This window comes from Neiella litorisoli, assembly GCF_014773395.1.
Taxonomy (GTDB): Bacteria; Pseudomonadota; Gammaproteobacteria; order Enterobacterales; family Neiellaceae; genus Neiella; species Neiella litorisoli.
Window position 1 is genome coordinate 173015 of sequence record NZ_JACXAF010000003.1, and the last position, 213738, is coordinate 386752.

General features: G+C 49.0%; 199 protein-coding genes, 3 tRNA genes, 1 other RNA gene and 1 other annotated feature (1 of these 204 running past the window's edge). Of the genes, 127 read left to right on the top strand and 76 right to left on the bottom strand.

Annotated features, from left to right (window positions below):
* The 5 genes in view from napA to IC617_RS02930 are tightly spaced (at most 20 nt apart) and all read left to right on the top strand, a layout consistent with a single transcriptional unit that may run on beyond the window.
* Nucleotides 1-1670, top strand: partial view of a nitrate reductase catalytic subunit NapA gene (gene napA, locus IC617_RS02910; RefSeq protein ID WP_191143482.1) — the 3' portion only. The gene continues 853 nt to the left of window position 1, outside the view; the window shows 1670 of its 2523 coding nt (coding positions 854-2523); its start codon lies beyond the left edge, outside the window; it ends in the stop codon at nucleotides 1668-1670.
* Nucleotides 1671-1690: 20 nt separating this feature from the next.
* Nucleotides 1691-2443: a ferredoxin-type protein NapG gene (napG, locus tag IC617_RS02915; protein ID WP_191143483.1), complete on the top strand. Its 753-nt coding sequence runs from the start codon at nucleotides 1691-1693 to the stop codon at nucleotides 2441-2443.
* Nucleotides 2444-2445: 2 nt separating this feature from the next.
* Entirely contained in the window at nucleotides 2446-3321 is an 876-nt protein-coding gene (gene napH, locus IC617_RS02920; RefSeq protein ID WP_191143484.1) for a quinol dehydrogenase ferredoxin subunit NapH, read from the top strand.
* On the top strand, nucleotides 3322-3807 hold the full coding sequence (locus IC617_RS02925) for a nitrate reductase cytochrome c-type subunit (protein ID WP_191143485.1): 486 nt from the start codon (nucleotides 3322-3324) through the stop codon (nucleotides 3805-3807). It abuts the gene before it with no gap.
* Nucleotides 3808-3821: 14 nt separating this feature from the next.
* Entirely contained in the window at nucleotides 3822-4412 is a 591-nt protein-coding gene (locus IC617_RS02930; RefSeq protein ID WP_191143486.1) for a NapC/NirT family cytochrome c, read from the top strand.
* 27 nt (nucleotides 4413-4439) lie between these two features.
* Here the strand turns inward: IC617_RS02930 and IC617_RS02935 are convergent, their stop codons facing one another.
* Nucleotides 4440-6299, bottom strand: coding sequence for a diguanylate cyclase domain-containing protein (locus IC617_RS02935; RefSeq protein WP_191143487.1), 1860 nt, complete (start codon nucleotides 6297-6299; stop codon nucleotides 4440-4442).
* Between the two features lie 129 nt (nucleotides 6300-6428).
* Between IC617_RS02935 and IC617_RS02940 the strand changes: the two genes are divergently transcribed.
* Complete coding sequence (locus IC617_RS02940) at nucleotides 6429-6662, top strand: DUF3820 family protein (protein WP_191143488.1); 234 nt, start codon at nucleotides 6429-6431, stop codon at nucleotides 6660-6662.
* A 24-nt stretch (nucleotides 6663-6686) separates the two neighbouring features.
* Here IC617_RS02940 and IC617_RS02945 read toward each other — a convergent pair whose 3' ends face one another.
* Nucleotides 6687-9605: a bifunctional diguanylate cyclase/phosphodiesterase gene (locus IC617_RS02945; RefSeq protein ID WP_191143489.1), complete on the bottom strand. Its 2919-nt coding sequence runs from the start codon at nucleotides 9603-9605 to the stop codon at nucleotides 6687-6689.
* A 184-nt stretch (nucleotides 9606-9789) separates the two neighbouring features.
* On the opposite strand from IC617_RS02945, the gene IC617_RS02950 reads away from it, so the two are divergent.
* From IC617_RS02950 to IC617_RS02965, 4 genes are read left to right on the top strand one after another with little or no spacing between them, the layout of a single operon-like run.
* Nucleotides 9790-10623 (top strand): S1-like domain-containing RNA-binding protein, encoded by an 834-nt coding sequence (locus IC617_RS02950; RefSeq protein WP_191143490.1) that lies wholly within the window; start codon nucleotides 9790-9792, stop codon nucleotides 10621-10623.
* Nucleotides 10624-10672: 49 nt separating this feature from the next.
* A complete protein-coding gene (locus tag IC617_RS02955) occupies nucleotides 10673-12448 on the top strand; it encodes a DUF885 domain-containing protein (RefSeq protein WP_191143671.1) in 1776 nt (591 codons plus the stop codon).
* Nucleotides 12445-13647, top strand: a complete 1203-nt coding sequence (locus tag IC617_RS02960; protein ID WP_191143491.1) for a BaiN/RdsA family NAD(P)/FAD-dependent oxidoreductase — start codon at nucleotides 12445-12447, stop codon at nucleotides 13645-13647. Before IC617_RS02955 ends, IC617_RS02960 begins: the two co-directional genes overlap by 4 nt.
* Before the next feature lie 34 nt (nucleotides 13648-13681).
* On the top strand, nucleotides 13682-15166 hold the full coding sequence (locus IC617_RS02965) for an EAL domain-containing protein (protein WP_191143492.1): 1485 nt from the start codon (nucleotides 13682-13684) through the stop codon (nucleotides 15164-15166).
* Here the strand turns inward: IC617_RS02965 and IC617_RS02970 are convergent.
* Nucleotides 15163-17106, bottom strand: coding sequence for a methyl-accepting chemotaxis protein (locus tag IC617_RS02970; protein WP_191143493.1), 1944 nt, complete (start codon nucleotides 17104-17106; stop codon nucleotides 15163-15165). The genes IC617_RS02965 and IC617_RS02970 overlap by 4 nt on opposite strands.
* Before the next feature lie 211 nt (nucleotides 17107-17317).
* On the opposite strand from IC617_RS02970, the gene IC617_RS02975 reads away from it, so the two are divergent.
* Nucleotides 17318-18676 carry a class II 3-deoxy-7-phosphoheptulonate synthase gene (locus IC617_RS02975; protein ID WP_224745743.1) on the top strand — a complete coding sequence of 453 codons (1359 nt, stop codon included), beginning with the start codon at nucleotides 17318-17320 and terminating at the stop codon, nucleotides 18674-18676.
* Nucleotides 18677-18729: 53 nt separating this feature from the next.
* Here IC617_RS02975 and IC617_RS02980 read toward each other — a convergent pair whose 3' ends face one another.
* Nucleotides 18730-19056 carry a hypothetical protein gene (locus IC617_RS02980; protein WP_191143494.1) on the bottom strand — a complete coding sequence of 109 codons (327 nt, stop codon included), beginning with the start codon at nucleotides 19054-19056 and terminating at the stop codon, nucleotides 18730-18732.
* Between the two features lie 114 nt (nucleotides 19057-19170).
* On the opposite strand from IC617_RS02980, the gene IC617_RS02985 reads away from it, so the two are divergent.
* From IC617_RS02985 to IC617_RS03005, 5 genes are all read left to right on the top strand, one after another.
* Complete coding sequence (locus IC617_RS02985; protein WP_191143495.1) at nucleotides 19171-21003, top strand: AsmA family protein; 1833 nt, start codon at nucleotides 19171-19173, stop codon at nucleotides 21001-21003.
* 77 nt (nucleotides 21004-21080) lie between these two features.
* Nucleotides 21081-21177: signal recognition particle sRNA small type (gene ffs, locus IC617_RS02990), an RNA gene on the top strand.
* Nucleotides 21178-21298: 121 nt separating this feature from the next.
* The gene (locus IC617_RS02995) at nucleotides 21299-21922 is read left to right on the top strand and encodes a TnsA endonuclease N-terminal domain-containing protein (protein ID WP_191143496.1); all 624 of its coding nucleotides are present in this window, start codon (nucleotides 21299-21301) and stop codon (nucleotides 21920-21922) included.
* A 6-nt stretch (nucleotides 21923-21928) separates the two neighbouring features.
* On the top strand, nucleotides 21929-23794 hold the full coding sequence (locus tag IC617_RS03000; RefSeq protein WP_191143497.1) for a TnsB C-terminal domain-containing protein: 1866 nt from the start codon (nucleotides 21929-21931) through the stop codon (nucleotides 23792-23794).
* Between the two features lie 2 nt (nucleotides 23795-23796).
* On the top strand, nucleotides 23797-24858 hold the full coding sequence (locus IC617_RS03005) for a TniB family NTP-binding protein (RefSeq protein WP_191143498.1): 1062 nt from the start codon (nucleotides 23797-23799) through the stop codon (nucleotides 24856-24858).
* Here the strand turns inward: IC617_RS03005 and IC617_RS03010 are convergent.
* Nucleotides 24855-25166: a helix-turn-helix domain-containing protein gene (locus tag IC617_RS03010; RefSeq protein ID WP_191143499.1), complete on the bottom strand. Its 312-nt coding sequence runs from the start codon at nucleotides 25164-25166 to the stop codon at nucleotides 24855-24857. The two genes, IC617_RS03005 and IC617_RS03010, sit on opposite strands and share 4 nt — an antisense overlap.
* A 101-nt stretch (nucleotides 25167-25267) precedes the next feature.
* Between IC617_RS03010 and IC617_RS03015 the strand changes: the two genes are divergently transcribed.
* The 6 genes from IC617_RS03015 (at nucleotide 25268) to cas6f (ending at nucleotide 32193) form a co-directional block, all read left to right on the top strand.
* The gene (locus IC617_RS03015) at nucleotides 25268-25801 is read left to right on the top strand and encodes a VspR family transcription factor (RefSeq protein WP_191143500.1); all 534 of its coding nucleotides are present in this window, start codon (nucleotides 25268-25270) and stop codon (nucleotides 25799-25801) included.
* Nucleotides 25795-27165 (top strand): DEAD/DEAH box helicase, encoded by a 1371-nt coding sequence (locus IC617_RS19025; RefSeq protein WP_191143501.1) that lies wholly within the window; start codon nucleotides 25795-25797, stop codon nucleotides 27163-27165. Before IC617_RS03015 ends, IC617_RS19025 begins: the two co-directional genes overlap by 7 nt.
* A 143-nt stretch (nucleotides 27166-27308) precedes the next feature.
* Complete coding sequence (locus IC617_RS03025) at nucleotides 27309-28517, top strand: TniQ family protein (RefSeq protein WP_191143502.1); 1209 nt, start codon at nucleotides 27309-27311, stop codon at nucleotides 28515-28517.
* Entirely contained in the window at nucleotides 28514-30550 is a 2037-nt protein-coding gene (locus tag IC617_RS03030; protein WP_191143503.1) for a type I-F CRISPR-associated protein Csy2, read from the top strand. The genes IC617_RS03025 and IC617_RS03030 overlap by 4 nt, the downstream gene beginning before the upstream one ends.
* Nucleotides 30551-30556: 6 nt before the next feature.
* Nucleotides 30557-31588: a type I-F CRISPR-associated protein Csy3 gene (gene csy3, locus IC617_RS03035; protein WP_191143504.1), complete on the top strand. Its 1032-nt coding sequence runs from the start codon at nucleotides 30557-30559 to the stop codon at nucleotides 31586-31588.
* Nucleotides 31585-32193, top strand: coding sequence for a type I-F CRISPR-associated endoribonuclease Cas6/Csy4 (gene cas6f / locus IC617_RS03040; RefSeq protein ID WP_191143505.1), 609 nt, complete (start codon nucleotides 31585-31587; stop codon nucleotides 32191-32193). Before csy3 ends, cas6f begins: the two co-directional genes overlap by 4 nt.
* A 464-nt stretch (nucleotides 32194-32657) precedes the next feature.
* Here cas6f and IC617_RS03045 read toward each other — a convergent pair whose 3' ends face one another.
* On the bottom strand, nucleotides 32658-33011 hold the full coding sequence (locus IC617_RS03045; protein ID WP_191143506.1) for a cupredoxin domain-containing protein: 354 nt from the start codon (nucleotides 33009-33011) through the stop codon (nucleotides 32658-32660).
* A gap of 4 nt (nucleotides 33012-33015) precedes the next feature.
* On the bottom strand, nucleotides 33016-35295 hold the full coding sequence (locus IC617_RS03050) for a heavy metal translocating P-type ATPase (RefSeq protein ID WP_191143507.1): 2280 nt from the start codon (nucleotides 35293-35295) through the stop codon (nucleotides 33016-33018).
* A gap of 279 nt (nucleotides 35296-35574) precedes the next feature.
* Here IC617_RS03050 and IC617_RS03055 point away from each other — a divergent pair, with 279 nt between their 5' ends.
* The 15 genes from IC617_RS03055 to IC617_RS03125 all read left to right on the top strand — a co-directional run bounded on the left by IC617_RS03055 (nucleotide 35575) and on the right by IC617_RS03125 (nucleotide 54661).
* On the top strand, nucleotides 35575-35961 hold the full coding sequence (locus tag IC617_RS03055) for a MerR family DNA-binding protein (protein ID WP_191143508.1): 387 nt from the start codon (nucleotides 35575-35577) through the stop codon (nucleotides 35959-35961).
* Nucleotides 35962-36065: 104 nt separating this feature from the next.
* On the top strand, nucleotides 36066-36497 hold the full coding sequence (locus IC617_RS03060; RefSeq protein WP_191143509.1) for a hypothetical protein: 432 nt from the start codon (nucleotides 36066-36068) through the stop codon (nucleotides 36495-36497).
* A 94-nt stretch (nucleotides 36498-36591) separates the two neighbouring features.
* Nucleotides 36592-37896: a TolC family protein gene (locus IC617_RS03065; RefSeq protein WP_191143510.1), complete on the top strand. Its 1305-nt coding sequence runs from the start codon at nucleotides 36592-36594 to the stop codon at nucleotides 37894-37896.
* Between the two features lie 14 nt (nucleotides 37897-37910).
* Nucleotides 37911-39713 carry an efflux RND transporter periplasmic adaptor subunit gene (locus IC617_RS03070; protein ID WP_191143511.1) on the top strand — a complete coding sequence of 601 codons (1803 nt, stop codon included), beginning with the start codon at nucleotides 37911-37913 and terminating at the stop codon, nucleotides 39711-39713.
* A complete protein-coding gene (locus IC617_RS03075; RefSeq protein WP_191143512.1) occupies nucleotides 39710-42847 on the top strand; it encodes an efflux RND transporter permease subunit in 3138 nt (1045 codons plus the stop codon). The genes IC617_RS03070 and IC617_RS03075 overlap by 4 nt, the downstream gene beginning before the upstream one ends.
* A gap of 1 nt (nucleotide 42848) precedes the next feature.
* A complete protein-coding gene (locus IC617_RS03080) occupies nucleotides 42849-43226 on the top strand; it encodes a hypothetical protein (RefSeq protein ID WP_191143513.1) in 378 nt (125 codons plus the stop codon).
* Between the two features lie 2 nt (nucleotides 43227-43228).
* The gene (locus IC617_RS03085; RefSeq protein ID WP_191143673.1) at nucleotides 43229-43657 is read left to right on the top strand and encodes a DUF411 domain-containing protein; all 429 of its coding nucleotides are present in this window, start codon (nucleotides 43229-43231) and stop codon (nucleotides 43655-43657) included.
* 662 nt (nucleotides 43658-44319) lie between these two features.
* The gene (locus IC617_RS03090) at nucleotides 44320-44754 is read left to right on the top strand and encodes a hypothetical protein (RefSeq protein WP_191143514.1); all 435 of its coding nucleotides are present in this window, start codon (nucleotides 44320-44322) and stop codon (nucleotides 44752-44754) included.
* A gap of 106 nt (nucleotides 44755-44860) precedes the next feature.
* Nucleotides 44861-45568, top strand: coding sequence for a PepSY domain-containing protein (locus IC617_RS03095; protein ID WP_191143515.1), 708 nt, complete (start codon nucleotides 44861-44863; stop codon nucleotides 45566-45568).
* Complete coding sequence (locus IC617_RS03100; protein ID WP_191143516.1) at nucleotides 45565-47394, top strand: 2Fe-2S iron-sulfur cluster-binding protein; 1830 nt, start codon at nucleotides 45565-45567, stop codon at nucleotides 47392-47394. Before IC617_RS03095 ends, IC617_RS03100 begins: the two co-directional genes overlap by 4 nt.
* Nucleotides 47395-47546: 152 nt before the next feature.
* On the top strand, nucleotides 47547-47870 hold the full coding sequence (locus IC617_RS03105) for an EF-hand domain-containing protein (protein ID WP_191143674.1): 324 nt from the start codon (nucleotides 47547-47549) through the stop codon (nucleotides 47868-47870).
* 75 nt (nucleotides 47871-47945) lie between these two features.
* Nucleotides 47946-48272, top strand: coding sequence for a DUF4405 domain-containing protein (locus tag IC617_RS03110; protein ID WP_191143517.1), 327 nt, complete (start codon nucleotides 47946-47948; stop codon nucleotides 48270-48272).
* Nucleotides 48273-48927: 655 nt separating this feature from the next.
* Nucleotides 48928-50169: a TolC family protein gene (locus IC617_RS03115; RefSeq protein WP_191143518.1), complete on the top strand. Its 1242-nt coding sequence runs from the start codon at nucleotides 48928-48930 to the stop codon at nucleotides 50167-50169.
* Nucleotides 50170-50185: 16 nt separating this feature from the next.
* Nucleotides 50186-51448 (top strand): efflux RND transporter periplasmic adaptor subunit, encoded by a 1263-nt coding sequence (locus tag IC617_RS03120; protein WP_191143519.1) that lies wholly within the window; start codon nucleotides 50186-50188, stop codon nucleotides 51446-51448.
* Between the two features lie 15 nt (nucleotides 51449-51463).
* Nucleotides 51464-54661 carry an efflux RND transporter permease subunit gene (locus IC617_RS03125; RefSeq protein WP_191143520.1) on the top strand — a complete coding sequence of 1066 codons (3198 nt, stop codon included), beginning with the start codon at nucleotides 51464-51466 and terminating at the stop codon, nucleotides 54659-54661.
* Nucleotides 54662-54751: 90 nt separating this feature from the next.
* Here IC617_RS03125 and cadR read toward each other — a convergent pair whose 3' ends face one another.
* On the bottom strand, nucleotides 54752-55153 hold the full coding sequence (gene cadR / locus IC617_RS03130) for a Cd(II)/Pb(II)-responsive transcriptional regulator (protein ID WP_087505609.1): 402 nt from the start codon (nucleotides 55151-55153) through the stop codon (nucleotides 54752-54754).
* A gap of 211 nt (nucleotides 55154-55364) precedes the next feature.
* Between cadR and IC617_RS03135 the strand changes: the two genes are divergently transcribed.
* The gene (locus IC617_RS03135) at nucleotides 55365-56144 is read left to right on the top strand and encodes a cation efflux transmembrane domain-containing protein (RefSeq protein WP_224745745.1); all 780 of its coding nucleotides are present in this window, start codon (nucleotides 55365-55367) and stop codon (nucleotides 56142-56144) included.
* A 95-nt stretch (nucleotides 56145-56239) separates the two neighbouring features.
* Nucleotides 56240-56725 carry a methyltransferase family protein gene (locus tag IC617_RS03140; protein ID WP_191143522.1) on the top strand — a complete coding sequence of 162 codons (486 nt, stop codon included), beginning with the start codon at nucleotides 56240-56242 and terminating at the stop codon, nucleotides 56723-56725.
* 331 nt (nucleotides 56726-57056) lie between these two features.
* On the opposite strand, the gene IC617_RS03145 is transcribed toward IC617_RS03140, so the two are convergent.
* The 4 genes from IC617_RS03145 to IC617_RS03160 form a co-directional block, all read right to left on the bottom strand.
* Nucleotides 57057-57326, bottom strand: a complete 270-nt coding sequence (locus IC617_RS03145) for a late competence development ComFB family protein (protein ID WP_191143523.1) — start codon at nucleotides 57324-57326, stop codon at nucleotides 57057-57059.
* A gap of 92 nt (nucleotides 57327-57418) precedes the next feature.
* Nucleotides 57419-58030, bottom strand: coding sequence for a DUF2057 family protein (locus tag IC617_RS03150; protein ID WP_191143524.1), 612 nt, complete (start codon nucleotides 58028-58030; stop codon nucleotides 57419-57421).
* 5 nt (nucleotides 58031-58035) lie between these two features.
* Nucleotides 58036-58473, bottom strand: a complete 438-nt coding sequence (gene priC, locus IC617_RS03155; RefSeq protein ID WP_191143525.1) for a primosomal replication protein PriC — start codon at nucleotides 58471-58473, stop codon at nucleotides 58036-58038.
* A 92-nt stretch (nucleotides 58474-58565) separates the two neighbouring features.
* Nucleotides 58566-59333 carry a TSUP family transporter gene (locus tag IC617_RS03160; protein ID WP_191143526.1) on the bottom strand — a complete coding sequence of 256 codons (768 nt, stop codon included), beginning with the start codon at nucleotides 59331-59333 and terminating at the stop codon, nucleotides 58566-58568.
* 417 nt (nucleotides 59334-59750) lie between these two features.
* On the opposite strand from IC617_RS03160, the gene IC617_RS03165 reads away from it, so the two are divergent.
* From IC617_RS03165 to IC617_RS03260, 20 genes are all read left to right on the top strand, one after another.
* The gene (locus IC617_RS03165; protein ID WP_191143527.1) at nucleotides 59751-62576 is read left to right on the top strand and encodes a TonB-dependent receptor plug domain-containing protein; all 2826 of its coding nucleotides are present in this window, start codon (nucleotides 59751-59753) and stop codon (nucleotides 62574-62576) included.
* A 703-nt stretch (nucleotides 62577-63279) separates the two neighbouring features.
* Nucleotides 63280-64047, top strand: coding sequence for a DUF3450 domain-containing protein (locus IC617_RS03170; protein ID WP_191143675.1), 768 nt, complete (start codon nucleotides 63280-63282; stop codon nucleotides 64045-64047).
* The gene (locus tag IC617_RS03175; RefSeq protein WP_191143528.1) at nucleotides 64044-65411 is read left to right on the top strand and encodes a MotA/TolQ/ExbB proton channel family protein; all 1368 of its coding nucleotides are present in this window, start codon (nucleotides 64044-64046) and stop codon (nucleotides 65409-65411) included. The genes IC617_RS03170 and IC617_RS03175 overlap by 4 nt, the downstream gene beginning before the upstream one ends.
* Entirely contained in the window at nucleotides 65411-65935 is a 525-nt protein-coding gene (locus IC617_RS03180) for a MotA/TolQ/ExbB proton channel family protein (protein ID WP_087507167.1), read from the top strand. The genes IC617_RS03175 and IC617_RS03180 overlap by 1 nt, the downstream gene beginning before the upstream one ends.
* A 13-nt stretch (nucleotides 65936-65948) precedes the next feature.
* Nucleotides 65949-66353 (top strand): ExbD/TolR family protein, encoded by a 405-nt coding sequence (locus IC617_RS03185; protein WP_087507168.1) that lies wholly within the window; start codon nucleotides 65949-65951, stop codon nucleotides 66351-66353.
* A 1-nt stretch (nucleotide 66354) separates the two neighbouring features.
* Nucleotides 66355-66948: an energy transducer TonB gene (locus IC617_RS03190; RefSeq protein WP_191143529.1), complete on the top strand. Its 594-nt coding sequence runs from the start codon at nucleotides 66355-66357 to the stop codon at nucleotides 66946-66948.
* Nucleotides 66949-66959: 11 nt separating this feature from the next.
* The gene (locus IC617_RS03195; protein ID WP_191143530.1) at nucleotides 66960-68261 is read left to right on the top strand and encodes a tetratricopeptide repeat protein; all 1302 of its coding nucleotides are present in this window, start codon (nucleotides 66960-66962) and stop codon (nucleotides 68259-68261) included.
* A 459-nt stretch (nucleotides 68262-68720) separates the two neighbouring features.
* Nucleotides 68721-70061 (top strand): tyrosine-type recombinase/integrase, encoded by a 1341-nt coding sequence (locus tag IC617_RS03200; RefSeq protein WP_191143531.1) that lies wholly within the window; start codon nucleotides 68721-68723, stop codon nucleotides 70059-70061.
* Nucleotides 70058-70627 (top strand): hypothetical protein, encoded by a 570-nt coding sequence (locus IC617_RS03205; RefSeq protein WP_191143532.1) that lies wholly within the window; start codon nucleotides 70058-70060, stop codon nucleotides 70625-70627. Before IC617_RS03200 ends, IC617_RS03205 begins: the two co-directional genes overlap by 4 nt.
* Nucleotides 70628-70723: 96 nt before the next feature.
* Complete coding sequence (locus IC617_RS03210; protein WP_191143533.1) at nucleotides 70724-70906, top strand: helix-turn-helix transcriptional regulator; 183 nt, start codon at nucleotides 70724-70726, stop codon at nucleotides 70904-70906.
* Nucleotides 70907-71111: 205 nt separating this feature from the next.
* The gene (locus IC617_RS03215) at nucleotides 71112-71588 is read left to right on the top strand and encodes a hypothetical protein (RefSeq protein ID WP_191143534.1); all 477 of its coding nucleotides are present in this window, start codon (nucleotides 71112-71114) and stop codon (nucleotides 71586-71588) included.
* Complete coding sequence (locus tag IC617_RS03220; RefSeq protein ID WP_191143535.1) at nucleotides 71575-73422, top strand: PriCT-2 domain-containing protein; 1848 nt, start codon at nucleotides 71575-71577, stop codon at nucleotides 73420-73422. Before IC617_RS03215 ends, IC617_RS03220 begins: the two co-directional genes overlap by 14 nt.
* Nucleotides 73423-73562: 140 nt before the next feature.
* The gene (locus IC617_RS03225; protein WP_191143536.1) at nucleotides 73563-73718 is read left to right on the top strand and encodes a hypothetical protein; all 156 of its coding nucleotides are present in this window, start codon (nucleotides 73563-73565) and stop codon (nucleotides 73716-73718) included.
* A gap of 169 nt (nucleotides 73719-73887) precedes the next feature.
* On the top strand, nucleotides 73888-74997 hold the full coding sequence (locus IC617_RS03230) for a phage major capsid protein (RefSeq protein WP_191143537.1): 1110 nt from the start codon (nucleotides 73888-73890) through the stop codon (nucleotides 74995-74997).
* Nucleotides 74998-75042: 45 nt separating this feature from the next.
* Nucleotides 75043-75480, top strand: a complete 438-nt coding sequence (locus IC617_RS03235; RefSeq protein ID WP_191143538.1) for an HK97 family phage prohead protease — start codon at nucleotides 75043-75045, stop codon at nucleotides 75478-75480.
* On the top strand, nucleotides 75467-76507 hold the full coding sequence (locus tag IC617_RS03240; RefSeq protein WP_191143539.1) for a phage portal protein: 1041 nt from the start codon (nucleotides 75467-75469) through the stop codon (nucleotides 76505-76507). The genes IC617_RS03235 and IC617_RS03240 overlap by 14 nt, the downstream gene beginning before the upstream one ends.
* A complete protein-coding gene (locus IC617_RS03245; protein WP_191143540.1) occupies nucleotides 76504-76866 on the top strand; it encodes a head-tail connector protein in 363 nt (120 codons plus the stop codon). The genes IC617_RS03240 and IC617_RS03245 overlap by 4 nt, the downstream gene beginning before the upstream one ends.
* Nucleotides 76867-76976: 110 nt before the next feature.
* The gene (locus tag IC617_RS03250; RefSeq protein WP_191143541.1) at nucleotides 76977-77273 is read left to right on the top strand and encodes an HNH endonuclease; all 297 of its coding nucleotides are present in this window, start codon (nucleotides 76977-76979) and stop codon (nucleotides 77271-77273) included.
* Complete coding sequence (locus IC617_RS03255) at nucleotides 77260-77604, top strand: phage terminase small subunit P27 family (protein WP_191143542.1); 345 nt, start codon at nucleotides 77260-77262, stop codon at nucleotides 77602-77604. The genes IC617_RS03250 and IC617_RS03255 overlap by 14 nt, the downstream gene beginning before the upstream one ends.
* On the top strand, nucleotides 77601-79232 hold the full coding sequence (locus IC617_RS03260; RefSeq protein WP_191143543.1) for a terminase large subunit: 1632 nt from the start codon (nucleotides 77601-77603) through the stop codon (nucleotides 79230-79232). Before IC617_RS03255 ends, IC617_RS03260 begins: the two co-directional genes overlap by 4 nt.
* An 851-nt stretch (nucleotides 79233-80083) precedes the next feature.
* On the opposite strand, the gene IC617_RS03265 is transcribed toward IC617_RS03260, so the two are convergent.
* From IC617_RS03265 to IC617_RS03275, 3 genes are all read right to left on the bottom strand, one after another.
* Nucleotides 80084-80160: transfer RNA gene (locus tag IC617_RS03265), tRNA-Pro, on the bottom strand.
* An 81-nt stretch (nucleotides 80161-80241) separates the two neighbouring features.
* A complete protein-coding gene (locus IC617_RS03270; RefSeq protein WP_191143544.1) occupies nucleotides 80242-82050 on the bottom strand; it encodes a DUF3413 domain-containing protein in 1809 nt (602 codons plus the stop codon).
* A gap of 52 nt (nucleotides 82051-82102) precedes the next feature.
* Nucleotides 82103-82315, bottom strand: coding sequence for a DUF1414 domain-containing protein (locus IC617_RS03275; RefSeq protein ID WP_191143545.1), 213 nt, complete (start codon nucleotides 82313-82315; stop codon nucleotides 82103-82105).
* A 75-nt stretch (nucleotides 82316-82390) separates the two neighbouring features.
* Here IC617_RS03275 and IC617_RS03280 point away from each other — a divergent pair, with 75 nt between their 5' ends.
* Nucleotides 82391-83386, top strand: a complete 996-nt coding sequence (locus tag IC617_RS03280; protein ID WP_191143546.1) for a nucleoid-associated protein — start codon at nucleotides 82391-82393, stop codon at nucleotides 83384-83386.
* Here the strand turns inward: IC617_RS03280 and IC617_RS03285 are convergent.
* Entirely contained in the window at nucleotides 83379-83702 is a 324-nt protein-coding gene (locus tag IC617_RS03285) for a hypothetical protein (protein ID WP_191143547.1), read from the bottom strand. The genes IC617_RS03280 and IC617_RS03285 overlap by 8 nt on opposite strands.
* Before the next feature lie 110 nt (nucleotides 83703-83812).
* Here IC617_RS03285 and malE point away from each other — a divergent pair, with 110 nt between their 5' ends.
* The 7 genes from malE to IC617_RS03320 all read left to right on the top strand — a co-directional run bounded on the left by malE (nucleotide 83813) and on the right by IC617_RS03320 (nucleotide 92650).
* Complete coding sequence (gene malE / locus IC617_RS03290; protein WP_191143548.1) at nucleotides 83813-84991, top strand: maltose/maltodextrin ABC transporter substrate-binding protein MalE; 1179 nt, start codon at nucleotides 83813-83815, stop codon at nucleotides 84989-84991.
* A gap of 81 nt (nucleotides 84992-85072) precedes the next feature.
* Complete coding sequence (gene malF, locus IC617_RS03295) at nucleotides 85073-86713, top strand: maltose ABC transporter permease MalF (protein WP_191143549.1); 1641 nt, start codon at nucleotides 85073-85075, stop codon at nucleotides 86711-86713.
* A gap of 12 nt (nucleotides 86714-86725) precedes the next feature.
* A complete protein-coding gene (malG, locus tag IC617_RS03300; RefSeq protein ID WP_191143550.1) occupies nucleotides 86726-87616 on the top strand; it encodes a maltose ABC transporter permease MalG in 891 nt (296 codons plus the stop codon).
* A gap of 47 nt (nucleotides 87617-87663) precedes the next feature.
* The gene (locus tag IC617_RS03305) at nucleotides 87664-88812 is read left to right on the top strand and encodes an ABC transporter ATP-binding protein (RefSeq protein WP_191143551.1); all 1149 of its coding nucleotides are present in this window, start codon (nucleotides 87664-87666) and stop codon (nucleotides 88810-88812) included.
* A gap of 242 nt (nucleotides 88813-89054) precedes the next feature.
* Nucleotides 89055-90803, top strand: a complete 1749-nt coding sequence (locus tag IC617_RS03310; RefSeq protein ID WP_191143552.1) for a GGDEF domain-containing protein — start codon at nucleotides 89055-89057, stop codon at nucleotides 90801-90803.
* A gap of 136 nt (nucleotides 90804-90939) precedes the next feature.
* A complete protein-coding gene (locus tag IC617_RS03315; protein WP_191143553.1) occupies nucleotides 90940-91818 on the top strand; it encodes a 6-pyruvoyl trahydropterin synthase family protein in 879 nt (292 codons plus the stop codon).
* Nucleotides 91811-92650, top strand: a complete 840-nt coding sequence (locus IC617_RS03320) for a M23 family metallopeptidase (protein WP_191143554.1) — start codon at nucleotides 91811-91813, stop codon at nucleotides 92648-92650. The genes IC617_RS03315 and IC617_RS03320 overlap by 8 nt, the downstream gene beginning before the upstream one ends.
* Nucleotides 92651-92718: 68 nt before the next feature.
* Here the strand turns inward: IC617_RS03320 and IC617_RS03325 are convergent, their stop codons facing one another.
* Nucleotides 92719-94521 (bottom strand): M61 family metallopeptidase, encoded by a 1803-nt coding sequence (locus IC617_RS03325; RefSeq protein ID WP_191143555.1) that lies wholly within the window; start codon nucleotides 94519-94521, stop codon nucleotides 92719-92721.
* A 78-nt stretch (nucleotides 94522-94599) separates the two neighbouring features.
* Here IC617_RS03325 and IC617_RS03330 point away from each other — a divergent pair, with 78 nt between their 5' ends.
* Nucleotides 94600-94950, top strand: a complete 351-nt coding sequence (locus IC617_RS03330) for an HIT domain-containing protein (protein ID WP_191143556.1) — start codon at nucleotides 94600-94602, stop codon at nucleotides 94948-94950.
* Nucleotides 94951-95113: 163 nt separating this feature from the next.
* On the top strand, nucleotides 95114-95575 hold the full coding sequence (locus IC617_RS03335; RefSeq protein WP_191143557.1) for an Mpo1 family 2-hydroxy fatty acid dioxygenase: 462 nt from the start codon (nucleotides 95114-95116) through the stop codon (nucleotides 95573-95575).
* Nucleotides 95576-95608: 33 nt separating this feature from the next.
* Here IC617_RS03335 and IC617_RS03340 read toward each other — a convergent pair whose 3' ends face one another.
* Nucleotides 95609-96220, bottom strand: coding sequence for a Maf family protein (locus IC617_RS03340; protein ID WP_191143558.1), 612 nt, complete (start codon nucleotides 96218-96220; stop codon nucleotides 95609-95611).
* 140 nt (nucleotides 96221-96360) lie between these two features.
* On the opposite strand from IC617_RS03340, the gene yceD reads away from it, so the two are divergent.
* From yceD to IC617_RS03430, 18 genes are all read left to right on the top strand, one after another.
* The gene (gene yceD, locus IC617_RS03345) at nucleotides 96361-96885 is read left to right on the top strand and encodes a 23S rRNA accumulation protein YceD (protein ID WP_224745747.1); all 525 of its coding nucleotides are present in this window, start codon (nucleotides 96361-96363) and stop codon (nucleotides 96883-96885) included.
* Between the two features lie 5 nt (nucleotides 96886-96890).
* Nucleotides 96891-97055: a 50S ribosomal protein L32 gene (gene rpmF, locus IC617_RS03350; protein ID WP_087507187.1), complete on the top strand. Its 165-nt coding sequence runs from the start codon at nucleotides 96891-96893 to the stop codon at nucleotides 97053-97055.
* 13 nt (nucleotides 97056-97068) lie between these two features.
* Nucleotides 97069-98091, top strand: a complete 1023-nt coding sequence (gene plsX / locus IC617_RS03355) for a phosphate acyltransferase PlsX (protein WP_191143560.1) — start codon at nucleotides 97069-97071, stop codon at nucleotides 98089-98091.
* A 10-nt stretch (nucleotides 98092-98101) separates the two neighbouring features.
* Nucleotides 98102-99058: a beta-ketoacyl-ACP synthase III gene (locus IC617_RS03360; RefSeq protein WP_191143561.1), complete on the top strand. Its 957-nt coding sequence runs from the start codon at nucleotides 98102-98104 to the stop codon at nucleotides 99056-99058.
* Between the two features lie 18 nt (nucleotides 99059-99076).
* Entirely contained in the window at nucleotides 99077-100006 is a 930-nt protein-coding gene (fabD, locus tag IC617_RS03365; RefSeq protein ID WP_191143562.1) for an ACP S-malonyltransferase, read from the top strand.
* A gap of 30 nt (nucleotides 100007-100036) precedes the next feature.
* Nucleotides 100037-100774 (top strand): 3-oxoacyl-ACP reductase FabG, encoded by a 738-nt coding sequence (gene fabG, locus IC617_RS03370; RefSeq protein ID WP_191143563.1) that lies wholly within the window; start codon nucleotides 100037-100039, stop codon nucleotides 100772-100774.
* 162 nt (nucleotides 100775-100936) lie between these two features.
* The gene (gene acpP / locus IC617_RS03375) at nucleotides 100937-101173 is read left to right on the top strand and encodes an acyl carrier protein (protein WP_087507193.1); all 237 of its coding nucleotides are present in this window, start codon (nucleotides 100937-100939) and stop codon (nucleotides 101171-101173) included.
* A 74-nt stretch (nucleotides 101174-101247) separates the two neighbouring features.
* Entirely contained in the window at nucleotides 101248-102486 is a 1239-nt protein-coding gene (gene fabF, locus IC617_RS03380) for a beta-ketoacyl-ACP synthase II (protein WP_191143564.1), read from the top strand.
* Between the two features lie 212 nt (nucleotides 102487-102698).
* Nucleotides 102699-103514 (top strand): aminodeoxychorismate lyase, encoded by an 816-nt coding sequence (pabC, locus tag IC617_RS03385; RefSeq protein WP_191143565.1) that lies wholly within the window; start codon nucleotides 102699-102701, stop codon nucleotides 103512-103514.
* A complete protein-coding gene (gene mltG, locus IC617_RS03390) occupies nucleotides 103504-104541 on the top strand; it encodes an endolytic transglycosylase MltG (protein ID WP_191143566.1) in 1038 nt (345 codons plus the stop codon). Before pabC ends, mltG begins: the two co-directional genes overlap by 11 nt.
* A gap of 3 nt (nucleotides 104542-104544) precedes the next feature.
* Nucleotides 104545-105174 carry a dTMP kinase gene (gene tmk / locus IC617_RS03395; protein ID WP_191143567.1) on the top strand — a complete coding sequence of 210 codons (630 nt, stop codon included), beginning with the start codon at nucleotides 104545-104547 and terminating at the stop codon, nucleotides 105172-105174.
* Nucleotides 105165-106184, top strand: a complete 1020-nt coding sequence (gene holB, locus IC617_RS03400; protein WP_191143568.1) for a DNA polymerase III subunit delta' — start codon at nucleotides 105165-105167, stop codon at nucleotides 106182-106184. The genes tmk and holB overlap by 10 nt, the downstream gene beginning before the upstream one ends.
* Nucleotides 106185-106241: 57 nt before the next feature.
* The gene (locus IC617_RS03405) at nucleotides 106242-106538 is read left to right on the top strand and encodes a hypothetical protein (protein ID WP_191143569.1); all 297 of its coding nucleotides are present in this window, start codon (nucleotides 106242-106244) and stop codon (nucleotides 106536-106538) included.
* A complete protein-coding gene (locus IC617_RS03410) occupies nucleotides 106531-107451 on the top strand; it encodes a DUF6279 family lipoprotein (protein ID WP_191143570.1) in 921 nt (306 codons plus the stop codon). The genes IC617_RS03405 and IC617_RS03410 overlap by 8 nt, the downstream gene beginning before the upstream one ends.
* Nucleotides 107402-108418, top strand: coding sequence for a beta-N-acetylhexosaminidase (gene nagZ / locus IC617_RS03415; protein WP_191143571.1), 1017 nt, complete (start codon nucleotides 107402-107404; stop codon nucleotides 108416-108418). The genes IC617_RS03410 and nagZ overlap by 50 nt, the downstream gene beginning before the upstream one ends.
* Before the next feature lie 13 nt (nucleotides 108419-108431).
* The gene (gene ycfP, locus IC617_RS03420; RefSeq protein ID WP_191143572.1) at nucleotides 108432-108974 is read left to right on the top strand and encodes an alpha/beta hydrolase YcfP; all 543 of its coding nucleotides are present in this window, start codon (nucleotides 108432-108434) and stop codon (nucleotides 108972-108974) included.
* A gap of 66 nt (nucleotides 108975-109040) precedes the next feature.
* Nucleotides 109041-110339, top strand: a complete 1299-nt coding sequence (locus tag IC617_RS03425; RefSeq protein WP_191143573.1) for an NAD(P)/FAD-dependent oxidoreductase — start codon at nucleotides 109041-109043, stop codon at nucleotides 110337-110339.
* Nucleotides 110340-110576: 237 nt separating this feature from the next.
* Nucleotides 110577-111434 carry an HDOD domain-containing protein gene (locus tag IC617_RS03430; protein ID WP_191143574.1) on the top strand — a complete coding sequence of 286 codons (858 nt, stop codon included), beginning with the start codon at nucleotides 110577-110579 and terminating at the stop codon, nucleotides 111432-111434.
* A gap of 90 nt (nucleotides 111435-111524) precedes the next feature.
* Here IC617_RS03430 and pyk read toward each other — a convergent pair whose 3' ends face one another.
* The gene (gene pyk, locus IC617_RS03435; protein ID WP_191143575.1) at nucleotides 111525-112958 is read right to left on the bottom strand and encodes a pyruvate kinase; all 1434 of its coding nucleotides are present in this window, start codon (nucleotides 112956-112958) and stop codon (nucleotides 111525-111527) included.
* Nucleotides 112959-113307: 349 nt separating this feature from the next.
* On the bottom strand, nucleotides 113308-113982 hold the full coding sequence (locus IC617_RS03440) for a lamin tail domain-containing protein (RefSeq protein ID WP_191143576.1): 675 nt from the start codon (nucleotides 113980-113982) through the stop codon (nucleotides 113308-113310).
* Nucleotides 113983-114137: 155 nt separating this feature from the next.
* Between IC617_RS03440 and IC617_RS03445 the strand changes: the two genes are divergently transcribed.
* Entirely contained in the window at nucleotides 114138-114479 is a 342-nt protein-coding gene (locus tag IC617_RS03445; RefSeq protein ID WP_191143577.1) for a hypothetical protein, read from the top strand.
* 53 nt (nucleotides 114480-114532) lie between these two features.
* Here IC617_RS03445 and hisIE read toward each other — a convergent pair whose 3' ends face one another.
* Entirely contained in the window at nucleotides 114533-115153 is a 621-nt protein-coding gene (gene hisIE / locus IC617_RS03450) for a bifunctional phosphoribosyl-AMP cyclohydrolase/phosphoribosyl-ATP diphosphatase HisIE (protein WP_191143578.1), read from the bottom strand.
* A gap of 22 nt (nucleotides 115154-115175) precedes the next feature.
* Complete coding sequence (hisF, locus tag IC617_RS03455) at nucleotides 115176-115949, bottom strand: imidazole glycerol phosphate synthase subunit HisF (protein WP_191143579.1); 774 nt, start codon at nucleotides 115947-115949, stop codon at nucleotides 115176-115178.
* Nucleotides 115950-116335: 386 nt separating this feature from the next.
* Here hisF and IC617_RS03460 point away from each other — a divergent pair, with 386 nt between their 5' ends.
* Entirely contained in the window at nucleotides 116336-116641 is a 306-nt protein-coding gene (locus tag IC617_RS03460) for a hypothetical protein (RefSeq protein WP_191143580.1), read from the top strand.
* Nucleotides 116642-116710: 69 nt separating this feature from the next.
* On the opposite strand, the gene IC617_RS03465 is transcribed toward IC617_RS03460, so the two are convergent.
* From IC617_RS03465 to hisG, 8 genes are all read right to left on the bottom strand, one after another.
* On the bottom strand, nucleotides 116711-117829 hold the full coding sequence (locus tag IC617_RS03465; protein WP_191143581.1) for a phosphoribosylaminoimidazolesuccinocarboxamide synthase: 1119 nt from the start codon (nucleotides 117827-117829) through the stop codon (nucleotides 116711-116713).
* A 101-nt stretch (nucleotides 117830-117930) separates the two neighbouring features.
* Nucleotides 117931-118272, bottom strand: coding sequence for a hypothetical protein (locus tag IC617_RS03470; RefSeq protein WP_191143582.1), 342 nt, complete (start codon nucleotides 118270-118272; stop codon nucleotides 117931-117933).
* A gap of 41 nt (nucleotides 118273-118313) precedes the next feature.
* A complete protein-coding gene (gene hisA, locus IC617_RS03475; RefSeq protein ID WP_191143583.1) occupies nucleotides 118314-119048 on the bottom strand; it encodes a 1-(5-phosphoribosyl)-5-[(5-phosphoribosylamino)methylideneamino]imidazole-4-carboxamide isomerase in 735 nt (244 codons plus the stop codon).
* Nucleotides 119045-119659: an imidazole glycerol phosphate synthase subunit HisH gene (hisH, locus tag IC617_RS03480; RefSeq protein WP_191143584.1), complete on the bottom strand. Its 615-nt coding sequence runs from the start codon at nucleotides 119657-119659 to the stop codon at nucleotides 119045-119047. Before hisH ends, hisA begins: the two co-directional genes overlap by 4 nt.
* Nucleotides 119659-120729 (bottom strand): bifunctional histidinol-phosphatase/imidazoleglycerol-phosphate dehydratase HisB, encoded by a 1071-nt coding sequence (gene hisB, locus IC617_RS03485; RefSeq protein WP_191143585.1) that lies wholly within the window; start codon nucleotides 120727-120729, stop codon nucleotides 119659-119661. Before hisB ends, hisH begins: the two co-directional genes overlap by 1 nt.
* Complete coding sequence (gene hisC, locus IC617_RS03490; RefSeq protein ID WP_191143586.1) at nucleotides 120726-121805, bottom strand: histidinol-phosphate transaminase; 1080 nt, start codon at nucleotides 121803-121805, stop codon at nucleotides 120726-120728. The genes hisB and hisC overlap by 4 nt, the downstream gene beginning before the upstream one ends.
* Complete coding sequence (gene hisD / locus IC617_RS03495; protein ID WP_191143587.1) at nucleotides 121802-123109, bottom strand: histidinol dehydrogenase; 1308 nt, start codon at nucleotides 123107-123109, stop codon at nucleotides 121802-121804. The genes hisC and hisD overlap by 4 nt, the downstream gene beginning before the upstream one ends.
* A 20-nt stretch (nucleotides 123110-123129) precedes the next feature.
* Nucleotides 123130-124029: an ATP phosphoribosyltransferase gene (gene hisG, locus IC617_RS03500; RefSeq protein ID WP_191143588.1), complete on the bottom strand. Its 900-nt coding sequence runs from the start codon at nucleotides 124027-124029 to the stop codon at nucleotides 123130-123132.
* Between the two features lie 29 nt (nucleotides 124030-124058).
* Nucleotides 124059-124189: a sequence feature (His leader region), on the bottom strand.
* Between the two features lie 222 nt (nucleotides 124190-124411).
* Here hisG and IC617_RS03505 point away from each other — a divergent pair.
* Entirely contained in the window at nucleotides 124412-124717 is a 306-nt protein-coding gene (locus tag IC617_RS03505; RefSeq protein ID WP_191143589.1) for a hypothetical protein, read from the top strand.
* Here the strand turns inward: IC617_RS03505 and IC617_RS03510 are convergent.
* From IC617_RS03510 to IC617_RS03530, 5 genes are all read right to left on the bottom strand, one after another.
* Nucleotides 124714-125394, bottom strand: coding sequence for an RIO1 family regulatory kinase/ATPase domain-containing protein (locus IC617_RS03510; RefSeq protein WP_191143590.1), 681 nt, complete (start codon nucleotides 125392-125394; stop codon nucleotides 124714-124716). The two genes, IC617_RS03505 and IC617_RS03510, sit on opposite strands and share 4 nt — an antisense overlap.
* A gap of 352 nt (nucleotides 125395-125746) precedes the next feature.
* The gene (locus IC617_RS03515; protein WP_191143591.1) at nucleotides 125747-126271 is read right to left on the bottom strand and encodes a TspO/MBR family protein; all 525 of its coding nucleotides are present in this window, start codon (nucleotides 126269-126271) and stop codon (nucleotides 125747-125749) included.
* A 16-nt stretch (nucleotides 126272-126287) separates the two neighbouring features.
* A complete protein-coding gene (locus IC617_RS03520; RefSeq protein ID WP_191143592.1) occupies nucleotides 126288-127304 on the bottom strand; it encodes an NAD(P)/FAD-dependent oxidoreductase in 1017 nt (338 codons plus the stop codon).
* A gap of 81 nt (nucleotides 127305-127385) precedes the next feature.
* A complete protein-coding gene (locus IC617_RS03525; RefSeq protein ID WP_191143593.1) occupies nucleotides 127386-129815 on the bottom strand; it encodes a carbohydrate binding family 9 domain-containing protein in 2430 nt (809 codons plus the stop codon).
* Nucleotides 129816-129927: 112 nt separating this feature from the next.
* The gene (locus IC617_RS03530) at nucleotides 129928-131610 is read right to left on the bottom strand and encodes a cyanophycinase (RefSeq protein WP_191143594.1); all 1683 of its coding nucleotides are present in this window, start codon (nucleotides 131608-131610) and stop codon (nucleotides 129928-129930) included.
* A gap of 623 nt (nucleotides 131611-132233) precedes the next feature.
* Here IC617_RS03530 and IC617_RS03535 point away from each other — a divergent pair.
* From IC617_RS03535 to IC617_RS03575, 9 genes are all read left to right on the top strand, one after another.
* The gene (locus IC617_RS03535; RefSeq protein WP_191143595.1) at nucleotides 132234-134876 is read left to right on the top strand and encodes a TonB-dependent receptor; all 2643 of its coding nucleotides are present in this window, start codon (nucleotides 132234-132236) and stop codon (nucleotides 134874-134876) included.
* 83 nt (nucleotides 134877-134959) lie between these two features.
* Complete coding sequence (gene yfcC, locus IC617_RS03540; protein WP_191143596.1) at nucleotides 134960-136441, top strand: putative basic amino acid antiporter YfcC; 1482 nt, start codon at nucleotides 134960-134962, stop codon at nucleotides 136439-136441.
* A gap of 7 nt (nucleotides 136442-136448) precedes the next feature.
* Entirely contained in the window at nucleotides 136449-137618 is a 1170-nt protein-coding gene (iadA, locus tag IC617_RS03545) for a beta-aspartyl-peptidase (protein ID WP_191143597.1), read from the top strand.
* 262 nt (nucleotides 137619-137880) lie between these two features.
* Nucleotides 137881-138969: an efflux RND transporter periplasmic adaptor subunit gene (locus IC617_RS03550; RefSeq protein WP_191143598.1), complete on the top strand. Its 1089-nt coding sequence runs from the start codon at nucleotides 137881-137883 to the stop codon at nucleotides 138967-138969.
* Nucleotides 138969-142070 carry an efflux RND transporter permease subunit gene (locus tag IC617_RS03555; RefSeq protein ID WP_191143599.1) on the top strand — a complete coding sequence of 1034 codons (3102 nt, stop codon included), beginning with the start codon at nucleotides 138969-138971 and terminating at the stop codon, nucleotides 142068-142070. The genes IC617_RS03550 and IC617_RS03555 overlap by 1 nt, the downstream gene beginning before the upstream one ends.
* 102 nt (nucleotides 142071-142172) lie before the next feature.
* Nucleotides 142173-142748 carry an RNA polymerase sigma factor gene (locus IC617_RS03560; protein ID WP_191143600.1) on the top strand — a complete coding sequence of 192 codons (576 nt, stop codon included), beginning with the start codon at nucleotides 142173-142175 and terminating at the stop codon, nucleotides 142746-142748.
* On the top strand, nucleotides 142732-143121 hold the full coding sequence (locus tag IC617_RS03565) for a hypothetical protein (RefSeq protein ID WP_191143601.1): 390 nt from the start codon (nucleotides 142732-142734) through the stop codon (nucleotides 143119-143121). Before IC617_RS03560 ends, IC617_RS03565 begins: the two co-directional genes overlap by 17 nt.
* A gap of 1 nt (nucleotide 143122) precedes the next feature.
* Nucleotides 143123-143362 (top strand): hypothetical protein, encoded by a 240-nt coding sequence (locus IC617_RS03570; RefSeq protein ID WP_191143602.1) that lies wholly within the window; start codon nucleotides 143123-143125, stop codon nucleotides 143360-143362.
* Entirely contained in the window at nucleotides 143359-143850 is a 492-nt protein-coding gene (locus IC617_RS03575; RefSeq protein WP_191143603.1) for a DUF3106 domain-containing protein, read from the top strand. Before IC617_RS03570 ends, IC617_RS03575 begins: the two co-directional genes overlap by 4 nt.
* A gap of 10 nt (nucleotides 143851-143860) precedes the next feature.
* On the opposite strand, the gene IC617_RS03580 is transcribed toward IC617_RS03575, so the two are convergent.
* The 5 genes from IC617_RS03580 to pulA form a co-directional block, all read right to left on the bottom strand.
* Nucleotides 143861-144805 (bottom strand): chemotaxis protein, encoded by a 945-nt coding sequence (locus IC617_RS03580; protein WP_191143604.1) that lies wholly within the window; start codon nucleotides 144803-144805, stop codon nucleotides 143861-143863.
* 112 nt (nucleotides 144806-144917) lie between these two features.
* Complete coding sequence (locus IC617_RS03585) at nucleotides 144918-145832, bottom strand: TonB-dependent receptor (RefSeq protein ID WP_191143605.1); 915 nt, start codon at nucleotides 145830-145832, stop codon at nucleotides 144918-144920.
* A 147-nt stretch (nucleotides 145833-145979) separates the two neighbouring features.
* Nucleotides 145980-146654 (bottom strand): EF-hand domain-containing protein, encoded by a 675-nt coding sequence (locus IC617_RS03590; protein ID WP_191143606.1) that lies wholly within the window; start codon nucleotides 146652-146654, stop codon nucleotides 145980-145982.
* 196 nt (nucleotides 146655-146850) lie between these two features.
* A complete protein-coding gene (locus IC617_RS03595; RefSeq protein ID WP_191143607.1) occupies nucleotides 146851-147303 on the bottom strand; it encodes a superoxide dismutase [Ni] in 453 nt (150 codons plus the stop codon).
* A 149-nt stretch (nucleotides 147304-147452) separates the two neighbouring features.
* Nucleotides 147453-151319, bottom strand: coding sequence for a pullulanase-type alpha-1,6-glucosidase (gene pulA / locus IC617_RS03600; RefSeq protein ID WP_191143608.1), 3867 nt, complete (start codon nucleotides 151317-151319; stop codon nucleotides 147453-147455).
* Nucleotides 151320-151792: 473 nt separating this feature from the next.
* Between pulA and IC617_RS03605 the strand changes: the two genes are divergently transcribed.
* Nucleotides 151793-154024, top strand: a complete 2232-nt coding sequence (locus IC617_RS03605) for a S46 family peptidase (protein ID WP_191143609.1) — start codon at nucleotides 151793-151795, stop codon at nucleotides 154022-154024.
* A 71-nt stretch (nucleotides 154025-154095) separates the two neighbouring features.
* Here the strand turns inward: IC617_RS03605 and IC617_RS03610 are convergent, their stop codons facing one another.
* Nucleotides 154096-154290, bottom strand: a complete 195-nt coding sequence (locus IC617_RS03610; protein ID WP_191143610.1) for a hypothetical protein — start codon at nucleotides 154288-154290, stop codon at nucleotides 154096-154098.
* A 131-nt stretch (nucleotides 154291-154421) separates the two neighbouring features.
* Between IC617_RS03610 and modF the strand changes: the two genes are divergently transcribed.
* Nucleotides 154422-155840, top strand: coding sequence for a molybdate ABC transporter ATP-binding protein ModF (gene modF / locus IC617_RS03615; protein ID WP_191143611.1), 1419 nt, complete (start codon nucleotides 154422-154424; stop codon nucleotides 155838-155840).
* Here the strand turns inward: modF and IC617_RS03620 are convergent, their stop codons facing one another.
* Nucleotides 155841-156143, bottom strand: coding sequence for a hypothetical protein (locus tag IC617_RS03620; RefSeq protein WP_191143612.1), 303 nt, complete (start codon nucleotides 156141-156143; stop codon nucleotides 155841-155843).
* A gap of 134 nt (nucleotides 156144-156277) precedes the next feature.
* Nucleotides 156278-156354 (bottom strand) — tRNA-Val (locus IC617_RS03625).
* Between the two features lie 307 nt (nucleotides 156355-156661).
* Here IC617_RS03625 and pheS point away from each other — a divergent pair.
* Genes pheS through IC617_RS03640 form a run of 3 tightly spaced genes read left to right on the top strand, consistent with a single transcriptional unit; the run spans nucleotide 156662 to nucleotide 160350 of the window.
* Nucleotides 156662-157642, top strand: coding sequence for a phenylalanine--tRNA ligase subunit alpha (pheS, locus tag IC617_RS03630; protein ID WP_191143613.1), 981 nt, complete (start codon nucleotides 156662-156664; stop codon nucleotides 157640-157642).
* 27 nt (nucleotides 157643-157669) lie between these two features.
* Nucleotides 157670-160051 (top strand): phenylalanine--tRNA ligase subunit beta, encoded by a 2382-nt coding sequence (gene pheT, locus IC617_RS03635; RefSeq protein WP_191143614.1) that lies wholly within the window; start codon nucleotides 157670-157672, stop codon nucleotides 160049-160051.
* Between the two features lie 2 nt (nucleotides 160052-160053).
* Nucleotides 160054-160350, top strand: a complete 297-nt coding sequence (locus tag IC617_RS03640; protein WP_087506540.1) for an integration host factor subunit alpha — start codon at nucleotides 160054-160056, stop codon at nucleotides 160348-160350.
* Between the two features lie 15 nt (nucleotides 160351-160365).
* Here IC617_RS03640 and IC617_RS03645 read toward each other — a convergent pair whose 3' ends face one another.
* The gene (locus IC617_RS03645) at nucleotides 160366-161241 is read right to left on the bottom strand and encodes a DUF1853 family protein (RefSeq protein ID WP_191143615.1); all 876 of its coding nucleotides are present in this window, start codon (nucleotides 161239-161241) and stop codon (nucleotides 160366-160368) included.
* A gap of 136 nt (nucleotides 161242-161377) precedes the next feature.
* Between IC617_RS03645 and IC617_RS03650 the strand changes: the two genes are divergently transcribed.
* The 3 genes from IC617_RS03650 (at nucleotide 161378) to phrB (ending at nucleotide 164114) form a co-directional block, all read left to right on the top strand.
* The gene (locus IC617_RS03650; protein WP_191143616.1) at nucleotides 161378-161581 is read left to right on the top strand and encodes a DUF2517 family protein; all 204 of its coding nucleotides are present in this window, start codon (nucleotides 161378-161380) and stop codon (nucleotides 161579-161581) included.
* A gap of 104 nt (nucleotides 161582-161685) precedes the next feature.
* On the top strand, nucleotides 161686-162660 hold the full coding sequence (locus tag IC617_RS03655; RefSeq protein WP_191143617.1) for a YbgA family protein: 975 nt from the start codon (nucleotides 161686-161688) through the stop codon (nucleotides 162658-162660).
* An 11-nt stretch (nucleotides 162661-162671) separates the two neighbouring features.
* Complete coding sequence (gene phrB, locus IC617_RS03660) at nucleotides 162672-164114, top strand: deoxyribodipyrimidine photo-lyase (RefSeq protein WP_369410354.1); 1443 nt, start codon at nucleotides 162672-162674, stop codon at nucleotides 164112-164114.
* 6 nt (nucleotides 164115-164120) lie between these two features.
* Here the strand turns inward: phrB and IC617_RS03665 are convergent, their stop codons facing one another.
* Nucleotides 164121-165467: a GH1 family beta-glucosidase gene (locus IC617_RS03665; RefSeq protein WP_191143618.1), complete on the bottom strand. Its 1347-nt coding sequence runs from the start codon at nucleotides 165465-165467 to the stop codon at nucleotides 164121-164123.
* Nucleotides 165468-165690: 223 nt separating this feature from the next.
* Here IC617_RS03665 and IC617_RS03670 point away from each other — a divergent pair, with 223 nt between their 5' ends.
* From IC617_RS03670 to IC617_RS03705, 8 genes are all read left to right on the top strand, one after another.
* Entirely contained in the window at nucleotides 165691-166116 is a 426-nt protein-coding gene (locus IC617_RS03670; RefSeq protein ID WP_191143619.1) for a nuclear transport factor 2 family protein, read from the top strand.
* Entirely contained in the window at nucleotides 166113-166913 is an 801-nt protein-coding gene (locus IC617_RS03675) for an SDR family NAD(P)-dependent oxidoreductase (RefSeq protein ID WP_191143620.1), read from the top strand. The genes IC617_RS03670 and IC617_RS03675 overlap by 4 nt, the downstream gene beginning before the upstream one ends.
* Entirely contained in the window at nucleotides 166910-168205 is a 1296-nt protein-coding gene (locus tag IC617_RS03680; RefSeq protein WP_191143621.1) for an NAD(P)/FAD-dependent oxidoreductase, read from the top strand. The genes IC617_RS03675 and IC617_RS03680 overlap by 4 nt, the downstream gene beginning before the upstream one ends.
* Nucleotides 168202-168948, top strand: coding sequence for a DUF1365 domain-containing protein (locus tag IC617_RS03685; protein WP_191143622.1), 747 nt, complete (start codon nucleotides 168202-168204; stop codon nucleotides 168946-168948). Before IC617_RS03680 ends, IC617_RS03685 begins: the two co-directional genes overlap by 4 nt.
* Nucleotides 168949-168951: 3 nt before the next feature.
* Nucleotides 168952-170208 carry an SAM-dependent methyltransferase gene (locus IC617_RS03690; RefSeq protein ID WP_191143623.1) on the top strand — a complete coding sequence of 419 codons (1257 nt, stop codon included), beginning with the start codon at nucleotides 168952-168954 and terminating at the stop codon, nucleotides 170206-170208.
* A 46-nt stretch (nucleotides 170209-170254) separates the two neighbouring features.
* Nucleotides 170255-170794 carry a DUF2878 domain-containing protein gene (locus IC617_RS03695; protein WP_191143624.1) on the top strand — a complete coding sequence of 180 codons (540 nt, stop codon included), beginning with the start codon at nucleotides 170255-170257 and terminating at the stop codon, nucleotides 170792-170794.
* A gap of 78 nt (nucleotides 170795-170872) precedes the next feature.
* Complete coding sequence (locus tag IC617_RS03700) at nucleotides 170873-171559, top strand: chalcone isomerase family protein (RefSeq protein ID WP_191143625.1); 687 nt, start codon at nucleotides 170873-170875, stop codon at nucleotides 171557-171559.
* Nucleotides 171559-172113 (top strand): DUF3833 domain-containing protein, encoded by a 555-nt coding sequence (locus IC617_RS03705; RefSeq protein WP_191143626.1) that lies wholly within the window; start codon nucleotides 171559-171561, stop codon nucleotides 172111-172113. Before IC617_RS03700 ends, IC617_RS03705 begins: the two co-directional genes overlap by 1 nt.
* A 148-nt stretch (nucleotides 172114-172261) precedes the next feature.
* On the opposite strand, the gene IC617_RS03710 is transcribed toward IC617_RS03705, so the two are convergent.
* The gene (locus tag IC617_RS03710; protein WP_191143627.1) at nucleotides 172262-174451 is read right to left on the bottom strand and encodes a malate synthase G; all 2190 of its coding nucleotides are present in this window, start codon (nucleotides 174449-174451) and stop codon (nucleotides 172262-172264) included.
* Between the two features lie 233 nt (nucleotides 174452-174684).
* Between IC617_RS03710 and IC617_RS03715 the strand changes: the two genes are divergently transcribed.
* Nucleotides 174685-176217, top strand: a complete 1533-nt coding sequence (locus tag IC617_RS03715; RefSeq protein WP_191143628.1) for a DUF3612 domain-containing protein — start codon at nucleotides 174685-174687, stop codon at nucleotides 176215-176217.
* Between the two features lie 141 nt (nucleotides 176218-176358).
* Nucleotides 176359-177087, top strand: a complete 729-nt coding sequence (locus IC617_RS03720; RefSeq protein WP_191143629.1) for a substrate-binding periplasmic protein — start codon at nucleotides 176359-176361, stop codon at nucleotides 177085-177087.
* Between the two features lie 22 nt (nucleotides 177088-177109).
* Here IC617_RS03720 and IC617_RS03725 read toward each other — a convergent pair whose 3' ends face one another.
* The 10 genes from IC617_RS03725 to cspD all read right to left on the bottom strand — a co-directional run bounded on the left by IC617_RS03725 (nucleotide 177110) and on the right by cspD (nucleotide 186342).
* A complete protein-coding gene (locus IC617_RS03725) occupies nucleotides 177110-177490 on the bottom strand; it encodes a PH domain-containing protein (protein ID WP_191143630.1) in 381 nt (126 codons plus the stop codon).
* Nucleotides 177491-177560: 70 nt separating this feature from the next.
* Nucleotides 177561-178247, bottom strand: a complete 687-nt coding sequence (locus tag IC617_RS03730) for a hypothetical protein (RefSeq protein ID WP_224745748.1) — start codon at nucleotides 178245-178247, stop codon at nucleotides 177561-177563.
* 98 nt (nucleotides 178248-178345) lie between these two features.
* Entirely contained in the window at nucleotides 178346-178810 is a 465-nt protein-coding gene (locus IC617_RS03735) for a GNAT family N-acetyltransferase (protein WP_191143631.1), read from the bottom strand.
* A gap of 185 nt (nucleotides 178811-178995) precedes the next feature.
* Entirely contained in the window at nucleotides 178996-180366 is a 1371-nt protein-coding gene (purB, locus tag IC617_RS03740) for an adenylosuccinate lyase (RefSeq protein ID WP_191143632.1), read from the bottom strand.
* 28 nt (nucleotides 180367-180394) lie between these two features.
* Nucleotides 180395-181021: a high frequency lysogenization protein HflD gene (gene hflD / locus IC617_RS03745; RefSeq protein ID WP_224745749.1), complete on the bottom strand. Its 627-nt coding sequence runs from the start codon at nucleotides 181019-181021 to the stop codon at nucleotides 180395-180397.
* Nucleotides 181018-182163 (bottom strand): tRNA 2-thiouridine(34) synthase MnmA, encoded by a 1146-nt coding sequence (gene mnmA, locus IC617_RS03750; RefSeq protein WP_224745750.1) that lies wholly within the window; start codon nucleotides 182161-182163, stop codon nucleotides 181018-181020. The genes hflD and mnmA overlap by 4 nt, the downstream gene beginning before the upstream one ends.
* Before the next feature lie 90 nt (nucleotides 182164-182253).
* Nucleotides 182254-182703 carry an NUDIX hydrolase gene (locus IC617_RS03755; protein ID WP_191143633.1) on the bottom strand — a complete coding sequence of 150 codons (450 nt, stop codon included), beginning with the start codon at nucleotides 182701-182703 and terminating at the stop codon, nucleotides 182254-182256.
* 44 nt (nucleotides 182704-182747) lie between these two features.
* Nucleotides 182748-183449 (bottom strand): 23S rRNA pseudouridine(2457) synthase RluE, encoded by a 702-nt coding sequence (gene rluE / locus IC617_RS03760; protein ID WP_191143634.1) that lies wholly within the window; start codon nucleotides 183447-183449, stop codon nucleotides 182748-182750.
* Nucleotides 183450-183550: 101 nt separating this feature from the next.
* A complete protein-coding gene (locus IC617_RS03765; RefSeq protein ID WP_191143635.1) occupies nucleotides 183551-185779 on the bottom strand; it encodes an NADP-dependent isocitrate dehydrogenase in 2229 nt (742 codons plus the stop codon).
* A 347-nt stretch (nucleotides 185780-186126) separates the two neighbouring features.
* Nucleotides 186127-186342 (bottom strand): cold shock domain-containing protein CspD, encoded by a 216-nt coding sequence (gene cspD / locus IC617_RS03770; RefSeq protein ID WP_087506580.1) that lies wholly within the window; start codon nucleotides 186340-186342, stop codon nucleotides 186127-186129.
* Between the two features lie 212 nt (nucleotides 186343-186554).
* Here cspD and clpS point away from each other — a divergent pair, with 212 nt between their 5' ends.
* Entirely contained in the window at nucleotides 186555-186878 is a 324-nt protein-coding gene (clpS, locus tag IC617_RS03775; RefSeq protein ID WP_087506579.1) for an ATP-dependent Clp protease adapter ClpS, read from the top strand.
* A 71-nt stretch (nucleotides 186879-186949) separates the two neighbouring features.
* Entirely contained in the window at nucleotides 186950-189235 is a 2286-nt protein-coding gene (gene clpA, locus IC617_RS03780) for an ATP-dependent Clp protease ATP-binding subunit ClpA (protein ID WP_191143636.1), read from the top strand.
* Nucleotides 189236-189308: 73 nt separating this feature from the next.
* Here clpA and infA read toward each other — a convergent pair whose 3' ends face one another.
* The 5 genes from infA to ald form a co-directional block, all read right to left on the bottom strand.
* Complete coding sequence (gene infA, locus IC617_RS03785; RefSeq protein ID WP_087506518.1) at nucleotides 189309-189527, bottom strand: translation initiation factor IF-1; 219 nt, start codon at nucleotides 189525-189527, stop codon at nucleotides 189309-189311.
* Nucleotides 189528-189611: 84 nt separating this feature from the next.
* On the bottom strand, nucleotides 189612-190343 hold the full coding sequence (locus tag IC617_RS03790) for an arginyltransferase (RefSeq protein WP_191143637.1): 732 nt from the start codon (nucleotides 190341-190343) through the stop codon (nucleotides 189612-189614).
* Between the two features lie 6 nt (nucleotides 190344-190349).
* Complete coding sequence (aat, locus tag IC617_RS03795; protein ID WP_191143638.1) at nucleotides 190350-191030, bottom strand: leucyl/phenylalanyl-tRNA--protein transferase; 681 nt, start codon at nucleotides 191028-191030, stop codon at nucleotides 190350-190352.
* 24 nt (nucleotides 191031-191054) lie between these two features.
* Complete coding sequence (gene trxB / locus IC617_RS03800) at nucleotides 191055-192014, bottom strand: thioredoxin-disulfide reductase (RefSeq protein ID WP_191143639.1); 960 nt, start codon at nucleotides 192012-192014, stop codon at nucleotides 191055-191057.
* Between the two features lie 160 nt (nucleotides 192015-192174).
* Nucleotides 192175-193290 carry an alanine dehydrogenase gene (ald, locus tag IC617_RS03805; RefSeq protein ID WP_191143640.1) on the bottom strand — a complete coding sequence of 372 codons (1116 nt, stop codon included), beginning with the start codon at nucleotides 193288-193290 and terminating at the stop codon, nucleotides 192175-192177.
* Between the two features lie 151 nt (nucleotides 193291-193441).
* On the opposite strand from ald, the gene lrp reads away from it, so the two are divergent.
* From lrp to IC617_RS03835, 6 genes are all read left to right on the top strand, one after another.
* On the top strand, nucleotides 193442-193912 hold the full coding sequence (lrp, locus tag IC617_RS03810; RefSeq protein ID WP_191143641.1) for a leucine-responsive transcriptional regulator Lrp: 471 nt from the start codon (nucleotides 193442-193444) through the stop codon (nucleotides 193910-193912).
* A 139-nt stretch (nucleotides 193913-194051) separates the two neighbouring features.
* Complete coding sequence (locus IC617_RS03815; RefSeq protein WP_191143680.1) at nucleotides 194052-196514, top strand: DNA translocase FtsK; 2463 nt, start codon at nucleotides 194052-194054, stop codon at nucleotides 196512-196514.
* Nucleotides 196511-197131, top strand: coding sequence for an outer membrane lipoprotein periplasmic chaperone LolA (lolA, locus tag IC617_RS03820; protein WP_191143642.1), 621 nt, complete (start codon nucleotides 196511-196513; stop codon nucleotides 197129-197131). Before IC617_RS03815 ends, lolA begins: the two co-directional genes overlap by 4 nt.
* Nucleotides 197132-197164: 33 nt before the next feature.
* Nucleotides 197165-198481 carry a replication-associated recombination protein A gene (locus IC617_RS03825; RefSeq protein ID WP_191143643.1) on the top strand — a complete coding sequence of 439 codons (1317 nt, stop codon included), beginning with the start codon at nucleotides 197165-197167 and terminating at the stop codon, nucleotides 198479-198481.
* 127 nt (nucleotides 198482-198608) lie between these two features.
* A complete protein-coding gene (gene serS / locus IC617_RS03830; RefSeq protein WP_191143644.1) occupies nucleotides 198609-199889 on the top strand; it encodes a serine--tRNA ligase in 1281 nt (426 codons plus the stop codon).
* Nucleotides 199890-200279: 390 nt separating this feature from the next.
* Entirely contained in the window at nucleotides 200280-201290 is a 1011-nt protein-coding gene (locus tag IC617_RS03835; protein ID WP_191143645.1) for a hypothetical protein, read from the top strand.
* A gap of 45 nt (nucleotides 201291-201335) precedes the next feature.
* Here IC617_RS03835 and IC617_RS03840 read toward each other — a convergent pair whose 3' ends face one another.
* The 6 genes from IC617_RS03840 to IC617_RS03865 all read right to left on the bottom strand — a co-directional run bounded on the left by IC617_RS03840 (nucleotide 201336) and on the right by IC617_RS03865 (nucleotide 204778).
* On the bottom strand, nucleotides 201336-201689 hold the full coding sequence (locus IC617_RS03840) for a TusE/DsrC/DsvC family sulfur relay protein (protein ID WP_191143646.1): 354 nt from the start codon (nucleotides 201687-201689) through the stop codon (nucleotides 201336-201338).
* A gap of 17 nt (nucleotides 201690-201706) precedes the next feature.
* The gene (locus IC617_RS03845) at nucleotides 201707-201979 is read right to left on the bottom strand and encodes a DsrH/TusB family sulfur metabolism protein (protein WP_191143647.1); all 273 of its coding nucleotides are present in this window, start codon (nucleotides 201977-201979) and stop codon (nucleotides 201707-201709) included.
* Nucleotides 201963-202313, bottom strand: a complete 351-nt coding sequence (locus IC617_RS03850; protein ID WP_191143648.1) for a DsrE family protein — start codon at nucleotides 202311-202313, stop codon at nucleotides 201963-201965. The genes IC617_RS03845 and IC617_RS03850 overlap by 17 nt, the downstream gene beginning before the upstream one ends.
* Before the next feature lie 9 nt (nucleotides 202314-202322).
* Entirely contained in the window at nucleotides 202323-202706 is a 384-nt protein-coding gene (tusD, locus tag IC617_RS03855) for a sulfurtransferase complex subunit TusD (protein ID WP_191143649.1), read from the bottom strand.
* A 65-nt stretch (nucleotides 202707-202771) separates the two neighbouring features.
* Nucleotides 202772-203971 (bottom strand): sodium/glutamate symporter, encoded by a 1200-nt coding sequence (gltS, locus tag IC617_RS03860; RefSeq protein ID WP_191143650.1) that lies wholly within the window; start codon nucleotides 203969-203971, stop codon nucleotides 202772-202774.
* Nucleotides 203972-204118: 147 nt separating this feature from the next.
* Nucleotides 204119-204778, bottom strand: coding sequence for a Bax inhibitor-1/YccA family protein (locus IC617_RS03865; protein ID WP_191143651.1), 660 nt, complete (start codon nucleotides 204776-204778; stop codon nucleotides 204119-204121).
* A 265-nt stretch (nucleotides 204779-205043) separates the two neighbouring features.
* Between IC617_RS03865 and IC617_RS03870 the strand changes: the two genes are divergently transcribed.
* Both IC617_RS03870 and IC617_RS03875 read left to right on the top strand, forming a co-directional pair.
* Nucleotides 205044-205135: transfer RNA gene (locus IC617_RS03870), tRNA-Ser, on the top strand.
* A gap of 95 nt (nucleotides 205136-205230) precedes the next feature.
* A complete protein-coding gene (locus tag IC617_RS03875) occupies nucleotides 205231-206955 on the top strand; it encodes a site-specific integrase (RefSeq protein ID WP_191143652.1) in 1725 nt (574 codons plus the stop codon).
* 4 nt (nucleotides 206956-206959) lie between these two features.
* On the opposite strand, the gene IC617_RS03880 is transcribed toward IC617_RS03875, so the two are convergent.
* The 9 genes from IC617_RS03880 to IC617_RS03920 all read right to left on the bottom strand — a co-directional run bounded on the left by IC617_RS03880 (nucleotide 206960) and on the right by IC617_RS03920 (nucleotide 212932).
* Nucleotides 206960-207205 carry a hypothetical protein gene (locus IC617_RS03880; RefSeq protein WP_191143653.1) on the bottom strand — a complete coding sequence of 82 codons (246 nt, stop codon included), beginning with the start codon at nucleotides 207203-207205 and terminating at the stop codon, nucleotides 206960-206962.
* Nucleotides 207206-207348: 143 nt separating this feature from the next.
* Nucleotides 207349-207507, bottom strand: coding sequence for a hypothetical protein (locus tag IC617_RS03885; RefSeq protein ID WP_191143654.1), 159 nt, complete (start codon nucleotides 207505-207507; stop codon nucleotides 207349-207351).
* A gap of 219 nt (nucleotides 207508-207726) precedes the next feature.
* On the bottom strand, nucleotides 207727-207921 hold the full coding sequence (locus IC617_RS03890; protein WP_191143655.1) for a terminase small subunit: 195 nt from the start codon (nucleotides 207919-207921) through the stop codon (nucleotides 207727-207729).
* Nucleotides 207918-208391 (bottom strand): DUF1441 family protein, encoded by a 474-nt coding sequence (locus IC617_RS03895; RefSeq protein ID WP_191143656.1) that lies wholly within the window; start codon nucleotides 208389-208391, stop codon nucleotides 207918-207920. Before IC617_RS03895 ends, IC617_RS03890 begins: the two co-directional genes overlap by 4 nt.
* Nucleotides 208392-209253: 862 nt before the next feature.
* Nucleotides 209254-209805: a hypothetical protein gene (locus IC617_RS03900; protein WP_191143657.1), complete on the bottom strand. Its 552-nt coding sequence runs from the start codon at nucleotides 209803-209805 to the stop codon at nucleotides 209254-209256.
* Nucleotides 209806-209940: 135 nt separating this feature from the next.
* Nucleotides 209941-210369, bottom strand: coding sequence for a hypothetical protein (locus IC617_RS03905; protein ID WP_191143658.1), 429 nt, complete (start codon nucleotides 210367-210369; stop codon nucleotides 209941-209943).
* A 527-nt stretch (nucleotides 210370-210896) separates the two neighbouring features.
* A complete protein-coding gene (locus tag IC617_RS03910; protein ID WP_191143659.1) occupies nucleotides 210897-211316 on the bottom strand; it encodes a hypothetical protein in 420 nt (139 codons plus the stop codon).
* A gap of 62 nt (nucleotides 211317-211378) precedes the next feature.
* Nucleotides 211379-212413 carry a phage major capsid family protein gene (locus tag IC617_RS03915; RefSeq protein ID WP_191143660.1) on the bottom strand — a complete coding sequence of 345 codons (1035 nt, stop codon included), beginning with the start codon at nucleotides 212411-212413 and terminating at the stop codon, nucleotides 211379-211381.
* 198 nt (nucleotides 212414-212611) lie between these two features.
* Nucleotides 212612-212932 (bottom strand): hypothetical protein, encoded by a 321-nt coding sequence (locus IC617_RS03920; RefSeq protein WP_191143661.1) that lies wholly within the window; start codon nucleotides 212930-212932, stop codon nucleotides 212612-212614.
* Nucleotides 212933-213738: the final 806 nt, after the last annotated feature.

Below are 213738 nucleotides of genomic sequence, written 5' to 3' on the forward strand. Positions count from 1 at the left end.
CCAACTACATTATTGAAAACGACAAGGTGAACAAAGACTTTGTCGCCAAGCACGTCAATTTCCGCAAGGGTGATACCGATATTGGCTATGGTCTGCGGCCAACGCATCCGCTCGAAAAGCAAGCGAAAAACGCCGGTTCCGGCGGTTCTCAACCCATCAGCATGGACGAATTTGCTAAGTTCGTCAGCACCTACACGCTTGATTACACTGCAGAGTTGACAGGCGTGCCGAAGGATAATCTGCAGCGGCTCGCTGAGATTTACGCCGATCCGAACAAGAAAGTTGTGTCTTATTGGACCATGGGCTTTAACCAGCATACTCGTGGCGTGTGGGCCAATAATTTGGTCTACAACATTCACTTGCTTACTGGCAAAATTTCCGAGCCAGGCAATGGCCCGTTCTCGTTAACCGGACAGCCATCAGCTTGTGGTACGGCGCGAGAAGTGGGTACCTTTGCCCACCGATTGCCAGCGGACATGGTTGTTGCCAATAAAAAGCACCGTGATTTTGCCGAAAACGTTTGGAAGGTGCCGGAAGGCACTATTCCAGGCAAGGTTGGTTATCACGCGGTATTGCAAGATCGGATGCTCAAAGATGGCAAACTCAATGCCTATTGGGTGATGTGTAATAACAACATGCAGGCGGGCCCGAATATCAATGAGGAGCGTTTGCCGGGGTATCGTGACCCGCGCAACTTTATCGTTGTTTCTGACCCTTATCCTACGGTAACCGCTCAGGCTGCTGACCTTATTTTGCCTACGGCGATGTGGGTAGAGAAAGAAGGGGCTTACGGTAATGCCGAGCGTCGCACCCAATTCTGGCACCAACAAGTACTGCCTCCGGGCGAAGCAAAGTCTGATCTTTGGCAGCTGATGGAGTTTTCCAAGCGGTTCAAAGTGGAGGAAGTATGGCCTGCCGATCTAGTTGCGAAAGCGCCTGAATTGAAGGGCAAAACCTTATTTGAAGTGCTGTATCAAAACGGCAACGTCGACAAATTTGACACCGCCGAATGTCAGGGAAAAATGAACCTCGAATCAGAAGAATTCGGTTTCTATTGTCAAAAAGGCTTGTTTGAAGAATATGCGGTATTTGGCCGTGGTCACCACCACGATCTCGCCGACTTTGATGCCTACCATGCTGCCCGTGGCCTGCGCTGGCCGGTGGTTGATGGCAAAGAAACTCTGTGGCGCTACAAAGAAGGCTACGATCCTTATGTCAAAGCCGGTGCCGAGTGGGAGTTCTATGGTAAGCCAGATGGCAAAGCGGTGATTTTTGCACTGCCTTATGAGCCCGCGGCGGAGTCGCCAGATGACGAATACCCACTATGGTTGAGCACAGGTCGAGTGCTTGAGCATTGGCATACCGGCACCATGACGCGTCGCGTGCCTGAGCTCTATCGGGCTTATCCTGATGCGCTGATTTTCTTACACCCAGCCGATGCCAAAGAACTTGGCGTCCGCCGTGGTGATGAAGTGGTGGTGGAATCTCGTCGTGGTGAAGTGAAAACTCGGGTCGAAACCCGAGGCCGTAACAAACCACCGAAAGGGCTAGTGTTCATGCCATTTTTCGATGCCAAGCAACTGGTTAATAAACTGACGCTTGATGCGACCGATCCGCTATCAAAGGAAACTGACTTTAAGAAGTGCGCGGTGCGGATCCGCAAGGCTTAGTTCAGCACGAGGCAGGGCGGATGGCCGATAAACGCAGCCACACTATTTCGCGGCGCCAGTTTCTGCACAACACAGCCAAAGGTGCCTGTATTGCCGGAGTGACTGTTGCGGCGATGGGGTTGGTTGCGAAACCTTCTGGGGCGGCAGCGCCACAGATGTTAAGACCGCCAGGAGCAATACCAGAAGCAGACTTTCTTGATGCTTGTGTTCGTTGTGGATTGTGTGTTGAAGCGTGTCCATATGACACCCTCAAGCTTGCCAGGTTATTTGATGCAGCGCCGATGGGAACGCCTTATTTTGAGGCGCGGACCATTCCTTGTGAAATGTGCGATGACATTCCTTGCCAGCAAGCTTGTCCGAGTGGCGCGATATCGCCTGATCTCGCCAGCATTGATGATGCTCGGATGGGCTTGGCCGTGCTGATTGATCAGGAGACTTGTCTCAACTGGCAAGGTTTGCGCTGTGATGTCTGTTATCGGGTTTGCCCATTAATTGATGAAGCCATCACGCTTGAGGCTCAGCGAAATATCAGAACGGGCCATCACGCCATGTTTATTCCCACGGTTCATTCTGATGTCTGCACCGGTTGCGGTAAGTGTGAACAGGCCTGCGTGTTAGAGGTTTCGGCGATCAAAGTGTTATCGCGCGAGGTTGCCAAAGGTGAGCTCGGCAGCCATTACCGTTGGGGCTGGAAGGAAAAGGAAAAAGCAGGGCATTCGTTACTTGAACAAGATGTACTGGATTTGCCCGACCGACGGCCAGAGGGCGGCTAACGATGAAGGCTCGCGTTGGCCAGGAAGTAATCGATAACTTTGGGTGGCTTCGGGCGCACCGCTTTTTGTTGTTACGCCGGTTCAGCCAGGCAAGCATTTTAGGACTATTTTTGCTGGGGCCTTGGTTTGATGTGTGGATCATTCGCGGCAATTTGAGCAGTAGCGAATTGCTCGACACCGTGCCACTCACTGAGCCGTGGATGTTGTTACAAAGTTTGGTGTCAGGGTACTGGCCGGAAGCGACCTTGTTACTTGGTGCGGCTCTGGTGATTGCATTTTACTGGGTGCTTGGTGGCAGAAGTTACTGTGCTTGGGTCTGCCCGATGAATGTGGTGACTGATAGCGCCCATTGGCTCCGTCGGCAATTAAAAGTACGAAGCCAGATTAACCCGCCCAGCTCAATTCGCTGGGGTGTGTTTGCCGGTGCTTTGATAGCTACAGCCTGGGTACAAGGGCTGGTATGGGAAATGATTAATCCGGTGTCGCTGCTACACCGAGGCCTTTTATTTGGAATGGGAGCCGGCTGGCTGTTAATTGCAGCAGTGTTCTTGTTCGATTTGTTTGTGGTTGAAAAAGGCTGGTGTGCCCATTTATGCCCGATGGGTGTCTGTTATGGCTTAGTCGGCAAGACCAGTCCGTTAAAGGTGATCGCCAGCAATCGAGAAGCCTGCAACCAGTGTATGGATTGTTACGTGGTTTGCCCCGAGCCACACATATTAAAGGGGCCATTGCGGGAGGCTAAACAAGGAAGCTCCCCACTAGTTTCACCTCAGGATTGCACACGCTGTTTACGTTGTATGGATGTTTGCAGTCAGAACGTATTTGATATTACCGCATCGCTTTCGGGTTCAGCTCGAACAAAAAGTGGAGAACAATAAATGAAAACTCTAATTTCATCCATGGTAGCGAGTTTGTTGTTGGTGACGAGCTGGGCAAGTGCCAATGCTGTCGACAATGAGGAGTTTGTCAGCAACGGCGGACTGTCGTCATTGCGCGGACAATCCGAACTCAATGACACCAAACAGGCTGAACAGTTGAAAAAGCAAGTGAAAGACGACAAGGTCATCGACCGCAACTATGTTCATCAGCCGCCGCTGATCCCTCATCAGATCCGCGATTATCAGGTCGATTTGAAGAGCAATAAATGTTTGTCTTGCCACGGCTGGAAGTTTGCCGGACAAATTGGGGCAACCAAGATTAGCCCAACACATTTTGAAACCGCCGATGGTTTGACCCTTTCTGACGTTGCTCCTCGCCGTTATTTCTGTCTTCAGTGCCACGTGCCGCAGGCTGATGCGCCACCGTTAATTGCCAATGACTTTAAGGCGGTTGATGCGCTGGATGCTGCCAATTCGTCTAGATAAGCGAGGTACTTTTGATGTCTGATAACAACAAGACTGGCTTAATCGCCCGCCTTTGGCAGCTGTTCTCAAAGCCAGCCAAAATCGCGACTGGTGCTGTTCTGGGGATGGGCTTTATTGGCGGTATTCTGTTTTGGGGGGGCTTTAACTGGGGAATGGAAGCCACCAATACCGAAGCTTTTTGTTCTGGTTGCCATGCGCCGATTGTCGAAGAGATCCAATCGACCATTCACTACAGTAACCGGTCGGGAGTGCGGGCGATTTGTTCTGATTGCCATGTGCCGCACCAGTGGACTGATAAAATTGTGCGTAAAGTTCAAGCGAGCAAAGAATTGGTGATGCACTTTATTGGCACCATTGATACGCCTGAAAAATTCGAGGCACGGCGCAAACATCTTGCCGAGCGAGAATGGCATAGATTAAAAGAGAACGACTCGTTGGAGTGCCGCAACTGTCATGACTTCCAGTTCATGGATTTTACCGAGCAAGGCAAGCGCGCGGTAACCATGCACTCGACTTCACTCGCTTCGGGCGATAAAACCTGTATCGATTGCCACAAAGGTATTGCGCACGCCTTACCTGACATGTCGGGTGTTGAAGGCTGGTAATTCGATTTAGGCTCTAATTACACCAACTTAAAAGGCAGAGGATTCGATTCGATCCCTGCCTTTTTGTTTGGCAAGTTTGAGCGCATCATTCGCTCTGGTTAGTAATACCGAGGATGGCGTGTTGCTGCCGGAGGCCGTTGCGATGCCACCACTGAGGCTAAGTTGATGATCAATGCCGATGTGTTGCAGTGCTAGTTCACTTAGAGTTGCTTTTAACTGATGACAAAGTTGCTCGGTTTCTTGCTTGCCACGGCCAGCGCAAATCAGCAAAAACTCATCACCATCGAAACGGCCAATATCAGCGCGCCCAGCCAATAGCTGTTGCGCCTGTTGAGCAACTTCCTGTAGCAATTGATCGCCAGCCGAATGGCCAAAATCCTCATTGATTTGGCTTAAGTGGTCAATGTCGAATAATGCAATTGAGGTTGGATTCAGAGAATCGCTGGCTTTTAAAGCTCGCGCCAACTGCACCGTGATACTGCGCCGGTTGGGTAGCTGGGTCAGCTGATCGCGCCCAATCATCTGTGTCATTCGCGATGCTCGTTGACGGACGACAATTGTCGCGGCCGTCATGACCAGAAACAAAGTGATCGAAGCCGCAATTGCCATTACCTGCCACTGTTGTGCTTGCTTCAGGTTAGCGATGGTCTGCTCCTGTAGCTGTGCTTTTAACTCCGCTTGCTGTTCTTTGTGTTGCTGTTTTTCGAGATTAAGTCGAGTACTCGACATGTCGCTGTATTGGGACTTGATGCGCTGAGTGTAGGTATTGCTTAATTCAGCGTACTCCTGAAACATTCTGGTGGCTCGTTGCCACTGTTGCGTCTCGGCTAACAGTTCGGCATAACGCAATGTTGATGTGACTCGGTATGAACTGCTATCAACCTTCGCGAATGCTTCATAGGCTGTTTTGGCGTAGCCAATGGCCTTGTCTGGCTGACCATTGCCGCTATATATGTGAGCAAAAGCCATACTTAGATAGGGATCTCGGCGGGCTCCAGATAGAAATGTATTGTGCTCGGGAATTGTTTCGATGAGCGTTAACGCTTCAGATAATCGCCCCAACTCACTCAGGTTAATTATTTGCGCAATTAAGCCGGCACTCTCGCCATAACTGATGCCACTCTGGTGATATAACTCGGTAGCTGTTTGAGCATCCTTTAATGCCTGCTCATGCTGTTCTAACTGCCTGTGATAATAGGATTTGACGATATGAAAATCGCCTTTAATCCAGTCGGCAGTGACATCCGTGAGCAATGCTTTGGCGTCGGCTAGCAGCACTTCCGCCTCGGAAAGATCGCGTAAATGAATCATCAGATCGGCCAATCCGGTTTTTACTTCGGCGAGTTGATTGGGCGTTTCGGCGAGGCTTTGGGCAATAATAAAATCTCGGTACGAATCGGGTGCAATGGTTGCGCTGGAGCGAACAAAAGCCAGTAATCGGATGCGGTTGGCAAATGCCAACGTTCGGTAGGCCGGTAAATTTTGCTCTGACCATTGTGCTATTAGGTTTGAATCCTCAAGCACTCGATCGATATCGTCATGGATGGTGTGAGCGTAACTACGACAATAGCGAGCAAACATCTCGAGCTCTTTTGAGCCCCAGCTTTTTGCCCGCTTAATTAATTCGGTGGAACGTCGAATCCAGTCTTTTGTTAATAAATTGGACTGAATACCACACTCACTGAGCTCAAATAAAAATTGTGCGCGCTTTCTGACCCCAGCAATCAGCGGGGCAATTTGTTGGCGACGAGATTTGGCCTCATTCTCAGCATATTCGCCAAGTATGATGTGCTTGAGTTCTTTTTCGATTGAATGAACCGAGCGCTCAGCATAGGTCATGGGTGACACCATGAGCACAACGAGCAATAAGCAAACAACAGACTTCATCCTGATAAACTCCACACATCAGGAACTGATGGATTGACCATAGGCATCATTCAAAACTTGACGAATACAAGCAAGGTTATCAGGTGGAACTGTGTTAATTTTTGCCTAAATCATGATTCGAGTCTAAAAATGGAAGAACTCGCAGTAAAACTGCATCAGTTAGTCATGCAGCGGATGCCCTTTGGCAAGTATCAGGGGCGGTGGTTGATTGATTTACCGGTGGCTTATTTGTCGTGGTTTGCCGACAAAGGCTTCCCAAAAGGCACGTTAGGGGAGCAGTTGCAATTGCTGTACCAGTTAAAAATGGACGGCAATGGCGATGTTCTGCGGCAACTTCACAGTCGCTTAAACAGGGGCGATTGAGTCGACGAGCCTGAGTTGAAACGGTCAAGTCGGGCGACTATCGATTCCTTCCTGTTGCTGGTTATGATGGCTGAGCCATACCCTAAATTGTTGTTCGGTCAGCGGTTTCGAAAAATAGTAGCCCTGATAAACATCACAGCCGAGCGCTTTTAACTTCTCGACTTGATTGGCGCTTTCCACCCCTTCGGCAACCACATCCAATGACATATGCTGGCCAATCGCAATCATCGACTCGGTTAATGGCGAAGATTGATATTGTTCTAACTCATCGATAAAAGCTTTATCAATCTTCAAAATGTCGATAGGTAGATCGCGCAGATAGGCCAGCGACGAATAGCCGGTACCAAAATCGTCCAACGCAACCCGAAAGCCATAAGCCCGCAGCTTATTCAACTTGGCTATGGTTTCTTTTAAATCGGTCAGTAAGCTGGATTCTGTCAATTCAATGCAAATGTGCTTGGCTTGTAGCCCTTTGACTTGCACCAGCTCAATCAGTCGGTCGGCAAAGCCAGACAAGGCAAACTGCCATGGCGACACGTTAATGGACAAATGGCCCACTCGCATGCCGAGCTGTTGCCAGATGATTAAATCAGACAAGCTTTTTTGGATTACCCAATCGCCCAACTGGTGAATGAGTCCGCTTTCTTCGGCAATTGGAATAAACTCCGCTGGAGAAACAAACCCCAATTCGTCATCGTGCCAACGCACCAGGGCTTCGGCGCCGTATAAGCGGTCATCAGAGCCAATTTGGGGTTGGTAGACCAATGACAATTGATTATTGGCAATCGCTTGCTTCAGCGCTTGCCGAATGGTGTTTTTGTGGTTGGTTTGTTGTTCGAGCGCTTGTTGGTAGTAGCTGTAGCAACCACGACCTGCATGTTTGGCTTGATAGAGCGCCATTTCTGCCCTTCGGATCACATCTAGCGCCGTCAGCTCTTTGGATAATGACACAATGCCGACGCTGCCGGCGAGATCGATCATATGTGAACCAAGCTGGAATGGCTGTCGCACAATGCTCAGCACCTGCTTGGCCAGTTCTGCCGCCGCAATCGTTTGCTCTTGTGCAATGAAAATAAATTCATCTCCGCCTTGGCGAGATATAAACACCGCGTCGCTGATCTGCTCTCTGAGTTTATCCGCCGCATGGCGCAGGACATCATCACCAACGTCATGGCCCAACTGGTCATTAATGGTTTTGAAATGATCGATATCCATCATCAGCAAATAGCCATCTGCAATCATTGGATCGAGTAGTTGCTGGGATAAATACTCGTGGGTCTGGGCGCGGTTGGGTAATCGGGTCAAATAATCTTCGTAAGCCACCGCCAACAGTTTTTGTTCAGCTTGGTTCCGTTGCACTTCAGCCGCTGCGCGGGCGGCAAAAATATGCATGATATGGTTGAGCTTATGGCTTTGGCTAAATGGTTTGGTGTCAAATACGTTAATGATGCCAATGGGCTGTTGTTTAGCATTGACCAATGCGGCGCCAATGTATCCCTCAATGGCCATGTCTTGAAGCATTTGGTCATCAGGAAACTGACGCTGAATGTCGGACGGGTAGCAACACACCTGATTTTGCTCAAGTGCTTGCTGGCAAGGAGAACCATCTAGCGGATAAACGATGTTATCGGCTTTGTGGCCATTGACCATCAGCGATAGGGTTTGAATGGCCTGATTGTTTGCTTGAAGTAAGCCAATGATGGCGTATTTGGCATTAAATAACTTGGCCAGATTCAGTGCCATGCCATCAAAAAATGACTGCTCTTGCTGGCTCGATACGCCCTGCGCAAGGTACTCATAGGCTTTTTGACTGAAATAACTTTCGGTTTGGTCGGTGCATTGCGCCACCAATAAATCCACTGAACCTTCAATATCGCGGCTGCAATATAACTCAAAGTTTAACCAGCCGTTGGCGGTCAGGTTGGCCGATAACTGTTGCGGCAATTGCGCGTTGGCAACGGTACTCAGCGGCAAGCGCCCAGCTTGCTGAATGCGCTTGACGCTCAGTTCTTGTTCGGGGTAAATCGGGCGTAGCACATCGAGCAAATTGAGTTCCATGTGCTCAAGCGACATGCCCCAAAAATCCTTACACGCGGTGTTGGTCGATAACACTTGACCTTCTGTGTCCATTAAGATCAGCGGTGCCGGAGATTGATAGACTACCTGTGCCAGCTGATAAGCGCGGACTTGCTGATTTTGGCGGCGGATTTTTTCTTTTTCTAGCGCTTCGCTTTTACTCGACAATTGCTGACTGGTTTTCTTGGCTTTGACCATCAACGACACACTAAACAACAGCAGCACCGGAATAATGGCAAAGCCCGCCACATAGATAAAATCCAGCTCGCCCTGATCAACACCATGACCAACGTAAGAGGTGATCAAATACAAAATAAAAATGCCGATCACGGTTGGCAATAAAGCCGCTGGGCGCTGGTGGCGGACTCGCCAGCAGTTGCTCAAACCCCAAGCGGTGATAAATAAGCTATTCGTCAACAACAACAGCCGCCACAAGCTGGGTTGACCGTTGAGAATGGAAAACTGTTCGCCAACGACGGTGAAGTGGCGGACATCATCGATAGCTGAAAAGCGAATGCCAAATGGTAGTTGATGGTTCAGCAGTAGCATGCCGATGCTGATGACACTGAATACCGCCAGTACTGCATAAGGTCGCGGCGGGGAAGTGTGTAAATTGATGTTCCACAACATCAAGGCAGTGGCGACAATCGCCCAACTGGTTTGCAAGCGCAGCAATTCGACCATCGCACTAACGTCGTTGGTCTGCATATATTTGAGGGTTACATATTGATAACCGATGGCGGTACAGGTGAGTGCGAATAGGGCAAATTGGCGCAGGCGCTGATTGTTCAATATCAACATGGATACCGACTGTACAGCGGCATATCCCATAAAACCGACTGACATGTAAAACAGCAGCTCAATCAATCGTTATTCTCCAATCCTGATGTCAACAAGGGGCGCTGTACTTGATTGATTGTGCACCCGTCATCCCTTGTTTTCGAGTGGTTTTTGTAAAAAGTCTGATAATTGTTAACCCGACAGTTGCGGGGCAATGCTATTATCGCGACCAGCAAACCTGTTTCACTGAATCAATAGCGGAGACCGATACGTGATCAAACTGGGGCAAATGAATCGATTAGAGCTGACCGAGCAATTAGCCGATGGCTGGCTGCTGATTGAGCCTGAATCTCAACAGCAAGCGACACTCGCCAGCGACAATGCTCCAGAGAATTTAACCCTTGGTGAGTCGCTATCCGTATTTGTCTTTGCCGATACCGAGGGCGATCTGGTGGCAACAACCGCTCGGCCGAAAGTCATGGCTGGTCAACTTGCATTGTTAAAAGCTAAGCACGGTAGTCCATACGGCATGTTTATGGATTGGGGCATGAGTAAAGATTTGCTGGTGCCAAACCGTGAACAATATGAGCAAATGGAAGCCGGTCAATCTTACTTGGTCTACGTCTACATCGACGATCAGCAGCGGCTTGCGGCCAGCAGTCGTTACAAACGATACATTGATCAGGAGCGCCACGCCTATCGTGATGGCGATAAGGTTCACTTAACCATCACCGAACCAACCCCCCTAGGCTATAACTGCGTGGTTGATTATCAACACTCGGCGCTGCTGTATGCCGATCAGGTTTTTCGCAATGTCAAAGTCGGCGACCAAATCAGCGGTTTTATTCGTCAGGTCCGCGACGATGGTCTGCTAGATGTGTCTACTCAAGAGCCCGGCTACGGTAAAGTTTCTGGCTTAGCGGAGCGGATTATCGAGCGATTGGAAAAGTCGGGCGGTGAATTAAAACTGTCTGATAAGTCGGCCCCAGAGCTGATCAAAAATGAATTTCATTGCAGCAAGAAGGCATTTAAGCAAGCCATTGGTCTGCTGCGCAAGCAACAACAGATTGATATTTTCCCAGCGTACATCAAGCGCCGCAGCTAAGCGCGAGCCAATCAAACAGGTTAATTTTGTGAGTGTTCTACGCCCCGCATTGAGCGCGCTGTTGGTTGGCGCCTTGTTGGTGATCAATCTATCGGCTTGCTCACCGGCCCCATCTCAGTCATCCTCAGCCGAGCAAGCATTGGATGATTTGATCGCCGAAAGCTGGCAATACCGGCTGCAAACATCGCCAATGAGCGCGGTATACATGGGCCAGCCTGAAGCCATCGGGCTGGACGATATGTCCGAGTTAACCCTAGTTGCTCGTCAGTTCAGTTTTAAGGAATTTCTTCAACAGGCGAACGCCATTGATGAGTCTGATCTGCCTTCAGAGCGGCAGGTCGATTTGGCGATTTTGCGCTATCAACTGGCCGATAACTATCATTATTACAAGTTCAAGCGTCACTTTGTGCCGATCATGGCCGAAAGTGGATTTCACAATGACGTAGTGAATCACCTTCAACACCGCCAGCTTCGCAACGAGCAACAAATTAGTGACTACCTTGACACGCTCGGTCAGATCCCGCGGTATTTCGAGCAACAAATCGGTTGGCTTGAGAAAGGGTTAGAGTCGGGCAATACTCAGCCGCAAGTTGTACTCAAGGGCTTTGAGCATTCTATCGCCGCTTATCAGGTCGATAATCCAGCCGATCATGCATTGTTCAAACCGCTGCAGCAGTTACCGTCATGGCTTAACGAACAACAGCGGCAACAGGCTCAGCAGCAAGCTTTGACGCTGATTGAACAGCAAGTGATGCCGGCGTTTGATCAGTTGTATCAGTTTTTTGTCGAGCGCTACATCCCCGGAGCAAGAACAACCATTGCCATCGCGGATACCGAAAACGGTGAGGCATTTTATGCCAATCGCGTGCGCCACTTTACCACCCGAGATTTGACCGTTGAGCAAGTTCACCAACTGGGGCTACAAGAAGTGGCGCGGATCCGCGAGCAAATGGAAGCGGTGATCGAGGAAGTGGCGTTTGATGGCGATTTTGCCGCCTTTTTACAATTTCTCCGAACGGACCCTCAGTTTTACGCAACAACGCCCAAGCAACTACTGCAACAAGCGGCCTACATCGCCAAGAAAGCGGACGCCCAACTACCTAGATTTTTTCATCACTTGCCGCGCACACCCTATGGCGTTGAGCCGGTGCCCGCCAGTATCGCGCCTAAGTACACCACCGGTCGCTACGTTTCGCCTCGCAGTGACACCGATTCGGGCACTTATTGGGTAAATACCCACAGCTTGGATAAGCGACCATTGTATGTGCTCGAAGCCTTAACCTTGCACGAAGCGGTGCCGGGCCATCATCTGCAGATTGCGCTGAATAACGAAATGACTCATTTATCGCCATTTCGTACCTACTCGTATATCTCTGCTTTCGGGGAAGGTTGGGGTCTTTATGCGGAATGGCTCGGTTTGGAAATGGGGTTCTATCAAACCCCTTACGATAACTTTGGTCGGCTGAGTTATGAAATGTGGCGAGCGTTGCGATTGGTGGTCGACACCGGCATCCACGCCAAAGGTTGGACTCGCCAGCAGGCGATTGATTTTATGGCGCAAAATAGCGCCTTGAGCTTGCATAATATTACCACCGAAGTGGACCGTTACATCTCGTGGCCAGGGCAAGCCTTGTCCTACAAAGTGGGCGAAATCACCATTCGTCAGCTGCGCCAACAAGCCGAACAACAACTTGGCGCAGAGTTCGACATCCGAGAATTTCATCACCAGATCTTGCGACATGGCTCGGTGCCACTGAGCGCGCTGGAGCAACAAATTGCCAGTTACATTGAACGTACCTTGGCTGCCAAGGAGTCTTCGCAATGACGTCTGGAAAACAGCCTGAACTGGTCGATGTTGCCATTATTGGCGCCGGTGCCGCGGGGTTAATGTGTGCCGCAGAAGCAGCGAAAAAGGGCTTGACGGTGGTATTGCTTGACCACGCCAAACAAGCGGGCAAAAAAATCCTCATCTCTGGCGGCGGGCGCTGTAACTTTACCAATTATTATGTCGAACCAAATGCTTATTTGAGTGCCAATCCGCACTTTTGCAAATCTGCATTAAGTCGTTATACCCAGTGGGATTTTATCGCTTTAGTGGATAAACATCAGATCCCCTACCATGAGAAAACCCTGGGCCAATTGTTTTGCGATGACAGCGCCAAAGACATCGTCAATATGTTGTTGTCTGAATGTCAGCAAGCGGGCGCAGAAATCCGCTTACGAACCGCGATCGAGCAGGTCGATTTTGCTAATGAACGCTATCAGCTGACGACATCAACTGGCGTACTCAGCGCCAGCAAGCTGGTGATCGCAACCGGCGGTTTATCGATGCCAAAGTTAGGTGCCACTAGTTTCGGATTTGATATTGCGCGGCAGTTTGGTTTGCAAGTGCTGCCGACACGCGCCGGCTTGGTGCCTTTTACTTTACAGCCTGCCGACAAAGCCTGTTTTGAATCCATTTCTGGGGTGAGTGCACCCACTGTGATTGAATCCCTCGCTGGCGTCAGTTTCAAAGAAAACTTGCTGTTTACCCATCGGGGGTTAAGTGGCCCAGCGGTGCTACAGATATCGTCATATTGGCAAGAAGGTGAAGCCATATTGATTAACTTGTTGCCTGACCACAATGATGAACAATGGCTGCTCAACGAACGTCATAAAAATGGTGAACGAACGATTAAAACTGTGCTCAGTGAGGTGCTCGCCAAACGCGTTGCTGAACAGTGGCTGGGGCATCAGCAAGTCGACAATAAACCGCTCAAGCAATTCGATGACAAGCAGTTGCTAGCATTGGCTCAGCGCTTAGCGCGCTGGCCTATCAAGCCGTCCGGCACCGAAGGCTATCGCACTGCGGAAGTTACCTTGGGCGGGGTGGATACCAATGAGTTGTCATCAAAAACCATGGAATCGAAAAAGCAACCGGGACTTTATTTTATTGGTGAAGTTGTCGATGTGACTGGCTGGCTTGGCGGCTACAATTTCCAGTGGGCTTGGAGCAGCGGCTGGGCTTGTGCTCAGGCTCTTTAAATTTTAAGGATGCCCTCGTTAAATCAGGAGTCTGATGATGACGCGCAGCAAAGTATCAGTTTGGATGATTTATATCGCGCCCGTTATCTTGGTGACATTGGCGGTGGCGATACTTGGTGTGCTCAATGTCAGGCATACCGTTCAAGCCTTAGCTGAGGGCTATGCTCAAGCTTACAACCGGATTGTGGCCAATGTTGCCATTGAAAACGAATCGGCACTGCTGCAGCCGGACAATTGCGATTACTTGCAACAAGCACTGCGCTATGAACGCGAAATTTACCAACTGCAGACCATTGCTGACGGTCAAATCCTTTGTTCATCCCTCGATCATGCCGATCGTCGTGCGATTATCGATATTGAAAAGCTAGATGAGCGACCTCAACGAGTTGAGTTAGCGCTGATGCCGATGTCGCAAGATATTTCGGTAGCGGTTGTTAATCGACGGGTCGTTGACGGCAAGGTTTATTATGCTGCTTCACTGGTAGATCTTGATTATATGCGCGCTAATTTAGGTTATCGGACCGAGCAGCGAGCGAAGTCGGCGGCCTTGTTTGTGGGCGATGATGTTGCGCCACCCAATGCCGTCAGAACGCACGGCTGGTTCGTTTATACCGCGCTAGCTGGTGTTGATGACAATGAAATACAGGTGATCGCCAGCGACGAGTTAATCGAAGAAAAAGCGTGGTTTTGCCTGTTTGCTGCCATCGTTTGCTCGCTGATCACTAGTCTTGCTATTGTCATTGCTCGCCGCTTTTTGTTCAGCCATCGTGGCATCCATGGTGAAGTGAAGAGCGCCATCAAACGCAAGGAATTCATCCTCCATTTTCAACTTCAGGTTGATGCTCGGACTGGCAAGGTGGTCGGTGTCGAAGCCTTGGTTCGGTGGCTGCACCCCGAACGAGGGCTGATTTATCCGGATGTATTTATTCCGGTATTAGAAGAGTTTGGCTTAATGACCGAGTTAACCGAGTTGGTGGTTGAGCAAGCGGCCGCTGAGTTTGCCGATTGGACGTTTACTGAACGATTTCACTTGGGCATTAATTTCCCTCCTGACTACTTCCTGTCGGATAAACATGGTCAAGGTCTGATCAGCCAAGCCAAGTTACTAAAGTCGCGCGGCATTCAGCTCGGCTTAGAGATCACCGAACGGCAATTGCTCGATCAGCGTGCCAAAGCTGCCATTACGGATTTAAGAGAATTTGGCTTAGAAGTCTTGATTGATGACTTTGGCACCGGCCAAACGTCACTGGCGATGCTAGAAAGTACGCCGATTGACTACCTAAAAATCGATAAGTGTTTTGTTGATACGATAGGCTCAGATAGCGTCAATACGCCGGTGCTGGATGCCATTATCGCCATGGCTCACGGTTTGAATCTGAATTTGATTGCCGAGGGCGTTGAACATCGCAGCCAAGCCGAATACTTACTTGCCCGCGATGTCACTCTTCATCAGGGCTACTTGTACAGCAAGCCAAAACCGCTCGAACAGTTGTCCCAATTGCGCCAAGGTCAAGCCTAGCGTATCGAACGTTCAAGCTTATCCAAATAGGCAACAATTTCTGTCGATAGTGGGTCAATCTGCTGATAAAGACTTTCTGCTAATGATTCATCATTGTCTTCTACGGCTTCTAAAATTGCCTTGATGGTGCGGTGTAGTTCGGCGTGCGGCGGTTCAATATGCTTGAAATCAGCCAGCGTGCCAAATTGCTTTTTACCATCGCCGTAGTACCACTTGCCCAGCGCACAATGGTGGTGGGAGCAAGCCTGCTCTTTAGTGATCGCGGACCGATCGCCATTGAGAAATGACCGGATCCGAGTTTTCCAAGCCAAGTGCGCTTGTTTAGCTGACTGAAAATCGAGCATTTGCGATTCCGACAGATCCAGCTCGTTGATTTGATCCTGCAGCAGAGAGGCATGTTGATTGATCACCATGGCACTATGTTGCAGCGTTTCGCCTTTGCGCTCTGTCGCTGCGCTATGATCGCTAATGGTTTCGACGCTGGTGGCCATTTCATTAGTTACCGAAGCCTGCTGACTGACCGCGGTGGCGATTTCGGTACTCATCTGATTAATTTGCTCGACCCCCTCGGTAATGTCTTTAAATTTTTCTCTGGAGTTAGCCACCTTGTCGAGCGCCAGGTGAGCGGCGCCGTTGTTATTCTCAATGGTGCTGGCCGATTGGCTGATTTCATCTGACAAATGCTCCAGCATACGTCTGATTTCCAAAGCTGCTTCTTGCGAGCGGCCAGCCAGTCCGCGCACTTCATCGGCGACCACCGCAAAACCGCGACCCTGCTCGCCGGCTCGGGCGGCCTCAATGGCTGCGTTGAGCGCCAGTAAGTTGGTTTGTTCAGCGATGCTGGTAATGGTGTCGGTGATCGAGCGGATTTGTTCACTTTCCTGGGCGAGCTTATTGATGTGCTCTGTGGTTTGGGTCATTTGGGCGGAGAAATCTTGCATCGTACTTAAGGCGTCGGCAAACACTTGGTCGCTCTCATAGACTTTCTCCGACAAGTAACTGGTGGTGTCTGCCGTTTTTTGCACATTATCGGTAACACCATCAACCGTTGCTGACATTTCACTCATGCCCGCTGCGATCTGGGTGGTGTGATTGTTTTGCTGCTTCATGCTGACCAGCACATCATGGCTGGCTGCCGACAGTTCATCGGCGACCGCCGTCATTTCTTTTAGCGAATCGGATACTTGCATAAAAGTAGCTTTGTATCTGGCTTGGACTAGTTTGCTCGATTGCTGCATGGTCACTACTTCTTGGGTGCCACCGACAGCAATTGGGCGGGTAAAGTCACCGGAGGCGATGTCTTTGTTGTGCTGGCTGACCTTGGCCAACGGCAGGAACAACTGCCGGTGATTGAACAACCACAGTCCAAGTTGGCCAATAAGCGCGAGCAGAAGCAGTATTTGTAGGGAGGGTTGAGCGCTAATCATCAAGCCGATAAGCAAAATGAGTGTAACCAGAACCGTCGTTAGCGTATTGATGGCTTTCATTGACAGGCGCTGTCGAAGAGGCGGGGCAGGTAGCTTAATTTGGCTATTGGTCCGCATTGATGCGTACAGTTTTTCAGCTTGTTCGATTTGCTTGCGGCTCGGCTCCGAGCGAACCGATTGGTAAGCGACTGTTTTGCCGTGTTTGATGATTGGAGTGACAAAGGCATCAACCCAGTAATGGTCGCCATTTTTACAACGATTTTTGACCATACCACGCCAAGCATTGCCAGCTTTAATGGTGCTCCACAAATCGGCAAACGCAGCTGGCGGCATATCAGGGTGGCGAACAATATTATGATCTTGACCCAATAACTCTTGCTGGCTAAAACCGCTTATGTCGATAAAAGCGCCATTCACATACTGAATTTTGCCTTGGAGATCGGTAATTGAGACTAGGTCTTCCTTGCTTTTGAAGGTTTGCTCGACTTGAGTGACAGGCTGGTTGTTACGCATAAATTCCTTGCTCACACTGCGGTTTATTTAGAGCTTAGATTCAAATACGACATCTACAAGGCCGATTGATATAGCAGCCTTAAAAGTTACGACGAATATCAATAATCGCTGATATTTCGCGGTCATTTTGACCGCAGACTGCAATACGGAGCTGACGTCTTCGTTGTAATTCGTATAATGCTCAATCCCTGATAAAAACTGGTGACCAATCATGACCCCATGGAGCCCTGACAGCTGGCGTTCAAAGCCAGCCATGCAACTGCCGAATTATCCCGATGCCGTTCAGCTAAAAGCGGTAGAGCAGCATTTAGCGAATCAGCCGCCGCTAGTGTTTGCTGGTGAAGCGCGAGCACTGAAACAAGACTTGGCCCGCGTAGCCCGCGGCGAAGCATTTTTGCTGCAAGGTGGCGACTGTGCGGAGAGTTTTGCCGAATTTCGCACCAGCCATATTCGCGATACGTTTAAAGTGATGTTGCAGATGGCCGTGGCTCTGACGTTTGCAGGCCAGTGTCCGGTGGTGAAAATTGGTCGTATTGCCGGTCAGTTTGCCAAGCCGCGCTCGGCTGATATGGAAACGATTGATGGTGTTAGTTTGCCCTCTTACCGCGGCGATATCATTAACGACATTGCTTTTACCGAAGCGAGCCGTATTCCTGATCCGCAGCGCATGGTTGAAGCCTACAATCAGGCAACATCGACCTTAAACTTGCTGCGTGCTTTTGCCCAAGGTGGTTTGGCAGATCTCCATCAGGTTCACAAGTGGAATCTAGACTTTGTTGCGAAAAGTCCACTTGGCGAGCGCTATCAAGTATTGGCGGATCGGATTGATGAAACCCTAGCCTTCATGAATGCTTGTGGTTTGACGTCGCAAAACACCCCGCAATTGCACGAAACGACCTTGTATACCTCCCATGAAGCCTTGTTGCTGCCATACGAGCAAGCACTAACGCGCTGCGATACTCTAACCGGTGATTGGTACGATTGTGCTTCGCACATGCTGTGGATTGGTGATCGGACTCGTCAGCCAGATGGTGCTCATGTTGAATTCTGCCGGGGTGTTCACAACCCGATCGGTTTGAAAGTTGGCCCAACCACGCAAATGGATGATTTGCGCACATTGGTTGATACCCTTAACCCGAACAATGAAGCCGGCCGCTTGAACCTGATCGTACGGATGGGGGCGGATAAGGTGGCTGATCATTTACCGCAAATCATTCGAACTGTTGAGAAAGAAGGTTACAAGGTAGTGTGGAGTTGCGATCCGATGCATGGCAACACCATTAAAGCGGATAACGGATACAAGACTCGTTCGGTCAATTCGATTCTGAAAGAAGTGACCCAGTTTTTCGAGATCCATGGCTCCGAAGGCACTTATGCCGGTGGTGTTCACTTTGAGATGACGGGTCGTGATGTCACTGAATGTGTTGGTGGTGCATTTGAGATCACTGAGCATGACCTCGCAGAGCGCTATCACACCCACTGTGATCCGCGCTTAAATGCCGATCAGGCCTTGGAATTAGCGTTCTTGATTGCCGAGCACATTAAGCAAGCCCGCGCGGCAACTGTGTAATTGCGGTTCGCTTTTTGGTGGAATAACCGGCCAACTGGCCGGTTTTTTTGTAGTTATCGTTTGGGTGCTGGTTGGCCAGTTTTCTGTTCGGTTTTATCCAGAATGGTGGAGTGTTGCTGCTGCAGGCGAACAATCAGTTGTTGCCACGTCGCACAGTAGCCTTGTTGTTGGCTTAGGCGTTCAATTTCAGCTGAACTGAAACCGACAGCCATTGTCGGAACACTTGAGTTGCTTTGTTGCCGGACATGATTCTGCATACCAACGAAGCGGTCTAATTGTTGCTGACATTGTTGTTCAGTTTGTTGCTGCTCATTGGCTTGAGCGAAGCATGCTGCGCTCAGCAGTACGGTGCCAATAAAGCCGTTATAAATCTTAATCATGCTCGTCTCAGACCAAATATTTCCACATTTATAATAAATTTGACAATGAGTTAGGGCTAAATGCAACTATCCTAGTAGGAATATGCTGAGTCGTTGACAAAAAAGGACAGATTCGTGAAAAAGCTTGTTTATATCGTCGGTGGTTTATTCGCAGCCTTGATACTTGCTGTGGTGATCTTCACTGCAGTGTTTGATCCCAATGATTATAAGGATGAAATCAGTAACGCGGTAAGGGATGCAACCGGAAGAGAGTTAGTGATAGCTGGCGACATTGGCTGGAACTTGTTCCCATCCTTTGGCTTGGGACTGGCTGATGTTTCTTTTTCTAACCCACAAGGATTTCCTGAGCCGACCATGGCATCACTGAAATCCCTTGATGTGTCAGTGGCGGTTCTGCCGTTGCTTGGTGGCAATCTAAAGGTAAGCCACATTGCCATTGATGACGTTAAGCTCAATTTCATCACGCTCGCTGACGGCACCGACAATTTAGCCGACTTAACTTCTGGCGCTGATTCAAGTCAGCAGGCGGCCCCCGAAGAAAAGCAGAGTGGTGGTAAAGGCCTCGGGTCAGTCGAGCTTGGCGCTATTTCGATTACCAACATTGCCATTAACGTCGATAATCGCCAGTTAGGCACTAAGCAACTGGCGGAGCTTAAACACTTTAAACTGAACCAGTTTGTGCCCGGAGCTCGCTCTGACGCTTCGCTGGCGGCATTGGTTCGTAGTGATGATACGGAAATTGAACTGGCAATTGAGTCGGCAATCACCATTGCTAAATCATTTGATCTCATTGAATTGCATGAACTGGCATTGGATGCCTTGATGTCCGGGCCAAGCATTCCAAACGGCAAGTTAAAGCAGCATGTCAGCGGTAAAGGTACCATTAACCTGGCTGGTCCAACCGTCGATTTAGATGATATTCAAATTGAAGTAGGTAGCTTAACCGGCTCTGGCTGGTTTAAGTTCCGCCAGCAGACAGTGCCGGATATTCAGGTCGCTTTGACTTTCGATACGCTTAATGTTGATGAATTCACCCCAGTGAGCAATGGCGAGTCGCCAGAGGAGGCAAAAAAAACGCCGAGCGACCCAGATGCTGAGCCCGATCTGAGTGCGCTTAAAAGCATCAATTTCGATGGCGATTTAACATTCAATAAAGTGCTGGTTGCAGGGCTGACTGTGACCAACGTTAAGCTGCACGCCAACCTCAAAGACGGTGTACTCGATGCAAACCCTATCCACCTCGATTTGTATGACGGTAGCGCCAATGCCAGAGCGGTGTTGAATGCGCAGCAGGCGGTTGGTAGCTATCGCACTGAGTTCAGTCTGAAATCGGTTCAGGCATTGCCATTGCTCACTGATCTGGCCGATCTTAAAATGGTGAGCGGAAATGCCAATTTCGACATGAATATTCGCGGCACCGGTTTGTCGACTAATAAACTGAAATCGGCCAGTGCAGGTAGCGGCAACTTCGTGTTTGCCGACGGCGCCTTGGAAGGCGTCAATATCGCCCAGTTGATTCGTTCTGCGAAAGCATTGATGAAAGGCGAAAAAGCGCCTGAAGAAGAAAAGAAAACCGACTTTTCTTCGTTAAGTGGTAGTTTCACCTTAGCCAAAGGCGTTGCGACCAACCCCGATTTGAAACTTGCGTCGCCGCTGCTTCGAGTTAATGGCCAAGGCTCGATGAATGTAGTTGAAAACACCCTAGATTACACCGCAACGACAGAAATTGTGGCAACCTCAAAAGGCCAAGGCGGTGCTGATGCCGATGATTTAACCGGCTTGAAAGTGCCGTTAAAAGTCAGCGGCCCGCTCGATAATTTAAGCTACGGCGTTGATTTTGGGGAAGCACTCAAAGGCGAGTACAAAGAGAAGATCGAAGAGAAAAAAGAAAAGGGCTTGAAGAAGTTATCGGACAAACTTGGTGGCTTTTTGGGCGGAAAAGACTAGAACGGGCGGAACTGTCAGTAATCCCTTGCAACTAAAGCGGCGATTAGTAATAATGCTCGCCGCTTTTATGGTGGCCCTTCGGGTCCTCTCGCATTGATAGCTTGTGAACCTGGTCAGGACCGGAAGGTAGCAGCCACAGCAAGTGACTCGAGTGCCGGGATGTGGCTGGTAGGGCTGCCACCCTTGATGTTTGCATCAAAAGATTGCATAAATTGCAAAGAAGTTTGCAAATTTGCACACTAAGTCTGCATAAACTACTTTTTGTTGTAGGTTTACAACAAAACGGTAGCCTGACATGTACGACCAAACCAAAAAATCCTCTCATGTCCACAACATCTGCAAGTTTATGAGCTTGAAGAATGATGCTGTTGTGCGCACCCAATCTCTCCTTGAGTTTGATTTTTGCTTCCACCTTGAATACAACTCAGATATCGCTCGCTACCACTCTCAGCCTTTCGGATTTCAATATCGTTTCAACAATCGTCTTTGTCGCTACACGCCAGATTTTCTTGTAGAAAGCAGAAACTCTGAAGCTGCTTTCTTTGAGGTGAAACACTCAAGCCAAATTCTCAAACCCGACTTTCGGGCCAGATTTGCCGAAAAACAGCGCATTTCGTTAGGCGAGCATGGAAAGCGTTTGATTCTCGTAACCGAAAAGCAAATCCGGCTAGACCCAGTGATCGGCAACCTTAAGTTGTTGCACCGCTACTCGGGCCTGCAAACAATCACCGAGGTACAAAAAGCAATATTAAAGTTCGTGCGAAAACATCAGCGCGTGACCTTGTTGGACGTTGCTTTATCACTAGGAACTTCTGAGAGTGAAACCCTCATTTCAGCATTGTCATGGATTTCTAACGGCACACTAAAAACCAACATTCGCAACACTGCGTTCGGCTTAGATAGCGTTGTGTGGAGTTAACTTGATATGGGTGATGGCGGTATGTTTGACTTCATCGATGAGATGGCTGCCAGCGAACAGCAATTTGATGCGCAACCAGAGTTAGCATCGAATGTTATCGCCCCACCGCCTAAACTTTCTGAACCAAGCTTTGATTCAATTCCCCCGAACCTGCAACAGGAAGCGATGCAACGACTGAAAATCATTCATTTTGTTGCAAATCGCCTAGATGGCGGCTGGACCGAAAAAAACATCAAACCATTACTAACGCTCGTTGAAAAACAGTTAGATATATCTCCACCAAGTTGGCGGACGCTTGTAAATTGGAAAAAGGCTTACTTTGAGTCTGGCAAATCAGTGGATGCATTAATTCCAAAGCACCGTTCCAAGGGAAACCGTCAAATGGTGCGCGATTCACAGTGGCTGGTTGATGAGGCAATTAGAACGAAGTATCTGAGCAGAGAAAGAGTCTCTATTGCTGCGACTTACCGTTATTACAAGAGTCGAGTCATAATTGAAAACCGCTCGATTGTTGAGGGGAAAATCAAACCTCTTAGCCAACGTGCGTTTTACCAGCGGGTGAATAGTCTTCCTCCGTATGATGTTGCTGTAGCAAGGTTTGGTAAGCGTTATGCGGATCGAGAGTTTAGAACCGTTGGCCAGCAAATTCCTGCAACTAAACCAATGGAGTACGTTGAAATTGACCATACTCCAGTTCCTGTAATTCTTATTGATGATGAGCTGGATGTTTCTCTCGGACGGCCTTACCTGACGATGCTCTATGATCGCTTCAGTAAGTGTATTGTTGGTCTGAGCGTTAATTTCAGAGAGCCTAGTTATGACTCAGTCCGGAAAGCTCTGCTCAATACCTTGCTTGATAAGTCGTGGCTGCGAAAAAAATATCCGTCAATAAAAAATGAGTGGCCTTGCTGCGGTAAAATTGACTACTTAATTGTTGATAATGGCGCTGAATTTTGGAGTGCTAGCCTTGAAGAATCACTTAAACCCTTAGTGACTGACATTCACTACAGCCAAGCAGCAAAACCTTGGCGCAAAACCGGCATTGAAAAACTATTTGATCAACTCAACAAGGGGCTCATCAATGAAATGCCGGGGAAAACGTTCACCAACCCCACGCAGCTCGAAGATTACGACCCCAAAAAAGAGTCAGTGATTCGAATCTCAACGTTTATGGAGCTTGTTCACAAATGGATTGTCGACCATTACCACATGACGCCAGATGCCCGAGTCCGCGCAATCCCTTACCATACTTGGAAAGGCTCTGAATGGCCTCCAATTACATACAATCAAGAAGAAGCCGTCCGTTTGAGTATAGAACTCGGTTTGCTAAACATTTCTACCGTCAGGCAAAACGGCATCAATATACACGGGCTGCGCTATCAGTCGGATGAGTTAAACAATTATCGAAAATACACGCCTGCTTTAAACGGCAGCCTTCAGGTAAAAACCAAGACCGATCCATCTGATATTAGTGCGATTTATGTCTACCTAGAACAAGAAGAGCGCTATATCAAGGTTCCTGCTGTAGATGTCACTGGTTACACCAAAGAGCTATCTCTTTTTGAACACAAGGTGATTCAACAAGTAAATCGGACTAACACCAGAGCAATGGTGGACGAAGAGGATTTGGCTGATACAAGAATGTATCTAGAGCAACGAATCCAACAAGACACAAAAAGGATTGCGGAGCGACAAACGAACAAAGCTTCCAGAACCAAAACTGGCAATACATCCAAATTAGCCAAAATCCGGGATGTTGGCAGTGATGGGCCAACGACCATAGTTTCTAAAGCCATTCAAACCCCAAACTCGTCGCACGAACATCCTTCGAGTTCTCTCGATGATGATCTTGGCGATATTGAGGGCTATTAAAATTGAAGAATCTAAGTCCCTCGCAACTTGAGCAGTTATCTACATTTGCCAACTGCTACATTGAGTACCCTCAAATAACCGAAATATATGACATATTTGATCAGCTTCGGTTTCAACATTCGCTAGGGGCTGAGGCGGAATCATTTCTTTTAACTGGTGAGGCTGGCTCAGGAAAGTCAGCGCTAATAGCGAATTACTTATCTCGCTTTAAAACTTCCGCAGGTAGCTTCGCGAAAACGCCGGTTTTGTCATCCCGTGTTCCGAGTAAAATATCCGAACGTAATTCCTTAGTCCAATTGTGTATCGATTTAGGCCAAAACACGGGATTTCGTCCTACAAGAGGTCGCATTGATATAGCGCTTGCCAAAGGCCTTGTGGTTCAGCTTAAACGTAAATCGGTAGAGTTAATCATCCTCAATGAAGTTCAAGAATTGGTTGAGTATTCATCTCCTAAACAGCGGCAGGAGATCGCGAATGCGTTTAAGTACATCAGTGAAGAGGCCAATGTATCTTTTGTGCTCTTAGGGATGCCGTATGCAGAAATTATAGCGGAAGAGCCCCAATGGAATTCCCGTCTAACGTGGCGGCGAGAGTTGGAGTACTTCAAGCTGATACACACGCTCGAAGAGTCAGGAAAAATTGAGCATCGAATCGATACAGAAAAAAAGCGCCACTTTGCGATGTTTGTGGCTGGGTTAGCGTCAAGAATGGGCTTTGAGGATAAGCCAAACCTGACAAGTAATGACGTTCTTTATCCGCTATTTGCAATGTCGAAGGGCGAACCGAGAGCTTTAAAGAACTTCCTGCAATATGCGTTGATGCTGAGCCTTCAACAAGACGCTCCACTCGATAAAGCCATACTGGCCATAGCTTTTGAGCAAAAGTTTAAGCAAGATAAAAACCCTTTTACCACATCGCTAGACGATCTTGGCTTGAGTCAAATTCAAGCTAGTTCTAGCTATAACACCACAGCAGCTAACGATGAGGACAAACTTCTCAAACCTCGGTTTAGTGACCATTTGTCACTGAGTATGCTGCTTAGCAAAAAGCCGCTTAAAGCCTAGTCTGATTGTTTTGCCAAATCTTCGAGTAATTTGGTTTGTTGTTCAGGGTTTAATTTTGCAATTGCACAGGCTAATTCAGCGCTTAGGTCATCATCGCAAAAAAAGTAATTGAGCGGCACATTGAGCTCTTGTGCCATTCGCCGCAACGTTCCTATGTCGGGCATATGTCGGCCTTTTTCGTAGTGGTTCATGCGGCCACTCGCTGAGCTCTCCTCCATGCCAATTTTTACCCCAAGTTCCTTTTGCGTGATCTTGGCTTTTTTACGGGCGGCTTTGAGCCTCGCTGGGATTGGGTTTTCGTTGAGCACTTATTCATCATCAAACAACCGTAGGTAACTTAGATTGTCTAAGTTTTGCTGATTTCTGTATACTTAGCAATCCTAAGTTTTAACCAGGGTGTTTGACGTTAGTGAAAGCTGTTCCAAAAATTAATGCCATCATGTTTAAGCTGCTGATTGAAAAGGAGATGAACAATTTTACGGTTGTAGAATTGAGGAATGCAGCGTTAGAAGCGGACTTATTGCCGCAAGACCCCAATGAGGCGAGAAAGAAAATATACCGGCAAATTCTGAGCTTCCAGCGCAAAGGCTGGCTGAATTCGACTGAGGTGGATGGAGCCAAGCGTTATGTCGTTTCAGACGAATTTCTTGCGCAATCGTTTGCCTCACACAAAGCCAAATATCAGCAGCCTAAAGCAAATCAACCGATTCAAAATGAAGATAAAAAGGTATTGGGTGAAGAGTTGAGCCGCCACAAAGGCGAGCTTGAAATTACGCTGGGCGAAATCGAGGAATACCAATCCCTGCTCTGCCGCTTTCCAAGCCTTAGTGTATCGCTAAATAAATTACTGCACGAAGCACAAATTCGCTCTGCAAATTTGTTGGGTAAAGTCAAAGCTGTTTCGGCTACTATCAAGTCGCTGCGGAGTGAATCCAAGTGCTAAGAGGTTGGCAGCAAGAGTGTGCACAACGTGTAGAACAAAAATTCACCTATGATGAAGCTCATTTCTTCCTACAGGCAACGCCAGGCAGCGGCAAAACCTTCCTTGCAGCAGAAGTTGCTAAGCGGCTGCATCAGAACCGCCAAATAGATTTAGTGCTTTGTTTTGCGCCTTCTAAAGAAGTCTGCAACGGTATCACTGCAACATTCTCAAAACACCTAGGTTGCTCCTTTGATGGCGGGCTCGGCACGCTAGGAAAATGCCTTACATATCAAGCCATACAATTCCTTCCTGAAAGCTTCTGGCAGACGTTGTCTCGCTACCGGGTATTTGTGGTTTTTGATGAAATCCATCATTGCTCAACAGGTTCGGTACAGGCCAATATGTGGGGGCAAATGATCATGAGGCGAGTGCAAAGCCTTGCAAGTTACACTCTTGCCATGTCAGGCACGCCATGGCGTTCAGATGAACTTCCTATTGCATTGGCAAAATACACCAATCCGGAAGGTGAACTTGTGGTTGATTACCAATATGGTCTTAAACAAGCCGTTGCGGATGGAGTGTGCCGCATTCCTAAAATTGTTTTAGTTGATAATCAGGTTGAAAGTCGCTCGCAAAATGAAGGTGTAAAGCAGTTTTCCAGCCTGCAGCAGATGCTTAAAGAAACCAAACACTCATACCGCAGTGTTGTTGAGGAGCCTAATGCGTTAAAGTACTTGCTAAAACTGGCGTGCCTTAAGCTCGCAGGAATACGTCAACAGTCCCTAAATGCAGGCGGACTGGTCGTGGCATCGTCAGTGGCTCATGCGAATGAAATTGCTCACCTGCTCACGAGCGAATTTGGTCAGTCAGTTTGCGTCGTCACGTATCAAAAAGAGCGTCCACACCAGCAAATCGAATCGTTTCGCCACAGCAAGCTGCAGTGGATTGTTAGCGTTGGCATGATTAGCGAAGGCACTGATATTCCGCGCCTACAAGTCTGTTGCCACGTCAGTACAGTACGAACGGAGCTCTATTTCAGACAGGTTCTGGGGCGAATCCTTCGAGTGAATCAAGCTCCTAACCAAGAAGCGTGGCTGTATACGTTTGCTGAGCGCCGTTTAATTGAATATGCGCAACGAGTCCAAGACGACCTCCCAGAAAGTTGCTCATTGGTGACCATTGAACCTCAAAACAAAACCTTGCCTGATACTGTGCTGATAGACTGCGAGCATGAATCAACTAAAGCACTACCGCCGCAAACCTTGGACACGACTCCTTTGAGTCATAACGAGTTGACACTTCATGCCAGCAAGCCAAATTTTGATACGCTGAGTTTTGGTCACTTTCACCATCGAGTGATTAAAGTATTTTCTGAAATACGGTGATTTAACTTGGGCTGCTCAAACCTAACCTGACAAAAGGGATTATTGACCGACATCACAAGCCCAATGAATTAAGAGAGTGTCGCATGGTAATTGTCGTAAATTAATACACACTAAAACTTAGTTAACCTAAGTTTTGGTGTGTTATGGAAAACCGCAATATCGCCCTATATCCTGATGAGTCGCTGGAAAGCTGCTTGCTACGCCTTGGTCAGCATCAAGGCTATGATCGCTTTGCTCACTTTGCCGAAGAGTGTCTTTGTCGCTTTCTGGAAGAGAATGAAGCTGTTTCGGGGGCATTACCCAGAGAGCTACAGCGCATCAATGTATATCATGCCCAAAGCAGTCACCAACTGCGAGTTAGAGTCCTGCGCCAACTAGAAGCGGATTTGCAGTTAGAGCCTTTTTCCATTCTCAAGTTGGCTTTGACACGCTCGGATACTCATTTCTCACCAGAGCAACGAGCCGTTCACCGAATGGGCGTTGATTTCCCACAAGCAGTGCTCCGTACGAATAACACGCCTGTATGCCCTCAATGCCTTCGTCATAGCCCCTATAGCCGACAGCGGTGGGAGTTGCTTCCATACACAGCCTGCCATATTCATGGATGTGAGTTGCTGCACCGATGCCCAGAGTGCGGCAAAAGTTGTGACTTTAAATACTCGGAGGATATAACTCATTGCGATTGTGGTTTTGACTTTCGCGATGCGCAAACGAAGCCGGCAAATGAGGCTAGCCTGTGGCTATCAACCATATTGGTGGTAACCGAAGCAGAGGGGTATTGCTTGAACGATTTAGATATCTCGGCAAGATTCGGCTTCTTGTCATGGTTTCTTCGTTCCCGATCTGAATCTGATATCGACATTCTCGGTTTTTATGATTATTGCCGAGAATGGCCCAAAAACTTCAGATCAGAGCTCAAAGAAGCCATAGCTAAAGCGGATCAAACACGGATGAAGCCCTGGCAACAAACTTCGCTCGATGATGTATTGGGCGCAACTTTACGCGATTGTTTGCGATTACCGTATCGAGATTTCAAACGTAATATCGTGCTTAGTGTTTTGTTTGATGAGCTACTTTCTGCAGTATCGGTGCCAACCTCGAAGAGTGGTGGTCTTGGAGATGTTTTAGTGAGTGTACTTGATGCCGCTGCGTTGCTGTCTTGCTCGACCAATCGAATCTATCAACTGTATGAACAAGGCGAGCTCAAGCTTGCAACCAAAGTTAGCCTGCATAGCAAGCTGCCCTCATATCAGCCCGCCTTTACACTTCGCTCGATCCTCGATACGAGGCTCGCCTTGTTGGGGACTGCTCTCAATAGTTCCACTAATGACTGCGGCCAAGGTGGATTATGAAGCAATTACGAGAGCTCACCATAATTGAGCCTGTGACAAAGCAGCAAGAGGTTATTAAGCGGGCATTCATGCTGTATACCGAGCCTGTGGATGTTACCGGAGACGAATTAAATGCGCTGGTCGTTTTACTCAACCTGTCGCTAAGCAAACCAGTTTGCAACGACTATTTAGATGTTAAACGTGCCAAAAGTTACTTTGAGCACGAGAGCTTTTTTGAGATTGCTCTAGGCGAGTTGGTATGGGCGCATACTCACAACCTTAAATATCCAGATTCGCGAGTGTATGGGCAGCGCATTATTGCTGAGCATACCGACCCGCTAGAGCTTGGCTGGGCACACAACTCAGGTTACTACCGTCATACGATCTGGTTGTTCAACACTTTTTTGTGGGAAGGCAGAGAAACTTCCTTGATGGTGGAAGTGCTGCAGGGGGCCCGTGCGTGGCTTAGGGCTCTCAAAAAACTGGGCTTAAACAACGATCGGTTAGAAAAGCTAACGGAAACAGTCCGAGAAAGTATAAGAATTCCATCGTACCCAGATGAAGTAAACCCATATTCACCTCAGGTTCAATTTCCTTATCAGCAGGGTTATGTTTCTGTCACACCTGTTGTTAGCCATGCCCAGCAAGTTCAAGCGGAGCGAGCAAGTCGCATGCAAACAGACCATCGCTTTGTGAGTTCGGAACTGCCACATCCTGCTAGCGTTGGCAATCTCAGCGCCTGTATTGGTGGTAATCACAGACTACTTTTCTCGCCGCTCCAGGCGGAGCATAAGCCCCAACATAGCCTGTTGCAAAGCCGAAAGAACACCGTCAAGTATTTTGATGATTATCAGCTCACCAATCGGCGAATTTGCAACGTATTAGCTCATTTGTGCGGTTATGAACCTGCAATTACCCGTCAAGATTACCAGCGAGCCCGCAAAAGTCAGGTCAAAGTTTTACGCAAGCATTTGGCGCTGTGGTTACTTCCAATGATTGAATTGAGGGACCAATACGAAGAGACAACTGTTGATGCAGAGGAGCTTACTCCTATTGCTAAGGCGTTTATTCAGCTACCTACTGATGAGATCACCAGGCTTGGCAAAGCGCTGAGCCAGCAGGCTCACTTAACTTTGCAGAACAATAAGTATTCCAAACGATTTGCGTTTCATGGTCGATTGATCCAGCCCATTCGAACTCAAATCAATTGGATTTTGAAACAGTTTCAAAAAACGTTGTCAACGGAGTTGCCATCGACTGAACAGTATATTTATCTAACCGAAATGCGAGCAGAAGATTGTAATGCACAAAGCAGCCCTTTTGTGGTTGGCCTGCCAAGTTTGACTGCATTTTGGGGCTTTATGCATCAGTTTGAACGAGGCATGAGGGCAAGCCTTAAAGAAAGTGAAGAGCTAAGCTTCATAAGTTTCGCTTTGGTCGTGCGCTCAGAACGTCTTTTTAATGCTGCAAACTTGGCTGAGCCCAAAAGCGTTGCAAAAAAACGAGTGGTTTCGGCGGCTAAGCGACCTACCACTCGATGCAATTGGCGATCTGATTTAGAGTTCGATCTTGTTATCAAAGTCCGTACAAATATCGACTTAGCGACGCGATATCAAAGTCTTCAGGCGAACCTTCCTTTAACGCTGGCCGGGGGAACTGTCTTTCCGCCCGAGCTTAAAAAAAACACATTATGGCTTCGAAGTTTTAGCTGCCGGTCGGAGCTGTTTTTTCTTCTTAAGGGAATCGATTGCAGTGCAAGTTGGGTTTACCCGGCAGGGTTTCATACGGATTCGTTTTACGAACTGTTAAACGAGTTAGAGCAGGATGAATCTTTCATCGCAACGGCGTCTGGTTATCAACATATGCATACGCCCTGCGAACGAAGCGGGAGCGTTGCTTCGATGCATGCTTACGCAGATAACTTGCTGGGAATCGCGAAGGCGTTTAATCCCATTGAAGTGCGATTACTTGGCCAGTCTCACTTTTTTAGCAGCGCTTTTTGGCGCATGAGCTCAAGCCATGAGTCTATTCTTATAGAAAAGGATCAGGACTAAGCTTCTATGGAATTGTGCTCCCAGCTGAATTATTGTCGCTCGCTCTCTCCGGGGAAGGCATATTTTTATTATCTCGTTGATGGCAAAGAACAGCCTATCGGTGTCGATCGAACTCGTATTAGAGCGCCAAAATCTGGTTTTTCAGAGGGCTTTGAACCCAAAGGCATGAAACCTAAGGATACGGCACCGCAAGATCTGGCCTATTCGAACCCGCAGTTCATTGAAGAGTGTTATGTGCCGCCAAGGGTTTCTGAGATTTATTGTGACTTTTCACTGCGTATCAATGCTAATTCCCTGAAGCCCAACGTGTGTGCTCTTGATGAAACTAGACAAACCTTAACTGCTCTCGCTGAGCTCTATAAACAGCGCGGAGGCTACGGCCAGATAGCCAAGAGGATAGCGAAGAACATACTCATGGGAACATGGCTGTGGCGTAATCGCACCTGCCGCTCACTAGATATTAAGGTTTTGACGAACGACGACCGAGTCATAACAATCTCAAACGCATTTAGCCTCCAATGGGCAAGCTCTTGGAAGGGGGAAGCACAAGACGCGCTAGAAAACCTCAAAACATTCATCGAAAAAGGCCTCACCGATCCAAAGTCTCTTTATTACCTTGATGTAAACGCCAAACTAGCAGTAGGCGGAGGTGATGAAATTTATCCCAGCCAAGAGTTCGTTGATTCAAAGCAAGATGGTGTGCCCACAAAGCAGTTGGCAAAGACCCAGCTCAACGGACAAGAAACCGTTGCCTTTCATGCGCAAAAGATAGGCGCTGCGTTGCAAATGATAGATGACTGGTGGCAGCCAAATGCGGATAAGCGTTTGAGAGTGAATGAGTACGGCGCTGACAGAGAATATGTGATTGCCCGCAGACACCCTAAAAATGGGAATGATTTTTACCAGCTTGTCGGGCGGTCCGAGCGCTGGGTTGAACAACTGGAACAGGGAAATGAAATCCCAGACGAAGTGCATTTCATCATGGCTGTTTTGGTCAAAGCTGGCGTATTCAACGGCGCAGCTAAGGGGAAGGCATGAGTTGCCGCTACGGCTTTGTAGTTGAGTTTATTCCTGAGTCTGGCGACTGCAATTTGCTTGCAGGCCGGTGCATCAAAACGTTGCATGGTTTCTTAAATGCGAATAAAAACGCAGCAAACTCCATTGGTGTTGCATTCCCGCTCTGGGGGATTCAGTCGGTTGGCAAAGCCATCGCTTTTGTCGGTCCTTCAGAGAAAGAACTAGTCGGTCTAAGCTACCAGCCGTATTTCTCGATGATGAAAGAGGAAGGGCTTTTCAATATGTCTAGTGTGAAAAAGTTACCAAAACAGTTGGCTGAAGTACGCTTTGTGAGAAACCAGACTATTGCTAAAACCTTTGTTGCATCGAAGCGGAGGCGAATGAACAGGGCTATTGAGCGGAGTGGCAGCGATAGTTACACACCGAAAGCTTCAGAAGAGCGAGAGTTCGATTTTTTTCACTGCATACCCATTGAAAGCAAATGCTCACAACAAGAGTTTGTTTTGCATGTACAAAAGCAAGATGCTCTTGAGGTTAACGTCGCTGGTTTCAACTCTTATGGATTGGCAACCAATCAGCGATGGCAGGGAAGCGTACCGAATATCGATTTAACCCTTTTTTCTTAGGATATTAATTTGTTCCTTTAAATCAGAGTGTTATTTGATCTTGCAAACAATTTTTTTTCTAACCCTTTGTTCAATAAACAACTTGATATTCAAGGCTTTGCTGACTAATTTTCATAGTGACCTGCCGCATAGGCAGCTAAAAAGCATACCTCACGATAACAATCCGGGCATGGTATGTGACCTGCCGCATAGGCAGCTAATAAAATTATGAGCGATGGGGCTTCCAGCCTGTGGAGGTGACCTGCCGCATAGGCAGCTAAAAATAGGTCAGGAAGAAAGCAACCAAACCTGCTGAACAAGCAGAAAATAAGAACCCACCAATTTCGGTGGGTTTCTTTTTAGGGCTGTTGCTTTGTTTTGAGCTTATCAATGGCTTTGGCCATTCAGCTGAATGGCCAAAGGGGAACTGGTTTGTTTTTCCCAAGTTCAAGTTTGGGAGTGCGAGGTTATTTTTCCATAGGTGGCTAGTCAGCTCGGATTTTTCCTAGATACATCTTCATCGGACAATGAAATTCATATTCCCCCTTTGCAAGTGGCGGTAATGTTAAGCTCACCGACTTGTTTAATGGAAGCTCAACAGAAAAATCTGCTGCCGGAATAACAATAGAGCTTGCACATGGGGACGGATCTTTACGATGAAAAGTGAGTTGAGATTGTTGCATCGCATTAATTTGAATAAAAGCTGGTGTGTATACCCCATTCTCGACGGTAATAACTAGGTTACTTTGTAATTTAACAGCGGGCTTAGGACGATAAAGCCAGAACCACCAAACGATTAGTAAGATGATAGCAAGCCCGATAATATTGATGGTGGTCATGCTGCTAAGCCCCCTTCATGTTTCGTTTAAGCCAACGCAGGCGATTGGCATTGCTAACCACGGTGAGAGATGAAAGAGCCATTGCCGCTCCCGCGATAACTGGATTCAGCAGTATTCCCCAAAACGGATACAAAACACCTGCGGCGATTGGAACCCCCGCAGCGTTATAGATGAATGCTCCAAATAGGTTTTGCTTAATATTTTTGAGCGTTGCTTTACTGATATTAATGGCGTCAGCGAGGCCGTGCAAAGAGCCTTGCATCAGTGCTATATCCGCGCTTTCGATTGCTATATCGGTTCCTGTACCAATAGCAAAACCAACATCAGCTTGTGCTAAGGCTGGAGCATCGTTAATCCCATCTCCAGTCATTCCTACAACCTCAAAGGCTTGCTGTAGCTTTTGAACTTCATGTGCTTTTCCTTCTGGCAGAACTTCAGCGAATACTTCATCAATTCCGACTTGAGAAGCTATCGCTTGAGCTGTGTGCTGGTTATCACCAGTAATCATGATGACCCTAAGACCACTAGTTTTAAGACGCTGAATTGCGCTTAGAGAGTCTGCTTTTACTGGGTCTGAAATTGCGATTAAGGCTTCTAGTTTTCCATCTATAGCAACAAATATCGGGGTCTTGGCCTGTTGTGCAATTTCTTTGGTTGCTATCGCATGGGCCTCATACTCGATGGAAAATCGATTCATCAGCTTATCGTTGCCAATCAGAATATGTTTACCGACAGACTTGGCACTCACGCCATGCCCATCAATTGAGTCAAACTGGTCGACCGGGCTTAAAGAAAGCTCTTTTTCTTGAGCTGCGCTCAATATGGCCTCGGCAATAGGGTGTTCTGAACCTGACTCAACGCTTGCCAATAGAGTTAAAACCTGCGATTCATCCAAGTCACCTAACAATTTGAGATCCGTCACTTGCGGTTTGCCTTCGGTGATGGTTCCGGTTTTATCCAATACCATGGTGGTTAATTGTGAGGCTGTTTGCAGTGCTTCGCCGTTGCGGATCAAAACGCCGGACTCTGCTGCTTTGCCAACGCCAACCATAACCGACATTGGAGTTGCTAGACCCAATGCGCAGGGGCAGGCAATAATAAGCACAGTTGTAGCGGAGATAATGGCTAGACTCAGTGCTCCATCCGGCCCCCAATTGAGCCAAGCAAGCGCAGAGACGATTGAGATGATCATGATGGCAGGCACGAAATACGATGAGATCGAGTCGGCAAGTCGACCAATTGAAGGCTTAGAGGCTTGAGCTTGCTTAACCATGTGAATGATTCGCGCAAGAGCGGTTTCTTTACCAACATGCGTCGCTTGAAAAACAAGCGTCCCATTTTTGTTAATAGTGCCTGCAGATACGCGATCGCCCGACTCCTTGCTGACAGGCATCGGCTCGCCGGTCAGCATGGACTCATCAATAGAAGATCTTCCGTCTATGATTTTCCCATCGACCGGAATCTTTTCTCCCGGCCTAATGCGGATCAGATCGCCAGCCAAAACATGCTCTATGGGAATATCTAACTCTACCTCTTTGCGCAAGACTCTTGCTGTTTTCGCTTGCAAGCCGATCAACTTTTTAATCGCAGAAGAGGCCGAGCCTCTAGCTTTAAGTTCTAGCGCCAGGCCTACGTTGATTAGACCAATGATCATGGCTGAAGCTTCGAAATAAACATGGCGCGCGGCCAACGGAATAGCGTCAGGGAAAAGCACAACAACCATGGAATAAAGCCAAGCCGTTCCTGTCCCCAATGCTATTAGGGTATCCATACTTGCCGTATGATTGAGGAGCGATTTCCATGCACCTACAAAAAAGTGTTTGCCAGAGGCAAAAAGAACTCCTCCGGTCGCTAGCCCAATCAGCAACCAAATGAACTGCTGGCTCTGAGTTTGAATCGACATATCACCACCGAGCAGTCCATAAAGCATCAGGGGGAAACCAAGCCCTAGGGCCAGGATTGCATGTCGCCAACGGCTGCGGTACGTAGATATGTCTTGTTGCTCCTGCGCTGATTGAGAATCTAACAAATTATCTTCATCGAATTTCTTGGCTTGGTAACCGATTTGTTCAATGGTTGATATAAGCCGCTCTGCGCTAGCATTTCCGGTTACGGCAACGGTCCGGTCAGCAAAGTTCATTTGGGCATTGCTGACACCCTCGATTTGAATAAGGGCTTGTTCAATTTTACTGACACAACTGGCACATTTAGCCCCAGTGACCGATAACCAAATTTCACCGTTGGGCGTCGAACCCGCTTTAGGCCGGCTTGGAGATAAGGACATTACAACTCCTCCTTAGATGAACAGCAGTTGGACTTTGAGCTGCTAGTTTGACAACAGTCGCGGCCCTGAGATGCTGTTTTGATGAAAACAAGCGCAATTAATGCAACAAGGATTAAAGCGGCGATTGGTACGATACCGGCGCTCAAGTACAGCAAAACAATGGCTACGAGCAGAGCACAAGTGGCAAACATTTTCATATCACGACCTTTATTAATGAGTGTTGCTATTGAATAGCTTAAACCTTACCCTTGCAGTAAGGTCAAGGTTTGAGTCAGTACAATGAAAATTTCCGAAGTGGCAGAAAAAGCAGGGTTGACGGTTAAGGCCGTCAGATATTATGAAAATGTAGGTTTAATCCCAAAGCCAGCTCGACAGCAAAACGGGTATCGAAGCTATGACGATTCAGTGCTTCCGATCCTCAACTTGATTCATCGGTCAAGAGCCGCAGGTTTTTCTGTTGACGAGTGTCGGGAGTTGATTGAGCTGTTCAACAACCCAGCACGTCATAGTGCAGACGTACATGAGCTTATTTGCCAAAAAGTTGAAGCTATTGAAAAGCAACAAGCTCAGTTGGAACACATCAAAGAACACTTGATTGCGTTGGCTAGTCGATGTGAGAACAATGAAAAATCAACATGCTCAATTTTAGCTTCATTGACCAAGTGAGTGGATTAACATTTCGTTAGAAAAAATTTAAAACTATTATTGACCTTACCCTTAGGGAAGGGTCTAAGATGCATCTTATAACGTTCATTTTAGCAATCCGATCAATGTCACTATTGCGTCTACAAAAATACAACTATCGCACGGCAGCGCTTCTGTCTGTGTGGTTTATATTTTGTGTCACGGTGACTTGCTCAAATCTGTTTGCTCATGATGATACCGTTTCTCAAGTCAGCACTTCCGAGCATATTGCTTTCACAGAAGCAAATTCCCATGCGCGCCACCAACCCATGACTACGGAAGACCCTGCTGCTTCGGAGCACGGATGCTGTGGTGACAATGCTGATGATTTTTCTATAACCAAACTGGTTAACTCTAAAACAGATAACTTCCAAACGCTTGCCGTTGTTGTTGTATTGGCACTAATGCTATCGCTATTCATCGTGCGACCTAAACCAATCCTTCGACCAAAGCGTCATATAGTACCCACATCGGGATACCCCCCCATCTTCCTGACAATTCAGCGCCTGCTGAATTAGCCACATAGTTCCGAACACCCCAATCAACTGTGCTCTTTGAGTGCAGCACAACCCTATTTGTACATTTAATCATTTGGCTTATAGAGGCCCGTACATGATGAACCGAAATCGTAACTTGCGCCTGTGTGCGCTGGTAGTTGCTTCATTTTTGCCCTTGGCTCACACCTCAGGAGTTTGGGCTGAAGAAACCAAACTATCGTTGGCTAAAGCTGTCAATCTGGCGCTATCTGGCGATATTTGGCAAGAGGGAAACAAACTCAATGGGCAAGCATTTTTGAGTGAGGCGACTGCCGCAAGCTCTTTGCCTGATCCGAGAATAAACATCTCCGCAGCAAATATTCCAACGGACACTTTCAACTTCGACCAAGAAGGTATGACGCAGCTGAAAGTTGGCGTGAGTCAAATGTTTCCCCGAGGGGATACACTGCAGCTGCGACGTGAGCAGGGAAAAGAAAAAAATGAGCTTACGTTAATTGCTGCAAAAGTTAGATCTGCCAAAGTCACTTCACTCGTCAGTCAAATATACCTAGACGCATGGCTAGCTCAACATATTGCAGATTTAATCGAAAACAATCGATATTTGTTCGAGCAATTGGTTGATGTAACCGAAAAAGGGTACACATCTGCTGCAGGCAACACTCGCCAGCAGGACTTAATTAGAGCCGACTTGGAGCTGGCTCGTTTAGATGAGCGCGTATTAAGAATTCGACAACAATTCGACACTAATCTCCAATTGCTATTGGAATGGTTACCACCTGAAGCAATAGCAAATGCGCTAACGATCGACGCCCCTGAAATCGAACCACTAGCTGTATTCAAAGCTGGAGAATTAAGTGCGTTGACACGAGTGCTGGCCAAGCATCCAACAGTAAGAGGTATTGAGCAACAACGAGAAATTGCAAATACCGATGTTGAAATAGCTAAGCAAAGTTACAAACCAGAGTGGGGACTGACCGCAAGCTATGGTTATCGTCAAGATGATCCTTACGGCAACAGTCGCGCTGATTTTTTATCAGTAGGGGTCACTTTTGATTTGCCTGTTTTCACCGAGTCTCGCCAAGACAAGCAAGTCGATGCTGCTCGCTATCGAGCACTCTCCGTTGAAACCGAACGCCAACTGCTATTGCGAAAGTTGAGCGCCGAATTTGAATCGCTCACTGCTCAAATCAACCGATTAGAACGACGTGAACTTCAATACAGCCAAAAGTTGTTGCAGCAAACCAATCAGCAGGCCGACTCAGCTTTGAATGCTTACACCGCTGATCGTGGAGACTTTGCAGAAGTCATGCGTGCATACATTGCTGTTCTCAACACTCAGATTGAAGCTAGCCAAATTCAAGTCGAGCGTTTGAAAAAGGTTGTGCAGCTCAACTACTTACTAGCCGGTGAAGTTATTTAAGGGAATTTGAATTAATGAATACTTTTGTCAAAACATCACTAACAATAACCGTGGGTGTTGTGTTAGGTGCCGCTGGTTACCATGTGTTGAGTCCGACGCTAACTCTTCAACATCAAAGCGCGGCTGATGAACCGCTCTATTGGGTTGCGCCTATGGACCCCAATTACCGAAGAGATCAACCAGGAAAGTCTCCAATGGGAATGGATTTGATTCCTGTTTATGCAGACAGCGAAGGTGCAAATAGTCCCGGAACAGTGACCATTTCTCCCGAAGTTGAAAACAACCTAGGCGTCAGAGTAATCAACGTGAGTCACCAACCTTTCCATTCGGAAATTAACACGGTTGGCTACGTAGGCTTCAACGAGGATGCGCTAGTTCACGTTCACCCTCGCGTTGAAGGCTGGCTTGAGACGTTATTCGTCAAAGTTGAAGGTGAGCGAGTGACTCAGGGGGATCCGCTATTTTCGATATATTCGCCAGAGCTCGTCAATGCTCAAGAAGAACTTCTTCTTGCTCTAGATAGAAAAAGTACAAAACTCATCAAGTCCGCTAAAGAGCGCCTGAGAGCATTGCAGGTTCCCGAATCCCAAATACAAGCTGTTGTCGAGAATAGAGCAGTGTCTCGGACGGTAACAATTGTGGCACCTCAATCGGGTGTAATTGCCAATCTCGATGTGTATGAGGGGTTCTTCGTCAAGCCCGGCAAGACAATTTTGTCAGTGGGGCCTCTGGATGAAATTTGGGTTACGGCAGAGTTATTCGAAAGACAAGCTAACTTAGTCAATGTGGGTGACAAGGTCTCGATGACATTGGACTACGCGCCAGGAAGAGAGTGGCAAGGGCGTGTCGACTACATCTACCCAATGCTCGATCAAGACAATCGAACTGCCAGAGTTCGTCTCAGGTTTGCTAATAAAAACGAGACGTTAAAACCGAACATGTTTGCTCAAGTCGCCATTCACGCAGATTCTGACAAAGATACCCTGATAGTGCCTCGGGAAGCGCTCATAAGAACAGGCTCGCAAGATCGAGTTGTTCTCGCTATGGGAGAAGGAAAATACAAATCTGTTGCAGTTCAAGTGGGCCGCATTGACTCGGAGCAAGCGGAGTTGATTGCCGGAGTTCAGCAAGGAGACTCCATCGTCTCTTCTTCACAGTTTTTGCTCGATTCTGAATCCAGCATTAGTTCAGATTTTTTACGGATGTCATCGGCTGATACTGCACTTGCGAAAACGGTTTGGGCTGAAGGTGTTGTGAAGTCGGTTAACCCTCTCGATAGAGAAGTAACGGTTGAACACGAGCCTGTTGATGCGTGGCAGTGGCCCGCTATGACAATGAAGTTCGGTGTTGCTGAGGTAGTAGACATTGAATTGCTGACGCCTGAGACACACCTGCATTTCGAAATCGCCGAAGCCAACAATGCATACAGCATTCAGGGCATTCACATTATTTCTTCGGGACCAGACCGCTCTTCGACTTCTGCGGGAGAGCATAGCGGCCACAAAGAAATGGATCATAGCCAGCATCAAACCATGGAACACAATGGCCACAAAGAAATGGATCATAGCCAGCACCAAACCATGAATCACAGTGACCACGAAGGCATGGATCATCGCCAGCATCAAACCATGAATCACAGTGACCACGAAGGCTTGGCTCATAGCCAGCACCAATCCATGAATCACAGTGACCACGAAGGCATGGATCGTAGCCAGCATCAAACCATGGAACACAGCGGGCATGAAGGCATGGATCATAGTCAGCATTCAGGTTCTGCTTCTAATTCCAACAAGGCTAAGAGTGGAGAACAGCAATGATTGCTTCCATTATCCGATGGTCGATTTACAACCGGTTCATGGTACTGCTCATGACGCTGATATTAGTGGTGGGAGGACTATGGGCAATCAAGCAAACACCGATCGACGCGATTCCTGATCTCTCTGATGTTCAGGTCATCATTAAAACGTCATACCCAGGCCAAGCACCGCAGGTTGTTGAAGAGCAAGTTACCTACCCATTGACAACCGCCATGCTGTCGGTGCCTGGTGCTGAAACTGTGAGAGGCTTTTCGTTCTTTGGGGACTCATATGTATACGTGATCTTTGACGATGATACCGATTTGTATTGGGCCAGAAGTAGAGTTTTAGAATACTTGAGTCAAGTTGCTCCGAGCTTACCAAGTACCGCTAAGCCGCAACTTGGTCCTGATGCAACAGGTGTGGGCTGGGTTTACATCTACTCGCTAATAGACCGCTCCGGCCAGCGTGATTTATCACAACTTCGCTCCATCCAAGACTGGTTTCTAAAGTATGAGCTACAGACTGTTGCTGGGGTCTCTGAAGTAGCAACTGTCGGCGGCATGGTTAAGCAGTACCAAGTCAAAGTTGACCCCGATAAGCTCCGTGCCTTTGGTATTCCCCTTAGCCTGATTCAAACCGCTATTCAACGAGGAAACCAGGAGGTTGGCGCGTCGGTTATCGAGAATTCAGAAGCTGAGTATATGGTTCGGGCGACCGGATATATTCAAAGCATTGACGACTTAAACAACATTCCGTTGGGCGTTAGTCAGCAAGGCACTCCACTGCTTTTAAGAGATGTTGCAGATATTCAATTAGGGCCACAAATGCGACGAGGGGTTGCTGAGCTGAATGGCGAAGGTGAAACGGTCGGTGGTGTCATTGTAATGCGCTTTGGCGAGAATGCACAAAAAACAATTGAGGCCGTTAAAAGTCGTTTAGAGCAACTCAAACCCAGCCTCCCCCAAGGTGTAGAGATAGTGCCTGTTTATGATCGATCTGGGTTAATAGAGCGAGCGGTGGACAACCTTTGGCACAAGCTACTGGAAGAATTCATTGTTGTCGCATTGGTTTGCCTGATCTTTCTCTTTCATGTGCGCTCGTCATTGGTGGGCATTATTACTATCCCAGTGGGCATATTAGCCGCTTTTGTTGTGATGCATTTACAGGGCTTGAACGCCAACATCATGTCGTTAGGAGGCATTGCAATTGCAATTGGCGCAATGGTCGATGGCGCGATCGTGATGATTGAAAACATGCACAAACACATGGAAAAAGAGAAGGTGACAGATGAGAACCGTTGGCAAGTTGTCTCCAAGGCTGCAATTGAAGTTGGCCCGTCACTGTTCTTTTCGCTATTGATTATTACCGTTAGCTTCCTTCCGGTATTTACTCTTGAAGCGCAAGAGGGGCGGATGTTTTCTCCATTGGCCTTTACAAAAACTTACGCAATGGCAGCTTCTGCTGCTCTGGCCATTACCTTGGTTCCGGTACTGATGGGCTATTTCATTCGCGGCAAAATTGTTGCTGAGAACAAAAACCCAGTTAACCGTATCCTGATGGCTTTGTATATGCCGCTTTTAAACGGCGTACTGAAATACCCCAAATCGACCATCGCAGTTTCGATTTTGATCACCGCTATAGGCTTTTGGCCGGTCAATAAAATTGGCACGGAATTCATTCCTCCTCTGGATGAAGGCGATCTAATGTACATGCCAACCACTTACGCGGGGGTCTCGATTGGCAAAGCAAGAGAGCTGCTACAGCAAACCGATAAACTGATTCGAACTATTCCCGAAGTGCAGAATGTCTTTGGTAAGGTTGGTCGTGCTGATACTGCTACAGATCCTGCTCCTTTGACGATGGTTGAAACCTTTATTCAGTTGAAACCGAAAGAAGAGTGGCGAGAAGGAGTAACAACCGATGTTCTTAAACAAGAGCTCGATAGCTTAGTTCAGTTCCCTGGGTTAACAAATGCGTGGGTCATGCCCATCAAAACTCGCATCGATATGTTAGCGACAGGCATCAAGACACCCGTTGGCATTAAAATCGCGGGACCGGAACTAAATACAATCCAAACCATTGGCCAACAGTTAGAACAAATACTTAAAGATGTGCCTGGCACTGCATCTGCTTATTCCGAGCGGGTCGCGGGAGGGCGCTATATCAAAGTTGATATTGATAGGGCGCAGGCTGCTCGCTATGGATTAAACATTGCTGATGTGCAACAAGTCGTAGCGACAGCAATCGGCGGGATGAACGTGACTCAAACCGTTGAAGGACTTGAGCGCTACCCGGTCAATTTGCGCTACCCCCAAACCTATCGTGATTCACCCGAAAGCATTGCTCTGCTGCCGATCGTAACCCCGTCTAATCAACGGATCGCTCTGAGTGATGTTGCCGATGTTTATATCGAAGATGGTCCTCCAGGAATCAAAAGTGAAAATGCCCGACTGAATGGCTGGACCTACGTTGACTTGGAAGATGTAGATATTGGTAGCTATGTCGAGCAGGCAAGTGAAATCGTTGCTTCAGAGCTTGCTTTGCCTCCGGGCTACTCGATTACTTGGTCCGGCCAATATGAGTACATGCTTCGGGCTAAAGAGAAGCTCTCCTATGTGATTCCATTAACACTGGCGATCATTGTGGTACTGCTTTATTTGAGCCACCGTCGGTTTAGTGACGTGCTGATCATCATGGGGACGCTTCCGTTGGCTTTGATTGGCGGGATCTGGTTGATTTATTGGCAAGGCTTTAATTTTTCGGTTGCCGTTGGCGTTGGGTTCATTGCTTTGGCTGGGGTTGCTGTGGAAACGAGTGTGCTAATGCTTCTCTACCTTCGGCACGCTTTTGATGACTGGCTCGATGAATGTCAGCAAGCAGAAAAACCAATTACCTTGAGCGGACTGAAGGATGCAATGATCGAAGGCGCGGCATTACGTTTACGCCCCAAAGTAATGACTGCAGCCACTATTATCGTCGGCCTATTACCCATCATGTACGGAACAGGAACTGGTTCCGAAGTCATGCAACGCATTGCTGCCCCAATGGTTGGCGGCATGGTCTCTTCCATCTTACTTACGCTATTGCTTGTGCCTGCTGTGTATTACCTGTGGTGCAAACAGACAATCAAACCTTATTTGAAAGGAAAATAAAGTGAAAACGTTAACTCTAAAAAACATTCTATTCGCCGCATTCTTTGCTACAGCTTCTATTTCTTTGAGCCTTAATGCTGCTGAAACATCTATGGCGAAACACTCCAAGATGAATGGTATGGATCACAGCCAACATCAAGGTATGCACCAAGAGCAGACAAAGTGTCCTCACCACTACTCTGGCGACTGCACACATGAAGACAAAAAACAGTGTCCTCACCTAGAACAAGGGGCTGCTCACTCTGGAAAAGAGGAGCACAAGCAGTGCCCACATCGAAAAAGTGAACATAACCAACATCAGAGTATGGATCATAGTCACCATCAGAGTATGGACCATAGCGAGCACCACCGGATGTCGAGCAAGAATAGCGGAGAGTGAAAATGAAAAAGTTAGCTTTAGTAGCAAGTATCTTGCTCAGTATCGGGGCTGCCACTGCATCTGAGACGATTGAAGTGTACAAGTCTGAATATTGCGGCTGCTGTCAGAAGTGGGTGGACTACATGCAACAGCAAGGGTTTGAGTTGAATGTTGTTATTCAAAACAATCTCAGCAAGTTAAAGGAGCAAGCCGGAGTGACACCAGCGGCAGCTTCTTGCCATACCGCTTTTGTTGGTGGTTATTTTATTGAAGGTCACGTTCCCGCTAAAGATGTTCAGCGATTGTTGGATGAGCGCCCAAATATTAAAGGCATCGCAGTGCCCGGCATGCCGATGGGCTCACCTGGAATGGAAGGGAATCGTAAAGATGCTTACAGCGTGATTGCTGTTCATCACGATGGACAAACTTCGCAATTTAGTCATTACCACTGATAGCCAAGAGGCGACTTCTAGTCGCCTCTTTAGCCACATATTGCGATTCGGTTATTCGTCAGCTCAACTGTGTTTGAAGCTTGTTTGGGCAGACCCATTGCTATTTTCGAGGACGTTCACATGAATTATAGCGCTCAATCCTTAGCGGTGAGGAGCCGTAGAGCGGAAGCACCGAGCTGGAACGTATGATGAGTGCCTTGATGTATGGCAACTACGGTAGGTTTGCTAGTTGTAAAGCCAAGTTACTTGCCTCGATTTTATTGCTTGGGCTGCTATCCGCGATGAGCTTTTTAAGCTCCTGTGCTGAATCCTTCTCGCCCCCCCAAGTAGATCAACATGATGGTATGCAAAAGATAGGCTGCCATTCAGTAAAAGTGAGCTCTGCCGAACGAACTGATTGTTGTGAATTGTCAAGTTGCAGGGCTGCGCAGGCTCTAGAGTCGCAATCAAAGCGAAAATTTGATGTTGCTCATAGTGACTCTTGCATGCAACTGCTGCGAAATTTTGAGCGGCAAAGGAGATATGCCTGCTCGCTGATAAGGCCAAGTGCCCAACGTAAGACGCCTATTTTCCTCTTGTTTGAAGTGTTTAGAGAATAGAGATTCTTAGCCCATATAACTTTCCGTTTATGACTCGAACTCACTCAAATAGAGAATCTCACCATGAAAATTTTTGCTAAAAAACTCATTGTTGCCTTGCTACTAACGGCTCCTTCTATGGCTGTAATGGCCAACGATACTTCTGTATCTATGTATCAACACCAAGAAAAGATGCATCAGACGATAAAGTCGATGAATTCGTTATTAGAAAATACTCTGGTGAATGGCACCACAGTTCCAAATCAAGGGGTTATGAAGGAACACCGAGAGGCAATGGCAACGGGTATTGAGCAATTGACTGAAATGGTCCGCGCAAAGCGCATAGCCAATGCTGAATGTTTAGAGCAGCAAACAGCAGATGAGCAGACCTGTTATCAATTAGAAAGCCACCAGGATACTCAATTGATTATGGTGGTGACGCTGCTTGAACATTTGTTGGCTCGTCAGAACATATTGGAGCAACACGTTATTGATGTGAAATCTACGGCAGCTCACTAGCTTTGACTTCGGAGCATGAGGGGAAGAGACCCTCTTGCTCCGTTCATTAGCTAGTTTGAGTTAGTGTGTAATGCCTTCGAATCTTAATTACCGATATGGTTAAGAAATGATTAGAGTCATAAGAGCAATCCACAAGTGGTTGATGGTAGTCGTGGGAGCGCAGTTTCTGTTGTGGGCCATCAGTGGCTTATACATGGTGCTGATGAATATTCACTATGTTCATGGTGAATTTCTTTCAGTTGATTCTAGAGAAGAGATAAAGGGCGTGGAGGTAACTTACTCATTTGATTCATTAGTTAGAGACAACCCAGAAGCTATCAATGTCGAGCTAACAATGAGTTCAGGGCATCCTATCTATCGATTTGTAACCCCCCAAGGTCACGGAGCTGCGGTGGATGCAAATACTGGTGAAAGAATTCCTCCAGTTGAAGAATATCAAGCAAGGCAGATTGCGAAATACAGTTACGCAGGTAATGACGAAATCAGTCACGTAAAACTCATATCAGATGCGTCTCTTAAGCCTTCAGAAATATCTGCTAGACACCTTCCTGTGTGGCAAGTGACATTTGATCACTATTCGGCTCCGACTTTTTATGTCAGTGAATATACTGGCGAGATTGTGACTAAACGTCATAGCCCATGGAGAATTTTTGATTGGATGTGGCGGCTTCACATTATGGACTATACCGAAGGAGAAAATGTTTCAAATTTGTTGTTCATCTTAAGCGCAACTACGGCCTTAGCAGCAGCATTGACTGGCATCATATTATTGGTATTGCGGTTGCGATCCTCCTTCGCCAAGGAGGGTTTATGAGCCTCCTTGGCTTCACTAAATCGATACATAAATGGGTTTCTGTCGCCGTAGGGCTCCAAGTAATTGTTTGGATAGGAACGGGAGGCTACTTTGCTCTAGTCGATCATCATGTAGCGGGAGGAAATGCCAGTAAAACCTCGGTTAACCACCAAGGAGTTAAAACAAAGCCACTTATACCGTGGATGAACTTAACTGAGCAAAGTGCTGAGAGCGTAAAACTACTGTGGATATTGGAGCAGCCTTACTATCAGGTTATACATACGAAACCCGAACACCGTTACCAGAAGCATTATGTGCAACTCTTCGATGCCTATTCTGGAGAGCTTTTTGTTCTAACAGAACCTTTTGTAAAAAAGATAGCAAATCGTTCCTACACCGGAACTGCAAATGTTATTGCTGTGTCTTTGGTAAAGCCCCCTGTTCGCGAGTTGCCGAGAGAAGAAAATGCTGTTTGGAAGGTATCATTCGATGATCCCAGTCACACCAATGTTTACATTGACAAAAATTCTGGACGAGTCATCAGCCATATTGACGATGATCGGCGCTTGCGTGATCTTATGTTTAGGCTGCACTTCATGGATTATGGAAATTCAGGAAGTTTCAATCATTGGCTCATAGTTTCGGCTGCTGGATTGACTTTAGCTCTATCGGTTACAGGGGGCGTCTGGCTCATCTTTTTATTTAAAAGCGGACTGCTAAGAGTCCCTCTTGCTAAAAGTAGAAAGCACTTATCTGTTCGGCATTTACCTTCAGGTACGACTTCAGATTTAGCCTTACCCAAAGCAGATACGATTTTGAACGGGTTGGTGGAAGCAGGAGTATTTCTTCAATCTCGTTGCGGCGGAGGGGGAACATGCGGGACGTGCAAGTTTAAGTCGAGTAAAAACCTTCCCCAAACAACGGCAGATCAAGATCTCCTCTCGCCAGAGCAACTAAATCGAGGATACAGGCTTGCATGCCAACATTTTGTTTCGGGCATAGAACAGATAGAAATTGATGCCCCTCAAGAGGTTCAGACCTATGAGTTAACAACGGTGGAGACCAAGTTTATTACACCATTTATAAAGGAGATAAAATTTACCGCCGCTGGAGGAAAGAGAATTCCATACCGCGCTGGGGCGTATATGAGCTTTATCATTCCTGGCGGTACAAATTTCATCAGACCTAAGGATTTGCCTCAACACTATGAGAGATATTGGCAACAGGTTCCTAGTGGTACATTCACTCATCAAGGAGGTGTTCGGCATTATTCGTTGGCAACCTATGACTCGCTCGATAACAAGCTGATATTCAATGTTAGGTGGCAACTTCATGAGTCAGCAGCAGGCTTGGGTTCCAGCTATTTGGGAGCTCTCAATGTCGGGGATAAAGTTATCGCAAGCGGTCCATTTTCTGATTTTTTTGCGTCTGAGAATGAAGTGGTTCGAAGAGTTTTAATTGGAGCGGGATCGGGATTGGCACCATTGAGAGCAATAATTTGGGAGCAGGTTGAGCTCGGTTCTGATCGTCATGAAACCTGGCTCATTCAAGGCGCAAGAAATGAAGATGAACTTGCTTACAGTGAAGAGTTCGAGACATTATCGGAAGAGATGGGTAACTTTTTTTATCTACCCACTCTGTCAAGTCCTTCCTGTAATTGGAAAGGAAAGCAAGGTTACGTTCAGCAGGTCATATTAGGGCAAATCAAACATTGGCTAAATGGGGAGGTTACTGAATTTTATTTATGTGGCCCAAGTAAGATGATGATTGAGGTTGAGAATATCCTCATCAACAGTGGCGTTCCCTCTGAGCTAATATTTAAAGATGACTTCAGTTCGGGTCGATAACCCTTGGTACAGCATTTCAGCGGTTGTGATGATTATACGCAGTGAGCCTTGAGTCACAGGGTAATTGCAGTATCAGCAGTTAAGTTTACAAAACCTTACGTTTAGAGTGGTTATGGTGCTCTATACCTAGATGTGTACTCTCTGTAAGGCAAATGAAAATGAACAGGTTAGCCCTTGCAATAATCGTAGGTATGCTCGCTATTTCTATTGCCCCGCAAGTCGATAGCCGAGGTTTCGGTGGTAGGCAGCAACAACCTGAATTTATCAACGTTGATACAAATAACGATGGCTTGATTTCCAAAGATGAGTTCGAAACCTTTCACTCAGATCGTCAATTAAGGCGGGTTGGTCAAGCAAAGTTACAAAGAAATGCAGCCGACTCTTCAAAATTGTTCGAGCAATACGATTTAGACCAAGATGGGTTCATCAGTGCAGAAGAGTTTCTAGCTCGGCCACCCTGTAGACGCTCGACTTAGTTTCATAGGCTCTAGGTTTCACTCTATTCAGATGAGCGAACTTATTAAGTTCTCCATAACTGGGGTAGATACAGAATGAATTTGAATCGTTTAAGGCCATATACGGCGGTTATTTTGGCTTTCTCGTTTACTGTTCTGATGGTGACTGGGCTGATCCTATTTGTTGCTCCTCATGGCCCCGGCTCAAGTCAGTGGGCTTGGATTGGTTTGACGAAGCATCAATACAAAGATATCCATTTGTATTTGGGGTTCCTAAGCATTGCCTTGGTTCTGTTTCACGTTATTCTTAACAAGAAGCCGTTGACCAAATACCTAGTCGGAAAAAACGAGAATTGGGGAAACCCAGTACTATGGGCAATAGCGGTCATTGTCGCAGTGGTCTCGTTTGTTGTGTTTGGTTGAAGTGATTGAAACAAAACCCAAGCTTAGTAACGATGCAAAGTATCAAAGCTTTCTGGCTCAATTTGTTCTTGCCTTAAAGAAGACAAGAAATAGAAGCTCCCAACAACGTGCTAACAGGTCTGAGCTATTACAAGCGCGCCACTTGCCCATGTAATCTGTCTCTGATAATTTCGTGACTCCAGTTTAGTGTTTTCGGAATAATAACTTGGTGCTTGGCAGCCGTTTTACATTATTGCTTACTCTCATGATTGCTCTGCAATCATGGTTTGCTGTTGCCTCCACTTATGAACCGCACCAATCTGGCTTAAAACACTACCAAACTAGCCACTCTCATAAACATGCTGCAGATGCTGATGCACCCTTTGGTCATGGTGACTCAGACTCGCATTTGGCAAGCACAGATATACCAGCAAACGATTGCCACCAATGTGGACATTGCCATGGGCATGCATCGGCTGCTCTTGTCGTTTTCAATGCTTCAGCGTCATTCGTACCTTCGGCGGAAGCTCCGCTAGATTTTTTATCCAGCAAAACAAATTACTTACCTATCTCGTTGTTCCGTCCTCCAATAGCGTAATCGACTCTTTCTTTTCTTAAGCTCGCAGAGGCAACGTGCCTTTGTGTATCTAACGATATTCAATGTTTGGTCGAAACAATGACAAATCTTTTTTTGAAGCGCCTGACTGGCGCAATATGGTGCTTTCCGCTTGGCGTAGTTTGTGCCTCATTTCTTCAATCACAAGCACTAGCTGGCGACTGGAATAGCTGGCTAGCCACGCAGATTAATCAGCACCCAGATGTACTTGCAGCAAAGGAGCGCTGGCAGGGGATGAATGCCAATGCTGAAGCAATGGGTCAGCCTATTTACAACCCCGCACTGTCTGTTGGGGCGGATCGCAATGGCGATGAAAACAATTATGCGGTGGGTCTAGAGCAAACTATTGACCTTTGGGATAGAAGATCAGTGAATACCAAGCAAGCGACATTCCTAAAAACAGCTGCCATGCACATGTACAAGCAGCAAGTGCTGAATAAAACTGCGGAGGTTGTTGCGGCCTTAGTTGAATGGAAAACCGCTAGTCAGGCAGCCGATATTGCTCAATCACAGAAGGTGCAGCTCACTTCATTACTTCAATTGGTCGATGCTCAACAAAAGACTGGCGATATCGGGGCTGTTGATGCGCAGCTAACATTGTTGTCGTTATCGCAGCAAATCGCCCAAGTCGCAGACATTGAGGCAAGCTTGGTTCGGGCCGAGGTTCAACTTCAGGAGCTTCTGCCCGAATGGTCACAATCAAGAGGTGGTCTTCCCGACGACTTTTGGCCATCCTCAATTGTCGAAGCTACCGACGAAAATCTTAGTCAATACCCACTGGTCGCAAGCTCTGAAGCAATGTGGCGTTCAAAAATAGAGCATGCTGAATCTGTTCGTCGGGCGGCGAAACCCGATCCCACATTTGGCATAAATGCTGGCCGGGATGGTGGCGATAGCTTAGTTGGGCTCACAGTATCCGTTCCACTTCATGTGCGAAATAACTTTGATGCAGAGAGTCGTGAGGCACAAAGCCTAGAACTTGAAGCTGAAGCGCAATGGATAGCGACCTTTCGTAAACAGCGGGTTAATTGGCGGGCTGCACGTAGCAGTTGGCAACGATATGAGTACCACCTTAACTCTTGGCAGTCTCTACTAGGCAATAGAGTAAACAACAGCGAACAACTGCTAGAGCGTCAATGGCAAAGCGGCGACCTATCAACCCCCAATTATTTATTAGCTTTAAACCAGCGCACAGAGAGTCTATTGGCAGGTATCGAGCTTGAAAAACAAGCATTGCTTGCATTAACAGAAGCACTCTACCAATCCGGGCAATTGGCCACTCTCATTCAACCGATGAACTAAGCGTAGGACGGTATCAATGAACATGAAATTTATGACTATTTTAATTGCCGGATTGCTCAGTTCATCGGCTACATTGGCATCTGTGACAGAGCATGCTCATGCGGCCTCTCGAACTGATAGCCACGAACCGCATCAAGAACCTCATGAGCACCAAGAGGAAGAAAATGAGGAGCATGGTCAGCACGGCCACAGTGAACATGCACATGAAGAGCACGATGACCTCAAAGGGAAAGGTGAACCCCAAATTGTAGAGGGCGAGCATGATGCGGAAGGTGCGGTAACACTAAGTCCAGAGCAAATGGCTCTTGCTGACATTGCTGTCGAGCCACTTCAATTCCAACAAATTGATTATCAGCTGTATGCTCCGGGGGAGATCCTAACCAATGGCTACACAAGCTATCGGGTCTCTCCCCGCGTTCCTTCTGTGATTTTAAATCGCCACGTGGCTCTCGGAGAGCATGTTGCAAAAGGACAAAAGCTAGTCACTCTCTTTAGCGAAAGTGTCGCCAAAGCTCAATCTCAGTTTCGTACAGCATGGCCTGAATGGCAAAGAGTCAAATCGTTGGGCCAACAAACGGTTGGCGCTCAACGCTATGTTGAAGCAAAGTCGAACCTTGAAGCGGCGCAAGCGACCTTGCTGGCGTATGGGCTGGCGTCCAGTGATTTAGAAAGCTTGAAAAAGCAGAGCGCACCATCTTTGGGTGAGTATACATTGAGAGCTGAAATTGCTGGCTCGGTGCTATCCGATGAATTTGAGCAAGGGCAACGTATTGACCCAGGCGAGCCTCTCATCCTAATTGCTGATGAAAAGCAGCTCTGGGTAGAGGCTCACTTATCACCGAACTTAGATATGTCATTGGAAGCTGGCTCAAAAGCCGAAGTGGTAAGCGCAGGTAAAAGGGTCGAAGCCGTCGTATCTCAAGAAGCCCATACCATCGACCCGGTTACGCGCACACGCCTCGTGCGACTGGTCGTTGATAATGCTGCCCATCAACTTCATCCAGGTCAATTTGCCGAAGTGTTTTTTAACTTTCGCACGAAACATTCAGTGATTGCAGTACCAGAGTCGGCGTTAATTCGAGATGAACATGGTGATTGGACTGTTTTTGTTGAAGATCATCCAGGGGAATTTATTCCTATGGAAGTCAAGTTGGGAGATTCCTATGGGCAAGTTCGCGAAATTCGGGGAATGAAACCGGGGACGCGGGTTGTGACTAAGGGGGCATTTTTCGTTGCTTCACAAATCGCCAAAGGCGGTTTTGACCCCCACAACCACTAAGTAACTGGAGTCCCAATGTTTAATCGAATTATTGATTGGGCTGTGGCCAACAGGTTGTTGGTACTGATAGCCCTCGTTGTCATTATTGTTAGTTCTACGTTTCTGATCCCTAAACTAAATTTGGACGCATTCCCTGACGTCACCAATGTTCAGGTCTCAGTAAATACCGAAGCACCTGGGCTTGCTGCCGAAGAGGTTGAGCAGCTTATTACCTATCCTATTGAAGCGGTTATGTATGCGCTACCCGATGTGAAGGAAGTCCGCTCTATATCAAAGACAGGCTTGTCGGGTGTGACGGTCGTATTCGAAGAAGGCACCGACATATACTTTGCCCGACAATTGGTGTTTGAAAGGCTTCAAGCTGCTAAAGAGCTAATTCCTGAGGGCGTAGGTACGCCAGAAATGGGGCCAAATACGTCAGGTTTGGGTCAGGTCTATCAGTACCTTTTGGTCGCTGAGCCCGATTCTGGATTTGATGCAATGGCCTTACGCAGCCTTAATGATTGGGTTGTGAAGCTGCTGCTTATTCCAGCAGAAGGGGTGACCGATGTGCTCTCATTCGGTGGTGAGGTTCGCCAGTATCAAGTCAACCTAAATCCTTCCCTATTATTGGCATACGAGCTCTCTCAGAACGATGTAATTGCTGCTCTGGAACGAAATAATACTAATGTTGGCGGTTGGTATATGAATAGAGGCCAAGAACAACTCGTGATCAGAGGAACTGGCTGGGTAGCCTCGGGAGATCTTGGGTTGAAGCAACTTGGGCAGGTTCCAGTTAGAACTATTGATGGTGTTACTGTCACTGTTGCCAACGTTGCTGATGTCTCGTTGGGAGGGGAGATCCGTCAAGGTGCGGTAACCATGAGCCGAAGGGCCGAAGATGGCACTATCCACCCCCTTGGCGAGGTTGTCTCTGGCATCGTTCTTAAGCGTATGGGAGCAAATACCAAAGCAACCATTGATGGGATCAACAGCAGGGTTGAGCGTATTAATCAAGCATTGCCAGAAGGGGTTCACTTTGAAGCTTTCTATGACCAGGCAGATCTGATTTCGCAAGCGGTGCAGACGGTAGTCAATGCGCTGTTACTGGCCTTCGCGCTGATCGTGGTGATATTGGCACTGTTTCTGATGAACCTCAGAGCAACATTGCTGGTTTTGCTTTCCATTCCCATTTCCATTGGTATCGCCCTAATGGTGATGGCCTGGTTCGGTATCTCGGCTAATCTGATGTCATTGGGAGGCATCGCCGTTGCGATTGGTATGCTCGTTGATGGCTCGGTGGTGATGGTAGAAAACATGTTTAAGCACTTAAGTCACTTTGATGCTGAACATGATGAACAAAGCTCTGCCAGAGCAGCACACTCGGCCAGCGTTCTTAGGAGTGGTTCTCCTAACAAAAGTAGCATTGCACTTAGGCTTCAACTCGCAGGCCGGGAAGTGGCGCGACCTATCTTTTTTGCAACCGCAATTATTCTGGTTGTATTCATGCCTCTGTTTAGCTTCGAGGGAGTGGAAGCAAAACTGTTTCAACCCATGGCCGTGAGTATCATGTTGGCAATGCTAGCTGCTGTGGTTGTCGCTCTGTTGATCGTACCTGCGCTTGCGACATATTTGTTCAGAAATGGCATCAGAGTAAGGCATAGCTTTGTGCTTCAACCTCTTGAGCGAGCATATAGAGCAGGACTGCTCTGGAGCCTGAATCACAGTCGGGTTGTAGTAAGTGTCGCTGTTTTGCTGGTCATTGGGACGGCTACTGTAGTCCCTCGTCTGGGTACTGAGTTTGTACCAGAGCTTGAAGAAGGAACGATTAACCTACGCGTTACATTGGCTCCATCTTCCAGCCTAAATACAGCACTGGAAGTTGCGCCTAAGCTCGAAGCTATCTTGATGCAATTTCCCGAAGTAACCTATGCCATGTCTCGTATTGGTAGGGCGGAAATTGGTGGCGATCCTGAGCCTGTTAACAACATAGAAATTTACATTGGCTTAAAGCCCGTTGCTGAATGGACAAGTGCAAACAGCCGCTACAAGTTGCAAGAGCTTATGGAGCACAAGCTTGAGCAGCATCCGGGCCTGCTATTCAATTTCTCTCAGCCTATTGCAACTCGGGTCGATGAGCTACTCTCGGGGGTTAAAGCTCAGCTCGCAATTAAACTTTTTGGACCTGATCTAACTGTTTTGGCGCAGAAAGGGCAAGCGATAGAGTCCGCAGTAAAGGATGTAGCTGGTGCGCGTGATGTCGCCATGGAGCAAATCGCTGGCGAATCTCAATTGGTAGTGAAACCTAATCGTCGTGCACTTTCCCGATATGGCTTAGATGTTGAAGATGTAATGTCATTGGTTCGTGACGGAATGGGAGGGGTAAGTGCGGGTCAGATCATTAACGGTAATGAACGCTATGACATCTATGTGCGAATAGCAGAGTCGTTCCGTCAAGACAGAGAACAAATCGCAGAGCTTCGTTTACGCTCTCCTTCTGGTGCATGGGTGCGCTTGGGGGATGTAGCAGAGGTGTCGGTAGAGTCTGGGCCACCGCAAGTGCGCCGGGATGATGTTCAACGCAGGGTTGTTGTTCAAGCCAACGTCCATGGCAGAGATATGGGCAGCGTGGTGGCTGATATTCAGGAGGCGATTGCCAAGAAGGTTGATTTACCTCCCGGCTATTCAGTGGATATCGGGGGGCAGTACGAAAACCAGCAGCGGGCACAGCAACGGTTGTCACTCGTAGTGCCGTTATCTCTTGGTTTAATTGCACTGCTATTGTATTTCACATTTGCTTCCGTTGGGCAGGCGATGTTGATCCTTGTGAATGTTCCATTAGCTGTAATTGGTGGCGTGTTCGCTTTGTGGCTATCTGGCCAATACTTATCAGTGCCAAGTTCTGTTGGCTTCATTACGCTGTTTGGCGTCGCGGTGTTGAACGGTGTAGTGATGGTTGAAAGCATCAATCAACGCATTAAAGATGGTTCTCCTGCTGAAAGCGCCGTGTTTGATGGGGCGCTCTCAAGGCTCAGGCCGGTACTAATGACCGCAATGACCTCGGCACTGGGGCTCATCCCGATGTTACTCTCAAATGGTGTTGGCGCTGAGATCCAAAAACCACTGGCTACCGTTATTGTCGGAGGGTTGGTAACAGCAACGCTGCTAACACTCTTTGTACTACCAGTGCTATTCACTTGGTTTTCAAAAGGCAAATTACAGGAAACTTCATAACTAAGTAGCCTACCGCTTCAGCTCGAAGCGGTAGGCAATGACACACCGGCCAAATTGTCCAAGATTGCTACACAAGCTTAATTTTCAATTTCAGATGGATGATTTAGGTGATAGCTCATCCAAAATTCCACACTGCTCAATGGTGCGAGCTTGTCCACATTTTTGACGCAGTACCTTTAAATCATCGTGAAGCTTTTGCAGATCAATAATACGAGACTTCACAATACCTATGTGTTCATCAATCATGCCGTTTACTTTCTCACAAGGTCTTCCTGGAGAGTCCTGAAGCATTATCAATTGTTTAATTTCATCCAAAGTCAAACCCAGAGTTCGACAATTTTTGATGAAAGTTAACTTATCCAGAGCCGGAGAGTCATACACACGAAAGTTTCCACCCGTCCTGGCTGGCGCAGAAATCAACCCTTCTTTTTCGTAGTAACGAATGGTCTGGACAGAGCACCCACTGCGTTTTGCCAATTCACCTATTTTCATCTTGTATGAAAGCTCCTTATTGACTCTATAGTAACTATAGAGTGTAGGCTTAGAGAAATAGTAACTTCAAGGCCTAGTTATGACATCTGATCCCTCACAATGCTGTGGTTGCAAAAGCAACAAGGTTGATGCATCGCCTTCAAATGAGTTTCCACAATCCGATCTCAATTTGACAGAGTTAAATTTGGTTAGTGTGTTCAGCGTGCCAAAGATGGATTGTCCTTCGGAAGAAAATCTGATCAGAACAGCATTTGCGAACTTTGGCGGAGCGATCTCCTTCGATTTCGATATACCGAATCGGAAAGTGCATGTGTATCACGCCGACTCGCCTGAAAAGGTGGAAGCAACCATCAAGTCGGTTGGGCTTGGTGCTCAGCGACTATCGCTCGAACATGTCGATGCAGAAAGTGCCAAGAAGATATTAGAAGAGGCTAAGTACAACGACTCACGAGAAGCTTGGGTATTGAAATGGCTGCTTGGTATCAATGCAGTGATGTTTTTTATTGAGTTTACAGTGGGCATTGTTGCGCAATCTGCGGGCCTTATTGCGGACTCTTTGGATATGTTTGCTGATGCAGCTGTTTACTTAGTGGCACTGTATGCAGTTGGAAAAGCCGCTGAAGCCAAGCTAAAAGCTGCGCACGTGTCTGGCTGGTTGCAGTTAATCTTAGCTGTTGGATTGTTGATGGAGGTCGCTAGGCGAGCCTCTATGGGAAGTGAGCCCGTATCATTGCTGATGATGGCGATTGGTGGCGTTGCCTTAGTAGCAAACGTGATATGCCTTATGCTGATTTTCAAGGTTCGAGACAATGGCTCCCACATGAAAGCCAGCATGATTTTCTCAGCCAATGACGTGATAGCCAATGCTGGAGTCATTCTCGCTGGTCTTCTTGTTGCAGTGACAGGCTCGCAAATTCCTGATTTGGTGATTGGCGTTGTTATCGGGCTAGTCGTGGCAAATGGTGCTCGGCGCATACTTTCATTGCGATGACCACGGCGCTTTGCCTGCTTTTTTACAACCATTTGAGACTCCACTAACGAGCAGCGTTAAAAGGTTTCAAATATATGTTCAATCGAGGATGCAGCATGTCTTATTTATCAAGCTTGGAGCTAAAGGTCCCGCCAATCATTGTGCTCCTACTGACAGCCAGTCTCATGTTGTTATCATCGGAAGTTACTGAGCCGCTCTCTTTTGATGTACCAGCAACTCAAGGTTTAGGTTGGTTTTTCGCTATTGCTGGATTGATTGTCATTGGACGTGGTGTGCAAGTATTTCGGCACCACCAAACAACAGTCGATCCACGCGTTCCAGATGCTTCAAGCCATTTGGTGGTGTCAGACATATATGGCTATACACGCAATCCAATGTACCTTGGGATGGCTCTATGTTTGGTTGGATGGGCATTCTATCTTTGCAATTTGATTGCTCTTGGACTTGTATTTGTCTTCATGGCCTACATCACTCAGTTTCAGGTTATCCCAGAAGAGCGTTTTCTCGGCAGAAAATTTGGGCAATGCTACACGGATTACGCTGGAAAGGTTGGGCGCTGGGTCGGGAAAAAGAAGAGCTAATAAAATTCCTAATAAGAGTAGCTAACAGTAACTCATTTGTGTCCATAAACGCGTTACGCCGTTTGCTGAAACCTAACTTTTTGGAGAAAGCCAAACAAGGTTCGCCTGAGTAAGTACCCCGGGTTTACCCGGGGGAATCTACGGTTCGCTAACAGCTAGCAAAATTGCGATGCGGGGCGTTGTAAATTTACTATGGCAATTTGGTTGTATGACAGACTTTCGCTGCAATTTTATGCAAACTTATGCTGCAAATTTGAGTGTAACTTATTGATTCAAAGAGTCGCGCTATGCAAGCTTTTGATGCAAACATCAACCCTTCAATTTATACTCACTAACTTCTTAGTGATTCATCCGACTCAAGAAACTCAATCGACTTATCAATAGCCTCGCGAACTTTCATCTCCATTGTTAGCCGTTCAGATGCAGGCAGATAAAACGCCATATCGACTTCATGTCGAATGTAACGTGCTGGTAATTGATTCAGCGCTAAGCAACAAAGGTCGGCTAAATACTCAGGATCTTTGCCTTCCAGTGATGGCAACTTGGCGATGTAGTTGGCGATAAGGCGCTCGTAATAATTGTATAAGTTGTCGAAAATCATTAACTCTCTCGTCCTGTCGTTCGCGGCTATTTACTTCGCTTGGTATAACACATAAGTCTACACCGTGGTAATGACAAACGTGCTTTTGTGAATTACTTGGCTTGCTCGGAAACCTCCGACAAAAATGCCTGTCGAGTTGCCGGATCGGCTTGTTGCCACCAGTAACGAAGCATCTGACCGGCCGTTGTTGATGAAGCCGAGTTCGCTGCTGCGGCAGCGTTGTTTGGCGCAGCGGCTATAGGCGTTGCACTGACATGATCGGTTGCTGTAGTTGGCGCTGCTGCGCGCGGCGCATAGACAGGTTTTAACAACGCAACGTTTTGCCCAGAAACAGTGGCTACTTTAATGGTGGGTTTTTTGGCAAACGCGACTGCTGCTGATTCGTTTTGTGGCCGCTCTGCAGTCAGTTGGTATTGCCCTTGTGATTCGGCGTGAAAGGTCAGGGAGACAGGTTCAGAGGTCACGGTCTGGTGAGTGTCATCGTAATCTGATTCGAGCAGGTCCCGATACCTGACGGTGATGGTATTGATGCCCTCATTCAACGGATAGTTCTCATTATCCATCAGCAAATACCAAGTTTGTTTTTCACCGTTGAGTGTGACGATTTGCAGATGTTCAGGAACAGCAAGACTGGCGGCAAAACATGTTGCATGGAGACAGAACCAGCCGATGAAAACAGTACTGAGGCGAGAAAACAAAGTCATAGTCTTTAGTCCTTGAGAGAGTTTTCAATGACACTAATGGTGTCTTGACAACGCATCAACCGTTGCCTTGCGAAGTTGGTTTTTGCAGCAGAAGCGCCTTGATCGATCAAAAATGTTAATTGTTGCTCCAGACGCTGCTCGAATCCTTTGAGCTTGGCCAGTTCTTGCTCGATATTTGACCAATCAATATTGTAATTTTTGTTAAAGTCGGCCTTTGGCTTGCTCGCAGCTCTCGGTCGCTGGTTTTTAACAGTTATGATGCGCCAAATTTTAGCGAGGTGATCGCCAATAAGCTCCAGCTTGTGTAAGGAAATATTGCCATTTTGATGTTTGATCTGGTCGGAGGTTAATTGTTTGATCTGGCTAAGAATGAGATCCAATGCGCTGTGCAGATCGGCGTCTGGCGTTGCTAATGTAAGGTTATCAAAGTTGATTGCTGGCACCTTATCTTGATGATCAGCAGGTGCGTCGCGGAGCATCGCTTTGGCTTGCGAGATTCGTGCTTCTAACAGTGCAATGGTTTGCTGAATTGATCTCATGCCCAAGCGTTCCAGCAAAGTTTGATTGCTAATAAAGATACGCCAGCAATAAAGATAGGCCGGATTAGGTTGGCGCCAAAGCGGATGGCTGAATGGGCGCCAATATAGGCACCAGCCATAATGCAAACGCCCATACTCAAGCCAATTAACCAACTGACTTGGCCAAGGATGACAAAGGTGGTCAGGCTGACGAAGTTACTGATGAAATTCATGGTGCGGGCAACACCCGATGAATAGAGCAAATCTAACTTATGCAGCTTGAGTGTTGAAAGCGTCCAGAAGGCGCCAGTGCCAGGACCGGCAATACCATCGTAAAAACCGAGCACAGTGCCTTGTACACCTTGTTTGCGCGATGACGGCGGGCAATGAGGGTCGCTAGCATCAGATGGCGTCTTGAGTTTGGTTACCAAGCTATAAACAGCAGTAAACAGGACAATGATTGGCAATGCTTTTTCCAGTACGTCCTGATTCGTATAGTAAGCGGCAACAGTACCGAGCACGGCGCCTATGGCCGTGCAACACATGGCAATCAACCAAAAATTAGGAAAAAACAAACGCTTCTTATAAAAGGTGATGCTAGCGGTTAAGCTGCCAAAGCTGGCTGCAAGTTTATTCGTTCCGAGCGCTAGGTGAGGAGGAAGTCCGGCGAAGAGCAGGGCGGGAATGGTTAACAGTCCGCCGCCGCCGGCGATGGCATCGATAAAGCCAGCGACAAACGCCGCTAAACTAAGCAGAGCCCAGATCTCTGGCGAAATAAAATCCAATGTGTACTCTCGTTTTTTTTCAAGGGCGGTAGTCTAACAAAAGAATTTGTCTTTGATTTAGATCTTTTTTGTCGCCTCAAATAGTTATCGGAATATGCACCATGAATAACTATTCATTATTTTCATATAATTATTTTGTTTCTGAGTGTGAATAGTGCATATTTCAATATGGTTAACCTATTGAAAAACATGCAGATAAAATTGTATACATCAGAAAATTTGTAGTTTGTTCACTTTTGTTTCTAAATGCCTGCCTTTTGTTACTCAATGTTAAAAAAGTTGTTGACGTCACATTTCTGAGTGTGGTTATATCAGATGCGACAGATCAGGTCGCTATGACTTGGTGAAATATAGTCAGTTTAACTGGCACATAAACAATAAACCGCGTCTCAACGTGGTCCAGGGAGAAAATAAATCATGTTTGCTAGCAACAAACTTGCAGCAGCAGTGCGCTTTGCCGTTTTCGGCGTAGCAGCTGCTTCTACCGTAGCGGTTGCTCCTGCTCTTGCAGCAGAAGAAACTTCTGAAGTTAAAAAAGGTGATGCGGAACGCATTCAGGTAACAGGCTCTCGTATTAAGCGTACTGACTTGGAAGCGACGTCGCCGATTTCTGTATTCGACGAAGAGTCGATTCAGATTTCAGGTGTTAACCAAATCGCTTCTTTCATTAACCGCCTTCCTTCAGCTGGTGTCCCAGGTTCTACCGATACTGGTACTAACTTCCGTACTACAACGACTGGTTTGAACACAGTTGACCTGCGTAACTTGGGTTCAGAGCGTACGCTGATCTTGGTTAACGGCCGCCGTCACATCGGTGGCTCTGCTGGTTCAACAACTGTTGACGTGTCAATGATCCCAGTAAACCTGGTTGAGCGTGTTGAAGTCGTAACTGGTGGTGCTGCCGCCGTTTACGGTTCAGAAGCAATCGCTGGTGTTATTAACTTCATCATGAAGGACAACTTCGAAGGCCTTCAGATTGACACGCGTTATGGTGATTCAGATTTAGGTGGCGCCGAAGAAAAAGATATTTCTGCGACAGTTGGTGGCAACTTTGCTGGCGATAAAGGTAACGCAGTTGTATACATCGGTTACAGCCGCAAAGACCCTCTCTATTCCCGCGACCGCAAAATGTCTGAAGCTGATGCCGTTAACTCCAGCTTTGGCCCTAAAGGCAACTTCTTAATTGGTGCAGGTACCCCTAATGCGGCATTGATTACTCAAAACGAGTCAACTGGCCTTTGGGACAAGCCTTTCGTAGCTGCTGAAGATGGCTTCAACCGTAACGGTGAGCGTATCATTCGTGTTCCATCTGAGCGCTACCAGATGAATGCCAACATCACGTATGACATTACTGATGAAATGCGTTTCTTCACTGAAACTTCTTACAACCAGCTGACCTCTGATTCTCGTTTGGAACCAACCATTACTGGTGAGTTCATCAGTGTTGGTAACAGTATTCCTAACATCCGTATTCCTCTGGCAAACCCATTTGTTCCAGAAGAATTGCGTGATGCTGCTCTGGTAGCAAACCCAGATGCAGAAGAAATCACTATGTACCGCCGTTTTGTTGAGCTTGGTCCTCGTACTAGTGATGTGCAGCGTAAAGTATTCCGTACCGCATTCGGTTTGGAAGGTACTATCGCCGATGAATGGGACTACGAAGTTTACTACCAGTACGGTAACTTCAGCCAAGACCAAACTAACGGTGGTGTCTTCAACACCCTGAACTTCTACAACGCATTGCGTGTTGAAGAAGATGGTGAAGGCGGTTATCAGTGTGCTGATGACTTTGCACGCGATCTAGGTTGTGTGCCAATCAACGTATTTGGCCGCGGTTCAATTGAAGGCGAGGCGCTGGATTGGGTTGCTGTTGATAGCCAGCTGACTTCTCGCATGGAGCAAGAAGCGATTGGTGCTGTGATCTCTGGTCCAGTATTTGAACTGCCTGCTGGTGAAGTTGTAATGGCCGTTGGTTATGACTGGCGTGAAGAAGAGAGTAAGTTCAACTCTGACTCTCTGGCTCAGTCTGGTTTGACTTCTGGTAACACCACGCCAAACACCAAAGGTTCTTATGACGTTCATGAGTTCTTCGTCGAAGGTATTGTGCCAGTATTAGATGGCGTACCATTTGCTGATTACTTGGGCTTCGAATTTGCTGCTCGTCACTCTGACTACAGCACTGTAGGTACTAACAGCACATATAAAGTTGGTTTGGACTGGCGTCCAATGGAAGACTTGATGGTTCGTGGTAGTATCTCGACTGCGGTACGTGCGCCAAGCATCAACGACTTGTTTGACCCAGGTTCAGAAACCTTCCGTGACGTAGTTGACCCATGTGCTCTCGGTGGCCGCGGTGGCACCAGTGCAACTGGTGAAACTTATGAAGAGCAAAGCGCTGAAGTACAAGCAAACTGTGCGGCTATTCCAGGCACTGCTACGCTTGACCCATTTGCAATTAACATCCGTAGTGCTGGTGGTCTAGCCGCTGGTAACCCAGACTTGGAAGAAGAAGAGTCAGATACCAAGACCTTTGGTTTCGTTTACTCGCCTTCTCAAGTTGAAGGTTTGAGCATGACCGTCGACTACTACAAAATCACTGTAGACGACGCGATCAACGGCTTTAGTGCGCAAACCACTGCTGACCAGTGTGTTCGCCAGAGCAGCTTCCCAAGCAACCCATTCTGTTCGCTGATTGAGCGTGATCCGAACACTGGTTTGATTCTGCGTATCGATGACAAAGTAATTAACGTTGCGACGTTTGAAGCCGAAGGTGTTGACTTCACTATCGACTACGGCATGGACTTCTACGGTGGCGACTTGATGTTTAACCTCATCGGTAACCACTCAATGACCAACGACTTCGAACCGTTTGCTGGCGGTGAGATAGTTGATAGCCAAGGTGAAATCGGTGCTCCAGATTGGAAGGCCAACTTCGGTACCACCTATGCTAACGGCGACTACCAAGTTGCATGGACCATGCGCTACTTGGATGGTGTGTACGTCGAGAACGATTCTAAAGAAACATACGGTACTATCGGTTCTTACACCTACCATGACTTGAACGCTCGTTACTACTTTAACGACAATTTCGAGTTCTTCGCTGGTGTTGACAACCTGTTTGACAAGAAGCCTCCATTCTTGGGTCAGGGCGTACCTGGTGACGTAACTGGTACTAACACGGCCGCAGACGTTTACGATGCAGTCCGTCGTTACTACTACGTCGGTGTGACTGCTAAGTTCTAAGCAGCCCCACATAACGCCTGTAAAAAGCCCGCTAGCGTCGCTAGCGGGCTTTTTTAATGGCTGAGTTTTGGCAAGACGTGGGGAATCCTGTATTTAGCTAGCAAATCGCTTACAGATGTAATTTTCCGATCAAAATTGTCAGATCCGAGAGGTGGCTCGCAAACCCTATTATTCGTGGCTCTCAGCGAAAATATTTTCAAATGAAATGACGTTTGTCATGAAAAGTCGTAACTCCATGTCATTTAGAAACAAAATTTCAGGGTTCTTTCAGATGTGAAAGAAATGTGAACGGTTCCTGTAGTGAGATTGTGATCACATATTTAAATTTAATCACCAGCCTGTGAAATCGAGTTTGCAATCAAATTAGTTCGAGATTCCAACAAATGCGGCTGAAAAATCGTCGTTACATCAACAGCTTATCGTTAATTTTAATTTCTATCTTTTTGTTTTCTAACGATAAAAATGGCTTCGAAAAAATTGGGAAACCGGTTTATTTGACTGTTGTCAATAAACTACAGTTTAGCCCCTTCAGGGCCGCCCCATCGCGTTGACATGCTGGGGTAAATGGTAGAACATTCTTCGCCATTATCGCCATTAATAGGATGGTGATAAAAAACTAATGAAAGCTTCATACCCCCCTTTAGTTCAGTGAATTAATCGCGGGGCCGTTCAATTCGATTGTTGGTTGGGAACTATGTCCAAATTGATCAAGAGAAGCCTGGTAGCTACTGCGCTTGCAGGCGCTATGGTCGTGTCAGGCACGGCTATCTCAGAGCCTCTTACCGACGTACAAAAAGCGAGTGCTGCAATCCACAAAGATGCAGCTAAATCACAAGCAAAAATTGATAACGTCGTAGACCAAACTCAAGTCCTTCTCGAAGAGTACCGTACAACTCTTGACGAGATTGAAAATCAGAAAATCTACAACGACCACGTTGCTGTTCTGGTCGCAGACCAAGAAGAAGCCGTTGCTTCGTTGCAAGACCAAATTGATAGCATTGACCGCACTGCGCGCGGTGTTGTGCCATTGATGTATCGCATGATCGACACACTGGAGCAGTTTGTTGCTCTGGATGTGCCAATTAACATGGACGAGCGTCAAGACCGCATCAGCAAACTGCGTGACGCAATGACAATGTCTAACGTTTCTGTTTCTGAGCAATTCCGCTTGGTAATCGAAGCGTACATGGTAGAGAACGAGTACGGCACGAAGATCCGTGCTTACGAAGGTAAATTGAACTATCAAGGTACCGACATCTCTGTTGACTACTTCCACTTGGGCCGCATCGCTTTTGTTGCTCAGTCTCTGGACCAGAAGAACGTTTGGGTTTGGGACAACGCGACTCGCGAGTGGGTTAAATTGGGTGATGAATACTTGCGTCCAATTACGACTGCCATCCGTATGGCGCGTAAGCAAGCCCCATTTGATCTGGTTACTTTGCCAATTAGTGCTGCGGAGACTGCCAAATGAAGCAACTGACTAAATCAATTCTTTTCGCTGCAGCGGTAGCTGTTTCAGCTACAGCGGTAATGCCGGCAACTGCAGCAGACGCTTCTAAAACTCTCGATCAATTACTTGAGCAAGTAAAAAGCGATCGTGTTTCTGAGCGTAAACTGAACAAAAAGCGTGAAGCAGAATTCCTCGCTGACCGCACCAACATGAAGGCTCGCGTTAACAAAGCGAAAGCTGACTTGGCTGCTGCACTGCAACGCGGTGAAGAGCTCAAGCAATCGTTCGCTGATAACCAAGACCTGATCGCAGAAAAAGAAACTGAATTGGAAAACGCCAAGGGTAACCTGGGTGAGATGTTCGGTGTTGTACGTAGCTCTGCTGGTGAAGCAGTTGGCCGTATCTCTACTTCTGTCGTTAGTGCTCAATACCCAGGTCGTACAGCATTGCTGGAAGAACTGGCTGAAGCAAAAGCACTTCCTAAATTGGAAGAGCTCGAAGAGCTGTGGATTGCTCTGCAAACTGAAATGACCGAGTCTGGCAAGGTTGTCCGTTTCAACACTGACGTGACCAAGCTGAACGGTGATGTAGTTAACGAAGAAGTGATTCGTATCGGTTCTTTCGGCATCGTTGGTCAAGACGGTTACCTGCGTTTCGATGCGGCTAAAGGCGAAGTTCAGCCTCTAGGTCGTCAGCCAGGCAGCCACATGGTTTCTGCTATCCAGTCATTCATGAATGTTGACTCTGGTGTTGGCCCAGTCTTCATTGACCCATCTCGTGGTCAAATCTTGGGTCTGTTGATGCAGAAAGCAACGTTGACTGAGCGTTATCACCAAGGTGGCGTTGTTGGTTACATCATTACCTGTGTGCTGGCAATTGGCTTGTTGATTGCTCTTGAGCGTATCGTTGTTCTGACTTTGGTCGGCGGTAAAATCCGTGCGCAACAGAAAAACCTTAGCAACCCAAGCGACAAGAACCCTCTGGGTCGTATCTTGATGGTTGGTCAGCAAAACAAAGACGTTGATCTGGAAACTCTCGAGCTGAAATTGGATGAAGCGGTTCTGCGTGAACTTCCAAAAATTGAGCGCGGTATTTCGCTGATTAAGATCTTCGCAGCTATTGCTCCGCTGTTGGGTCTATTGGGTACAGTGACCGGTATGATTGGTACCTTCCAATCGATTACGCTGTTCGGTACTGGTGATCCGAAGATCATGGCAGGCTCTATCTCTATGGCTCTGGTTACTACAGCTCAAGGTCTGATCGCGGCTCTGCCTCTGATTCTGGCTCACAGCTTGGCCGCTGGCCGTGCCAAAACCATCTTGTCAATTATTGACGAGCAAAGTGCAGGTATTGTTGCCGAGCACGCTGAGCAGGAGAAAGCCTAATGTTATTCCTGATGGGCCTCTGGGAAACCGTCAGGGATTTTGTGGCGACCGGCGGTAACGTACTTTACGTTGTTGCATTCGCGCTCGGCCTCATGTGGATTTTAATGATCGAGCGCTACTGGTTTTTAACCTGGGTGTTCCCAAAAGAGCGTAAAGATATTATTGCTCGCTGGGATGCTCGAGTGGATACCACGTCCTGGACTGCGCACCGCATCCGAGATTACTGGATTGCAGACGCCAATGGACGTATTACAGCTCGAATGATTGTTATCAGAACGTTGGTAGCCATGTGTCCTCTAATCGGACTACTTGGCACCGTTACCGGCATGATTGAGGTGTTCTCAACCATGGCCACACAGGGCACCGGTAACCCTCGTCTGATGGCCTCAGGTATCTCCATGGCCACAATTCCGACTATGGCGGGAATGGTAGCTGCTTTGTCTGGTGTGTTCTTTAGCTCACGCCTCGAAGCAAAAGTGAAAATGGCTAAGGCCTCATTGGTTGACAGCCTGCCACATCACTAAGAGAGATTGATAAATGGCACGTAAAACAAGACGTGAAGACGAAGAAGCAGCAATTGATATGACGCCGATGCTCGACATCGTATTCATCATGTTGATCTTCTTCATTGTAACCACCTCTTTCGTGAAAGAGGCAGGTATTCAGGTGAACAAGCCTAAGGCTAACAACACCAGTAAAGAGCCTAGCGCCAACATTTTCATCGCGATCAAAGAAAACGGTGAAGTCCATATGGACCGTCGTATGATCGATGTTGAACGTGTAACGGCGAATATCGAGCGTATGCTAGCTGAGCAGCCAACCGACACCGTTGTGGTTCAGGCTGATAAAGAAGCCAAGCATGGCATTGTTGTGAAGGTCATGGACCAGATCAAAGAAGCCGGTATCGATAAGATCTCTATTGCTGCAGCATCTGGAGGTTAATATGTTGCGATTGCTCGTATCAGTTTTGGTCGGCATCGCGGTTACCTTTGGCTTGTTTGTATTCATGGCTGAGCTGATTGCTAACAGTGCACGAGCCCCCGATAAGGGCAGTGAGCCAGTGGTAATCGACATTTTGGTTGCGGAGAAACAAGCCAAACCGATGACTCGGAAACGGCCACCACCGCCACCACCGCCGCCTAAGACGCCTCCGGTTGAGCCGGACCCAGTGGATAATTCAGCGCCATCTATCAACCTAGATGCGCCACGAATTGAAACTTCGAGCGGCGGCGGATTCACCGCGCCAACGGCGATTAACCGTGACGGTGAAGCAACACCAATTGTTCGGATTGAACCTAAGTATCCGATCAAGGCAGCCCGAGATGGTAAAGAAGGTTGGGTTAAAATGAGCTTTACCATTAACGAGCTAGGTGGTGTAGAAGACGTAACCGTGATCGATGCCGATCCGAAACGCGTATTCGACAAAGAGGCAAAACGTGCTCTACGTAAGTGGAAGTACAAGCCTAAAGTTGAAGACGGTAAAGCGATGAAGCAGTTCAACCAACAGGTTGTGCTAGAGTTCAAACTGGGTAACTAAGGAGAAAAACAATGAAACGCAAAAACGTTGTTTTGACAGGTGTGCTTTGCGCCGTCTTTGCTCTGTCTTCTCAGTTGTTCGTCGCTGCGCCTGCCATGGCCAAAAAGAAAGAAGAAGAGAAAAAGGTTGACCCGTTAACCAAAGCACTGAAAGAGAAGTATCCAAAGCACAAGACTAAGGTTGCTTCTCCGAAAGTGGGTAAAAAGGTTTTCGAGGCCTATGACCTTTACTCTGCTGACCAGGTCAAAGAAGCCCTCGATCTGCTGATGGATCTTGAACCGAAATCAGAGTTCGATAAGGCTTACTTAAACCGCTTTATTGGCAGCTTAATGGCTGGTGAAGAAGGCAAAACTAAGGATGCGATCGGCTACATTAAGAAAGCCGTTGCGCCTGCGGTATTGAACCCACGCGAACAAGCAGAAGGTCTTAAGTTGCTCGGCGACCTGCAAATGCAGGAGAAGATGTACACAGAGGCGATTGCTAGCTATAAAGCGTGGATGGAATATACGGGTATTGAAGACAAAAACGTCTACGTTCGTATGGCGCAAGCTAGCTATGAACTGGAACGTTATGCCGACATGATCCCGCTGGCTGACAAAGCAATTGCGATTGCTGATAAGCCAGACAAAAATCCATATGTCCTGAAACTCTCTTCTTACTATGAGCGTAAGCAATACAAGAATTCCGTTAAGGTGTTGGAACAGCTTGTTAGCTTATTCCCAGAAGATGAGAAGTGGTGGGCTCAGCTAGGCATGTTCTACATGTTGGTTGATGACTACGAGAAAGCACTTGCAACCATGGACCTTGCGTACAAGAAAGGCTTGTACTCAAAGGAAAACCAGTTCAAAGCGTTGTCTCAGTTATATTACAACCAGAACATCCCTTACAAATCTGCTCAGGTGCTTGAAAAGCACGTCAACAACGGTGACGTAAAGCGTGATGAGAAGATGCTGACCCAAATCGCCAACGGGTATCGCGGTTCTAAGAACTTCGATAAAGCAGCCAAGTTCTACGGCGAAGCTGCCAAACTGTCTGGCGATGGTGACTTGTATCGTAAGCAAGCAAGCATGTATCTGATGATCGAAGAGTATAACTTAGCGATCGCAGCTGCTAAAAATGCAATTAAGAGTGGCGTTGAGAAGAAAGGCTCAGCGAACATGATGATTGCGGAAGCTTACTTGTATAAGAAAGATCTGAAGTCGGCGCATACTTATGCGACCAGAGCGGCTAACGATCCTTCGACTCGCAAGACCGCCAAAGGTTGGGCCAATTACATTAAGAGTAAGGCAACCCAACAGGGCATCGCACTGTAACAGCTAACGCTGATGCAAATAAAAAACCTCGATGACTATCATCGGGGTTTTTTTATGGGCGATCGTCCGCTTACCGAGTGGCCACCCTGAGAAGGCGGTTATCAACCACTCGATTGATGGCGTGATTGGCATAAGCAAGAACAGGCTAACTGATGGTCTTGAGCGCCGCGCGTTGTTGACGGAGGGGGGCATAGCCTAAGGGCTATGTTGATCGGGCTTAAGCAGAAAAGGCCTAGCAGAAGCTAAGCCTTTGAATTTGGTGGTCTCCACGGCAGGATTTGAACCTGCGACCCCCGACACCCCATGCCTATTTACTTACAAATCTTGAATAGTCATTTTGATACATAAAAATCATTTAAAACAAATAGTTTAGTGGTGTTTGCTAAGTCTGAATAAGTCAGTTAAATTAACTAAAAATCACCATAATTAGTCATGTAATTAGTCATGGAACTGTTTTGAATGGCGCTTTCAAGAAAACAAGTTGAGCGTATTTTTGCCAATCCGACAGGTAGGCAGTCGCTGCACAACCATGAAGATGGGTTGGGGCTACGCGAATCTATCAAGGGCAAATTCACATGGCAGGGGCGGTATAGCTTCGAGGGCCAGCAGAAGCGGCTTGATTATGGCACTTACCCGCAGATTAGTTTGGCTGAGGCCGAGGACAAACATGACGAGACTCTGGCACTTGTTCGGGAAGGTATCGATCCGAGAGCTGAGTTAATAGCAGCGAGCGCCCCCAAGACGGTTAGCGAACTTTGCCAACGATGGTTGAAGCTGGATGCCGAGAAGAACCGCCGCCGCCCCGAGTTAGCCCGAGAAGTGATTGACGCCAATATTGCACCACCGATAGGCCACATCAAATTGGCTATTCTGGCAAAGCGCCACGTTCACGCAATCACTGATCCCCTTGTTGAGAAGGGAAGTGCAGGCCAAGCTAAAAAAGCACTGGGCCTGTTTCGTCAAATCTGCAACTGGGCCGTTGAACGGGACTACCTGACCACTAACCCAACAGCAGGGATTAACAAAAGCCGATTGGGTGGAAAGACGGAACCAAGAACCCGAGCGTTAGACGATGAAGAACTGGCGGCGGTATGGTCAATCATTGGTGGCTTGGGGTTAGGTGTGTTGACTGAGATAGCGATCAAGCTGTTAATTTTGACCGGTCAACGGCGCTCCGAAGTCGTTGGGGCTGAGTGGCGTCACGTCGATTTGAAAAAGAAAATCTGGCATTTGCCTATGACCAAAAACGGCAAGCCCCATGATGTGCCACTGTCAGATTTAGCCGTTGAACTTTTCCTGCGTTTGAAGGGGTATGGGCTGGACGACAAACGATGCTTCCCGATTGATGAAAAGTCGCTAACTCGGGCTATTGCGCGGAAACAAGATGATTTTGCGATCCCCAAGTGGGTGGTCCACGACTTGCGTCGGAGCTTTATTACCGGCTCTGTTGCACTGGGCCTGCCGATTCATATTGTCGAGCTTTCTGTTAATCACGAATTGCCCGACATGCTGCGCGTTTACGTCGCTGGACAAAATAATGAGAAGTTATTCGAGCAGAAAAGAGCCGTGATGGATGCTTGGGCTGAACACATTGCCGCGCTCATACAGGACAAGCCAGTGGCGCTATCGCGTGAAGATCTCAAAGCCAAGGCGAATGAACTTTGGTTGTTGTATCACAAGAACGAACCAGCTAGCCGCTGCGCGGTAACGTTGGTTGAACGACTAAGCGAATACACAGACCGACCGCCCACGGCGCTCACACTGCAAAAGTGGATCGGTGCTTGGAGGAAAGTGGTGTGAGAAGATCATTTAATGAAAAAGCGTCGAGCAAAGGGAAAAACCTGATTGTATTTGGGAGCGGCGAAAACACCGTGACTTTCGACTTTCAAGAGCAGCCTTTCGATCTTATGAGCGAGTTTGGCAATCTGTCTGTTGTCGATAAGCATGTTGTTGGTGCGGATATTGATAAACTAATTAGTAGGTTAGAAGCAATGGTTTCCTCAGATCGACATGGCAATGTAAGCAAAAAGGTTTTATCACGCTTAAAAGCCGAACCTGCGAGCCAAGAAACCCAGTTGGAGGCTGCGAGGGAGATTCTCGAGGTGGGAGAAAACCGAAAGTCTCTTGAAGAACGAGAGGTTCAGAACTTCTATCTGGAAATCCAGAGAAAAAATATTGAGCACAATTTGGGTATTAGTGATCAAGCTATATTAAACGCAATTGTTTTTCGCTATGGATGCGTTTTTAAAGGCTGGTCCTCCGTCAAAGACATAAGGCGACGCCAACGCCGTTTTGTAGAGTTTATCGAGTCTAAAAACCTTGAGCTTTCTATAAAACAAAAAGTTATAAACTTAACAAAAACATAGTGTTATGGATTTTTGTTCATTCTGCCCCCTAGTTACGTGGTGCGGATAAGCTTTTAATAATTCTCGAACCAACACAAGTCACCGAGGGTTATTAAAATGCAAGACAAGTTAATCAGTAAAAAATCACTCCAGAATTTTTTAGGAGTGAGTCAACCAACCTTGGATCGTATGCGCCGTAAAGGTGAATTTCCTCAGCCGATCCGCCTCTCCCCTAAACGAGTAGCTTGGCGTCAGAGTGATGTCGATGAATGGCTGGCCAAAGGGGGATTCAACGCATGATAAAACAAAAGAAAGCCCCGAACGTAGACCACTACGCCGAGGCTCAAACCGGTAAGAGGAATTACCATGATTTTCTTGGTTATCAATATAAGTCAAATGATAGTTTTTGGCAATCAATCAATGTGAGCAAGTTTGACTGCTTCCTGCTTGGCGTTGCTGCTGCAACGTGGCTCGATTGCGCAGCCAGACTAGCAGGAGGTGCGTCATGACGGACGGCTACAAATGGCGCGATGACCTTAATTGCCTAGTCATTAATTCACCACTGGCGCGCTATCTAACTAGAGCTAACACAACGCCTGTGCCGCATGAGCTGACTTGCTCTGTTAGCAATGCTCGGGTGATCCGGCTTGATAACCTGACGCACGTCAAACCTCTTGGTTGGTGGCAACCTGCAATCAATGAGCTTGATCACCTTGAGCATTTGCCAAAACAACTTGGTGTTCCGTCGGATCAACTTAGTGTTTGGACGATTCAGCAGTCGCGCGAGGGTGTGATTGATGGGCGATATTTTGAAATATTGGTTCCTGAATCGACGCTCAGTTACACCCAATGGATAGAGTTTGAGCAAGCTAACCCGTATGTTTGGATTTGCAATCAGATCACATTCAAGCAAGGCGATTTAAATATCTTTGAGTATTGCAGGGATGCGGGTATAGAGGTGCCGCAGCATGAATTTAGTTAAAGCACCAGCAGCTCAGCAAAACGCATTACGCAACGCCAAAGGCGGTGGAACGGCTTACCTACTCGGCAATTATGTACTGGTCGATCTGGATGATAAACCCGACGCACCGTCAGAGGCCGAGCTTGCCGAGGCGTTAGGGTTGCCACTGTGCGAGTTGCAACAGGCAAAATATCAATGGGATGACAACGGGCGCAGTGTTCATTATCTGTTTGCTGGCTCGGATGACTACGGCAAAAATTCAGCGCTTGGTGCCTTGCTACCGGCAGTTGATGTTCAAACCGGAAAGGCGTTGATATTTGTCGCAGACCGTAAGACCCAAGCAACCAATTTCACTCCACCACCTGCGCCGCCGGTTATCCGTGAAATTTTGGCAAGCGCCGCGCCGGTTGCTGCATTACCGCAAGTCAGCAAGCCGGTAACGCCCAGCTCACTCGACTATCTCAAACGTTGCTTATCTCACATTGATCCAGATTTGGAATATCAGCAGTGGGCAGCCGTTATTGCCGGAACCGTGGATCGCTTCGGGCATGACCAGCAGGCGTTTGATCTGCTGAACAAATGGAGCGCTGGCGGCTGCAAATACGCCGGTGAGTCGGACGTTAGCAAACATTGGCGGTCATACAATGCAGGCGGCGGTGTAACCTTTGCCACTGTTACAGCGCTTGCCCGTGAAGGTGGTATGGGCGGCGTTGAAGCGTTTAAAAGTTGGTGTAGGAATAACCCTGTGATTCATTCGTCACCGCTTTCAGAGGTCAGAGGAATGAGCATTTGTGGTCAGTCTCAACAAATGCTGGCCAGTCTTGAACGGGATGTTTTCGCGCTTGAAAGGCTGGTACTGATGAATCAGATCACAATTTTCTTTGCGCCTCCAAATTCAGGAAAGACACTGTTAACGGTACATTTTCTGATTGAAGCTGCGAAGCAGGGTGACATAGATCCGACAAGGGTGATCTATGTGAATGCGGATGACACCCCCCGAGGTGCCGCAACTAAAGCCAGTCTGTTTGAACAGTACAAAATGAATATGCTAGTTCCAGGGCACAACGGCTTTCACAGTGATGACCTATACCCGCTGATTGAACGCCTTATATCAGCCAACGAGGCTAGGGGCGTCATTATAGTCATGGATACATTACGGCGGTTCTTTAACTCAATGGATCATGAGTCAACCAAGGTCTTTGGAGAGTTATCACGGCGTTTTATCAATGCTGGCGGCACAATGTTAGTGCTAGGCCACACCAACAAAAACAAATCGGAAGCGGGGAAAAATCGCTATGAAGGCACTCAAGGGACGGTTAACGATGCTGACGCTGTTTATGTTCTTGATGTTAAGAGCAGTAAGCTAAATGATGATGTCACGAAGTACTACGTGACATTTGAAGCTTCACCAGAGGTCGGCGGCAAGCTGCGTGGAGATAATGAGTTATCGGCGTCATACTCATTTGTTCGATATGAGAAGCAGACCTACAACCAACTGATAAACAGTATCAGCAAAGTATCATCTAGTGATGCGGAGTTAACCGAAGTTCAGCGTTCGGTTCAAAGTAACGTGGATAACATCAATTACATTGAGCATCTAATTAGTAAAGGAATCAGTCGGCGTACAGAACTTATTAAAGCTATCCATGACGGTTGTGAACTATCACGTAGCCGCGCTACTAAGCTGCTCGACTTGCATACAGGTGAGAATTGGAACAACGGACACCGTTGGCGAGTGCTTAAAGGTGATAGTGAAGCTCCGGCAGCAAAGCTGTATCAGTTGCTTACTAACCACCGAGGGTGCCCCCCTGATAAAACTGGTAAATTGGTTAAATTAGAATTGGTGCCATCGTAAGTTGCTGAATACACTCATATTCACCAATTTAACCAATTTTCTAATTTAATAAGTATATAAAGGGGCTGGTTAATTTAACCACTGCTATAATTCAAAGACAGCCCACGGATTAGGGCTACACCAGATAAAAGGATTTATCTATGAACATACCAACTACAACTGTTCGATCATGGCTGCAACGGGTTAATGATATTCAACACCCCGTGGAGCAAATCAACGCCATTGAACGCGTCATTGAATGTTTCGGCTCAGTCGAGTTAGCCAAGCGTTACGTGGAAACCCGAACTAACCAATAACGCTATTCCTCTGGGGGTGGCAGGGCGGACACCAGCGCCTTCGTCAAATTTTCGCTCACACCACCTCCTAATATCTTGCTGTGGATAAATTGTGGATAACTATTGATCTTGAGCTTTTATTTCTATATACCTAGAAATGACGAAATTTATCAATGGGAAGGCCCAACTTATGAAAATTGCAAAATTACGCGCTGCGCTGGCAGCAAAAACCAATGAGCTTCGCGGCATTGTTGCAGCAGCCGAAGCAGAGACCCGCAGCATGACCACCGCTGAGTCAGAACAGTTTGCCGCGCTGAAAGCTGAATGCGAGCAGTTGCAGTCAACAATTGAAGCTGCTGAGTCGGTAGAGCTGCGCGATGTTGGCGATGCAGCAGGTGGGGAGTCTCGCACTTTTGAAATGCCTACTGATGCTGAGCTGCGCGCATTCCTGCTGAATGATGAAATCAGCGAACGCTCGATGGACACTGGCAACACTAATGATGTGATGATCCCAGAAGTGCAGCGCCAGATTATGACAGCGCTCACCGACAATAGCCCGATCCGCCGATTGGCGATGAACAAAACGACTGGGACGCATGAATACCAGTTGCCTGTTCAGCTTAACGGCGCAACCGTGGCCGAAGCCGCAGAGAATGACGCCCGTGGCGAGACTGCAACCCCAACACTGGCGATGGCAAGCGCTACGCTGAGCGAAGTTTACGCACAGCCGAAAGTCAGCCAACACTTGCTTGATATGAACTCAGGTTTTGACATTCAGGGCTTCGTCAATCAGGCCGTTTCCACCGCTTATTCCGAGTCTGAAAACCAACGCTTTGCTGATGTGTTGAACGACGCGACTTTAAATGCTGGTGCTTTTGAGTTTGGCAAAATTCGCTCTGAAACAGTGACTGGCTTAAACGATGTTGATGCGCTGCGAGCATTCACCAAAACACTAAAACGCGCCTATCGCTCGAAGTCAGTTTGGTTAGTCTCTGAAGATGTGTTGACTGGTTGGGAGTCACTAAAAGACGCCGATGGAAAACCGCTTGTAGGCTCTGTTGAAAATGGTGGTTCGACTCGCTTCTTGGGTTACGCCGTGGACGTGTGCGAAGAACTAACCGCTGGTAGCTGTTACTTCGGTGATTTCAACCGCGGCATGTTTACCGTTGATCATACCGGCGCGATGGGTTCGGTAGTGGATCGAGTGACCGAAAAAGGCCAAGTGAAATATTACAGCTATATCTATAGCGCCGCTGGTCTTGCTGACCACAAAGCGCTTTTAAAAGCCGTTACTGCTTAAGCTGAGCCGTTGCCAAGGATGGCACCCTTTTGAGGAGTGACCGCCATGAAGATCCGTGGAACCGCCGCCGCCTACTACAGCAACAGCCGAAACCTTGGCGGCTTTATTGAAATGATTAAACCCAGCGCATTTAAACAATCACTTAAAAAGGCTGATGTCCGTTGTTTATCTGAGCATGACCCGCAGAACCTACTTGGGCGCACCAGCTCTGGGACGTTGCGGCTGCAAGATACTAAAACCGGTCTGCAGTTTGAATGCGACTTACCCGATACCACAACAGCCAATGACCTATCGAAACTCATTGAGCGGGGCGACTTGCGAGGCTGTTCATTCCGTATGCGCGTCTTGAACTCAGAATGGGATTTTGCAGGCAAGGTGCCGCTGCGAATTGTGACCGAAGCAGAGATAGACGAAATCACCATGACCGCAACACCGGCTTATTTAGCCACTGACTGCGAGGTGATATCTGATGTGGCCGTTTAAGCAAAAAGAAACCCGAAGCGCTTATACCTTACCTGAGCTTGAGGCATTGCTGGGAACGGCAAATAGTCGCTCTGGCGTGGCCGTTGATAGCTCTACGGCACAAGCATTAACTGCTGTGTTCTCTGCTGTCAGCTTTATCAGCAAAGGTGTTGCTGGCTATCCACTAAGCGCATCAACAAATGCGCTTGATGACGTGTTGAACCAATCCCCTGATGGCGTGATGACCGCCTACCATTGGCGCTCTGCTGTCATGCAAAACTTACTGCTGACCGGTAACGCATACAGCCGGTTACGCTGGAAGCGCACTGGTCAACTCGACAAGGTGGAGTTCTTACATTCAAGCAGGGTGAGTACCGTCATTGAGCCACCCCATAAGCTGAAAGGCTATTTGGTCGATGGCAAGCCTGTAGGTCGCAGCAATATGCTGCACTTCAAGATCAATGCCTACGACGGGCTGGTGGGTAAAAGTCCGATAGGCGTTTGTCGTGAATCGGTGGGGCTAGGTTTAGCTCAACAGAACCAAGCCGCTGACCAAGTTAAAAATGGCCTACGGCCAAATGGGATCATTGAATTTCCGGCTGCGCTGGGGGCTACAGCAGGCCAAAAATTCAGAGAGTCATTAAGCAAGCGGACAAGTGGTGACACGCTGATTCTGGAAGGTGGCGGAAGTTGGAAGTCAATCGCGCTAAGCAATGTTGACGCTGAATTTCTGGAGTCGCGTCGATTCAGCGTTGATGAAGTTGCTCGCATGTTCAATCTGGACAAGATCTGGCTTCAAAACTCGCAACACGGCGCGCGTTATGACGAGTTGGGAGCCAGTCAAAAATCATTGCTCACTAACACGCTACAGCCTTACATGATTGAACTTGAATCAGAGCTTAGCTTGAAGTTGGGCCAGCCAATCGCATTCAATCTGAGTGAGATCCAACGGTTAGACGTTAAGACTCGTTATGAGGCTTACAAGGCTGCGATTGATGCACAAATATTAAGCCCTGAAGAAGTTCGTCAACGGGAGGGTTTTAAATGAGTATTGACGATCCTTTCTTTCAAACAGGATGTGTCAGCCGCTATGTTAGCTTACGCGACGTAAAGCGACACTTAGGTTTAATGGATTCCTTTACTCTGGATGACGGATACCTATTAAATTTAATCGAGCAATGTGGTCAGGCGATAGATTTGTATTGTGGTACTCGGTTCTCAACGATGGAGCTTGAATCGCCGCCTAAAATATTGCAGTTAGCTACTCTGACTTATGTCGCAATTGCTTATCGTAATCGCGACATGATGCAAGGGGAAAACTCGCGAGCTATCGGCGCGGTCGGTAATTTGCCGAGGGCTGTTGCTGCAATAGTTGACCCATATAAGCAGCAACGTGGCGTATTCTAATGATTTACCGTTGCAACGCGCCTAATTGCGGCAAGCGAATATCACGCCATGACAACGGGCGTTGTATTGAGCATAAGCGCCAGTATCGAAGCGAGCGAAAGCAAAAGGCCGTGCAATACGGGCGGAAGTGGAAAGAAACCCGCGCTCGGTTCCTGCAACGCTACCCACTTTGTTGTGTCTGCTATCAGTTGCATGGCGTCATCACACCGGCTGACATGGTAGATCATATCGTCGCGCTTGATGATCGTAGCGATTATCAACAGTTGCATGACTTCGACAATCTAGCCCCGCTTTGCAATAAGCACCACAGCCACAAAACCCGCGATGTTGATCAGGGGGATATACCTGCTGATTACTTCAAAACTGAAATCGTAGACAAATTTAAGAGGCGTTATGAAGCGATGTGATCTAACGCTCGGTAAACTCGGGCGTAAAAAATGGCGGCAGTTTGCACCACTGCTAGAGCGAGAGTCGGCAACAGATGCTGATTTTGATTTGCTGGCCCAGTATTGCGTCAATATTGACCTGATCCAACAGGCACAAGCTGACATCAACAAGAACGGCGTCAATGTGCTGAATTCCGCTGGTTCACTATGCGCCAATCCTGCAACTAAGGTCTTATCAGCCAGCCAGCGTAACAACCTGCAAATTGTGCGTGACCTAAACCTAACCGCACTCAGTCAGCGAAAGAACCCGACCAAGGGCGATGACGCCGATCTCGATGAGCTGTTGGGATGAAGCTTTACCACCAATACGCCGCAGACGTTAAGGCCGGAGCAATTCCGGTCTGCAACGCCATTCAGCAAGCCGTTGATCGTTGGTTTGCAGACTTCGAGCGCGGCGATTTGTTGTTTGATGAGCAAGCCGCAGATCGAACTATCAAGTTTGCTGGCTTATGCCGACACGTCAAAGGCCCGTTACACGGTCAGCCGTTTAAGGTCGAGCCGTGGCAGGCGTGGATTTTGGCGAATATCGTTGGCTGGAAGTGGGCCGACAGCGGATTGCGCCGGTTCCGTGAGGTTTCAATTTGGGTGCCACGGAAAAACGGTAAATCTTTTCTTGCTTCGGTAATTGCAGATTACTTCCTGCTAGCTGACAGCTCCCAGCATGACATTTTCAGCTACGCCAGCACCAGCGAGCAAGCGCGGATCGTATTTGATGCCGCCAAACAGATGGTCGGTTATTCAAAACCGATGAAGCAACGCGCCCAAGTTTACGCCCACTACATAGACGACCCCAAGACCAACAGCCGATTTAAACCAATGGCGTTTAAGTCGAGCAGCGCCGAAGGGCTAAACCCGTCAGTGGCAATCGCTGACGAAATCCATGTTCATGCTGATGGAACCATGTTCGACACCATGGCGCTAGGTATGGGCGCACGACCCGAAGCGCTCCACCTTGTTATTTCAACCGCTGGCTCGAATATGGCCAGCTTCGGTTATGAGTATTACCAACAATGCAAAGCAGCAAACGCAGACTCAACATTTACAGCATGTTACGAGCTAGACGATCCCGAAAGTGCCGACGATGAAACCCAATGGCTAAAGGCCAACCCCAATCTGGGCGTGTCGGTATTCGTCGAGGAATTACGCGACACCATGGCAAAAGCCACCAGCTCACCGGCTCGATACAACGAGATTTTGGTTAAGCGTTTCAACGTGTGGCGCAATGGCGATCAGGAATTTGTAACACATAAACAATGGCAGGATTGCTACGACCCTGAATGCGTTGAAGCGTGGAGCGACACATTGCCCACTTATATAGGTGTTGATTTATCCAACGTCAGTGACATAACCGCCGTTTGGCTAGTCCAGCCAACTGGCGCAACTGGGGAAGTAAGGACCAAGGGCTTTTGCTACCTACCCGAAGCCGCATTGGAGCGGGGTAGAAAGAATGCCGACTTCTACAACCTGATGCACCGACAAAACCGGCTCAGAGTGACCAAGGGCACAACCGTTGATTATGGGCAGATAGAGCGCGACATACTGGCGCTATGTGAACAGCACAATGTGATCAGCTTGGCTTTCGACCCGTGGAACGCCAGCAACATGATCACTAGGCTAGAGGCCCAAGGCATAGAAACCGAGCAAGTGAGGCAGGGCTTTGCCACGCAGTCACCCGTCACTAAGTCCCTGCAAACAGCAATTCTGCAACAGGCCGTTAAGCACGATGGCAACCCACTGTTAACTTGGGCGATTGGTAATTGTGTGCTGGATACCGACGCCGCAGCCAACGTCAAACCAACCAAGGCAAAAAGCCAGAACAAAATAGACCCATTGGCCGCACTGCTTAATGCATACCGAACTTGGATGCTTGAGCAGGAAACGGCAACGCCTGAGATTCATTTAGTGGAGATGCTGTGGTGATGCACCAGTGGTGGCTGGATATACATACATGCCGATAATTTGCTTATAAGGGGCTATATAAGCAATTCTTAGTGATTTCGTACTTATGTAAGGGTAAGTATGCATATTGCCTTAGAGTGGCTTCATGTTCGAAATAAGCGAGTGTGTTGTTTGAAATCGCTTGTATTTGGTGGATTTGTTGGATAACGTTCATATTGTTTCGGAGTAAAACGGCGGGGGCTAATCTCAGAGCCCAACTGGGGGTACTAATTGGGTGTTTCTGGATTTTGTGTCATCTAGCTAACCGATGACATACACCCATCAAAAAATTGCGTAGTGGAAAACTCTGATTAAGTCAGATTTTAGTTTGCATTAGGTTTGCAACAGCGCCATCATCGGTTGCAAGCAAGGGTATTTCAGCAAAAATGAAAAAGCCGCTCGATATGCTCGGAGCGGCTCTTGGGAGGTGCAAAACATCAGAGCTACGTGCAGGGCTGCCACCCTGTGGTGTTTAACCTGTTGTTGTGCAAGGCAATTTATGCGTGTGAGCGTAATATATATATATTGCCTTAGTGGCTATAATATAGCGGATTTGCTGTCTTGCGCAATCAATAATATGAGTAGTAACTCAACATGAAAATTTTGAGAAAAATTTTGGAGCTACTTAATAAATCTAAGATGGTTGTTATCGCAGTAAAGCGATTAGCAGAAGCTGTTGTAGATTTGTTTAACTCGCTCTTTTAGCGGTAAGCAGTTGAAATGATCAAAGGGAGGCCTTACTAGCCTTCCTTTTTTTTTGCATAATTAGTCATGCAATTAGTCATGCACCATAAATAGAAAAGTCCTAGCCGAAGCTAAGCCTTTGAATTTGATGGTCTCCACGGCAGGATTTGAACCTGCGACCCCCGACACCCCATGACGGTGCGCTACCAGGCTGCGCTACGTGGAGACAAGAGCAGCTATCTTATTCAGTTTGCTAGGAATTGCAAGCGTCTAGATAGCAACTCAGGTTTGATTGCTCGACCTTTAATCAATCGGTATCGCGGCCGGTGAAACGCTGCATTTCTCGCACCGCATTTGCCATCGGCGCAATGCGCAATAGCTCATTGGGTTTACGCTGCATGTTGTTGTCGTAAATTTCATAGTCGCCAAATTTATAAACCAGTGTCAGCCGGTCACGCTCGACCACGGCAAACGTACTTTGGCGGCCGAGTAGCAGCCATTGATGGGTTTGTTGGCCGAGCATTGATAGACCGCTGCTGATATCGCTACTGCTGACTGCCTGCGAGCTCAGTAAATTAGCCAAAGTGGCGGAAATATCATAGTGGCTGCTAAGGCTAGAGTGAACTTTGGGCGCAATACCTGCTCCGGCCATGATGAATGGCACGTGAGCAATATCATCCAAAATATCCGATCGTGACTTGCTTGCAGTGACTTGGTCTGAGGCCCATCCCGAATCACTGGTGATAATCAGAATGGTGTTGTCGAAGTCGATGTTGTTGGCAACATAATTAATCAATTGATCGGTATGCAATACCGCATTTTTATAGCGGTTCTGCAATGCTAGGGTATCCATTTCGGCTTCTTCATCCAGCAACAGCACGCCTTCTAAATCGGGCTGGAATGGGTTGCTGAAGCCTGGAGGAGTCGCAAAGCGCTCGACCCCCATCAAGTTGATTAAGTGGAAACTGGGTTGCTCGCTATGAGCTTGGTAGTGTTTTTGCCAGTGGTGCAAGGTTGCTGTGTCGGCAATCGCCGCGTTAACCCGCTGCGTTGGAATATAGTGATTAGCAAAGTCTCGCAATAAATGACTGCTGTCAGCAATTTTTCGGGTCGAAAATAGCGCTAAATCATAGCCATTATCAGCTAGCCAAGACGTTAAAAACGGCTTGCTTTGGGCATAGGATGCAAGCTTGCTGTAGGTCGCCGGAATACCATAGAGAATGCCAAACATGGCATCATCGTGGCTTTTGGCGGTGGCAAAGTAGTTGTTTGCCCACAAGCTGCGACGCGCCAAACTGGTGGTGTATGGCATGTTGGTACTATTGAGCATATCTGCTTGTAAAGACGACACCACCACAATGACAACATTGGTAGCCTGATCGGGCACTGCTGAGGGTTGGGCTAACGGATATTGAAAGCGGACATTGAGTTCTGCGTCACTGGCTGAATCAGATGTACTGATCCCCCATTTATTCAGGGTGGTTTTGGCCGTTAGCGGAAATGACAACGGAAAGAAGTCTTGTTGCCGAGTAATGCCCGAATAGCCAGCGACGTCTGCTGCTGCATGGGCGAAGTTGTAGATGAAAAAGCAACTGAAGAACACTTGGGTGAGGCGTTTGCCTAAAGCTCGACGAGAGCGACTTTCACGCCAGCGGCTGATCCAGTTAGCGACCGCGATTTGCAACACCAAAATGAGCGCTACAACGGCGAGCGATTTCCACCAAACCACCTGTAATTGGTCACTCTGCGAGTTGAACATTAACTCAAACAGCAGCGGGTTACTGTGGATCCCGAGTTCAGCGTAAAACTCGCAATCGAGCAGCAATAAACTCTGCGCGAGGGTAGCAATAATAATGGCTAGGGTTCGATAAACCCGCCACCAAGGCACCACGAAGGCGAGTGGAAAGAGCGTTGCAACAAAGCCTGCAAAGAACAGAAAGGCGAAATGGCCCATCATGTAAGTGAGCAGGTACAGGTTGTCCAATACATTGGTTGGCCAGCCGCCCGCGATGGCATAGCGGATCCCGACCGAGATTGCGATCAGAATATTGACGAAGGTAAACCAGTGCCCCCAACCAACGATGGTTGATACTTTTTCCCTATAGTTACTTTGCAACGTCCGCTCTCTTACCAAATATTAATTGTGATTTCAGCGCTTTCCTGCGTGTTTAAGATACAGCTTGTTTAAGCACAGAACAAAATTGTTCGGTTAATACTTGCTTTTGGGCTGCCGGAACCCGTTCGGCCATAATTTGGCTCACCATATTGCCGAGCACCATCAATTCTAAATCGATGGGAGCTTGATGCTTACTAAACACTTGTGACAGCTCGGCCATCAGCGATTCTACTTGTTGGTTGGAGTACTTTGATTGAATTGGCATTGAGGGATTTTCACTTTGTAAATACAGCTTCTAGTGTAACATAGCGAGCCGTGAATCAATCTCCGGACTATTGCTATGTCGGTCGAACTCGAACATTTTATCATTCATCGAATTAAAAATAATGCGGAAGGCCTACTAGAGCCTGAATTTCAGCAACAAGAAGTTGCCTTATCTGACACGGCTTGCCAGCTGGTGGCTGAACTGCATCAGCGTTTCAACGCCAAACCAAGCAAAGGCATTGGCCGTTTTGTTGATGACAGCGACAGCTCATTTCCGGCCATGTTGCAAAACCAAGACGATGATAATTTTGTCGAATTCAGCCAACAGACTTGCAAACTGATTGCCTCAAAAATGGAGGCCTATGGGTTAGCCAACGAGTGCTATTTGCTTTTTGCTGAGTACCGCTATGTCGCGCAGCACTTTCTGCTGATCTCGGAAGTGCCGGTAAAAGAAAAAGTGACCTGTAACGAAAAAATGGAAATTGGTCGCTTTAGATTTCTCGACGCCGATGCACTGCAGCTAGCGATACGGTTTGATTTAATGCTGTTGGCCACCGAGCAACAAAACTTCGCGACTTTCGTCAAAGGGCGGGCTGGTCGCAAAGTCGCTGATTTCTTCCTCGATTCGATGGCCATTGAAGAATTAGTTGACCGCAAAGCGCAAGCCGAACAGTTAGGCGCTGCGGTGTCTGAATTTTGCGATCAGTATATCGCCGCACCTGAAGTGCAGGCCGAAGTAAAAAAAGAGCTGGTTAATTATTGTAAAGAGCGTCAGGACGCCGGAGAGTCGGTTCAAGTCGACGGCGTATCTGAGTTAATTAGTGCGCCAGCCGAGGTCAGTTTTAGCGATTTTATCGCCAACAATGACGAGCCGCTGCCAGAATCCATGGAGCCGGAAATCAAGACCTTAAAGCAACTGACTCGCTTCGCCGGTACCGGAAAGGGCGTATCCATTAGTTTTGATGCCTCATTGTTGGGCGATCGGGTCACTTATGATGTGGCACAAGACAGATTGGTCATCTCTGAAATCCCCCCTAATCTAAAAGATCAGCTAATCCGCAAACTTAGCTAATTTCATAACTAGCTCTCTGTTTCATTTGCGTTTTCTCGGTTGGCGTCCATACTTGCTCTAGCGCCAACTGGGAGCTCTGATTATGCCTCGCCGAACTCGGTGAAACCGGTAACAAACTTTCATAATTCTGAAAGTCGAAGGCTATAGCGGTTTTATATGACGGGCGCATTGCAAGTTCATGTTGTGGAAGCGGTTTCTCAAAAGATTGAAAAAAATTTGTCGGTGTTTTGAGAATAATTTTTGGAAAAATTGGCTGACTTTTGAGCGTTTTGTGGTTGTCGTTGAAAGCTGGTTTCAAAAATTTGAGTTGCGTCATATGACTAAGCCAAGCCATGAACTAAACTTTCGGCGGCTAGGTTAGGGGTAACCCCTAGAATAATATCTAGAGCTATAAGCTCAAATAATCTCAAAAAAGGAAAAGGCGAAATGAAAACTTCATTGTTGGCTACGGCCGTAGCAGTTGCAACTCTGGGCATGTCCGCTTCTGTTGCAGCAATTGAAGAAGGCAAGCTGTTAATCTGGATTAACGGTGACAAAGGCTACAATGGTCTTGCTGAAGTCGGTAAAAAGTTTGAGCAAGAGCTGGGTGTTCCAGTTGAAGTTCAACACCCAGACGATGCAACGGGTAAATTCCAGCAAGCCGCATCTACTGGTGATGGTCCAGATATCTTCTTCTGGGCGCACGACCGTTTCGGTGACTGGGTAAGCGCTGGTTTGTTATCGCCAGTTGAGCCTGCATCTAAAACCAAAGCGGCGATTGAAGACTTCGCTTGGGACGCAGTAACCATCGACGGTAAAGTTTATGGCTACCCGCTGTCTGTTGAAGCAATCGGCCTGATCTACAACAAAGACTTGGTGCCAAACCCACCAAAAACCTTTGAAGAAATTCCTGCGCTGGACAAAGAACTCCAGAAAAAAGGCAAAAATGCCATTCTGTGGGACTACAACAACACTTACTTCACTTGGCCTGTACTGGCAGCGAACGGCGCGTATGCGTTCAAATATGAGAACGGCGCATACGACGTTAACGACACCGGCGTAAACAACAAAGGTGCGGTACAAGGCGCAACACTGATTAAGAAAATGATCGATGACGGTATGATGCCAACTGGTGCGAACTACTCTGTGATGGAGTCTAAGTTCAACTCTGGCCAAGTCGCGATGATGATCAACGGTCCTTGGGCTTGGGGCAACGTCGAGAAGAGTGGTATCAACTACGGCGTAACCTTCATCCCAAGTGTTGGCGGCAACCCTTCTAAGCCATTTGTTGGTGTTGTTGCTGGTGCCATCAACGCAGCGTCTCCTAACAAAGACTTGGCAAAAGAGTTCCTGGAAAACTACCTGCTGAACAAAGAAGGTCTGTCTACAGTGAATGCTGACGTACCTCTTGGCGCGGTTCCACACAAAGAGTACATGAGCGAGCTGGCAAGCAATCCAAACATTGCTGCGACATTCGCTAATGCTCAAGCGGGTGAGCCAATGCCTAACGTAAACGCGATGGGTAAATTCTGGGGTGCGATGGAGTCTGCACTGAAGAACATCACTTCTGGCACGCAAAGTGTCGAAGACGCCCTGAATACTGCCGCTAAGCGAATCGTTAAATAATTTGATTTAGCCTGTAGTAATGGAGGAAGCCCTGCTTCCTCCATGTGTTTCTAACGCGAAGGTCACATTAAGGTTGTCAAAATGGATGCATCATCCTCTGCATCAAGCTCAAGATCCGGCCTCTGGATCAAAATACTGGCACTAGCTGCAACTATCCTTATTGGTGGATATGCCGTTATTGCTATGTATGCCAGCGGAGAATATCTGTTTGCTATTGTCACGCTAGTTCTGTTTTCGCTTGGCATTTACGTATTCACTAATCCGCGTACGTATGCACATCGATACATTTTTCCCGGTGTCGCGGGGATGGCGATATTTATCGTCTTTCCAATGCTTTACACCGTCTATATTTCGTTTACCAACTACTCAGGAACGAACCTGCTGACGTTGGAACGAACGCAAAATTACTTGCTGTCTCTGAATTACCAGACCGATGGTGGTTCGTACGATTTCTCGCTTCACAAAGGTGAAGGGGATCGTTACTACATCGCGCTGCAATCGGAAGCAGATCCTGAGAAAATCTTTGTTTCACATCGTGTAGAACTCTTAACCAAAAAAGAGATGACTGCCGGCCGTATTCGCCCAGCAGACTTGCCGATGGTTGATAGTGGTGTCGATATGCGACCAGCCACTAAACTGCCAGACGCACCTGCAGAGCCAATTCGTACTGTGGTTCAACTGCGAGACCACTTGTCAGCAATCAAGCTAAACCTGCCTGACAACGTTTATCTATCAATGAACGGCTTGCGTAAGTTCTCGGCCTTGAAATCGGTCTATACCAAGCTGGAAGATGGCGCTCTGGTTAACGGCACGATCATCATCTCCGATAGCGACACGCTGCTAAATAACAAAACCGGAAAACTGCTACGACCAAACTACAACACTGGTTTTTACCAACATGTAGATGACTCGAATAAGTTCGTCGGCGAGCGTGTTCCACCGGGCTTTACTGTTGGTGTGGGTTGGAAAAACTACTTGCGGGTGATGACCGACAAGGGTATCCAAGGGCCATTCCTGCAGATCTTCGTTTGGACGGTGATATTTGCCGGCTCATCGGTGGCACTGACGTTGGCATTGGGTATGGTGCTAGCCTCATTGGTACAGTGGGAGCACCTCAAAGGCAAAGCCGTTTATCGAGTACTGCTGATTTTACCCTATGCCGTGCCGGCATTTATTTCGATTCTGGTATTTAAAGGTTTATTCAACCAGAACTTTGGTGAAATCAACTTAGCACTAGACAGCTTATTTGGGGTTAAACCAGAATGGTTTACCGATCCGACGCTGGCCAAAGCCATGGTCTTGATTGTTAATACTTGGCTCGGCTACCCATATATGATGATTCTTTGCATGGGCTTGTTGAAGTCGATTCCAGAAGACTTGTACGAAGCCTCGGCGATGGACGGTTCTGGACCGATTGGTAACTTCTTTAAGATTACTGTGCCATTGCTGATGAAGCCGCTGACGCCGCTGCTGATCGCTTCATTTGCATTCAACTTCAATAACTTTGTGTTGATTCTGTTGTTGACTAAAGGTGATCCAAATATTGTTGAGGCAACGACTCCTGCTGGTCACACCGACTTGCTGGTGAGTTACACCTATCGGATCGCGTTCGAAGGTTCAGGCCAAGACTACGGTCTAGCTAGTGCCATTGCTGCGCTTATTTTCATTATGGTTGGTGCACTCGCCATTTTGAACCTCAAGCTAACCAAAGCAGAGTCTTAAGGAGTCGATACAATGGCAATTGTTCAACCTAAATCAATCAAGTATCGCATCTTAGGCACTCACGTCTTTATGTGGTTCTTTCTGTCTCTGATCATCTTCCCATTGTTGATGATCATTGCTATCTCATTCCGTGAAGGTAACTTCGCGATTGGTAGCATCATTCCTGAGAATCCATCTCTGGAACACTGGAAACTGGCCTTAGGTATTCCGATCGTAATGCCTGATGGCAGCATTAAGCCACCACCATTCCCAGTTCTGACTTGGTTGTGGAACTCGATCAAAGTAGCTGGAATTACAGCGCTATTGATTGTGGTGTTGTCAACAACATGTGCTTATGCATTTGCTCGTATGCGCTTCGCGGGTAAGCAAACCATTCTCAATGGCATGTTGATTTTCCAAATGTTCCCATCGGTGCTGGCGCTGGTCGCGATCTACGCGATGTTTGACAAGATTGGTCAGCACATTCCAGCGCTGGGCTTAAATACCCACGCCGGTTTGGTGTTCATCTACTTATCTGGTATTGCGTTGCATGTTTGGACCATCAAAGGCTACTTCGAAACCATCGATTCATCGTTGGAAGAGGCAGCAGCCATTGACGGTGCAACACCTTGGCAAGCGTTTAGACTAGTGTTATTGCCGCTTTCTGTGCCTATTTTGGCGGTGGTCTTCATTCTGTCCTTTATTGCGGCCATTACCGAGGTGCCGGTAGCTTCACTGTTGATGACTGACGTCAATAAGTACACCTTGGCAGTTGGTGCACAGCAATATCTGTATGAACAAAATTACTTATGGGGTGACTTCGCCGCAGCTGCGGTTATGTCCGGTTTGCCTATCACCATTGTATTCCTGCTCGCGCAGCGCTGGTTGGTTGGTGGTCTCACGTCAGGTGGCGTGAAAGGTTAATCCCTGAACAAGTTTGATGAATAATCGTAAAGAATTCGGAGTCTGAAATGGCTGAAGTAGTCCTAGAAAGTGTAAGAAAAAATTATGATCCTGCGGTGCATCAGGACACCTTGCGGGATATCAACCTGCATATCAAAGAAGGTGAGTTCGTTGTCTTCGTTGGCCCGTCGGGCTGTGGTAAATCAACCCTGTTGCGAATGATTGCCGGCTTGGAAGACATCACTTCGGGTGAGTTGACCATTGGTGGCAGAGTCGTCAATGACGTGCCTCCAGTTGAGCGCAACGTTGGTATGGTGTTCCAGTCGTATGCTTTGTATCCGCACATGGATTTGTACGAGAACATGGCGTTCGGTCTGAAACTGAAAAAGGTTGATAAAGCAGAAATCAAAAAGCGTGTTGATGCTGCATCAGAAATCCTTGGCTTGACCCCGCTCCTAGACCGTAAACCAAAGGCTTTGTCCGGTGGTCAGCGTCAGCGCGTGGCAATTGGTCGCTGTATTGTCCAGCAACCTGCGGTATTCCTGTTTGACGAGCCATTGTCTAACCTTGATGCTGCACTTCGGGTCAAGATGCGTATTGAGATTGCAAAACTGCACAAGGAACTGCAATCAACCATTATCTACGTAACCCACGATCAGGTTGAGGCAATGACCTTGGCCGACAAGATTGTGGTTCTGAGCCCATTGAAGAAGGGTGCAGAAACCAACTTAGAACAGTTCGGCTCACCATTGGAGCTTTACCACAATCCAGCTAACAAGTTTGTCGCTGGCTTTATCGGCTCACCTAAAATGAACTTCCTCAAGGGTGAAATCGCTGAGATTAACGGTGAAACCAGTTGTAAAGTGAAGCTTTCAACTGGCGATGTGGTTACCGCTTCAGTTGATGCGTCGAGCGCACAGGTTGGCGATCAGGTTGAGCTGGGTGTTCGCCCTGAGCACTTGGTGACCATGGATCATCCTCACGCCGACAGCAGCATTAGTGGTGAAGTGATGGTCGCTGAACACTTGGGTGCAGAGTCTTTCATCTACATGACTGTTGATGGTCAAGACTTTACCGTGAAGGCCGAAGCTGAAGTTGATGTACACGCAGGCCAAACATATGCCATCGGTATTCCTGCCGACGCTTGCTACTTGTTCAACACCAAAGAACAAGCGTTTAAGCGCACCGCGAAGTACACCACCACGAAAGTGAGCTAAGTATCGCTAAGCGTGAAAAAGCCAGCTGATGCTGGCTTTTTTTTTGCGCGATAAAACAAATGGTTTGACTCCTTTATTTATTTCACGATACGCAATTTTATTGAGCGAGGCGTCAAAGTTAGTTAATTTAGGCGGGTATCCCACAAATTTGATCTCGCTCAATTAATACCAATAACAACTAAATGCTAACGATTTGCTCTTATTTCAGCCGCCCTCAAGCCGCCGCGTTAATTGGTGGGCTCTTGTGGTTTTATTGCTTTGCTGCTGCCGCGGAAGTCTCGGTACCGCTAGAGCAAGCGATTAATGAATTAGAAGCGGAACGCTGGAAAAGTCGCCATATGCAGCAGCAAAAACTTGATGACATTTTACGTTATCAAAGCCAATTGACGCTGCAGCAGCAAACTCGTATCAACATTATTCAGGCCCAGTTGGCATTGCTTGACGGCAACTATGGCACAGCCGAGCAATTGGCGTCTGCGATTGCTCAGCGTACTGAGTTTCCCAACTCCCAGTTGGCAGCGTATTCACTGCTGATGAATCTGGCCAATCTACGTGGCCAATACGAAACGGCTTTTTATTACATGTATCGCGGCGAAGCTCTACTGACTCCGGAATCCGATCCTCGCCGTCGGTATGAGATCTATTCGTCGTCCGCCAATCTGCTGATCAATGCGCAAATATATGATCAAGCTGAATCGCGGCTTGCTTCAGCACAAGGATTAGCCAAAGAGATTGCCGATCCCAAACTATCTTGCTCTGCACAATACGTCCAAGCCAAACTGGCTTACCTGCGGCAACAATATGAGTCGGCAGGACGCTTGTTACAGGCCCAAATTGAGCAATGTCGCGCTATTAATGAGTCGTTATTTGTGGGCGCCGGTCTGGTTTGGTATGGCCGCACCCAGGCCTATGAAGAGCAACACGAAGCGGCGCAAAAAACCTTGTTTGAAGCGCTCAATAGCTTGCAGCAAAATGGCTTCAAAGCTGGCATCGTTAAGGCTAATTTGAGCTTGGCTGAGTTATATTTGCGCACCAATCAATTTGATCTTGCATTGCAATATGCCAAAGAGTCGATTGCCATGGGCGCCAAGCTCGAGCAATGGCAAGACTTGGTCGGCGCTTATCAAGTTGCGGCATTAGCGGCGGAGCGCTTAGGTGACCTTGATGATGCGCTGTATTATGAGCGATTGCTGCAGCAAGCGTCGGAACAATCATTAGTGCAATCGAAAGCGATTCGGTTGGCCTATCTAAAAGCTCGGTTCAGCTCGACTGCTGAGCAGCAAAAAATAACTTTGTTTAAAACTGAAAACGAGTTGGCCAGTCTGCGCAAAGAAGCCGCCTTAACCCATCGCTGGCTGATCGTTCTTGGCTTATTCGCCACTTGCTGTGTCTGTGCCTTGCTGTTCGTGATGTTGATCCGCTCGCGCAAAGAGCATCGCCATTATCGTCAGCTATCGCAAACTGATTCATTAACCAACATCTTTAATCGCCGCTACTCTCTTGAACTGGCTGAAAAGCGCTATCGCGCCTGCCTTGTTGAGCAAACGCCATTCACCGTGGTGATGATTGACGTCGACCACTTTAAATCCGTCAATGACACCTTTGGTCATGCCATTGGCGATCAAGTGCTAAAGCATGTTGCTAATCAGTTGAGCTTGGCGATTCGTAAGCGCGATATCGTTGGGCGCACCGGCGGCGAGGAATTTGCGCTATTTTTGCCAAGTAGTGATGAGGCCCAAACTAAGGCCGTGGTCGAACGTTGTCGGGCAAACTTAGCGACTATTCGGGATAAAATGTCGCAACAGATTGAAGTGACCGCAAGCTTTGGAATTGCTTCGGCCACAGGCGGTAAATTGCCGCTGGAAGCTTTGATTCGGCGCGCTGATGAGGCGCTTTATGATGCCAAATCTGCCGGTAGAAATCGTCTTGTGGTGTACCGCTCAGGAAAGGATGTAGACTCGCAGCCATCACAATATGAAGTAATGCTCTGATCGTCAGCTGCCAGCAACGCAGTGGCGATTAAATGCAGTAATTATCCTGCGGCATTGTATACTCTCTTGTTTTAGTTGGGCCGCGCTTGGTCCAAACTCAGTTTGAACCATTCAGTCAAAGACCAATTGGTAGGTTATGCAGCTTTTCGTAAAAGATCTCACCGTCATTGATTCGTCCTATTTGTGCCCGAACAGAGGTGTTGTTGGCCAGAGCTGGATTGTTGATGTGGTCCTCCATGGCCAGCTTGATCAACACAGCATGGTGCTCGATTTTGGCCAGGTTAAGAAGCGCTTAAAGGCGATTATCGACGAAGAGGTGGATCACAAACTCTTGGTTCCTAGCCAGCATCCTGCGACTACCGTGACGGCAGGCGATCATGATATGCAATGGCTCGACTTTGCCGGCGATAGCGGCGGCATTCACTTGTATTGCCCACAGCAAGGTTTAGCGTTACTACCAACGGAGCGGATTTGCGCGCGCTCGGTGACTGACTATCTGGGCGCGATTATTCAGCGTTACCTGCCAGCCAATGTGGTCAAAATCGAATTGACCCTAAGAGAGGAAGAAATTCCTTCGGCTTATTACCACTACACTCACGGTTTGAAAAAACACGATGGCAACTGTCAGCGAATCGCTCATGGCCACCGGTCGATGATTGAAGTTTGGCATGCGGGTATGCGCAATGACTTATTGGAGCGACGTTGGGCAGAGCGTTGGCAAGATATTTATTTAGGAAGTATTGAAGACAGGGTAGGAATCGAGCAGCTTCACCGCTCTCCGCAAGCCTTGGCCATTAGCGATGAAACCCATTATGGCTTTAGCTATGTCTCGGGGCAGGGCCTGTTTGAGTTAGCCATTCCGCGCAATGCTGTTGAGTTGATCGACACCGACACCACAGTGGAATGCTTGGCCGAATATATGTTGCGCGAAACACACAAATGGCCGGAAGTGACCGGTGAAGTTTCTATCTTTGCCTATGAAGGTGTTGGGAAAGGAGCGATTGCCCATGGTTAATAGATTGTGGCGACGGCAGCTAGCGCTGCTTGTTTTTGGTTTTTCGGCATTCGTAACAGGGGCTCACAGTGTCGAAGTTGAGCTTCTTGCAGAGCCGGTGCAGGGATCGTTAGTCCGCGGCATCGCATCGCCCGGAGCCGTGGTGACTTTTCATGGTCAGACGTTGGAAGTTGGCCCCGCAGGAGAGTTTGTTTTCGGTATTGGCCGCGATGCGACCGGCAGCCGCGAGCTTATTGTTACCGATGCCAATGGTAAAGAAGCGCGCCGGACGCTGGATATCGTTGAACGAGAGTTCAATATTCAGCGCATTGAGGGAATTGCCAAGCGCATCATGAACCCCAAGCCTGAAGATATCGAACGAGCGAAGAAAGACAACCGTATGGTCGCTGCTGCACGAGCGCCGGTGACTGAACGGTTGGACTTCATGCAACCGTTTATTTGGCCAGTTGAGGGGCCGATCTCCGGCGTCTATGGCAGTCAGCGCTTTTATAACGGAGAGCCTCGCAGACCGCATTTTGGCGTCGATATCGCAGTACCAACGGGCACTCAAGTTGTTGCACCTGCCGATGGCGTGATCGTGCTCTGGGTGCCCGACATGTTTTATTCAGGTGGGACCATGATTATTGATCATGGTTTTGGTGTAAATTCGACCTTCTTACATTTGTCTGGCTCTTTGGTTAAAACCGGAGAGGAGGTTAAACAAGGCCAACCGGTGGCACTGGTTGGGGCGACGGGAAGGGTCACCGGAGCGCATCTTGATTGGCGAATGAATTGGAAGTCAGCTCGCGTTGATCCTCAATTACTTGTGCCACCAATGCCGAAAGCAAACTGACTTGCCGAGCGGTAATCGTTTTAACTGGGCTGCCATCGTTGCGCAGCCCAAGCAACCCTAATAATCCTCTACACATTGAGCCAATTGTGTAACTTTGATTGATCGGCGATCGTCAACTCAACCAGTGACGGCTCTGCCGCTTCCACCGCTAACTCGGTACTAAACAGCTGATCGTGTCTGAACGCATGAACTTGGATCACCGCTCCTTGGGCGAATTCATTTAATACCTGCTGGCAACTAGCGGCCGTCACTCGGGTGCCGCCGATGGCAATCAAGGTATCGCCAGCGGCCAGTCCGGCACGCTGGGCAGGCTCTCCTTCGAATACCACTGCCAGTTTGGCGCCGCCCTCGGCTTCGCTGAGCCGAGCGCCAAGGTGGTTACCGGGCTGCTTGCTCGGTGCTGGGCCGCCTTTATCGTTGGGGCCATAGCTGGGCCGCAACTGATACTCAACCCCAGCCCATTGCAATAGCTCTTGGGTTGGCAACGGATCAGTGCTGTCGACGGCGATGTGGAAGAACACTGCGAGCAGTGCTTGTGCTTCGGGACAATAAGGCAGTAACACTTCGATGGCGTATTGCTGGACTGTATTGTCGCTGGTTCCAACGCCGGCTTTACCGTGGCGTTGCCAAAGTAGCCGCATCACATCATCTAACGACACTTGGTGTTGCGAGTGCTTGCGAAGCATTAGATCAAGGCAAAGGGCAATCTCGGCGCCTTTGGTGTAGTAAGAAACAATGCCGTTTGGCGCGTTCTCATCTTGTTTGTAGAACTTCGACCAAGCATTAAATGACGACTCAGCAACCGTTTGTTTCAGTCTGCCAACGCCTCGACTGACCCGGCTTAGCGTCACCGACAGCATGTTGAGGTAATCTTGCTCACTGATCACGCCTGCTCGGCATAGCATTAATTCATCGTAGTAACTGGTGATCCCCTCGTATGCCCAAAGTTGCCGCGTGTATTGTTCCTGGCCGAGTTGGTAGGGAACAAACTCAGCTGGTTTAATCCGTTTGACGTTCCAGCTGTGGAAGTATTCGTGACTGCAAAGGCCTAAGAAGTCTCGGTAGTCATCGGTTTTCGGGCCATCATCAGAGCTAATGAGTGATTTTCTTGAGGTCATTAAAGCGGTTGAATTGCGATGCTCTAGGCCGCCATAACCATTGCCAGTGACCATGGTCATGAATAAATACTGGTCAAAGGGGGCGTCATCCTGAAACAGCTCGATCTGCGCTTGGCAGATTTTCTCCACGTCGTTGGCGATGCGTTGCAAGGCGCCTTGATGGGCGCCAGTGTAAATCATCCGGTGCGGAACGTTGCCGACGTTAAACGATGCTTCGCTAAAAGTGCCCATTTCCACTGGATGGTCGAGTAGGGCATCATAATTGTCAGCAACATAGCTGCCAAAGCCAGTTTCATCGACTTCAACCGAAGCCAGCCCTGTTGCTAATTTCCACTGATTGTTTTTGGCATGTTGGCTCGGCTGAATCGCGATGCTATGTGCTTGTTGCTCTAAACCGACCACCGCAAGGCACAAACTACTGGGGTTAAAAAAGCCATGGTTCAAGTCGAGATGGGCGGCACGGACCGATAAATCCCAAGCATAGATTTGGCAGTGAATCGTGACTTGGCCGTCAACGGATTCGGTTTGCCAGCTGTGCTTATCGAGCTGTTCAATCGTCAGTGGCATGTCGCCGCAACGCGCCGTCATTGAAACGATATTGCGAGCAAAATCGCGGATCATATAAGAACCAGGCAACCAAGCAGGTAACGTCAGCGTGAGCGGACCTTGCGCTTCGGTTTGCAAATAAACATCGAAGTAATGACTACTGGCGCGTTCGAATTCAACTCGGTAATGCACTGCGGGTTTAGGCATGAAAACAGCTCTCTGGTGGAATCATAGGGTTAGCTCGCTTATGCTAATCGAAACTTTATTCAGCGAGAAGGTAAGGATATGGCTGAACCAACAATTTTCTCCAAAATCATTAGCAAAGAAATCCCCGCCGAAATTTTATATCAAGATGAATTAGTGACGGCATTTCCCGATATTTCGCCGCGTGCGCCGACTCATGTTTTGATTGTGCCCAATCATCAAATTGCCACCACCAATGATGTCACCGCTAGCGATGAGGCAGCCCTTGGTCGCATGTTTACCGTCGCGGCGAAACTCGCCAAGCAATTTGGTATTGACGAAAACGGTTATCGATTGATCGTTAACTGTAACAAGCATGGTGGCCAAGAGGTTTACCACATTCATATGCATTTGGTTGGTGGCGCGCCATTAGGGCCAATGCTGTCGCGTTAAGCATGGATTAATGCTACTGCGCTTAAACGGCTGTTTGAAAAACTGTGCGGTGGCTGGCATCTTCAGCGACTGCCGCTACTTTTCCCGCCACTGAAACGCTAATCTCATTGCTGCCTACAAATAACATTTATTCTCATTAGTGGTGCAGCAAGGGGAGCGATCGATGGCAACATTACAACTACAACAATTGCTCGATGAATATGGTGACAGTCACCAAAACGCCACCAATAAATTGATTCATTGGCTGTGCGTTCCGGTGATTTTCTTTACCGTGGTTGCTCTAGTTTGGAGTCTGCCATTTCCTCTGAAAGTCCATCCATGGCTCAATTGGGCGACCGTTATTCTTGTTCCGGTGTTGATTTATTATTGGCGACTGTCGCCCATGTTAATGCTAGGGATGTTGCTCTTTAGCGGTTTATGCTGCGCCATTTGCGCACTTTGGTCGGCGACATGGCCGCTATGGCAGTTCGCCATTGCTGTGTTTGTGTTGGCCTGGATCGGCCAGTTTATCGGCCACAAAATTGAAGGCAAAAAGCCATCTTTTTTCACCGACGTCTTTTTCTTGTTGATCGGACCTGCTTGGCTGATGCACTTCCTTTTTAGAAAGTTCGGTATTCGCTACTGATACCAATCCATACGGATTGGTATCACCTAACGCTTAGCGATTGCCGTTGTGCTCATTCGCCAGCGCAAGCACATCAACGCCTTGATTTCTCAGCAGCTCAATTAATCGAATTAAGGGCATTCCCATCAAGGTGTTTGGATCATCGCCGACTAATTTTTTAAAGAGGCTGATGCCAGCAGCTTCGCTTTTGAAACTGCCAGCACACTTGTACGGCGTTTCGAGCTTTAGGTAATGCTCAATTTCGGCGTCAGTCAGCGTTCTGAAATGCACCTCGAATGGCTCAACTAACGATTGATAGGCGCCACTTTCAACGTCGAGCAAGCATAACCCCGTGTAAAAGGTCACCACCTTACCACTGGAGTTTTTAAGCTGGGTGACTGCCTTTTCGTGGCTGTGAGGCTTACCAAGAACCATACCGTCGACCACGGCCAACTGGTCCGAGCCGATCACCAAACCGTGCTGGTAGTTTTTCGCCACCGCTTGAGCTTTTTCGATGGCTAATCGCTCGACCAAATCCTTCGGTTGCTCGTTGTTGCGGGCTGATTCGTCAACGTCTGGCGCACAGCAAACAAACGGAATGGCAAGTTTTTCAAGTATGGCCTTACGAAATGGTGAAGTGCTGCCTAAAATAATGGGGCGGGTCATGACATGCTCGTTCAATGGACTGATTTTTACAGTTTACGAATTGAAGCATGGCTTGTCAGGCTAGTGAACACTGATTTTTCTTGTCAAAACCATGAATTTCCTTTGACTCAGAGGGATTCGATCATTATTATTCGCGCCCTATGCAAAAAGTGAACATTCCCGTGAGTCTTGATCCGGTGCGCTCCGCTCAGAAGCAGCAAAGCTTTGATGGCGTGATTCCGCACTCAGCGTTATCTCGTTTAGCTGAGATGGCGTTACCCGAAGGCCGTGTGGAAGTAACCCTTGCATGTGACCGAGACGAGCAGAACTTAGCTGTGTTACGGGCCCAAATCCGAACGCAGTTACAGTTAGAGTGCCAACGGTGCAATCATCCTTTTATCGAGGATATTGAACTTGATGTCACCTTCAGTCCGGTCAGAGATGATGAAGCAGCAGAGCAGCTTCCCGCAGGCTACGAGCCGGTGATGCTATCTGATGCTGACGATGTAAATATACATCAGCTTATCGAAGACGAGGTTTTGCTGGCGGTGCCATTCGCACCCATGCATGATGAAGCATCATGCGAGCAGTCGAGTCACATGAGCTGGGGTGAAATAGACGAAGCTGCAGAGGAAAAGCCCAATCCCTTTGCAGTATTGAGCAAATTGAAAAACAGTGAGGAGTAAGGCTCATGGCTGTTCAACAGAATAAAGTTACCCGTTCACGTCGCGGTATGCGTCGTTCACACGATTCATTGAGTGGTCCAACGCTGTCTGTGGATGCGACTTCAGGTGAAACTCACCGTCGTCACCACGTGACTGCTGACGGCTACTACAAAGGTCGTAAAGTTAAGTAAGGTCTTACTTAATTTGAATACTCTAACCATCGCGTTAGATGTAATGGGGGGCGATTTTGGCCCCTCCGTTACTTTATCCTCTGCCTCATTGGCTCTTTCTGAGCACCCTAACTTAAACCTCCTTCTTGTCGGTCAACAGACTGTTATCGAGCCTTGGTTGCGTCAGCAGTCGGCCAATCATCAACAACGCTGTCAAATCCTTCATGCCGAACAAGTGGTCGAGATGGACGAGCGTCCGGTTAGTGCCTTGCGCTCTAAACGCCAATCGTCGATGCGCAAAGCGCTGGATGCTGTTGCTGCTGGTGATGCCGCTGCTTGTGTTAGTGCTGGCAATACTGGCGCGCTGATGGCGATGTCAAAGCTGGTGCTAAAAACACTTCCCGGCATCGAGCGACCGGCATTGATCACGGCTCTTCCGACAATGGATGGCGGTCGTCTGCATATGTTGGATCTGGGCGCTAATGTCGATTGCGATTCCGAAACTTTGTTCCAATTTGCCCTGATGGGCTCGGCGATGACCCAAGTGGTTGAGAATATCCCGGCGCCTCGCGTTGCACTGCTTAACATCGGCGAAGAAGAGATCAAAGGTAACGATCAGATCAAACAAACGGCGCAGCTGCTGCAGCAATGTGAAGAGATCAACTATAGTGGCTACATTGAGGGAAATGCGATTTTCGCGGGCCAAGCAGACGTCGTTGTTTGTGATGGTTTTGTCGGCAACATTTGCCTGAAAACCTGCGAAGGACTGACTAGTTTGATGCTGGCCAAGATGTTTCCTGGGGGGCAATTGCCGCGTTGGAAGAAGTGGTTGATTGGTTTGATATTCCCCGGTGTGGTGACGCTGAAAAAAGCGATGAACCCCGACCAGTACAATGGTGCAAGTTTGTTAGGATTGCGCGGCATTGTGGTCAAGAGTCATGGTAACGCTGATGTCAGCGCAATGGCTTCCGCCATTAGTGAGGCCGTCCTCGAAGTCGAACGTCAGGTTCCTGACCGTATCGCTGACATGCTGCAATCAGCATTATTAGGCAATTAACTGGATTTTCATGCACTCAAAAATTATAGGTACCGGTAGCTATGCACCGAAACAGGTTCGTACCAATGCGGATCTGGAAAAAATGGTTGAGACCAGCGATCAGTGGATTTTGGAACGTACCGGAATTGCTGAACGTCGAATCATTGGTGATGATGAAACCATTACTGATCTGGCTCGAAACGCGTCACTAAACGCGATTGAGGCTGCAAACATTGACGCCTCAGATATCGACATGATTATTGTCGCCACTGCCAGTAACACCATGGCATTCCCAAGCTTAGCCTGCCAATTGCAAGCGGAATTGGGTATTCCTGCCGTCCCAGCATTTGATGTTTCTGCCGCTTGTTCGGGTTTTACATATGCCTTGAGTGTTGCCGATCAATACATCCGCACCACCTTTGCTCACCGCATTTTGGTGGTCGGTGCCGACACCCTCAGTCGGATGTGTGCCCCTGACGACCGCTCGACAATTATTTTGTTCGGTGACGCCGCTGCGGCGGTGATCCTCGAATCAACCCTTGAGCCGGGCATTCTGTCGACGCACATGCACGCCGATGGCCGCTACACTGAACTGCTAAAAGCAGCGGTGCCAGCCCATGGTCAACCACCTTCGGCAGACGATTATTTGTTCATGAAGGGCAATGAAGTATTTAAAGTCGCAGTGACCAAGCTTAGCGAGATTGTTACTGAGACTTTGGCATACAACCAAATCGATAAACACGAGATTGATTGGTTGGTGCCGCACCAAGCTAATTTGCGCATTATTGCCGCAACCGCCCGCAAGTTGGATATGAGTATGGATAAGGTAGTCGTTAACCTCGAGCGTTACGGCAATACCTCCGCTGCATCTGTACCGTTAGCGTTGGACGAGGCTATTCGCGACGGTCGAATTCAACGTGGCCAAACCTTATTGCTTGAAGCATTTGGTAGTGGCTTCACTTGGGGCTCCGCGCTCATTCAATATTAATTAACAGGTAGATTTGTTATGGCGTCTAAACGCGTTTTCCTGTTCCCTGGTCAGGGATCTCAAGCTGTTGGTATGCTCGGTGGTTGGGTCGAGCATCCCGTTGCTAAGCAAACATTTGCCGAAGCCTCTGAAGCACTCGGTTACGACTTGGCTGAATTGATTCAGAACGGTCCAGCCGAGGAGTTAAACAAAACATTTGTCGCTCAGCCTGCGCTGCTCGCGACCAGTGTCGCCTTGTATCGGATTTACCTTGCTGCTGGCGGCGTTAAGCCTGACTTTATGGCGGGCCATAGTTTGGGTGAGTATTCAGCACTAGTGTGTGCTGGTGCGATTGATTTTGCCGATGGCGTTAAGCTAGTTGAGCAGCGCGGCCGCTTCATGCAAGACGCCGTGCCCGCTGGCACCGGTGGTATGGCTGCAATTATTGGCCTGACAGCCGACCAAGTGGTTTCATGCTGCGAACAAGCCGCCAATGGTGAGGTGGTCTCAGCAGTTAACTTCAACTCGCCAATTCAAACCGTGATTGCCGGCCAAGCCGAGGCCGTTACTCGTGCCGGTGAAGCCTGTAAAGAAGCTGGCGCTAAGCGAGTTGTGCCACTGCCAGTCAGCGTGCCATCTCACTGTGCATTAATGCAGCCTGCCGCAGATAAACTTGGCGAAACGTTAAAACAAGTGAACGTTAGTGCACCTGATGTTGTCGTAGTCAACAATGTCGATGTGGCCACTGAATCTGAGGCCGAAGCCATTCAGTCGGCTTTGGTTCGTCAGTTGTTCAGCCCGGTACGTTGGACTGAGACCGTCACTTGGTTAGCCGATCAAGGCGTCACAGAAGCATTTGAAGTAGGTCCAGGCGCAGTATTGACTGGACTGATTAAACGCGCGGAAAAGCGCATGACCATTAAAGCTGTGAATACAGCTGAAGGTTCAGAATCGATCGCTGCTGAGTAATTCAGCGCGACAATAGAAAAGGATAGAAACATGTTAGATCTGACAGGACAGGTCGTACTGGTAACAGGCGCAAGCCGTGGTATTGGCCGCGCAATTGCAGAGCAAATGGTGGCCTTGGGTGCTTATGTGTTTGGTACTGCCACCAGTGATAAAGGCGCGGCGGCGATCAGTGAGTATTTAGGCGACGCCGGCCAAGGTTTAGCATTGAATGTTACCGACGCTGAATCCATTGATGCGGTATTCGCGGCGATTAAAGAAGCCAAGGGCGATATTGATATTCTGGTTAATAATGCCGGCATCACTCGCGATAACATCTTTATGCGAATGAAAGATGACGAGTGGCAAGATGTCATTGATACTAACCTGACTTCATTGTTCAAACTTTCTAAAGCTGTGATCCGTGGCATGATGAAAAAACGTGCGGGTCGTATTATTAACATCGGTTCGGTCGTCGGCACTATGGGCAACGCAGGTCAAGCCAACTATGCTGCGGCAAAAGCCGGCTTGTTAGGTTTTACTAAAGCCTTGGCTCGTGAAGTTGCGTCTCGCGGTATTACCGTCAACGCAGTGGCACCAGGCTTTATTGAAACAGACATGACCCATGCGCTGGACGATGGCCAAAAACAAGCCATTATGAGCCAGGTACCATTGAACCGTTTGGGTTCACCAAAAGAGATTGCTGCCACGGTTGCATTTTTAGCATCACCAGTGGCAGGTTATATCAGCGGTGAAACAATTCATGTCAATGGCGGCATGTACATGATTTAAAAAGTGCGACTGGGTCAATGAAATCTCAAAAAACATCTATTATTTATGTGTTTTGTGGTTTGACCAGCGTATGAGTCCATTTCGGATCTTGATTCTTGGACTCGATTGAATAAACTACTCGCAAATTTGCGCAATGCGCTACTAGAAAGGAAATGACCTATCATGAGTACGATTGAAGAACGCGTTAAGAAGATCATCGTTGAACAACTGGGCGTAAAAGAAGAAGAAGTGAAATCTGAATCTTCTTTCGTTGATGACCTCGGCGCTGATTCCCTGGACACTGTTGAGCTAGTGATGGCTCTGGAAGAAGAGTTCGATACTGAGATTCCAGACGAAGAAGCAGAAAAAATCACTACTGTTCAGGCTGCTGTTGACTACGTTGTAGCGCACCAAGACTAATTGCAGCAGAACTTTTTGATTATTAAGGCGGCTTTTAGCCGCCTTAATTTTACGTGTACAGTCAGGAGGAAAATGTGTCCAAACGTCGCGTAGTTGTGACCGGTTTAGGGTTATTGTCACCCGTCGGTAATTCCATTCAAACAGCATGGGCGAACCTGCTGGCTGGTCAAAGCGGTATCTCCGCCATTGAACACTTCGATGCGTCTGCTTACTCGACACGTTTTGCAGGCCTTATCAAAGACTTCGATGTTGAAGCTTATATGTCGAAGAAAGATGCTCGTAAGATGGATGACTTCATCCAATACGGCATCGCGGCAAGTATTGATGCGCTGAAAGATTCGGGTCTTGAGATCACAGAAGCGAATGCTCACCGTGTTGGTGCGGCCATTGGTTCTGGTATCGGTGGTTTGGGTTTAATTGAAAAGAACCACGAATCGTTGCTCAAAGGCGGCCCTCGCAAGATTTCACCGTTCTTTGTGCCATCCACCATCATTAACATGGTTGCTGGTCATATCTCAATTATGTACGGCCTGAAAGGCCCGAATATTGCGATTACCACAGCCTGTACCACAGGTGTTCACAACATCGGCCACGCCGCTCGGATGATTGCTTATGGCGATGCCGATGCAATGCTCGCTGGTGGTTGTGAAAAAGCATCGACGCCTTTAGGCATGGGTGGTTTTGGTGCCGCTAAAGCGCTGTCGACTCGCAATGACGAGCCGCAAAAAGCGAGCCGTCCGTGGGATGCCGATCGCGATGGGTTTGTCCTCGGTGATGGCGCTGGCATTATGATGCTCGAAGAATACGAACACGCCAAAGCACGTGGCGCCAAAATTTATGCCGAACTGTCTGGCTTTGGTATGAGCGGTGATGCATTCCATATGACATCGCCACCAGCCGATGGTGCCGGTGCCGCTGCTGCGATGCGTAACGCTGTAGCTGATGCTGACGTAGCTCCTGAAGCGATTGGTTATATCAATGCTCACGGTACTTCAACACCTGCCGGTGACATCGCTGAGAGCAATGCGGTGAAAGCGGTATTTGGCGAGCATGCTTACAACTTGAAAGTGAGCTCGACTAAATCAATGACTGGACACTTGCTCGGTGCAGCCGGTTCGGTTGAAGCGATTTTCACTGTGCTTGCACTGCAGGATCAAAAGATCCCGCCGACCATCAACTTGGATAACCCATCTGAAGGTTGCGATTTGGATTATTGTGCAAATACTGCTGTTGAGCATGAAATGGAGTACGCCTTGTGTAACTCTTTCGGCTTTGGCGGCACTAACGGTAGCCTGCTGTTCAAAAAGCTGTAAAGCGCGGCTTTATTACCTCCCAAAAGCCTGATAGTTTCTGCTGTCAGGCTTTTTTTATGACCTTGGATGGTCGCCCCCCGAGCATTGCAGGAGCAAATGCTAGGGGGAGCCGGCTAACGCTATTCTCTGAAGTAGAATTAGCCTTGGCATATGGATGCAAACTTAAATTGAGCTAGGCCAAATTGGCCAGCGAGCATAAAGAGAAACATCGAATGTGGATAAATGGTGAACAAACGGACTTGGTTAGCGCACAGCAACGCGCGTTTAGCTTTGGCGACGGCATGTTTACCACTTTCCGAGTGATTGCTGGCAAGATTCAACATTTATCTGCTCATATCGAGCGCTTACAGCAAGGTTGTCAGGCGCTGGCGATTGCCGGACTGGATTGGCCCCAGATTGAGCAGCAAATGGTGGCGGCGGCCGCTACGGCGGAGTCGCCGCTGATGGTTGGCAAGGCCATCATTAGCCGCGGCCAAGGTGGCCGAGGCTATGCTGCCGAAGGCGTGACTGAGCCACTGACCACGGTCGCTTTGTTTGCTTTTCCGAATCATTGTCAGCCATGGCGCGAGCAAGGTGTTGCACTGATACAGGCCGATTTACAACTGGGCATTCAGCCGTTGTTGGCCGGCCACAAAACCCTCAATCGTCTGGAACAAGTCCTCGGCAAGCAAGAATTAGCCAGCAAAGGTGCGGTGGAAGGCGTGTTTTGTGACTCGCAAGGTTATGTCATTGAATGCAATGCATCGAACTTGTTTTGGCGTAAAGGCCAGACCATCTATACCCCAGATTTATCAATGGCCGGGGTAAATGGTGTTTTTCGCCGCTTGGTGATGGCTTTTTGTGAAGAGCGTAATATGCCGGTGCACGTGGTGCGGGTACAACCTGCGGTGTTAGCTGAAGCTGATGAGATGTTTTTGTGCAATAGCGTATTTGGCCCTGTGCCAGTGATCAGCTTTGAGCAGCAACATTATCAGTCCCATTTTGTTTGCCGTTTATTACAAAAGGAGTTGGACCCCATTGAAGGTTAACTGGCAACGCCTTGTCATTATTTCTGGTTTGATTTTGGCGGTGGCCTTAGCCGCCGGTTATGGCTACGTGCGTCATCAAATTAAGCAATTTGCGCAACAGCCGGTGACATTGCAACAGCCGACTTTGGTCACTGTTACGCCGGGCCAATCCGTTTACGCGGTCGTCAGGAGCTGGCGTCAGCAAGGTTGGATCAATCAACATAATTGGTTGCGCTGGTTACTCAAGCAGCACCCTGAGTTGGGGGCGATTCGCGCCGGTACTTACCAAATTGAAGCCGGCTTGACGCTGGAGCAGGCTTTAGCGCATTTGGCCCAAGGCCATGAACATCAATTTTCCATTACCTTTGTTGAAGGCAGCCGCTGGCTGGATTGGCAGCAGCAATTGCAGCAGGCTAGTCATCTAACCGGCCTTGAATTGCTCGGTGATGAGCAACAGTTGTTCGCCAAACTTAACGTCGCGCAAGCCAATCTCGAAGGGCTACTTTACCCAGATACCTACTTTTACACCGCTGGGACATCGGTTCTAGCGTTGCTGCAACGAGCCCAATCGCAAATGGCCGAGGTGCTCGCTGGTGCGTGGGAAAGTCGCAGTGAGGTGGCATCAAAGCATTTGCAGTCGGCCTATGAGGCGCTCATTCTTGCTTCAATCATAGAAAAAGAAACGGGCCAGCAAGGAGAGCGTGCGCTGATTAGCTCAGTCTTTCACAATCGCCTAGAAACTCGCATGCGCTTGCAGACGGACCCAACAGTCATCTATGGCATGGGCGAACGATATGATGGCAACATTCGCAAAGCCGATTTGCGCGAAGCAACACCGTACAATACTTATGTCATTCGTGGCCTGCCGCCAACACCAATTGCCATGCCGGGCAAAGCAGCAATCGACGCTGCGGTTCAACCGGAAAGCAGCGATTATTTTTATTTTGTCAGTCGTGGTGATGGCAGTCATGTGTTTTCAAAAACGCTGGCTGAGCACAATGCCAATGTGCGTCAATACATATTGAATCGAAGCAGTACCAAGGAGTAATCAGTGGCAGGCCGCTTTATTGTCATCGAAGGTTTGGAAGGCGCCGGTAAATCGACCGCAGCAGCCTGTGTCAAAAAATTCATCGCCGCACAGAACGTTGAATTGTTGCATGTCCGAGAGCCGGGCGGCACTGAACTGGGCGAAGCGCTCCGCGACTTGGTGAAGCGGCCGGACCTTGACGATGCGCCCGCAGCAATGACTGAACTGTTGTTGATGTACGCCAGCAGAGCGCAATTGGTTGAGACCAAAATCAAACCAGCATTGGCCGCTGGCACTTGGGTGCTGGGTGATCGTCACGATTTATCATCACAGGCTTATCAGGGCGGCGGTCGGCAGCTTGATCAGCAATTACTGGCGCAGTTGCGCGACATGGTGCTGGGTGCCTTTAGGCCTGATCTGACTTTATACATGGACATTGATCCTGTCATTGGTTTAGAGCGGGCTCGAGGGCGAGGGGAGTTGGATCGCATCGAGCAGGAATCAATCGACTTCTTCCACCGAACCCGAGCGCGCTATCAACAATTGGCGCAGGCCGATGACCGTATCGTGACAATCGATGCCAGCCAGTGCATCGAACAAGTCCAGCAAGACATTGAGCGGGCATTACAACAAGCGGTGCAACAATGGCAGTAGCGCAGACTGACATGAACGTTAGCCACGAATTACCATGGTTGGAGCGCAGTAAACAGCGCCTGTTGGATCAAATAGCCCAGCAGCGTTTGCCCCATGCCGTGTTGTTTTCAGGGCCTGACGGTATCGGTAAATCGCAGCTGATGCGTTGGCTTGGCCATCGGCTGTTGTGTGCATCGCCAACCATAGACGGTGCTTGTGGCCAATGTCGCAGTTGTTTATTGATTGCCGCCGGTAGCCATCCAGATTTGTTGCAGTTGCAGGCAGAGAAAAACACCATTGGCGTAGATTTAGTTCGGCAGGCGATTGCCACTTTATCGGAAACTGCCCATCAGCAAGGGGCGCGCGTAGTACTCATCAACAATGCCCAGCAAATGACGGAGTCGGCCGCCAATGCCTTGCTAAAAACTCTCGAAGAGCCGGGGCAGAGCGCCTTCTTACTGTTAAGTGCGCCTAGTGCCGGCCAACTAGTGGCCACCATTACCAGCCGCTGCCAGGAGCATTTGGTGGCACTGCCTGATGAACAGCAGGCCTTAGACTGGTTAAAACAGCAAGGCATTCATGCCGAACTGAGTCACCTCAGACTCAATGGCGGAGCACCGCTGCGAACCCAGCAATTTATTGCTTCCGAGCTGCACAACAAACTCGATGCCTTTTTGGTCAGGCTACTTGCCGTGATCAAAGGAGAGCCTGCGGCGATGGCGCTGATTGACGACGCGGTAGCGGATTTCCCTGCGAGTTATCATTGGCTATCGGCCTTGCTGCTTGACTTGCAAAAAGTCATTGCAGGGCTTGGGCCACAGCATCTGATGTTTTCAACGCACTGGACGGAATTACAAGCAATCGCCCAGCGGCTGCAGCAGCAAAGTCCCGACTGGGCGCCATGGTTATCCCACTGGCAACCAATTCTGGCAGCCAGCGGTCTGAATCAATCGATGCAATGGCAGGCCATGTTGCTCGAGTTGCAACACAAATTAGAGCAGCGGCAACAGCCGTTAGTGTCATCCAGATAACGCATTGCGCTCGTATGCTGAAGCGAGCGGCTATTTTACTCAGAGAAAAGGTAACTGATGGATCTTCTGGTTTCGCTATGGCTATTTTGGTTGATGTTATGGCTGGTGTTTACTGTGGTATTGGTGCGCCAAAGCCGCCAGTTGCTAAAAATGCTTGCATCAGAAGACGGATCATTCGAATTTAAGGGCTGGCGGCCGTTGTTGCTGTCAATGTGGCGTCGTGCCTATATGACGCTACCCGAAGGCGCCCTTCGTGACACTTGCGATGATTATCGCAAGCTGCTCAATATCTGGGTATTTATGGCGGTGCTTGTGATCCTTGTTCGACTGATGATTCTGGTGACCAATGTATAGAAAACTGCAATTGTGGCTCAAACCACTGCTAGCACTGAGCCTGATAATGACGCTGGTTGGCTGTAGCTTCAAAACCACCTATCGCTTTATGGATTGGATCGTGCCTTGGTATGTCGATGACTATGTCACTCTAAATGACATGCAAGAGCGCTTGTTGGACGATGAGCTGGCCGAATTGCTGGCTTGGCATCAGTCACAGGAGTTGACGCGCTATGCCGACGATTTGGCGCTGTTTCGCCAACAAGTGGTATCGCAGCAATGGGATGCCGAGCAATGGTTGGCGCAACTTGAGCGAATGAGAGGCCATCAACAGCGCTTATTAGCTGAAGCGATCCCTCGCTTGGCAAAACTGATCCGCAGCTTGAGCGATGAGCAAATTGAAGAAGTGTTTGCCAATCTCACCGAACAAGTGGCTGAATCGCGCGAAAAATCGAGCCAACGCAGCGACGAGGAGTGGCAGCAGCATTGGTACGACAACAATGAGTCCAGCCTTGAAAAGTGGCTCGACCAACTGACAGATGAACAACAGCAGATGTTGCTGCAATGGTCCAAGCAACGACCTTATGATCGGCAGCTGATCACTCAACAGGGTGACTTTTGGATGACACGGTTGCGGCAATTATTTGAAGCCAGAGCGGAACCGTCATTAGAAGCCGATTTAACCTCATTATTATTGGCCAAAGACACGGTCGCGGGGTTTGACCGTTATGTCGAGCAAGTCCGCTGGTCATATGCCAGCCTCTATGCTCAGATGCAAGCAAGTATGACGGCCGAGCAAAAAAGCCATATCGACAAAGCCTTGGCCAAATGGCAAAACGATTTTTCTGATTTAGCAGAGCGCTACCAAGCAAAGGAAACAAACCATGGGTCCACTGATGCTGGACTTGCAGGGCACCAAGCTGCAAGCCGATGAAATTGAACTGTTACAGCATCCTTCCGTTGGAGGAGTAATTTTTTTCAGCCGTAATTTTGAGTCACGTCAGCAGGTTTGTGAGCTCGTTGCAGCGGTTCGCCAAGCGGCAGCCAAACCGCTGTTACTGGCGGTGGATCACGAAGGTGGCCGAGTACAACGGTTTCGCTTGGGCTTTAGTCCGATTCCGGCGATGGCAGCCATCGAACAACTGACGGCTGATCACCCATGGAGCGCGACACAATTGGCGCGAGAGCTTGGCTGGCTGATGGCGTCTGAGGTGCTGGCCTGCGATATTGATATTAGTTTTGCGCCGGTGCTGGATTTGAATGGCATTAGCGAAGTGATTGGCGATCGCTCGTTTAGCGCCAACCCAGAACAAGTTGTCGAACTTGCCGGAGCCTTTATCGATGGCATGCACGACGCCGGTATGAAGTGTACCGGCAAGCACTATCCCGGTCATGGCAGCGTTGCTGCCGACTCCCATATCGCCATTCCGGTGGACGATCGCTCAGAGGCCGAAGTAGCCCGCGATGAAGGAGTGTTTAGTCAGTTAATTGCAGCCAAGCGGCTTGATGCCATGATGCCAGCTCATGTGATTTATCCTCAATTGGACGACAAACCAGCTGGGTTCTCGCCGTATTGGATGAATCGTTTGCGCAACAAGCTCAATTTCGATGGCGTTATTTTCTCCGATGATTTGGCGATGAAAGGTGCTGAGCCAATGGGGAGTTATCCGCAGCGAGCTAAGGCCGCATTAGCAGCCGGTTGCGATATGGTGCTGCTGTGTAATGATCGGGCTGGCGTTGAGCAACTGCTGGCCGATGACCAGTGGCAAAATGTCACGCCTCACTCGCAAAGGTTAAAATCTCTGTTAAACTCCACAAAAAATGAGTGGGATTGTCTTTACCAAAGTGACCGTTACAAGACCTTGATAGCGGCTTTTCCAGACCTAGCAATCCCAGCGTAACGGAGACCTCATCATGATTATTTATTTGCATGGATTCGATGCCACCAGCCCAGGTAACCACGAGAAGATCCTACAACTTCAATTCATCGATCCTGACGTTCGGTTTGTCACTTACAGTACCTTGCATCCTAAGCATGATATGTCCCACATTCTGAAAGAAGTGAAGCGCGAGCTCGATAACAGTGATGATCCCAATCCGATCATGGTTGGTGTGGGGTTAGGTGGCTATTGGTGTGAGCGGATTGCTTTTTTGAGTGGCATTCGTTCGGTCATTTTTAATCCTAATTTGCACCCCGAAGAGAACATGGTGGGGCGCATTGACCGGCCCGAAGAATACATGGATATTGCCACCAAATGTGTGACCGAGTTTCGGACCAAAAACCAAGGCAAGTGCATGTGTGTGTTTTCGACTAATGACGAAACACAAGACAACCAAGCGCTGGCGGCCGAGTTGGAACCCTACTATCCAGTGGTATGGGATGAGCAACAAGGCCATAAATTTAAGAGCATCGCCAGCCACCTACCTCGCATGAAAGAATTCAAACAACAAATTTAATTATTACGTTTTATCCCACGACTTGATTAACCGCCCTGCGCCACCAGCAGGGCAAGTAGAGGTATCATGACAAAACCACGCATCGTCGTTGTCGGCGGAGGCGCAGGCGGCCTTGAGCTAGCCACCAAACTCGGACGAAAGCTGGGTCGCAAAGGGTTAGCGGAAGTGACCCTGATTGATAAAAACAGAACCCACCTATGGAAGCCCTTGTTGCATGAAGTGGCAACTGGTGCCTTGGATGACGGTGTTGACGCTGTCAGCTACCGTGCCCATGCTGCCAATCATGGCTTTGATTTCCAATTGGGGACCATGGCTGATATCGACCGCGTTGCCAAGGAGCTGGTGCTAGCACCATTGCATGGCGAAGACGGTGAGCAGGTATTACCGGAGCGCAACTTACCTTATGACTATTTGGTGTTAGCTGTTGGCAGTGTCTCGAATGACTTTGGCACCCAAGGCGTTCGTGACCACTGCATTTTTCTTGATAGTCCAAACCAAGCCCATCGTTTTCATCGCAAAATGCTGGATTCATTTTTCCGACTTCATGTTCAGGGCGATAATAGTCAGCCGTTGCGCATTGCCATTGTCGGTGGTGGTGCCACCGGCGTTGAGCTCTCTGCAGAGCTTCATAACGCCGCCAAGCAAATGAAAGGTTATGGCGTTCGCCATGTCAGTCAGGACAATTTAAAAGTGACTTTGGTGGAGGCGGGGGAGCGCATTCTACCGGCGTTGCCACCGCGGATCTCCGGCGCAGCTCATCAGGAATTGAGCAAGCTTGGGGTCGATGTTCGTACCCAAACCATGATCACTGAAGCTACCGCAGAAGGGTTGCGAACCAAAGATGGTGAACTCATTGCCGCCGATCTTCAGGTGTGGGCTGCAGGCATCAAAGGTGCTGATTTCCTCAAAGATATTGCTGGCCTTGAAACGAATCGGATCAATCAGTTGGTGGTGAAGCCAACACTGCAAACCACCAATGATGAGCGTATTTATGTGATTGGCGACGCTGCGAGCTGCCCAATGACCGCAGGTGGTTTTGTCCCGCCACGGGCGCAAGCCGCCCACCAGATGGCGTCGCATGCCTACCGCAATATTCTCGCGCAGCTCAACAATGAACCGCTGCTCGACTACTCATATAAAGACCATGGCTCACTCGTCTCACTGAGTAAATTCAGCACGGTCGGCAGCCTGATGGGTAATTTGACTAAGGGCTCGATGATGGTGGAAGGGCGGATTGCTCGGATGGTTTATATCTCACTTTACCGAATGCATCAGATCGCCTTGCACGGTTATTTGAAGACCGCATTTATTGCCCTGTCTGATAAGATCAGCCGAGTGTTCAGACCCAAGCTCAAGCTGCACTAAGCATGAGTCAGCTTTGCTGATGATCATTACAATCAAAACGCCGCTTCGTTGATTCGACGCGGCGTTTTTGTTTTATTCATGGTTCTGTGAGTGTTGCCACGAAGCAAGTGCTTAATCTTGCTCGTAACTCCGGTTATTGCGTTCTAAAATGACGGTTTGTGGTTGCTCTGCGTTGGCTAAAACTGTTAGTAGAACAGGCCCGTGCAGCTCTGAAGTTGATGATTGTGGAGGAGTAGGATGGCGATATCCGTCACCCCTCAGGAAAAAGCCGTATTGCGAAATATTACCATCCCGCCACGGCCTGAAGTACTGCTTAAAATTGGTGAGGAAACCAAAAAGGAAGATTGCAATGTTGCTGTCATTGCCGATGCGATAGCCAGCGATGTCGGGATCTCAGCGGCCGTGCTGCAGGTGGTTAACTCTGCCGCTTTTCGAAGAGCGCGGGAAATTGAGTCGATTCATCAGGCCGTGATGATGCTCGGGCTCAAACGGATCTATCCCATCGTCAAAGCCGTTGCCTTGCGCAGCTCGATGAAATCGTCTGCGGAGTTAGACGAGGTGTGGGATTTAGCATCGGATATGGCGATGGCCTGTGCGTCTGTTTGCAATCATTGCGGCAAGCCTGCGTTGGCCGACAATGCTTATATGCTCGGCCTATTTCATATGGCCGGCGTGCCAATCATGATGCAGGTGTTTGATAGTTACGGCGACGTGCTGGCATTGAGTAAAACGCAAGGCTGGGATGCGGTGGCTGAGCAAGAGCGTAATGAGTTCCAAACCACTTATGGCACCATTGGCGCATTATTAGCGCAAACTTGGAAGTTGCCGTCACAACTGGTGGAAGTGATTTATTATCATCAGGATATCGAAGGCCTGTTTGGCTCTGATGAGCTGCCCGAAGTGACCTTGCAGCTGCTGGCGGTGCTTAAAATTGCTCGCCGTATCGTGGCAGAACATCGCGGTAGTTATGAGGTTGAACAAGAATGGGCGGCAGCGCAAGATGGCTCGTTGGCGCAGTTAGGGCTGGATGAGTTTGGCTTTGATCAACTGCTAGACAAAGTACTGCTGGATTTAGCTGGTGGCGATAGCGATTAATCGTCAGCTGACCATTGCCATAACACAAAAAAGCCCCGCAGCGTTTTCGCTGCGGGGCTTTTGTTTGGTACTAACGTCGTGAAATGGCGATTAGCCGTCGACGCGAGGTGCCAACAAGGCTTCAACCGTGTTGATTTCCATACGGTTGGTTTCGCCTTTAGGCGCACCAGGAGCAGACTTAGCGACAACAACCAAGCTGTCTTTGTTCAACTCGCGACCTTCAAGCAGTGGCGTCAGCGCCTTGTTGAGGATCTCTGAGCGAGTTTTGTACGCTTCGATTGGGTACGCTTCCACACCATAGCTCAGCGATAGCAGACGTAGGGCGTGAGTTTCGAAACAACCGGCATAGATAGGTGCAACTGGGCGGTGAGAAGCAACCTGACGAGCAGTGGTACCGTTACGAGTTGGAACAACAATCGCGTCTACGTGCAGGTCACGAGAAGCTTTCGCTGCTGATTTAGCAACATAGGCCTGCAGGTTGGTTGGGTCGTTCGCCAGCTCGTAGTTGATGTCGTGCTGAGTTTTGTCTTCAACGTGCTTGGCGATGCGAGCCATCGTTTCTACCGCTTCAAATGGGTAATCACCATAAGCAGATTCACCAGACAGCATGACAGCGTCGGTACCATCAAGAACGGCGTTAGCAACGTCAGAGATCTCGGCGCGAGTCGCACGAGGGTTTGAGATCATGCTCTCAAGCATTTGAGTTGCAGTAATAACTGGAGCGTTCGCTGCAATACATTTTTGAATCATGTTCTTTTGGATCAGTGGTACTTCTTCAGCTGGGATTTCGATACCCAAGTCACCACGAGCAACCATGATGCCGTACGCTACTTCCAAAATTTCGTCTAGGTTATCAACACCTTCGCGGTTTTCGATTTTCGCGATGATCTTAATTGGCGATTGCTTCTCATCCAAAATAGCTTGCACGTCTAGGACGTCTTGCTTGTTACGGACGAAAGAGTGAGCGATGAAATCAACACCGGCATCAATGGCCATTTCGATGAAGCTCTTGTCACGCTCGGTGACAGAAGGCAGGCGAATTTCAACGCCAGGAACGTTTACTGATTTCTTCTTCTTGATTTTGCCGTTGTTCAGCGCGGTAGTGCTCAGTGACTTCTCGTCTTTACTCACTACAACCAACTCAAGCAAACCATCATCAATCAGGATGTGAGCACCAACTGGAACGTCAGAAACAAAACCAAGGTAGTTTACTTGTACTGCTTCTTTTGTGGTTGGGACATCAAGGCCGTCAGCGCGGAACACAACAGTGTCACCAGTTTTGATATCGAGGTCTTCTTCGATTTTCAAGTTGGTGCGCATTTCTGGGCCTTTGGTGTCGACCAGCACAGCTAGCTTGTCTGATACGGCGCGGACGTTTTCAATCACTTTACGCGTATCTTCTGGCGTTTGGTGAGCAGTGTTCAAGCGGATAACGTTAACGCCACGCTTGTACAGGTTACTAATAAACTCTACATCACCTTTCAAATCTGAAACGGTGGCTACGATTTTTGTTTTCTTAGTCACGGGGTCTGTACCTAATTAATTTTGGGTTCGAAGATTTGCGGCCATTGTAGTGACTTTGTTCACAAAAGAAATCGTTCAGAACAAACTTTTTGCGATTTTCTCAACCGTTTTATTGAGTTGAACGCTTGCAATTTGCTGCCATTTTGTGAATGGGCGTCGATAACCTGTGAAAAAGCGATTGCTCGGCACTTTTGGCCCACCGATCTTTTGGTTTTAGCCAGCTTAGTGTAGTCGCCAATTTTGAATTCGATGAAGTTTCTTAGGCGCCAACAGCACGTCAGCCAGTTGCGGAGGATGACGTGATATTGGCGGCACTAATTAGCTAGACAATAATTAGCTAGGCAATTGCCTAGTTGGCCGGTTGGGCTTGCCTGTACGCGGCAAGCAATGCCAGCAAACTGGCGAACATCAACAAGGTTGATGGCTCGGGAATTGGTGAAGCGGTTTGCTGTGATGATGACACCAAGAAGGGCGTACCATCGGCATTTAACCCAGGTGAGTAAGCCATACCACTGAACGAAAGGTGAGGGCTTAGCGGTGCGTTTAAGTCGTTGATGAGGCGTGTCAAACTTTGATCATTGCCGCCTTCATTGCCGTAGCTGGCGATGACTTGCAGCAGATTGTCTGAATCAAATAGCTTAATGGTATCGCCGCTGTTGTTGAGTCTCAGCGATCCGCTGCTGGCGGTCTGAATGATGGATTGGCCAAAACTGCCGCTAGGCAATCCTCCGCCAAATACCACTAACGCTTGCTGTGCCGCCAGCATGGTGTGCTGTGGAAACAGGTGTCGCAGCATGTTGCCATCGTGCAATTGCCAGCCTGACAAGTCGATTGCTGTTGCCGAGTGATTAAACAACTCGATAAATTCATCGTCGTAGCTGTGACGTTCACCATCACCATTGGCGTCGCCAGCAATTGCCGGTGCTGGATCAGCATGAATTTCGGTGATCAGTAGTGCGTGGACATGCTGGCAGCATAAAACGCTGGCAAGCACACCCGCTCTCAGTAAGAGGGTGATGTTCATGATTACATTCCTTGTAAAGTGTCATTGGTTAAGCGACATCCTGTCGCTGCCTTTAAAGTTAGCCGCGTTTTGCTCTCCGTCAAATTCTGCAACATTGGGGTATTTGCGATGAATCTGAGGATTGCTATAAAAGAATAAAGCGATCGGAGGTGTTTATGTCATATCAGCAATCAGAACGGGTTAGTGCCTATTTGATAACGTTGCACGAGCGCTTACTGGCTTTTTATCAAAAGCTCCAGCACGGCGATGTCGATGAAGTATTAAAAAGTCAGACGCAAGGCTATATTCAGGCTGGTTTAGTGTTGGCTGTGTTTGATAAAGAAGCGGCGCGGGCGTGTATGGAAAAAGCTCATTTTGAAGTATTTCAACAAACGATCGAAGAGCGACTTGAGTACAAGGCCTACAAAAACGATTTATTGCGTGCTCTGGATGTTAACAATGAAGCGTTCTTTGAGCAGCCAGCGATTTCTCGGTGGTCAGGCAAGCGACCGATTTAATACAAAAAACCGGCATTGAAGCCGGTTTTTTTATGTCGTTTAAGGGCGCCAGATTACTTTTTGTGACGGGCTTTGAGCACATCAACCACCTGCGCTAGGCTCAAACCTTGATGCTGCAGCAATACTAGCAAGTGATAGAGCAAATCGGCCGATTCATTCAAGGTTTCTTCATCATCGTTGACTGTAGCTGCTAATGCCGTTTCAACACCTTCTTCCCCCACTTTTTGCGCAATACGCTTGGTGCCTTTTGCAAATAAGCTGGCGGTGTAGCTGCTATCGGCAGATGCGCCTTTACGGCTGGCAATCACCGCTTCGAGATCGGCGATAAAAGCAATCGGTGACTCGCTTGCATCCTGACCCCAACACGTTTCGGTGCCGGTGTGACAAGTGGGCCCAATTGGGTTGGCTTGGATCAATAAGGTGTCGTTGTCACAGTCCGCTTCAATGGCGACTAGGTTGAGCGTGTTGCCACTCGTTTCACCTTTGGTCCACAAGCGTTGCTTGGTGCGGCTGTAGAACGTCACATGACCGGTTTTTAAGGTGTGGTCAATGGCATCTTGGTTCATATAACCGAGCATCAATACTTTGCCGCTCTGGGCATTTTGCACTACCGCCGGTAGCAAACCGTCGACTTTGTCCCAGGCCAAGTTTGATGAATCAAATTCAATGGTCATTCTGTAATCCTTGTCGTTGCGATTAGTAGCGGATCGCGACATTTTGCTTGCGTAAGAAGTTCTTTAGCTCGTGCATATCAATAATGGCTTTGTGGAACACACTGGCAGCCAGCGCGCCATCGACATCGGCGAGGTTAAACGCATCGGCGAAATGTTGCATAGTGCCAGCACCGCCAGAGGCGATCAGCGGCACGTCACAACGTTGGCGCACCAGTTTGAGTTGCTCTAAATCATAGCCGTCACGGACGCCGTCTTTATTCATGCAGTTGAGCACAATTTCGCCAGCTCCGCGGCGCTGTACTTCTTCCACCCAATCAAGGGTATTCCAGCTGGTGGTTACGGTGCGCGTTTCATCGCCGGTGTACTGCTTCACCTGATATGTGCCAGTGTCGCTATTAAAGTAGCTGTCGATACCAACCACCACGCACTGTTTGCCAAAGGCCTGCTCCATCTCAGTAATTAACTCTGGATTGGCTAGTGCAGGGCTGTTAATCGAAATTTTGTCGGCGCCGTTGAGCAAAATTCGGCGGGCATCATCAACGGTTTTGATACCGCCGGCGACGCAAAATGGAATGTCGATGACTTCTGCTACTCGGCTTACCCAGCTCTTATCAACGACGCGAGCATCGGATGAGGCGGTAATGTCGTAAAACACCAATTCATCGGCACCGACTTCGGCATATTTTTGTGCCAATGGCACGATATCGCCAATGATTTCATGATTGCGGAATTGCACGCCCTTGACGACTTTACCGTCGCGTACGTCCAAACAAGGAATAATGCGCTTGGCTAACATGAGTTGCCTACACCTTTTAATTGAATATCAGTCCGTTATTGATTGCCTGCAAGGCTCAGTAAAAGCCCAATCACATGGTTTGCATAGGGTGTTTGCTTTCTGACTCAATTCGAAATTTATTCGGGAAAGAAATATGCAGATTTGATGATTAACGATGCAGGCAAAACCTGTGCGGCATTATGCCAAAACTGCAAGCAAGTAACTAGAGCCTGTTGAACCCGCAGGGAGCCTTTCGATTTATGACAGATATATATGAGAAATTTGAATTTTTTGTTACGTAAATATTGGTAGTGATTTTAATCACGAAAAATAAGTCGGAAAAACGGCACTATTTGCTCATCGAAATATTCTTGTAACATTCATCATTATAATGAGAGGGTTTTGCTATGAAGACTTTTTTCTCCGCGCTAGCCACGTTGTCCCTGCTTGTTGCTCCTACTGCATTGGCTAACAACGCCAAATCCCAGATTGAGTTTCAATCGACCGATAATTCCTTTGAGACCAGCGTTTGTATCATTGCTGCTGAGTTTGGTCTGGGCACTGCCTATGACGTGCTTCGCCAAAATGGCAGCAGCGTTGCCAAATTCAACCGAAAATTTGATTGTAACGGCATGGACTTGAGAACATTTGCACGTCGTATGGGAAACCATATTGAGGACGATCAAATGGAAACCGCATTAGCGAAAAACTAATGACCATTTGTGAGCAATAACAACAAAGCCCGCGATTTGCGGGCTTTGTCATTTTTTACGTTTTAGGTATTAGTCAATCAAGCCGTACTGATCGCGCAAGATGTCGATGATCTCCGCCTTCGGGTTGTCCGACAGGTGAAGCTTCTGGCCGGTAATTTTCTCGGCAATGCCAACATAGGTTGTTGATACAGCCATTAACGCATCAAGCGGCAGCTCGTTATCACGGGCTAATGCCTCGCGCTCAGCCATGCGCTCTTTGTTAAGCAGAATATCCGGATCGGGGAAGTGGTTGAGTAAGAATTGACGAAAGCCTTCTTTCGAGTTTTCAACGATTTTGCCATCTCGATAAGCGGCGCCATCCCAAATACGTGACGAGTCAGGAGTACCCACTTCGTCCATATAAATCAGTTTGTCATTGCCTGCAGCATCGGTGACATAACCAAACTCGAATTTAGTATCGACAAAGATCTGGTCCAGCTCGGCTAGAGCATCGCTAATGACACCAAAGCCATCTTTCAGCAATTTTTCATACAGGCTGATGTCTTGTTGCTGCTGGAAGCCAAAGGCGCCGAAGCTGTTTTCGATTGCTTGGCGCGTAATATTGACATCATCGGCTTCTGGAACATCGGGAATTCCTTTGAGAATCCCTTTGGTTGATGGCGTTACCAGTAGCTCGGGCAGCTTCTGATCTTTGTTCAGGCCTTCGGCGATTTCAATACCGCAGAATTCTCGTTCGCCATTGGCATAGGCGCGCCACATGGAGCCGGTGATGTACTGGCGGCAGATGGCTTCAACCATCACCGGACGTGCTTTTTGCACAATCCAGACAAATGGGTGCGGGATGTCAAGAATGTGGCTGTCGGCCAAACCGTTTTCTTTAAATAGCTTGAACCAATGGTTGGACACTGCGTTTAATGCTGCGCCTTTGCCCGGTACGCCTTTGAGGCCACCTTCACCATGCCAGATGCAATCGAATGCTGAGATACGATCGCTGATCACCATGATCGCCAGCGGCGCATCGGCTGCGACGTCATAGCCTTTTTCTGCAATCAAGCGGCGACTATCGGCTTCGGTCAGCCAATAGACGGAGCGGACTTTACCGCTATGGACAGGTTTGTCGGTACGGATCGGCAGATCGTTGTTAACGGCGAGAACTTTGTTGGCTAATGAAGTATCAGCAGCACTCATGATGAATAGTCCTAAACATTGGCTGGCTTGCTAAGAGGCCGCGATCATACCAAAAATTAAGGACTAAGCCATGTTTGATGAATTGAACGGTAACCTTACAGCTAGATGGTAAAAATTAGCAGCCAATAAAACGCAACCACCCCAGGGACCGCATGAAATAATAGTGGTGGGTAGCGCTTGATAGTTTCCCAGTCAGGAACGATAAAGAGGGGATCAAGCTTGGAAAGCCATGAGCCAATTAGGGCAAGGGTGGTTTTGATATAGGTCCGATAAAAGCTGCTAATAACGGCAATTAGCTGGACTTGCAGCAATAAAACAAAGAGCTCAAGCCCAACGAAATCAATCAGTAGTCCCAACGCAATCACCTCTGGCATCACAAAGGTGATAAGCGTTAAAACTACAATGGAGCTAACCACAGTCCATGTTTTGCTCTGTTTATACATTTTGATAATCCATCATCGAAATTTTATGGCTTGGCGTCGGACTATTCAGCCCAAGTATCAAAAGCCTGTTTGGCGCTGAATTTGCCTTCCAGTAGCGCTCGACCAACAATCACGCCAGCGACCTTGGTTGGTTTAAGTGCGGCAATGTCATCAAGGTTGCCAATACCGCCAGAGCTTTGCCAAGCAATGCCTGGGTATTTGCGGGTCATTTCGGCATACAGCTCGACGTTCGAGCCTTGCAACGTGCCATCACGACTAATATCGGTACATAACACATGCTTCAGACCGGCGGCTTCGTAATGCTCAATTAATTGCTCAAGCGTCATTGCTGAGCTTTCTTGCCAGCCAGAAATCGCAACGTGCTTGTTGCCGTCTTCGTCAATATTGATATCAAGCGCGAGAACAATATGCTCAGCACCGTATTTGCGCATCCAATTGGCGACCAACTCAGGCTCTTTGACTGCTAGCGAGCCAATCACCACACGCTTAGCGCCTATGTCCAATAGTTGTTTGACATCTTGCTCCGAGCGAATGCCGCCACCCACTTGAATCTTTGCATCGGTCTTTTCGATTAATTCAGCAATCGTCGTGAGCTGACGGGCGCTGGTGTCTTTGGCACCATCTAAGTCGACCAAGTGCAACCATTCTGCACCGGCCTGCTGGTAGTGTTGAAATTGCTCGACCGGATTAAAGCTATAGGTGGTTTTCTGAGCGTAGTCACCTTGATACAAGCGAACCACTTCGCCGCCTATTAAATCGAGGGCAGGGATGATCATTCCGTTAACTCCAGGAAGTTCTTCAACAGTTTGGCGCCAGCTTCGGCCGAGCGCTCGGGGTGGAATTGCACGCCGTAGAAATTGTCTTTACATACTGCTGCGCTAAACACATCGCCATATTCGCAGCTTGCCGCCGTGTAGGTATCTGACACTGGCAAGCAAAAGCTATGGACGAAGTAGAAATAAGTACCGGTTGGAATACCTTTGAATAGTGGATTCACACCCACTGGAGTGATGCTGTTCCAGCCCATGTGAGGCAGTCGCAAACCATCTTCAGCGTGCATTGCCTTGACCGTACCCGGCACAATATCGAGCATATCAACGTGGCTTTCATCAGAGTATTCGGCCAGTAATTGCATGCCCAAACAAATACCCAGAACCGGTTGCGTGAGGCTGCGAACTAACTCAATGAGGTCACGTTCAGCGAGGTTTTTCATTGCCTCACCAGCGCTGCCAACACCCGGCAGAAATACTTTGTCGGCGCTGCGAATGACGTCATGATCGCCGCTGACAATGGGGCTGTACCCTAAACGCTCAATGGCGTATTTAACCGATGCAATATTGGCGCAGCCGGTATCGACAATCACGATTTTCAAGTTAGAGCAAACCATTACAACACTCCTTTCGAGCTTGGCATCGCATCGCCTTTGAGCTCAATGGCTTGACGCAGAGTGCGGGCAAATACCTTAAACAAGCCTTCGACCTGATGATGAGCATTGCCTTTGCCTGCTTTTAAATGCAGCGTGGCGCCCAAGGTGGTGCTCAAGCTATGGAAGAAGTGCGGCACCATTTCCGTGGCCAGCTCGCCGACCATTTCGCGGTCGAAGTCGGCATCAAACACAAAATAAGGGCGTCCAGATAAGTCCAGACTACAGCTGGCTTCCACTTCATCCATTGGCAGGGTAAAGCCATAGCGGCCAATGCCGCGCTTATTGCCCAATGCTTTTTTCAGCGCTTCGCCGAGCGCTAATGCACAATCTTCGACACTGTGGTGATCATCAATATGAATATCGCCATCACAGGTGAGCTGCAGCTGGAAGCCGCCGTGGGTGCAGATCTGCTCAAGCATATGGTCGAAGAAGCCAACGCCAGTTTTCAGCACGTTGCCGCCTTGCTTGTCGAGGTTGACCTTGACGTGAATGTCAGTCTCGCGGGTCTTGCGGGTGACTTCAGCAACACGCTCTTGATTGAGCAGTTGATCGACAATCTCATTCCAACCGAGTGACTCTCGATTGTATTGGAGGCCGACGATGCCCATGTTTTCTGCTAACTGCATATCGGTGGCGCGATCGCCAATGACATAGGAATTTTCGAAGTCGACTTTGCCTTCACTCAAGTAGGATTGAACCAACCCCAGCTTGGGTTTGCGACAGGTGCAGTTGTCTTCGTCAAAGTGAGGGCAGATCAGCACGTCGTCCCAAACGATGCCTTGGGATTCGAGCAGCTGCATCATTTTGTCATGGGGCGCGTCAAAGTCCGCTTGCGGGAAACTGTCGGTGCCCAAACCGTCTTGATTACTGACCATCACTAAACGGAAGCCTGCTTTTTGCAATTGCAACAGTGCGGGCACTACCGCCGGTTCGTAAACCAGTTTTTCTAGGGTATCGAGTTGGTAATCAACCGGTGGCTCTTCAACAAGAGTGCCATCACGATCGATAAATAGAATTGCTTGGCGGCTCACATGGCCTCCTTAAAATAGGCTTGCAAGGCGCTGGTTGTCCGCGCCATTTCTTGTTCGGTACCAATGGTGACGCGAATGCAGTTTTGCAGCGTCAGCTGTTTGGATTGGTTGCGCAGGATGATGCCAGCATCGGCCATGGCTTTCATGCACGCCAAGGCATTGGGTACCCGAAACAACACATAGTTACCACTGGATGGGAAGACGTCAGTCAACTCTTGCATGGTTGCAGCAAACTCGGCGCGCAATGCATTGAGGCCTGCAACCTCAGCGGCAACCGCTTTGAGGTTGTCATCAGACAATGCCTGAATAGCCACTTGGGCAACTGGCTCAGGCACTGGATAAGGCGCAATTACTTTGGCTAATTGCTGAATAACAGCTTCATTGGCCAAGGTGAAACCGCAACGGATCCCAGCTAACGCAAAGGCTTTAGACAGGGTGCGCAGTACCACCAAATTAGGAAATTCACTAAGCCAGCTGAGCACCGATGGTTGTGCTGAGAACTCAATGTAAGCTTCATCAACGACAACCAAGGCTTGGTCTTTTAGTGCTTCGAGCAATTGACGCAATTTGGCTGGCTGCATGTCATGGCCGGTTGGGTTGTTTGGCGAGCAAACAAATACCAGTTTCACTGAGTCCATGTTGGCACTGATGTTGTTGAGAACGCCGTCAACATCGACTTGGTAGTCGTCATCAAGGGGGACATTCACCACATCAACCAAGTTGGTGCGAGCACTAATGGCATACATGCCATAAGTTGGCGGGCAAATAATCACTTTATCTTGCTGCGGCTCGCAGAAGGTGCGGATCAACAGTTCAATGCCTTCGTCGGCGCCACGGGTTGCCAATAATTGTTGATTGCTGACACCAGCATAGGCCGCGTAGCGATCAATCAACTCGGGTGGTTGAAATTCAGGATAACGACCAAAGCGTGAGTCATCCAACTCATAGCTGTGCGAATACGGGTTTTCGTTAGCATTGAGCCAAATCTCGCCATCGCCGCCTAAACGACGGGCCGATTCATAAGGCACCAAGTCGGAAAGTTGCTGACGCAGCAAGCGGGCGGCTAAGTCGCTCATGAGCCGCCTCCATTTTTGTTTTCTAATACTTGAGTACGAACGGTCACGGCATTGCGGTGCGCATCCAGCCCTTCCGCATCGGCAATGGCCGTAACAATTGGCGCCAGACCTGCCAAGCCATCGGCGGTCAGTTCTTGCACGGTAAAGCGCTTGCAGAAGTCATTCAGACTCAGGCTCGAATAAGTGCGTACGTAACCGTACGTGGGCAATACGTGGTTGGTGCCGCTGGCGTAATCGCCAACGGATTCGGGCGTCCAATCGCCTAAAAATACCGAGCCGGCGTGTTGAATGGCGTTCAGGTACTGGCGAGGATTTTCGGTTTGGACAATCAAGTGCTCAGGGCCATATTCGTTGGAAATGGCGACTGCCTCGGTCATGTCAGCACAAACAATGGCAATACTGTTGTCCAGTGCTTGTTCGGCAATACCGGCGCGGCTGAGCTCAGCCAGCTGACGAGCCAAAGCTTCATTGACTTCATCAGCCAGTTTGTCCGATGGCGTCACCACCACGACTTGTGAATCTGGACCGTGCTCCGCTTGTGACAGCAGATCGGCCGCAATAAAGTCAGCATTGGCACGCTCATCGGCAATTACCAATACTTCTGATGGGCCGGCAGGCATATCAATTGCGGCGCCGCCAATGGCTTGCGATACCTGACGCTTAGCTTCAGTAACAAAGCTGTTACCCGGGCCGTAAATTTTATCGACTTTCGGCACGCTCTCGGTGCCAAAGGCCAACGCGGCAACGGCTTGGGCGCCACCGACTTGATAGATCTCATCAATGCCACATAAGCTGGCGGCATAAACAATCTCTGGAGCAATCGGCGGAGGTGAGACCAATACCTTGCGGCCACAACCGGCGATTTCAGCCGGCACACCCAACATCAATACGGTGCTCGGTAGCGGCGCTGAGCCGCCGGGAATATATAAACCCACCGCTTCAATCGCACGACTGTGCATTTCACACAATACGCCGGGTTGGGTTTCGACCGAAAGCGGCCGATGGACTTGTGCCGCGTGGAAACTGCGAATATTGCGATAGGCTTCGCGCAAGGCGGTTTTTAGCGAGGCAGGCAGACTGTCGCATGCTTGTTTCATTGCCTCGTCAGAGAGGCGAATGTCCACTAACTCGACCTTATCAAATTGGGCGCTGAGTGCTTTGAGCGCCGCATCACCTTCGGTTTTGACTCGGTCAATAATGCCGGTCACCGTAGCGGTAATGCTGTCAGACGCCGCCATAGCCGGACGCAGCAACACTTGTTGTTGCTCGGCTGGTGTTAGCGCTGACCATAAAACCTTTTTCATGCTAAGAGTCATGACAGGTGTTACTCCATCATTTTTTCAATCGGCAATACCAAGATTGAGCTGGCGCCCAGTTCTTTGAGTTGTTCCATGGTTTCCCAGAACAGGTTTTCTGAGCTGACCACGTGAACGGCAACGGCTTCGTCAGTGTGGGCCAGTGGCAGTACCGTTGGGTTTTCTGCACCAGGCAATAGGCTGACGACTTGCTCCAATTTGTCTTTTGGCGAGTGGAGCATGATGTACTTGCTCTCTTTCGCTTGCATCACTGCGCCAATGCGGGTGAGGAGTTTATCGACCAACTCTTGTTTGGCAGGCTCTAGCGCCTCGCTGCGCTGGATCAGGCGCGCTTGTGAGCGGAAAATAACGTCGGTTTCGCGCAGGCCATTGGCTTCCAGCGTGGCTCCGGTTGAAACGAGATCGCAGATGGCATCGGCTAAACCTGCGCGTGGCGCCACTTCGACCGAGCCAGTGAGCATACAAGACTGGAATTTCACGCCTTGCTCGTTAAGGTAACGACGCAGCAGCTCTGGGTAAGAAGTGGCAATGCGCAACCCTTGCAGATCTTGTGGCCCGCTGTAATCCATTTCGTTCGGCACCGCGAGCGATAAGCGGCAGCCGCCAAAGCCTAGTTGGGTCAGTGATTTGAACTCAGATGGCTCACCGGCACGGGCTCGCATCATGGTTTCTTCTTCAAGGACGTTTTCACCGATGACGCCAAGATCACAAATGCCGTCCATGATCAGGCCTGGGATATCATCGTCGCGCACTCGCAACACATCAATCGGTTGGTTGGTGCTATGAGCAATCAAGCGTTGATCGTGAATATTAAATTTCACACCACAGCTAGCGAGCAGGGCATAAGTTTTTTCACTGAGGCGACCAGATTTCTGAATCGCGATACGCAGTCTTGAATTGTCCAACATGATGTATTTCCTAAAAAGCAAAGCTAAAAAATAAAAAACCCTCGGGGGCCGGGCCTTCCGAGGGTTCTTGCACTATGGCTGACACACCGTTGGAAGGCTAATCGACCTTCCACGCATCCCGCTCCTGAAAGGTCAACTTTCTGGATGGTGATGATGATGGAGTGTGTTGTTCAAACGCATGTCAGCCACGTCATAATTTGGTGATTTATAATCAGGTGGTTGAACCTACCCAAGCTTGAATAAAAATGCAAGAAATTTTGTGATCCTATTCAAGGAACGGCATCTGCCATAGTGGTGTCAAATATTTGACGGCTGACTAAAGTTTGGCCAAGATACGTCGATAAAGAGCATGAAACAGCTAACTTGTTGAAAAGGATAAGCAATGCCGAATCAAGATCTGATATTCCCCATCTTGCCGCGTCCGGCTCCGAAAGTGGAGCGGGAAAAAAGCAAGGTGCGTCAGATTGCCGAAAGGCCGGTGATCGCGACTTCTGAACAAGAGCAGCACCAGCCAACCCAAGATGAGCTTGACCGTATTGCTCGTGCGCTGGAGCAACGCGATCGCCAGCGCAAACGTCATCCTCAATCGAAAAACAAAAAACTCAAAAAGTTGCAGCAAATGCAGCAGGGCTTTGACGAGCAAGAGCGCGATGACAAAGACGGCCCGCACTTAGATATCATGGCTTAGCGACAGTTGACGGCTTCCGCGCGTCGGTTAACCGCTTTTTGTTTGCGCCATTGCTTAAAACGCCGCCAAGAGCGACTTAGCCAGCGGGTCTTTTCAACCAGCGCAACTATTGGCGCTTCGTCTGGGCGCAATAGCTTCCGATCACGTTTCCATTTGTATTTCACCACCGCCATGCGATCGAGCAGTTGGCTTAGCTCAAACAATTTACCCTTAATTTTGTTCAACAAACCCTTGCCTCGTTGGGGGCGAAAGGTGGCGGCACCAAAATCGAAGATGAAGGCCTGAGTTTGATTCAACATTAAGTTATTGCTGTGAAGATCGTTGTGACACACGCCTGCTTGGTGGATCTGATCAATTTTGCTTTCCAGTGAGCTGCTGTTGTGTCGGTTAATCCCCACTTTGCACTGCTTGAGCTTGCTCATGAGCAATTGATCAGCGCCGAAGGCAATGGGCTTGGGCACGTCTTTGACGCGCCTTAATTTCAGCAAGGCAAACCATTCACGCCGCAATTGCCAGCGACAAATGGTTGCTCGAAACAATTTAGGACGAGCGGAATAATCCTTGAGGATGTATTGCCGATTGTTTCGCTGAACTTCATATACATCAGCTTGTAATGGCCCATCTGCGGCCTGAATGAGGCGGCGATATTCGAAGGGCTTGATATCGAAAAACTTCATCGCAACTACTTAAATCTAGAACCTGTTGATCTTTGGTGTATGATTTTTGTTCGTTCAAAATGCTCTTTTGAGCAAGAAGCGAGCTATGCCGTATAGCAATCTATATAAATAGCGAGCGACGTAGCGAAATGAGCATTTTGACGAACCCTTCGGGCAGCGTTTATTGGCAATTTATTCAGCGTCAGCGATTATTCATTGACGGCCAGTCAACTTCATAATCACTTCCTTGCCTAAATCACCAATAAATTGCTGCAAAAACACACAGCAAAGATCAACAGGCTCTAGTTCAAAACAAAAACAGGGGCGCAGGATAAAAGCAGTTAGCTGACTAAAAGCTGAACAAATCGCGAGCTCATAGCAGGGCCGGGTTATGCTGCCAGAGCCAAAAGTTCAGCACGGCCGCAAAGGATACCCAAGCGAGATAGGGCACGAGCAACAGCGCGGCTACCTTGTTGATGGCGGCAAAGCGACGCAGTACCGCCACAATCAGCAGCCATAAAATGATGATGTTGACCAAAGATGCCGCTCCTAACTGCCAAGCAAAGAACAGCCAACTCCACAGCGCATTGGGGAGCAGATGGACTAGGAATAAGGTCAGCGCGGATTGTCGCATTGGCTGCGCGTGCTGACGCCAAATCAACCATGCTGAAATGGCCATCATGGTATACAAGGTGAGCCAAACCGGACCGAACACCCAACCCGGTGGTGACCACCAAGGTTGCGTCAGCATGGCGTAAAATTCTCGGCTGTTTATCGATGCAATGGCGCCAATGAATGACACTAGGTGACACAAGCCAACAAAAGCCAATAAAACCAGCGCTTGTTGTTTCCCGCTGGGGCGCTGTTGATGATTGAGGTGCTGTGCGGTGATTGCCATTAATTTTGCTCCATTGCTAGCGGCTGACCATCTGCTCGACGGCATGGATCGCGGACCAATAGGCGCCTTCGATTCGCCCACCATGACACCAATCGCCGATCACAGCGAGCCGTTGCTTGCTGTCGAACAAGGGCGCCTGTTGTTGCTGACTTGGTTTGAAGTGAGCATAACGCCAAAAGTGATGGTATTCATGTACCGTGTCTAACTCATGAGCCAATGTTTTGCTAAGCCAAGCCTTGGCATCGGCAATGATCTGCTGTGGTTGGTGATATCGCTGTGTCTCAGAAGCCGGTGTGCAATGGCTCTGGGTGTGTTGTGCAGAGTATTGCGGAGAGAAGTGCAGTAGCCAGACATCATCACAGCCTGCGGGCTTGATCCGCTCAGGCTTGGCAGATAGTCGAGACAACCAAGACACGGTATCGTCACCAAATACCCCTTGTATGGTAGGGCAGACGCTGCCTTTGGTAGCAAGCACTACCGCCCAACAGGGCAGTAATGCGTCTTGTTGGGCGGCGGCTTGAGGCATCCGCTCCGACACTAATTGACGAGCCTGCGTGGCAGGAATGGCGACCACCAACCATTGATAGGCTCCCCATTCTGCGCCGCTGTGATCGGTCAAATACCAGTTTTGATGACGCCGTTCAATGGCCGTTACAGTGACGTTCAGCTGCAGTTTGAGGTTTGCTGCGAGATGGTGTGCGATGCTGTTCATATTGGGCGTACCAACGAACCGCTCGGTATCGTCGGGCGACAGCTGCAATTGGCCGCCAATCATTTTATGTGGAGTAAAGGTCCAGCGCTGAGCGGCGCCACAGTCGAGCCACTGTTTGACTTGTTGGCGAAAGCGAGGCGCTCGAGCGGTAAAATACTGGGCGCCGGTATCAACGGTGGCCCAACTCAAACGCTTGCTGGCGAGGCGGCCACCGCGGCCTCGTGATTTTTCAAACACATCCACATCGTAGCCAAGTCCCTGCAGCTCTCTGGCTGCGCACAGGCCTGCTATCCCTGCTCCTATCACTGCAACTCGGGTCAACTTTAGATTCCAATATATCGGGATTGAGTTGACTGGTACGGAGCCGCGTCAGTGAATGATCAATGGATGCCAGCGATGAGATTAGCGGATCCAGGCATAGCTGAATTTGACAAAGGCGCGGCGATCATTGGCTTCTAAATCAGAAAACTCTTCGTTGGTGTCTTGATATTCCGAGTAGCCGGCATAAAACACCGTTTGCGGGTTGATTTTATAGGCATATAAAAATTCAAATGAGAAGTCGCGACTGTGCGCATCAATGTCTTCTGGGTCGTCATAGAGATAATTGTTTGGGTTCCGCGCATTATTTTTGTAGATCAGGCTGCCGCGCAGAAAACTCTGTACGTTGAATTGATACGTAGCGCGGAAATCGGTTAGCCGAGCAATAAAGACATTGGCGCCGTCGGCATCGAGATCGCGGTAGGTTTGTCGTAGTTTTAACTGCAGGTGTTGATTAGGGCTCCAATCAATCACAGTGCGCAGCAAACGTTTAGTGCCCAATCGGTTGCTGGCAAAATCAATGGCATCGCCGTATTCGAGTTTGGCACTCAGGTATAAGCCCGCAAACGGCTTCACGTCGGTAAACAGCTGGAATATGTCCATGTTAAACAGCGTGGTGTTGCCATCAATATCGAGCGAACTCTGGTCTATCCGTTTACCGACAAGATCGCGGCGGGTGTAAGCAAGGTAGATTTCGCTTTCGTAATTAGCATCCAAACGGGCGCTGACATCGAATTCTTTTTCAATGAGTTCGCCGTCGTCGTTGTGGGTAATATCCCAATCGGAATAGATGCGAAACTTTTGCCACCAGGCACCGTCGCTATCGTTATACCAATAGCGCGCGCCAGCCACTTGTTTGCGCTGATAATCGACTTTGCCAATAAAGCCTAAATCGCCACGAAAGCCACTATTTTGCTGCTCGAAACCAAGTTTATAGAACCAGTCTCTGCCATCGTGGATAAAGCTTGTCCGCAGGGCATGACCGGAAAACGTCTGTTCTTTATCGGTGCGCAGGACTTGTTCGTTGATATCGCAGCCGCTCAAATCGCAGTCTTCTACTTGTTGTGGTTGGCAATCCACGCCATCGTCGGTATCACAAAATTGTTGATACAGATCGTCTGGGTATTCGGTGCGTGAATACAATTTTTGCAGCTGGAAGACATCGGTGTCGTTAAACCGAATTCGACCGTCAATGCCATGGACTTGGTTACGGTAGTCATCAGCCTGACGCAGGGTGGAGATCCAGCCTAGGGTGATGTCTTGGGTGTAATCATAGTTGTAGCGCAAAGCGGCATTGGTTGATTCATCATCTAACTCGGCAACTGACGAGCCGCGGTTACCGGGGATCAAAATATTGGTGGTCTCATCATCGGCAACAAACAGACCAAAGGAGTGGTTATTGTGGCGGCCGGTGATCTTGCCACCGTAATTGGGGGCGTAAATATTGCGGGTGTAGACGAGGTTGTAATCGGTCGAAAAATAATCGGCATTGTCGAGGAAAAACGGCCGCTTTTCTTTCACAAATAGAGTAAAGGTGTTGTTGATGCTCAGCTGAGCCTGATCGGTTTCAACGGTTGAAAAGTCGGGATTGAGGGTGGCATTAAATAGAATATCTGGGGTAATGCCCCAGCGCACATCAAGACTCGGTTCAAATTCGTTGTCTGATTGCCATGGTTGATCTTGTTCTCGGGTTTCATCGCGAGCGATCACCAACGACGGCGTGACGATGAGATTCTGGCCTTGTTTGGCATTGGCAAAGCCTCTGGCTGTTGCCAGTTGGCACAGTTCGCATTTGTTGCCGCGGTCCAAGCGAATATTGGAAATTCGCAAATTTTGTTCGCGCGGGTAGCGTCGGAGTAGTTCAATTCCCCAGTCTTGGGGCTGGTCACTCTCGCGAAAGTTGAGCATACGAAACGGCAGCGCCATTTCGACCACGTAACCTTGGTCGTTAATGTGGCCTTTGCTGTCCCAAATGCCGTCCCAAGCATCGCTTTCGTTGCCGGTTAGCTCATTTTCGATGCCATCAATTTGCACCCCCAGCGGGTTGCTTAAAAAACGGTAAGCGAGATTTTGATTGTTGTAAGTGTCTAATTTGACGCCGACGATATCATCGCCCCAGGATTTGTCGCGATCTTTTAAAAAGGCGCGAATTCGCTCTGGGTTAGGATCGTGAGCAATAAAGCCAATGTACAAACTGGCGCCATCTTCAATCAGTAACGCCTGAGTTTTTACAGGGCTTGGGGTATTGTCAAACGGCCGCGTGACAATATCGAGTTCTACCACGGTCGCTTGCTGCCAAGCTGCTTCATCAAGCTTGCCATCGACTGAGATCGCAAGCTCGGTTTTGGCGACGGTAATGATTTGTTGATTGGCCGACGACGCTTCGGCTGGCACCAAACAGCATGCTAACAAGTAGCAAGCGGCGGCAAATGTTGAGCGAATTAACAACTGATATTCCTTACTACGAATCAGTGACAAAGCGCCTGATATGACGACTTTTAACGAGTTCGCCATTTATTGGCTGCAAAACTACTAAATCGTAACATTTTTATTACCGCCGCCGAGCTGATCTGGATTTGATAAAGCTCCTAATAATTGGTCATAACAGACTGTTCGTACTGAATCTTTAGTCGCTGTTTGGTGACACCGAAATCGCCATATCGAGCCATGAACATTGAGTGGGCTGAGCTTGCGGCTGACAAAACACTTGAGTTTGCTGATCGGCGCTTAGGGTCAGGGCAAATTCTTTGGCTGATTGGATTGCTTCGTCTGACGCCGGCTTGCCGGCAGCGACACGCAATGCCAGCTGTTGGCCTTGCTTCCTTAAACTGGCGTCATAGAACACATCACTTTGATCGGGCAATGTCACGGCTACCTTTGATGTTGGCTGCAAGCCGCTGCCGATGGGCTGCTGATTGACGTGACTGAGGCGGACCGAGCCATCTTCGGTAATGTTGAAATGATCGCCTGCAAACAAGCCATGCCAGCGAACATTGCTGAGGCTGATGCCAGCTTGCGATTTAGTTAAGGTCGCCTGCGCAACATCCAGCAGATGAACGCCGCCCTGGCCAATGACCGTCATGGCGCCTTTGGCATTGCGGCTGTTGGCCAACAGTGCGGTTGCTTCGTCAATGCCAAACCCGAGCCGAGAACCCGTTTGTTTGGCCAGTATCGCGAGCCGAGTATGACGGCCGCGCTCGGCAAAATGGGTATCGCTAATGCCCCATTGAAACAGTCCTAAACCCCCATCTTTTTTGTAGCTCAGGGCATTGTCAGGCAACTCGCCGCAGCTACCATCTTTGTGACAGTTTTCGGCGGTCGCAAGCGCTGAAAATGCGCCATAGCGCAGGGCATTGAGGCTTGAACCATTGGTGATCATCGCCACTGAGTGGCTTTGATTACCGGCCTGAACCGCGGTACCGGCACTGGTGCCGCCAACCACCAAGGTACCCGCTGCTAATTTCTGCTTGATTAACGCCAGCTCGGCCGAGTCACTACCGTCACTGTGGCGAAATGCTTGCACCGTCAGCGACTGATCGCCGCCGTTAACGAAAATGCCGTCTGCCTGCTCAATCAGCGCCAAGGTCAACTCGGGTTGCTGGCAATGGCGTTGTTGCAGACTGACCAAATCGGGGTAAACCGCTTGGCGGTTATGGACGCCCTGAATGCGCTGATGATAAGCGGCCAATTGCTCGCAGCGATGGTCGTCGTTGACGCGGCGAAGTTGTTGCACTGCGGCATCTAACGGTAGCCAATGGACCGAATCAGCGCCGGCGCTGATAAAAGCATTGCGATAAAAATCAACGGGTTCGAATGGATCGCGGGCCGATGCGGTGACCACCAAAATGGTCGGTGAGGTAGCTCTGCTCACTTGTGCCGCCATGGCAACAAAACGTTGATAAATATCGCGGGAGTGATGATTTTTATTGTGGTCGAGGCTGACGACTTCGTGTCGCCGTTGACCGTCAGGCTGTAATTGAGCCACTTCCAGATAATCTTGAATTCGATACCATTCGGCATTGGACGATTGGCGATAGAGAGTATCGCCATTAATGATGTTGCCTTGGTGTTCGATCTGGGTGGCGCGAATTAATTCAACAAACTGACGCTTGCTGAACTGACGCTGTGATGTTTGCCCTTCAATGGCTGTCAATAACAATCGCCACTGCTTGGCCAAGGCATCACGATGATCGGCCCAAATTGCCGAATTAGTCGCTGCTAAAATCTGTTGCTGAGTGAATTTGAACTGCAATGAAGATTTTGCATGGGCAAAATTTTCAGGGATGTCGGCACAATTTTTTGCTGCCATGCTACTGCAGGTTGCGAGTCCACCGCCGGCCAAAAGCAGGTTGTAAGGTGATTCGTTTTCTTGTGATAAAGCAGCAAATGGCAGCGTAATCGCCGCAATAATCGCTTTTTTCAACGATCTTATTTTTCTAAAAGATGGTGCAGGTAACGGGGGCATGGCAACATTATCCAATCTAATTCAAGCCTTTTTTAAGCGAGTAACATGGTGTTGACACGATTGCAACACAGTGATAATCGTAAATAGACCGAGCCGGATATTGGCTCCGATTTTTGTAGCGACAGACGACAACGGATTAACCAGTCATGTTGAAAAAAGCCTGGTCTTTGGCCAGCTATTACTACCAAAACTTCTACCTCAGCGAGTGGTTCGACGAATAGCCACTTGCGGTTTCTCTGACGGCAGATCGGCCTCCTGATCATTGCCCGTCACGCTTTGCTGAGCGTCATCGGCAGCACTAAGTATTTCAAAATAAAACTTGCTAATTGAGCTTCAGACGATAACGCCGATTCGATTTCTGGCCTGTTGCTGCCCGTTGTTTGTCGACAACGGGTATTGCCACCATCGACGTTATCCAACTGGCGCCAGCATTCGCATTTTAACTTCAGGAAGAATGGGAGAGTCAGATGACCCCGAAACTCAATCCAATTATGCGCGCTTGGGCGCTTTGTGCCGCGCTTTCGCCGGCGATGATAGCAACTCATGCGATGGCGGATGATGCCAGTGGCGACGGCGTTGAGCGCATTGTTACCACAGGAAGTCACATCAAAGGCGTTGACATGGAGGGCGCCACGCCGCTGCTCAATATCGATGAGGAATACATCAAAAGCAGTGGTGCCAACACCATTTCCGAATTACTCAAAGATATTCCGCAGTTCCAGCAAGGCACCTTCACCACTCAAGGCGGCACCACCAAGGTTGGTAGTCAGCCAGCTGGCTCGTCAGGTGTATCGCTGCGCGGGTTAGGCACCGCATCGACGCCGGTGTTAATTAATGGCCGCCGGGTGCAGGTCAGCTCGTTTGCCAATGAATCGGATTCATTCATCGATATCAACGCCATCCCGCTCGCGGCAGTGGAGCGCATCGAAGTACTGATGGATGGTTCATCGGCGTTGTACGGTGCCGATGCGGTTGCCGGTGTGGTGAACTTCATCATGAAGCGCAACTATGAAGGCGTCGAACTCAGTGGCTCATACAGCCAAACCACACAGGACGATGATTACAGCAAAACCAATCTCAATGCGGTGATCGGTTTCAGTTACGGCGAATCAAACACCACCTTGGTATTTGACTACTTCGACCGTGATGCCTTGATGCACGAAGATCGTAAGCGCACCCGCGATGCGACGTTCTGGCTCGATACTGCCATTGACGTTGATTACAGCGATTATCCAGACCCATGGGATTGCCCAGAAGAGGACGTTGTTGATACCAAATATGGTCAGGGCTGTTTTTATAACTATGTCCAGTACCGGGCGACGATTCCCGATCGCGAATCGCTTGGCGTGTACTTGTTTAACGACACCAAGTTAACGGACGACACCGCGATGTTCGTTGAGCTCGCTTATCAGCACAATGAAAGCCAATCATACGATGCGCCGTCGAGCATCAGCGGCTTTTCGATCCCTTGGGATCACCCTGATATGCCGCAATATTACGCTGACATTAACGCCGAAGATGGTTACCCAGATGATGATCTGACGACCTACACCCGCTTCCCCGATCGACGCCAAAAAGAGGCCGAGTTGGATGCTTACCGCGCGGTGCTAGGTTTTACCGGTGAGCTGGCGGATTGGTATTGGGAAACGGCAGCCAGCTATGGCTACAGTGAAAACACCATCAAAGCGGTAGGCGGTTACTATCACGAAGATAAGGTTCAGGCTGCTTTGCGCGGCGAGTTATGCGCTGATGGCAGCATTGACTGTTCACCGGATTCCGGTGGTCTTTGGTACAACCCGTTTAACCGCGGTGCTGAAGCCGATCGGACCGTGGTTAAATTGATGCAAGAGAAGGCTCCACGTAAAGGTGAGTCCACCATGTATGCCTTTGATGCCAAAGTATCGGGCGATATTTGGCAGTTGCCAGCTGGATCATTAAGCATGGCCGCGGGTGCCGAGTATCGTTACGAAGAAATTGAAGATAAGCCGGACCAATTGGCACAGGATGGCAAAATCATCAACTTAGGTGTCACCGAAGCGAAAGCCGATCGATATCAATGGTCAGCCTTTGCCGAGTTTTATGTGCCGGTAACGGAAAATTTTGATGCTCAGTTAGCGCTGCGTTATGACGACTACGAAGATGCTGGTGATGACTTCAACCCCAAAATCGGTCTGCGTTACACCCCGTTTGACAGCTTAGTGTTGCGGGCATCTTATGGCACCAGCTTCCGCGCGCCATCATTGTCACAAACTGGCGCAGGGATCACCGAAGGCGAGGGCTACTTGCCTTGTGATAACGAGTACGAAGCACTCTGTTCTGATGACAGTATTTCAGTTGGCGAAGTGGAGTACGATCGCGTCTTTGGTGGTAACCCAAATCTACAACCAGAAACGGCTGACACCTACAATCTTGGCTTATCTTGGGATGTCACTAAAAACCTCAATGTAACGCTCGACTACTGGAGCTATGACTATGAAGATCTGATCGACGTTGACGAGGACTTCATCCTGCAAGCCTATTTGCGCGGCGAACTCGATGCGAAAGCACCTGGCGAGTTGGCCGAAGGCGAGGTTGGCCTTGAAATCAATGCCGATGGCGACTTGCACAAGGTCCAAAACAGCTACATCAATATTGGTAAGCAAGAAGTGGAAGGCTTTGACATTGGCATCACTTACGGCTTTGAAACCAATGGCTGGGGTGATTTTGAATTGCTAGTCGATGCGACCTATCTGGACAATTACAAGCGCTGGCTAACCTCAGACTCCGAGCCTGAGCAATTGGCAGGCGATTGGACTTACCCAGAGTGGATTGCGCTGTCGACACTGCGTTGGGATTACAAGCAATGGCGTGTGTCATTGACTGGTGATTATACCGATAGTTACAACGATGGCCCTTACCAATACGATGATCACCCAACGGTCGATAGTTGGTTGGTATGGCACAGTAATGTCACCTACTACATTGGTGATGATTATGATGTGAGCTTGACGGTTCGTAACATCGCCAACGATGCCCCGCCAATGGCAACTAGCCCAACTGCAGGTGTTGATTTCATCAACCATGACACCTTGGGACGCTACTGGACACTGGCTTTCTCGGCCCGCTTCTAAGGCCAAGCTCAGTTCGTAGGGTAAAACCAACAGGGACGAGGTAGACTCGTCCCTGTATTCCAGTCTTTTGTTTGTGGTTCATTATGAAAACAACAGCTCGCCAAATGCCTGACGCATTTGTCATTCTTTTTGTGGTTGCTGTGCTGGCTTGGTTTGCTGGCATGTGGATCCCCGAAGGGCAATACCAGACCGTTGAGAAAACCCTCGCCAATGGTTCAACGCGGACCGTCATTGATCCTGACAGTTATCAGCGGCTGACGCCGGATGGCCAGAGTAGTCAAGTACCGCTGTTTGCCGAAGGTGGCGAGGCGGGCTTGCTCAATGTGCCTTTCGAAGGGCTAGTTTCGGGCTCGAAGTGGGGCAGCGCCATTGGCGTCGTCGCTTTTATTTTGGTGGTTGGTGGTGCTTTCGGCATCATCATGAAAACCGGCGCCGTCGATCGTGGGATTCGCCAGCTGATTGGTTCTGGTGAACGGGCACTGAATATGCTGTTACCGGTGATCTTTGTGCTGTTCTCGCTCGGTGGCGCCGTCTTTGGCATGGGCGAAGAAGCCATTGCCTTTTGCATTATTCTGGTGCCCATGGTGGTCGCGCTGGGGTTTGATAGCATCACTGCCGTGCTGATCACCTATGTTGCAACTCAAATCGGGTTCGCCACCAGCTGGATGAACCCCTTTAGCGTGGCGATTGCGCAGGGCATTGCCGATGTTCCGGCGCTTTCGGGGATGCCGTTTCGTGCTGGCTGCTGGCTGGTGTTCACCGCCCTTGGTTTGTGGTTTACCATGCGCCACGCCCACCGCATTGCCGCCAATCCGCAGTGTTCTCCGGTCCACGGGCAAGACGATTACTTCCGCCAACAGCATGATCAGGAGCAACAGCAACAGGCCTTTGGTAAAGGTGATGCGTTGGTTTTGTTGACCTTGCTCGGCGGTATCATCTGGGTGATTTGGGGCGTGATCTGGCGTCATTATTATATCCCCGAAATTGCCAGCCAGTTTTTCACTATTGGCTTGGCTTGCGGCATAATCGCCATGCTGTTTAAGCTCAACGGTATGCGCGCCAATGATATTGCCGATGGCTTCAAGCAAGGCGCCGCTGATTTATTGCCGGCAGCGCTCATTGTTGCCTTAGCGAAAGGCGTGCTAATGCTGCTCGGCGGCGATGATGCCACCCAGCCATCGGCACTGAATACGATTTTGCATTGGGCCGGAGAAGGGCTCGGTGAATTTTCATCAATGGCATCGGCGCAATTAATGCTGCTATTCCAGTCGGTATTTAATTTCTTTATTGCCTCTGGCTCTGGTCAGGCTGCGCTGACCATGCCATTGATGGCGCCCTTGTCTGATTTAGTTGGGGTGTCACGCCAGATCTCGGTACTGGCGTTCCAATTAGGTGACGGCCTGACCAACATTATTATTCCAACGTCGGCCTCTTTAATTGGCTGCCTCGGTGTCGCGCGAATTGACTGGGGTGTTTGGTTTCGCTTTATTTGGCCATTGCAGTTGGCCTTGTACGGTACCGCCGCTGCGGCGGTTGCGGTTGCCGTGCTGATTGACTTTACGTGATGTATCTATGCTGACTTTATTAAAAAATGCTCAGGTTTATGCCCCAGAGCCGCTTGGTAAACATGATTTATTGATTGCTGGCGGTAAGCTGATTGCAATGGAGCCTCAGCTTAGTTTGTCCGGCTCAGTTGCGCATCGAGTCATCGATCTTGATGGCTTGATTGTCGCCCCTGGGCTGGTGGACTCTCTGGTCCATATCACCGGCGGCGGTGGCGAAGGCAGTTTTGCCACGCGGACGCCGGAAATGACACTGACGCAAGCGACACGCGGCGGTGTCACCACCGTGGTAGGGGCACTTGGAACGGATGCGACCACGCGCTCGCTGGCGGATTTGGTGGCCAAGGCGCGGGCGCTCGAAGAAGAGGGTATTTCTGCGTATTGCCATACGGGTAGCTACCAATACCCAGTGCGCACCATCACCGGTTCGGTAACCGATGATATCGTCCTGATCGACAAGTTCATTGGTGTCGGTGAAGTGGCTATTTCCGATCACCGTGGTAGTCACCCGAGTGTCGCTGAATTGGTTCGCTTGGCCAGCGAGGCCCGAGTCGGGGGCATGTTGGCGGGTAAAGCAGGTGTCGTAAGTATCCATGTTGGCGATGGCGGCGATCAACTCGATCCGTTATTGGCCGCCGTGGCCAACAGTGAAATTCCGATCCGGCAGTTTTATCCGACCCACATTAATCGCAACCCTGGCTTATTAAATAGTGGTTTTCGGTTTGCCGAAGCTGGCGGCGTCATTGATTTTACCACCAGTCATAATCAGCAAATCATTGATGATGGCGAAGTGCTGGCCGCCGAAGCGTTGGCGTTGGCGTTGAATCGGGGGATCTCGGTCAATAACCTGACAATGAGCTCTGATGGTAATGCCAGCCTGCCGATTTTTAGTCGCGATGGGGAGTTAGTGGGCCTCGAAGTGGGGCGGGTTGATAGCCTATTTGGCGCTTTGCGTCAGGCAATTAAAGAATTCGATGTTGCTATTGAACAAGCGCTCAGTGCGGTGACGGCAACGCCGGCTCGAGTGCTTGGCTTAGCTGACAAAGGCCGCATTCAGGTCGGTAAAGACGCCGATTTCATTTGTGTTGAGCCAACGTCGTTTGCCATTGATGCCGTTTGGGCCAAAGGGCAGCAACTGGTCGCCGCTGGCCAACCCATCAAAAAAGGTATGTTTGAATAACTTGATCGCCCTTACTGGGGCATTTTCAGGGCGCTGCAGGCGAATTGTTGCGGCGACTTTGTTAATTTTTTTCGAAAGTAGATTTTATACAATCGCAAAACATGTAACTATTTGGCGCTGAAGAGGGTTCTCTAGCTACTCCGAGCTAAATACTTCTCGCCTTTGTTAAGTCGCTGCGCCGATCTGCTCACTGCTTTGTCATCAAATTGAACGATGCGCGCGACTTGATATCTCGACAAGGAATTCGATTGAGGTTGTATATATGAGTTTCAAACGCTGGGCAATTAGTGCTGTTGTTATTGCTGCTGTCGTCACCATCATTGCGCTTACCAAGCAACAAATGATGTCCGGACAATCGGCTATGGATGCCGGTGGTGAGCCGGTGATGACGGTTGAGGCGTTGGTGGTTGAGCAAACCGAGTATGCGCCAACCATTGAAGTAACCGGCGAAATCAATGCGTTGCAGCAAATGCAATTAACCACAGAGTTGGCCGGCACCATCCGCCGGTTAAACCTGCCCATGGGCGGTGTTGTTGCAAGTGGTCAGGTGTTGGTGGAATTGGAGCACGCCGAAGAGAGTGCCAAGCTAATTGGCGCTAATGCCAAATTAGAACTCTATCAAACCCGCCTCAAGCGTTTGTTATCGCTACAAGCCAAGAAACAAATTAGTGAAGAGCAAGTGGACGAGGTGAAAGCCGATGTCAAACTTGCTGAGTCAGAAGTGGCGCAATTAAAAGCCACCATTAATAAGAAAATTTTCAAAGCGCCATTTGCTGCCCGTGTCGGCATCCATGATTTGGAGCTTGGCCAATATCTGGATAGCAACACGGTGATCACCACACTAGTTGGCTTGAACGATTCGGTTTGGGTGGACTTTCAGCTGCCTCAATCGTATTTGCCTCTGGCCATTGGCGATCAGGTTCAGGTGTCATTGATTGGCAAAAATGATAGCCATTCGGCACAGATCGTTGCCGTTTCGCCGCAGTTGACTAATGCTCGAAGCTTTGATTACCGCGCCAAATTGACCTTGTCGGAAGCGGCAATTGCGCAACTCTACCCCAATACCTTAGTGTCTATTCAAGTGCCGGTTGCAGCTGCGCAATCGGTTATTAAAGTGCCAGAGCTGGCGCTGGCTCGTGATCAATTCGGTGCTTACGTTTATGTCCTCGACAGTGACCAAGGCGATTTGCGAGCCAAGCGAACTGCCGTTCGAGTGCTGGCCACCGATAATGGTTGGGCGGTATTGCAAGGTGATCTGCACCCCGCTCAGCAGATTGCAACCAAGGGCTCATTCAAATTATTCCCATCGGCCAAAGTTAATATCGTTAGCGCGGAATCGGAGGCTCAGTAATGCAGCAGTCTTCGGCAAACCTGATGGATATATTCGTCAAGCGGCCAGTGCTGTCGATTGTGCTGTCAGTGGTCATTTGTTTATTGGGAATTTGGGCTGCCATTAAAATCCCCGTGTTGCAGTTCCCCCGCATTGAAAGCTCGTCATTGATTGTCAACACCTATTACACCGGTGCCTCGGCTGAAGTTGTCAAAGGCTTTGTCACCGAACCCATTGAGCGGGTGGTGGCCACCGTGCCTGGTGTTGAGTACGTGGATTCGCTGACCACCTCCGGTTTAAGCACGGTGACGGCTTGGCTTAACCTGAATGAAGACAGCACGCGGGCGCTGGCTGAATTAAATACCCGCCTTAGCCAAATTCGTTATGAATTGCCTCCCGGCGCAGAAGATCCTGTGGTTGAGGTGCGCCGCGCTGATCGCCCCTTTGCCGTGTTCTATCTTGATGTTGCCTCAGAAGGGCTGTCGCCGGCAGCGGTGACCGATTACCTGACTCGTCAGGTCAACCCGCGTTTAACCACAATTGAAGGGGTACAGCGGATCACCATTGAGGGCGCTCGGACGCCGGCAATGCGGGTGTGGCTCGATCCCGATCGGTTGGCAATGTTTGATTTAAGCGCCGTTGAGGTGTTTGACGCCTTGGCAGCCAATAACACCATTTCGACCCTTGGATTTAGCGAAAGTAGCTCGCAGCGCATTGATATTGTTGCCAATACTCAACTTAGCGATGTCAGTGAATTTGAATTGTTGGTGGTCAAGCAGCTTGATAACACCACGGTTTACTTGCGTGATGTGGCGCGCATTGAGCTGGGCTCGGAGGACGCCAATGTCACCGCACGACTCGATAATAAGGATACGGTTTATATTGCTGTCTGGCCGCTGCCGGGGGCCAATGAAATCCATATTGGCGATCAGCTCTATGAAGCGATAGAAGCGATTAATCCAACCTTACCAATGGGCATGAACATTGGCTTTGCCTATGACGGCACCTTATACATGCGCAATGCACTGCGCGAGATCTTAACCACCTTGGTTGAAACCGTGGCGCTGGTCGGGATTGTGGTGTTGTTTATGATGGGCTCGCTGCGAACGGCGTTGGTGCCTTTGGTAACCATTCCCATCTCTATTCTCGGTGCTCTGGCGGCAATGGCGGTGATGGGCTTTTCAATCAATCTGTTGACGGTATTGGCGATTGTGCTGTCGGTTGGTTTGGTTGTCGATGACGCCATTGTGGTGGTAGAAAACGTCGCTCGCTTGATGCGCCAAGGCGTGCCGAGGGTGCAAGCGGCGCTGATGAGCTCGCGCCAACTGATGGTGCCGATTATCGCCATGACCCTGACGTTGGCGGCCGTGTATTCACCCATTGGCTTCTTATCTGGCTTAACTGGTACCTTGTTCAAAGAGTTTGCGTTTAGTTTGGCAGTTGCGGTGTTGGTTTCGGGAGTTGTTGCCCTGACCTTGTCACCCATTATGAGTGCATATGTGAACGCCGATGGCGGCCGCGAAGGGCGCCTGACCAAAGCCGTGAATCAGGTATTTGAGCGCCTTCAGCAAAGCTATGGCCGCTTACTCGACCAACTATTTACTTGGCGCAATCAGCTCATCTTAGGGGCGGCAGTGCTGGCAACCTTGGCGGTTCCTTTTTATTTATACAGCGCCAAAGAGTTAGCGCCGATCGAAGATCAAAGCCACATCTTTATGATCGTGCAGTCACCGCCGCAATCGTCGTTAAGCTACAACGTCGAGCATGTCCGGCCGGTGGTCGATAAGATGCTGGAAATCGATGGCGTCAACGAAATGTGGCAGGTGATGCTAACCAGTGGCGGTTTTGCCGGCCTGGATATGGTGGAGCCACATGAGCGTGATTTTGCTCCGCAGGATAAGTTGCCTGAAGTCTACGGCACTTTGAGCCAGTTTGCGGCCTTGGACATGTTGCCCATTTTAACGCCTTCACTGCCATCAGCTGGCCAATTTGATGTTGAGTTGGTGGTCAAATCCAGTGCCAGTTACCAAGAAATGAAGCTGGTGGCCGATGAGTTGGTTGCCGCCGCTTACACGTCTGGCAAGTTCCTATTTGCCGATAGTGATTTAAAAATCGATTTGCCGCAGATCCATTTACAGCTCGATAAACGCAAAATTGCCGATCTCGGCATGCGCGTGACTGATGTGAGTGGCCAATTGGCGGTGTTGCTTTCAAGTAACTACGTCAATCGCTTTGACTCCGATGGCAAAGCGTACCGAGTGATCCCCATTGTTGGCGATGATATTCGCTCGCGGCCAGAGCAAATTCTTAACTTAACCCTAAAAACGCCTGCGGGTGAGCTGATCCCCGTGTCGTCGGTGGCATCGATTGAGTGGCATGTGCAGCCGCGCAGCTTGAGCACGTTCTCGCAGCAGAATTCATTCAAGATATACGGCGGCGCAGCGCCGGGAGTAACCAAAGAACAAGCACTGGTCGCCATTGAGCAGGCCGCGGCGAAAATTCTACCCAAAGGTTACAGCCTTGATTATGCCGGTGAATCACGGGCGATGCGTAAAGAAGGCAACACCTTGTTATCGGTGCTGGCCGTATCGTCACTCATCGTGTTCTTGATTCTGGCGGTGCAGTTCAATAGTTTTCGCGATCCACTGGTGGTATTACTCGGTTGTGTGCCACTGGCATTGGCCGGCGCTTTGGCGCTGCCATTTTTTGAACTGACCACTATCAATATCTACTCACAGATTGGCTTAGTGACGCTCATTGGTTTGATTGCCAAAAACGGCATCTTGATCGTCGAATTTGCTAATCATGTCCAAGCCGCAGGCAAGACCAAGCTAGAAGCGGTCAAAGAAGCGGCGATGACCCGCATGCGGCCCGTGCTGATGACCACCGCCGCGACGGTGTTGGGTCACTTCCCACTAGTGCTAGTAACTGGTGCCGGCGCGGAAGCGCGCAACAGTATCGGCATTATTCTGGTGGCAGGCATGTTTATCGGCACCTTCTTCACCTTGTTGGTGCTACCGGCGTTTTATTTGTGGCTGGCAGAGGATAAACAAGCACTAAAAGGTTTGCAGCGAGAGTTGGCAGAGCAGCAGTCCAAGGCGCATTCGGTAGAGCCCAATTAAAAAAGTTGCTGGCGCTGTCAACCGAATCGCCAATGAGCCGTTATTGATAGTAATGTTGACAGGCTGGCGGAGTGAGCGGGCTTTGATAAACGATGCGATGCTGTGACTGAGATTGACGCTGGCGATAACACCGAGTCGACGCCGGTGGACATGGATGAATTTCTGCAAACGATAGAATTGAAGGCCTATCGCATCGCGCTGTTTGCCGTTGGCGAGCACGCTGATGCGTTGGATATTATTCAGGACACCATGATCAAACTGGTGACCCATTACCAGCAACGGGCAGCAAACGAATGGAAGCCGCTGTTCTATCGCATTCTGCAAAACCGCATCACCGACTTTCATCGCAAGCGCAAAGTGCGCAGTTTTGTCCAGATGTTCAATTTCGGCGTTAATCGAGAAGAACCTATGGAATTGCCCGATAGCGAGCCGCATCCAGACACGGTTCCTCAGTTGGCGTGGCAAAAACAGCACCAGCAAGACGCCGTGTTTAAGGTACTCAATGGCTTACCTTTGAAACAGCAACAATGTTTTTTACTGCGCAGTTGGGAAGGGATGTCGGTCGCAGAAACCGCAGCCGCGATGGGCTGTTCACCGGGCACGGTAAAAACTCATTATTTCCGCGCAACCACGAAGATCAGAGAATTGTTGGAGCACGAGCATGACATCCACATCTAACAACAAAGAAGTGGAACAATTGGTCAATCAGCAATTGGATGCCAGTAACGAGCAATTAACCACGTCGGCTCGCAATGACATCAGCCAAGCTCGCTTGGCGGCGTTACGAGCAGGGCAAAACCAACGCCAGTATCGATCAGAGCAGTCGAATAGTGTGTTGGCGCCATTTTTTAATCGACCGCGTTGGCAATACGCCATGCCAGTGGTTGCGTTGGCGGCAATCATGTTAGTAACTTACCCCTCACCAGAAACTATCCCAGCGTTGCCACATGAGCTGATGTCAGCCGATGTGCCCAACGCTGATTTAGCGTTATTAGAGGATTTAGAGTTTGCTACTTGGTTGGCGCAGCGACAGCAGGAGGCAGGTCATTAGTATGGCGCTCGCAACCTGTATTGGTCAGTCGGCGTATGCTGGCACAGAACAGCAATCACCAGCGACACAACAAGAGGCGCCAAGTATGGCGTTTCTGGAGTACTTGGCCGAGTTGGAGCAAGTGGACTGCGAGTGGTTGTCGGCATTAGATGTTGCTGAGCATCAAGTGGAGCCGCAAGCAGCGAAGCAGGGCAGTAAGAACAAGTCAGAAACAGCGCACGAGCAGGAGGATGGGCAATGAAACTATTGTTGTCGTTGATGAGTGCTCTTTGGTTGCTGTTTGCGATGTCCGCCCACGGCCAACAATGGCAGCAGCTTAGTGCCGAGCAACAGCAGGTACTGAAAAATTTTAAAGATCAGTGGCCACAACTCAGTACTGATAAGCAGGAAAAGTTAGCCCTGGGCGCGAGCCGTTGGATTAATATGGATAACAACCAACGGCAACAGGTTTCGGCCAAATATGATAAGTGGCGGAAGCTGTCGCCCGAGCAACGCCAGCAGCTCAAAGAAAACTTTAAATCCTTCAAGAAAATGCCCAAGCAACAGCAAGCCGAAGTAAAAAAGTCGTATGAGCAATTCAATAGCTTGCCACCAGAGCAGCGCAAAGCATTACGTCAGGAGTTCAAGCAATCGCAGGATAAGTTGCGTCAGCAGCAGAAACTGCAACGGCAAAAGCAGCAAAAACAACTTCGACAAAAGCAACCCAAGAAGCGTTCGGTGCAACGTTAAGGCGCGAGCTCTAAATTAACGAATCGATATCCGTGTCGTGCTCAGTAATAGCTGCGTTGACGTTGTCATCTTCAAACGTTCTGGCGCCCTTAAGCATCGCTTGGGTGAGTTCGTTGGCATCAAACTTAGTGAGCGCTTCGTTAGCGCCCACTTGGCGCGCCCGATCGACACTAATTTCGCTCGATAACGATGTGTGCAAGATGATAAAAGCATTGCTCAGGGCTTTGTTGGAGCGAATTTCAAACGTCAGCTCATAGCCATCAAGACGCGGCATTTCAATATCGCTGACCACGATCTGGAATGGATTATCATTGGCTGCCGCTTGCTCCAGCATGTGCAATGCCATTTTGCCATTGTCGGTCACCTGATAATCGACTTCGATGCTGTCCAGCGCCGAGCTAAGTTGCTTGCGGGCCGTTGCAGAGTCATCGACTAGCAGAATATTCATGCGACTGAGTAGGGCTTGTTCTGGCAGGCTCAGCTCAACATTGGTCTGATTAAACTGCTCGGGGTAAATTGTTTCAAGCAGCATTTCAATATCCAGCAGTTGGATCAACTTGTCATCGTTGCGGGTGACGCCCGAAATATAGGCATGCTTGCCGAGAGTGGCTGGCGCTGGATGAATATCGTCCCAGCGACATTCACTGATCTTGTCGACCTGACGCACTAAAAAACCAACGGTTTGCCGACAAATATCAACCACGATGATGGAACAGGATGGCCGATCTTCGGCTGCCACAGGCGCAAAGCCAACCGCCGCTGCGAGATCGATGACAGACAGGGTGATGCCGCGCATGGACACCGAACCCAATACATGACTGGGCGATTTCGGTAACGCGGTCAGTTGCATGTATGGAACGATTTCTTTCACTTTTAGCGTACCGATAGCAAAAAGCTGGGTGGACGTAAGGTAAAAATGCAGTAAACCCTGAGTCTGGCTGGTTGCTTTGGTCATGACTTGCTCGCTAGTACGGCTATTTCTATTCGCTATGTTGTTACCCTACTATCATCGCTGGATAACGAAAAGGGCCGAGATCAGTTAGTTAACGTTTGGCCACAAATTCAGCTTAAAACAGATAGCCCAAATTGGCCGTCCAAGCGGTGGAGCTTTCGTCACCACCGAAGTCAAAGGACCCATTAATATCGACAACCCATTGGTTAAACAGATCAACCGACAGGTAGGTATTGAGCTGACCATAGCTTTCACTACCCAGCGCCGATTGCGAATTGATTAACCCGCCACGGCGACCACTGCTAATTTGGCTGATGTTGCGGCCATTGCGTGAGACCACTTCTGACTCGCTGTCGGTTACTTGGCTCCATTGCACCGATGCGCCAGCCAGCAAGCCGTAGTCGGCCGTTAGCTCTGTGTAGTGAGACGCCGATAGGTTGGCGCTGACAAAGGTTGAATTGCCTTGCTCTTTGGAGGATGAAGCCGGATCGTCACGCTTTTCTCGGCGTTGGGTCATTTGCCAATCGCTGTAGTGAACGCCAAGGCCAACGCCTAGTTGCCAGTTGTCGATTTGCCAATCGTAGCTGGTGTTCAGTGAGTAAGAAGGAGATTCGGTATCGCGCTGAAATGTGACAACCGATTCTTTGCCTGCTTTGAAGGTTAAATCGTCTTGCCAGTTATTGTAACTGGCGGTAATCGACCAGCTATCAAGGTAATAGCCAACAGCAAGGCTCCAACTGTCAATATCAAGCGAGCTATTCACCCGGTCGTTTACTGGCTCAGATTCATCGGCAACATAGACATCGGCGCTGACAGACAACTGATCCGTTAAATCCAGCGACAATAGCGCGGTTTTGCCGGCTGGCTTGAAGTTGATGATCCGCTCGTTGACCTGGGTTGTTTGCTCTGATTGACCATAACCGATATACAGCGCGCTGGCATAGCTGGCGGCAGGTGTAAGTAAAAAAGAGCTAAGTAGGGCAGTGGTGAGATAACGCGGTTGGATAACGTTTAACGGGCTTGAGGACATGACTTCGAAACATGAAAAGTGATGCCATCGACGTTAGCGGATTAAACAAAAATTAACAATTGCAGCGCGCAAAGGACGGGTAAAAAAAGCCCATATTTCTAAGGAAATATGGGCCAACAACAAGCCAAAGGGGGAACGGCAAGTGGTTTATTCGAAAACTTCTGCCACGGTTAGCTCATCAATGCATGACTTGATGGCGTGGCGCGTTGCTTTCGATGTCTGTTTGATAGCGGTGTACTCGTCAAGGCTAACATCGCCGCTTTCATCCTTATCTAAACGGGTAAATGACTGTTCGGCTTTGGCGCTAGCTTTTGCTTGCACTTCGGCCAAATCTAGGTAGGAGTCACTATTGCTATCGATGGCATCAAACTTTTGCTGAGGCGTCAGGTAGTTTTCTGGATCAGGCACGATGATGCTGTCATCACCCGATTCTACTTTTAACTCTTCGACGCAAAGGACAATGTCATCGATGATGTCAGAGTAATCTGCTGTTGCTCGAGGAGAAACCCATTCATCAAAGCTCAGCAAGCCATCTTCATCGGCATCGCTGTGGCTGAATTTTTTTTCGGCTTTTGCTGTGGCCTGTGCGGTTAATTCATCCAAAGTCAGGGTGCCACTTTCGTCGGTATCCAAACGGGCGAATGATTTTTCAGGATTACCTTTTTTACCACCACGTTGCGCTGCTTTTTCGGCGCCGGCAGCTTTGTTGAATGAACGCTCCGCGGCACCGGCGGCTGCGGCATCATTAACCGACAGGACTGATACCAAGACAACCGCAGCAGCGCTGGTGATAGATAGTGAATTTAAAAACAACTTCTTCATGCTCTTTCTCCTAAGGGCGAGTGTTATACCAATCCACTGGTTGGGGTATTGGTATCCGTATTCACATAGCAAAACGCCCCAACTCGGGTTTGGTTGACAAGGTTGTTAAAAAATTTTTAAAAAAATGAGAGAGGTAAAGAAGGGAGGCAAAACGCAGAAAACCGAGGCGCACAGGCCCCGGCTTAGGCTGCGTCATTTAATGACTATGTTCGGGGTAGTAATCAGCGAGTGCTTTAACCGACTTTTCGAGTTCATCAACGTATTTGATATCGGCATTCTGTTTGACTTTCATGGCGTTGACGATGACTGCGTGATGACGCGCTAAGCGCTCGTTGTAATCCTTTTGCTTGGTTTTAACGCGTTGCGTCAGGAAGTAGCCACTGATGGTGGTGATGATATGTTGCGCATGTTGCTCTTTGTTCATCACCCAGCGAACCAATTGATTGGCAGATTGCGGATCTGATTTGCCGCTGAGATTTTGGATTTGGCTAATCGCTTTGCGTGCTGTGGCAACGTCCTGCAGCATTTCCTGAACTTTAGCGTGATCATCGTAAATGCCGCATGGGATTTGGCAATGAGAATAGGCGAGGGGGTTAATCAGCCAAAATAGGCCGGCAATCATTAACCAGGGCTTGAGTAACTTGTTCATTGGTTTTATCTCCGTATAAATGAGCTGAACCGAGCTGACTCGGCGCGTCGTCAGAACCAATGGTTATAGATAACAATTGTCATTCTCGCCACAAAAAAGCCCGGCGCTAGGCCGGGCAAAAATGAAACAACACTCAGAGAAAGCAACGTTTATTGGGTTACAGTGAGTGTTAAATTGACGGCGTCAAATACCAAGGTATAAGTACCGTCAGTTGGCGCATCAAAGCTCAAGTCACCTTTGTTATATTCCAGGGGTATTTCGGTATCGAGTGCAACCACACCGCCGTCTTGGCCGAAGTTAATGTCGCCCCAGCTGTCGTCGGCAATTTTAAAGTTGACGCCGCCAGCGCTCAGCGCTGCATTAAGCTCATAGATACCGCCACCGACATAGGTGAATTGATAGTCTTCCAGGGCCGCCCAGCCTGGGTCAAAGCTGCCGCGCAGGTAGACGCCGGTGTCACCGAACGTTGGTGTATCTTCGCTGGCGCTAACAGTCACCACCAATTGATCGGTGTTGTTGGCATCGACGTCAAATTTGTAGATACCAGCGGTTTCGATTGTCACTGAGATATTGCCGCCGGCGTCTGACAGCGCCAGAGAATCAGCGCCTTCAGTGATGCCGCCAAAGCCGTAATTGACATCAGCCCAGTCCGCATCGGCAAATTTGAACTCATAGCTGCCAGCATCCAAGGAGATGTTGGTTGAGTACACACCTTCGCCAACAAACAAGGTTTCGTTGGCAGTGCCCCAATCGTTCATGCTACCGCGAATGTAGACCTTGGTGTCGCCAAACGGAGCGATGTTATTCATGTCTTTGGCTGACACTGGAATACCCGCGCCTTGGGCGCCGTCTTGCGGCACAACGATGACGATGGTGCTAAAGGCTGGCACATCGACGCTACCTGATGATACTTCAACGGCTGCAATCGCTGCGTCGACCGAGTTTTGTTGCACTGGGTGCAGCTCAGCGTTGGCAGGTACCGCAACTGAATGGCTGTCGGCATCCATGTTGTAGATCACCATGATCGCATCGTAGTTGCTGTCCAGATCAGCGCCAGCATTTACGCCGTCGTCGATTGACTGCACGATCAGACCCGGAGTTTGCTCAGTGCCGGTGTTGTGATAATCAACACGTTTCATCACAACGCTAGCTTCACCTAAACCAAACAGTGGTGAACTGCTGCGGATCTTGAGGTACTCCATGAACATGTCACGGCTGTGCTCAAGCTCTGCAGCGCCGGTTTCAATGCTGGTATCGGCAATGATTTCGCCAATTAACTCGTAGTTGCTACCGTCTTTGTCATCACGAGGCAGACCCTTGTTCCAGTTGTTATCAACGGCACTGAAGTCCACTTTGTTGTACCAGTCACCTGAGTCATAGCTATCACGCTCCATTGATTTAGAGCGCAACAATTCGACACCCATGTGCATAAATGGAATGCTCTGACCCAACAGCGGGAAACTGTACGTCAGCACTTGCATGCGGGCACGATCCATGGCACTTAAGCCGGCTGGCAATTTGTACTGGTTGTTATCCCACAGGGTTTGGTTGTCGTGCTTAGAAACATAAGTTTGTGTTTCATAAGTTGCCGCGGCATAACCCGATTCTTGACCGTTGTAATCAACGTCTTTACCACGTTTGGTGTCACCATTGCGGTCAATCAGAATGAAGTCAGCTAAGTTACCGGTCAGCTCAACGCGAACAATATCCGCCTGTTTAAGCCAGTTGGTTAACTCGTCCTGACTGCCACTGTTGTTTTCATTTGGCAGGGTGTAAAGGCCATTACCTAGCCCCTGATTGGTGCGAATAGCATCGCCGCCATCAAACGGTCCGCCGCCACGAATTGCGTCACGGCCACGGTCTGAGAAGGTACCAATGCCAGTGCCGTACATGTTGTGTTGACGAGCCTGAACGAAGCGCGCATCGTTCACAACTTCACCAAAGTTCCAACCTTCGCCGTAGAAGTACACGTTTTCGTTAATTTCGCGAGCGGCAGCCAGTGAATCGATCATGGCTTGTTTTGGCTGGTGACCCATCAAGTCGAAACGGTAAGCATCAACTTTGTAATGCTCGGTCCAAATCAGAATGGTATCGGTCATCAATTTGGCCATCATCGCATGTTCGGTTGCGGTGTTGTCACAGCATGTTGATTTAGTGACTGCACCACTGAGCTCATCAAGACGATGGTAGTAACCCGGTACCACTTTATCGAGCACCGACTTGTCGCCAACACCAGAGGCGTTGGTGTGGTTGTAGACTAAGTCCATCACCACATTGAGGCCATTTTCATGCAGGGTCTGAACCATTTCACGGAACTCGACGATTCGAGTGGTGCCATCGGCATTGGTCGAATAAGTTCCTTCCGGTACGCCAAAGTGCAGTGGATCGTAACCCCAGTTGAAGCCATCCAAATCGCGAATGTCATCGATAATGGTTTCGGCACACTGAGTGGCAGGATCACATTGCTCTAGCAAGCTCAGTAGCGTTGCGCCGGCATCTTCACCGCAAACGCTTGCGGTTGAACGAATGGCACACAGCTCACCGACGGTATTGGTGATTTCAATGCGCTGTGTTGGGTCTTCATTGGTGGTTGCAAAGTCAGCCGCTGGCAGCAAGTGGAAGTGAGTCAAGCCCGCTTCTTGCAATGCCAGAACATGCTTCATCGCTTCGGATTCAGTTTCGGTGAATGCCTTGTAGGTGCCACGATATGCTTCGGTGGTGGTTGGATCACTGATACTAAAGTCACGGATGTGGCTTTCATAGATGACGATGTTTTTCGGCTCGGTGACTGGTACAACATGGTCATCCCAACCGGCAGGCTTGAGTGCCGCACTGTCGAGATCAACAACCTGCGAGTAAACCGAGTTCATCGACAAGCTGATTGAGTATGGGTCTGTGGTGACCAGCGATTCGTTACGACCGGTTGCAGGATGATAAACCGCCACCCGGTATTGGTAATAAGTCCCTTCAGCTAGGCTGGTTGAGGCAGACCAGATCCCCGTTGCTGGATCTTCGGTCATGGCAATCGGCGATTCGGCCAATTGCACCTTGGTATTGGCGTCAAATGCTAGCAACTCAACCTGAGTCGCGGTTGGCGCCCAAACGCTGAAGTCAGTGCTGCTACCGACCACAGAAACACCCAAGTCGGCTTCATCGGCGTCGTTATCGCCTGCGGTGTACAGTGCATCTAGCGCCAATGGGATCTGGACGTTGGTGGCCGCCACGACTTGCTCATCGTTATTCATGGCAACGGCTACCAGCTGAGTCTTCAGCGCGGCTTTTAACTCATCAGCTGATGCTTCGTGGGTGAACGCACCAAAGCCAGACAAGTGCGGTGGCGCGTTGTCAGTCGCTGACGCAGAACTCAGATCGATGGTGATATAGTCACCAGCAAGTGAGCCGTCTGCATTTAACGCAATGTTGGCAGCAGCAGAGCTAAGTAGCATGATGCTGGTGGCTGAATCTGGCACATTCCAACGAACCGATTCGGCATTGGTCAAATGGGCTGCGGCACCTTCAATGGCCACAGGTGGCGTTTCGATCGCATCGTAAAAGACAGTTGATACATCTTTAAAGGTAAAGGCGTAATCATCGGCTTTAGCAATTTCTAGCAGGCCATCGGCACTACCCATGCCTTTTTCATCGCCTTTGTGAATGATGAAGTTGGCACACTCGGCATCGGGATTGATATCGAGAATCCAGTAAACACCATAGGTGTCACTTTCATCTTCAAATGGGTAAGGATCGGCCCAGTTTTCAAAGTGTTCGCCTGCGCGATCGATCATTGCTTGGCTGTAGCCTTCAGGGCAACTACCGCCATTCCAGATGTGCAGACCCCAGTCTTCATATGAGGCACTTGAATCTTGCAGATTGAAGTAAAGAGCAACCTGGTTTTCGCCAACTTCCACCAGTTCGCCAGAAGGAGAGTTTGAGTTGTTGCTGCTGCCGCCACAACCGCTTAACGCGGCCGCTACGAGAGCAGTACCCACCACCCCTCGATTGAGGATGTAATTCATGTTACCTAGCCTTTTTCAAGTCAATTTGATTGATACCAACGCACCATTGATTTGCTGATGAGCTTTTTAGCTTCTGTTTAGCAAATGCGGATTTTGGTTAATTGGTACTAGCCTTTGGTCACTTCTTTGGTGACTCTAAAATCGCAAATTAGAGTAGAAGCGATGGCGTGATCGAAATGTGATCTGCCGCGTATGTGGCGATTTTGCTGCGAACTGGTGCAACCGGTTTCCCGCTAAAGGTGAGTGGTTGATCACACAAATGGTCTGTATAACAATTAGTTAGACAGGTGAATTATTGCCTCATTTGGCACCGATTTAGCGCCACCTCGACCACCTGTGAAACAAAACTTTTACGGCCTCGCCACGACAAACTTGACCGCAGCGGTCACCTTGCTGACTAAGCTATGGTTAAATATCGGCGCTAATTTTGGCTCGTGGCTTTGGCCACAGCGAATTAACCAGTCAGGACTTCCATGAAAACAAAACTAACAATAGTCGCAGCAATGGCGTTAAGTGCCGCTGCTAGTGCTGATGAAGGCCAATGGCAACCGCATCAGCTAACCCAACTTCAACACGAATTTGACCGTGTTGGCATTGAATTACCCGCATCACAGGTCGCCGATTTAAATCAGTATCCGCTTAATGCGGTGGTTGGCTTGGGTTACTGCTCGGCATCATTTGTCTCACCAAAGGGCTTGGTGGTGACCAATCATCACTGTGCTTATGGCGCTATTCAAAACAACAGTACGCCTGAAAACAATCTGATTGAGAAGGGCTTTCTTGCCGGCTCCATGGCAGGGGAGCTGCCTGCGGGTCCACAAGAGCGATTGTATGTCACCGAATCGGTCGAAGATGTGACCGCCGAGGTGACTGGAACGCTCGCAGATGATCTTCATGGTAAAGCGCGTTATGACGCCATTGCTGCCAATCGCAAGGCGCTGATCAGCGAATGCGAAACAGATCCCAACTATCGCTGCTCGGTACGGGCTTTTCACCATGGCTTGGAATACTTTTTGATCAAGCAGTTGATGATTAAAGACGTCCGTTTGGTCTATGCGCCAGCCGAAGCCCTTGGCAATTTTGGTGGCGACATTGATAACTTTGAATATCCGCGCCATACCGCTGATTTCACTTTTGTTCGTGGTTATGTCGGTAAAGATGGCAAACCAGCTGAATACAGCGAAGACAATGTGCCGTATCAGCCCAAGTCCTTCCTCAAGGTCAACACCAGCGGCGTCAAGCTGGGTGATGGCGTGTTGGTGGCTGGCTACCCCGGCCGTACCAGCCGTTACAAACTGGCGGATGAAGTGAATTATTCCGCCAATTGGTATTATCCGACATTGCTTGACACCTATTACATGACCCTTGACACCATTGCTGAGGCAACGCAAGGCCGAGAGGCTGCAGAGGTCAAATATGCCTCGCGGGTGAAGAGCATCAACAATCGCCTGAAAAAATTGCTGGGCCTGCAAGATGGCTTTAAAGCCACAGATATTGAAGGCATTAAACGAGCGCAAGAGCAGCAGTACCTGAGCTGGTTTGGTGAAGATGCTTCTCGCCAGTCATTCACCGTGGCGCATCAACAGTTACAAACTTTGCTCAGCGATGCCCATGCGCAACAACAACGCCAGTTCTACTACAACTACGCGATTAATTCTGATTTGCTCAATGCCGCGATCCGTTTGTATCGCTTAGCTAAAGAGAGCGAAAAGGCTAATGCTGACCGTGAGATGGGTTATCAGGAGCGCGATTTGCCAATGTTTAAAGCGCGCTTACAACGCTTGCAAACCAAGTTTGATCCAGCCGTTGACCAAGCATTGTGGGTGAGCTATTTGGCCGCTTATTTAGACCAAGATCAATCACGCCAGATTGCTGACTTGAACAGCGCGTTGGGCTTAAAAAGCACAATGAGCCGCTCAGATTTGGAAGCGCTGGTAGCTGCTATTTATGGCAAAACCGAATTGGCCAATGCCGAGGCTCGGGTTGCTTGGATTGGTAAGTCGGTAGCCGAGTTTGAGCAATCGGCGGATCCGCTTATTGCCCTAGCGGTGGCACTTTACGATGCCAATATGACAGTTGAAGCTGAGCAAAAAGAAATGGCAGGTCGCTTAGCGGAAGTGCGGCCGCAATATATGGCTGCGGTCATCGCATTCAACAATGCGCAGGGCAAGCCAGTGTATCCGGATGCGAACTCAACCCTGCGAGTCAGCTATGCCCAGGTTGATGGTTACCCGGCTGCCGATGGTATTTATAAAACGCCATTTACATCGCTACGTGGTTTAGTTGCGAAGCATACCGGTGAAAAGCCGTTTATCGCCACGGATAGCGTACTGATGGCACATCAGAATAAGGCTTATGGTGATTACTATCGCGGCGATCTTGGTGCGCCAGCGGTGACCTGTGGTTTGTTTAGCTTTGGCTGCGAGGCACAAGCGGCACGCCCACTTGAAGTCAATTCGGTGCCGGTTAACTTCCTTAGCAGCGCCGACACGACTGGCGGTAACTCAGGATCTCCGGTGATGAATGGCAAGGGCGAGTTGGTTGGTTTGAATTTCGATTCAACGTACGAGTCGATCACCAAGGATTGGTACTTTAATGGCAAGATCACCCGAGCGATTCACGTCGATATTCGTTATGTGTTGTGGCTGATGACCGAAGTCGATAATGCCGATTATCTATTGGATGAAATGACCCTCGTCCAGTAGCGCACGACTGCTTGTTATCGTCAAAAGCCGCATTAAGGTTACTTAATGCGGCTTTTTTAATCTCGATTGTTTTAAGCACCGCTTTTGTATTTAGCGAACAGTTGTTCAATCCGCTCGAAAAGTGAATGGCCGGTAATCGCCGCATAAAACATGCCGCCAGCGCTTAGCAGGCCTAACAAACCCAGTGCTAAGTCCACCAGAGAGTTATCGCGAATGCCGATATAGAGCAAATAGGCCGCAAGGGCCAATAGAGCTAAAGGGATCATTAATCTTCCTCCATGAAGTTGCGTTGCTTTTACAGCCCTTACTCGCTTGCTGATCTTGAGCTGCTGTTCAATGATAGTGCTGAACTGACCCAAGCAACAAACTGAGACTATTTATTGACCCGTGTATTTGCATGAAACTAGACAATATTCGAATTGAAGCGCGTGATAGCGTGTTTAATGAACCACTACTGACCATCAAACACTGGTCCATTGGCAGCCAGAGTTGGGGCATTGTGGGTCGCAATAATAGTGGCAAGGCACAGCTATTTGAGCTGTTAATGAAGCAGGTCAACTACAAGGGAGACATTGCTAATTGGCCGGATAGCATCGCTGCGGTCAGCTTTGGCGAGCAGCAAGCGCTGGTTGCCCAAGAGCTGAAAAATGATCAAAGCGACATACTGGATGAGCTGGATCCTGGCACCTTGGTGGCTGAGTTATTACAACAAGCTGCGGTGACACCCGCTGAGATACTGCCAATTGCGGAGCAATTTGGCTTAGACCAATTGCTGCAACAAGGTTTTCGCTCGTTATCGACCGGCGAAACTCGCAAAGTGCTTCTGGCACGGGCATTACTCCGACGCCCACAACTGCTGTTGCTCGAAGATCCGTTTGATGGCCTTGATGTTCAGGCTCGGCAACAAATCAGCCGGTTGCTGGAGCAGTTGGCCGGGCAGGGCGTGCAGTTATTATTGATGGTAGACCGGCCTGATGATTTACCGGATTGGCTAGCGGCCATCGCTGTCTTTGCCAATCGCACTTTGCTGGTAGCTGATAGTGCCGAACAGGTGCGTCTCTCGGCCCATTGGTTGACCCTGAAATTATCCCAAGCGGCAAATCAGCCGCCGCCCATTTCAGATTGCGCGACTTCATTACCTGCCCAAGAGCCGGTTTTCCAATTGCGCCGTGGTCGAGTCAGCTATGGTGATCATCTGGTCATTGATGGCCTCGATTGGTCGATTCAACAAGGTGAACACTGGCGCCTGATTGGCCCCAATGGTTCTGGTAAGTCGACTTTGCTGAAAGTGATTTGTGGTGACCATCCGCAGTGTTACAGCAATGACATTCGTCAGTTCGGTATTCAGCGTGGCAATGGTGAGAGCATTTGGGACATTAAGCGTCATATCGGTATGGTTAGCGCCGAATTACAACTGAACTATCGGGCGCGGGTTAATGCGCTTACTGTGGTGTTATCTGGTTATTTCGATTCAATCGGCGTCTACCGCCATGTCAGTCAACACCAAAAAAGTCATGCGATGGCATGGTTGCAGTGGTTTCACGCAGAGCACCTTGCTGCCAAGCTGTTTCATCAATTGAGTTACGGTGAGCAGCGCTTAATTTTGGTGATCCGTGCACTGGTAAAGTCGCCGCTACTACTGATCTTGGATGAGCCGCTACAAGGGCTTGATGAAGCCAATGCTCAGGTGGTACTGACCGCAGTCAATCGGATTATTGAGTCGGGTCACAGCCAATTGTTGTACGTCAGCCATCGAGAAGAGCCAGGACTGCACTGTGACTGCAGGGCTCTTCATCTGCCGGTTGCGGCGACTTAATTAGAAGACGAAAACGAGTAACACGCAAAGTGCGTATGATTCATTCAGCGTGATACCCCGCTTGTCAAAAATATTACTAAGACATCGATTCCAAATTTCCATAAATACTTTAGATGCGACTAATGCCGTCACAATAAAAAGCACAAATAGCGCGAACACCAATAAAGTAACATCATTAATTAGCTTCAACAGCAGTGGCGGTGCTGATTGAGAACCGTCTCCTAGAAGTACCTCGGTGACAACGGAAACAAAAAACAACACGATGGTGCTGACGATGTTAAATGGCAGGGTAATGGGCATCACTCAAATCTCCTTTTTCAGTGAATGTCAGAATCAATTTACGATAGTTCAACATCACAAACCACCGTTCATCATCATGGAATTCTTTTGATGATTAACTAACGGGGCAATAAGGAGGTTCTTTTCGATAGGAAAATTGGTACGACCGAGTGGACTCGAACCACCGACCCCCACCATGTCAAGGTGGTGCTCTAACCAGCTGAGCTACGGTCGTACAATATCGGGAAGGTGAAGCACCTGTCCGCGAAGTGGGCGCTATAATAGCGGCGGTTATTTTTCCTTGCAATAGTTTTTCTTCAATTTTTTGTATTTGCCGTTTAGTTGCTTACTCCTTAATCACAACTGCGCGGCAAACCGCTCGAAAAGCCCGCCAAGGATTAAAAACAATACAGTTTTTACTGCTTTTCACCCGCTTACGCATTTAATTATTTGTGTTTTTCGGTAGACTTACCGGCTACAAAATTTTGCCATTCGCATTGGCTCTGACAACAGAGTCGACAATCGTAGAAAAGAGAAACGATATGCTGAACCTGGACGCACTGGTGGCCGAGGCTCTGGCCGCCGTTGACGGTGCACAACAAGTGACCGCGCTTGATGAAGTGCGCGTTAACTTTTTAGGTAAGAAAGGTCGCCTGACCGAACAATTGAAATCCTTGGGTAAGTTAAGCCCAGAAGAGCGACCTGCCGCTGGTCAAGCCATCAATCAGGCTAAGCAGCAAGTGCAACAGGCTATTACTGAGCGAATGACGGCGTTGCAGCAGGCTGAACTCAATGCCAAGCTCGCATCAGAAACCATTGATGTGTCGTTGCCGGGTCGCCGTATGCCTGAAGCGGGCCTACATCCGGTATCGCGCACCATCAATCGCATCAAAACGTATTTCGGTGAGCTGGGCTTTGAAGTCAAGCAAGGCCCAGAAGTGGAAGATTCGTTCCATAACTTTGATGCCTTAAACATTCCTGAGCATCATCCGGCACGTGCCGATCACGATACCTTCTACTTTAATCCAGAGCTGGTATTGCGGACCCAAACTTCGGGCGTGCAAATTCGCACCATGGAAAACGAGCAACCGCCGCTGCGGATTATCTCGCCAGGCCGCGTTTATCGTAATGATTACGACCAGACTCACACGCCGATGTTCCATCAGGTTGAAGGCTTGATGGTCGATGAAAAAGTGTCGTTCACCGAGTTGAAAGGCATTCTTCACGACTTTTTGCAGAACTTCTTCGAGAAGGATTTGACCATTCGTTTCCGTCCTTCTTATTTCCCGTTCACCGAGCCATCAGCAGAGGTCGATGTACTCGGTGAAAACGGTTGGCTGGAAGTACTGGGCTGCGGCATGGTGCATCCAAACGTGTTGCGTAGCGTTGGAGTTGACCCTGAGAAATACTCTGGTTTTGCCTTTGGTATGGGCGTCGAGCGTTTGACCATGCTGCGCTATGGCGTCAACGACTTGCGGGCGTTTTTCGAGAACGACCTGCGTTTCCTCAAGCAATTTAACTAAGCCAGTCGTTAAGAGAGAACACAGAAGATGAAATTCAGTGAATCCTGGGTCCGTGAATGGGTCAACCCTGCAATTAGTTCTGACGAGCTGGCTGAACAAATTACCATGGCCGGTCTTGAAGTAGACGGCGTTGAAGGCGTTGCTGGCGAGTTTACCGGCGTGGTTGTTGGTGAAGTGGTCGAGTGCGGCCAACACCCAGATGCCGACAAGTTGCGCGTCACCAAAGTCAATGTCGGTGGCGATGAACTACTTGATATCGTTTGTGGTGCTGCCAACTGCCGTCAAGGCCTAAAGGTCATGGTGGCGACCGTTGGTGCGGTACTACCGGGCAACTTTAAGATCAAGAAAGCCAAATTGCGTGGTCAGCCATCCATGGGCATGTTGTGTGCCGAAGCTGAGCTGGGCATGGCAGAAGAGTCTGATGGCATTATGGAGCTGCCAGCTGATGCGCCAATCGGCATGGATATCCGTGAATACTTAAAGCTCGATGATAAAACCATTGAAGTGGATTTAACCCCAAACCGGAGCGACTGCTTAGGCATTGCCGGTTTGGCCCGCGAAATTGGTGTCCTCAATAACTGCGAAGTGACTGAGCCAAGCTGGGATAGCGCCAAAGCAACCATCAGCGATAAAGTTGATGTCGTTCTTGAGGCGCCTGCCGCGTGCCCACGTTATCTCGCTCGCGTGATTAAGGGTGTTGATGCCACGGTGCAATCACCACTATGGCTGGTTGAGAAATTGCGCCGCTGTGGAGTGCGCAGCGTTGATCCTGTGGTCGACGTGACCCAATACGTGTTGCTTGAGTTCGGCCACCCAATGCATGCCTTTGATTTAGATAAAATCGACGGTGGTATTGTCGTACGTATGGCCAAGCCAGAAGAAAAACTGACCTTGCTTGATGGCAATGAAGCAACGCTGCGTGACGATACCTTAGTCATTGCTGACCACAACAAAGCATTAGCCATGGCAGGTATCTTTGGCGGTCTTGATAGCGGTGTGACCGCCCAATCAAAAGATATTTTGCTTGAGAGTGCCTTCTTTGCACCGCTTGCCATCGCTGGTAAAGCGCGTAGCTATGGTTTGCACACTGACGCATCACACCGCTACGAGCGTGGCGTAGACTTTGAACTCCAGCACAAAGCGATGGAGCGGGCCACGGCGTTGTTGCTCGATATCGTTGGTGGTGAGGCTGGGCCTGTGGTTGAAGCGGTGAGCCAAGCTGATTTGCCAGCCTTAGCGCCAATTACTCTGCGCAAAGCAAAGCTCGAAAGCCGCATTGGCATTAGCTTTGACAATGCTCAGGTTGAAGAAATCCTAACCCGACTTGGTTTGACCGTTGCGGCTATCGAGGGTGGATGGACGGCAACTGTACCTTCGTATCGCTTTGATCTTGCAATTGAAGAAGATTTGATTGAAGAAGTGGCTCGGGTCTTTGGTTACAACAATATTCCTAATGTAGCGCCGACTGCTTCACTGGTGATGAATCGTCACCCAGAAGCAGATATCACCGAAGACGAGCTGAAAGACACCTTGGTCAAGCGCGGTTATCAAGAAGCCATTACCTACAGCTTTGTTGATCCCAAAGTGCAGAAAATCTTGTTCCCAGAAGCAAACGATCTGATTTTGCCGCATCCGATTTCTGCGGACATGTCAGCAATGCGGGTCAGTTTATTGCCGGGTTTGTTGCAAACCTTGAAGTACAACCAGAACCGTCAACAAAACCGCGTGCGTTTGTTCGAACTGGGTTTACGGTTCTTGCCTGAATCAGACACTCAAGTTGTTCAAAACAAGATGTTAGGCGGGGTTATTGCCGGTTCGCGGTTTGATGAGCATTGGAGCGAAGGTGCCGGAGCCGTTGATTTTTATGATGTTAAGGGCGATGTTGAAGCGCTGTTGGCGAATTTCGGTGGTTTAGAGCCATTCCGTTTTGTTGCTGATGCCCATCCCGCCTTGCATCCGGGCCAGGCGGCTGCAATTTATCGCGGCGATACTATAGTTGGTCATGTCGGTGCATTGCACCCGAGTGCAATTAAATCACTCGGAATTAAAGGAAAAGTTTTCGCTTTTGAGCTATTAATTGAAGCGCTGGGTGAAAAACTGATTCCAAAAGCTGTGCCGGTAAGCAAGTTCCCTGCAAACCGTAGAGACTTCGCTTTTGTCGTCGATCATGCCGTTGCAAGCAGTGATGTGATCGATTTAGTGAAAAAAGTTGGCGGGAATCAAGTCGTTAACGTAAACTTGTTCGATATGTATCAAGGTGAGGGGGTTGTCGAGGGTAAAAAGAGCCTCGCGATCTCAATTACGGTACAAGATTTGGAAAGAACACTTGAAGACAAGGAAATCAGCGTCTTAACTGATAATGTCATCACAGCGGTAACATCTGAGTTCAACGCGACACTAAGGGAGTGATTATGGCGCTCACTAAAGCAGACATGGCTGAAATGCTTTTTATGAAGCATGGCATCAATAAAAAATTGGCTAAAGAAATGGTGGAAACCTTCTTTGAAGAGATCCGCCAGTGTCTGGAAGATGGTGAACAAGTCAAATTGTCTGGCTTTGGTAACTTTGATCTGAGAGTGAAAAATGAACGTCCGGGGCGTAACCCAAAGACAGGCGAAGATATTCCTATCTCTTCCCGTCGGGTGGTGACTTTCCGTCCGGGACAGAAGCTCAAAGCTCGGGTTGAGAACGCCAAACCAATCGACTGATAGGCATCGATAACATTACAAAGCGGCTGCAGATATTGCGGCCGCTTTTTTTTGCGCTTTTGCAGGCCAGTCATCAGGTACGATAAAGCAGCAAACAAGCTGGCCGCAGGCTAGCACGGTGGTGACGAATACCGGCTTGGTTAGCCGATCGGTACTGCAATCAATCCATTGCCCAGCTAATTTAGGCTGGATCCAATCGAGCTTAGCCTGCTCGTAAGTCGTGTTGGTATGGTCTAGCAATTGCCATTGGTGCTGGGTGTACCAATGACCATCACGCGGCAGCTGCAACTGCTCAGCCGCTTTAAATACCCGACCACTGGCTAAAATCATTTTCTGATCAATGTGATCGATGCCAAGCGTCGACAACACTGCTTGTGCTGCTGGCTGCTCTCCTAAGCGGATTTGCTTGGCCAACAGCTTGTTTCGCTTGCTAATCCAATCATCATTAAGGTTAGGGCCAAGCCAGACCGGCGGCAATTGCTGCTCGTCATCGGGCGACACCGCTAAATAGTATTTGCAGGCGAGCTCCCAGTGCTCGATACGGCCTTGCTGACACTGGCTTGCAGCGGGGCAATGGCGCAGCAGGAAATCAAATGCACCGATGGTTTGTTTATCCGCGGTGATCTGTAAGTTATGACTGAGTAACTGATAGTCAGGATGGCTATTAATAAGTGCTAGCCAGAGCTGTTCAACGTACAAACCAAGTCTTGGCGAGTGGGGCAGTTGGACTTGCTTGGCAATGATCAGTAAATCGGGTTGGTGGTCCAATAAACGTTGCCGAAAATGTTCAAGCCAGCCTGCTGGTTGCCGATACGGTAGCGTTTGATCGAGGGCAGAGGTCTGAGTAAGTAATGCCTGTAGATCTTCAATAATTTCGTAATAATCTTTCATTTTCTGGCGTTACCGTGATGGCGATCTTGTTAAAAAAATGTTCTCGGTCAATAAATGAGTAATAAAAATACATTTGTGATTGAAATCACATTTTATCTGGTCTAACCTGTTGTTGTTTCAAACAGGAGGCGTTGCCATGTTCAAGTTTTACTCACCAATTGTTGTTTTCATGCGCCGTGTCATTTTGCTATGTCTGGCGGTTATCGTGATGCCATTTGCTTTGATTAGCAATAAAACAGCGCAAATGGGTAGCCTGTTTCACCGAGCTTGGGTGAAAAATGGCGACAAACCCGTTTGGTTGCAATGTCAGGAAAAAGCATCTGGCTCTATCCAATTTTGATTTTTGTTCACCACATTGATGGTGAATTTTGCGCTCGAGAGCTGAACTAACTCGCGCAACTTGCCGTAGACTGTGCAGTAGTAATCACAGTCTGCGAGCCAAGGATGAAACTAGTTCAAACTCAATTCAAACCTGATTCCATTCAAATCGGCGTGAGTGCCTGCGTTGTTGGTCAAGGCGTGCGATTTGACGGTGGCCACAAACGATTGGGCTTTGCCGATCGCGATCTGCGAGAGTTCGTGTCATACGTGCCAGTCTGCCCAGAAGTGGCGATTGGCATGGGCGTACCTCGCCCAACCATCAGACAAGTTGAAGTCGACGGTGCGATCGAAGTTCGCGGTTCAACTGATGCGAGCATTAACGTCACCGAACAACTCGCTTCGTACAGCCAGCAACAAAGCCAGACCCTAGATGGCTTGAGCGGCTTTATCGTCTGCGCCAAATCGCCAAGTTGCGGCATGGAGCGCATTAAGGTCTATCACCCAGATGGTCACACCTTGCGCCATGATTCGGTTGGTGTATTCACCAAAGCGCTGATGGAGCGCTACCCATTGTTGCCCGTTGAAGAAAACGGCCGCCTGTGCGATCCGGTGCTGCGGGAAAATTTTGTCACCCGTGTTTATGCGCTACAACATTGGCAACGGATGATCCATTCCGGCTTGACTGCGGACAAACTGGTTAAATTCCACTCCCGCTACAAATTTATGGTGATGGCCAGTCATCAAACCTCGTATCGCACCCTTGGCCAGTTGATTTCCGATCTCAGCAGCAATGACTTGCAGGACGTCGCTGATGAGTACATTTATGGCTTGATGTATGCCCTCAAACAGCGCGCTAACCGGAAAGGCCACACCAATACGCTGATGCACTTACAAGGCTACTTTAAGAAATTTATTGGTACTGAGGAACGCCAAGCGTTGGCCGATGTCATCGACAAATACCGACGGGGTTTGCTGCCGCTCATGGCACCGATGACATTGATTCAACACTTGCTGGTCAAATTCCCCAACGAATACCTGAGTAGTCAGGTTTACATTCGACCTCACCCCGACAAGCTGGCGCTTCGTCAGCAGTTATAACAGGCGGCTTTGTGAGCAATAAAATCTATCAGCGCAGCTGTGTGTGGCTGCGCCGCGACCTTCGTGTGCTGGACAATCCTGCGTTATTCGATGCTTGCCAAACCAGCGAAGCGGTTGTGGCGGTGTATGTGATACCAGCTGCGCAGTGGCAGGAGCATCACAAAAGCGCGATCCAAGCGGATTTGATTCGGCGAACCTTACAGCACCTTCAGCAAGAGTTGGCGCAGCTCAATATTGAGTTAGTTGTGTTGCAAGCCGACAGCTTTGATGATCAGGTCGCGTTGCTGAGTCAGTGCGTCAACACTTGGCAGATTGATGGTTTGTTTGTCAGCCGAGAGTATGAAGTAGACGAGGTGGCCCGCGACAAACGTTTAGTGCAAACACTGAATGACGATATTGCGATTCAGTGGTATGACGAACGTTGTGTTATCAAGCCCAACGCCATAGTGAACGGTAGCGGCCAGCCTTATAAGGTGTTTACCCCCTTTAGCAAAGCGTGGCTAAAGCAACTGCAAGAAAGTGGCTGGCAATGTTTGGCGAAGCCCCAAATGCTCAGCGGTTTGATGAGCGATGTCGATTCGTCGTGCTTGCCGCTGTGTTCCCTTAAGGCTGATGATTGGCCTTACCCGATTGACGACAGCAGTGCATACGCCGCTGATGGCAAAACCGTGCTTGCGCAGCTCAGGGCTTTTAGCGCCGAACGAGCAGAACGCTATCAAGCGGATCGTGATTTTCCAGCGATCGATGGTACCTCAATTCTGTCGCCATACTTGGCGATTGGCAGTTTATCAGCGAAGCAATGCTTGGCTCGGCTTTGCCACGATCATGGGGCCCCATGGGAACTCGCCGACGGCGCTAGAACTTGGTTGACGGAACTCATTTGGCGCGAGTTTTATCAGCACGTGATGGTGGCTTGGCCACATGTCTGCAAGGACAAAGCCTTTAAACCCGATTATGAGGATATTCCCTGGGCCAATGATGAGCAGTTATTTCAGGCGTGGTGTCGCGGCGAAACGGGTTATCCATTGGTGGACGCCGCAATGCGCCAGCTCAATGAGACCGGCTGGATGCACAATCGACTGCGAATGATCGTGGCGTCATTTTTGTGCAAGGATTTATTGATCGATTGGCGTTGGGGCGAGCGCTATTTCATGACCAAGTTGGTCGACGGCGATTTTGCCGCCAATAATGGCGGCTGGCAGTGGGCTGCTTCGACAGGGACCGATGCTGCGCCGTATTTTCGCATCTTCAATCCGGAAACCCAGTCGAAACGGTTCGATGGCCAAGGGCGCTTCATTCAGCAGTATCTGCCGCAATTGCAAGGCGTCGACACTAAATTAATCCATCAAGCTAGCGCCGGCGGGCATTATTTACCGGCGGTTGTGGACCACAAAGAGCGCCGTCAAATGTGTTTGGCGCTCTACCAACAAAGCCTCAATAAAGAAGCGGGTTAAGTATGGTTAAAGAACGGCATTCTCTGCCATTACTGCACTGTAGTAGTGGCCCGACTCTTTGATGATGCGCTGCTGAGTGTCGTATTCGACGCGAATAATACCGAAGCGCTTATCGTAACCAAACGCCCATTCAAAGTTATCGAATAGCGACCACACATAATAACCTTTCAGCGGCACGCCTTCGCTAATGGCGCGATGACAAGCCCGCAGGTGAGTGCGAAGAAATTCGATACGATCCATGTCTTGTACTGTACCATCGCGCTCAACTTTATCGGCTGCCGCCATGCCATTTTCAGTAATGTAAATGGGTAGATCGCCAAAGAACTCTTGTGAGAACTTCAATAGCCAATACATGGCATCTGGCGTAATGGGCCAACCCATGTCCGTGCGAGGATAGGCAGCTGGCATGTCGCAGATGTCAAAGCCCCAGGGCTTGTCACTCGGCCGCACCGGAGGGTGGTTATAAAAGTTGTAACCAATGTAATCGAGCGGTTCGCTGATAATTTTCATGTCCTCAGCGGTGTATTGCGGTAAGTCGCCGAATTCGCGTTGATAGGCAACTTCATCGTATTCACCGGTTAACAAGGGGAACAAGATCTGCGCATTGCGATCTTTAAAAGCTTTGCGCGCTGCATCTAGATAAGGTTCGCTGGTGTGCAGCGGCCATGGGGCAAATAGACACTCGACAATACCAACGATGGCATCCGGTACGTTATTACGGATCGCCCGCACTGCTAGGCCGTGGCCGAGCATGGCGTGGTGCACGGTTTGGTTGGCAACTTGGTCCGTTTCTTTACCACCCGGAGCATGCTGCTCTGTTTTGTGGGCCATGTTGGTGAAGCACATGATTTCGTTGATGGTGCTCCAGCGCTTCACCCGATCGCCCAACGCCTTGGTCACAATATCGGCATAGTCAGCAAATAACTCTGCGACTTTTCGTGATTTCCAGCCGCCATATTTGTCTTGCAACGCTTGTGGCAGATCCCAATGGAATAGGGTGATTAACGGCTCAATACCCGCGGCGAGTAGGTCATCAACTAACTTGCTGTAGAAGTCGATACCAGCCTGATTCACTTCACCTTCGCCATTGGGCAGGATGCGAGGCCAAGCAATCGAAAAACGATAATGCTTGAGACCGAGTTGTTTCATCAGGGCAATATCTTCTGCGGTACGGTGGTAGTGATCACAAGCAACATTGCCGGTGTCGCCATTTAGGGTGCGCCCCGGTAGTCGACTGAACGTATCCCAAGTGGACATGCCGCGCCCATCTTCATTGTACGCTCCTTCGATTTGATAGGCGGCGGTGGCTGCTCCCCATTCGAAGTCAGCAGGAAATTGATAGCTGTTTTTCATTGGTAAACCCTTACTGCAAGATCGTTATGGGCGCTATTAAAACACATTTTTGGCAAAATGAAAGCGTTATCATTTTGTCTTGTTGCCATCTCCCTCGATCTTAATTTAGTGACATCGAGCTGATCCGAGGGCAAATATATGACGTTGAACGGGCTATTACAGCAACAGCTGATACACTCAACTTAAGCGGCGCAAGCAACCACATTTCAAGAGGTCGTCATTGATGCAATGGATTGAAAATTTTAAAGATATGTATGCCAAGCTAGACGCCAGCAATCTTGATTTGCTCGAACAGTTTTATCACCCTGAGGCGGTCTTTGTTGACCCCTTCCATCGGGTCCAAGGTCTCCCTCAAATCAAAGAATATTTCGCTGCTCTGTATAGCAACGTTGAAGCCATTAGTTTTAACTACAACTGGCAGATGGCAGATGACTCGCAGGTTGTGATTGGCTGGACCATGACCTATCAGCACCCACGGATCAATCGCGGCAAATCGGTGGCGTTAGAAGGAGTCAGCCGGATCAGCTTACAGGACAATTTAATCATTCAGCACCAAGACTATTTTGATGGCGGCAGTATGCTATATGAACACTTGCCGGTGCTTGGCGCGGCGATTCGCTTTGTCAAAGGCCGGATGGTGGCAGCATGACAACAAAACCGGTGGTTCTGATTACTGGCGCAACATCTGGCATCGGCTATCAGTTGGCACGCGATTATTTGCAAGCAGGCGTCGCGGTCATCGCAGTTGGTCGCAATAAAGAGCAATTAGTTGATCTGCAACAATTTGGTGCTGATGCAGTTTGCTGCGATTTGGCCGATGCTAAAGCGTGGCAGGCATGCGTTTGGCAACTCGAAGAACGTTACCCGAGCATTGATACCGTCATCCTCAATGCGGGAGTCTGTCACTATGTTGATGACGGTGACGTCGATGCCGAGGTGTTGCAGCAAACTTTGGACGTTAACGTGGTCGCTCCAGTGCGAGTGTTACAAAGCCTGACGCCGTTATTGCAACGGGCCAGCAAGCCGACAGTAGCCATGGTATCGAGCGCATCGGTTTATCTACCCTTTGTTCGGGCTGAATTTTACGGCGCGTCCAAGGCGGCACTGCAGTACATGGGGCACGTGTTGCATACCAGTTTGAAACCAAAAGGAATACAACTGGTGACGGTTATTTTAGGTTTTATCGATACCCCATTGACGCGCAAAAACGATTTTGAGATGCCGATGCTGGCAACGGTTGACGGTGCCAGTGCCGCTATTCGCCAAGGCATTGCTCGCGGCAGTTCAGAGGTGCATTTTCCTCGTTTGTTCTGCGGCATTTTGCGAATGTTACACAAGTTGCCTGCGCCCGCTCGAATATGGCTCGCAGGCAAAATGGTTAAAACAAATCAGGACAACGGGAGCCAATCCCCAACGGGCCACCAACAGGGTGAAACAAGGACATGAAGATAGCAGTTATCGGTAGCGGTATATCAGGGATCTTTGCCAGTTATCATTTGCGCAAAGAACATCAAATCACGTTATTTGAAAAGAACGATTATCTCGGCGGCCACACGGCAACCAAGGAGCTCGATGGTGAGCACCAAGGGCAGGCCATCGACACAGGGTTTATCGTCTTCAATAATCGCACTTACCCGCGATTTCAGGCCTTTTTAGCCGACCTCGGTGTGCCATTCCAAAACACGGATATGAGCTACAGCGTGAGTAACGCTGCGGCCAATCTGGAATACAACGGCCATACATTTTCGACTTTGTTTGCGCAAAAGCGAAATTGGTTGAGCCCGAAGTTCTATCGATTTTTATATGACATTTATCGGTTTAATAAATTGGCCAAAGCGAGCTACGCCAAAGGCGCTATTGACGAGAACCTGTCGTTGCGTGAGTTCTTGGAGCAACACAAGTTCAACCAGTTTTTCCGAGTCAATTACCTGATGTCGATGGGGGCGGCGATTTGGTCCTCATCGATTAAAGATATGGATGAATTTCCGGCGCTGTTCTTTATCCGTTTTTTTGTTAACCATGGTTTGCTGGAGATCACCGATAGGCCGCAATGGTACGTGATTAAAGGCGGCTCGCACCAATACGTCAAAGCCTGGCGTCAGCAAGTTCAAGATGATATTGAGTTTGCCGGCGGTGTCACCTCGGTGCGCCGCAAAGGTTCGTCTGAAACATCGCTGGGTCGAGGCTTTATCGTCAGCCACAGCCATGGCGAGGGTGAATTTGATGCTGTTGTTTTTGCTTGCCATAGCGATCAAGCACTGAAACTGCTAGGTGATAGCGCGTCACCGCGCGAGCGTGAAATTCTTGGCGATATGCCATACCAGCAAAACGATGTGATCCTTCATACCGACATCTCGCGTTTGCCAAAACGTCAGGCAGCTTGGGCAGCGTGGAACTACATGCTAGACGATAGTGACCATCCTCAGGCGACGCTCACATACAACATGAACATCTTGCAGGGATTGGACAGCGAGCATACCTATTGCGTCAGTCTCAACCAAACGGAGCAAATTGATCCGGCCAAGATTATCGGCAAGTACCTTTACGATCACCCAGTATTCAACCGTACCAGTTTTGCCGCGCAGCAGCGCAGAGATGAGATTAATGGCGTCGATGGCTGCTATTTTTGCGGTGCTTATTGGTACAACGGCTTTCACGAAGACGGCGTCCGCTCTGCTCAGGATATCGTTGATTTAATTACCAGTAAATCGAATCAGCAGCCAAGGAATGCGGCATGAAATCGCGACTCTACCGTGGCCAAGTGAGGCATCGACGGTTACGACCGAAAAACAATAGCTTTTGCTATTCGCTATTCATGCCTGCCATCGATTTGGATGAGCTAGCGCAGCTCAATGATGAATTGCGTTGGTTCTCGGTCGACCGCTTCAATTGGGCGCAGTTTCGCCGCGCTGACTACTTCCCCAATAAGCCAGATCTACCAGTCAAACAAGCGGTCATCGAGACCCTCCATGAGCTAACCGGTTATCGTTGTGACGGTCGTATTGAGATGATTGGTCAGCTTCGCTATTTGGGTATTTATTTCAGTCCGATCAATTGTTTTTACTGCTACGACAGTGATGGCCAACTGCAATATTTGCTGGCCGAGGTGAGTAACACGCCGTGGCTTGAAAAACACTATTATGCGGTGAACTGTCGGCGCGCTCGCTGTGGCCAAGAAGCCATGAATAAAGCGTTTCATGTCTCGCCATTCATGGATTTAGACATGGACTATCATTGGCGCATCAAGCCACCGACCAAGCGGCTTCATTTACATATCGAGAATCATGACAGCGAAGGCAAACTTTTCGATGCCACGCTAGCAATGATCCAACAACCACTGAACTCTCGTAACTTGTTCCGAGAGTTAATAAAAACCCCGATCATGACAGTCAGCGTTGTCGCTAAAATTTATTGGCAAGCGCTGAAAATCTGGCTCAAAGGGGTGCCCTACATTCCACATAACATGGATCACAGGAGTTAAGGCATGACGAGTGAAACCTCTGTTGCCGAGCAGGATAATATTGCAGGTACGCAACCCAACATCAGCGCTGTTGCACCCAAGTTACTGACGCGAATGCTTGTTGGGCTGTTGCAACAACTCAAAGTGGGTCAGCTAACACTGCGAGATCAAAATGGCTGGCAGCAAACGTACGGCGACAGTCATTCAGATTTGGCTGCGGAAATTATCGTCACCGACAGTCAATTCTACAAAGCAGTGGTTAGCGGCGGTAGTATCGGCGCGGCAGAGGCCTACATGAATGGTTGGTGGGATAGCCCAGATCTGACCCAAGTGATTCGGTTGATGGCGGCCAACATGGCAACGCTGGATGCCATTGAATCTCAGGCTAGCCCACTGAAGCGTTTGGCGATGAAGTTGGTTCACAAATTCAACGGCAACACCGTTAGCGGCTCGAAGCGCAACATCGCTCATCACTATGACTTGAGTAATGCGTTTTACCAGCTGTTTCTTGACGAAACCATGATGTACTCAAGCGGCGTTTATCCCGATGCCGAAGCATCCTTGCTACAAGCGTCTGAGCACAAACTGAAACTGGTGTGCGACGATTTAGCGCTTACCGAGCAGGACCACTTGCTTGAAATTGGTACTGGCTGGGGCGGCCTTGCCTGTTTTGCCGCCAAGAACTACGGCTGCCAGGTGACCACGACCACCATTAGTGATGCCCAGTATCAATTCGCTTGCAAACGGGTCAAAGAGGCGGGGCTAGAGCACCGGGTGACCGTGCTCAAAGAGGATTACCGGAAGCTTCAGGGCCAGTACTCAAAACTGATTTCGATTGAAATGATTGAAGCCGTTGGCTACGAACATTTGTCGACCTTTTTTGAACGCTGCTCCAGCCTAGTTAAAGACAATGGCAAAATGCTGTTGCAGGTGATCACCATTGCAGACCAACGAGAGCAGTATTACCGCCGCAACGTTGATTTTATACAACGCTATATTTTTCCAGGCGGTTACTTACCTTCGCTTGCTGTTTTGGCCGATAAGGTGGCGCAGTATAGCGATCTAGCAATCCGCCAAGTACGAGATATTGGCCTTGATTACGCTCGCACCCTACAAGATTGGCGGCACAATTTTGATGGCCAGCTGGAGCAGGTCAAAGCACTCGGGTTTGATGACCGTTTTATTCGTATGTGGCGCTTTTACCTATGCTATTGTGAAGGCGGCTTCCAAGAGCGCTCGATTAGTACGGTACAAATGGTACTGGACAAACCGCTTCGCTAAGCTTGGTGCCTGACCGTTATTAGCGCGCACTAAAAAGGATTTGCCATTGTCAAAACGACCCGCTCTGCCTGAATTGCCAAAATCACCACTTTGGTGGATGTTGCTCAATGTCTTTGCATTTCAGTTGTGCTGGTTCAGTTTGGTCACCATCGGCAATGGCGCGGTTCCTTGGGTGATTGCTTGGTTGATCGGCCACTGGTCGTTGTCGCCAACAGCCAATTCCGATCGATATCTAATGGGTGTTTTTGCCGCCATAGGGCTGATTGCCGAGGGCTTTCACTTATACAGCGGTGTGCTGGTGCTACCCGAACGAGCAGGGCCAGTGCCGCCACTTTGGCTCATTGCGTTTTGGCCATTGTTTGCAACCTTGCTCAATCACAGCATCCGCTGGTTATTGGTGCGGCCATGGCTCGGTGCCGTATTGGCTGCCGTTGGCGGCTGGTTTAGCTATTTTGCTGGTGCCAAATTGGCAGGCGGATATTTAGATCCAAGCACTTCCTTCATTATTGCTGTCGAGTGGGCCATTTTGTTTTATCTCAGCGCTATCTGGCTGGTTCCCAAATCATTTCAATTTACTCGTCAATAAAGCGATCTCACTTCACTTTATAAACTGATCCTCGGGCTGTTGATTTACTTAAAACAAGTAACAACCAAGGAGCTTGTTATGTTTCGCTCAATTGATACCAACCCACCTGATATGGCAGCGTTTGCGATTACCAACCGGCCGTCGTTAAGAGTCTTATCAAGTTTTGCTGCGCCATTATTATCTTTGTGGTTTGTGTTGTTCGCGCTGATGTCACCGAATGTTAAAGCGGCCAGTATGTCCACACCTGCGATGTCCAATGCGGCTCAACCTGCAGAGATAACACAAGATCTGAATACGGTAATGAGCGAGCAGTTTATGCTTGGTCAGGCTGAGTTCGACTGGTTGTGGTGGACGGTTTATAAAGCCAAGTTATTTCACCCTACAGGCCAATTCGACTTCAACAGCCTGCCCGGTACGGTGTTACTGCTCAATTACCAGATGGACATCGACAAAGACGATCTCGTAGAGCAAACCATGGCGCAGTGGCAACAACTCGATATTGGCGATCCTCAACAGCAAAAACAATGGTTGAGTGCGCTTGCGCAGTTGTGGCCTGATGTTGTCGAAGGCGATGAATTGATTGTGCGGGTTTTGGCGGACGGCTCTGCAGAGTTCTGGTTTCGCCGCGCTCAACAGTTGTCCAATCTAGGTGTCATTGAATCTGCCGAATTTAGCCGCGATTTTTTGAGTATTTGGCTGCTCGACCGTGCTGAGCATCAAGAGTTTCGTTTAGCCCTGCTCGGGGCCGATAAGGAGTACCGTTAATGATTCGACGGATAATGATGCAAACGGTCAGCAGATTGCGGCTGTTTTTAGGCACCATAGTGCTCGTTGCGATGACCGGCTGTACGCAATCACTGAACGACTATCAGGGCCAACCTGACAAGCTCGATGTGAAAAACTACTTTGACGGCAAACTCATGGCGTGGGGTATTGTCAGTGATCGCAGCGGCACCGTAAAACGGCGTTTTACCGCCACCATCGATGCCAGCTGGCAGGGCAATACTGGCGTGCTTGATGAAGTGTTCCAATTCGATGATGGCGAGCAGCAGACCCGAGTGTGGCAACTTACTGTTGATGGTGATGAGATTTCAGGCACCGCCGGTGATGTTGTTGGCGAAGCGTCCGGTAGCGTGGTGGCCTATGCCATGAACTGGCAATACGATTTGACCATTGAGGTCGACGGCGAAGAGTGGGTGGTGGGGGTGAATGACTGGCTTTATCAGATTGATGATGACGTCATTATCAATATCGGCACCCTGCGTAAATTCGGCTTGGAAGTTGGCCAAGTGGTACTGTTTATGCAAAAACAAAGATAGAGAGCAAGCATAGAAACGAGGCGCCACAAAAGACGATAATCACATTCAGAAAACACATAAAAAAGGGCTCCAACATGGCGCTGGAGCCCGTGACGCAACGGGGTTTACTTAACGGGTCTGTTAGTAACCTCGTTAAACTGAGTTGGTTCTAGTGAGCCATCGCTCCTTGTTTAACCAGCAGACGGTAGTGATGGAGCAGGGGCTCGGTATAGCCACTAGGCTGATGCTCTCCTTCGAAGATCAACGCTCGGGCAGCTTGGAACGCCAAGCTCTTGTCTGGGTTGGCTGACATGGGCTGATAGCCTGCTGTGCCGGCGTTTTGCTCATCAACCACCTGTGCCATTCGCAACATTGTTTTTTGCACTTGGGCATCGTTACAAATGCCATGGTGTAGCCAGTTGGCAATATGCTGGCTTGAAATGCGCAAGGTTGCGCGATCTTCCATCAAGCCAATGTGATTGATGTCTGGCACTTTCGAACAGCCAACACCAAGATCAATCCATCGAACAACATAGCCAAGAATGCCCTGAATATTATTCTCCAGCTCGCGCTCAACGTCGTCATGACTCAACTTTTGCTGACTCTCCGTCATCAAAGGTATGGTCAGAATGTCTTTGAGTTTTGCAGTGGGCCGCTGCTGCAAGCTCTGTTGGACGGCAAACACATCGACATCATGGTAGTGCAGGGCATGCAGCGTGGCAGCCGTTGGTGAAGGTACCCAAGCGGTGTTGGCGCCAGCGCGTGGATGATCGATTTTGGTTTTCATCATCTGCGCCATTTCATCAGGCATTGCCCACATCCCCTTACCGATTTGCGCTTTGCCCGGCAAACCACAAGCGAGGCCAATATCAACATTCCAGTTTTCATAGGCTTTGATCCACACTTGTTCTTTGATGCTGGCTTTGGGCAAAAATGGCCCCGCGTGCATGCTGGTGTGGATCTCGTCACCGGTACGGTCTAAAAATCCGGTATTAATGAAACACAAGCGTTGTTTGGCTTCGCGAATACAGGCCTTGAGATTGACTGTCGTGCGGCGCTCCTCATCCATGATGCCGATTTTTACGGTGTTGGCTGGCAAGCCCAGCATTTGCTCAACCCGCTCGAACATATTACAAGTAAATGCAACTTCATCTGGACCGTGCATTTTCGGTTTGACGATGTAGATACTACCGGTGCGCGAGTTACGGAAACTATCGGCATCAGATTTTTGCAGATCTTGCATCGCAATCAGGCAAGTGACCACGGCATCAACAATCCCTTCAGGCGCTTGCTGGCCGTGCTGGTTGCACATCAAATCAGTGGTCATCAGCAGGCCGACATTGCGGCACAGCAGTAAAGAGCGACCATGTAAGCGGATCTCTTCGCCACTCTTGCCAGTGTAGAAGCGATCTTTGTGCATCTGCCTTAGCATGGTGCTGCCAGCTTTCTCAAAAGAGGCATGGAGATCGCCATGGATCAGCCCCTGCCAGTTGCGATAAGCGTGGATCTTATCTTCGGCATCGACCGCAGCTACTGAGTCCTCAAAGTCCATGATGGTCGTTACTGCCGATTCGATCAGAATGTCATTAATGCCGGCTAAATCATGTTCGCCGATACGGCCTTTGCGATTGATGATCAGCTCAACATGCAGGCCATTGTTCTTCATCAGAATCGCCGTTGGCTGTTCTTTGTGGCCCGTTAAGCCAACAAATTGACAAGGCGTGTGAAGGCCACTTTGGGTGCCATCTGGGAAGCACGCCAACAAGTGTTTGTAGTAAACCACGTAGGCGCTAACATTGTGGTGAGAGCCATGCTCTAGCGGAAAGACCCGATCTAAATAATCTTTGGCTTGCTTGATCACCGCAGTGCCGCGTGCTTCATTGTAGCGCTTGCCGGGCTTCAAACCGTTAACGCGTGGGATCACATCGGTGCCGTAGAGCGCGTCGTACAAGCTGCCCCAGCGTGCATTGGCGGCATTTAGCGCAAATCGTTCGTTGGCAATTGGCACAACCAGCTGCGGCCCAGCGATGGTGGCAATCTCATCATCAACATTGGTGGTTTCAATGGTGAAATCTTCGCCTTGGTCACGAAGGTAACCAATGTCGGTTAGAAATTGTTGATAGTTATCGGCATCAAAGCGTTCGCCTTGGTGCTGATGGTGGTAGTGATCGATTTGTTGCTGCAAGCGATCGCGAGTGTCCAGCAGTGATTGATTCACTGGGCTGAGATCATCCACGAGTTGCTCAAAATCTTGCCAGAACTGCACTGGGTTTAAGTCAGTGGCAGGGAGTACTTCGTTATTAATAAAATTATAGAAATCCTGATTTATCTGGCTGTTTTGTTGGGCTGGCATTGTCATGGCCTGATCCTCCGAAACTTAGTCTCTCCAATACGCAATACGTTGTTGCGTGATTTTTGTTGATTCCCTAGCCTCGGCTGCTGCGTCCTTGTTGAACGCGTTGGTCGTTCACTTTGTGCAGCACCTCTCATTCATGCCATTGAATGACGGTTGCCGTGCTTGGTTATTTTGTAGTCTAGTGAAAACATAACTAGAATTTCACAATAAAAATTTCACACTGTGAATTTTACAAAATGAAGCCAACAAAAAGCTTAATGAGAAAGAGTCACTTTCTCGGTACCAAAATTAGAAACCTGCGCAAGCGCAACCATTTAACCATGGAAGACTTGTCATCTCGCTGTGTACGGCTCGATCCTGAATCGGCGCCGTCGGTCTCCTATTTGTCGATGATTGAGCGGGGCAAGCGGGTGCCGAGTGTCGCCATGTTAGAAGTGATTGCCTCGGTGTTTCAAAAGCAGCCGGATTGGTTTCTTGATGATGTTCCCGAGGAGCAGGCGATCACCCCAAACAAAGGCTCGCGCGGCGGTATTGATGGCATGGCCTTAGAGCCAAGCTTTTTGTTTTCGAATGATATTTTGCAGATTGCCATTCCAGAAATGTTGTCCCAAACGGGCACCACTGGGCGTCAATTTGCTCACCTGTTGATCCGCGCTCACCAAGAGCATCACCAGAATCATTTTCCCGATTTAGAGCGAGCAGCTGAGGAAGTAGGGCAAAAACGAATGCCCCTGAGCATTGACGATCTGATGGAAATCATTGCTCGATTTGGCGTCAAGTTAAAGTGGTTTCAGCGTGCTCCGAGTGATATTCACACTCCCCTTGGAGCGACCAGCAAAGGCGTGACGACCTCATTTTTTGAACCGCCTCATACCCTTCACCTGAACGAAATTCTCAAACAATTTCCAACTCGGTTGAAATACGATTTAGCGGTCCACATCGGCCACTGCGTGTTGCACAACAAAGACGGCCTAAAAAGCATCATGCGAGTTGGTGGCCATGACTCTGATTTAATTGATGAACACGGCAATACCGCGGTGCAGTCATCGACCATGGATCAACAAGATATTCTTCATGCTTGGCGTGACTTTGAATCGAGTTTTTTCGCCGGCGCACTGCTTTGCCCAAAAGTGCCGTTTCGCCAGTTGCTCGATCGCCATGGTTACGAAATTGCGGTAAACAAAATGGTTGATGTGTCGGCCTCGGTTGCCATGCGCAGAATGACGGCAGTGTCGCCCTATGCCCACTGGCACTATTTTGATGCCTATGCACCGGGCAAACTCAAAGCAGTGTATCGGGGCAATGGTATTCCGCTGCCTTGGGGCAATATGCGAGCAGTGGAAGATCCCTGTCAGCACTGGGCAGTGTTTCGGATGATCAATCAACCAGCTAAAGGCACTTCGGCACAAATCTCGATTTTAAATGTTGGCAATGAACCTCGCATCTATTGTTGTGAATCGGTCAAAGTGAAAGACTTGGCGGGTAATAGTCATGTGCTTTGCGCCGGAATCGACTTGAATCCGGCAATTGACGCTCAGGGAGGGGACAGCTTGACGCTGGCTGATGATTTGCGACGTATCTGCGTTGCTGGTGGTGGCTCAGCCAAGATGCCGATTAAAATTCAGGACGATTTGATGAGTGTTGCTCGAATTTTGAATATTAATTGGATTGAACGCGGTATCTACAATGATGCGCGATTGATTTGCTCTCGCGGCGCTTCTTGCCCCCGTGAGCCAAGTTGCTACGAGCCATTGCAATCGGTGATCTGAGTACAGCGAGATCTGACCAGTTTAGGTTGATTGTTGAGCACTACCAATACCGCTAAAATACCAGCCCAAATTGCTCAATCTGCGTAGGCGAAAATATCGCTTGTTGCAGAACATTCAATCGTCCGGTGTTAGGGAGCCCAATTGCCACTTTTCAAGTTTGTCCGGTTCGTTGTTATCGGCACTAGCCTTTGGTTATCCAATGCTGCTGCCATTGACCAGCCGACTTTAACGCTGGCGACTCACAATTTGTGTCCTTACGGCTGTTACCCCGTCGGCGTATCTAAAGCGAATAATCCTCAATTCAGCGGCATTGCGGTGAAAACCGTCCAATGTGTCGTGGCTCAAATGAACTGGCGCTTGGAGATTAAAGTGCTGCCGTGGACCCGCGCTCAGCAAATGGCCCAATCTGGCGAGGTTGATGGATTCTTTGCTGCTTCACAAAAAGCTGAGCGAGACCAGTTTGCTGTGATGTCCGATACCATTGCTGAGCAAAACTGGCAGTGGTTTTTGTTGAAAGATTCCGTGTTTGACCCAAGCGACGCCGACTTTAAAAGCCAGGCTCGAGTTGGCGGATTTAATGGCTCTAACATGTTGGCTTGGCTTGAAGGAAATGACTTTCACGTTGTCGCCAGGCCGCCAGGTACAGAGAAGCTACTACGTACTTTGCTGGCAAAGCGTGTCGATGCCATTTTGGCAAACGAGCGGGTGATGACAGAACTGCTAGTGCGTCGCAATCAACTTGCTGAAGTGAAGTCGTATCCGCTGTTGAATAAGCCTTTAGGGGTTTATTTCGACAAACGATTTCTCGCCCAGCACCCCGATTTTCTGAGTCAATTTAACGCTCATATTGAAACATGCCGCCACGATTAACGGTGGCGGCCATGAGCAGTCATTACTTGCCAGCAATACCTTGGGCAATGGCTTTTTGAATGGCAACAATATTGGCGCCACTTTTGAATTGCTTGACCAGCGGTTCTTTTTTGCTCGAGATCCAGATTTTTAACTCTGCATCCATATCAAAGGTGCCCGCCGTTTCAACGGCAAATTGACTAATCGACTTAAACGGAATCGAATGATATTCGACTTTCTTGCCGGTGACGCCTTGCCGATCGACCAGAATTAAACGGTATTCGGTGAACACGAACATATCTCGGATCAGTTTGTAGGCTTGGGTGATGCTCTCGCCGTCAAACAGAATGTTGTCGAACTCGGCTTGCAGCTCTTCGCTGTCGATTTCTGAGGCATTGCCCATCAGGCCACTTAACAGTCCCATTGTTACTCCTTTATTTTTTATTGCTATTCGACTGCAAGCTTATGACAAAAGGGCAGATTTGCGAGTATTTCTATGCGCTTTTTTCTTTATTGAGAACGGCTAACAGTAATACATAAAAACACAAGACAACGTTGAATAGCGGGATCTGAAGCGCCGGTGGCATCGAATAAATAGCCGTCACCGCGGGGATCCAAACAAGCCAGTTAGAGGCGATATTGGCAGGAATGTTGAGCGTAAAGATCTGCTTGTTGAGGGCGCCGCGCCAACGCTTGTAGCTAAAGCCCTGTTCTTTCCATAAGAACATCAATGCAACAAATGGCGCTGCATAAAAAGCACTGTAGATAAACTGATCGACGGCAACTTTCTTCGCCAGCGTGCCAATGTCAGTACCGTGGCCAAATAGTTCTCCCTGAAAGCGGTACAAGGTATCAACGCAGGCGCCGAGCCAAGCCCATATCACCAAGTAGAACAGTAGTTGGGCGATTGGTTGTCGCTCAATTTTGCCTGAGAAAAATAGGTAGGTGAACGGCAATAGACCGCCAAAGATAGCGGTTGAGACCATGGCATAGTGAATACCATATTGGGCTTTTAAATCGGCAAAAAACATGAATGCAGGCAAAGTTGCCGGCACCAAGTAGTAGCACAGCACGATTGCAACAGCGAATGATTGCAGTGCAATAGCGGGTTTTAAGTTCTGCAAAAATGCAGCTTTAATCATCGAAAACAACATCGCGCCGAAAATTCCTGAAATGGCCATAGGCTAGGGCACTGAGATGGTATCAACGCCCAGATAAACGGCAAAGCCGTTTATCAAATTTCATCATGGGCGAATTGAAATACGTTGGCTGAGTTGAATTAATGCAAATAGGACAGATCGGGAAGTTTGACATCGTCGGCTGAGCAGATCAGCTGTTGGTGGGGGATGCCTTCTTCCATAAACACTGGCCCAACGGGGTTGGCCGCGCACTGCGAAAATTTGTCGATATCACCTAACTCGGGTTTCATGAACACATCGGATAATTGCTGGTGCCTGGCTACCCGAAACAAGCTTTTGGTGATGGCCTGACCCAGCCCTTGATTTCGGTGCTCCATCACCACGGCAATTCGGCCTATTTCACCATTGCGGCAGAGTCGCCCGGTACCAACTGGTGTGCCGGCCCGATCGCAAGCGAGGATATGCCACGCGTGTTCATCGTTGCCGTCAAATTCGCTACGGGGGTCAACTCTTAGTTCACAAACAAACACGCGATAGCGGACCTGTTGTAATAGTGGTCGGGCATCGTGCCAGTTAACCTGACGTACTTGGAATTTACTTACCATAGGTTTCGCTTGGGTCAGAAATGGTAACAAAAAAGCCTAGCTCAACTGGTTAAAAATTCAACAATCTAAATGGTAAGTTTTTTTAGATGCTGGCAATCATTCACTACAACAAGCAGACCTTAACGAGCAGAAACGAAAAAGGGAGCAACAATCGCTCCCTTTGTGATACCGGTAATCGTGATGAATTAGGCTAACTCATCAACGAATGCGATGGCGCGGCCGATGTAGCTCGCCGGTGTCCATTGCTTCATTTCTTCTTTCACTGCTTCTGGCAATTCCAGTGTATCGATAAATGCCGCCATACCTGGGCCATCAACGCGCTTGCCGCGAGTCAGCTCTTTCAGTTTTTCGTATGGCTTTTCAATCGCATAGCGACGCATAACTGTTTGTACTGGCTCGGCCAATACTTCCCAGTTTTGGTCCAATTCGGCCAGCAAAGAGGCTTCATTGACTTGCAGTTTGCTGATGCCTTTCAAAGTTGCCTGAATCGCAATCAAAGAATGCGCACAACCAACGCCAATATTACGCAACACAGTTGAGTCGGTCAGATCGCGCTGCCAACGGCTAACTGGCAGTTTCGCCGCCAAGTGGCCAAACAGTGCATTGGCGATACCAATATTGCCTTCTGAGTTTTCGAAATCAATTGGGTTGACTTTGTGTGGCATGGTGGAGCTACCAATTTCGCCGGCAACAGTTTTTTGCTTAAAGTGACCCAGTGCGATGTAACCCCAAACATCACGGTCAAAGTCGAGCAATACTGTGTTGAAACGAGCATAGGCATCAAACAGCTCAGCAATATAATCGTGAGGCTCGATTTGGGTGGTGTATGGGTTCCAAGTCAGACCTAAGCTGGTAACAAACTCTTCGGAGAACTTGTGCCAGTCAACATCTGGGTAGGCAGACAAGTGAGCATTGTAGTTACCCACTGCACCATTGATTTTACCCAAGATTTCAACGCCTTTTACTTGCTCTAACTGACGTTGCAAGCGAATGTAAACGTTGGCCATTTCTTTACCCATGGTGCTTGGTGAAGCAGGCTGACCGTGGGTACGCGACATCAATGGAATGCTCTTGTACTCAATCGCTAACGCTTTAATGGCATCAGTCAGTTGTGTCATGAATGGCACTAACACATCGTTGCGTGCTTCGCTCAGCATCAAGCCGTGAGACAAGTTATTGATGTCTTCTGAGGTACAAGCAAAGTGAACAAACTCACTTACCGCGTTAAGCTCTGCATTATCCGCAATTTGCTCTTTAATGAAGTACTCAACCGCTTTGACATCATGGTTGGTGGTGCGCTCAATGTCTTTAATTCGCTGGGCGTTGGCTTCGGAGAAATTAGCTACTAGCGCATCTAATACCGCATTGGCGTCGTCAGATAGTGCTGGTACTTCGGCGATAGCGGGTGTTGCCGCAAGTTTTTGCAACCAACGGACTTCGACGGTTACCCGGTATTTGATCAAGCCGAACTCACTGAAGTAAGGGCGCAGATCAGCAGCTTTACTGCCATAGCGGCCATCAACAGGAGAAAGTGCGGTAAGAGAGGATAATTCCATGGGGTTGCTCCGATGCCTCGATTAACGATTAAAACGAAATAATGGATTTGGTAGCGGCGATCATCTTTTTCCGCCCGAGCAGAAATTGCAGTCGATTACCACCAAGCTGACGCCACAATACTGCAGCGCGAACGCCGGCTAACAATGTGGCTCGAATTTTATTTTGATTGGCTGTGGGTTTCAGGTTGGCTGGTGCGCCGGCGACCTGAATTCGTTGGCCGACAGGGCTGACGATATCACTGTAGATTGAGGCCAAGCCTGCGATCATTTGATCATCAAGCAGCTCCGAGTGAGCTAACTGACGCTTACTGTGTTCAATGCGTTCGGCTAATGCGGCAAAGGCGCCATCGGCTTTGCGTAAGCGGCGTTCTAACGCCAGCAGGGCCACGCTGTAGCGAAACACGTCCATATTGCGCGGCTGCGACTTTGGTTCAATGTGCGATAGCAGATGACGAGCACCGGTACGGACATTGCCGATACCGCCGAACACATCGGCGGTGTTGTCTGGCTCGGTCAGCAAAATACTGTTCAGGGAAATTTCCAGTAAGTCTTGATCCGCATTGCCGTTGCGAGCGATTTGGCTGACAACATAGGCGCTTTGACAAACGGCCGAAAGGGCAATCATTCGCTCGCCATAAATACTCATATCGGTCATTCAGCAACTGCTCCTGATTGTTCTGGGCTGCGGATTAGCTGATCGATGATCGCGCCTCCGAGGCATACTTCCTGTTGATAGAACACCACGGATTGGCCTGGCGTCACAGCGGTTTGTGGCTCATCAAATACCACTTCGACTTTGCCATCTTCGATGGGCGTGGCGGTAGCCGGAAGATCCTGTTGGCGATAACGAGTTTTCACCGTGCAGCGAGTCGGGCCTGATAATGGCTCACGGCTCACCCAATGCTGTTGTTCAGCAATCAATCCATTGGAGAACATGCGCGGGTGTTCAGCGCCTTGGGCAACAATCAATTCGTTAGTTTCAATATTTTTATCGACCACATACCAAGGATCGGTAGAGGCATCTTTGCGGCCACCAATGCCAAGGCCTTTGCGCTGCCCCAAGGTGTGGTACATCAAGCCCTGATGTTGGCCCATGGCTTCGCCATCGACGCTAACGATATTGCCAGGTTGAGCCGGCAAGTAGCGCTTCAGGAAGTCGGTGAACTTGCGCTCGCCAATGAAGCAGATGCCAGTTGAATCTTTTTTCTTGGCAGTGATGAGGTCTTGCTCTTCAGCGATACGGCGTACTTCTGGTTTTTCCAATTCGCCGACAGGAAATAGCGTGCGGGCAACGTGCTCTTCACCCAAGGTGTAGAGGAAGTAACTCTGATCTTTGTTGTTATCCAAGCCGCGCAGCATTTGCCAACGGCCATCGATTTGACGGCGGCGGACGTAATGCCCCGTGGCGATGTAGTCGGCACCTAGATCTTCACAAGCGAAATCAAGAAATGCTTTAAACTTGATTTCCTTGTTGCACATGATGTCAGGATTTGGCGTGCGGCCGGCCTTGTATTCAGCCAAGAAATACTCAAATACCCGATCCCAATATTCGGCCGCAAAGTTAATGGTGTGAAGCTCAATATCCAACTTGTCACAAACGGCTTGGGCATCTGCCAAATCTTCAGCCGCTGAGCAGTATTCATCGGTATCGTCTTCTTCCCAGTTCTTCATGAACAAGCCTTCAACCTGATAGCCTTGCTGTTTCAGTAGATAAGCTGATACAGACGAATCCACGCCGCCGGACATTCCGACAATCACGCGTTTTTCAGAGCAATCATTGATGGCAACATCAGTCATGGTAAAGAACAGTCCTCACACTAATTTTGGGCGCGCGATTCTAACATGATTCTGGTCAGACAGTAAGCACCGAAATTGGCAGAGCTCGGATCAGGGCAGCTGGCAGTGCAGCAAGTCCAACGAAAAGCGTTTGCCTGCCAGATAATCATCGGTGCAGGTCAGCACAAACTGGCTGCGAAGCGAGCGCTTCGCTATGTCATCTCGGCTGAGCCAATGACAGGCGTGAATGGCCGGATCGATGGGCGTAAGCTGCGGCGCATCGGCGATTTTGGCATAGAAACAGAAGCGTAAATAAATCACGTTGCCGCGCTGGTTGGGGAATTGATAAATGCCAACTAAGCCCTCTGGTTCAAGTTGCAGGCTCGTTTCTTCATGCAGTTCGCGTTTGGCCGCTTCAATGAGGGTTTCGCCGGCTTCGATGTGGCCGGCCGGTTGATTAAACTGCATGTTGCCGCGGATATTCTCTTCGACAAATAAAAAGCCCTGAGGCGATTCAATGACCCATGCGACGGTCGTATTCGGGCGGTAGCGTTCTGTCATTGGTTGTCCTTGTGTGACTGGTCATTGGATTGACCTGCCCATTATCAACTTGCCGGTGTTTCAGCGCGGCGCCATTGGCCATTGGCAATGCCATCAAGCGTCCAGCGGCCAACTCGGTAGCGGATCAAACGCAATGTTGGAAAGCCGATTGCCGCGGTCATTCGTCTAACTTGACGATTGCGTCCCTCAATAATGCTGATCTCAAGCCAGCTATCGGGAATGGATTGGCGCACCCGAATGGGTGGGTTGCGAGGCCAGATGTCCGGCTCATCAATGCGTTTGACTTCAGCAGGCAAGGTCGGGCCATCTTTTAATTCAATGCCATCTCGCAGTAATTGCAAATCCAGTTCACTGGGATCACCTTCAACCTGCACCCAATAGGTCTTACGTGTTTTCTTACCTGGCTGGGTCAGCTGTGCATTGAGTTTACCGCTATTGGTCAGCACCAACAGGCCCTCGCTGTCGCGATCGAGGCGTCCGGCAGCGTAAACATTGGCAACATCAACATAGTCAGCCAGAGTTTTACGACCCGCTTGATCAGTAAATTGGCACAGTACATCAAAGGGCTTATTGAACAGAATAACTTGTGTTGGTTGTTTCGGCGCTGATGATGTTGCCGCTTTGCGGTTGGTGCTTTTGTTTGGCTTTGTTGAGCGCTGCGAGTGGCCGCGGCGAGACGGATTGCCATTTCGAGGTTTTCTGTTTTTGCTTGAGTTTGCTTTGTTGGCGAGGCCAGAACGCGTCATTGATTGCTAAAAAGTTGATGAGTAAACGCTGCAATCTTAACAAACAAAAAGGCAACGCCGAAGCGTTGCCTTTACTCAGAGTGAGTTATTGCCGATTTAGCTTAAAGTGCCGCCAACGCGTTGTTGAAGGTTGCACTTGGACGCATTGCGGCTGCGCCTTTGGCATCATCTGGCTGGTAGTAGCCGCCAATATCCATGGCCTGACCTTGAACTTCGTTTAGCTCACTGACAATCACTTGCTCATTTTCGGTGAGTGCTTTGGCCAGCGGTGCAAACTTGGCTTGTAATTCGGCATCGTCAGTTTGTGCTGCCAGCGCTTGTGCCCAGTACATTGCCAAGTAGAAGTGGCTGCCACGGTTGTCTAGCTCGTTAACACGACGAGATGGTGACTTGTTGTTATCGAGGAACAAGCCGTTGGCAACGTTCAGTGCATCGGCCAGTACTTTTGCTTTGGTGTTGCCAGTCTTGCCAGCCAAGTCTTCCAGTGATACCGCCAGAGCAAGGAATTCACCCAAAGAGTCCCAACGTAAGTGGTTTTCTTTTTCGAATTGCTGAACGTGCTTCGGTGCAGAACCACCTGCACCAGTTTCAAACAGACCGCCACCAGCGAGCAGCGGCACGATAGAGAGCATCTTAGCGCTGGTGCCCAGTTCTAAAATTGGGAACAAATCAGTCAGGTAATCGCGCAATACGTTACCCGTCACTGAAATGGTATCTTGGCCAGCTTTAACCCGCTCTAGGGTATAAGCGGTGGCATCAACTGGTGCTAGGATCTTAATTTCCAAACCAGTGGTGTCGTGCTCAGGCAAGTAAGCGTTAACCTTTTTGATCAGGTTGGCATCGTGAGCGCGATTTTCATCAAGCCAGAATACCGCTGGATTACCCGTTGCTTTGGCACGGTTAACGCCTAACTTCACCCAGTCTTTAATCGGCAAGTCTTTGGTTTGACACATGCGGAAGATGTCGCCTTCGGCAACGACGTGTTCCATCAGTGTTTCGCCAGCTTGGTTGACGACGCGAATCGAGCCTGCGCCAGGCGCTTTAAAGGTCTTATCGTGAGAGCCGTACTCTTCAGCTTTTTGTGCCATCAGACCAACGTTCGCGACGTTACCCATGGTGGTAACATCGAAAGCACCATTGGCTTTACAGAACTCAATCGTTTGTTGGTAAACACCGGCATAGTTGCGATCTGGGATCATGAACTTGGTGTCAGCCAACTGACCATCAGGGCCCCACATTTGACCAGATGAACGAATCGCTGCTGGCATTGACGCATCAATAATCACGTCGCTTGGAACGTGCAGGTTAGTGATGCCACGGTCCGAATCCACCATGGCCATCGCCGGGCGAGTTTCGTAGACCGCTTGAAGATCTGCTTCGATAGCTTCGCGTTGGGCTGCTGGTAGGCTGGCAATCTTGGCATAGACATCGCCCACGCCATTGCTTGGGTCTACGCCCAGCTCTTCAAACAATGCGGCGTGCTTGTCGAATACTTCTTTGTAGTAAACGGTGACGGCGTGGCCGAACATGATTGGGTCAGAAACTTTCATCATGGTGGCTTTCAAGTGCAATGACAGCAGCACGCCTTGCTCTTTGGCTTGTTGCGTTTGTACTTCAAAGAATTCGCGCAACTTGGCAACGTTCATCACTGCGGAGTCAATGACTTCGCCAGCCTGCAGCGGCGTAGAAGCTTTTAATACTTGGGTGTCGCCCGATGCGGCAACAAATTCGATTTTGACGTCATCCGCTTGTTCCACGATGACCGATTGCTCGCTACCGTAGAAGTCGCCTTCGCTCATGTGAGCAACGTGAGATTTTGAATCTGCAGACCAAGCGCCCATCGAATGAGGGTTTTTCTGCGCATACGCTTTAACTGGTGCAGCAACGCGGCGGTCGGAGTTGCCCTCACGCAAAACCGGGTTTACTGCACTACCAAGCACTTTGGCGTAGCGTGCTTTGATCTCTGCTTCCGCTTCGTTTTGCGGCTCTTCAGGGAAGTTTGGAATGTCGTAACCGTGCGCTTGCAGCTCTTTGATAGCGGCGTTGAGCTGTGGAATTGATGCGCTGATATTCGGAAGTTTGATGATATTGGCTTCTGGCGTTTTTGCCAGTTCACCGAGTTCAGCCAGTGCGTCTGAGATGCGTTGCTCTTCGGTCAGGTTTTCAGGGAAGTTGGCAATAATACGGCCAGCCAGAGAGATGTCCCGAGTTTCAACGCCAACATCGGCGGCTTTGGCAAATGCTTCAACGATAGGAAGTAATGAATAAGTTGCTAGGGCAGGGGCTTCATCAGTTTTGGTATAGATAATTCTTGAGGTTGGCTCAGACATTTAGTTTCCCTTTTAATTAAATATTTTTCGTCACCAGCAGCTGTGTGATTCGCATTCTGGGAGATGCAGATGCACGTCAGAGTGTTAAGTCGATCAAAAAAACGGCGGACATTATAGCAGTAAGTATGCCAATAGAATAGTCGTTGAAATAGACCGTTTGGGTCCATTTATATTCTTGAATAACAACAAGTTACGATAATGTTGAGACGGTGAGGCGAAAGGCTTTTGACCAATGTCTAACTCACAGTTAGAAAATCGAATAATTACAACTGGTTAGCGTTTCTTATTGGCGCTAAAACAGAAAAAGCAGGCCGAAGCCTGCTTCATAAAATATTGTTCGAGGTACGTTATTTCTCGTCGCTAACCTGCGAGATTTTAAGCGCGTGATTGCCCTTGGGGCCTTCATGCAGCTCAAATTGTACTTCCTGTCCCGCTTTTAACGTGCGATAACCATCCATTTCAATAGTCGAGTAGTGCGCAAACACGTCCTCGCCACCGCCATCTGGACAAATGAAACCGAACCCTTTGGCGTTATTGAACCATTTGACTTTTCCGGTAGCCATACTTCTACATCCTTCCATTTACGACTGAACTTTGTTCTGCCAAAATCAATGTGTGACAGACGTTGATTGAACAAAATTTGTACCTTTTGCCACTCTAGTACAAAGTTCGTACGAGTCAAGAAAACGTTAATACAAAGTTGGTAATTTGTGCGGTTAGTAGAATGTGCGTTATCGCGCGAATTTTCGTATATCGGTTTGAGCTACTATTGAATATGAGTGAAAGAAACACAGATTTGGCCCATGAAGATGTGGTTGAGTCGAAGCCTGAATTACAAGTAAGAGAGCCAAAACTGTATCAGGTTTTGCTGAACAACGATGATTATACTCCGATGGATTTTGTTATCGATGTGCTGCAACGGTTTTTTGCTCATTCACCTGAGCGAGCGACTCAGATCATGCTGGAAGTCCACAACGAGGGACGCGGAATTTGTGGTGTATATACCCGAGATGTCGCTGAAACCAAGGTTGTCCAAGTCAATCAGTATTCGCGTGAAAATGAGCATCCGTTACTTTGCTCGATGGAGAAGGCGCAATAATTGCATTGATCCCAACCGCATTACCATGAAGTACACCTTAGTAGGTGGAATGATTAGTAAGGGGCGTGCCTATGTTAAATAAAGAGTTAGAAGTCTCGTTGAATGATGCATTCCGAGAAGCCCGTAACAAGCGTCATGAGTTTATGACAGTGGAGCATTTGTTATTGGCACTTCTCCAGAATTCTGCGGCGGTCGGAGCCTTGGAAGCGTGTGGCGCTGACATTGACCGCTTGAAAGTTTCCCTCACCGAATTTATCGAACAAACAACCCCTCTGATACCGACCGAAGATCAGGAACGCGAAACTCAGCCGACCTTGGGCTTCCAGCGCGTGCTGCAGCGGGCGGTGTTCCATGTGCAATCGTCGGGTCGCAGTGAAGTGACTGGCGCCAATGTGTTGGTGGCCATGTTTAGCGAGCAAGAGAGCCAAGCGGTGTACTTTCTCAAGCGTGAGTCGGTATCGCGACTGGACGTGGTGAACTTTATTTCACACGGCATCCGTAAGGTTGAGAATTCTGGAAGCGAATCTTCTGCGTCGAATCAAGACCGCCTCGACAGTGATGTTGAAAGCACCGAGTCGGCGCCAGCAAGCGATTCGGTTCTGGCGAATTTTGCTACCAATCTAAACGTGCTTGCTGCCGAAGATGGCATCGACCCATTAATTGGTCGGGAAGACGAGCTAGAGCGCGCGATTCAAGTGCTTTGTCGTCGCCGCAAAAACAACCCGCTGTTAGTTGGCGAAGCTGGAGTTGGTAAAACGGCCATTGCCGAGGGTTTAGCTTACCGGATTGTGCAAGGAGAAGTGCCGGATATTATCTCCGACAGCGTCATCTATTCGCTCGATTTAGGCGCGTTGTTAGCGGGCACCAAGTACCGCGGCGATTTTGAAAAACGCTTTAAGTCATTGCTCAAAGAGCTGCAAGAAAAGCCCCACGCGATCATGTTCATTGATGAAATCCATACCATTATTGGTGCCGGTGCAGCATCAGGCGGCATGATGGATGCGTCAAATCTGATCAAACCTTTACTAACAAGTGGCCAGTTGCGCTGTATCGGTGCAACCACATATCAGGAATATCGCGGCATCTTTGAGAAAGATCGCGCCTTGGCGCGCCGCTTTAAGAAAATCGATGTGCCAGAGCCAAGTGTTGAAGACACCACTAAAATTCTGCTTGGTTTGAAAGCGCGTTATGAAGAGCACCATGGTGTTCGTTATACCAAACCTGCGATTAGCGCTGCCGCCGAGTTGTCGGCGAAGTACATTAACGACAGGCACCTGCCGGACAAAGCCATTGACGTGATTGACGAGGCTGGCGCTCACACTCGTTTGGTGCCGGTTAGTCGCCGCAAGAAAACGGTCGGCGTGAATGAAATTGAATCCATTATTGCCAAAATGGCTCGGATCCCAGCGAAGTCGGTGTCATCGACCGACAAAGATGTACTTAAGAATCTTGGCCGCAACCTGAAAATGGTGGTGTTTGGTCAGGACCGCGCCATTGAAGTGTTGTCGGATGCAATTTTATTGCAACGCTCAGGACTCGGTCAGGAACAAAAACCTGTCGGCAGCTTCTTGTTTGCGGGGCCAACGGGCGTCGGTAAAACCGAAGTCACTCAGCAGCTTGCTAAGCTGATGGGGGTTGAGTTGATTCGCTTTGATATGTCTGAGTACATGGAAAGGCACGCGGTGAGCCGATTGATTGGTGCGCCTCCGGGTTATGTCGGCTTCGATCAAGGTGGCCTGCTAACCGATGCGGTGCTCAATCATCCCCATAGCGTCGTGTTGTTGGATGAGATTGAAAAAGCGCACTCCGATGTCTACAACCTGTTGTTGCAAGTGATGGATCACGGCACTTTAACCGATAACAATGGCCGCAAAGCCGATTTCCGTAACGTGATCTTGGTGATGACCACCAATGCCGGTGTTCAAGAAACGGTCAAGAAATCCATTGGTTTCCAAGAGCAGGACAACACCACCGATGCGATGGGTGAAATCAACCGGGTATTTACCCCAGAGTTTCGTAATCGCCTCGATAACATCATTTGGTTCAACCACTTGAACGAAGAAGTGATTCAGCAGGTTGTTGATAAATTCATCGTTGAACTGCAAGCTCAGCTCGATGCTAAGGGGGTGTCACTCGACGTTGATACCAAGGCTCGCAAACATCTGGCAGAGAAAGGGTACGACAAAGCGATGGGTGCACGCCCAATGTCTCGGGTGATCCAAGAATCGCTGAAACGTCCACTTGCCAACGAGTTGCTATTTGGTTGTTTAGCCAATGGTGGCACAGTCACAGTTACCCTCAAGCGAGGTAAACTGGTGTTTGACTACGGCAAAGAAACCGCTGATTGTGCGACTTAGTCTTGATGATCTGTTGCAGCAACAAAAAGGCCCGCGAAAGCGGGCCTTTTTGTTGGAAACTTTTAAACGCAAATTAACGAGCACGGAATACGATACGACCTTTGCTCAAGTCATATGGAGTTAGTGCTACGGTTACTTTGTCGCCGGTCAGAATGCGGATGTAGTTTTTACGCATTTTGCCACTAATGTGGGCAATAACCACGTGACCATTTTCTAGTTCCACCCGGAACATAGTATTCGGCAGGGTTTCCAGAACCGTGCCTTCCATTTCAATGCTGTCTTCTTTAGCCATTCAGGATTCTCGTTCAACTGCCATGAGTGTATGGACCTATTTAAGCGCGCGGAATTGTGCCCGAAATCCCTATGACTGTAAAGGTTAGGTTGCTGATTTTTTACTCATACACCAGTTGCCATCGATGAATTTTTCATTTGGTTGGAATTTTGTTTTGTAATTCATCGCTTGGCAGGCATCAATTTGGTAACCGAGATAGAGGTACTTTTTGCCAATGGCTTTGGCTAATTCGATTTGTTGCAAAATACAGGCGCTACCGAGTGAACGATGAGCTAATTGCGGATCGAAATATGTGTAGAGTGCCGACAATGCGTTTGGCGTCTCATCGGTAATCGCGACGGCAATCAGTTGATCCTGATACCAGCATTCCAGATGCAATACCGATAACCAATCACAACGGCCAAATTGGGTTAATTGTTGCCGATCGGGAGGATACATCGAGCCGCTTCTGTGCCGCTGCTCGATATAGCGACAGTAGAGTTCAAAGTGGGCATCGCTGACCTCATCAGTCACTAACCATTGGTAGCTTTTAGATTTAGCAATGATCCGCTTTTGACTTTTGCTTGGTTGAAAATCTGCAACGGGGATCCGCAGGGATTGGCAGGCATTGCAACTGGGGCAATGGGGACGGTAAACATCCATGCCGCTGCGGCGGAAGCCATGAGCCAATAAATAGTCATAGCCATATTCGTTCATCACTCGCTGATCGAGTACAAACAACAATTGCTCGGTGTTGCCAGCAATGTAGCTACAGCCAGAAGGCTGGCTTAATGCTAAGCGGGCGCGTTGATCGTGTTGCCAAGGATCGGAACTCATGTCGAATCAAGCTGATGGGAACTGGTTGCATTGTAGCAATAGAGCTTGGTTTAAATGCAAGATGAAATCAGTGCGATCAACTAATTGTGCGCCCAAATTCATTAAATGTGGGTTTTCAAGCTGGCAATCTAGCAAGCTCATACCGGCACTTTTCATGGATTCAATGAGGGCTAGAAAAGCGACTTTGGATGCCCCAGATTGACGATGAAACATCGACTCGCCACAAAACACGCCATTGAGCTTTAAGCCGTACAGGCCGCCAACCAGCAGATTGTTGCGCCACACTTCGACGGAATGCGCCACTCCTTGATGATGCAGCTGAATATAGGCGTGCATCATGTCATCGGTGATCCAAGTATCAGGGCGTTGCTCGGTGGGCTCTGAGCATGCCCAAATCACTTGTTCAAAGGCGCTATTAAAGCGAATGGAAAAATCATGATTGCGCCACAACTTGCGCAATGTGCGGCCCGGCTGGTAGCTCTGCGGTAAAACAATACAACGGGGCGTTGGCGACCACCACATGATCGGGTCATCGTCACTAAACCAAGGGAAAATTCCGCGGCGGTAGGCGGCAATCAGGCGTTCGGGGCTGAGGTCGCCGCCAAACGCCAGTAAGCCGTTGGGCTCATCTAACGCCTGAGACGGATCCGGAAACTGTTCCGGATCGTCAGAGAGTTGATAGAGCATGTTCAGCGGTGCTGAGCAATGTTGTTACGACTTGCCTTGGGCATCAAGAAAACGCTCGGCATCAAGCGCCGCCATACAACCGGTGCCGGCCGAGGTGATCGCCTGACGATAGATATGGTCCATCACATCACCGGCGGCATAAACGCCTTCAACACTGGTTTGAGTGGCGTTGCCTTCAGTGCCAGATTGTACTTTCAGGTAACCGTTGGCCATTTCCAACTGACCTTCAAAAATTTGGGTGTTGGGCTTGTGGCCAATCGCAATGAATACACCGGCCACGTCAAACTCTTCTTTTGCGTCTGATTTGGTATCGGCGACGCGAACTCCGGTGACGCCCATGTCGTCGCCCAGTACTTCGTCTAATGTGCGGTCGGTATGAAGAATGATTTTGCCTTCTTCAACTTTGTCCATCAGACGCTTCACCAAAATCTTCTCGGCGCGGAAACTGTCGCGGCGGTGAATCAAATGAACTTCTGAGGCGATGTTGGCCAAATAAAGGGCTTCTTCAACGGCTGTGTTACCACCACCGACAACCGCTACTTTTTGGTTGCGGTAGAAGAAACCATCACAGGTTGCACAGGCAGAAACGCCTTTACCTTGGAATGCGGTTTCTGATTCGAGACCTAAGTATTGAGCTGATGCGCCGGTCGCAATGATCAAAGCATCACAGGTAAAAGAGCCTGAGTCGCCAGTCAGGGTAAATGGACGTTTGCTGAAGTCGACCTTATTAATGTGGTCAAAAATAATTTCAGTGTCGAAGCGCTCAGCATGCTTGAGCATCCGTTCCATTAATCCTGGGCCGGTCAATCCTTCTGGATCGCCAGGCCAGTTTTCTACTTCCGTGGTGGTGGTTAACTGACCACCTTGCTGAATACCGGTCACTAAAACTGGGTTTAGATTGGCGCGTGCAGCGTAAACTGCAGCCGTGTAGCCGGCAGGACCTGAACCTAAAATCAACAATTTGCAGTGTTTGGCTTCACTCATAAAAGGACTCCCAAGCCATCTGTAATTAAAATCAAAGTGGCCGATTGTACGTGTAAGAATAATTGCTGGTAAATACGATGTAGGTCTAAATAGGCAAAATTAAAGGGCCAAGTGGCCCTTTAATTTGTTATGACGTTAGAGCTTTTGGTTATTCAAGCGATTATGCCAATACCGATTCAGCACTGACGTAGTCATAGTTGAGGGCTTCGGCAACTTCTTCACAGGTGATCTGACCGCGGAATACGTTGAGGCCATTACGCAAGTGAGTGTCCTGTTTCAGCGCTTTTGCATAACCTTTGTCAGCTAGTGCCACAATATAAGGCAACGTTGCGTTGTTAAGGGCAAAGGTGCTGGTGCGCGGCACTGCGCCTGGCATGTTCGCGACACAATAGTGTACGACATCGTCAACCACATAGGTTGGTTTGTCGTGCGTGGTTGGCGTTGAGGTTTCCACACAGCCGCCTTGATCGATTGCTACATCAACAATTGCTGCGCCTTTTTTCATCGCTCGGATGTGCTCAGCGGTCACTAGTTTGGGGGCCGCTGCGCCAGGGATCAATACGCCACCGATCACCAAATCAGCATCTAAAACGTGTTGCTCAATGGCTTCGGTCGTTGAAAAAACCGTGCTGATGGTGTGACCAAATTGCGCGTCGAGCTTGCGAAGTACAGGGATGCTGCGATCCAGTACCACTACATTGGCGCCCATACCAACAGCCATTTGCGCCGCATTGACGCCAACCATGCCACCACCGATCACCACGACTTTTGCCGGTTCTACGCCAGGGACGCCGCCAAGCAGCATGCCGCGACCATGGTGGCTGCGCTCAAGGGCTTGGGCACCAGCTTGAATTGACATCCGGCCGGCCACTTCTGACATCGGTGCCAGCAATGGCAATCCGCCGTTAGCATCCGTCACGGTTTCGTAAGCAATACAAATAGCTTTTGAGGCAACCAAATCTTTGGTTTGCTCTGGATCTGGCGCCAAGTGGAGGTATGTAAACAAGATTTGATCAGGGCGCAGCATGGCACGTTCAACGGCTTGTGGCTCTTTGACCTTCACAATCATTTCGGCACGAGCGAAGATGCTTTCGGCATCATTGGCAATATCAGCACCGGCGGCGCGATAGTCATCGTCGCTAAAGCCAATGCCTTCACCAGCTTGGGTTTGCACCATCACTTGGTGACCACGCTGGGTCAATTCACGAACACTTGCTGGCACCATGCCAACCCGATATTCATGGTTCTTAATCTCTTTCGGTACGCCAATCAACATTGCTTTAATCTCTCATAAGGATGACGGTATGGAACGTAACAAAGTATAAAAGTAGATTTAACGAATTAGTCACTGAAATACTGCATATTTAAAGTGAATTACTCTGCTAAAATGCAAAATTAATAGTGTCACTTAGTGTTAATTCTTTTTTATGCCAAATAAACCTCTTGATCGTATTGATAAGCGAATCGTCCAGGAGCTGCAATTCAATGGCCGTATTTCCAACGTTGAACTCGCGCGCCGAATCGGCTTGTCGCCAACGCCTTGTTTGGAGCGGGTAAGGCGACTTGAACAGCAGGGCGTGATCCTCGGCTACCAAGCAAATATAGACCCATCGAAGGTGGGTGGTAGTTTGCTGGTGTTTATTGAGGTGACCCTTGATCGAGCGGCTCCCGACGTCTTTGAGCGATTTAATACCGCTGTGGTGCAATTAGATGAAATTCTTGAGTGCTACCTGGTCTCCGGCAATTTCGACTATTTGTTGAAGACTCGAGTCGCAGATATGTCGGCGTACCGCGCCATGCTCAGCTCAACCTTGTTGAAACTGCCCAATGTCAGTGACACCCGTACCTACGTGGTGATGGAAGAAGTGCAGGCTAAAACGCGCTTGCTGATAAAGTAAAAATCAATGCGCGCACGCCGCAAAGCAGGTTACAGGCGTTGGTCATGGACGTTGATTTTGTTATGGTGTAGCCAGTTTTTTTACACGGACTGATTGTACTTTGAGCGAACCTGTAACCGAACCTGTTGCGCGGCCCCAAATGTCGGGTTTACAACGGTTATTTGAAGCCGGCCTAATTATCTTCTCGGTCGCTGCGTTATTTATTCTCATCGCCCTGATGACCTTTCATCCCGGCGATCCGGGTTGGTCGCAAACCAGCTTTCATGGCGCTATTCATAATGCGGCCGGTCCCGCAGGCGCGTGGATTGCCGATTTTCTGTTATTCGTGTTTGGTTGGGTTGGCTATATAGCGCCATTACTCACGGCCTTGCTTGGCTGGGCCTTGTTTAACCACAGATACGTTCTCTCTCAACTGGATTACTTGTCGCTCAGTTTGCGTTTGATCGGCGGCTTAAGCTTGATGCTGGGCCTGACCGGCATTTCCAGCATTAACTTCGATGACCTCTACTACTACAGCTCGGGTGGCCTAGTCGGCGATCTCATTGCTCAAGGCTTACTGCCTATTGTCGGCGTCGGCGGCAGTCAATTGCTGCTAATGGCGTTGATTGTATTGGGAATGAACCTGCTCACAGGGGTGTCGTTGATTTGGCTGGCCGAAAAAATTGGCCAAGGCGTGTTTTGGTTGTTGACTGGGTTGACCGATTTACCCGCATGGTGGGCTCAACGGCAGCAACAAACCGCTGAGCCGGAAGCGGCAACTGCCAGCGTAGAAGCCCCTCAGCACAACGAGGTCGCAGAATCGCCACAGGTTGCAGAATCGCAGCCAGAGCAAGAGCCTGAAAAAGCGGCGCCAATGAGCCAATTATTGAAAGACTTGATTGGCAATGATAAGTCAGAGCCAAGCCAGCCTGAGCGCATCGAACCCTCGTTGGATGGCCAGATCGATGATGACGAGCCACCATTTGAGCTTGATGCGGAACCTCAAACAACAAACGCCAATAAAGCGAATAGCAAGAAAGCATCCGCCGAGCTCGATGATGATAAAGACTACCTGATTGAAGATGGCACGGTTTATCTCAAATCGGATCTGGTCGATGAGCCGCCGGTTGCACCGATGCCGACCCTCGAATTGTTGGAAAAACCAGACAAAAACAAGAACCCAATTACTCAAGAAGAACTCGATGCCGTTGCTCGACTGGTTGAAGTCAAGCTGCTTGATTTCAACATCGAAGCGAAAGTGGTGGCGGTTTATCCCGGCCCTGTAGTAACTCGCTTTGAATTGGATTTAGCGCCAGGTATCAAAGTTGCCAAACTGACCAGTTTGTCAAAAGATTTGGCCCGAAGCCTATCGGCAGTCAGTGTCCGTGTTGTGGAAGTGATCCCCGGCAAAACCTATGTCGGTATTGAGATCCCGAATAAGAAACGCGAGGTGGTACGGTTAAGTGAAGTCATCACCGCGAAGAAATTTGAAGAGTCAAAATCACCGTTAGCCATGGTGCTCGGTGCCGATATTTCCGGTCAGCCGGTGGTGGTTGACCTTGCTCGGATGCCGCATCTTTTGGTGGCTGGTACCACCGGATCTGGTAAGTCGGTCGGCGTCAACGTGATGATCGTCAGCTTGCTCTATAAGAGCTCGCCGGAAGATGTTCGCTTTATCATGATTGACCCCAAAATGCTGGAGCTGTCAGTGTACGAGGGCATTCCGCACTTGTTGGCGGAAGTGGTCACCGACATGAAAGAAGCGGCCAATGCCTTGCGTTGGTGTGTTGGCGAAATGGAGCGGCGCTACAAGTTAATGTCGGCCGTTGGCGTGCGTAATCTCGATGGCTTTAACGCCAAAGTGCGCGAAGCCAAAGCATCTGGCCAACCGTTGTTTGATCCGCTATTCAAAGAAACCGAGCAGTTTGCGAGCGAACCGCCGGAACTCGAACCGTTGCCACGCATTGTGGTCATCGTCGATGAATTTGCCGACATGATGATGATTGTCGGTAAGAAAGTCGAAGAGCTAATTGCTCGTATCGCGCAAAAAGCCCGTGCTGCCGGCATCCACTTGGTGCTGGCAACTCAGCGCCCAAGTGTTGATGTCATCACCGGTTTGATTAAAGCCAATATTCCAACTCGGATGGCGTTTCAGGTGTCTTCTCGCGTTGATTCTCGAACCATTCTCGATGAGCAGGGCGCTGAAACCTTGCTGGGGATGGGCGACATGTTGTACTTGCCGCCAGGCTCGCCAACGCCAACTCGAGTTCACGGTGCATTTGTTGACGATCATGAAGTGCATGCCGTGGTTGATGATTGGAAAAAGCGTGGCAAGCCAAATTACATTTCCGAAATTCTCGCCGGTGAGATTGCCGACGATGTCGTGATCCCGGGTGAAAAAGCGGGTAACGAAGAAGATTATGATCCGCTTTATGATGAGGCCGTTGCTTTCGTTTGTGAAAGCCGCCGCGGATCGATTTCCAGTGTGCAGCGTAAACTAAAAATTGGTTACAACCGCGCTGCTCGTATTATTGAACAGATGGAAGCAGACGGTATTGTGTCGCCGCCGGGCCATAACGGTAACCGTGACGTACTGGCTCCACCACCGGTAAAAGACCTATGACAAAATGGATCCGATTGGCTGCGCTTAGCATGTGCGGCATGATGAGTGCTGCTCAAGCCAATCAAGCAGATGCGCAATCATTACAGCAGTACTTAGCCTCGATGACAGGCTTTACCGCCAAATTTGAGCAAACCGTGTACGACGAGCAACAGCAAGTGCTGCAACAGTCGACCGGTAACTTAGCGATTAAACGGCCAGGCATGTTGCGCTGGCAAGTTGAAACGCCCGACGAAGAACTGCTGATCGCCAACAATGATGCGCTGTGGCTGTACAGCCCATTTCTTGAGCAGGTGAGCATTTACGACTTGCAAGCTGCGATTGGCCAGTCGCCCTTCATGCTATTGACGAGTGATGATCCGGCCATTTGGCAGGACTATGATATTAGCCAAAATGAAACCGGCTATCGCATTGTGCCAGTGACGGCGGGCTCGGTGGCTTGGTTGCAAGTTAATCTTAATGGCGTGGCAATCGACAGTATTCTGATGCAAGACAATGCCGGTAAACAGACTCGGTTTGTGTTGCAGCAGTTTTCTGCCCAGGCGCCGGCAGAGCTGACGTTATTTCATTTTGATATTCCAGAGGGTGTGGAAGTCGATGATCAGCGCTCCGCTGGTTAACGGCTCACACGGCCGTTCACGCTGCTCAATACCATGCAGGATTTATTTTCTAGCCCCAGTCATCAGCCATTGGCCGCACGCATGCGGCCCACTGCGCTTGCCGATTATGTCGGCCAGACGCATATTTTGGGTGAGGGCAAAGCGCTACGTCGAGCATTGGAGCAGGGCCAGTGCCATTCGATGATTTTGTGGGGGCCGCCGGGTACGGGCAAAACCACGCTGGCGGAGTTGATCGCTCGCTACACTGATGCCCATGTTGAGCGAATTTCTGCGGTAACCGCCGGCGTTAAAGAGATCCGCGCAGCGATCGCCTCAGCCCAAAGTAAATCATCGCGCACTTTGTTGTTTATCGATGAAGTGCATCGTTTTAACAAGTCTCAGCAGGATGCGTTGTTGCCGTTTATTGAAGATGGCACCGTGACGTTTGTTGGTGCGACCACAGAAAACCCTTCTTTTGAGCTCAATAACGCCTTGTTGTCGCGGGCGAGAGTGTACCTGTTGAAATCACTCGATAGTGATGATTTAACGCAGTTGCTGAATCGGGCGCTGAGTTCTGAAACTGGCCTTAATTTGTCGGCCGACAGCATCACCGATGATGCTAAAACTGCCTTGTTGCGGGCCGCATCAGGCGATGCCCGCCGCCTGCTAAACACCCTAGAAATTGCTTGCGATTTGGCATCTGTAAGCGGCGAAGACCAAGTTGTAATTGATTTAGCGGCGATTCAAGAAGCAGCCGGCGAGCAAGCCGTGGCTGCCGACAAACAAGGTGACCGCTACTACGATTTGCTGTCGGCGTTTCACAAGTCGATTCGCGGATCGTCTGCCGATGGCGCCTTGTATTGGTTTGCCTGCATGCTTGAAAGTGGCATGGACCCGCTCCTCGCTGCGCGTCGGTTGCTTGCTATTGCTTCGGAAGATATTGGCAATGCCGATCCCAAAGCCATGCAGATTGCGCTCGCGGCATGGGATTGTTACCACCGAGTGGGGCCAGCAGAAGGAGAGCGGGCCATTGCTCAGGCGATTGTCTATTTGGCGGTGGCGCCTAAATCAAATGCGGTTTACACCGCATTTAAAGCGGCCCGTGCGGCAGTGCGTGAGCACGGTGCGTTGGAGGTGCCGAACCACTTACGCAATGCGCCGACTCAATTGATGAAAGAAATGGGCTTTAACCAAGGGTATCGTTATGCCCATGATGAACCTGGCGCTTATGCGGCAGGGGAAAGCTATTTACCCGACCCCTTGTCTGCTGCTGAGTTCTATCAGCCAAGCGATCGTGGCTTAGAGCGAAAAATCGCCGATAAGCTGGCTTATTTGCGGCAACAAGACCAAGCCTCAGACAACAAGCGCTGATCGAGTTGCCAATCCATTAAATTGCCCTTTGCCTCAAAGCAGGCGTATGGGTAAAATCAGCCCTCATTTTTTAGTTTGTACCAGCTGCTGCTCGGCTTGAGATGGCAGCACCAATTTGGAATTGACGATGTTAGACGCAAAGTTGCTCAGGAATGATTTGGACAATGTGGTTCGCCAACTCGCCCGCAAAGGGTTTGAGTTTGACAAGGACGCTTACCTTGGTCTCGAATCCCGTCGTAAAGATCTGCAAATCAAAACAGAAACCCTGCAAAACGAGCGTAACGTCCGTTCCAAAAGTATCGGTAAGGCCAAAGCGGCCGGTGAAGACATTCAACCTTTGTTGGCTGAAGTGGGCGAAATGGGCAAGCAGCTCGATGCCGCCAAGGCTGAGTTGGACGAACTGCAAAAAGAGCTGACCGATTTAATGGCCGGTTTGCCAAATATTCCAGCGGAAGATGTGCCTGAAGGTAAAGACGAAAACGACAACGTCGAAATTTCTCGTTGGGGCACGCCTCGTGAGTTTGATTTTGATGTTCAGGATCATGTCGATGTTGGCGCAGATGGCTTGGACTTTGAAACCGCAGTGAAAATCAGTGGTTCTCGTTTTATTGTGATGCGTGGTGAAATCGCTAAATTGCATCGTGCTTTAGCCCAGTTCATGCTGGATCTGCACACCGAGCAACACGGTTACACCGAATGCTACATGCCGTATCTAGTCAATGCCGACAGTCTCTATGGCACCGGCCAATTGCCTAAGTTTGCCGAGGACTTGTTTCATACCCAGCCAGCCACTGAAGAAGGCGTTGGCATGTCGTTGATCCCAACAGCCGAAGTGCCGCTGACCAATACCGTTCGTGACACCATTATTGATGCTGCAGAGCTGCCTATTAAACTGACCGCTCACACCCCATGCTTCCGCTCTGAAGCAGGCTCATATGGTCGTGACACCCGTGGTCTTATCCGTCAGCATCAGTTCGACAAAGTGGAATTGGTGCAGGTTGTGGCGCCAGAGCAATCTGAAGCAGCGTTAGAAGAATTGACCGGCCACGCTGAAAAAGTATTGCAGCTATTAAATCTGCCGTATCGCAAGGTTGTATTGTGTACCGGTGATATGAGCTTTGGTTCATATAAAACCTATGATTTGGAAGTTTGGGTGCCATCGCAAAACACTTATCGTGAGATTTCTTCTTGCTCAAATGTTGGCGATTTCCAAGCCCGTCGGATGCAAGCACGCTATCGCCCTGCGGGCGCGAAAAAGCCTGAGCTAGTCCATACCTTAAATGGTTCGGGGTTAGCGGTTGGCCGCACTTTAGTTGCTATTCTGGAGAACTATCAGACAGCTGACGGCAAGGTTGATATTCCTGAAGCGTTGCAGCCTTACATGGGTGGCAAAACCCAGATCGGCTAATAAAAATAACAGCCAACGAAAACATCGGAGGGAGCCATTTGGCTCCCTTTTGCTTTTTGCATTAAGGTAAAGTGAGTTATTACCTTCTCTTTGTGTTCAAAAGGATTAGTGATGAAAAACATCATGTTGCTAATTGCAAGCCGCTGCGCAGTCGGTTTGATCGTCGTTCATGCAATCTCTACGACGAAATTCCGATGCTTCGCATTGTCCAAGAGGAACGCAATTAAACGCAAAGCCATCCAGATAGGCTTCCAGCCTCGGCAGAATAATATGACCGGGTTGCCATTAACGGCACTGAAGTAGGCGTGTTTACTGGTTTCTCTGGTGATAACGACTAAGCTCAAGGGTGCCGCCTTGCCCCTGTCAACCTGCCGATCCTTGGAGGTCACCATGAAAGACAGACCAAATGCAAAGCAGTTGAATAAAACCCTCGAAGCTTTTGAGGCTCAGATACATGAGTCTTGCTTACCGAAACCGCTCAGCAAAGAGCTGATTTACCTTGCCAATAAAGCCCAATCTGCACTGAAGAAAGCAGACTATTGCGATGCCGATAACAGCATGGCTGTTGCCATGCAAACCATTAAGCGCAATCTTGGCAGCAACATAAGCTTGCGGCTCGGTTTTAAACTGAGTGACACCATCTTGGCGAATATCCGACCGTACACCGCCGCTGATGTCGGTGTTTTAGCCATGGATAGTGGCGAGTTTGCTGAGCGATTTTTCCAGATCTACGCAGACGATCCCTACCGACCGCCCGGTTTGCCAAGCTATATGGAAAAGCGCCCTTTTCCTGAGGATGTTCAAGCTGCTGCGGACAGCGTTTTAGATCTGATTAGTAGTTTTGAGTTACCCGAAGAGCAGTTTGCGATCTTGCATCAGGATGTTGGCAACTTTGTCATGGAGGCGAATAACTACTGCGCTAACACCAACAAAGTTGATGTGTTGTTCACTCAGGATCTACTGTTAACCACCATCTACTTCGACCTGCTTGATATGCAAGGCACTTATCTCACGCAGCATCAGGTCATGAGTGTGATGGGGCTAATCATTTTCGCCGCACCGCCAGCTTGGTTATGTTGGTCGCCGCCGGCGATATTGGCACAGATTGCTTTAGTTGTGTTGGGTACGATTGTTTACGGCATCTACAAAGGCCTGCGCTGGGCAGCAACTCGCAAGGCGTATCAAGGTGCTTGGACCTTTGTGCGGACCTGTAAAGTTACAGTTGCTCAGGCCGTTGCCGACATCAATCGCAGAGTTGCAGGTTTGGATGCCGCTCAAACCAAGGAAGTGAAGGACGCGCTGAAGAAAACTCGCAAGGGTATCCGTAAGGGCACCATTGTGACCATTGGTAATCGAGCGAAAGTATTGCAAAAGCTCAACGCCATGATCGCAGCCATTTAAATGGCACAAGTGAATAACGCCGCCAGTATTGGCGGCGTTATTGTGTCAGATACACTTCGCTGGCTTAGGTAAACCGGCGATACGGGTGGCCTGTTTTGCCGGCCCTTTGCGAAACAGTTTATACAAGTAGCGGCTGTTGGCTTTTTCCTCTGGCCACTGCTTGCTCAAGGCTTTTATTAGCATACGAATCGCTGGGCTGGTATCGAACTCTTGATAAAACTGTCGAACGAAGCTCACCACTTCCCAGTGCTCATCGGTTAACTCAATCTGTTCTAACTCGGCAAATGCATGGGCTACGTCTAGCGACCATTGGTCAAAATTGGCCAAGTAACCATGTTTATCTAACGCAAGCTCAGTGCCATTGTCGAGTGTAAGAAGAGTTGGCGGCGTAGTTTTCATGCTAGTTCTATCGGCGGCTAAATTCGAATAATGTGTTGGCATCGTAGGCTTAGGTCAACCCACTGGCCATGGTCAATGATCTGCGCCCTAGGCTCGACCGAACGGGCCGAACAGTCACTAGTCAGTGCATAAATTCGGCTGATCGGGGGCAGTTGACTCTGTTGACGATAAACGCCATTTTCAACTAGCACGATGACATCATCTTCAGTCACTAAATCTAACCAGTTGCCAGAGATCTCATCGCGGATCACGTAGAGCAGGGCGATTGGCCGATCAGATACGGATGACATGCGTTGCCTCCAAGAGCAGTTGGCGGATTCTATCATTGCTGATCAGTTCTGGGGAGCCAATCAATGACTGTGGGTTAAGGTTCATTGCCTTTGCTTCATCAGCGGCAATATAAACCTGGTCGATATCGAACAACGGCAGCGCGTTAAACAATTTGCCAAGGTTTTTGGCGCCAGCGTCAGCAGCATTGGGAGTCGGTACCAGCTGGCGCACACCTTGGCCACTGAATAGCAGGCTCACTTGCTGATCATAGGCGGCGAAGGCGAGTGCCGCGTCGAGAGTTTCTCGGGCATTGATGGAGCCGATTGCCGGCTGCGTTGACCAGATCACTATCATCGCCAGCTCCTAAAATTGCACGACGCGATCGCTGTTAATAGTGGCTTTGACCAGTATGCCCAAACCACCAATCTTGAATTGCTTGGCTAACAGCACTTGTTCCGCTTCTTCAAGGGACTCAGCGCCTCCTAAGCCGCGCCGCTGCGCTGCTGCGCTACAGATATCAAGTGGCACTTGATGTTGTAAGGCAAACTGCTGCCAATGATGCTGAGGACACCATTCATCGGCGGGCCAGTCGAGATGGGCATCGGCAATGGTCACCGCTTGTTGGAAAAAGAATACTTGCTCGATCACGTGGCCTTTAGCAATAGCAGCCTTTGCATAGGCTAAGGCATTGACATGGGCATTGTAGTGCTCAGGTGGACTATCAATAAGCAAAGTGATTCGGGCCATAGTACGACAAGTATCCGTTATTCAGTCGCCAGCCAACATCGTGACGTAGTTGGCTGGCAATCCAATCAAAGCCCCACAAAGAAGCTGATGATGATGGCGTTGACAATATCGACGAAGAAACCGCAGACCAAAGGCACCACAATAAAGGCCCGGTGCGCAGCACCGTGCTGGTGGCTGACTGCGGTCATATTGGCGATTGCGGTGGCGGTAGAGCCAAGAGTAATGCCGCCAAAGCCGGAGCAGATCACTGTCGCTTCGTAGTCTTTGCCCATTACTTTGAACACGACAAAGATGGTGAAGACCACGGACAGCAAAATTTGCAATGTCATCACCGAGCCTAAGAATAGCAGTGACCCTTTCAGCTCCCAGATTTGCAGCGACATTAATGCCATGGTTAAAAACATACCTAAGCAAATATCGGAGATCAGTGCCAGACCTTGCTCCTGTCCCGGCCAACGCAATTTAGGGAACAATGGCGCAACGGCATTGCGAATGAAAATACCGGCAATCAAACAGCTAACGAACTTAGGTAACTGGGCCCCCATATCGGTCAGCCATAAATCAAGAAAGTGGCCCATGATAAGTGCGACGTTGAGCCACATCCAAGCCCATAAAATGGCGTAGTGTTCAATTTTGGTGTGGGTTTTATCGTGGGCAACACCAACATCGAGATCGTCATGCGAGCCGGTTTTCAGTTTATGTTTTTTGATTAGATAGCTGGCAATTGGGCCACCTAAACAACAAGCGCTGATCAGACCAATGGTGTTGGCGGCAACACCGATTTCCATACCGTTGGTAATGCCCAAATCTTCAACAAAAGTTGGTGCCCAAGCGAGGGTGGTACCGACACCGCCGATCAGCGAGATAGAGCCTGCCATCAAGCCAGTTTTCGGATCGAGGCCAAAGCCTGTCGCAGCACCAATACCGATAAGGTTTTGCAGAATGATGTAAATCACCGCAAGTAGCACCAGAATGGCCAATGGTTTGCCGCCGGACAGTAAGGTTTTGATGTCGGAACGGAGACCAATACCAGCAAAAAAGTACAGTAATAGCCAGTCACGAACATCAAGCTCAAAGTTAACTTGTATGTCTGCAACCGCGTAGATAAGCGCCACCACAATGGCACAAAGAAAACCACCAATCACCGGCTCAGGGATACTGTAAGCCCTCAGCACCTGATAGCGCATGATGGCGACTTTACCGATAAACAGCAAAACAATCGTGAGGGTGAAGGCAACAAAGCCGTGAACTTGCAACGTTTCCATGGCGAACCAAGCCTTTTATTTCTTAGGATTAGCGCTAAGCATAACCTAACAGATTTAACATAGTGATAAATATTAGGATGTTATCGTTGAACTGCAGCTGAAAAAAAGCCCTGCGTGGGCAGGGCTCTTTGCGTAATAGGGGGACGCTTAGTCGTCGTTCATCACACCCAGCAAGTGCAACAGGTGAACGAACAGGTTGAACACGTCGAGGTACAAAGCAACGGTTGCGCGAATGTAGTTGGTTTCACCACCGTTGATGATGCGGCTGGTATCAAACAAAATCAGGCCCGACATAATCAGTACCATACCTGCAGAAATAGCGAGGCTCATTGCTGGAATTTGCAGGAAGATGTTGGCAATGGATGCCACAATGGCAACCACCAAACCGACCATCAAGAAGCCACCCATGAAAGAAAAATCTTTCTTGCTGCTCATGGCGTAGGCTGATAGCGCGAAGAAAATCAACGCAGTGCCGCCAAGCGCTTGCATGATCAGTGACGGACCATTCGGCAGAGCCGCGTATGCGTTTAGCATTGGCCCCAGCGAGGCTCCCATCAGACCTGTGAAGGCGAAAATCCACCCCAAACCTGATGCTGAATCAGCTTTTTTGTTGACGACAAATAACAAACCAAATGCGACCAACATCATTACCAATGCCACCATGTGGCTAAGGTTCATGGCCATCGACACACCTGCAGTGACTGTACTGAACAGCAGCGTCAGTCCTAACAGGCTGTAAGTGTTGCGTACCATCTTATTGATGGAACCAGCTTCAACCGCTGGGCTGTACATGCTTTGTTGTGCCATCTATTCGGCTCCTTCTGTTACCAAACTAGGGTATTAGAGTTCCGGACTCGCTAAGGAGTTCCCGAGACCCATTATCATTTGGTACTTATAGTGGCGACGATTGGATCCTTTTTCAAGCCGCAAAAAGTGTGGAAATAGCATTATTATTGGTTGTTTATGTATCAATTTGTTTGATTTTTCAGCGTTCGAACGAGAAAGCCATTTTTTTGCAATTTTTTGCTTTACAACAGCCAAAGGCGTCATTAATATGCGCATCACTCGCTGCGGAGAGGTGGCAGAGCTCGGTTGAATGCACCTGACTTGAAATCAGGCGAAGGGTTAAACCTTCCGGGGGTTCGAATCCCTCCCTCTCCGCCACTTATCTGAAGGCCTCGCAATACGCGGGGCCTTTGTCGTTTAAGGGCTACAGAGAATCTGGCACCTCATTGACTGGTACATAGAGGTGGTACAGAATGCCCTTGATGACTAGTCCTTGGAAACACCCCCAAACCGGAGTTTATTACTTCCGTCGAGCAGTACCCGCAGATATTAAGAAAGCGGTTGGACGCTCGTTAATCAAAAAGACGCTTGGAACCAAAGACCCCGAGGAAGCCAAGCGGCTAATCGTTCCCCATATTGCCGAGAGCGACGAGCTATTCCGTATGGCTCGACTCAGAGCCGATCAAGAAGTCTCACACTCAATAACAGCGAAAGACGCGGCGATCATTGCCTCGCGTTGGTATGAGCGTATGAAAGACGAGATCGACGCCAAAGGCGGGGACGTTGGCTTTGTCTCAAAGATAGTCCACGAGGACGGCTCAATCAGTTTCGAAGAAAGTACCGACTTATTGAGAATTGTCGGAAATGACATTCACTTCGCCAGCGATGCTCAGCTCGATCTCCTTGGGGAGCAACTAGGGACGTTTATCGACGAGCAGCTTCAAGTCGAGACCTTGAGTGTGTCCAAAGGGTCGGATCAATATCGTTGGATTGCGAAAGAGTTCTTTATCTTTTTGCATGAATTGGAAGGTCTCAGCAAAGCTCGAATGCTGAATAATTGGAACTATAAGTCTGCTCCTTCGATAGCTGATTCGGTCCTGTCTGTCGATAAGACAAGGGACAAGGCAAATGCCCCGAGACCGGTCGAAGGGAAAGGACCGCTTTTGTCTCAAGTCTTGGCGAGCTACCTCGACGCAGAGAAAGCGAAGGTCGGAGAGAACCTCAGTCGACTGAAGTCATTGGACAGCTATGAGGCAAGCTTCAAACGCTTTGTGGAGATCGTCGGGGATATTCCCGTCGATGGCTTGACGTCCCATCATGTCATTCAATTTCGAGACACGTCGCTCAAGCTTCCAAAATCGAAGACTCAGCAGATCCGAAGTATGCCGATAGAGCGGCAAATTACCTACGCCAAGACAAACGAATTGACTCTCGTAAGCCCGTCGACCGTTAAGAACACGCTCAAGCATGTCTCAACGATCATTAACTTTGCGGTTGAGGCTGACTTTATCTCAGTGAATCCAGTTCAACGGGTCAAGAAGCCACAAGCGAAGAAAGTTGTCGACGCGTCAGAGCTTGAACGGGGTTACGGCGCTGAGGAGCTGGATAAGATATTCAGTCATGAACAATTCAGGGATGCGTCAGCTCATAAGCGTCATGGATGGGCGTCGTATTGGATCCCGTTGATTTGTCGATACACAGGGGCGCGACTTAATGAGATCGGTCAGCTAAATACGAGCGACATTCAACAGGAAGGCAGCGTCTATTACTTCAATATCAGACGAGGGAAGGGACAATCGGTTAAGGCTGACAGTTCGGTCCGACACGTTCCGATCCATCGACACTTAATTGAGTTGGGTCTCTTGGACTACGCCGAGTCAATCGGAGAAGGGCCTTTATTCCCTCAGGTTCCCCGTAGCAAACAGACAGGCTCAACGACCAGCGCCCTTAGTAAATGGTGGGCGAATATTGTTAGGGGACAGGGAGTCGACCCCAAGGCTCCGGCCCATGAGTTCCGACATACGATCAAAACTGAATTGAGGGGACTCAGCGTTCCGGACAGTGTTAGCGATCGAATTACTGGACACAGCGCCAAAGGCGAGGGCGGTCGTTACGGCTCGGTTAGTCTTGAGTTTCGACAAGAGGTGATCGACAAAATCACCCCTGTATCAGTCGGACGAATCTTTAACAGGGACTAAGCGACTAACCCCGCGACACTCCTTCGAACGCGATCTTAGTGCTCAGAATTACGCAAGGACGGCCCGAGGTTTTCAGTCTTTCGACGGCTTCGGGTTCGTTGACCTCTTTCCAATCATATTGACCCACGTCCCCGAGTTCGACGTTCAGGACGTCCTCAGGGGTTGCCGCATAGATCAGCTCGGGAAGGTCGGTGAGGATTGTCTCGTCGAATACGATCGGGGCTTCTTCGTAAGTTAATTCGTCTTGCATTGTTACTACTCCTTTTGATGGGTTTCCGTTGAACAACGAGGGACACTCTAGAATATTCAAAAAGACAAAATAACATATATTTATCAATAACTTACAATAGCGATCGCGGGATTGGGATTGACCCCTGAGTCTGTTCCCAAGGGTTAGACGTTGAGGCCCTTTTCTCGCATCATTTCGAACATTTCTCGGAGAGAACGGGTCAAGAAGTTGGAGCGTCGACAATCCTTGCACTTGTTGGCAATCCAAAGCTTGCCGGTCATTAAGTTGGAGACTTTGGCCTGAAAATCAGAGGTCGGTTTCATTTCGTTACAGCAAGGACAGAGACGCGGGGCTGAGTCCTTGTAGTGAGCCTTTAGGAGTTTCTTGGTCTTTTTGTTCTGACACGTTTTACACAGAGGCGAGCGCCCTCGGCCAGAGATAGGACGGAATTGGTTTCGGGGCTTTAATTCATTACAGGAGCGGCATTCTTTGAGGTTTTTCGGGTTACGGGAGGTCATTGGGTGGGGTCCTTTGGTGAGAGCTTACAGGTGGCCTTGATTGAGGAGTTGGTCTCGCTTGTATTCGATGTACCAGCGAACGAAAGAGGCTGTGTCGTACTGCGACTGGACGCCGCGTTTCCCCTTCTCGATACAGGGAGCGCCCTTCTCGACGAATGTGTCGATGGTGGACGGTGTGACGCCGATAATCTCGGCCATTTCTTTACGGTTGGCGATCATGCGTTTTCCTTTGGGATTAGTTCGTTGAGGAGTTGATTGATTTCGTCTTCGAGGATCGACCTTATGGCCTGCTCGTCGACGAGACCCACGACTCGGGGAAGGACGCGGGGGATTAGTTGTTGGAAATGCTCGGAGAGGACCTTGATCCGGTCCTTAATGGTATCGACAGCTTCGTCCACGAGAACGACTTCGCGGAGTTTGGACGCGAGGTTTAACTCAGTGATAGCGACTTCAGCTTCGAGCTTCTTGGTCCTGAGATCCCGAAGACTTGGATCGGTGTTTGGTCCCGAGGTGTGGGAACCTTCGAGTTCCTGTTCGACGTGCCATTCAATGACTTTGGTTGTGTCGAAGGTGTAATTCTTGCCCTCGGAGCCTTTCGACTCAATGGGGAGTCCTCGGGTCATTCTGGAACGGACAGTCTTTCGCGTAACCCCGAGGATGGACGCGAGTTGAGTCATGTTAACTTTCATATTTGTTCTCAGTGATTTAACAGTAAATGTGTAGGGCTTTCAGATCCCCTCGCAGAATTGAAAGATCGGGGTGCGAATAACCCATTAACTCAAGGTCTAGGGAGGACCCGTCGACCCTCCCGAGGACCTTCTCTCGCCCACGTTGAGACAAGCTGAGAGCATCGCTTTGATGGACCTACAGACAGCCGCGGAGAGGCGCTGAGAATGGGCCGGAGGGGCTTGTCTTTAAGGGGGGGGTTAGGCTGGACATGATGAGGGAGCGAGGGGTTATCTTAGGCTTGTTCTTTGAGGACTAGACCTGTTGATTCGTGAGCGTTGGTTGTTGAGCCGTGACGCCGTGTTGAGGTGCGTTGAGGACCGAACCCGAGGGGATGCTAGGGCAGAGTCGTTGAGGCTAGCCTCGGGGTTGTCTGGTTGAAGACGCGGGGGGACTACTCGTCAACTAAGACTTCTATTGGTTTGCCCCGAGGAGCCACTAAAAGCAGTTTAATTAACAACAACTCCGTCCTGAATTAAGCCTCTGAGTAACTTTTGAGATACAAGTTCGTCGTAACTTTTATCAAAAAACATTCCCCAGTTCTTCTTGATTAGGTTCACTCTCCATCTAGCTCGGTCGCAGTTTATATTGCTCAGATTGTTTTTATTTAAGCTACAGGCAATTACGATCGCTTCGTAGGTCATTGCAGTGCTAATCACAGCGGTTTGCTTGGTGTTTAAATCATTTGCTCGACATGGATTGAACGCTAAAGCGAAAACAATTCCAAGTAATAGAACTAACAGCTTGTTTTTTGGGGGCTTCATAATGCCTTCTTTATGGTTAACATGTTGAATACAACTATTTTAAGATGATAGATCGCTTTTATTAATTCTCTATCCTGAATCCATTATCGTTTTTGCCAGAGAGGGTTAGTTCCTCGACAATTGTCCTCTCGATTGATTTTGCAACTCCCCAAGCAAATAGCTGAAAAGGAAAGGTAATCGTCAGGGATAACTTCAAATGGTTGTCATCCAATTGAATCAGAGCGTTGATGTAACCTGCAAAATACCTCATTCTCGGGTGGAGGTAGAATAAGACGTTTAAGCAGTTAGGCTCTTCGCTAACTATATCTAAAGGCTCAGCTCCCGCTTTTAGCGATGCGCCAATCAATTCGATAACGAAACGGGTTGGTTCTGCTTCCAGTGTTAGGGAGTGGCTTCTACTGCTCTTTATTAGTTTTCCTTGGAAGTTCTTAAGAATCGCTTTTCTACTGACGTAACGACCAAAACTTGGATCGCCACCCCCTTCGAATATAAAGTTAAGTACTCCGTTTTTGATAGCGGAATTTTTTTGATATTTACACTTGCTTCGAAGGTATTCAGCAATGTCCGGCTTTAGCAACATTAGTTTGATGTTTTCAACGGTTCTAGTGTTCATAAAGAATGCCAGCTGTTTTCAACAAGGCCACTTCGACTTTACGCTGAATGCACTCGTTATCGAGCATTCTGATTTTAGGCACGATCTATTCCCTCTTTATTAGTCCATCTCACAGACAACAGACGTATGGTAAAACTAATTATTCAATGACGCGAGGATCATCCCCGCGACTTCCCCTTTGATCTCCTCCGAGACGTATCGGTTATTCAACCAGTTCAACAAGTCGGCCTCATGAGTCATGGACTCAGGGTTCGGCTTTGAGGCTGTCCCTCCGAGTTCCAAGTCTCGGGATATGAACAAGGCGGCTAACTCGACACGTTCCATGACCCGACGAGCATGTCTATCGCTACACCAAAGGAACGTCTCAACGCGCTTTGACGTGAGGTCTCCTTCGACGTTTAGAAACACATCGGCAACCTTTGAGGGGGATACCTCGTTGACGTGTTTTGTTCCTTTGCGTTTCCGGCTCTTGATGGACTTTTGGTTCTCCGCAAGACAGACCCCGACGAGTATGTCTTCGAGCCAGCCGATCGGCTTACCGTTTTGACAAGTGAAGTCGTTCATTTGTTGAGGACTGAAAGGGTTAACGATTGTCTTTGGAGGGCGACCTCGGCGGGGCTTCTGCGGGTATACGAACTCAGGGGCGTCGAACTCGTAAAGAGGATCGAGACAAGAATGAATGGACATAATTTCGGACGTATTATTTAGGGGAGACTTGGGGGGATTAATTTCGGACGTATTACTTAGGGACTGACTCTGAGATTAATTTCGGACGTATTATTTAGGGGAGACTTGGGGGGATTAATTTCGGACGTATTACTTAAGGACTAACTCTGAGACTAATTTCGGACGTATTACTTAAGGACTGACTCGGGACGACTAAGGATCAGGGTCGACCTCATGGATGGGTGATATTTGAATTAATAAATCACCAAACCCAAAGACCGACCCAACTACCCGAGGTCTATCCCTTATCCTTGAGGTGTCCTCCTCGGGATCAGTCTTTTAGATCAGCTTTTGAGACTCCCGAAAGTACCGGTCGAAGGATTCCTCGTCCTCAACTGGGTCGACTGTGCTTCTCATGGGGGGCCTTAATATTCTTCGCCGAATAAGGTCGGTTTACTTGGTCCAGAACCACAGATTCGAGCGGCAGTCGCTGAGGCTGGCTGAAGATAAGGGGTATGGCCTTTGTCGCGGTCAATCTCTTTGATCCGCTTTTGAACCTGAGCGAATAAGCGTCGATATACCATTGAGGCTTGTTCCTCGGTCAACTTGTATTCACGGATCAACCAGTCTTTCGTGTTAGGCGTGAGGATGAAACTCGGGTGAGGTCCAAAGTCACTAATTACGGCGCGGACATGATTTCCCGCAGCCATAAAGTTGCTAGTCTCTCCGCCGTGTCGAAGGTCGACGATAACAACTCCGGCCTCGTCGATTAGTGTCCGATAGATCGCATGATGTGCGGTTTCAGCTTCAGCGCGTTTTGCTTTGACTCTCTTTCTTCTGAACATAGGGTTTTACTCTCGTTGTATGGGAAATGGGGCCGACCCTGAGGCCGACCCGAGGACACGCATTAAGCGATTGAAGTTGTCTTGACGAAGGACTTCTGATCCAAGACGACGGAATCAACGTCGAACATTGAGCGGACACGCGTCGCGCCTATCTCCGGTTGACCCTCAGGGGTGTATGAGTGAGCCAAGAAGTCGATCTTTGAGCTTGTCACGCCTTGGAAGTCCGAGAAACGACCCGAGACCATTGTCCCCGCGGGAACATGCTTCGAGACTTGGATCTTTTGGTCTGGAACCCAAAGACTACCGAAGGTCTTCGTCGTTGAAACTTGGCGAGCCAACTTCGCGACGTCCGGAGACATTAGGACCCCGATTTCTTCCTTGTCGATCCCGTTGCCTTCCAAGATCTCAAATTGTTCGCTCATAACCTCGATGATGGATTTTGAGAAGCCGTTGAGAATGTTCTCGGTGATTTGCTTCAACAAGCCGTCTGGTTGAGAAGCGATTACCGCTGAGTCGCCATTAATGAGCGCCGCTTCGACAGACTCGCGGATAGCATTAGCCTGAGCGATTCGGACGTTCGGGAGGATTGTCGGGATTAAAGACGAAGTCCGACGACTAACAATCGTGAAAGCCCCGATGGTGTGGATCTCATACGGGAACTTGACTGACTGAGCGTTGGACTCGGGGATCTCCTCATTCTCACCAAGCCATTGAGTCTGGACCGCTGTATCGAAACCAGCGAAGAACGGGAAGCCCTCAAACATGCCTGAGGTGTCGATCGACATGCCAAGGCGAGACAGTTTGTTTGTGTCAACAATGACGTGCTTCCAAGTTGCCTTGTTGAAAGGCTGAGAGCTACAAGCTCCGGCATGAGTTGTAGTCGTCATCATTCGCTTGTAGGTGTTGCGAAGGTTCTCGTCGACGGCGTCGAGTTCAGACGCAGAGACAAGCGGAGTGTCGAGAGACTCAGAGTAGAACATGGGGGCTTGCTCCCGCATTCCGCTGAACTCTTGTTTGTCGTCGTAGGTGGCGATTACCTCGGGTTTTGCGTTGTCGATTAGATCTTGGAAGTTACGGGCTGAAGATGGGTTAATCATAAAGTTTTTACCTATAGGTCAAATTGAAGATGTGAGGGAGTGAGGACTCTCGGGGGAGTCGTAAAGGTGATTCATTGTGTTAGCGCTCGAATGAGCTGTTGGGCCTGTCTTGGGCCTATTTGGACGACCTCGGGGGTCGCTTAGTGGTATTGACTCAGATTGTTATTGTTGGACGATGGGGCGGGGGAAGTCTTACTCCTATCTCATTGGGTTGGTTTCATAAGCTCTTAAGATGATCGGACTCTCGCCCTTCTCAGGGTCATATTGAGAAACAGCGCTCAGCAGTAGCTTGTATTGAAGGACGTCAGTAATTTGAGTGACTCGGTACTCGTCCCCGAGATTCAACGGGTCGAGTTCGTAAATTGAGTTCAACGGAAAAGCAGGATCAGACGATACGATACTGACACGAAGATCGATGCAATGAGGCTTAGATATTATCCAGACATGACCGCGCTCTCGGGTGTCTTCGATAAGGTAGGCGTCGTTGTTCTTCAGGAATGCTTTTACAAATTCAGACATTGGGCTAATTCTCTCGGGTTGGTTGGTGAATAGTTCGAAGGGCGTTAAGGCCGTGGTAAATCAGGTACGACAAAGTGGCGGACCTTGAGGGGCGTCGTTTGAGCTTTGAGGACAAGAGGTCTCGGGCTTCTTCTATGCGGTCGACGGTCTTTTTGTCGGCACACATGGTTAGCCGCTGAGTCCTTGTCCCGTGGGGATTCCTTGCGGTTGGTCTCATGGTTTAGTTCTCGGGTTAATTATGAGTTTTGGCAAAAAAGAGACGGGACCAAGGGCGGACCCGCCGTTTCCTAACTTCTCAACGCAATGGAACGCTGAGTTTCTTTCTTCACACATGGAGCGACAATTCGGAAAGTTCTTTCTTCGGAGGTGAGGGGACAATTCCAGAAGTCGCATTTTTAAAGGGATCGTAAGGACCGGCGCAAAGTTCTTTCTTCACACATGGAGGGACAATTCGGAAAGCCGTATTCTGTAAGGGGGATCAAGATCGGGTAGGTTCTTTCTTCGTAGGTGGGGTGACAATTCGGGAAGCCGCATTCTATAAGGGTTTCAGGACTCCGAGGTTGGCTCCTTTGGATGGGGTCAAAGGGGTGGTACATTTGCAATTTTGGTGTTATCTTTAACTTATTGTATTTGTTGGTTTTTGTCAGTGACGGCCAGATCCGGGGGTTCGAATCCCTCCCTCTCCGCCACTTATATAGAAAGCCCGCTTTTACAGCCTGTCTTTCATACACAAATCCCTCGATGCAGATCGGGGGATTTTTTTTGAACTCATATTGCTTTTGCTGATCACAATAATTCACTCTATG

Excerpts from the sequence above, each read along its gene's own strand:
- napG (WP_191143483.1), top strand. The coding sequence starts at position 1,691 with ATGGCCGATAAACGCAGCCACACTATTTCGCGGCGCCAGTTTCTGCAC.
- napH (WP_191143484.1), top strand. The coding sequence starts at position 2,446 with ATGAAGGCTCGCGTTGGCCAGGAAGTAATCGATAACTTTGGGTGGCTT.
- IC617_RS02925 (WP_191143485.1), top strand. The coding sequence starts at position 3,322 with ATGAAAACTCTAATTTCATCCATGGTAGCGAGTTTGTTGTTGGTGACG.
- IC617_RS02930 (WP_191143486.1), top strand. The coding sequence starts at position 3,822 with ATGTCTGATAACAACAAGACTGGCTTAATCGCCCGCCTTTGGCAGCTG.
- IC617_RS02935 (WP_191143487.1), bottom strand. The coding sequence starts at position 6,299 with ATGAAGTCTGTTGTTTGCTTATTGCTCGTTGTGCTCATGGTGTCACCC.
- IC617_RS02940 (WP_191143488.1), top strand. The coding sequence starts at position 6,429 with ATGGAAGAACTCGCAGTAAAACTGCATCAGTTAGTCATGCAGCGGATG.
- IC617_RS02960 (WP_191143491.1), top strand. The coding sequence starts at position 12,445 with ATGACGTCTGGAAAACAGCCTGAACTGGTCGATGTTGCCATTATTGGC.
- IC617_RS02965 (WP_191143492.1), top strand. The coding sequence starts at position 13,682 with ATGATGACGCGCAGCAAAGTATCAGTTTGGATGATTTATATCGCGCCC.
- IC617_RS02970 (WP_191143493.1), bottom strand. The coding sequence starts at position 17,106 with ATGCGTAACAACCAGCCTGTCACTCAAGTCGAGCAAACCTTCAAAAGC.
- IC617_RS02975 (WP_224745743.1), top strand. The coding sequence starts at position 17,318 with ATGACCCCATGGAGCCCTGACAGCTGGCGTTCAAAGCCAGCCATGCAA.
- IC617_RS02980 (WP_191143494.1), bottom strand. The coding sequence starts at position 19,056 with ATGATTAAGATTTATAACGGCTTTATTGGCACCGTACTGCTGAGCGCA.
- IC617_RS02995 (WP_191143496.1), top strand. The coding sequence starts at position 21,299 with ATGTACGACCAAACCAAAAAATCCTCTCATGTCCACAACATCTGCAAG.
- IC617_RS03000 (WP_191143497.1), top strand. The coding sequence starts at position 21,929 with ATGGGTGATGGCGGTATGTTTGACTTCATCGATGAGATGGCTGCCAGC.
- IC617_RS03025 (WP_191143502.1), top strand. The coding sequence starts at position 27,309 with ATGGAAAACCGCAATATCGCCCTATATCCTGATGAGTCGCTGGAAAGC.
- IC617_RS03030 (WP_191143503.1), top strand. The coding sequence starts at position 28,514 with ATGAAGCAATTACGAGAGCTCACCATAATTGAGCCTGTGACAAAGCAG.
- csy3 (WP_191143504.1), top strand. The coding sequence starts at position 30,557 with ATGGAATTGTGCTCCCAGCTGAATTATTGTCGCTCGCTCTCTCCGGGG.
- cas6f (WP_191143505.1), top strand. The coding sequence starts at position 31,585 with ATGAGTTGCCGCTACGGCTTTGTAGTTGAGTTTATTCCTGAGTCTGGC.
- IC617_RS03045 (WP_191143506.1), bottom strand. The coding sequence starts at position 33,011 with ATGACCACCATCAATATTATCGGGCTTGCTATCATCTTACTAATCGTT.
- IC617_RS03050 (WP_191143507.1), bottom strand. The coding sequence starts at position 35,295 with ATGTCCTTATCTCCAAGCCGGCCTAAAGCGGGTTCGACGCCCAACGGT.
- IC617_RS03055 (WP_191143508.1), top strand. The coding sequence starts at position 35,575 with ATGAAAATTTCCGAAGTGGCAGAAAAAGCAGGGTTGACGGTTAAGGCC.
- IC617_RS03060 (WP_191143509.1), top strand. The coding sequence starts at position 36,066 with ATGTCACTATTGCGTCTACAAAAATACAACTATCGCACGGCAGCGCTT.
- IC617_RS03065 (WP_191143510.1), top strand. The coding sequence starts at position 36,592 with ATGATGAACCGAAATCGTAACTTGCGCCTGTGTGCGCTGGTAGTTGCT.
- IC617_RS03070 (WP_191143511.1), top strand. The coding sequence starts at position 37,911 with ATGAATACTTTTGTCAAAACATCACTAACAATAACCGTGGGTGTTGTG.
- IC617_RS03075 (WP_191143512.1), top strand. The coding sequence starts at position 39,710 with ATGATTGCTTCCATTATCCGATGGTCGATTTACAACCGGTTCATGGTA.
- IC617_RS03085 (WP_191143673.1), top strand. The coding sequence starts at position 43,229 with ATGAAAAAGTTAGCTTTAGTAGCAAGTATCTTGCTCAGTATCGGGGCT.
- IC617_RS03090 (WP_191143514.1), top strand. The coding sequence starts at position 44,320 with ATGAAAATTTTTGCTAAAAAACTCATTGTTGCCTTGCTACTAACGGCT.
- IC617_RS03095 (WP_191143515.1), top strand. The coding sequence starts at position 44,861 with ATGATTAGAGTCATAAGAGCAATCCACAAGTGGTTGATGGTAGTCGTG.
- IC617_RS03100 (WP_191143516.1), top strand. The coding sequence starts at position 45,565 with ATGAGCCTCCTTGGCTTCACTAAATCGATACATAAATGGGTTTCTGTC.
- IC617_RS03105 (WP_191143674.1), top strand. The coding sequence starts at position 47,547 with ATGAAAATGAACAGGTTAGCCCTTGCAATAATCGTAGGTATGCTCGCT.
- IC617_RS03110 (WP_191143517.1), top strand. The coding sequence starts at position 47,946 with ATGAATTTGAATCGTTTAAGGCCATATACGGCGGTTATTTTGGCTTTC.
- IC617_RS03115 (WP_191143518.1), top strand. The coding sequence starts at position 48,928 with ATGACAAATCTTTTTTTGAAGCGCCTGACTGGCGCAATATGGTGCTTT.
- IC617_RS03120 (WP_191143519.1), top strand. The coding sequence starts at position 50,186 with ATGAACATGAAATTTATGACTATTTTAATTGCCGGATTGCTCAGTTCA.
- IC617_RS03125 (WP_191143520.1), top strand. The coding sequence starts at position 51,464 with ATGTTTAATCGAATTATTGATTGGGCTGTGGCCAACAGGTTGTTGGTA.
- cadR (WP_087505609.1), bottom strand. The coding sequence starts at position 55,153 with ATGAAAATAGGTGAATTGGCAAAACGCAGTGGGTGCTCTGTCCAGACC.
- IC617_RS03135 (WP_224745745.1), top strand. The coding sequence starts at position 55,365 with ATGGATTGTCCTTCGGAAGAAAATCTGATCAGAACAGCATTTGCGAAC.
- IC617_RS03140 (WP_191143522.1), top strand. The coding sequence starts at position 56,240 with ATGTCTTATTTATCAAGCTTGGAGCTAAAGGTCCCGCCAATCATTGTG.
- IC617_RS03145 (WP_191143523.1), bottom strand. The coding sequence starts at position 57,326 with ATGATTTTCGACAACTTATACAATTATTACGAGCGCCTTATCGCCAAC.
- IC617_RS03150 (WP_191143524.1), bottom strand. The coding sequence starts at position 58,030 with ATGACTTTGTTTTCTCGCCTCAGTACTGTTTTCATCGGCTGGTTCTGT.
- IC617_RS03165 (WP_191143527.1), top strand. The coding sequence starts at position 59,751 with ATGTTTGCTAGCAACAAACTTGCAGCAGCAGTGCGCTTTGCCGTTTTC.
- IC617_RS03175 (WP_191143528.1), top strand. The coding sequence starts at position 64,044 with ATGAAGCAACTGACTAAATCAATTCTTTTCGCTGCAGCGGTAGCTGTT.
- IC617_RS03180 (WP_087507167.1), top strand. The coding sequence starts at position 65,411 with ATGTTATTCCTGATGGGCCTCTGGGAAACCGTCAGGGATTTTGTGGCG.
- IC617_RS03185 (WP_087507168.1), top strand. The coding sequence starts at position 65,949 with ATGGCACGTAAAACAAGACGTGAAGACGAAGAAGCAGCAATTGATATG.
- IC617_RS03190 (WP_191143529.1), top strand. The coding sequence starts at position 66,355 with ATGTTGCGATTGCTCGTATCAGTTTTGGTCGGCATCGCGGTTACCTTT.
- IC617_RS03195 (WP_191143530.1), top strand. The coding sequence starts at position 66,960 with ATGAAACGCAAAAACGTTGTTTTGACAGGTGTGCTTTGCGCCGTCTTT.
- IC617_RS03200 (WP_191143531.1), top strand. The coding sequence starts at position 68,721 with ATGGCGCTTTCAAGAAAACAAGTTGAGCGTATTTTTGCCAATCCGACA.
- IC617_RS03210 (WP_191143533.1), top strand. The coding sequence starts at position 70,724 with ATGCAAGACAAGTTAATCAGTAAAAAATCACTCCAGAATTTTTTAGGA.
- IC617_RS03215 (WP_191143534.1), top strand. The coding sequence starts at position 71,112 with ATGACGGACGGCTACAAATGGCGCGATGACCTTAATTGCCTAGTCATT.
- IC617_RS03220 (WP_191143535.1), top strand. The coding sequence starts at position 71,575 with ATGAATTTAGTTAAAGCACCAGCAGCTCAGCAAAACGCATTACGCAAC.
- IC617_RS03225 (WP_191143536.1), top strand. The coding sequence starts at position 73,563 with ATGAACATACCAACTACAACTGTTCGATCATGGCTGCAACGGGTTAAT.
- IC617_RS03230 (WP_191143537.1), top strand. The coding sequence starts at position 73,888 with ATGAAAATTGCAAAATTACGCGCTGCGCTGGCAGCAAAAACCAATGAG.
- IC617_RS03235 (WP_191143538.1), top strand. The coding sequence starts at position 75,043 with ATGAAGATCCGTGGAACCGCCGCCGCCTACTACAGCAACAGCCGAAAC.
- IC617_RS03240 (WP_191143539.1), top strand. The coding sequence starts at position 75,467 with ATGTGGCCGTTTAAGCAAAAAGAAACCCGAAGCGCTTATACCTTACCT.
- IC617_RS03245 (WP_191143540.1), top strand. The coding sequence starts at position 76,504 with ATGAGTATTGACGATCCTTTCTTTCAAACAGGATGTGTCAGCCGCTAT.
- IC617_RS03255 (WP_191143542.1), top strand. The coding sequence starts at position 77,260 with ATGAAGCGATGTGATCTAACGCTCGGTAAACTCGGGCGTAAAAAATGG.
- IC617_RS03260 (WP_191143543.1), top strand. The coding sequence starts at position 77,601 with ATGAAGCTTTACCACCAATACGCCGCAGACGTTAAGGCCGGAGCAATT.
- IC617_RS03275 (WP_191143545.1), bottom strand. The coding sequence starts at position 82,315 with ATGCCAATTCAATCAAAGTACTCCAACCAACAAGTAGAATCGCTGATG.
- IC617_RS03280 (WP_191143546.1), top strand. The coding sequence starts at position 82,391 with ATGTCGGTCGAACTCGAACATTTTATCATTCATCGAATTAAAAATAAT.
- IC617_RS03285 (WP_191143547.1), bottom strand. The coding sequence starts at position 83,702 with ATGACGCAACTCAAATTTTTGAAACCAGCTTTCAACGACAACCACAAA.
- malE (WP_191143548.1), top strand. The coding sequence starts at position 83,813 with ATGAAAACTTCATTGTTGGCTACGGCCGTAGCAGTTGCAACTCTGGGC.
- malF (WP_191143549.1), top strand. The coding sequence starts at position 85,073 with ATGGATGCATCATCCTCTGCATCAAGCTCAAGATCCGGCCTCTGGATC.
- malG (WP_191143550.1), top strand. The coding sequence starts at position 86,726 with ATGGCAATTGTTCAACCTAAATCAATCAAGTATCGCATCTTAGGCACT.
- IC617_RS03305 (WP_191143551.1), top strand. The coding sequence starts at position 87,664 with ATGGCTGAAGTAGTCCTAGAAAGTGTAAGAAAAAATTATGATCCTGCG.
- IC617_RS03315 (WP_191143553.1), top strand. The coding sequence starts at position 90,940 with ATGCAGCTTTTCGTAAAAGATCTCACCGTCATTGATTCGTCCTATTTG.
- IC617_RS03320 (WP_191143554.1), top strand. The coding sequence starts at position 91,811 with ATGGTTAATAGATTGTGGCGACGGCAGCTAGCGCTGCTTGTTTTTGGT.
- IC617_RS03325 (WP_191143555.1), bottom strand. The coding sequence starts at position 94,521 with ATGCCTAAACCCGCAGTGCATTACCGAGTTGAATTCGAACGCGCCAGT.
- IC617_RS03330 (WP_191143556.1), top strand. The coding sequence starts at position 94,600 with ATGGCTGAACCAACAATTTTCTCCAAAATCATTAGCAAAGAAATCCCC.
- IC617_RS03335 (WP_191143557.1), top strand. The coding sequence starts at position 95,114 with ATGGCAACATTACAACTACAACAATTGCTCGATGAATATGGTGACAGT.
- IC617_RS03340 (WP_191143558.1), bottom strand. The coding sequence starts at position 96,220 with ATGACCCGCCCCATTATTTTAGGCAGCACTTCACCATTTCGTAAGGCC.
- yceD (WP_224745747.1), top strand. The coding sequence starts at position 96,361 with ATGCAAAAAGTGAACATTCCCGTGAGTCTTGATCCGGTGCGCTCCGCT.
- rpmF (WP_087507187.1), top strand. The coding sequence starts at position 96,891 with ATGGCTGTTCAACAGAATAAAGTTACCCGTTCACGTCGCGGTATGCGT.
- IC617_RS03360 (WP_191143561.1), top strand. The coding sequence starts at position 98,102 with ATGCACTCAAAAATTATAGGTACCGGTAGCTATGCACCGAAACAGGTT.
- fabD (WP_191143562.1), top strand. The coding sequence starts at position 99,077 with ATGGCGTCTAAACGCGTTTTCCTGTTCCCTGGTCAGGGATCTCAAGCT.
- fabG (WP_191143563.1), top strand. The coding sequence starts at position 100,037 with ATGTTAGATCTGACAGGACAGGTCGTACTGGTAACAGGCGCAAGCCGT.
- acpP (WP_087507193.1), top strand. The coding sequence starts at position 100,937 with ATGAGTACGATTGAAGAACGCGTTAAGAAGATCATCGTTGAACAACTG.
- pabC (WP_191143565.1), top strand. The coding sequence starts at position 102,699 with ATGTGGATAAATGGTGAACAAACGGACTTGGTTAGCGCACAGCAACGC.
- holB (WP_191143568.1), top strand. The coding sequence starts at position 105,165 with ATGGCAGTAGCGCAGACTGACATGAACGTTAGCCACGAATTACCATGG.
- IC617_RS03405 (WP_191143569.1), top strand. The coding sequence starts at position 106,242 with ATGGATCTTCTGGTTTCGCTATGGCTATTTTGGTTGATGTTATGGCTG.
- IC617_RS03410 (WP_191143570.1), top strand. The coding sequence starts at position 106,531 with ATGTATAGAAAACTGCAATTGTGGCTCAAACCACTGCTAGCACTGAGC.
- nagZ (WP_191143571.1), top strand. The coding sequence starts at position 107,402 with ATGGGTCCACTGATGCTGGACTTGCAGGGCACCAAGCTGCAAGCCGAT.
- ycfP (WP_191143572.1), top strand. The coding sequence starts at position 108,432 with ATGATTATTTATTTGCATGGATTCGATGCCACCAGCCCAGGTAACCAC.
- IC617_RS03425 (WP_191143573.1), top strand. The coding sequence starts at position 109,041 with ATGACAAAACCACGCATCGTCGTTGTCGGCGGAGGCGCAGGCGGCCTT.
- IC617_RS03430 (WP_191143574.1), top strand. The coding sequence starts at position 110,577 with ATGGCGATATCCGTCACCCCTCAGGAAAAAGCCGTATTGCGAAATATT.
- IC617_RS03440 (WP_191143576.1), bottom strand. The coding sequence starts at position 113,982 with ATGAACATCACCCTCTTACTGAGAGCGGGTGTGCTTGCCAGCGTTTTA.
- IC617_RS03445 (WP_191143577.1), top strand. The coding sequence starts at position 114,138 with ATGTCATATCAGCAATCAGAACGGGTTAGTGCCTATTTGATAACGTTG.
- hisIE (WP_191143578.1), bottom strand. The coding sequence starts at position 115,153 with ATGACCATTGAATTTGATTCATCAAACTTGGCCTGGGACAAAGTCGAC.
- hisF (WP_191143579.1), bottom strand. The coding sequence starts at position 115,949 with ATGTTAGCCAAGCGCATTATTCCTTGTTTGGACGTACGCGACGGTAAA.
- IC617_RS03460 (WP_191143580.1), top strand. The coding sequence starts at position 116,336 with ATGAAGACTTTTTTCTCCGCGCTAGCCACGTTGTCCCTGCTTGTTGCT.
- IC617_RS03465 (WP_191143581.1), bottom strand. The coding sequence starts at position 117,829 with ATGAGTGCTGCTGATACTTCATTAGCCAACAAAGTTCTCGCCGTTAAC.
- IC617_RS03470 (WP_191143582.1), bottom strand. The coding sequence starts at position 118,272 with ATGTATAAACAGAGCAAAACATGGACTGTGGTTAGCTCCATTGTAGTT.
- hisA (WP_191143583.1), bottom strand. The coding sequence starts at position 119,048 with ATGATCATCCCTGCCCTCGATTTAATAGGCGGCGAAGTGGTTCGCTTG.
- hisH (WP_191143584.1), bottom strand. The coding sequence starts at position 119,659 with ATGGTTTGCTCTAACTTGAAAATCGTGATTGTCGATACCGGCTGCGCC.
- hisC (WP_191143586.1), bottom strand. The coding sequence starts at position 121,805 with ATGAGCGACTTAGCCGCCCGCTTGCTGCGTCAGCAACTTTCCGACTTG.
- hisD (WP_191143587.1), bottom strand. The coding sequence starts at position 123,109 with ATGAAAAAGGTTTTATGGTCAGCGCTAACACCAGCCGAGCAACAACAA.
- hisG (WP_191143588.1), bottom strand. The coding sequence starts at position 124,029 with ATGTTGGACAATTCAAGACTGCGTATCGCGATTCAGAAATCTGGTCGC.
- IC617_RS03505 (WP_191143589.1), top strand. The coding sequence starts at position 124,412 with ATGCCGAATCAAGATCTGATATTCCCCATCTTGCCGCGTCCGGCTCCG.
- IC617_RS03510 (WP_191143590.1), bottom strand. The coding sequence starts at position 125,394 with ATGAAGTTTTTCGATATCAAGCCCTTCGAATATCGCCGCCTCATTCAG.
- IC617_RS03515 (WP_191143591.1), bottom strand. The coding sequence starts at position 126,271 with ATGGCAATCACCGCACAGCACCTCAATCATCAACAGCGCCCCAGCGGG.
- IC617_RS03525 (WP_191143593.1), bottom strand. The coding sequence starts at position 129,815 with ATGGCGAACTCGTTAAAAGTCGTCATATCAGGCGCTTTGTCACTGATT.
- IC617_RS03530 (WP_191143594.1), bottom strand. The coding sequence starts at position 131,610 with ATGGCAGCAAAAAATTGTGCCGACATCCCTGAAAATTTTGCCCATGCA.
- IC617_RS03535 (WP_191143595.1), top strand. The coding sequence starts at position 132,234 with ATGACCCCGAAACTCAATCCAATTATGCGCGCTTGGGCGCTTTGTGCC.
- yfcC (WP_191143596.1), top strand. The coding sequence starts at position 134,960 with ATGAAAACAACAGCTCGCCAAATGCCTGACGCATTTGTCATTCTTTTT.
- iadA (WP_191143597.1), top strand. The coding sequence starts at position 136,449 with ATGCTGACTTTATTAAAAAATGCTCAGGTTTATGCCCCAGAGCCGCTT.
- IC617_RS03550 (WP_191143598.1), top strand. The coding sequence starts at position 137,881 with ATGAGTTTCAAACGCTGGGCAATTAGTGCTGTTGTTATTGCTGCTGTC.
- IC617_RS03555 (WP_191143599.1), top strand. The coding sequence starts at position 138,969 with ATGCAGCAGTCTTCGGCAAACCTGATGGATATATTCGTCAAGCGGCCA.
- IC617_RS03565 (WP_191143601.1), top strand. The coding sequence starts at position 142,732 with ATGACATCCACATCTAACAACAAAGAAGTGGAACAATTGGTCAATCAG.
- IC617_RS03570 (WP_191143602.1), top strand. The coding sequence starts at position 143,123 with ATGGCGCTCGCAACCTGTATTGGTCAGTCGGCGTATGCTGGCACAGAA.
- IC617_RS03575 (WP_191143603.1), top strand. The coding sequence starts at position 143,359 with ATGAAACTATTGTTGTCGTTGATGAGTGCTCTTTGGTTGCTGTTTGCG.
- IC617_RS03580 (WP_191143604.1), bottom strand. The coding sequence starts at position 144,805 with ATGACCAAAGCAACCAGCCAGACTCAGGGTTTACTGCATTTTTACCTT.
- IC617_RS03585 (WP_191143605.1), bottom strand. The coding sequence starts at position 145,832 with ATGTCCTCAAGCCCGTTAAACGTTATCCAACCGCGTTATCTCACCACT.
- IC617_RS03590 (WP_191143606.1), bottom strand. The coding sequence starts at position 146,654 with ATGAAGAAGTTGTTTTTAAATTCACTATCTATCACCAGCGCTGCTGCG.
- IC617_RS03595 (WP_191143607.1), bottom strand. The coding sequence starts at position 147,303 with ATGAACAAGTTACTCAAGCCCTGGTTAATGATTGCCGGCCTATTTTGG.
- pulA (WP_191143608.1), bottom strand. The coding sequence starts at position 151,319 with ATGAATTACATCCTCAATCGAGGGGTGGTGGGTACTGCTCTCGTAGCG.
- IC617_RS03605 (WP_191143609.1), top strand. The coding sequence starts at position 151,793 with ATGAAAACAAAACTAACAATAGTCGCAGCAATGGCGTTAAGTGCCGCT.
- IC617_RS03610 (WP_191143610.1), bottom strand. The coding sequence starts at position 154,290 with ATGATCCCTTTAGCTCTATTGGCCCTTGCGGCCTATTTGCTCTATATC.
- modF (WP_191143611.1), top strand. The coding sequence starts at position 154,422 with ATGAAACTAGACAATATTCGAATTGAAGCGCGTGATAGCGTGTTTAAT.
- pheS (WP_191143613.1), top strand. The coding sequence starts at position 156,662 with ATGCTGAACCTGGACGCACTGGTGGCCGAGGCTCTGGCCGCCGTTGAC.
- pheT (WP_191143614.1), top strand. The coding sequence starts at position 157,670 with ATGAAATTCAGTGAATCCTGGGTCCGTGAATGGGTCAACCCTGCAATT.
- IC617_RS03640 (WP_087506540.1), top strand. The coding sequence starts at position 160,054 with ATGGCGCTCACTAAAGCAGACATGGCTGAAATGCTTTTTATGAAGCAT.
- IC617_RS03645 (WP_191143615.1), bottom strand. The coding sequence starts at position 161,241 with ATGAAAGATTATTACGAAATTATTGAAGATCTACAGGCATTACTTACT.
- IC617_RS03650 (WP_191143616.1), top strand. The coding sequence starts at position 161,378 with ATGTTCAAGTTTTACTCACCAATTGTTGTTTTCATGCGCCGTGTCATT.
- IC617_RS03655 (WP_191143617.1), top strand. The coding sequence starts at position 161,686 with ATGAAACTAGTTCAAACTCAATTCAAACCTGATTCCATTCAAATCGGC.
- IC617_RS03665 (WP_191143618.1), bottom strand. The coding sequence starts at position 165,467 with ATGAAAAACAGCTATCAATTTCCTGCTGACTTCGAATGGGGAGCAGCC.
- IC617_RS03670 (WP_191143619.1), top strand. The coding sequence starts at position 165,691 with ATGCAATGGATTGAAAATTTTAAAGATATGTATGCCAAGCTAGACGCC.
- IC617_RS03675 (WP_191143620.1), top strand. The coding sequence starts at position 166,113 with ATGACAACAAAACCGGTGGTTCTGATTACTGGCGCAACATCTGGCATC.
- IC617_RS03680 (WP_191143621.1), top strand. The coding sequence starts at position 166,910 with ATGAAGATAGCAGTTATCGGTAGCGGTATATCAGGGATCTTTGCCAGT.
- IC617_RS03685 (WP_191143622.1), top strand. The coding sequence starts at position 168,202 with ATGAAATCGCGACTCTACCGTGGCCAAGTGAGGCATCGACGGTTACGA.
- IC617_RS03690 (WP_191143623.1), top strand. The coding sequence starts at position 168,952 with ATGACGAGTGAAACCTCTGTTGCCGAGCAGGATAATATTGCAGGTACG.
- IC617_RS03700 (WP_191143625.1), top strand. The coding sequence starts at position 170,873 with ATGTTTCGCTCAATTGATACCAACCCACCTGATATGGCAGCGTTTGCG.
- IC617_RS03705 (WP_191143626.1), top strand. The coding sequence starts at position 171,559 with ATGATTCGACGGATAATGATGCAAACGGTCAGCAGATTGCGGCTGTTT.
- IC617_RS03710 (WP_191143627.1), bottom strand. The coding sequence starts at position 174,451 with ATGACAATGCCAGCCCAACAAAACAGCCAGATAAATCAGGATTTCTAT.
- IC617_RS03715 (WP_191143628.1), top strand. The coding sequence starts at position 174,685 with ATGAAGCCAACAAAAAGCTTAATGAGAAAGAGTCACTTTCTCGGTACC.
- IC617_RS03725 (WP_191143630.1), bottom strand. The coding sequence starts at position 177,490 with ATGGGACTGTTAAGTGGCCTGATGGGCAATGCCTCAGAAATCGACAGC.
- IC617_RS03730 (WP_224745748.1), bottom strand. The coding sequence starts at position 178,247 with ATGGCCATTTCAGGAATTTTCGGCGCGATGTTGTTTTCGATGATTAAA.
- IC617_RS03735 (WP_191143631.1), bottom strand. The coding sequence starts at position 178,810 with ATGGTAAGTAAATTCCAAGTACGTCAGGTTAACTGGCACGATGCCCGA.
- purB (WP_191143632.1), bottom strand. The coding sequence starts at position 180,366 with ATGGAATTATCCTCTCTTACCGCACTTTCTCCTGTTGATGGCCGCTAT.
- hflD (WP_224745749.1), bottom strand. The coding sequence starts at position 181,021 with ATGACCGATATGAGTATTTATGGCGAGCGAATGATTGCCCTTTCGGCC.
- mnmA (WP_224745750.1), bottom strand. The coding sequence starts at position 182,163 with ATGACTGATGTTGCCATCAATGATTGCTCTGAAAAACGCGTGATTGTC.
- IC617_RS03755 (WP_191143633.1), bottom strand. The coding sequence starts at position 182,703 with ATGACAGAACGCTACCGCCCGAATACGACCGTCGCATGGGTCATTGAA.
- rluE (WP_191143634.1), bottom strand. The coding sequence starts at position 183,449 with ATGACGCGTTCTGGCCTCGCCAACAAAGCAAACTCAAGCAAAAACAGA.
- IC617_RS03765 (WP_191143635.1), bottom strand. The coding sequence starts at position 185,779 with ATGTCTGAGCCAACCTCAAGAATTATCTATACCAAAACTGATGAAGCC.
- cspD (WP_087506580.1), bottom strand. The coding sequence starts at position 186,342 with ATGGCTACCGGAAAAGTCAAATGGTTCAATAACGCCAAAGGGTTCGGT.
- clpS (WP_087506579.1), top strand. The coding sequence starts at position 186,555 with ATGAGTGAAAGAAACACAGATTTGGCCCATGAAGATGTGGTTGAGTCG.
- clpA (WP_191143636.1), top strand. The coding sequence starts at position 186,950 with ATGTTAAATAAAGAGTTAGAAGTCTCGTTGAATGATGCATTCCGAGAA.
- infA (WP_087506518.1), bottom strand. The coding sequence starts at position 189,527 with ATGGCTAAAGAAGACAGCATTGAAATGGAAGGCACGGTTCTGGAAACC.
- IC617_RS03790 (WP_191143637.1), bottom strand. The coding sequence starts at position 190,343 with ATGAGTTCCGATCCTTGGCAACACGATCAACGCGCCCGCTTAGCATTA.
- aat (WP_191143638.1), bottom strand. The coding sequence starts at position 191,030 with ATGCTCTATCAACTCTCTGACGATCCGGAACAGTTTCCGGATCCGTCT.
- trxB (WP_191143639.1), bottom strand. The coding sequence starts at position 192,014 with ATGAGTGAAGCCAAACACTGCAAATTGTTGATTTTAGGTTCAGGTCCT.
- ald (WP_191143640.1), bottom strand. The coding sequence starts at position 193,290 with ATGTTGATTGGCGTACCGAAAGAGATTAAGAACCATGAATATCGGGTT.
- lrp (WP_191143641.1), top strand. The coding sequence starts at position 193,442 with ATGCCAAATAAACCTCTTGATCGTATTGATAAGCGAATCGTCCAGGAG.
- IC617_RS03815 (WP_191143680.1), top strand. The coding sequence starts at position 194,052 with ATGTCGGGTTTACAACGGTTATTTGAAGCCGGCCTAATTATCTTCTCG.
- lolA (WP_191143642.1), top strand. The coding sequence starts at position 196,511 with ATGACAAAATGGATCCGATTGGCTGCGCTTAGCATGTGCGGCATGATG.
- IC617_RS03825 (WP_191143643.1), top strand. The coding sequence starts at position 197,165 with ATGCAGGATTTATTTTCTAGCCCCAGTCATCAGCCATTGGCCGCACGC.
- serS (WP_191143644.1), top strand. The coding sequence starts at position 198,609 with ATGTTAGACGCAAAGTTGCTCAGGAATGATTTGGACAATGTGGTTCGC.
- IC617_RS03835 (WP_191143645.1), top strand. The coding sequence starts at position 200,280 with ATGAAAGACAGACCAAATGCAAAGCAGTTGAATAAAACCCTCGAAGCT.
- IC617_RS03840 (WP_191143646.1), bottom strand. The coding sequence starts at position 201,689 with ATGAAAACTACGCCGCCAACTCTTCTTACACTCGACAATGGCACTGAG.
- IC617_RS03845 (WP_191143647.1), bottom strand. The coding sequence starts at position 201,979 with ATGTCATCCGTATCTGATCGGCCAATCGCCCTGCTCTACGTGATCCGC.
- IC617_RS03850 (WP_191143648.1), bottom strand. The coding sequence starts at position 202,313 with ATGATAGTGATCTGGTCAACGCAGCCGGCAATCGGCTCCATCAATGCC.
- tusD (WP_191143649.1), bottom strand. The coding sequence starts at position 202,706 with ATGGCCCGAATCACTTTGCTTATTGATAGTCCACCTGAGCACTACAAT.
- gltS (WP_191143650.1), bottom strand. The coding sequence starts at position 203,971 with ATGGAAACGTTGCAAGTTCACGGCTTTGTTGCCTTCACCCTCACGATT.
- IC617_RS03865 (WP_191143651.1), bottom strand. The coding sequence starts at position 204,778 with ATGGCACAACAAAGCATGTACAGCCCAGCGGTTGAAGCTGGTTCCATC.
- IC617_RS03875 (WP_191143652.1), top strand. The coding sequence starts at position 205,231 with ATGCCCTTGATGACTAGTCCTTGGAAACACCCCCAAACCGGAGTTTAT.
- IC617_RS03880 (WP_191143653.1), bottom strand. The coding sequence starts at position 207,205 with ATGCAAGACGAATTAACTTACGAAGAAGCCCCGATCGTATTCGACGAG.
- IC617_RS03885 (WP_191143654.1), bottom strand. The coding sequence starts at position 207,507 with ATGAAACCGACCTCTGATTTTCAGGCCAAAGTCTCCAACTTAATGACC.
- IC617_RS03890 (WP_191143655.1), bottom strand. The coding sequence starts at position 207,921 with ATGATCGCCAACCGTAAAGAAATGGCCGAGATTATCGGCGTCACACCG.
- IC617_RS03895 (WP_191143656.1), bottom strand. The coding sequence starts at position 208,391 with ATGAAAGTTAACATGACTCAACTCGCGTCCATCCTCGGGGTTACGCGA.
- IC617_RS03900 (WP_191143657.1), bottom strand. The coding sequence starts at position 209,805 with ATGAACACTAGAACCGTTGAAAACATCAAACTAATGTTGCTAAAGCCG.
- IC617_RS03905 (WP_191143658.1), bottom strand. The coding sequence starts at position 210,369 with ATGAACGACTTCACTTGTCAAAACGGTAAGCCGATCGGCTGGCTCGAA.
- IC617_RS03910 (WP_191143659.1), bottom strand. The coding sequence starts at position 211,316 with ATGTTCAGAAGAAAGAGAGTCAAAGCAAAACGCGCTGAAGCTGAAACC.
- IC617_RS03915 (WP_191143660.1), bottom strand. The coding sequence starts at position 212,413 with ATGATTAACCCATCTTCAGCCCGTAACTTCCAAGATCTAATCGACAAC.
- IC617_RS03920 (WP_191143661.1), bottom strand. The coding sequence starts at position 212,932 with ATGTCTGAATTTGTAAAAGCATTCCTGAAGAACAACGACGCCTACCTT.